The sequence below is a fragment of the Roseixanthobacter psychrophilus genome (assembly GCF_043195195.1).
Taxonomy (GTDB): Bacteria; Pseudomonadota; Alphaproteobacteria; order Rhizobiales; family Xanthobacteraceae; genus NCEH01.
The window spans coordinates 284,857-479,783 of record NZ_JBAFWT010000001.1; the positions used below are offsets into that span (position 1 = coordinate 284,857).

Sequence of the window (194,927 nt, forward strand, 5' to 3'; positions counted from 1 at the left end):
CTCCCTGCGCCAGCTCGATTCCGCGATCACGGCCTCGCGCCCGCTGCGCTTCTTCGCCTATGCCTGGGGCGAGGCGAGCAGCTTGCCCGCCGACACGCAGCTCGGCGTGGTACGCGCTTTCGGGAGCTGGGGTCTGCCCATCAATCCCCTGACCATCCTCGCCGACGACGCGGCCGGCCTGCTAGCGCATTTCCGACGCATCGGCGAACAGCGGGCGCAGCTGAACTATGACATCGACGGCGTGGTCTACAAGGTGGACCGGCTCGACCTGCAACGCCGGCTCGGCTTCGTCTCCCGCTCGCCGCGCTGGGCGCTGGCGCACAAGTTCCCAGCGGAGCAGGCCACCACCGTGCTGGAGGACATCGACATCCAGGTGGGCCGCACCGGCGCGCTGACCCCGGTGGCCAAGCTGACCCCGGTCACCGTGGGCGGCGTGGTGGTCTCCAACGCCACGCTGCACAACGAGGATTATATCCGTGGCATCGGCGGCGACGGCGAGCCGATCCGCGGGGGCATCGACATCCGCATCGGCGATACGGTGGTGGTGCAGCGCGCCGGCGACGTGATCCCGCAGGTGGTCTCGGTGGACCTGGAAAAGCGGCCGGAAGGCACGAAGGCCTATGCGTTTCCCCATCACTGCCCGGTCTGCGGCAGCCTCGCCGTGCGCGAGGTGGACCCCAAAACCGGCAAGCAGGATGCGGTGCGCCGCTGCACCGGCGGCCTCATCTGCCCGGCCCAAGCGGTGGAACGGCTGCGCCATTTCGTTTCCCGCAACGCGTTCGACATCGAGGGGCTGGGGGAGAAGCAGGCGCACGCCTTCTACGAATGGAAGATGATCGCCGAACCCGCCGACATCTTCCGCCTGAAGACGCGCAACGAACAGTCGCTGACCCGGCTGGAGAATCGCGAGGGCTGGGGCAGGACCTCGGCGCAGAAGCTATTTGCCGCCATCGAGGAGCGGCGCGCCATCGCACTTGACCGCTTCATCTTCGCCCTCGGCATTCGCCATGTGGGCGAGACCAATGCCAAGCGCCTCGCCCGCCATTACGCCGCGATGGAGGCGCTGCGCGATGCCGCCCTTGCGGCGGAGATGCCGGAAGAGATGGAGGAGGCGGCCGCCCCCGAGGCATCTCAGGCGGAGGCTACACCAGAGGAACCCGGCCCGGCGAAAGTCCGGCGCCGCAAGCCGCAGGGCAATGACGCCTGGGCGGAAATGATCAATATCGACGGCATCGGCTCCGTGGTTGCCGAGGCGGTGGTGGACTTCTTCCGCGAGCCCCACAACCAGGAGGTCGTCGAAGCGCTGCTGAAGGAGGTCACGCCCCAGGCGCTTGAAGCCGTTTCCACCGGCTCGCCGGTCTCGGGCAAGACCGTCGTCTTCACCGGTTCGCTGGAGAGGATGACCCGCGACGAGGCGAAAGCCATGGCCGAGCGGCTCGGCGCCAAGGTGGCCGGCTCGGTTTCGGCCAAGACCGACCTCGTGGTCGCCGGACCCGGTGCCGGCTCAAAGCTCGACAAAGCCCGGGCGCTCGGCGTGCAGGTGATTACCGAGGACGATTGGTTCGAGCTGGTGGGGTGACCCGCTGCCGCGGAACCACATCCTGCCTGGGGCGGGATGTGGTGGACCGGGCTCCGCCGCATCCGTGTCTTGCGCGGCGATCAGTTCTTGGACGGCGGAGGCGCGGCCACAAGGAACGTATACGTCGTCGAATCGGACACCGAGCCGGAAGGCCCCACGCTGATGGTCCAAATCACGAGATTGGCGTTGAGTGAGGCCGATTTCGTCGCCGTAATCTGGGACGAGCACGACACGCTACCCTCTCCGCCTTCAACGGCATCCATGAAAAAAGGCTTGTTTCTGCTCAGGCATTCAAAGATGCCGACCCCCTCCCTGATGATATTTTTCTTGTTGCAATTGGTCAGGTTCGCTGGATTTATATTGTAAGGGATTCCATCGACTGAAATTTTTTCCAATTGTTCGCGACTTAAATTCGCTCCGGCGCCAACAGGCACAATCCATGGCAATTTAAAATCAAGTCCACCGGACGTGGAGTTTGTCGAATTTTGAGAGAATGAGACTTTTACCTTCATCTTATTTCCAGGAAGAGATGCGACATTGGGTATGGACTTAGCAAAGCTCCCCGCTTCGCACTTTATCGTGTTGCTCAACGTTTCGGCGTTGATCTCTTTCAGTTGCGACGCATCCGCCTGATTGATGAGCAGAGCTGTCCCCAGAACCAAAATGCCGAAGCCCTTCATGGCGTCCCCCAACGACCCGCACGCATCAGAATTGATTGCAGGATCAAGAATACACAATCAGGCTTGGCATAAAAGGCTTAAGCCTGGGCGTGGGAGGGACGTCGGAGCGCCGGTGGCTCACCCCACGGTGGTGCGCGCCCGCATGGCGGCCGAGAGCGTGCCCTCGTCGAGATAGGCAAGGTCCCCGCCCACCGGCACCCCATGGGCCAGGCGCGAAACCTTCACCGGCAGATCGCGCAGCAGGTCGGTGATGTAATGGGCGGTGGTCTGCCCATCCACCGTGGCGCCGAGCGCGAGGATCACTTCCTTGAAGCCCTCCGCCGCCACCCGGCCGACCAGCTTGGCGATGGAAAGGTCTTCCGGCCCCACGCCGTCGAGCGGCGAGAGCACGCCGCCAAGCACATGATATCGCGCATTGATGGCGGCCGCCCGCTCCAGCGCCCACAGGTCCGACACATCGGCGACCACCACCAGCACGCTCGGATCGCGCGTGGTATCGCAGCAGACCGTGCAGGGGTCGCGCACGTCGAGGTTTCCGCACACGCGGCATTCCACGATCTTGCCGAGCGCGTCCTGCATCGCGGACGCCAGCGGCGCAAGGAGCGTCTCGCGCTTCTTGATCAGATGCAAAGCGGCGCGACGGGCGGACCGCGGGCCGAGGCCGGGCAGGCGGGCGAGCAGCTGAATCAGGCGTTCGATCTCGGGGCCGGCGACGGCGCGGGGCATGGCGGGCTTTCTCACGGCGAACGTTAAGCCCGACATGTAGCCCCGCCATCCGCTCCACGCCAAGGGCCGCGCCGCACGCATCGCGCAGGCAGAAGGGGTCGCAGGCGACCCTACGCGGGGCGAACCCCTGTTTCGCGTGCCATGCGGCGCAACCCGCTGGAGGATTGCGTCGCCCCCCGCCCCGCTGCTAAAAGTTTAGGCACTCCCGGTGTCGTCACGAGCCGGCGCCGCGCGCCCGCGCGCTTACCGACCGCCCCGAGAGGCGCCCATGCATCAGATCACCACCTTCCTGCAGCGGCTGTTGCCTGCGCTCACGCCGGTCAGCAATGTGGAGCGGCTGCGCGCCGCGTGCGGGGCCGGCCTCGGCCTGTTCCTCACCGGCTTCATCACCCAATTGGCGCTCGGGCCGGTGGATAATCTGGTTCTGCTGGTCGCCCCCATGGGCGCATCCTCGGTGCTGCTGTTCGCCGTCCCCTCAAGCCCGCTGGCCCAGCCCTGGTCGATCATCGGCGGCAATCTGGTGGCGGGCCTCGTCGGCGTCACCGCCGCGGCCTACATCCAGAATCCCTATGTGGCGGCGGGGGTGGCGGGCGGGGTTGCCATCGGGCTCATGCTGGTGCTGCGTTGCCTGCATCCCCCGAGCGGAGCGGTCGCGCTCACCGCCGTGCTGGGCGGCCCGGCGGTGCATGCGCTCGGTTACCAGTTCGTGCTCTGGCCGGTGGGGCTCAACTCGGTGCTGCTGCTCGCCTGCGCGCTCGTCTATAACAATCTCACCGGCCGCCGCTATCCCCACCTCGCGCCACGGGCCACGGTGCCAGGCGATGTTGGACGGGCGCAAGATCGCGTCGGCTTCTCCGCCGCCGATCTCGACGCCGTGCTCCAGCAATATGGGGAGGTAATGGACATCGACCGCAACGCGCTCGAAACCATCCTGCGGCAGGCCCAGACCCGGGGGTATCGGCGGCGTACGGGCGAAATCACCTGCGGCGACATCATGACCCGCAACGTGCTTGCGGTCAGCCCGGAAACGCCCCTGCGCGCGGCACTGGACTTGTTGCGGGGCCATCACATCAAGGCCCTGCCGGTCACCGACGAGCAAGCCCATGTGGTGGGAATCGTGACTCAGACCGATTTGCTGGACAAGGCCGACTGGGGCCGCAACGGCCCCCATATCGGGCTCGCGCAGCGCTTGCGGCAAGGCATCAATGCCGGCCGCGCACCGGATTCCAGCGTCGCCGACATCATGACCGCTCCGGTGCGGTCGGCGCGGCCCGACACGCCGATCGCCAATCTCATTCCGATGATGCTGGACGCCGGCCTGCACCACCTGCCGGTGATCGACACCCATCTCAAGCTGGTGGGTATCGTGACACAGACCGACCTGATCGCCGCGCTGTTCTACGGCAATCTCGCCGGACGGCTGACCCCGAGCCCGGCGGTGCCGGCCTGAATCTCAGAACAGATTGAGGCCGGGCGGCAGGGCGAGGCCGCCGGTCATGGACTGCATCTTCTCCTGCATGATTTTCTCCGCCTTGTGGCGGGCGTCGGCGAGGGCGGCGACGATCAGATCCTCCAGGATCTCCCCTTCGTCCGCCTTCAGCAGGCTCGGATCGATGCGCACCGCCTTGGGGTCGCCCTTCACCGTGAGGCGCACGGTGACGAGACCGCCGCCGGAGGCGCCTTCCACCTCCGTGGTCTCCATCTCCTGCTGCATCTGCTGCATGCGCTCCTGAAGCTCTTTCGCCTGCTTCATCATGCCCATGAGGTCGCGCATCAGCTCTCTCCATGCATCGTCGGGGGATCAGGGCTCGAAATCGTCGTCGAACCCCGGACCCATATAAGCATCCTCTTCCGCCGGAGCGAGGCCCATGTCGGGGGCATCGTCGCGCGTGCGCACATCGACGATCTGCGCGCCGGGGAAGCGGGCCAGAACGGCGGACACCAGCGGATCGGTCTTGATGCCCTCCTCGCGCTCCTGGCGCACGGCGTGCGCGGTCTCGGCGAGCGTCGCTTCGCCGGGGGCACGGGAGGTGAGCGACACCAGCCAGCGGCGTCCCGTCCATTCATTCAGTTTGCGCGAGAGGTTCTGAACCAGATCGGGATTGCCGTCCGGTACCAGGGCGAACTCGATCCGCCCCTCCTCGAAATGCACAAGGCGGACCTGGGTCTCGATCGCATGCTTCAGCAGCAGGTCGCGCTTGGCACCGGCAAGGGCCACCACATCCTGCAGCGAGGCCAGGCGTGGCCCCTCCTGCGGGGCCGGCGCGGCGCGAGCCATGACCGGCTCCGGCGAACGTTCGGCGCGGGGCGCAAGGGCGAGCCGGGCGCCGCCCCCTCCCCCACCGCCGGTGCCGCCACCGGAGGGGACTGCCGTGCCATCGCCCGCAGGCATATCCCTGAGCCGCCGCAACGCTTCGTCCGGGGTGGGCAGATCGGCGGCATAGCCGAGGCGCACCAGCACCATTTCGGCCGCCTGGGCGGGCTTTGCCGCCTGCTGAACCTCGGTAATGCCCTTCGACAGCATCTGCCAGGTGCGCGAGAGCACCCGCATGGACAGGGCCTGCCCCATCTCCACCCCGCGCACCCGCTCGGCTTCCACCAGCGCGGCGTCGCCCGCACTCTCGGGCACGATCTTCAGGCGGGTGACCAGATGGGTGAACTCGGCAAGGTCCGTCAGGATGACAGCGGCATCGGCGCCGCCGTCATATTGCTCGCGGAATTCGGCCAGGGCGCGGGCGACATCGCCCTTCATCAGCGCCTCGAACAGATCGATCACCCGCGCCCGGTCGGCAAGGCCGAGCAGCCGGCGCACCTCTTCCGCGCCGACGTTGCCGCCGCCATGGGCGATGGCCTGATCGAGCAGCGAGAGCGCGTCGCGCACCGAACCTTCGGCGGCGCGGGCGATGGTGGAGAGCGCCTCCGCCTCGACTGCCACATTTTCCTTGGCGCAGATGCCGGCGATATGCGCCGCGAGCACTCCCGCCTCCACCCGCCGCAGATCGAAGCGCTGGCAACGCGAAAGCACCGTCACCGGCACCTTGCGGATTTCGGTGGTGGCGAAGACGAATTTCACATGCTCCGGCGGCTCCTCCAGCGTCTTCAACAGTCCGTTGAAGGCCGCCGTGGAGAGCATGTGCACTTCGTCGATAATATAAACCTTGTAGCGCGCCATGGCCGGGCGGTAGCGCGACCCGTCGATGATCTCGCGGATATCGTTGATGGAGGTGTTGGACGCGGCGTCCATCTCCATCACGTCCACGTGGCGCGATTCGATGATGTCGCGGCAATGGCGTCCCATCACCGAAAGGTCGAGGCTCGGCCCGCCGCCGCCCTCCATGGGCTCGTAATTGAGCGCCCGCGCCAGAATGCGAGCCGTGGTGGTCTTGCCCACCCCGCGCACGCCGGTGAGGATATAGGCCTGGGCGATGCGGCCTGAGGCGAAGGCGTTGGAGAGGGTGCGGACCATGGCCTCCTGGCCGATGAGGTCCGTGAAATTCTGGGGACGATACTTGCGCGCCAGCACCCGATAGGGCGCCGCCGCCACCGGCTGGGCCGGGGCGCCGAGGTCGAAGCCTGGGGTATCGTCTGGAGTATCCGCGCTCATGCGCTCTTCATATCATTCCCAAGGGCACCTGCAGCGATTTTCACCGGCAGGGGCCCGATCTCCCCAAGCCTCGAACAGGCAGGGTGGCGGGATCATTGGCAAGAGATCGCTCCCCAGGGGGGACGGGCGCAATTATTTCGCGCGCTGGAACAGGTCGGCGCCGCCAACCCGCACACACACATAGCGCCGGTAGCCATCCTTGTACTGTTGCAGCGCTTCGCCTTCCAATTTGGACGGCACGCCGACGGCAAGCCCGGCCTTGCAGCTTTCCTCGCTGGCGAACACGCCCGCCTGCGACACCACATGGGTGTCAGGTCCGGACAGGGCATGAAGCAAAATCACCGCAACGGCCCACATGGGCGCCTCCGCAGGACAGGCCCACGGATCGGGGCCAGCATTGAGGTGGGAAGTGGGAGGCTGATCGGCAACCCGAGACGGGCTCGTTGGGGCTGCTTCCTTCCGGACCTGACCCGGTTGGCGAGTGGCTCGTCCACCGCCAACCTCCCGGACCCTATATCGTCGGCCGCGCGCCGCTTGGCAAGCGTGCCGGCTCTCTTTCTTGGGTATCGTGTTCTCGGGCATCGCGCACGCATCCGTTCGGGAAGCCGCAGCGCCCTGCGGGTGTTCACCTTTTCGTGCGCATCCCCCGGTCGCTTGCCCTTGGGCCGGACCCGCGATCAAGTGAACGCATGACGAGAGCCCAGTTTCACATCGACCCCCGCCTCGTCGCCGACGGCCCTGCCCTCGGCGACCTGCCCTTGTGCCACGTCCGCCTGGTGGATGATGCCCGCTTTCCCTGGATCGTGCTGGTGCCGCGCCGGTCCGGGGCGAGCGAGATCATCGACCTGCCGCCGGAAGATCGGCGCATCCTGATGGACGAGATTTCAGCCGCCAGCGCCGCGCTCAAGGCGATCAGCGGCTGCGCCAAGCTCAATGTGGCGGCGCTGGGCAACATGGTGGCGCAGTTGCACGTACATGTGGTGGGCCGCAATCCAACCGACGCGGCTTGGCCCGGCCCCGTGTTCGGGCACGGCACGCGCGTCCCGCTGCCCGCGGCGGAACGCTCCAGCCGGGCGCTCGCCCTGCGCAAGGCCCTCGGCCTGCCGATCTGAACCGACACCCGGAAAAGAAAACGCCGCCCGCAAAGCGGACGGCGCGTCGCCTGAACGAACGGCCGGGACGTGCCCGGCCGAAGATCACTTCGCGGCCGGAGCAGCAGGAGCCGGAGCGGCGGGGGCGGGCGTTCCCACGGCAGGCGCCGCACCGGCAGGAGCGGCCGGTGGGGTGGTGCGCTCGATCTTGGCTTCCGCGCGCAGCTTCGTGACGAGGTCGCCCTGCGCCTTGCGCACCAGATACTGATCGATCTGGTCGGAGACCTGCTCGAAGGTCGGCACGGGCTTGGTGCGCTTGTCTTCCAGCTTGATGACGTGCCAGCCGAACTGGCTCTTCACCGGATCCGAGATCTGGCCCTTCTCCAGCTTGAAGGCCGCGTCGGCGAATTCCGGCACCATCTGTTCCTTGGTGAAATAGCCGAGATCCCCGCCGTCCTCGGCGCTGTCCTTGGAGTTTTCCTTGGCCAGCTTGGCGAAATCCTCACCCGCCCTGGCCTTGGCGGCGATCTCCTTGGCCTTGGCCTCGGTATCCACCAGGATGTGGCGGGCGTGCACTTCGATTTCGGGCTTGTTGGCCTTCACGAATTCCTCGTAGGTGGCCTTCTTGGCCTCCTCCGTCACGGCCTTCTTGGCCTCTGAATTCATCAGCGCCTCCATGAGGGCCTTGGTGCGGGCATAATCCATGCGCAGCTTGAAATCGGCGCTCTGGTCCAGCTTCTGGGCCTCGGCCGCCTTGGCAAGCAAGGTCATGTCGGTCAGGAAGGACAGCACATATTCGCGCTGCGCCTCGCCCTGCACCTGCGGCAGGCCGGGGCCGATATCTTCTTCAGCAATGGCGACTTCGCTCGCGCGAATGGGCGTGCCGTTCACGGTGGCCACGATGGCGTCCCCGGCAGGCGCTGCAGGGGCGGCGGTGGTTGCGGCCGGGGCCGCCGGCGCAGGCGTCTGGGCCGAGGCCACGCCGCCGAAGGCGAAAGCCGAAAGGGCGAGGGCCATTGCGGCGGTAGGAGCGGAACGCATCATTTCCGAAGTCCTTAACATTCTTGCGGGTGCCCGAAGCGGCGCGCACCCTCGCGCAGGTCCCATCGCGTGGCAAGTGGGCTTTCGTGCGGCGCCGACGTGCCGAATGAAGGAAAATCTCGCCGACGAGAATTTGCCACAGGGGCCTTCCGCTTTGGCTCGCAAGCCTGTATAAGGCGCGCCTCCAATCGAGATTTTGGTTTCGCTAGTCTGCGCGGACCTTCGCTGCAGACGCAACGAGTTTGGTCGTTTTCCCCGGAGTTCTGGACATGGCCGTCCCTAAGAGAAAAACCTCGCCGTCCCGTCGCGGCATGCGCCGCTCGGCGGACGCGCTGAAGCAGCCGACCTATGTCGAAGACAAGGATTCCGGCGAACTGCGCCGTCCCCACCATCTCGACATGAAGACCGGCATGTATCGCGGCCGGCAGATCCTGAAGCCCAAGGCCGAGGCCTGATCTTAGGCGCGCGCGGCGCCGTCTTGGCGTCCGCCGCTTCCTGACCATCCCAAACCGCCCGGCGAGCCTGAACTGACCGGAGAGGTCTCGCCGACCCGTCGGCGGGTGGTGGCTGGACGATGTCAGGCGCGCATCGCGGATGTGCGCCTGGGGAGTCCGCCCTGAGGCGATATGAGCTGGCATGCGGCACTCTGCCCGGTGTATCCAACGTCTCAGGGACGGATCCGCGGCCGGCGTACTTGGCGACGCGTCCGCCTAGCAACCCGCCCAGACAGATCCCGCAGCCGGCGTCGTGCCCAAGCCCCTTGCCTGTCTACGCCAGTGACGTACCCAAGCCATTGATCGCGCAGGCAAGTCCCTGGCGCCCCATGGCATGGACGGTGACATTTCCGGCGGAATATGCGACCCATCCCTTCCAGCATCGCGTGGGCGAACTTGCGCGCGCGCTGCGGCCGGGTTGAGGAGCAAGGCATGCTGACACCGATTCCGCTTCTGATCATCCCTCTGGCCATTTACAACATCTTCTCCTTCCTGACGCCCGGCCTCGATTGGCAAGCGGTGATCGGTTCGTTCGCGATGATGTCTGGAGCGGTGTGGCATATCAGCGTATCCGACGCTTTTCTCGCCTTCAGCCTCCTCATCCTGTTCTTCGAAATTCTCAAGTCCACGCGCGTCTCCTCGCGCTCGCTGGTGGACCACATGCTCTCCATGTTGGTTTTCATTGGCGGCATTGTGGAATTTTTGCTTGTGGCGCAAGCCGGGACCTCTGTTTTCGCGCTGCTGCTCTGCATCATGCTGCTAGATGTCGTTGCCGGATTTTCAGTCTCGGTGCGTGTCGCGCAGCGCGATTTCAGCGTCGAGCCCCGCGCCAGCTGACCTGCAAGCTTAAGCGTGTCGCGCGATGTTCACCGGATCCAGTTAGGTGAGCGCGGGGTTGACCTGGGCAAAGCAACCCTTAAGGCTTTCGCCAGGCAAAGGTAGGCGACCGTGGCAGGACAGATCGACGAGGCTGGCGTATCCTGCAAGGGAGAGGGCGTTTCCCCCCCAATACGGACGGCCCCGTCCCACATCATCGACTTCATGACGGCCCTCGAATGCGTCGGCTATCGCTGGGACATCGCAACCGATGAGATGCTGTGGAGCGAAAATGCAACTGCGGTTCTCGGCGCCGAGGCGATGCAACTGTTTTCAACCGGTCGCGCCTTCGACGAATATTGTCGCGCCGCCGCCAGCGCGGCGACAGGTCGCAAGTCCCTGCTCCATGCCCCCTTCCGCGAGATCGGTGACGGCGCGGCCTATGAGTCCTCCTATCAGCTTCAGCTCGGCTCCGGCCCCTCGGGCCGCTTGATCTGGGTGGTGGACAACGGCCGGTGGTTCGGCGGTCCGGACGGGCGGCCAAGCTACGCCCTCGGCACCCTGCACGTCATCAGCGAGGTTCCCAAAAGCAGCCACGCCCTCCATGGCGGCCACATTGATCCGCTCACCGGGCTGGTGTCGCGCACGCGGCTCATGGACATCCTGGCGGACCACATCAAGGCGGTGGAGGTCACCCGCGTCGACTGGGCGCTGATCCTGATCGGCATCGATTATCTCGGCCGGATGAACGACAGCTTCGGCTTCGAGATCGCGGACCAGACCATCGCCCAGGTGGCGGCGCGGCTGCGCACCCGGGTGCGCGGCTCCGATGTCCTCGCTCGGTTTTCCGGCAACAAATTCGTATTGCTGGCCCGCGGCATGGATCCGCAGGCCCTGCCCGATCTCTGCGAGGCGCTGATCGCCCATGTCAGGGATACGCCGATCGACACCGCAGCCGGCCCGATGCCCGTCAGCATCACGATCGGCGCCGCCGTGGCGCCGCCGCGCGCCATTACGGCGGCGCACATGGTGGCGCGGGCGCAGGAGGCGCTGGACCGCGCCAAGAAACGCGAACGCGGCTCGGTGCATATCTATGAGCGCGACGCGGTGCGCGACGGACGGCGCCATACCAACCTGCGGATCGGCGAGGACATCGTCAAAGCGCTCAACGAGAAGCGGGTCACCATCGCCCTTCAGCCGGTGGCGGACGCGCGCTCGCGGGTGGTGGTGTTCCACGAGGCCCTGGCCCGGATCTCTCCCGGCCCGAACGACAATCCGCACGAGACCGGCTCCATCATCGCCACCGCCGAGGCGATGGGGCTGATGGGGGTGCTGGACCGGCGGGTGCTCAAGCTGGTGGCCACCGCGATGCGCGACGACCCGAGCTTGCACCTCTCGGTAAACGTCTCGCCCTCCTCCATCGCCGACCGGGAGTGGATGCGCGTGTTCTCCCAGGAGGTCGATCCAAACATCGGCGCGCGGCTGGTGCTGGAGCTGACGGAATCGGTGGCGGTCCACGACCTCAATGCCGCCCGGACCTTCGTGGAACTGGCCCGCTCCATGGGCGCGAAGGTGGCGATCGACGATTTCGGCGCCGGCTCCACGTCATTCCGCAACTTGCGCGCGCTCGGCGTCGACATGGTGAAGATCGACGGCAGCTTCATCATGCACATGGCGCAATCGGCCGACGACCGGGCGTTCGTCGAAGCGTTGATCCATCTCGCGCGCCAGCTGGGGCTCAGGACGGTGGCGGAGTGGGTTCAGGACGAGGCCACGGCGAAGCTGCTCACGGACGCGGGATGCGATCTGATCCAGGGCGCCCTGACGGGTCTTGCGGCGCCCATGTGAACCCGGCCGGGTCGCAATAATCTCGCGAGACAGCGCAAGACCGCCTCGGGAGAAGCTTTTGCGAAAAATGTTTCATGTGAAACATTGGCTTGGCGTAGAAGAACAGCGGATTCATCGGGCCCATTCGCGGCTTTTCGCGGCGTGAACATCGATATTCCGAAGAAGTTCAACGAAGCCGTCGGCGCGCAGGCCGTCAGCTCCCGCCCATACGCGAGGCGCGCCCGGCCCGTGGGTCACGAGGCGCGCGTCATGCAGCGGGGCGTCATGCAGCGGGGCGTCATGAGGCGAAGTTTCCGCGCCGCGGGGGCGGCGCGGGAAACAGGTTCGTGCGCGGAACCGAAGGCCGCCCGAGGGGCGTCCCGCCAGTCGCAGGGTCGGATCAGGACGAGCTGGAGGTGTCCGGCTTCGACACCAGCTTTTCCAGCTTCTGCTGCATGTCCAGCATCTGCCGCTTCAGCACTTCCAGTTCGTCCGCCGAATGCTCTGGCGTGGCAGGAGCCGGGGCAGGAGCCGGCGGCTCGCCAGCCTCGCCCTTCGGGAAGGGCAGGAAAATGTTGAAGGCGCGCTCGAACATTTCCATGTTCCGCCGCACATGCTCGTCGAACCCGCCGAACGGCGTGCCTGGAAGAGGCGAGCCGGTGAGAGGCGAGTTGATCAAGGTCTTCGCATATTGATCGCGAAACTTGCCCTGTTCCTTCGTGAAGCTGTCGATCGACATCTCCAGGTAACGAGGCACCATCATCTGCATGCTATCGCCGTAGAAGCGGATGATCTGCCGCAGGAACGCGATGGGCAAAAGATTCTGCCCCTTGTTTTCCTGCTCGAAGATGATCTGCGTCAGCACCGAATGGGTAATGTCATCCCCATTCTTCGCATCATATACGACGAAATCCTCGCCTTCCTTCACCATGGTGGCGAGGTCTTCGAGCGTCACATACGTGCTGGTGCCCGTATTATACAAGCGGCGATTGGCGTATTTCTTGATGGTGACTGGCTCTTGCGTCTTGGCCATTGTCCGGTCATCCGTTTCCTCAACTGGAGAGAGGTTAAGGCGTTTCCAAGGGTTGTGCCACCCTTTTGTGCAGCGCGCGCATGGAAATTGCTGCGCAAATAGTGCGCAACATTTAGCCGTGTTTCCAATTTGCGCAGGGCAGCAAGACGACATGGGTCATTGACAGGAAGACGCGCGCGAAACCACGATGCGCGGCATCCGAGTGCGGCGCAAAAGCCGCCCGCCCGCAGGAGACCATCATGACAGACGACGTCGTCATCGTCGGAGCCGCCCGGACCCCGGTCGGCTCGTTCAACGGTGCGCTGAGCACCCTTCCCGCCCATCAATTGGGCGCCATCGTCATCAAGGCCGCGCTGGAGCGCGCCGGCGTGCCGTCCGACAAGGTCAGCGAAGTGATCCTCGGCCAGGTGCTCACGGCGGCACAGGGCCAGAACCCCGCGCGCCAGGCCTCGATCGCCGCCGGCGTTCCCATCGAGAGCCCGGCCTGGGAGATCAACCAGGTGTGCGGTTCCGGCCTGCGCTCGGTGGCGCTCGGCTTCCAGGCGATCCAGACCGGCGACAGCGACGTGGTCGTGGCCGGCGGCCAGGAATCCATGAGCATGTCGAACCATGCCGCGCATGTGCGCAACGGCACCCGCACGGGCGACCTCGCCTTCACCGACACCATGATCAAGGACGGACTGTGGGACGCCTTCAACGGCTACCACATGGGCAACACCGCCGAGAACGTGGCGCGCCAGTACCAGATCACCCGCGCCGACCAGGATACGTTCGCCGTCGCCTCCCAGAACAAGGCGGAAGCCGCCCAGAAGGCCGGCCGCTTCAAGGACGAGATCGTCCCGGTCACGATCTCCACCCGCAAGGGCGACGTGGTGGTGGACACCGACGAATATCCGCGCCACGGCGCCACCCTCGAAGCCATGGCGAAACTGAAGCCGGCTTTCGAGAAGGACGGTACGGTCACCGCCGGCAACGCCTCCGGCATCAATGACGGCGCCGCCGCCGTGGTGCTCATGAGCGCCAGCCGGGCCGCCGCGGAAGGCAAGAAGCCGCTCGCCCGCATCGTCTCCTGGGCCCAGGCCGGCGTCGACCCGAAGGTGATGGGCACGGGTCCCATCCCCGCCTCCAAGGCCGCGCTCGAAAAGGCCGGATGGACCGTGGACGACCTCGACCTGATCGAGGCCAACGAGGCGTTCGCCGCCCAGGCCATCGCGGTCAACAAGGAACTCGGCTGGGACACCAGCAAGGTGAATGTGAACGGCGGCGCCATCGCCATCGGCCACCCCATCGGCGCCTCCGGCACCCGCATCCTGGTGACGCTGCTGCACGAAATGGAAAAGCGCGACGCCAAGAAGGGCCTCGCCACCTTGTGCATCGGCGGCGGCATGGGCATCGCCATGTGCATCGCCCGCGACTGAGCCCGTCGCTCCGCGACCGGGCCCGGTTCCCGGCCTCGGCGGTGGTCGCAGTCCCTTTTCGTCACGCCCGGGTTCAGGCCCGGGCGTTTTCGTTACCATGGTCCCGCTTTGCCCCTTGCACGTGCGCATTTTTTTTCGCGCGCGGCATTTTCCCTTGGGATGAATCAAACCTAGGGGAAGCAAACCCGGATAAGGCTCTGGCTCAGCTTCCTTCCATCCGTCACGGTTGTCGGCGTAAGGAGAGGTTGCACCGATTCGACCTCGGCTCCGGCGCGGCGGCAAGACGCGCCGGACAAGTTCGAACGAAGCGGCGCGATGTACGAACGGTCGTCGGTCGGCCTTGCCGGAACGACCGATGCGAGTTCCGATGTGAGTAAGGCCGCACCAATGCGGCCACGGCAGAAGACGAACCAAGAGGGAGACGAACATGGCGCGTGTCGCACTGGTGACCGGCGGAACCCGCGGGATCGGCGAAGCGATTTCCATCGCCTTGAAGGCGGCGGGCTATCAGGTGGCCGCCAATTACGCCGGCAATGATGTCGCCGCCGCGGCTTTCACCGCAAAGACCGGCATTCCCGCCTTCAAGTGGGACGTCTCCGATTTCGAGGGCTGCAAGGCCGGCGTCGCCAAGGTGGAGGCCGAACTCGGCCCGGTGGACGTGCTGGTGAACAATGCCGGCATCACCCGCGACGGTCAGTTGCACCGCATGACGTTCGAGCAGTGGAACGCCGTCATCAACACCAATCTCAACAGCCTGTTCAACATGACCCGTCAGGTGATCGAGGGCATGCGCGCGCGCAAGTTCGGCCGCGTCATCTGCATCTCCTCCATCAACGGGCAGAAGGGCCAGTTCGGCCAGACCAATTATTCCGCCGCCAAGGCGGGCGAGATCGGCTTCGTGAAGGCGCTGGCGCAGGAAGGCGCCAAGGTCGGCGTGACCGTCAACGCCATCGCGCCGGGCTATATCGCCACCGAAATGGTGCGCGCCGTGCCCGCCGACGCGCTGGAGAAGATCGTCGCCACCATCCCCGTCGGCCGCCTCGGCGAGCCGGAGGACATCGCCCGCTGCGTGGTGTTCCTCGCCGCCGACGACGCCGGCTTCATCACCGGCTCGACCCTCACCGCCAACGGCGCGCAATACATCTGCTGAGGTCGACGCGCGCGAAGGCCCTCATGCTTTCGCGCGCGTTCGCGCCGGACTTGCGTGGCGCCGTCCTATCCCGACCTCACGCTTCCCCCTCCAAGATCCTATCTCACGCTTCCCCCTCCCTAGCCCTCCCCCGCAACCGGGAGAGGGGGCAGGCACGAGAGAGAGCAGGTTATGAGGAGAGGACGCCGATGGCGCTTTCGGCACCTCAATCTTCCCGCCCGCCCATACATCCCCTCTCCCGCGTGCGGGGGAGGGTTAGGGCGGGGGAAGCCGAAGGGGGTTAGGGAGGCGAAAGCGCAGAGCGCCCCGGACGGGAAATTCCGGCGACGTTCAGAAACCGGCCATGCGCGGACGGCCCACCCGGCGCTAAGGTGAGGCAATGACCGCAGATCGCCCCCTTCCCTCGCGCCGCGCCACCCGCATCGGCCTCGTCGCCATCGCCCTGTGGTCAACGCTCGCGCTCTCGACCGCCGCTACCGGCGCGGTGCCGCCGTTTCTGCTCACCTCCCTGACCTTTGCCGTCGGCGGGCTGGTGGGGCTGCTTGCCGCGCTGCGCGGACCCGGCCTTGGCGTGCTGCGCCTGCCGCTTGCCGCCTGGATCCACGGCGTGGGCGGGCTGTTCGGGTATCATTTCGCTTATTTCACAGCTCTGAAACTTGCCCCGCCCGCCGAGGCCGGGCTGATCGCGTATCTCTGGCCGCTGCTGATCGTGCTGCTGTCCACAACCCCCGGCGGGCTGCGGCGCGGCCATCTGCTCGGCGCGCTGATGGGGCTTTGCGGCACCATCGTGCTGCTGGCGGGAAAGGGCGGGTTCTCCGGCTTCGAGGCGCGCTATCTGCCCGGCTATCTGGCCGCGCTCGCCTGCGCCTTCATCTGGGCGATCTATTCGGTGACCGCGCGCCGCTTTCCCGATGTACCGACGCAGGCCGTCTCCGGCTTCTGCCTTGCCACCGCCCTGCTGGCGGCGCTCTGCCATCTGGCCCTTGAGGAGACCATCTGGCCCGTGGGCGCGGTTCAATGGGCCGCCGTGATCAGCCTCGGCCTCGGGCCGGTGGGGCTCGCCTTTTATGCCTGGGACATCGGCATGAAGCGGGGCGACGTCAAATTCCTGGGCGTCGCCTCCTATGCGGCACCGGTCCTCTCCACGATGCTGCTGGTGGGGTTCGGCTTTGCCCCGCTCCATTGGACCCTGGGACTGGCCTGCGCCCTCATCGTTGGCGGCGCATGGCTCGCGACGCGATCTGGTCGACAATATGCCAGCGCCTGACGCCAAGCTTGTCTTGAGCGACGGAAGGCATTAGCACTCCGCGCCAAACATGCATCGCCCCACCCAAGCGCGAGAGCCGGGGTTTTAAAAAGCAGGAACGTCTCATGGCAGCCCACAAGCTTCTTCTTCTCCCCGGCGACGGCATCGGCCCGGAAGTCATGGCGCAGGTGAAGCGCATGATCTCCTGGCTGGAGGCCAAGGGCCTTGTGTCCTTCGAGGTGGAAGAGGATCTGGTGGGCGGCAGCGCCTATGACACGCACGGCGTCGCCATTTCCGACGGTGCCATGGCGAAGGCCAAGGCCGCAGACGCCATTCTGCTCGGCGCGGTCGGCGGCCCGAAATGGGCCAATGTGCCCTATGAGGCGCGCCCGGAAGCCGGCCTGCTGCGGCTGCGCAAGGACCTCGCCTTGTTCGCCAACCTGCGCCCCGCCTTGTGCTATCCCGCGCTCGCCGACGCCTCCTCGCTCAAGCGCGAAGTGGTGGAGGGGCTCGACATCCTGATCGTGCGCGAATTGACCGGCGGCGTCTATTTCGGCGAGCCCAAGACCATTCTCGACCTCGGCAACGGCCAGCGCCGCGCCATCGATACCCAGGTGTACGACACCTATGAGGTCGACCGCATCGGCCGCGTGGCGTTCGAGCTGGCGCGCACCCGCCGCAACAAGGTGACCTCCTGCGAGAAGCACAATGTGATGCGCTCCGGCGTGCTGTGGAAGGAGACCATCACCGACCTGCACGCCAAGGAGTATGCCGACGTGGAGCTGGAGCACCAGCTGGCGGATTCGCTCGCCATGCAATTGGTGCGCTGGCCCAAGCAGTTCGACGTGATCGTCACCGACAACCTGTTCGGCGACGTGCTCTCCGACATCGCCGCCATGCTCACCGGCTCGCTGGGCATGCTGCCCTCGGCCTCGCTCGGCGCGGTGGACCCGGTCTCTGGCAAGCGCGCGGCGCTTTATGAGCCGGTGCACGGCTCGGCCCCGGACATCGCCGGGCGCGGCATCGCCAATCCCATCGCCATGATCGGCTCGCTCGCCATGGCGCTGCGCTATTCGTTCGGCCTCGGCCCGGTGGCCGACCAGATCGAGGCGGCGATCGCCGGCGTGCTGGCCTCCGGCAAGCGCACCAGCGACATCCGCACCCCCGGCTCCACCATCATCGGCACCGAAGACATGGGCGACGCGATCCTAGCCGAATTGGACAAGGCTGCGGCCTGAGCGCCGGCGCGGAACAAGGCTTGGCGGAACAAGACTTCGCGTAGGAAAGGCCGGGCCGTGCGCCCGGCCTTTTTGCGTTCAGACCCGCGGGACGATGATCAGCCGCTCCACCAGCGTGCCGCCCACCAGATGGGTCTCGACGATCTCATCCACATCCTCGACGCTCTTTGGCGCGTACCAGATGCCCTCGGGATAGACCACCATCAGCGGCCCGGCGGAGCAGAAGCTCAGGCAGCCGGTGGCGGTCATGGTGATGTCGCGCTGCCCGGTCGCCTCGATCTTCTGGCCCAGCCGATCCCACAGCGGCTTGCTGCCGGAGTTGGCGCAGCTGCCGCGCGGATGTCCCGGCGGGCGCTGCTGGAAACAGGCGAAGACGTGACGGCGATAAACCTGCGGCACGTCGCTGGCGGAAAGGGCTTCGGCCGGCGCAACTTCGGTGTCGGTCATGGCGGTGCTGGGACCCCTGTGCGAAATATCCCCTCGCCTTTCAAGGAGCGTGCCGCCGACGCCCGTTTGGAAATTCTATCATTCGCAACACGTTGCACCCCGGTCCGCGCGTGCACGCCGCCCCGTGTGCGGACGATTGCGACATAGCCGCCCCATCAGCGGCGCGAATCCGACACCGCCTGTCGCGCCTCCAACTGCCGCGCGCAAAGCAAAAGGGCCGCCCCGGACAGGGCGACCCCTCGCAAGCACCGCGGAAAAGAAGGCTCAGCGGGCGCCGAACACCTGGTCCAGCTTGCCGCCGGAGACGAACTGCTCGGCATTCGCCTTTTCCCAGCCGCCGAACACGTCTTCCACCGTCACCAGCCGCACCGGCGGGAACTGGTCCTTGAACTGGGCTTCCACGGTCTTGTCGACCACGCGATGGAACGCCTTGGCCGCCACCGTCTGGCCGGCGGGCGAATAGAGGAATTCGAGATAGGCGGTGGCGGCCGGGCGCGAGCCGCGCTTGTCCACCACCTTGTCCACCACGGCGACCGGGAATTCCGCCAGCAGGCTCACGGAGGGCACGATGGTCTTGAGCTTCTTGTCCTTGTAGAGCCCCTCGATGGCGCGGGTTTCGGCCTCGAAGGTCACCAGCACGTCGCCGGTCTCGCGCTCGACGAAGGTGGTGGTGGCGCCGCGTCCGCCGGTGTCGAACACCGGCACGTTGGCGAGCAGCTTCTTCACGAAGGCGTCCGCCTTGGCGGTGTCGCCCTTGTTCTGCTCCAGCGCATAGGCATAGGCCGCGAGATAGGTGTAGCGCGCATTGCCCGAGGTCTTGGGATTGGGGAAGATCACCTTCACGTCGTCGCGGACGAGGTCGTTCCAGTCCTTGATGTTCTTCGGGTTGCCGTCGCGCACCAGGAAGGCGGGGAAGGAATAATAGGGCGAGGCGTTGTTGGGGAATTTTTTCTGCCAGTCCTTGGCGACATAGCCGGCCTTGGCCAGCACCTCCACGTCAAGCACCTGGTTGAAGGTCACCACATCGGCTTCCAGCCCTTCCAGGATCGAGCGGGCCTGGCGCGAGGAGCCGGCATGGCTCTGGTTGACCGTCAGCTCCTGCCCGGTCTTCTGCTTCCAGAACGGCACGAACTCGGCATTCTCGGCGGTGAACAATTCGCGGCCGATGTCGTAGGAGACGTTCAGGATCGAGTTGGGGCCCGGCTGCTGGGCGAGGACGGCGCCCGGCGCGGCAAAGGTCGCAGCCAGTGCGAGGGGCAGGAACGCGCGGCGCGTCAGCATGGGGGTTCTCCATAAAACCTAAAATTATTGTGAAATATGTAATTTCACTTAAGGCTATGTAGCACGCCCCTCCGGCAGGGGAAACACCCCTGCCCTTCAATTCACTCCTGCCCCTCGATTCACTCTTCCCTTCAATTCATTCCGCTTCCATTGACCCGCACAAATGAAAATGCCCGGGCAAGCCCGGGCACTTCAAAGGATGCATCGTGGAGGGCGCGGCCTCTGCCCTCAAGCGGCGGTGCGCTTGTTCTGGCGGTTGTGGACCAGATCCTCCACCACGCCCGGATCGGCGAGGGTCGAGGTGTCGCCCAGGCTCTCGAACTGGTCTTCGGCGATCTTGCGCAGGATGCGGCGCATGATCTTGCCGGAGCGGGTCTTCGGCAGGCCGGGGGCGAACTGGATCAGGTCCGGCGAGGCGATCGGGCCGATCTCGTGGCGCACCCAATTCACCAATTCCTTGCGCAATTCCTCGCTCGGCGCCTCGCCGTCCATCAAGGTGACATAGGCATAGATGCCCTGGCCCTTGATGTCGTGCGGGAAGCCCACGACCGCAGCCTCGGACACCTTGGGATGGGCGACCAGGGCGCTTTCCACTTCCGCCGTGCCCATGCGGTGGCCGGACACGTTGATCACGTCGTCCACGCGGCCGGTGATCCAATAATAGCCATCGGCATCGCGCCGGCAGCCGTCGCCGGTGAAATACTTGCCGGGATAGGTGGAGAAATAGGTCTGCTCGAAGCGCTCATGGTCGCCATAGACCGTGCGCATCTGGCCCGGCCAGCTATCGGCGATCACCAGATTGCCCTCGCAGGCCCCCTCCTGCACCTTGCCCTCCGCATCCACCACCTGGGGCTGGACGCCGAAGAAGGGGTTGGTGGCCGAGCCGGGCTTCAACGCCGTGGCGCCGGGCAGCGGGGTGATGAGGATGCCGCCGGTCTCGGTCTGCCACCAGGTATCGACGATCGGGCAGCGGCCCTCGCCCACCACGCGGTGATACCATTCCCAGGCTTCCGGATTGATCGGCTCACCCACCGAGCCGAGCAGGCGCAGCGAGGCGCGCGACGTCTTCTTCACCGGCTCCTCGCCCGATTGCATCAGCGCGCGGATGGCGGTGGGGGCGGTGTAGAAGATATTGACCTTGTGCTTGTCGATGACCTCCCAGAAGCGGGAGTTGCTGGGATAATTGGGCACGCCCTCGAACATCAAGGTGGTCGCGCCGTTCGCGAGCGGGCCATAGACGATATAGGAATGGCCGGTCACCCAGCCGACGTCGGCGGTGCACCAATAGACGTCGCCCTCGTGATAATCGAAGACATATTGGTGGGTCATGGAGGCATAGACGAGATAGCCGCCGGTGGTGTGCAGCACACCCTTGGGCTTCCCGGTCGATCCCGAGGTGTAGAGGATGAACAGCGGGTCTTCCGCGTTCACATGCTCCACCGGGCAGTCGTCGGTCACCATGTCGGCGGCCTCGTGGTACCAGACGTCGCGGCCCGGCTCCATGTCCACCTTGCCGCCGGTGCGCTTGACCACGATCACATGGTCCACGCCGCCTTCGACGCGGGCGATGGCGGCATCCACATTGGCCTTCAGCGGCACCTTACGGCCGCCGCGCAGGCCCTCGTCGGCGGTGATGACGCAGCGCGATTCACAGTCCGAGATACGGCCCGCGAGGCTGTCGGGGGAGAAGCCGCCGAACACCACCGAATGGATCGCGCCGAGCCGCGCACAGGCCAGCATGGCATAGGCGGCCTCGGGGATCATGGGCATGTAGATGGTGACGCGGTCACCCTTCTTCACGTCGCGGTTGCGCAGGACGTTGGCGAAGCGGTTCACCTGCTCGGACAGCTCGCGATAGGTGACGTTGCGGGATTCGGAGGGATCGTCCCCTTCCCAGATGATCGCCACCTGGTCCGCGCGGTCCGCCAAATGCCGGTCCACGCAATTGTAGGAGACGTTGGTGATGCCGTCCTCGAACCATTTGATGGACACTTCGCCGGGCGTGAACGACGTGTTCTTCACCTTGGTGAAGGGCTCGAACCAATCGATGCGCTTGCCGTGCTCGCCCCAGAAGGCTTCGGGATCGGAAACCGAGGCCTTGTACATCGCTGCGTATTCGGCAGCGTCCACGAAGGCTCGCCCCTGCCATTCAGCCGGGACCTGATAGACCGTGTCGGACATTGAGACCTCCCCTTCGTGCGTTGGCGTTTCGCGCGTCACTTGAGGTCCGCGCTGCGCCCGATCGTATTTGCTTGGCGCGATTATGGTGAGCGGCTCGGCGCTCCACAAGGCTTGGGCGGGGCAGACTTTGGACCAAGAAGACTTTGGTTCTAGATGGCGGTGCGAAGCGCATATGAACGCGCTTCGAGGTTCCAGATGGCAATGCAAAAGCGCGTGCGGATGCGTCCCTGCGGCGCCGCGCGCGCTGCTCCGCGCCAGCGCCGCACGCTATAATGCAAGACCCGCCAGAAGGCGGTCCTGTGATCGTAGGATGGCACCGATGACCCTTTGGCTTCGCTCCCTACTCTTTGTCGCCGGTCTTTATGGCGCGGCCGGCGTGGGAGCCTCGGCCGTTGCCGCGCATCTCGCGGGCGGTGCCTCGCTCGCCACCGCGGCCCAGTTCTTCCTGCTCGGCGCGCTCACCCTGGTCGGGGCGGTCGGCGTGAGCGTTCATCTGGTGCGGGCCCGGACGTCTATTCTCGTTGGCGCCTCGGCCATCGGCCTTGGCACGCTGCTATTTTCCGGCGATCTGACGCTGCGGGCCTTGATGGATGTCAAATTGCTATGGGGCACCGCCCCGACGGGCGGCACCTTGATGATCGCCGGCTGGCTGATGTTCGCCATCGGCGGCGTACGGGCGGTGTGGGTTCGCCCGTGAGCCCTACAGCCGCACCTTGGCGTTCTCGCCGAGATCGGCGCGCTTTTCCTTGATGATGGCGGTGGCCATCTTCACGCCAGTCATGAGCGTGGACTCCCCTTGCCAATATTCCGCCTGCTCCGGCAACACCCGCAGCAGGATGGCATTGGGATCGTCCGGCCCGCCGGGGAAATAGGCTTCCATGGCATTGGACCAGATCTCTTTCAGCTTGGCCGGATCGCGCACCACTTCCGCCGCGCCGGAAACCGAGAGATAGAAGCGATCTGACGTGTCGGCGAAGGCGACGCACACCTGGGGATCGCGAGAAATCTCATCATCCTTGGAGGCGCGCGCGTCGGTGACGAACCAGATGGCATGGTCGTCTTCCCGCGCCACCGGGGCCATGGGCCGGGCGCGCAGGCGCGGGCCGTCGCGGTCGATCAGCATGCAGGAATGGCGGCCGGCCATCTCTTCCCAGATTTCGTGGCTGTCCATGGTGCGTCTCCTCTTGAGGGCTCCAGGGCCAACGGTGGGGAGGGCGCGGGGTTCCCCTCGGCGGCGTTCCTTCGCGAGGTTTCCCTTCAGCGCGGCCGCCACACGCAGGTGTGCTTGATGTCGGTATCCTCCAGGTCCCGCGTCACCGGGACCGAATAGGCCGCCACCTGCTCCAGCTCCGCCTTGGGCAGATAGGAGCGACCGGGATCGCCGATCAGCACCAGCGCGCCGCGCCGGGACAGCGTGACAAGCCAGGCGAACACCCGCCCGGCAAGGTCGCGCTCATAGCAGATGTCCCCGGCGAGCACCGTATCCCATCCCCCATCGGTGCCGATCTGGTCGGTGCCGAGGATCGCGACGCAAACCCCATTGGCCTGCGCATTCAGGCCAATGGCGGCGAGCGCATAGGCGTCGATATCGGCGCAAGAGACATGGGCCGCCCCCGCCCGCGCGGCCGCAATGCCGACAAGGCCCGAGCCGGAGGCGAAATCCAACACCCGCCGGCCCTTCACCAGTTCGGGATGATCGAGCACATGCCGCGCCAGCGCCTGACCGCCCGCCCAGGCGAAGGCCCAGAATGGCGGCGGCAGGCCCATGGCGCCGAGTTCCTCCTCGGTGCGCTGCCACAGGGGCACCGCCTCGTCCGCCACATGGAGGGAGAGTTCCGGCACCAGCGGCACCGGGCGCAGCCGCGTCTCCGCCCGCACGAATCGTGCGGGATCGAGGGCGGCGGGATCGGGAAGGGAAATCGGATCGCTCACGTCGCGACCTTGGCCGCAAGCGACACCCGCCACAAGGAAAACCGATCGATTCTCGGTGCCCGCGCCGTGCTCTCAGCCCTGCGCGAGCGCCAGCACCATGTCCCATTCGGCATCGGTGACCGGCTGGACCGACAGGCGGGAGAATTTGATCAGCGCCATCTCGGCAAAGCGCGGGTCGCCCTTGAGGGCGGCGAGCGTAACCGGCGCCTTCAGCGGCTTCACCGCCTTCAGATCCACCATCACGAACTTGCCGCTCGGATCGGACGGGTCGGGATAGGCCTCGCGGATCACCTCGACGATGCCGACGATCTCCTTGCCCTCGTTGGAATGGTAGAAGAATCCCTGGTCGCCGAGCTTCATGGCCAGCAGGTTCAGCTTGGCCGAATGGTTGCGCACGCCATCCCAATGGGTGCCCTTGGCGCCGGCTTTCACCTGCATCTCCCACGACCATTTGAACGGCTCGGATTTGTAGAGCCAGTGGGCCATCGCGAAACTCCAGACGCCTGAATGCGCAAGCTTCTGCTCTAGCCATCCCGCGGCGAGATTGGCAAGCCGGCCGAAGGCCGCGCCCGCCCTGCGGGGGGCGGAGGGCATTTTTTCCCTCCAGGGCAGTTGTGCCTGCCTTGTCGCCTGATACCGTCCCCAGCCTTTGGGAGGATAAGATGGTCTACGAATTCGTTCTCATCGACGTGACGCCCGGCCAGGAGGCCGACTTCGAAGCCGGCGTGCAGAAGGCCGCGCCCCTGTTCCAGAACGCCCGCGGCTGCCGCGCCCTGCGGCTCGACCGCTCGGTGGAGACGCCGACCCACTACACCCTGGTGGTGGAATGGGACACCGTGGACGACCACATGATCCATTTCCGCGAATCGCCCGCCTTCAAGGAATGGCGCGCCCTGGTCGGCCCCTATTTCGCCACGCCCCCGCAGATGGAGCATCGCCACACGGTGCTGAAGGGCTTTTGAGTCCGGCGGCCTTGGTCTTTGGCCAGGGCCGGACGGGCGCGACCGACGGCCGATGGGTCACGCTCATCGGCCGTTGGCGGTTCTCGGGAAGGTGCGGTTCATCAGCGCCGGCAGCCGCAATGCCTGCAGGGCGCCGCGCGCCCCGAGGAACACCAGGAAGGCGAGCCACAGGCCTTCGTTTCCAAGCGGCCGCAGCACCGCGAAGGACCCGAGATAGAGGGCGAGCGAGAGCAGCATGAGGTTGCGCATGTCGCGCGACCATAGGGCGCCGATGTAGATTCCGTCGAACGCGTAGGCGGCTGCCCCCACGACCGGCAGCACGGCCGCGAAGATCAGGAAGTCCCGTGCCGCCGTGCGGACCGCGTCGCTGGTGGTCATGAGATCGACGATCGCCGGCCCGGCCGCCAGATAGAGCGCGCAGGCGCACAGGGCGAAGCCGAAGCCCCACAGCAGGACCAGCCGCATCGCCCGGCCGAACGCCGCCCGGTTGCGCGCGCCGACCGCCTGGCCGCAGATCTGCTCGGCTGCGGTCGCGAACCCGTCGAGAAAATAGGCGGCGAGCAGAATCATGTTGTTGAGCAAGGCGTTCGCGGCCAGCACCACATCCCCCGCCCGTGCCCCCTGGGCGGCGAAAAAGCTGAACCCCACCAGCAAAGCGGCGGTGCGGATCATGATGTCGCGGTTGAGCACGAAGGTCGCCATGAGCCGGGAGCGATCGAACAGCACCGCCCGCGGCACCGCGAGGCGGAATTTGAGCAGGCGCGCGCACACCAGCACGCCGACGCCCGCGCCGAGCGCTTCCGCCAGCAGCGTTCCCGCCGCCGAGCCGGCGACCCCCCAGCCGAGCCCCAGCACCAGGGCGACGGTCGCGGCCATGTTCACGAGGCTGATCCCCACCTGGATCGCCAGCGCATGGCCGGTGCGGCCGATGCCGGTGAGCCAGCCCACCACCGCATAATTGGCGAGGCTGAACGGCGCGGCCCAGATGCGGATGTGGAAATAGGCGCCGACCGCCGCGTCCACCGCCGGGCTTGCCCCCGCCAGAGCCCGCGCGCCGAGGCCGATGGGCCATTGCAGCACCACCAAAGCGAGCCCGCAGGCGAGCGCCAGCAGCAGCGCCCGGGCCGCCACCGCGCGGGTCTCCTGCGCATCGCCCTGCCCCAGCGCCTGGGCGGCGAGGCCGACCGTGCCCATGCGCAAGAACCCGAAGCCCCAGAACAGAAAATCGAAGATCACCGCGCCGAGCGCCACCCCGCCCATCAGCGCGGGATCGCCGAGGCGGCCGACCACCGCCGTATCCACCACACCCAGCAGCGGCGTGGTGAGATGGGCCACCGTCATGGGCAAGGCGATGGCGAGCACACGGCGATGCGACACCTCGACCGAGCGCGGCGCGGCGGGTTCGGGCGCGGCGGGGGGCTCGGGCAGGTGCTGCGCCGGGGGGCTGGACGTCATGAGCGGCTCTGCGTCTGTCGCCGGAGGGCCACGCCGTTCAGCGCCCGCCACGCGCCAGCCGCAGGATCAGCCACAGGGGAAAAACGATGAGGGCGCCCAGCAGGAAATAGCGCCACAGCCGCTCCACCGCGTCGAACCCGAAGGTGAACAGGTTTTCGACCAGGGCCCGAAGGCTGGAGAACAGGTTGCGCGGGTCGAGCCCGAGGGCGGCGAGAATCACGCCGACCACCACCGAAAGCACGATCAGCCGCACCAGCACCAAGGCGGGAGAGCCGCCGAAAAAGCGGGTGAGCTGGTTGTTTCCCTCGGTCATGGCGCCCTCCCGGATCGGTCAGGCGCCCATTTAGCACGCCCGCTCCATGGGCGCGAACCGCTTCCCGCCGCGCCTCTTCCTGCCCTCTCAGGTACCCGGCTGGCGGACCACGCGCAGATAGGGCTTCACGGTCTTCCACCCCTCCGGGAATTTCTCCTTCGCCGCCGCATCGGAAACCGAGGGCACGATGATGACGTCTTCGCCCTGCTTCCAATCCGCCGGCGTGGCGACGGAATGCTGGGAGGTGAGCTGAAGCGAATCCACCACCCGCAGGATTTCCTGGAAGTTGCGGCCAGTGCTGGCGGGATAGGTCAGGGACAGCTTCAGCTTCTTGTCCGGCCCGATGATGAAGACCGCCCGCACGGTGGCGGTGTCGCTGGCATTGGGATGGATCAGGTCATAGAGGCCGGACACGGTCTTATCGCTGTCGGCGATCAGCGGGAAATTGAGCTGCGCGCCGGTGGCGTCGGCGATGTCGCCAACCCATTGGGGATGGTTCTCCAGCGTGTCCACGGACAGGCCGATGACCTTCACGTTGCGCTTGTCGAACTCGCCCTTCAGATGCGCCACCTGGCCCAGCTCGGTGGTGCAGACGGGGGTGAAATTCTTGGGGTGAGAAAAGAGGATGCCCCAGGAATCCCCGAGCCATTCATGGAAGCTGACCGGACCTTCGGTGGTCTGGGCGGTGAAGTCGGGAACCACGTCCCCTAAACGCAGCGACATTTGGATCTCCTTAAATACAGATAAAACAGGTTATTAAATTTATTGTACGCCGATCTAAGGCAAGAGGTGAAGAACTCCCCACCGGCTCAGCCTGCGGCGCGTTCACGCAGCGCCTCGTAGAAGGCGATGTCGTCGCTCAGCAGGGCGCGCAAGCGCTCAGTCTGTGCCGGGTCGCAGTGAACCTCTTCGAGGGCGCCCGCATATTCCGGCGTCGTGTTCATGTTTTCACGACCCAGATCCAAGGTCATGCCGAGCGCGCTTTCGAGGCGGGCGAAGTCCTCGGTCGCCGTCTCGCAAAATCCAATAAAATCGAAAGAGGCCATGTCCACATCGCGGAAATAAAGGCGCGTGTAAAAATAGCGAATGATCGGCAAATGCGCGAAAGCCTCCAAAGAGAGATTCCGTTCGTTCACGTAATCACGCACCGGGTGAGATCCATGCTCCCAGCGTCGCTGCCAGAAATAATAATGAGATACGAGGCGCGTCAGGGGATGACGCAGGAACGTCGCACGCACCTTGGCGGGCAAGGTGCGGTATTTATTGGGGTGGAAATGGCCATGGATGGCTCGATACGGGAAGGTCGACCAATCGGCCGCCTGCCAGCGGGCGAAGAAGCCCTCGGGGTCGATATTCATGGCAGAGGTGGGATTTCCGACGCCGTCAGCATAATCCCAAAACACCGCCGTGCCGCCGTAGGCACGCTCGAGGGCCAAACGTAGGGACGTGCCTGCGCATTTCGGCACATGAACGGAAACCAATTCGACGCCCGTCATGCCTCTTTCCTATCGCAGCTTCCCTATCGCGGCGGGGCCGCAGTATGAAAGGCTCCGCCCGTCCAAGTAACGCTATACCGCTGCCGTCATCTCGCCGGCCAGCGCCTTTGCGATCAGCGCGCGGGTTTCGCCGATGCCGTAGATCTCAACGAACGAGCCGAAGCGCGGGCCGCGCTCCAGACCGAGCAGCACCTGATAGAGCGTGTTGAACCATTGCACAGACACGCCCGGCCGTTCCGGCGTCGCGCCCTTGGCCTTGAGGTCCTGATAGCGCGGAATGGGGCGCGCCACGTCATAGAGGGCGGTCTGGATCTCGTCGGCGGTCGCCTCGGCCGGCAAGGCGGCCAGCGCCGTGTCCAGCGCCTCCAGCGCTTCGCGCTCCACCGCGTCGGGGGCGCGATACACCTTGTTCGGCTTCACGAAGCTATGGAAATACTTCACCGCATAGCCCACCAGCTCGGCGAGCTTGGGATGGCTCTGCGCCGACACGCCCGCCACATGGCGGTTCAGGAACCCCCACAATACGCTCTCATCCTCGGTGTTGGAGGCCGAGGCGAGGTTGAGCAACATGGTGAAGGACACCGGCATGTCCAAGGCCGGCGGATTGCCGGAATGGATGTGCCACACCGGATTGCCCAGCCGGTTCTTCCAGTCCTGGGACGCATAGCGGGCGAGGAAGCCGAAATACTCGTCCACCGCCTTCGGAATCACGTCGAAATGCAGCTTCTTGGCCGAGCGCGGCGACTGGAACATGTAGAGGGCGAGGCTTTCCGGGCTGGCGTAGGTCAGCCAGTCATCGATGGTGAGGCCGTTGCCTTTGGACTTGGAGATCTTCTGGCCGTTCTCATCCAGGAACAGCTCATAGACATAATGCTCGGGCGCGGTGCCGCCGAGGATTTCGCAGATCTTGTCATAGACCGGCGCGTTGGTCTGATGGTCCTTGCCGAACATCTCGAAATCGACGCCGAGCGCGGCCCAGCGGGCGCCGAAATCCGGCTTCCACTGCAGCTTCACATGGCCGCCGGTCACGGGGACGGTCTTCTCCACCCCATCGTCGTCGGTAAAGGTGATGGTGCCCGCCTTGGCGTCCACCGCCGTGAGCGGAACGTAGAGCACCCGCCCGCTGGTGGGGGAGATGGGCAGGAACGGGCTGTAGGTGGCCTGGCGCTCCTCGCCCAGGGTCGGCAGCATCACCGCCATGATGGCTTCGTACTTTTCCGCCGCGCGCAGCAGTACGGCATCGAGCTTGCCGGACTTGTAATAGTCGGTCGCGCTGGCGAATTCGTAATCGAAGCCGAAGGTGTCGAGGAAACGCCGCAGCATGGCGTTGTTGTGGTCGCCGAAGCTTGGATAATCCCCGCCGAACGGATTGGGCACGGAGGTGAGCGGCATCTGGAGAAAAGGCTCCAGCGCGGCGCGGTCCGGCACGTTTTCCGGGATCTTGCGCATGCCGTCCATGTCGTCGGAGAAGCACAGCAGGCGGGTTTTGATCTTGTCCTCGGTCAGCACGCGGAAGGCATGGCGCACCATGGTGGTGCGCGCCACCTCGCCGAAGGTGCCGATATGCGGCAGGCCCGAGGGGCCGTAGCCGGTCTCGAACAGCACTTCGTCCTTGGGCTTGCGCTTCAGTCGCGCGACGATCTTGCGCGCCTCCTCGAACGGCCAAGCGGTCGCGCTCTCGGCGAAGGCATGCAGCTCGGTGGCGAGGGCATCGCTCGGGGCGGGCGCCAAGGTCATGCGGTGTCTCCGGTGGGCGCATGGTTCGGGAAGGCGCGGACACTAGTGCGCGATGCCGCCGGAGGGAAGCGCCGATGTTCGCGCATCGGCGGCCCTTATGGTCCAGACTTCCCTCAGAAGCGCCCGTCAGAGATCCAGGCTCAAAGCGCCGGAATGAAATCCCCGCGCACCACCAGCAGCCGGCGCACGTGCCGCTCGCCCTCGGCGGGCGTGTTGGTGAAGGCCAGCACCCTCACGCCCGGCTTCAGTTCGGCGGCGCTCGCGCCGGGCTCGAAGCGAACCAGCGAGGTTTCCGGCGTCACCAGGACCTTTTTCTCGCCGGCTCCGTATTTGAGGGTGAGCGTCTCGCCATCCTTGGCGGTCACCTCCTGCGCGATCGCGGCATTGGTCATGGTGCTGCCGGGCCGGTCCCAGGGCCGCGAGCCCTCGCCCACGCCGCGTTGCTCGGGCGGGAAGACATGGATCGAGACCGCATGATCCGTGCCGTCGCGGGACGGCACCGAGACCACGCCCACATAGGCGTCAGGCTTGATGTCGGCGAGGGTGATCTTGTTGACGCCGGTCATAACGGTTTTGTCGGTGAGGGAGACCTTGGTCGCCCCGTCGTGCGTGTCCAGCGTGAGGTCTTGCCCTTCCACGGCGAGGATCGTTCCGCGCACCACCGACAGCGGCGGCTGCTGGGCGAAGGCGGGACCTGCGAGAAGAACGAGGGTAAGGGTGAGGGCGGGCGCGAGGCCGAGGCGAAACATGAAGGTCTCCATGACCCATAAAACAGCCCTGCTCATTTGAGGCCCGTTTTGCCCCGGAGGCCAGACACGCTCGCGTCATCATGGCGCCGCACGCAACGTCACCCACCCAGGGCGTCGCCCGGGCTCCCGACCGGAGCGAGGGGCCGAACGCGTTTGGCCTTCAATAGATCCCGACCGGAAACCACCGCAGATACAGATCGGTATAAGTGCCCTTCTCCCACAAGCGCTGGAGCGCATAGTCGATGGCGCGGCGCACCTGATCGTTGCCGGATTTCACTGCCACTGCCAATCCGTCGCCGAAATAGCGGCTTTCGGTGAAGGGGCCGCCGGTGAAGGCGCAGCATCCCTGCGAGGAGGAGCCGTTCAGCCACAGGGCAAGGCCGATCGCATCGCCGAACAACAGGTCCACCTTTCCGGTCCGCAACGCCTCGCGCGCCTGCTGCGCATCCGGATAGGGACGGATCGCGGCTTCGTTGAAGAAGGCGCGCAGATAGGCTTCGTGCGCCGTGCCGGCAACCACGGCGATGCTTTTGTCGGCGACCTGCTCCGGCGTCGCGGCGCTGAGGCCCTGTCCCTTGCGGGAGACGAACCGGGCCGGCGTGCCGAGGTAGCGTTCGGTGAAGTCGGCGCGCTGGCGGCTGGCGGCATTGGCGGCCAGCCCGGCAATCACCGCGTCGGCCTTGTTCTGCTCAAGGCTGTCGAGCAGCGTCTCGAACGGTACCGCCTGGATGGTGCAGGGAATCGCGAGCTCGGCGCAGATGGCGCGCGCGAGATCGATGTGGAACCCCATCAGCACCCCGTCGGACGAGAGAAAATTGAACGGGGGATAATCGTTTGTGGTGAGGAAGCGGATACTGCCCGGCAAGCGTGTGGCGTCGGGGCGTTCCACACGCCGCTGCGGATTCCAGAAGCTGGGCACGAGCGCCGAGGCGCGCACGCCGGGCGGAGCGTTTTGAGCCTGCGCCGGTCCTGGGCCCCATAGGAGCGCTGCAAAAAGCAACAGCACGCCCAAAATATCGCAGGTTGCAGAGGCTGGCCCTTGCTTCTGTTTCATCGTACCGTTCTGCCAGTCGCAGGGGGCTGCGGGGGGTCAATTTGGGCGAGGGAGCGCGAAGTCGCAAGGCCCACACGCGTGCGGCTCATTTCCATGACGCCCGCGCACATGAGGCTCACGCACAGCAGGGATTTGCGCCGGGACGGCCGCCGGCGCAAGGGGGCGGCGGAAACCGTGGAGGGCCGTCGGCGTCGAGCCACGAAACTGCGCGGGAGAATTCCGCGCCGGAAACTTCCGCGCCGGTTCCACGCCTGCCGGCCGAGCTTGCGGCCTTGCGCGGATATGTCTGCGACGACATCCTCGCGCTTGCACTGGCGCGGGCGCGGCATCTCGGGGTCGGCGGCGACGAAGTGCTGATCGCCGCCGGGCTGATCGAACCGGACGCCGCCAGCGCCGCCCTGGCGGATCACCTGGGCTTTGCTCCCGCATCCCTCGACGCGCGAGTCCCGCTCGATCCGGGGCATGCGCCGGATGTCCTGCGCACCGGCATGCTGGCGGAGGAAAATCCCGCCTTCGGCGCCAGCTTCATCCTGTCCCCGCGCGGACACGGCGCGCGCCGGCTCGCCCGCGCGGCGGCGAAGGACCCGAGCCTCGCCGATCGCGTGACCATCGTCGCGCCGGAGCGTCTGCGCGGCTTTATCGCCCGCCGTTGCGGGCGCGCGCTGACCCGCAGCGCCGCATTCGACCTGCGGCGCTGCCTGCCGGAATTTTCGGCCGGGCTGATATCGCCGCCGCACATGGTGGCCGGCCCGCTGCTGCTGCTGGCCGCGCTGATCGCCACCGGCCTTTTCGCCGCGCCACAGCCGACCGTGCTGATCCTGCAGGCGGTGCTGTCCGTGATGTTCCTCGGCGCGATGGCCCTGCGCCTCGCCGGCTGCTTCGTCACGCCCGGCCACGACCTCGCCTGCCGGCTCGGCGACCGCCATCTGCCGCTCTATACGGTGATGGTGCCGCTGTATCGCGAGGCCGCGATCCTGCCCCGGCTGATCGCCGCCTTGAACGCCCTCGACTATCCCCGCGAGAAGCTGGACATCAAGCTGGTGGTCGAGGAGGACGACGAGGAGACGCGCGCGGCCCTGCAACGGCTGGACCTGCCGGCGCGCTTCGAGATCATCGCGGTGCCCGCCATCGGTCCGCGCACCAAGCCCAAGGCGCTGAACGCCGCGCTGCCGTTTGCCCGTGGCCAGTTCCTGGTGGTCTATGACGCCGAGGACATTCCCGAACCGGGCCAGTTGCGCGCCGCCCTCGCGGCGTTCCAGAGCGGCGGCCCGCGCCTCGGGTGCGTGCAGGCGCGCCTCGCCATCGACAATGGCGGCGATAGCTGGATCAGCCGCCATTTCGCGCTGGAATATGCCGCGCAATTCGATGTCGTCCTGCCCGCCGCCGCCGCATTGGGCCTGCCCGTGCCGCTCGGCGGCACCTCCAACCATTTCCGCCGCAGCGTGCTGGAGGCGGTCGGAAACTGGGACCCCTACAATGTGACGGAGGATGCCGATCTCGGCCTGCGGCTGGCGCGCAAGGGCTGGCGCACCGAGGTGATCGCCTCCACCACCCATGAGGAGGCCCCCGTGCACGTGCGCGCCTGGCTGCGCCAGCGCACGAGGTGGATGAAGGGCTGGGCCCAGACCCTGCTGGTGCACGGCCGCAATCCCCGCCGTCTGGTGCGTGAACTCGGCCCCGGCCCGGCGCTCGGTGCGGCGCTGCTGGTGGCGTTCCCGTTCGTGGCGGCCCTGCTGCACCCCCTGTGCCTCGCGCTCCTGTGCTCGGACATCGCGCGCGGCGCCATGGGCGGGACCACCGGGAGCGTCCTGGAACTCGGGATCTCCTCGCTCACCTATACCAACCTTTTCGTCGGCTACGGCGGAGCGGTGCTGCTGCAGCTCTACGGCGCGGGACGGCGCGGCCTGCTGCCGAGCACCTGGGTGCTCCTGCTCCTGCCGTTCTATTGGCTGCTGCTTTCGCTCGCGACCATGCTGGCGCTGGTCGAACTGATCCGTGCCCCGCACCAATGGAACAAGACCGAGCACGGAATTGCCTCGCCCCGGCGGCCGCGGGACGCGACCGCGGCGCCGGTCAGAGGTAGCGCCGCAGATCCGCGGCGGCCTCGGCCGGCGGCCGCTTGATGTTGAACGGCGCCAGGAACGTGCCGGTCTTATCCATGAGATAGATCACCGCGGTGTGATCCATGGTGTAGTCGCCGCCTTCCAGCGGCACTTTCTTGGAATAGACCCGATAGGCGCGCTTCACCGCGTCCACCTGTTCCGGCGTGCCGGTCAGGCCCTTCAGCTCGGGGGAGAAGCTGGACAGGTAGGATTTCATCACGTCCGGCGTGTCCCGCTCCGGGTCCACGGTGACGAAGAAGGCCTGCAGCTTGCCGGCATCCGGGCCGAGCGCGCCGAAGATCTCGGACATCTCGAACAAGGCGGTGGGGCACACGTCCGGGCAATGGGTAAAGCCGAAGAAGATCAGCGAGGGCCTGCCCTTCAGCGCATCTTGCGTCACCGGCGCGCCGGTCTGGTCCACCAGTTGGAACGGACCGCCGATGGTGGCAAGCGATGCGACGGGAGATTGCGGCCGGCCGGGCAAGAGAGCGGTGGCGACCGCGACCAGGATCGCGGCGCCCGCCACGAAGCTGGCGAACAGGACGAAGATCTTGGTCCGGGGTGACATGGATACCTCGTTTCAGGTCCCGACCGCGCGACCAGGAAATAGCGGGCGGGTGGAACGCAATGCCCGGCATCCGGGCGCGCTGGCGAGCGGGGCGCCAGGATTGTGCTGATTAAGTGCGGCGGCCGGAACCGTCCATCCGACCGATGGGCGCAGGGGCCGGATGCCGCTCAGGCCCCGCCGCGCATGGCTCAGAAGCATGTGGCGAAGCCGCCCGCGAGCATGTCCAGGAACGTGGCGGGACCATGGACGAACCACAGCAGGCCCGCCCCGGCGAACAGCACCGCGATGCCGAGGCCGATCGCCGCCAGGACCAGCCGCGCGTGACCCTGGACGTGCGCCGCTGCCGGCGTCCCGTCCATGCGCGCTCCCCCAGCCCTTTCGGCATATCCGGTCATGCTGTGCTACCGCCTCGCGTGCGGGCATGGCGACCCGAACACCCAATCCTATCGCGCGGAAGGCTGGCCGCCAAGTTACGCCGTGTCAAAGCTCCGTGTGCATGGCAGCCGCCCTCGGCATGCGTTTGCGTGCCGTTGACGCTTCGCGCCGCCCCGCCTAATTTGACGCCATGTCTTTTTCGGAGAACAGGAACCGGCTTGCCGGTGCGGCGATGCTGCGAATTCTCCGCCCGGTCGATCTCGTCGGCCGGGCACGATAGCGCACATCCTGTTTCTTTCCTTCTTCGGACCTGACTTCCATGACCTTTCCCAGCTGCGCGCCGTCCGGCGACGCCTGTTATCGCCTCGTGCTCGAGGCCGAACCTGAGTCCAACGTGCTCCTGCGTCTCCTCGAACCCTTCGTGATCCATGATGTGTTGCCCCATCATCTGGATGTGGCGCGCCAGGAGGATTGCCTCAGCGTGGAACTGCTGTTCAGCGCCTCCGAAGCCCTGGCCGAGCGCCTCGCGGCGCGAATGCGGGCGATGGTGAGCGTGCGCGACGTGCTGTGCGAACCCGTCATCCCCCTCGCGCGCCGCCGCGCCGCCCGCGTCGTCGCGGCCTGACGGGCGGGCCATGGGGAGCATCATCGCCGATATCGCCATCGTCATCCTGCCGGTGTTCGGCATCGTGGCCATGGGGTTCGTCGCGGCGCGCACGCGCCTGATCTCCGACAAGGCCTCGGATGGCTTGGCCGAATATGTCTTCGGCCTCGCGGTGCCGATCCTGATCTTCAAGACCCTGAGCGAATCCAAGATGCCGGACGCTCAGCCCTGGGGCTATTGGATCGCTTATTTCACCGGCGCCTTCGTCGTGTTCGGCATCGCCATGGCGGTGGCGCGCTATGTGTTCCACCGCAGCCATACCGAAGCGGTGATCCACGGCTTTTCAGCGGGTCAGGCGAACACCGTGTTCCTCGGCGTGCCGCTGATCCTGAAAGCCTACGGCGAGGAAGGCGCGGTGCCGCTGTTCCTGCTGATCGCCATCCATCTGCCCATCATGCTGGTGGCGGCGACCGTGCTGGTGGAGGGCGGCTCGGGCCTGTCGTGGGCGACCGGCAAGCGCCTCGTGCGCACGCTCGCCTTCAATCCGATCCTGATCGGCATCTATGCCGGCGGCCTCGGCCGCCTATTCGGCATTCAGACCAGCGGCGTCATCAAGCAGATTCTCGATCTCATGGCCGCCTCCGCCTCGCCGTGCGCCTTGGTCTCGCTCGGCCTCGCGCTGAACCGCTACGGCGTTTCCGGCGACATCGGGCCGAGCAGCTTCATCTCCTTCATGAAGCTGATGGTGCATCCGTTGCTGGTCTATCTCCTCACCCTGGTGCTGCCCATGCCGCCGGTGTGGGCGGGCGTGGCGGTGCTGTTCGCGGCCATGCCGTGCGGCATCAATGCCTATCTGCTGGCACAGCGCTACGGGGTCGGGGTGCGCACCAGTTCGAGCGCGGTTTCGCTCTCCACCGTGCTCGGCCTGTTCACCATCGCCTTGTGGCTCTACATCCTCGGCGTCGGCTGAGGCGGGAGGCCAAGCTGCCGGCGGATCTCATCCGGCCCCGCGCCGGCCTGCCGCAGCGCTGCAAGGCTTGCGGCGCCCTCGCTTTTCGAAAGCTTGCGCCCGTCGGCCCCCAGCACCAGGCGGTGATGGTGATAGACCGGCGCGGGAAGGCCGAGAAGCTGCTGCAACACGCGGTGCACGGCGGTCGCCGCGAACAGATCCCGGCCCCGGATCACATGGCTGATCTCCTGGATCGCATCGTCCATCACCACGGCGAGATGATAGCTCGCCGGAACATCCTTGCGCGCGATCACCACATCGCCCCAGGCGGCCGGCTCCGCCGGCTGGATCGCGCGCGGGCCGAGCGGCGTTCCCTGCGCCTCCCGCCAGTCAAGCGGCACGCCGATGCGCGCGAGGGCGGCCGCCATGTCCAGCCGCAGCAAGAACGGCGCGCCGGCCGCGCGCAACCGCGCCCGCTCGCGATCCGGCAAGGCGCTGCGGGCGAACGGAGAGAGCGGCGCGCCGTCGGGATCGCGCGGCCAGGGACCCTCACGATCCTTCAGCGCCACCGCCCGGGCGATCTCCGCCCGGCTCTCGAACGCGGGATAGAGCAGGCCCGCGCGTTCCAGCCGGGCCAGCGCCTCGGCATAAAGCGCGAAATGCTCGGATTGGCGGCGGGGCGGCGCTGCGGGAAGAATGCCGAGCCAATCCAGATCCTCGCGGATCGCCTGTTCGAAAGCGGGGCGGGATCGGGTGGCGTCGATGTCTTCGATGCGCAACAGGAACGTGCCGCCCGCCGCTGCCGCCGCATCATGATTGATGAACGCGGAGAGGGCGTGGCCGAGATGAAGGGCGCCATTGGGGCTCGGGGCGAAACGGCAGGTGAAGCGCATGTCCCAGCATCTAGAACGCGGCGCGCCCGCTGGGAACCGGTTTGCCGCTCCGCGCTCCCGGCCTGCTCTGGCAAAAGCCGGTGTCAGATGATTTCATCCCCTGCCGACGGCCAGACCCGGATCGCCCAAGGAAGCCTCGCCCTAGCAAGCCTTGCTCTAGAAAGCCTCGCGCCATGACCGGACCAAACCACATCCCCGCACGCCGCGTCGCGCCCGATGCCGAGCCCCGCCTCGACACCCAGGCGGATTTCGACCGCGCGCTCGATCGGCTGCTGGAACTGGACCCGCGCCTTGTGGCGCTGGTGGCGTTTTCCGGCCGTCCGACGCTGCGGCGCCGCACGCCGGGCTTCGCCGGCCTGGTCGCCATCGTCGTGGCGCAACAGCTTTCGGTTGCCGCCGCACGGTCCATCTCCGCCCGCCTGGACACCCTGTTCGGCGGGCCGGCCACGCCGGAGAAGATGCTTCTGGCAACGCCTGAGGATTTGCGCGCCGCCGGGCTCTCGGCGCCGAAGATCCGCACCCTTACGGGAATCGCCCGCGATCTTATTGCCGGCGCGGTGGATCTCGGCGCGCTCGCCGATATGGAGGCGGATGCCGCCGCAGCCTATCTCACCAAACTCCCCGGCATCGGGCTCTGGACCGCCGACATCTATCTCCTGTTCTGCCTCGGGCGGGGCGATGCCTTTGCCCATGGCGATCTTGCCCTGCAGGTCGCGGCAGGGGAGGCATTCGACCTGCCTGGCCGCGCCTCGGCGCTGGGGCTGTGGGCGATCGCGGAGGATTGGCGACCGTATCGCGGCGTGGCGGCGCAACTGCTCTGGGCCTATTATGGCGCAAAGCGCGCCCGCGCCGCTCTTCCCACCTGAGGCTTGCCCCCGTCATGTCAGTCCTGGACAGCCCCCGCCTGCCGCCGCGCTCGGGCGGTGCGCCTGATTCGCTGGTCATTCTGCTGCACGGCTACGGCGCCGACGGGCGGGACCTGATCGATCTCGGCGGCGCCTGGGCGGATCTGCTGCCCACCACCGCCTTCGTCTCGCCCCACGCCCCGGAGCCGTGCGAGGGCGCGCCCATGGGGCGGCAATGGTTTGCGCTCGGCGACATGGACCCGCACGACATGGTGCGCGGCGTGGCGCACGCGGCGCCGGGCCTTGCCCGGTTCATCCAGGGCGAATTGCAGAACGCCCGCCTGCCGGCGAGCCGGCTAGCGCTGGTGGGCTTCAGCCAGGGCTGCATGATGGCTTTGGCGGTGGCGCTGGGCATGGCGCAGCCGCCGGCGGCTGTGGTCGGCTATTCCGGCCTCTATGTGCCCGGCCCCACGCCCGTTGAAGGAACCGGCGCGCCGCCGATCCTGCTGGTGCACGGCACCGACGATCAGCTCATTCCCGCGCAGGCGCTGTTCCAGTCGGCTTATGCCCTGGCCGGCGCCGACATTCCCGTGGAATGGCATCTCAGCCAAGGCCTTGCCCACGGCATCGATGATGCAGGGCTCGCCCATGGCGGCCTGTTCCTGGCGCAGCGGCTCGCGGCCGCATGAGGGAAACCGCGCCCCAGGCTTCACAAGAATGACACGGAGAATATAGAGTATCGCGGCGCACCGGACAGGCTTGGTTTGATTCGGTGTCCTGGAGGGCGAGGAGTTCGATCCTTGACCGCTGCGTTACCATCTGGGGCTTGGCCGGCACTGGTGCTCAATGCGGACTATCGTCCGCTGAGCTACTATCCCCTGTCTGTGTGGTGCTGGCAGGACGCCATCAAGGCGGTGTTCCTCGACCGTGTGAACATCGTCGAATATTACGACAAGGCTGTCCGAAGCCCGGGCATAGAGATTCGCTTGCCCAGCGTTCTGTCGTTGCGGACCTTCGTAAAGCCCGCCCGGCATCCTGCCTTCACCCGATTCAACGTCTTCCTGCGCGACCGCTTCACCTGCCAATATTGCGGCTCGCGCGAGGATCTCACCTTCGATCATCTCATTCCGCGCTCACGCGGCGGACAGACGACGTGGGACAATGTGGTGGCGGCCTGCTCGCCGTGTAATCTGCGCAAGGGCAGCGACATGCCGGCGCATTCGGGCATGTGGCCCAATCAGGTGCCTTACCAGCCCACCGTGCACGACCTGCACCAGAACGGTCGCCACTTCCCGCCGAATTATCTGCACCAGAGCTGGCTCGACTATCTCTATTGGGATACCGAACTGGAACCCTGATTTTCAGCAACGCCCCGGCCCCGCAGGCCGAGCAGCGCCACGCCGGCGAGGCCGAGCGCGATCAGCGCGTTCCAGCCGGCCATGGAAATGCCCATCAACCGCCAAGCCGCTTCATCGCAGCGCGGCACGTGGGAGGTCTTGAGGGCGGACAAAATGTCGCTGACCACGACTGGCGTGCCGGTGCAGGTCGTCGGCCCCTGCCAGAAGCGCCACTCCACCCCGGCGTGGAAGATCGCGATCCCCGCATCCACCAGCATCAGCAGCGCCAGGATCGCCAGACCCGCCCGCGCAATTCCGGCCCAACCCCGGTGCGCGGCATAGGCGCACACGAGCCCGATCGGCACCGCCGCATAATAGGGCAGGCGCTGGTCGAGGCACAGCGGACAGGGCGCAAGCCCAACGACCAGTTGAAAATACCAGGCCGCGGCGAGGGCCGCTGCAGATCCGGCGGCAACTGCAAGGCAGGCCGTCATGGGCGCGCGCAGATCGATCAAGCTTCGTCATCCCCATGCTGCGCCGACTGTGGGAGTCCGGCGCGCCGCACCCATGCATCTCCTCGCCCCGAGACCGCAAGTCACAAGCAAGGCATTGGTGCCGTTGACTTACATTAGTCCAGCTACAATCTATAATAGTGGCAATTCGCGTCCTGATCGGCTATTGAGAATGATCAGCGCCGTACCGGAGCTTTCTACCGCCGCCGTCCAGCCCTGTATGTCTAGAAAAGTGCAGAACGCCGATGTCCGACATGTCCCGTTTCAGACTCAGCCTCACAAGTCCCGCTGCCGCCACGCGCGTTGCGGCGGACGAAGGTGACGCTGTACTGCCGGTGGCGCAGCTTCGGGATGTTTCATCCACGCGTCGTACCGGGTGTCCGTTCCATGACGTGCGCGAAATGCTGCGCGAAGTGGGCCTGCGGCCGACGCGCCAGCGCCTGGCCCTCGGCTGGCTGCTATTCGCCAAGGGCGACCGGCACGTGACGGCCGAAATGCTGCACGAAGAGGCGATCCGCGCCCGCTTCCCGGTTTCGCTCGCCACCGTCTACAACACCCTGCACCAGTTCACCGAGGTGGACCTGCTGCGCGAAGTGGCGGTGGACGGATCCAAAACCTATTTCGACACCAATTCGTCGGACCATTACCACTTCTATGTGGAAGGCCATAACGAGCTGGTGGACATTCCCGAAGCCCATGTGGGCGTCGACCGCCTGCCGGAGCCCCCTGAAGGCTTCGAGGTGGCCCGGGTGGACGTGGTCGTTCGTCTGCGCCGCAAGGCCGTCGGCAAGGCCTAGAGGTCTCTGGGCCCGGGTCTCGGGCCTGGGTCTCCTCGCCCGAGCCTGTTCGCCGCGATCACCTTGTACAGGTGTCCTGAAAAAAGCCTGTCCTGAAAAAAGCCCCTGCCCTGCGGGGGCTTTTTCTTTGGTGATGCCCTCCGCGCAGGGGCCTAAGCGCAGGGGGCCTCAGCGTAGGGGCCTCAGCGTAGAGGCCGAGGTGTGGAGGCCGGGTGCGGCCTCCTGCCTCAATCCACCTTTTCGTTGGGATAGACCCCCCACAGATTGCCCTGCTCGATGAAGCCGTCGAAGCCCGGCCCGGTGATGCGGCACCATTTGCCATCGCAGGACTTCACGCTCGCCAGGACCCGCGGCTCCAATTGGGCGGTGGCGCGCGCGCTCGGATCGCCACGGTCACGCAGCACCGCCGTGCCGGTCTTCAGCCATGGCGCGACGAGGGCGGTCCGCCGGCCCGAGAGCATCGAGTGATACACCCAGCCCTCCGAGCCATCCACGTCGCGGATGCGGCGCCAGGTCTCGAACTCCGCGGTGATCTCCACCGGCAGGCCGGCGCGCGAGAAGATCCACGAGACGTCCTGGTCCTTATTGGGCCCGGTGCGCACGTTTACCTTGTCGGCCTTCAGCGAAACGAAGCGGGGGACCGGTAGCCCGGTGCCGCTATCGTCGGCCGCGCTGGCGGGTCCCGAAAGGGAAAGGAGTGACGCCACCATCAGCAGAAGAGCCATCGCGAATGCCGGAAGGGCCTGACCTTTGCTCGCCTGCATGATTTGCTGATCCTCTCCGCTCCGTGAGATCGCGTGCCTGAAGTGCGCCTGCACCCGGGCATCGTCAAGGGTCGCTGCGCGCATACCCTTTGTGTTTCCCCGTCTGTCTGCTAGACGGGACGAGAAGGGTTAAGAAACCGGGAACGGGGAAGATTATGGCGCGTCGTAAACCCCTCGTCGTCGTCACGCGGAAGCTGCCCGACACGGTCGAGACGCGGATGCGTGAACTGTTCGACGCGCGTCTGAACGTCGACGACGTGCCCATGGATCACGCCGCGTTGGTGGAAGCCGTGCGCACCGCCGACGTGCTGGTGCCGACCGTGACCGACGAGATTGATTCGTCAGTCCTGTCGCAGGCCGGCGAGAACCTGCGGCTCATCGCCAGCTTCTCCAACGGCGTCGATCACATTGACGTGGCGAGCGCCTTGGCGCGCGGAATCACCGTCACCAACACGCCGGGGGTCCTCACCGAGGATACCGCCGACATGACAATGGCGCTGATCCTCGCCGTGCCGCGCCGGCTCGCCGAAGGCGCGCAGGTCATCACCTCCGATCCGGAGGAATGGAACGGCTGGGCGCCCACATGGATGCTCGGCCGGCGCATCTGGGGCAAGCGCCTCGGCATCGTCGGCATGGGGCGCATCGGCCAGGCGGTGGCGCGCCGCGCCAAGGCGTTCGGCCTGCAGATCCACTATCACAATCGCCGCCACCTGCCCGCCGCGACCGAAGAGGCGCTGGAAGCGACCTATTGGGAAAGCCTGGACCAGATGCTGGCCCGCATGGACATCGTCTCCATCAATTGCCCGCACACGCCGGCCACCTATCATCTGCTCTCCGCCCGCCGCCTCAAGCTGCTGAAGCGGGACGCCTATGTGGTGAACACGGCGCGCGGCGAGGTGATCGACGAGAACGCCCTGACCCGCATGCTGGAAGCCGGCGAGCTCGCGGGCGCCGGTCTCGACGTGTTTGAGCACGAGCCGGCGGTGAACCCGAAGCTGGTGAAGCTCGCCCGCCAGGGCAAGGTGGTGCTGCTGCCCCACATGGGCTCGGCCACTTTGGAAGGCCGCATCGACATGGGCGAGAAGGTCATCGTCAATATCAAGACCTTCATGGACGGGCACCGCCCGCCCGACCGCGTCCTGCCCTCGATGCTGTGAGCGGGCGCCGAGCGTTCGGCCTTGCCGTTCAGACTCTTCTTTAAGCCGGCTAATCTGCTTAAAAGCCGGCTAAAGTCTGAGGGCGCGCGCGGGTGCGCTCGTCCGCAACCCTGCTCCCATGTCCGCGCCGAGACGCGCCGCGTCGGCAATCGGAGCGACCGCCTCCGCTTCGGCGCTGTCGCGCCCGTCGGGAGCGAGCACCAATCCGCGCAGCCGCACCTGCTCGCCCTCCAGGGTTGCGAGCGCCGCGATGGGCGTGCGGCACGAGCCGTCTAGGGCCGCGAGGAAGGCCCGCTCGGCCGCGAGCGCGATGCCGGTGGCGCGGCAGGCGATGGCGGCGATGGCGCCATTGGTGGGGGCGTCCGCGATTCGGCATTCGATCGCCACCGCGCCCTGCCCCACGGCCGGGAGAAAATCCTGTGTCTCCAGAATGGCGCTGGCCTCGTGGGCGAGGCCGAGGCGTGTCAGGCCGGCAAGGGCCAGCAACGTGCCGTCGAACGTGCCGGAGCGCACCTTGGAGAGACGGGTCTGCACATTGCCGCGCAACAGGCGGACGTCGAGGTCCGGCCGTTTCCGGCGCAATTGCGCCTCGCGCCGCAGCGATGCGGTGCCGATGATTGCCCCCGGCTTCAGATCGGAAAGGCCCGCCCCTTCGCGCAAGATCAGCGCGTCGCGCACGTCGGCGCGCGGGAGATAGCCCGCGAGATGCAGCCCCTCAGGCAGATAGGTCGCCACATCCTTCGCAGAATGAACCGCAAGATCGATCCGCCCATCCAGCAGCGCGTCCTCGATCTCCTTGGTGAACAGGCCCTTGCCGCCGGCTTCCGAGAGGGCGCGATCCTGAATCGCGTCGCCGGAGGTGCGGATGACTTCAATGACGATGGTTTCCGCCGGGCGCGCGAGAGCCGTGGCGAGGGCGTCGCGCACCGCGTGGGCCTGCCACAGCGCCAGGGGGCTGCCGCGCGTGCCGATGATGAGGCGGGGCGAATGTTCGGCGGAGATGGAGTCGGCGGAAAAGGACATGGGGGAGGGGTTCGTCTCTTGTGTCATTGGCGCGTACAATGATAGCCGGAATCGCAATGGCATAGAGCGGCGTGGCGGCGCAGGCCGCAGCGCTCCCGGCGGCGGCGCCGGTCTGGAGGAAAAAGTGGCGGATCTGCTGGTGCTCGGCATCGAGACCACGTGCGACGAGACCTCGGCCGCCGTGGTGGCGCGCTCGCCTTCCGGGGCCGGCCATGTGCTCTCCAATGTCATCCGCACCCAGGTGGAGGAGCATTCCCCCTATGGCGGCGTGGTGCCGGAGATTGCGGCGCGCGCCCATGTGGAGGTGCTCGACGTCGTCATCGCCGAGGCCATGCGCGCGGCCGGGCTGAATTTCTCGAACCTCGCCGCCGTGGCCGCCGCCGCCGGGCCGGGGCTGATCGGCGGGGTCATCGTCGGCCTCACAACGGCGAAGGCCATCGCCTTGTCCACGCGGCGCCCGCTGGTGGCGGTGAATCATCTCGAAGCCCACGCGCTCACCGCCCGCCTCACCGACGGCGTCGCCTTTCCCTATCTGCTGCTGCTGGTCTCCGGCGGCCATACCCAATTGCTGGCGGTCGAGGATGTGGGCCGCTATCGCCGGCTCGGCACCACGTTGGACGATGCCGTGGGCGAAGCCTTCGACAAAATCGCGAAGATGCTGAGCCTGCCCTATCCCGGCGGCCCTCAGGTGGAGCAGATGGCGCTGCTCGGCGATGCCCATCGCTTTGCCTTTCCCCGTCCCATGCTCGGGCGGCGCGAGCCGAACTTCTCCCTGTCGGGCCTCAAGACAGCCGTGCGGCTGGAGGCGGACCGCCTCGCGCCGCTCTCGGACCAGGACGTTTATGACCTGTGCGCCTCGTTCCAGGCGGCGGTGGTGGACCTGATCGCCGACCGGGTGCGGGCCGGGGCACGCGCGTTCCGCGATCTCGTCGGGTGCGGGCCGACCGCTTTGGTGGTGGCGGGCGGGGTCGGCGCCAATGGCGCGATTCGCGAGGCACTGCAGCGCACGGCGGTCGATCTCGGCACGCGCATGGCGGTGCCGCCGCCGGAATTGTGCACCGACAACGGCGCCATGATCGCCTGGGCGGGGGCCGAGCGGCTGTCGCGCGGGCTCACCGATCCCTTGACCATCAGCCCGCGCGCGCGCTGGCCGCTCGATCCTGCCTCCACCGGCGCCAAGGCTTGAGGCATGGCGCTGCCCGAATCCGATTTCGCCCACATCGGCGTGGTGGGCGCCGGTGCCTGGGGCACGGCGCTGGCGAATGTCGCGGCCCGCGCCGGCCGGACGGTGACGCTCTATACGCGCGATGCCGCACAGGCGGCGGACATGGAGGCGCGGCGCGAGAACCTGCGCGGCCTGCCGGGCATTGCGCTGGAATCGGGGGTCCGCGCGACCGCTCGGCTGGACGATCTGATCTTGTGCGAGGCGCTGCTGCTGGTGGTTCCAGCACAGGCGATGCGCGCCGTGCTGGCCGATCTCGCACCGCGCGTCGCGCCGGGCACGCCGCTCGTCTCCTGCGCCAAGGGGATCGAGCGCGGCACCCGCGCCTTCATGAGCGAGGTGATCGCCGCGGCCCTGCCGCAGGGCCGTCCCGCAGTGCTCTCCGGCCCGAGCTTTGCCCATGACGTGGCGGCCGGTCTGCCCACCGCCGTCACACTCGCCGCCGCCGATGCCGATCTCGCCCAGCGCTTGGCGGACGCGCTCGGCGGACCGACCTTCCGTCTCTACCATTCCACCGATGTGCGCGGCGTCGAGATTGGCGGGGCGGCGAAGAATGTGCTCGCCATCGCCGCCGGCATCGTCGCGGGGCGGCGGCTCGGCGCCAGCGCCGGCGCCGCCTTGACCGCGCGCGGCTTTGCCGAGCTGGTGCGCTTCGGCCGGGCGTTCGGCGCACAGGCGCAGACCCTGACCGGCCTTGCCGGGCTCGGCGACCTGATCCTCACCGCCTCCGGCCCGCAATCGCGCAATTTCGCGCTCGGCCTGGCCCTGGGCGAGGGGCGCCCCGCCGAGGGCAAGCTGGCGGAGGGCGCCTATACCGCCAGCGTTCTGGTGGAAATGGCGCGGGCGCAGACGATCGACATGCCCATCTGCACGGCCGTGGATGCGGTTTTGGCGGGCCGGCTCACCATTGCCGAGGCAATCGATGCGCTCATGGCCCGCCCGCAGCGCTCCGAGACCGGCGGGGAAGACACCGGCAGCCGAGGCGTGGACTTGAATTAAGCCTCTATCATTTCAGGGGGAAATACGTGAACCCCGTCCCCGCCGAGGGGCAGCGGCCTGACCCAGGCGACGGCGGAAAGGGCAAGCGGGGCATAAAGGTGGGGAAACAGGGCGCCGCCGCGCGACACCTCCCACTTCAGGGCGTCACCCAGCGCCTGTGCCTCGACCGCGATCAGCAGCAGATTCTCCTGTCCTGCGAAGTGCTTGGCGGCGGTTTCGCGGGCCTGTGCGGCGGTGGAAAAATGGATGTAGCCGTCGGCATGGTCCACCGGCGCGCCATCGAACCGGCCGGCGGTTTCCGCAGCTTTCCACAAAGGGAAAGAACAGATCTTGAAGATGAAACGGTCGCGTTGGATCATGCTGCCATGTAGCGCGAGGCGAGGGGTCGCGCCACCCGATATCTGCCTTCCCACCGAGAAGAACCGGACTTAATTCCTGGACTTCTGCGCTTTTCGCACCTATTTTCCTATTGTTCCACGTGTTTTTCGGTGATGTTCAGTTTCGGAACCGTTCGCCACTGCGGCCGCGTCCCGGTGCGGAGGGAGATACCTCCTTTTGCCTGAGGATACCGGCCGGTTTGCGTCGACAGGATGCGCATGCTCACTCATGGTCAAGTCTGGGGCGCGCTCGATCGCCTCGCCGCACAGCATGGGCTTTCCGCTTCGGCGCTCGCCAAGCGGGCGGGCCTCGATTCGACCGCGTTCAACCGCTCGAAGCGAATCACGCCGGACGGGCGACCGCGCTGGCCTTCAACCGAGAGCCTGGCCAAGGTGCTGGCCGCCACCGGCGCCAGCATCGACGATTTCACCGCTCTGCTGGACGGCAATGGCGACCCGGCTAACCACCGTCCGGCTTTCGTCGAGGACCTGCCCTTGCCCGAGCGGCCGGTCCGCACCATCCCGCGCATCGGCTTTGCCCAGGCGGGCAAGGGCGGCTTCTTCGACGATGCCGGCTTTCCGGTCGGCGCCGGCTGGGACGAACTGCTGTTCCCCGAGGTCGGCGACGAGCATGCCTATGCCCTGGAGATCGCCGGCGATTCCATGCAGCCGCTGTATCGCGAGGGGGACGTGGTGATCGTCTCCCCCGCCGCCAAGCCGCGCCGAGGCGACCGGGTGGTGGTGAAGACCCGCGACGGCGAGGTGCTGGCCAAGGAATTGGTGCGCATGACGCCGCGCACGGTGGATCTGCGCTCGCTCAATCCCGAATATGAGGACCGCCAGATCCCGGCCACCGAGGTGCTCTGGGTCGCCCGCATCATCTGGGCGACGCAATAATACCAACGGTCCCGACCTTCGACCGGTGCCGAGCGGGCAATGCTCAGGCGCCGCGCGGGCTTGGGCATAAGCTCACCCCTCCGCCCCCAAAAGCTTCTCCAGCGTCTCCAGCCGGTCGGCCTCGCGCGGCGGCTTGTCCCAGCGCAGGCGGGCGACGCGGGGAAAGCGCATGGCCACCCCGGAGCGATGGCGGGTGGAGCGGGCGAGGCCCTCGAACGCGATCTCCAGCACCAGCCCCGCGTCCGGCTCGTGCACCACCTCACGCACCGGGCCGAACCGGTTGACGGTGGCCTCCCGCACGAATTTGTCGATCGCCAGCAATTCCTCGTCGGTGAAGCCGAAATAGGCCTTGCCCACAGGCACCAAAGTTTCCACCCCTTCGGCCACGGTCCACACGCCGAAGGTGTAGTCGGAATAATAAGACGAGCGCTTGCCATGCCCGCGCTGGGCATACATCAGCACCGCATCCACCGTGTGGGGATCGCGCTTCCATTTCCACCAGGGGCCCTTGGGCCGGCCGGGCAGGTAAAGGCTGTCGGCGCGCTTCAGCATCACCCCTTCCACCGCCTCGGCATCCACCCCGGCTCCGGCGCAGGCGGGATCGGCGCGGGCGGCGGCGAGCGCCTCCCAGTTCGCGAACGGGATCACGGGCGAGAGGTCGAGACGCGGCGTGGCGGTGCGGGCGATCAGCGCCGCGAGGCGGGCGCGGCGCGCGGCGAAGGGCTGGTCGCGCAGGTCTTCCCCCGCCTCCACCAGCAAATCATAGGCCCGCATGTGGGCGGGAAATTCCCGCAGCATCTTGGCGGTCACGGTCTTCCGGTTCAGCCGCTGCTGGAGCACGTTGAAGGATTGCACCCGCCCGTCCCGCACCACCAGCAATTCCCCATCCATGGCGCCCTCGAAATCCAGCGCCTCGACAAGATCGGGAAAGGCGGGCGAGATGTCCTCGCCGGTGCGGGAATAAAGCCGCACGATCTTCTCGCCCTCGGGTGAAACGCCAGCGACCGCCTGGATGCGGATGCCGTCCCATTTCCATTCGGCGGTGAAATCGGCGGGGTCCAGATTGGAAAAGTCGGCGTCCTCGATGGCGTGGGACAACATCACCGGGCGGAACGGGGCGGGATCGAGATTTTCCGGCCGGGGCGCGCGGCCTTCCACCCAGGCGAACAGATCGAGATAGGGCGCGGCAAGGCCCGGCCAGACCAGCTCCACCTCGTCGGGCGCAAGGCCGCCGAGCGAGGCCACCGCGGTCTTGGCGAGGCGCGCCGAGGCGCCCACGCGAAGCGCGCCGGTGATCAGCTTCAGCAGCGCCCAGCGGCCGGTATCGTCGAGCCCGTCCAGCCAGTGCGCGAGCTGGCCGGGCAAGGCGCGCTTGGGCAAGGTTTCCAGGCCATGGACGATCTCCGACAAGAGCGGCGCGTGGTCCGGCGCGGCGGTACCTTCCGGCACAGGCCACATGAGCGCGACGGTCTCGGAGAGGTCGCCGACATAATCATAGGACATGGCGAACAAGGTCGGGTCCGCCCGTTCCAGGATCAGCGCCCGCACCAGGCCCGGCTTGGCATTGGTGAAGGAGAGCGCGCCGGTGAGCGCGGCGAGCGCGATGCCGCGCTCCGGGTCCGGCGTGGTGGCGAAATAATCTGCCATCAGGCGGATCTTGGCATTGCGCCCACCCTCATACGACAGGCGATCCAGCAAAGCGGCGAAGCGGTTCATGGCGCCGCCTCCGGGGGCGGCGGCGGGGCTGCCTCCTCCTCCTCGCCATAGCCCACCATGTGCAGCGGCTTGGCGCGCAATTGCCGGGTCATGGCCCAATGCACCAGCGCATCCTCGGCGCCATGGGTCACCCACACTTCCGCGCAGCCGGTGGCGGTGATGGCGCCGGTCAGCCCGTCCCAGTCCGCGTGGTCGGAAATCACCAGCGGCAGTTCGATGCCGCGCTGGCGGGCGCGGGCGCGCACCCGCATCCAGCCGGAGGCGAAGGCGGCCACCGGCTCGGGAAACTTGCGCGACCAGATGTCGGTGATGGAGGTGGGCGGCGCGATCACCACGGCCCCGGCGAATTCGGCTTTCGGCGCGGTCTTCACCGGGCGGAGGTCGCCGAGCGGGATGCCGCGTTGCTGGTAATAGGCGGAGATCTTCTCCAGCGCCCCATGGATATAGATCGGGGCGTCATGCCCGGCCGCGCGCAGCAGCGCCATGACGCGCTGCGCCTTGCCGAGCGAATAAGCACCCACGATGTGCGCCCGCTCGGGAAACACATGCAGCGAGTTCATCAGCTTCGCGGTCTCGGCGGCGGCGAGGGGATGGCGGAACACCGGCAGGCCGAAGGTCGCCTCCGAGATGAACACATGGCAGCGCACCGGCTCGAAAGTGACGCAGGTGGGGTCGTATGCGTCCTTGTAATCGCCCGAGGCGACAATGGTGCAGCCGCGCCAGGAGAGCGCGAATTGCGCCGAGCCCAGCACATGGCCCGCCGGATGGGCGGTGACGCGCACCCCGGCAATCTCCACGCTCTCCCCATAGGCGATGGCCTGGGTGCCGCCGGCGAAATTTTCCCCGTAGCGGATCGCCATCAGGTCCAGCGTCTCGCGGGTCGCCAGCACATGGCCGTGGCCGGCGCGGGCGTGGTCGCTATGGCCGTGGGTGATGAGCGCGCGCGGCACGGCGCGCGTCGGATCGATGAAGAAATCCCCCACCGGGCAATAAAGCCCGCCGGGGGCGGGATGCAGAAGATCTTCCGGACGCATGGTTGCAGGTTATATGGGGGTTGGAGCCGCTGTCGCGAGGCCCCCGCGCCGGTTTCCAGAGAGCAGATCACCGTGTCCGTTTCTTCCGTTCCCCCCTCCGGCGATCCCGCGCTCGACCGCCGGCTCGATTGGGCCCGCGCCTATCTCACCGACGGCGAGGCCGAGGCGGCAGCCGGCATGCTCGCCGACCTCGTGGCCGAGGCGCCCCATTTCCTCGCCGCCTGGTTCCTGCTGGGCGAGGCGCGCGAGACGGCCGGCGACCGCGCGGGCGCGATCGCCGCCTATGAGGGCGCGCTGGCGCGCGACGACGCCGATGTGCTCGGCGCCGGCCTGCGGCTCGCCCGGCTCGGCGCCCGCGCGCCGGAGGGCGCCATGTCTGCGGCCTTCGTGCGCACCTTGTTCGACCAATATGCCCCGCGCTTCGACACCGCCCTGCGCGCACGCCTCGCCTATCGCGGGCCGGAGGTGCTGGAGGCCGCGCTGCGCCGCGCCTGCGCGGACGCGGGCATCCCGCCCCGCTTCCCCACGATGGTGGATCTCGGCTGCGGCACCGGCCTTGCCGCACCGTTATTCGCCCCGCTGGGCGATGTGCTGGTCGGGGTCGATCTCTCCCCGGCCATGATCGAGAAGGCGCGCGGCCTTGGCCTCTATGCCGAGCTGGAGGCGGGCGAGATGGTGGCGTTTCTCGACGCGCGGCCGGCGGCGGGGGCGGACCTCGTGCTGGCGGCGGATGCGCTGTGCTATCTCGGCGATCTCGGCCCGGTGTTCGGCGCGGCGGCCCGCGCCCTTGGGCCGGCGGGCTGGCTGGCCTTCACGCTGGAGACCCATGACGGGACGGGCATGATCCTGCGCGACACGCTGCGCTATGCCCACGCCCGCGCTTATGTGGAAACGGCGCTCACGGTGGCGGGATTTTCGCCGGTCCTGCTGGAGGCGGTCTCCACCCGCACGGAAAAGGGTGCGCCGGTGCCTGGGCTGGTGTGCGTGGCGCGGCTGGCTTGAAAGCGCAGGCCGGTTTCTCGGGCCTGCTCAAAGAAAAAGGGCGCGGCTCGCGCCACGCCCTTCCCTGACCTGAGTTGATCGGCTGGACGTCCTCAGAAGTCCATGCCGCCCGGAAGCCGGCGCTGCCGGCTTCCCACTTGAACGCTTTGGTCGGATGGACTTCCTCAGAAGTCCATGCCGCCCATGCCACCCATGCCGCCGCCCGGCATCGCGGGCATGCCGCTGTCCTTCTTGGGCAGTTCGGCGATGAGGGCTTCGGTGGTGACGATCAGGGCGGCGATGGAGGCCGCGTCCTGCAGGGCGGTGCGCACAACCTTGGCCGGATCGACGATACCGGCCTGGATCATGTCCACATATTCTTCGGTCTGGGCGTTGAAGCCGAAGTTGGCGTCGTTGGATTCCAGCACCTTGCCCACCACGATCGAGCCTTCCACGCCGGAATTCTCGGCGATCTGGCGGATCGGGGCTTCAAGCGCGCGCAGCACGATCTTGATGCCGGCGGCGATGTCGGAATTGTCGGAGGTCAGGGTCTCGACGGCCTTCTTGGCGCGCAGCAGGGCGATGCCGCCGCCGGGGACGATGCCTTCTTCCACCGCAGCGCGGGTGGCGTTCAGGGCGTCGTCGACGCGATCCTTCTTTTCCTTCACTTCCACTTCGGTCGAACCGCCGACGCGGATGACGGCGACGCCACCGGCCAGCTTCGCCAGACGCTCCTGGAGCTTCTCGCGATCGTAGTCCGAGGTGGTCTCCTCGATCTGCGCCTTGATCTGGTTCACGCGGGCTTCGATGTCGGCCTTCTCGCCGACGCCGTCCACGATGGTGGTCTTTTCCTTTTCGAGGATGACCTTCTTGGCGCGGCCGAGCTGGGCCAGCGTCACGTTCTCAAGCTTGATGCCGAGATCTTCCGAGATCACCTGGCCGCCGGTGAGGATGGCGATATCCTCCAGCATGGCCTTGCGGCGATCGCCGAAGCCGGGAGCCTTCACGGCCGCGACCTTCAGGCCGCCGCGCAGCTTGTTCACCACCAGCGTGGCAAGGGCCTCGCCTTCCACGTCCTCGGCCACGATCACCAGCGGCTTGCCGGACTGAACGACGGCTTCGAGAACGGGCAGGATCGGCTGCAGGCCGGAGAGCTTCTTCTCGAAGATCAGGATGTAGGGATCTTCCAGGTCGGCAATCATCTTCTCCGCATTGGTGACGAAATAGGGAGAGAGATAGCCGCGGTCGAACTGCATGCCTTCGACCACTTCGAGTTCGGTCTCGGCGGTCTTGGCTTCCTCGACCGTGATGACGCCTTCATTGCCCACGCGCTGCATGGCGCCGGCGATCATCTCGCCGATGGACGAGTCGCCATTGGCGGAAATCGTGCCGACCTGCGCGACTTCGGCGGAGGACGACACCTTCTTGGCGCGGCCCTTGATGTCGGCGATGGCGGCGGCGACGGCGAGATCGATGCCGCGCTTGAGATCCATCGGGTTCATGCCGGCGGCGACCGACTTGGCGCCTTCCTTCACGATCGCCTGGGCGAGCACGGTGGCGGTGGTGGTGCCGTCGCCAGCCAGATCATTGGTCTTGGAGGCGACTTCGCGCACCAACTGGGCGCCGAGGTTCTCGAACTTGTCTTCCAGCTCGATTTCCTTGGCGACGGTGACGCCGTCCTTGGTGATACGCGGGGCGCCGAAGCTCTTCTCGATCACCACGTTGCGGCCCTTGGGACCGAGGGTGACCTTCACCGCATTGGCGAGGATATCAACGCCGCGCAGCATCTTCTCGCGGGCATCGCCGGCAAATTTTACTTCCTTGGCAGCCATGTGCCGTCTCCTGAATTGTTATGCCTGAAGAAGGGAAAGAGCGAAGCCTCAGGCGATGACGCCGAGGATGTCGCTTTCCTTCATGATGAGCAGATCCTGGCCGTCCACCTTCACTTCGGTGCCGGACCACTTGCCGAACAGCACGCGATCACCCGCCTTCACGTCGAGCGCGACAACCTTGCCGCTGTCGTCACGCGCGCCGGGGCCCACGGCCACGACCTCGCCCTCCTGGGGCTTTTCCTTGGCGGTGTCGGGGATGATGATTCCACCGGCAGTCTTCTGCTCGGCTTCGATGCGCTTCACGACCACGCGGTCATGCAAAGGGCGGAAGGACATGGGCATGATCCTCTTGAATTGGAGCGAGCCGAAGGCCCGCAGTCTTTGGCACTCGCGCGACGGGAGTGCCAATCCGGGTCCGAGATAAGGAGCGGATGCGCGCGCGTCAAGGCAGAGGGGCTTACCAATGTGTAAGAGATCGCCGCGTAAAGTGACCCTCACAGCGTCGCGGGGCGGCGATCGCGCGGCTTTGTGTGCGGGTCGAAGCATCGACGGCGCGCCGAACAGGCCTTATGGTTGCCCCTCGCCCTGTTCCCCGTGGGGCGCGGTGCCGCATGCGGGTCGCCGTATTCGAGTAAGATCTCGCCTCGGAGTGTGTGAATGTCTCAGTCCGCCGTTCGGTCCGTCGCCGGGGATGCCTGCGGCACCGGCCTTCGCCGCCCTTCCACCATTTCCGTCTATCGCCTGGGCCTGATCGCGGCCGTCATCGGCGGCCTCGGCCTCGGCGCCTGCGCGACCGGCCCGACCGAGCCGCCGCCGCCGGCGGCACCGCAATATACCAGCCCGATCCCGGCAGCGAGCCTCGTCGGCCGCTACGGCCTCGCCGCCTTCCACCGCCCCGAGGATGCGGCCCGCACCGAGACTCAGGCCCGGGCGCAGTGCAGCAACCCCTATCTCATCACCGCCGGCCCCAATGGCGGCGTCATGATGTATCTGGCGGACGACAACAAGCTCACCGAACTGGTCTCGAAGGCGGCCGGCGGACCCACCTTCATCGGCCCGCCCGAGGATCCGGCCGGCGGCGAACGCGACCGGCAGGTGCTGCGCTGGGACGGGCACGTCCTGGTCCTCAAATGGGTCGATCCCGAGATTTCCAAGCGCTACGGCACCATGGTCTACGTGCGCTGCAGCTGAGCCGAACCGGACTTGCGGGGTCCTTTGCGTGCCGTCGAGCCCGCAAAGGACCTTAGATCCGCGAGAGGCGGCAGGATTGCGCTGCTGAGCCCGCCCCTGCCAACTGGCGGCGCGGCAAGGTTCACCTTCGCCTAGATTGGAACTGTTCTGGAGTATTCGCCGGCGCGCACGGGAATGACGTGCGAAAGCTTGGCCATACGGCAGATGACGGCTTCCCTCGGCGGGAATCGCGCTTTAGATGGACCCGACCTCGCGTCGCCTCGTGCGTCGCGGCCAGATCCTGCGCGCCGGGGCTCCCAGGAGGCCGGGCCGCCTCAGCGCCCGAGTGATCCATGGACACGCCCCCGACCACTTATGATCCCTTGACGCCGGTGCCGGCGCACCGGCGCGTCTTCACCGGCTCCGATGCATTCGCGCTCTGGTTCAGCCTCGGCATCGGCCTGCTGGTGCTGCAGGCCGGCGCGCTGCTGGTGCCCGCGCTCAGCCTCGGCACCGCCTTCGTGGCGATCATCTGCGGCACCGTGCTCGGCGTGGTTCTGCTCGCGGCCGTAGGCGTGATCGGCGCCGACACCGGCCTGTCCGCAATGGCCAGCCTTCGGCCGGCGCTGGGGTTGCGCGGGGCGATCCTGCCGACGCTCATCAACATGGTGCAGCTGGTCGGCTGGGGCGCGTTCGAGATCATCATCATGGGCGAGGCGGCCGAGGCCTTGTCGAAGCAGGCGTTCGGCTTCTCCGTGCCGGGACTGTGGACTCTTCTGTTCGGCATGCTCGCGACGGCGATCGCGGTCATGGGGCCGGTCTCGTTCGTGCGGCGCTTCCTGCGCGCCTGGGGCCTCTATCTGCTGCTCGGCGCGGCGGTCTGGCTCACCTGGCGGCTGATGTCCAAGTACGACCTCGCCGCCCTGTTCGCCAAGCCCGGCACCGGCGCCATGAGCTTCGGCGGCGCCATCGATCTGGTGGTGGCCATGCCGCTCTCCTGGCTGCCCCTGATCTCCGACTATACCCGCTTCGGCAAATCCTCGGGCGGCATGTTCCGTGGCAGCGCGATCGGCTATTTCGTCGCGAACATCTGGTTCTACGGGCTTGGCGCGGCCTATGCCCTCGCCTCGGGCGGCGAGGGCACCATCGTGGTCGCGCTGGCGGCGGCCGGCGGCGGCCTCGCGCTGCTGCTGATCCTGCTGGACGAGACCGACAACGCCTTTGCCGACATCCACTCGGCGGCGGTCTCAACCGGCACGCTGGTGCCGGCGGCAGTGCCCCACCTCGCGCTCGGCTTCGGCGCCCTGTGCACATTGATCGCGCTGCTGGTGCCGCTGGCCCAGTACGAAGGATTCCTGCTGCTGATCAGCTCGGTGTTTGCGCCGCTGTTCGGCGTGGTACTGGCCGACCATTTCCTGGTGCGCAAGCGCATGGTCAAGATCGACCACATCACCCGCGTCCACGGCGCCTATTGGTATGCCGGCGGCTGGAACATCGCCGGCATCCTCGCCTGGGGCCTCGGCATCGCCACCTTCCACGCGATAAGCGCCCTGCTGCCGGACCTCGGCGCCACCTTGCCGTCGCTGGTGACGGCCGGCGCCCTCTTCGTCCTGGCCCGCCGCGCGGGGCTGTGACTGCGGCGGGCCGGGCCCGCCGCGCGCTTCCCTCCATCCGCATCGAAGCCTCGACGCGCCGGTCGACGCTACACCACGGTGCCGAACAGGGCGCCGATGCCGGCGGTGGCGGCCATGGCGAGGGCGCCCCAGAAGGTGACGCGGGCGGTGGCCCGCACCACTTCCGCACCGCCGACCTTGGCCGCAATGGCGCCGAGCACCGCCAGGAACACCAGCGAGGCGCCAGCCACCACCGGGACCTGAAGCGTCGCAGGCGTGACCACTGCCATCAACAGCGGCAGAATGGCGCCGACGGAGAACGAGGCGGCGGATGTGAGCGCGGCCTGGATCGGCCGGGCGGTGGTGAATTCGGAAATGCCCAACTCGTCGCGGGCGTGGGCTTCCAGCGGATCGCGCGCCATCAATTGCTCGGCCACCTGGTGGGCGAGCGCGGGCTCAAGGCCACGGCCGATATAGATGGCGGCGAGTTCGCGCCGTTCGGCCACCGGATCGGCCTTCAGTTCCGCTTTTTCGCGGGCCAGATCCGCATTTTCGGTGTCGGACTGGGAGCTGACCGAAACATATTCGCCCGCCGCCATGGACATGGCGCCGGCAACCAGGCCGGCGACGCCGGCAACCAGAATGTCGGAATGGGTGGCTGACGCGGACGCGACGCCCACGATCAGGCTCGCGGTGGAGACGATGCCGTCATTGGCGCCGAGCACGGCGGCGCGGAGCCAACCGATGCGCGCGATGAGATGACCTTCAGTGTGCGGGCGGGCCATAAAAACCTCTATCCGGCGGGAGCGGCAGCGCAAAGGCACAGGCCGGTGCCCCCTTCAGGACCGGTCGAGCATGGTCGAGCTTTCCCGAGGCAAGGGACAAAGGATCGGACCGAGGCCCGCGCCGGGATCCCATCCTCGGGCGGGCGCGACCGCTCCAGCAGCCCCCCGACTGCCGGCTGTCTCGACGACCCCGCGCTGTTAGCAGCCGTCCATGACAGGTGTGCGTCCGGGGCAAGGCCCTGAACTGAGAAGTTTTTCCCGTATATGTTGCAGCGCATCAAAGATATGTTGCGCCGCGTGCAGCCTCACCCGGCGGTCTGGTCCTCGACCTTGGACTCGGCGGCGTTCTTCTTGATGGACTCGATGGCGGCCAGCGCGGACGCCTTGGCCTTATAACCCTCGGACGAAAACATCACCTCGCCGTTCGAGGCCTTGTAGCGGAAACGGAATTCGCCAGCTTTGTCCTTGTAGACTTCGAACTTGGCCATGGCATCCTCCTGAGGCCCCGGTTGTCCCGGGAGGTGGAGCCTGCCTCATTTCCGCGCGCCAGGCAAAAGCTGCGCGAACCGGGACATGGCCGCGCTCAATCGTCCATCTTGAGGGCGGCGATGAAGGCTTCCTGGGGAATCTCGACGCGCCCGAACTGGCGCATCTTCTTCTTGCCTTCCTTCTGCTTGTCCAACAGCTTGCGCTTACGGGAGATGTCGCCGCCGTAGCATTTGGCGGTCACGTCCTTGCGCAGGGCCTTGATGGTCTCGCGGGCGATCACCTTGGCGCCGATGGCGGCCTGGATCGGGATGTTGAACAAATGCTGCGGGATCAGATCCTTCAGCTTCTCGCACATGGCACGGCCGCGATGATCGGCGCGGGTGCGGTGCACCAGCATGGAGAGCGCATCCACCGGCTCGGCATTCACCAGGATCGACATCTTCACGAGGTCACCCTCGCGATAATCGGTGATGGTGTAGTCGAACGAGGCATAGCCCTTCGAGATGGACTTCAGCCGATCATAGAAATCGAACACCACTTCGTTCAGCGGCAGGTCGTAGGTGACCATGGCGCGGGCGCCCACATAGGTCAGCTCGATCTGGTTGCCGCGCCGATCCTGGCAGAGCTTGAGCACGCTGCCGAGATAATCGTCCGGGGTGAGGATGGTCGCGCGGATCCAGGGCTCGCGGATTTCCTTGATCTTCACCACGTCCGGCATGTCGGCCGGGTTGTGCAGCTCGATCGTGGTGCCGTCGCTCATCTCCATCTCATAGATGACGGAGGGGGCGGTCGCGATCAGGTCGAGGTTGAACTCGCGCTCCAGTCGCTCCTGGATGATCTCCAGGTGCAATAGCCCGAGGAACCCGCAGCGGAAGCCGAAGCCGAGCGCCGCCGAGGTCTCCATCTCGAACGAGAAGCTGGCGTCGTTCAGGCGCAGCTTGCCCATGGCGGCGCGCAGATCCTCGAAGTCCGCCGCATCGACGGGAAACAGGCCGCAGAACACCACCGGCTGGGCCGGCTTGAAGCCCGGCAGCGGCTCGGCGCACGGGTGCTTTTCGTCGGTGATGGTATCGCCGACGCGGGTTTCCGCCACTTCCTTGATGGAGCCGGTGAGAAAGCCGATCTCGCCGGGACCGAGGCTCTCCATGGCCACCATCTTGGGGGTGAATACGCCGACGCGGTCCATGTCATAGGCGGCGCCGGTGCGCATCATCTTGATGCGCTGGCCCTTCCTGACGACGCCGTCGACCACCCGCACCAGCACCACCACGCCGAGATAGGTGTCGTACCAGCTATCCACCAGCAGCGCCTTCAGCGGCGCATCGCGGTCGCCCACCGGGGGCGGCAGGCGGGTGACGATGGCTTCCAGCACCTGGTCGATATTGAGCCCGGTCTTGGCCGAGATGCCGATGGCGCCGGAGGCGTCGATGCCGATCACATCCTCGATCTGCGCCTTCACCTTTTCCGGCTCGGCGGCGGGCAGGTCGATCTTGTTGAGCACCGGGACGATGTCGTGATTGTTGTCGATGGCCTGATAGACGTTGGCGAGCGTCTGCGCCTCGACCCCCTGGGAGGCGTCCACCACCAGGAGCGAACCTTCCACCGCCGCGAGCGAGCGGTTCACCTCATAGGCGAAGTCCACGTGGCCCGGGGTGTCGATGAGGTTGAGGATATAGGTTTCCCCATCCTTGGCCTTGTAGGAGAGGCGCACGGTCTGCGCCTTGATGGTGATGCCGCGCTCGCGCTCGATATCCATATTGTCGAGCACCTGCTCGGTCATCTCGCGTTCGCTCAAGCCGCCGGTGAGCTGGATCAGCCGGTCGGCGAGCGTTGACTTGCCATGGTCGATATGGGCGACGATGGAGAAGTTGCGGATATGGGTCTGCGGCGTTGCGGTCATCCGCGCCGCATAGCACCGGCATCCGGCAGCCACAAGGCGCGCGCGGCGTTTGTCCCTGTCGCTTCGGAGATCGCCGGTTCGGCGCGGCGGTTTCGGGGCTCCACGTTCTGCGGCGGGGCGGGCGCATTCGTGTTCGCTCTCCCCCTCACCCCAGCCCTCTCCCCCTCGGGGAGAGGGGGCGATGAGGCGCCTCCGGGCCGCCCCGCAGTTCCCCCATCCCCGCCGCGCGTCCGTCCCCTCTCCCCCACGGGGAGAGGGTCAGGGTGAGGGGGCGAGAGATAAGGAAAACAAACCGTCCTCGCTCAGAAGATAGAGCGTCTCGACCGGCTCCTCGGTCAGGCAGACGATGCGGCGGGGAGAAGGACGTGGCCCATCCCCGCGCGCTCACACGCCGGTGGGGCGGCCAGAACGGGACGCCAGCGCCTCGTCCTCGTCGAGGTCCGGGCCGGGATCGTCGGGAAGCGGCGGTAGGGCGACAATGGCCGGCGGCTTCGGCCGGTCCGCCTTCGCAGGCTCGGCCGGCGCTGCGTCATGGCCGTTCGCGGAAGGCTGAAGGCCGTTGGTCTGCGCGGGCTCCGCCGTGTCGGCTTCGGCCGGTGCCGTTGGCGCGGGCGGGGGTGCCACCGGGCGAGGCGGAATGGCGGCGATGGCCGCGCGCACGCGCTCGGCCTCGTGCTCCAGAATCGGCGTCGCGGTCACGCCCGGCGGCACAGCCCAGACATAGGCATCGAGCTTGCCGGTGACCGGGGACACCGGCGCCCATTGGTCGGACACCACGCCATCGGCGATCCAGGCCGGGTCGCGCGGCGCCCGCACGGCGCGGGCGGCCCATTCGCGGGCCTTGCCGACATCGCCGTGCTCGCTGGCTTCCAGCTCCGCCATCATCAGGCAGATGCGCTGGGTGGGTTCGGCGGCGAGCGGCTGCAGCACGGCGCGCGCCTCGGCGAACTCCAGCGCGTCGATGCAGGCGTGGGCGAGCGCGATCGCACTTTCCGGATGGGTCGGCGCCTTGGCGGCAAGCAGGCGGATGCGCTTCAAGCGATCGAGCGCGGCATCGCCGGGGCGCAGGTGCGCGGCGACTTCGGCAAGTTCGGGATGGGGCGTTACGGCATAGGCGGCCTCGACGATCTTGAGCGCCTTCTTCAATTCCCCGCCCGCACCCAGCAAGCGGCCGGCGACGGCGGCGGCCGGCTCCAGGGTGGGCGCGAGGCGCACCGCTTCGAGCGCCCGCTCCTTGGCCACCGGCGGATCGGAGAGTTCCAGCGCCATGGCCTCGGCGGCCAGCAGGATCGCCCGGCGGCGGCGGTGCTGCACCTTGTCGATGCCCTTGGCCGCCATCTGCTTTTCCAACACCGCGCGGGCGCCGGGATAATCACCCTCGGCGCACCGCGCCTCGATCACCGCATCCGCCGCCCAGGCGAGTGCGGGGGCCTGCTCGGCCGCCTGTTCCGCCAGCAAACGCGCGGCGGCAACATCACCGGCCCGGCGCGCTTCCGTATGCAGGCCGCGCAGGGCGAGCAGGCGCGTGTCGGGGGATTCGAGCATCAGGCGGAAGCTCGCCCGCGCCAGTTCCGGGTCGCCCTCGAACTGGGCGGACTGGGCCGCCAGCAGATGGGTGAGCGGCTCGTGGGGCAGCAGGCGCGCGGCGTCCTGGCTGGCCCTGCGGGCCTCGGCGGGATTGCCCGCGCCGATGGCGAGAAGCCCGCGTGAGACCGCGGCCCAGCCCTTCTCCCGGCGCCGGCGGCGCGAGAAGCGGGTGATCAGGCGCGGCGAGGAGAGCAGCAGGGATATCGCCCACCACACCACCAGCAGCACGCCGCTGAACAGCGCCAGCACGGCGAGCGCCACCGGCACGCTGGTTTCGATACGCCAGCCTTGCCAGACCATGACGATCTCGCCCGGCCGGTCGGCGAGCCAGGAGGCGCCGAAGGCGACGGCGGCGAGGAGGACGAGGAGGATGACGAGACGGATCACGGCACTTTCCCGGAAATGGCGGCGAGGGCCTGGAGATAGAGCGCGCCGACCGCATCGGCGGCGTTCCGGCGGTCCTGGATCTCGGCGATCAGGGACTTGAGCTTGTCCTTGGTGACTTGCGGCAGGGCATCGAGCCGCCCGAGCGCGGTGTCGAGGTCGCCGGCCCGCAGCGCGCCGACCGCCTGGTCGAGCAGCGCCTGGTCCTGGGGCGCGGGCACGGTTTCGGCGGGCCGCACCTTCACCAGGCTTTCGGCGCTGGAGAGCAGGCGGTCCATCACCGAGCCCCCCGAGGGCGCGGCAGCGGCCGCGGGCGCCGACGCATTGGCCTGCACCGCCGCCTGCTGCACGCGCTGCGCGAGCTTGGCGGGGGCGCTGTAGCCGGTGGCCGCCATGGCCGCGAACGGGTCGAGCGCGCCGGCGGTCGGGCCGAGCACGGCGCGGGCCGCGTCAAGCTCCGTGGCGAAGGGACGACCGGAGACGATGGCCTCCTTCAGCGCCGCGAGAACGGTGACCGAGGCGCCGGCGCGGCTCATGGCGTCCATGCTGGCGGCGGCCTTGTCGATACGGGCAGCGAGCGCGGCAGTCTGCTGGCTGGCACCGGCTGCGGCGGTTGCGGCATCCTTCACCCCGCCTTGGAGGCCCTGCTGCGCCTGGCGCAAGGCGGCAATGTCGGCCTGGGCCTGGGTGATCAAGGCCCGGGCCTGCTCCGGTGCCGGCTGTGCGGCGGCGGCGGCATCGAGCTTGTCCACCCGCTGGGCGAGCGCGGCGAGGGCGCGGGGATCCGCGGTGCCGCGCGCTTCCAGCGCCCCGACGCGGGCCACGAGGGGTTGCAGCTCATCGCTGACGTTCGCCGCGCCGAGCCGGTTCGACAAACCGTAGGCCACCAGCGCCGCCACCACCGCGCCACCGAGCGCACCGAGCAGCAGCGAGAGCCAGGGCGAGGCGCCGCGCGACGCGGGAGCGGGCGGAGGAATGAGCATTGGCTGGGCGGTTTCGAACGCCGCGTCGGCGGCAGCCTCGGAGCCCCCCTTTTCGGAGGTCCCGCTTTCGGCTGCCGTGTGCTCGGCCGGCGCCTCGACGGCCTTTTCGCCTTCCGGATCGAAGGGCGGCGCAGGCGGGAGGGGATCGTCCATCGTGCCTTCGGGGGCGGTGCGCGGGACGTCCGCGACCGTCGTTTCCGCAGCGGCGGGCGGGAGCGTGCTGCCCGGCGCGGTATTGGCCGTGGCGGCGGTGTCCGCCTTCGGACGGGCCGTATCCTCGCGGGTCGGATCGTCGTGCGCCATGGGCCTCCTCGTGTTCTTGTTTCCGGGCAAGCCGGTGAAAGATGATCGGCCGCGATCGGCCGGCAGCTTGCCTCTGCCTTACAGCAAAGTCAGCAGCGCGTCCTCTTCGGCCGCCGCCGCGATCTCCACCCGGCAGCCGGCGGTGGCCAGCGGCGCGGCGACAGCCGGCGATAAGCACAAGTGCCGTAAACCCCGTAAGGGTTCCTTAACGCCGTTTGCAGCGACGCAATGAAGCAGGGTCTCGGCGGTGCGCGCGGAGAAGTGAAGAGCCGCGTCCAACTCCCCCCGCTCCAGGGCCGAGCGCGTTGTTTCCGCAAGGGTTTTAGCGGGCTCCATGGCGTACAGCACACAGAGGGAGACGGCCAATTGGCGGGGCGCCAGCAAAGCAGAAAGATCGCCGGCCCGATCGGCCCCGGCCGCATGCAGGATGCGGGCGCCGGGCGCCAGGCGGGCGCCCAGAAGCGCCGCGAGGGCTGAGACATTTCCCTCGGCCTCGATCACATGCGTGAAGCCCGCTGCGCGCGCCGCTGTCCCGGTGCGGCCACCCACGGTAAAAACAGGCAGCGCCCGCCAGGCGCCGGCCTGTGGCCGCGCCGCGAGGGTCCGCACGCCGTTGGCGCTGGTGAAAGCGAGGGCTGTGAACGGGCCGCGCGGCAACGGAGCGCCGGTTTCGCGCAACCGCAGCATGGGATCGCTGATCACCTCATGTCCGAGCGCGCGAAGCCGCGCCAGCGTGCGGGCCCCGCCCGGTTCCGGGCGGGTCAGCAGAATGCGCTGGTGTGGTGCGACAGGAGACATGGGACAGGAGATATGGGACGGGAGACAGGCAGGGGCTTGCGCGGCCAGGATAGCCGGATCCGCCTCTTGCGGTCCATGGATGCGGATTTTACGGCCGGCCCGCGCGGTCGCCCGGCGGGGGCCCCTTCAGCACAGCGGAGGGGGTCCGAGCTGGGCCAAGCCGCCTGGAATGCGCTATTGGCGCTGGCCGATGATGGTGTATTCGCCCTTGCGGATGCGTCCGGCGAGGCCTTCCACATAGGTGGCGCAAGGCTCCTCGCCATAAACCGCCACGAGCGTGCGCAGGGCGGTGAACAAAGCGGCCTGCACGAGGCAATCCTCATCCAACCCGTCGCGCAGAGCCTCGGTCCACGCATCGTCCAGGTAGCTGAAGGCCACATGGCGCTCGTCGGAGCCCAGTTCGGCAATATCCTGGTGGGGAGGAAGAGTCATGCTGGACAAGAGAGGCCTCCGCGCCACGCCCCTCCTGCCGGGGCGGCCCCGAATACCTATCACGTTCCGCGCGGGCGTCTCTGAACTTCTAAACGAAAGGTTAACCGCCGCCCGCGCCGGCGCCGCCTGTCCCCAGATCAATTGCCGCCGAACCGCACCACAATGTCGTGAGCAAGTTTTGCCCCCTCGGCCAATTGCCGCTGCACTGCCGCTGTCGCCGCCGGGGTGCAGACGCGATACACCTGGGCATAGCTGGAATAGCCCTGGTTGAATGCGGCGATCAGCTTGGCCTTGCGGTCCTCGGATGGCTGCTCGGCGTCCAGCAGGTCCTGCATCTGCAGGCGCCAGCTCTGGCTTTCCGCGCTCATGCCGCACAGCGGGCGCAGATAGTGCAGCCCGCCCAGCAGCTCGGCCAGCTTGAGCATGTCGGTCTCATAAGGCGGCGTGGAGCCGTCGGCCGCCCGCGCGGGCGCGCCGGCAAGGCCGAGGAGCACAGCCAACAGCATGGCCGGGAGAATACGAAGGGCGCGGAAAGAACGCAGGGTCCAAGAAGAACACATGGGCCTCCTCGTGCCGCGCCGGCGAGCCGGGGTCAAGATGGCCACGCTCACGAGCCCGCATGCGCCCAAGGGGCGGCGCACTGTGGGGCCTCGACGCTCAGCAGGCGCGCGGCGCGGTGCACCACGTCGGCAAGGCCGTGGGTGGTGGCGAGGCTGGCCACCTCATCGGGATGGAACCAGCCCACCGCCACCGCCTCGTCGCCGATCATGGGTTCGCCCGATCGCCACAACGCGGCATGGGCGGCCACCACGAAATGGCTGGTCAGCACGCCCTCGGCATCGCGGGAGATGAAATCGAGCGCGGCGGCGAGGCCGATCATTTCGGCCTCCACCCGGACCTCCTCCATCACCTCGCGCGCGGCAGCCTCGGCCAAGGTTTCGCCCGGCTCGACCCGGCCGCCCGGCAGGCTCCACAGGCCCTTGCCCGGGGCATAGCCACGCTGCGCCAGCAGCACCAGCGGGCCGCGAAACACGGCGGCGCTGGCGGCCAGGGTGGGGCGGACGGGTTCGGCCATGGGGAATACCACTGGGTTGTTCCGCGACGCGGGAAGCTTACCCTCTCGACATAAAAGGAGCACGCGATTCGTCATGGCGGCGATGACCACCGGCGCCGGTGCGGCGCCCGGACATAAGCCGGAACCCGAGGCCGGCGCCAAAAAGGCGCGCGTGAAAGCCCCTCCGCGCGCCTGGCAGCGCATGCTGTCCGGCCGGCGGCTGGACCTGCTCAATCCCTCGCCGCTCGACATCGAGATCGAGGACATCGCGCACGGCCTCGCCCGCGTCGCGCGCTGGAACGGGCAGACCGGCGGGGCGAACATCTTTTCGGTGGCGCAACATTCCCTGTTGACCGAACGGCTGGCGCGCCGGGCCGGCGGCGACATCGACCTGCGCTGGCGCCGCGCGGTGCTGCTGCACGATGCCCCGGAATATGTGATCGGCGACATGATCTCGCCCCTCAAGGCGATGGTCGGCGGCGATTATAAAGCGGTGGAGGCGCGCCTCCTGGCGGCCATCAGCCTGCGCTTCGGCCTGCCGCCGGAATGGCCGGCGACGCTGGTGCGGCTGGTCAAGACCGCCGACCGCTCCGCCGCCTATCTGGAAGCCACCTGCCTTGCCGGCTTCGCGGCCGGGGAGGCGCGGGCCTTCTTCGGCCGCCCCCTGCACCTCGACGCCGAGGTGGAGAAGGATTATTTGAACCCTTGGCCGGCGGAAATCGCCAAGGCGCGATTCCTCGCCCGGTTTGCGGAGCTTATGCCATGATCCATGTCTGCTCCCTCGCCCGCCTGCACGAAACCGTGGAGACCACCGGCGCGCGCCATGTCATCACCCTGGTCGGCCGCGACACCTTGCTCACCCGGCCCAACAATGTGGACCCCACCAACCATCTGTTCCTCTCCATCAACGACATCGTCGACGAGGTGGAGGGCATGGTGACGCCGGGCGAGAGCCACATGACCGAGCTGCTGGAGTTCGTGCGGTCCTGGCCCCGGGTCTCGCCCCTGGTGATCCATTGCTATGCGGGCGTCTCGCGCTCGACGGCGGCGGCTTATGTCACGGTGTGCGCACTGCTGCCCCATCGCGACGAATTCGAGCTGGCGGTGCGCCTGCGCGAGGCCTCGCCCACCGCCACCCCCAATGCCAAGATCGTGTCGCTGGGCGATGCGGCGCTCAACCGCAACGGTCGCATGATCCGCGCCATTTCCGCCATCGGCCGCGGGCGCGACTGCATGGCGGGCGAGCCGTTCCTGCTCTCGCTGAGCTGATAAGGCTTTCGGCATTCCTGCCTTGGCCGTCTTGCGCAACCGCGCAAGGCCTCATCGCCGCACCACAGGCCGAAAACCCACATAGCCGCCATCGGCGTCATAGAGATAATCGAAGCCGTTGAGCAGGCGCAGGCTGGTGTTGACGAAGGTGCGCGCGCCCCGCGGCACCAGTACGACCTTGAGCGGCGCCAACGGGTTCGCGGCATCCCCCACGGCGAAGCTGTAGGCCGCCCCGGCGCCCTCCGCCCCCAGCCGCACCGAAAGCTTCGCGCCCGCCGGCAGTGACGTCCGGCCGGCTGCTTCGCCCGTCACCTGTCCCTGCTGCTGGGCCGGCGGAAGCGAAAGGTACATGGTGGACACCCCGGTATCCACCAGAGCCGTGCCACAGGCCTCCGGTGCCCGCCCGTTCAGGGAGAGACAGGCGGGGGGCGCGGCCCAATCGGGAAATTCGCTGCTCTTGGCGAGCTTAATGAAGGAAAAGCCGGCCACCGTGTCCGCGCTCAAGCCCACCTGCACGCCCCGGCGCGTCACGATATAGCCGCGCCGCACCCCGCCGGGCGCCGCCGCATCGCCCATGCCCTCGACCGCGAGGAAGGGATTGCGGTCGGGCGTGCTCTGCTCCTGGTGGTCGCCCTGGCGGGCGAAGCCCACGCCCAGCATGGCGATGCCGGTGGGATTCCGCCGGGGACGGCAATGGCGCGCGCTTTTAAGGCAATCGACCCGCGTCACGGCGAGCACCGGCATCGGCCGGGTGGTGACCTGCGCGCCCGCGGTGCCGCTGATCTGAACCGGCGTCATCACCCAGGTGCCGCGCATGATGCGGCCGGAGCTGGAATAGGTGAGCTGCCCCGGCCCGAGGCGCGGCAGCGTCGCGAGGTCGGGAATCGCCCGCGCCGCCACCACGATTCCTGTGGAGCCGGTATCCATCACCGCACGCACCACCCGCCCGCCGAACGCCACGCCGAGCGAGGGCGGACGCGTCATGGGAACACCCGCGAGCGGCGCATCGAGATAGGACAGGAAGGTCGCGGTCGTGTGGGCGGAAAGGTCGGGACCATCGGCGGCAAGGGCCGGAGCCGCCGGCAAGCCGGAAAGCGCAAGGGCGCCGAGCGCGCACGATGACAAGGCGAGGAACCAGCGGCGCATCGGCGAGACCTCTTCGGGCACAGGATCCAAGGCGCGCGCGGCGAGGAACTTTTCCGCGCGCACAGCGCTTGCCTCGAACCCAGACTTGCCCCTTCCTGCGGTCGCGATCAAGCACCGGCGCGGAGCGAAGATACATGCGGACGGAAATCACCGGCACCACCCTGCCCGTTCTCCAGGTCACCCTCGCCGCCGGCGAAACCATGATCGCGGAAACCGACCGCCTGTCGTGGATGACGTCCAACGTGGCGCTGCATACCACCGCCGCCACCGGCGGATCCTCGGGCCTGTTCGGGGCAATCGGGCGGGCGATTTCCGGCGGCGGCCTGTTCATGACCGAGTTCACCGCCCAGGGCGGCGAAGCGCTGGTGGCCTTCGCCGCCACCCTGCCGGGCAATATCGCGAGATCCACGTGGCGCCGGGGCGCGGCTTCATGATCCACCGCCACGGCTTCCTGGCCGGCGCGCAGGGCCTGGAGCTCGCCATGGGCTTCCAGCAATCGCTCGGCGCCGGGGTGTTTGGCGGCGACGGCTTCATCCTGCAGCGCCTCACCGGGCAGGGGCCGGCATTCGTGGAACTCGGCGGAGAGATCGTCGCCTACACGCTGGAGGCGGGCCAGCAATTGCTGGTGCATCCCGGCCATGTCGGCATGTTCGAGGAAGGCGTCGGGTTCGAGATCACCACCATGCGCGGCGTGCGCAACGTGCTGTTCGGCGGCGACGGCCTGTTCCTTGCCGAGCTGACCGGGCCGGGAAAGGTGTGGCTGCAGTCGCTCACGCCCTCCAAGCTGGCGCACGCGCTCCAGCCCTACCTGCCGAGCGGCGAGCGGCGCTGAGGCCCTCCCAGGGCGGGAGCCCGGTGAGGGCCCGCTCAGCCGTGCATCAGCGCGGTGACATGGGCGGAGGCGGAAGAAGCCAGGCCCTCGAGGTCGTAGCCGCCCTCCAGCACCGAGACCAGGCGGCCCTCGGCCTGCTTGTCGGCGATCTCCATCAAGCGCTTGGTGATCCAGGCGAAATCGGTGTCCACCAGGCGCAGGGACGCGAGCGGATCGCGCACATGGGCGTCGAAGCCGGCCGAAACCAGGATCAGTTCAGGCGCGAAATTATTGAGCCGCGGCAGGATGCGGCTTTCCATCGCCTCCTTGAACTTCACCCCGTCGTCGCCCGAGCGCAGCGGCGCGTTGACGATGGTGTTGGCGGCGCCGTTCTCGCTCACCGCGCCGGATCCGGGATAGAGCGGCATCTCGTGGGTGGAGCAATACATCACGCTGTCGTCGGCCCAGAAGATCTCCTGGGAGCCGTTGCCGTGGTGCACGTCGAAATCGACGATGGCGACCCGCTTCAGACCATATTTCGCCTGGGCGTGGCGGGCGGCGATGGCCACCTGGTTGAGCAGGCAGAAGCCCATCGGGCGCCGGGTTTCGCAATGATGGCCGGGCGGGCGCATGGCGACGAAGGCATTGTTCACCTTGCCCTCCATCACCTCGTCGACCGCGTAGCAGGCGCCGCCGACGGCGCGCAGCACCGCTTCCCAGCTGCCCGGCGCCATCACCGTATCGGAATCGATGCGCACCAGCCCGCTCTCCGGCGAGGCGGCGGCGAGGCCGTCGACAAAATCCTCGGGATGGACGCGGATGATGTCTTCGCGTTCGCCGCGCGGCGCCAGTTCGCGCAGCAGGGTGGAGAATTTCTCCTGCTCGAAGATCCGGTCCAGGACTTTCAGGCGGTCCACGCGCTCGGGATGGCCGGGAGGGGTGACATGGTCGAGGCCGGCGGGATGCGTGATGAGCAGCGTGGACATTTGGCGTCAGGTCCAGATTGTTTCTTCCCTGACATACCATATCCGCCGAACCACGGAATCATTTTGAGGCGGCTCAAGGGTTGCGGGGACAGCGTCACGCAGTCGTGCGGCAGCCGTCCAGGAACAGCGACACGCAGGTGGCGATGCGGCTTCGGCTCACGGCGTCGAAGGCCGGAGCGGCGATGCCGAGGGTGGTGCGGCGCAGCGGCTCGTCCGCCGCCATGCTCAGCAGGATGCTGGCGGCGGTGAAGGGATCGTCAAGCCTGATCAATCCCCGCTCGCACTGATGGGCGAGCCAGTCCGCCAGGGCCTTCGTGGTGTGGAGGCGGCCGTGTTCGTAGAAGGCGGCGGCGACCTCCGGGAAGCGCAGCGCCTCGGCGGTGCTCAGACGATTCTGGGCGATGGCCTCCGGCGAGAGCACGAGGTGCGTGAACTTCTCCAAGATGTCGAACAGGGCGACGTCGAGCGGGATGTCGTCGGTTTCCGCCTCGATGCTCATGGTGAAGGTATCGGCCCGCGCGCGGATGATGCCGCCCAGCAGGTCCGCCTTGCCGCCGAACAGGCGATAGACGGTTTTCTTCGCCACCCCGGCCGCCTTGGCTACCTCGTCGATGGTGGTGTCGGCATAGCCGCGTTCGGCAAACGACGTCTCGGCCGCCTGCAATACGAGCCGCGCGGTCTCCGCATCCGGCCGCACCTGGGGGCGCCCGCGCGGGCGGTTGCAGGCAATCGTCTCCCCCGTACACGCGCCTTCCACGGACGGAGGCGACACCGACGGGGCGGCAGTGGCTTTCGACAAATACCCGCTCCTCGCGACTTGAAGCCCAGATTACTTTGGGCATATATAGGAAACGAATTCGTTTCGTAAAGCGTTACACCGCTGCGACGCCGGACCACCGCGGCGCGGCGAGGAGACAACGGACATGACCCGCACCACCAACCCAGCGGAACTGAAGCCCGAGCGGCCGGTTCCGCCATCCGAAGCCGTTCCTCCGCCCGCGTCAGCGGAGCTGGCGCCCGCCGACGACACCGGCACCGCGCCGCCGCGCCGGTCCCACAAGCGCCTGCTGGCCTCCGCCGCCATCCTCGCCCTGCTCGCGGGCGGAGGCTATTTCGGCTGGCAGTATTGGACCGTGGGCCGGTTCCAGGAATCCACCGACGATGCCTATGTGCAGGCCGACGTGGTGACCGTGGCGCCCAAGGTCGGCGGCTATATCGGCGCCGTCCTGGTGGGGGACAACGAGGCCGTGCGCAAGGGCCAGGTGCTCGCCCGCATCGACGACCGCGACTATCAGGTGGCGCTCGATCAGGCACAGGCGGACGTGGCGGGCGCGAAGGCCGACATCGCCAACACCGAGGCCCTGCTCGACCAGCAGAAGGCGGTGATCGACGGCGCCCGCGCCACGCTCGACACCGACAAGGCCAACGCCACCTTCGCCCAGCAGGATAGCGCGCGCTACAACACTCTGGCCAAGAGCGGCTTCGGCAGCCTGCAGAATGCGCAACAGGCCACCGCCAAGATCGCCGCCGCCGAGGCGACGGTGCAGAAGGACCAGGCCGCGCTGGTCGCATCCCAGAAGCAGGTCAACACCCTCAACGCCCAACTCGACAAGGCAAAGGCCACGCTCGCCCATAACGAGGCGCTGCTCCAGCAGGCCCAGCTCAACTTGAGCTACACGCAGATCGTCGCGCCCGAGGACGGCGTGGTGGGCAATCGCAGCCTGCGGGTGGGCCAGTTCGTGCAGGCGGGCACCCAATTGATGGCGCTCGTGCCGGCCCAGGGCGCCTATATCATCGCCAATTTCAAGGAAACCCAGCTCACCGACGTCCGCAAGGGCCAGAAGGTCTCGATCGAGGTGGACACCTTTCCCGGCCAGGAGGTGACCGGCCACGTGGACAGCGTCGCGCCGGCGAGCGGACAGATCTTCGCCTTGCTGCCCCCGGACAATGCCACCGGTAATTTCACAAAAATCGTCCAGCGCATCCCTGTGAAGATCACCGTCGATCCGCAGGGCCCGCTCGCTGGCCGGCTGCGCCCCGGCATGTCGGTGGTGCCCACCGTCACCGTGAAGCCGCCCGCTCAGACGACCGCCGACGCGTCCTGACACCGCAGCCCGACCCGCGCCATTAAAACCGTGCGCGAACGCCGCGCATCCTGACCGAGGTGCCCCGGACCGCACCATTCGAACTGAGGCGCGAACGCCGCGCCGCCGGACTGACATCATGTCCCAAGCCACCACATCCGCCCCCGCGCCGATACAGGACAAGGCCACGACCCGGGTCTGGATCGCAGTCATGGGCACCATGCTCGGCGCGTTCATGGCGGTGCTGAACATCCAGATCACCAATTCCTCCCTCGCCAATATCGAGGGCGGCATCGGCACCGGCGCGGACAATGGCGCCTGGATCTCCACCGCCTATCTGATCGGCGAGATCATCGTCATTCCGCTCACCGATTATCTCAGCCGGGTGTTTTCCTTCCGCCGGTTCCTGATGGTGAACGCGGCGCTGTTCCTCGCCTTCTCGGTCGCCTGCGCGTTCGCACAGAACTTGAGCCAGATGATCGTGCTGCGCGGCTTCCAGGGGTTTTGTGGCGGCGTCATGATCCCCATGGCCTTCACCTACACGCTGACCAAGCTGCCCAAGTCCCAGCAGCCGGTGGGCATGGCCATGTTCGCGCTCACCGCCACCTTCGCGCCAGCCATCGGTCCCACCATCGGCGGCTATCTGACCGAGAATTACGGCTGGCAGTACATCTTCTTCATCAACCTGGTGCCCGGCGCCTTCATGCTCACGGCGCTGTTCTTCACGCTCGACCGCGAGCCCATGAACCTGCCGCTGCTGAAGGAGGGCGACTGGCTCGGCATCGGCACCATGGCGATCGGCCTCGCGGCGCTGCAGACCGTGCTGGAAGAGGGCAACAAGAACGATTGGTTCGGCTCGCCCTTCATCACCCGCATTGCGGTGGTGGCCGTGGTGTTCCTGGCCTTGTTCCTCATCATCGAGTTCAACGTGAAGAAGCCGGCCGTGAACCTGCGCGTGCTCGCGGACCGCAATTTTGCCCTCGGCACGGTCGCAAACGTGATGGTGGGCTTCGCGCTCTACGGCTCGGTTTTCATCCTGCCGCAATATCTCGGGCAGGTGCAGGGCTATAATTCCGAACAGATCGGCTCGGTCATGGCCTGGGTGGGCCTGCCGCAGCTCATCCTGATTCCGCTGGTGCCGATGCTGCTGACGCGGGTGGATGCGCGCTATGTGGTGTTCGCCGGGCTGGCGATCTTCGCGACGAGCTGCTTCATGAACACCCATATGAGCGTGAATTATGGGGGCGATCAGCTCTTCTGGCCCAACATCGTGCGCGCCGTCGGCCAAGCGGTGATCCTCGCGCCGCTCAGCGGCATCGCCATGCGCAGCATCGCGCGGGCGGACAGCGCTGCCGCATCCGGCATCTTCAACATGCTGCGCAACCTCGGCGGCGCGGTCGGAACCGCGGCGCTCGCCACCATCGTCACCAAGCGCGAGCAGTTCCACTCGAACGTGATCGGCCAGTCGGTGACGGAGTTCGGCATCGCCGTGCAGGAGCGGCTCGCCACCATGCAGGGCTATTTCATGGCGCACGGCGTCCCCGACCCGGACATGGCGCGCCATCAGGCGGTGATCTATCTCGGCAAGGTGGTGAAGCAGCAGGCCCTCGTGATGAGCTACAGCGACACCTTCGCCATTATCGGCGCAATGCTGCTGATTGCCGCCTTCGCAGTGCTGCTCACCCGCAAGGGCGCGGTCAGTACCGCCGGCGCGCACTGAAAAGCAGGACAGACACTCCCGCTTCAGGCCCTCGGAGCGGGAGCGGGCGGCGTCTTTCTGCCCGCCACGCAACAACGCTGGCACATTTGCAACGAAACATTGCAGCAGCGCAAAAATAGCCTGTCAAAAACTCTGATATGAAGCCGCAACGCCTTATCGGAGACTTCTCCCGTGTCCCATCTCGAACTTGGCCTAGATACGTTCGGCGACGTCACGCGCGGCGCGGACGGGGCCCTTCTGCCCCATGCCCAGGTGCTCCGCGATATCGTCGCCGAGGCCGTGCTCGCCGACAGCGTCGGCGTGGATTTCATCGGCCTCGGCGAGCATCACCGCGCGGACTTCGCCATCTCCGCACCCGACGTGGTGCTGGCGGCAATCGCCGGCCAGACCACGCGCATCCGCCTCGGATCGGCCGTCACCGTGCTCTCCTCCGACGATCCGATCCGCGTATTCCAGCGCTTCTCGACACTGGATGCGCTCTCCAACGGGCGTGCCGAAGTGATCCTCGGCCGCGGATCCTTCACCGAGAGCTTCCCCCTGTTCGGCTTCCCCATGAACCAGTACGAGACCCTGTTCTCGGAAAAGCTGGACCTGTTCGCGGCGCTCATTTCCAATCAACCTGTTACTTGGCAAGGCACGCACCGCACGCAGCTGAAGGACCAGGCGGTATTCCCGCCGATCGAGCGCGGAACGCTGAAGACCTGGATCGGGGTCGGTGGCACCCCGGAATCCGTGGTGCGGGCGGCTCGCTATGGCCTGCCGCTCATGCTCGCCATCATCGGCGGTGATCCCAAGCGGTTCAGGCCCTATGTGGACCTGTATCACAGCGCGCTCGGGCAGCTTGAAAAGGCCCGCCTGCCGGTGGGCGCCCATTCGCCCGGCTATGTCGCGGACACGGACGCGCGGGCGCGGGAGGAACTGTTCGATGACTACAAGGCGATGCGCGACCGCATCGGCGCCGAGCGCGGCTGGCCGCCAATGGGGCGGGACGAGTTCGACAACGAGATCGAGCACGGGTCGCTCTACGTCGGCAGCCCCGAAACCGTCGCCCGCAAGATCGCGGCGACGGTGCAGGCCCTCGAGCTCGACCGGTTCGATCTGAAATATTCGGCAGGCCCCATCCCTCACGACCGGCTGATGCGGTGCATCGAGCTTTACGGCACCAAGGTCATTCCGATGGTTCGGGAGATACTGGGCTGAGGTTCGCACAAAGGACGATCAGGCGGCGAGGTGCCGCTCGATCTCCGGCGTCGACAGCGAGGCGAGGTCCTTCGGCACCTCGGCCGTCAGCACATCCCGCACGGCCGGTGGAAGATGCTTGCGCAGGATGCCCAGCGCCCGGGGCGGGGCGACGATAACGAGGCTATTCACCTCGTTTTGCTGCACGATCTTGCCGAGCTGGATGGCGAGAGCGGCGAGAAAATCCGCCTCGGCCTGCGCGTGGCGGTCCACGTCGCCCACCGCGCTCCGCGCGGCGCCATGGGACTGGTAAACCCGGCCCGGCCGTTCGGTGCCGAGGTCCCGGGCCGGCGCGTCCGGCTGAGAAAGAACATCGACGGCTTTCAGGTTGAGCAATTCCGCATCGCCGTCATTGCGGAAGAGAAGCGACTTCGCACCGTCGCAGACCAGCACCCAGCCCTTCCAGGGAATGTGCACATGTTCCATCTGCTCTGTCCTTTCCGTCCGCTGCCTGCCGGCGCGCAAGACGCGGTGCCGTTTCGCGCGGAATCAATAGGGGCGGCGGCGTGCCTGCACCCGAACCGGGACGCGTGCCGGCTCCGCCATCCGCCGCAGCGTGGCAAGGGTCATGGCGGCGGGGATCGATAGCAGGGCGATCATCATTATCGTGGACATCATGGCCTGTCTCCTTTCCTGGAGATGGGCATGCGCGCCGGTCATTACCAGACCTCCAGCACCTGCCCCAGTCGCCTTATGCAACCCAAAGGTATGAAACGCCGAAGATGCCAGCGGGTCCTTGATCCCGATCAAGGCCGGCGATCGCCATCGGCGCTTCCATCCATGGCGTCGCGGGCGCCGTGAAGTCGTGCCGCTGTGGCGCTAGGCGCCGCGCGTCATTCCCCCGGCGAAGGTACGACTCTCCCCAACCGCCCGCGACATCTCCCGGCTGGCGCTCTTGCCTGCGGGGAGAACCTGCGGATGGCTCAGCATGGGCCATCCGCGTCTCTTCCGATAAGGAGACCGACCATGTCCGAACCGACCAAACTCAGCATCAAGACCGAAACCGTTCCCGCTCCCGCACCCGCGACGCGCGGCCTTCCGTTCGAAAATCTGCGCCGCGAGATCGACCATCTTTTCGATACCTTCCAGACCGGGGAATGGCGCCTGCCCTTCTCGCGCCTCGTGGCGCCCGAGCTGGCTTGGCCGCGCAAGGGGATGCTGGATCTCGTGCCGGCGGTCGACGTCTCGGAGAAGCCCGCCGCCTACGAAATTTCCGCCGAACTGCCCGGCCTGGAGGAGAAGGACGTGGAGGTGAAGCTCGCCAACGGCATCCTCACCCTGAAGGGAGAGAAGAAAGAGCAGAAGGAAGAGCGGGAGAAGGATTATTTCATCTCCGAGCGCCGCTACGGCTCCTTCGTCCGCTCCTTCCGCGTGCCGGATGGCGTGGATGCCGACAAGATCGAGGCCCAGTTCGCCAAGGGCGTACTGACCGTGACCTTGCCGAAGACCGCCGAGGCGAAGAACGGCGAGAAGACCATTGCCGTCAAAGCCGCCTGAGGGCGCAGCCCGCGCGCGGCAATGACCGCCTTCGCCCCGCGTCGCCGCAGCGGGATGCGAAGCGTTCGTCTGAAGCGCGCGCCTGTTGCGGCAGTGCCGCCGGCGGAAACAGAAAAGGCGGGCCAATGCCCGCCTTTTCCGAAACTCATGACGCGGCCGCTCAGGCTTGGCGCTCACGCTTGGCTGGCGGCCTTCTTGCCCAGCGCCGCCTGCGCCGCCGCGAGGCGGGCGATGGGGACGCGGAACGGCGAGCACGACACATAGTCGAGGCCCACCTCGTCGCAGAAGGCCACCGAGGCCGGATCGCCACCATGCTCGCCGCAGATGCCGAGCTTGATGTTGGGGCGCGACTTGCGGCCGCGCTCGACGCCGATCTTCACCAATTCGCCCACGCCGTCCACGTCGATGGAGACGAAGGGGTCCACCTCGATGATGCCCTTCTGGACATAGGGGCCAAGGAAGGTGCCCGCATCGTCGCGCGAGACGCCGTAGCAGGTCTGGGTCAGATCGTTGGTGCCGAAGGAGAAGAACTCCGCCGTCTCGGCGATCTCCTCGGCCCGCAGGCAGGCGCGCGGCAACTCGATCATGGTGCCCACCTGGAAGGCGAGCTTGGCGCCGGTCTCTTCCTCGACTGCCTTGGCGGTCTTCTGGATCACGGCATTGACGATGTCGAACTCGGCCTTGGTGGCGATCAGCGGCACCATGATTTCCGGGACGATCGCCTCGCCCGTGCTCTTGGCGGCGATCACCGCCGCCTCGAAGATGGCGCGCGCCTGCATTTCCGCGATCTCGGGGAAGGCGATGGCGATGCGGCAGCCGCGGAAGCCGAGCATGGGGTTGACCTCATGCAGCTCCTTCTGGCGACGCTGGATGCGCTCCACGTCCACATTGAGGCTTTTCGCGACTTCCGCCACTTCCTCATCCGTGTGGGGCAGGAACTCGTGCAGCGGCGGGTCGAGCAGGCGGATCGTGACGGGCAAGCCCTTCATGATCTCGAACAGCTCGACGAAATCCGCCCGCTGCATGGGCAGCAGCTTGGCCAGCGCCGAACGGCGGCCGGCCTCGTCGTCGGCCAGGATCATCTCGCGCACGGCGAGGATGCGGCCGGCATCGAAGAACATGTGCTCGGTGCGCGACAGGCCGATGCCCTCGGCGCCGAACGAGCGGGCCATGCGGGCGTCGGCCGGGGTTTCCGCATTGGCGCGGATCTTCAGGCGGCGCACCTTGTCGGCCCAGCCCATCAGGGTGGCGAACTCGCCCGACAATTCGGGCTGGAGCATCGCCACCTCGCCCGCCAGCACCTGGCCGGTGGAACCGTCGATGGTGAGGATATCGCCCTTCTTGAACACCTGGCCTGAGACCGTCAGGGTCTGCGCGGCATAATCGATGCGCAACGAGCCGGCGCCGGAGACGCAGGGCTTGCCCATGCCGCGCGCGACCACCGCCGCGTGGGAGGTCATGCCGCCCCGCGAGGTGAGGATGCCCTGGGCGGCGTGCATGCCGTGGATGTCCTCGGGCGAGGTTTCCACCCGGACCAGGATCACCTTGCGGCCCTGCTCCTTCATGGCTTCCGCCTCGTCGGCGGAGAACACGATGGCACCGGCGGCAGCGCCGGGCGAGGCCGGGAGGCCGCTCGCCACCACCTTGCGCTCGGCCTTGGGGTCGATGGCCGGATGCAGCAATTGGTCGAGCGAGGCGGGATCGACGCGGGCGACCGCCTCTTCCTGGGTGATCAGGCCCTCGGCCGCCAGTTCCACCGCGATGCGCAGCGCCGCCTTGGCGGTGCGCTTGCCGGAGCGCGTCTGGAGCATCCAGAGCTTGCCCTGCTCGACGGTGAACTCCAGATCCTGCATGTCCCGATAATGGGTTTCCAACACCTTGGAGATGCGCTCGAATTCCTTGAACGCCTCGGGCAGGGCCCGTTCCATGGAGGGCTTCTCGGAGCCGGCTTCCTTGCGGGCCTTCTCGGTGAGGTCTTGCGGCGTGCGGATGCCCGCCACCACGTCCTCGCCCTGTGCGTTCACCAGGAACTCGCCATAGAGCGCGTGTTCGCCGGTGGAGGGGTTGCGGGTGAAGGCGACGCCGGTGGCCGAGGTCTCGCCCATGTTGCCGAACACCATGGCCTGCACGTTCACGGCCGTGCCCCAGGCTTCGGGAATCGCGTGCAGGCGGCGATAGGTGATGGCGCGCTGGTTCATCCAGGAGCCGAACACCGCGCCGATGGCGCCCCAGAGCTGGGCATGCGGGTCCTGCGGGAACGGGGTTCCCAGTTCCTGCTGGACCTTGGCCTTGTATTGCACCACCAGCGCCGCCCAATCGTCCGCCGAAAGGTCGGTGTCGAGCGTGTGGCCGTGCTTGAGCTTGTAGGATTCCAGCAGGTCTTCGAAATGGTGGTGGTCCACGCCCAGCACCACGTCGGAATACATGGTGATGAAGCGGCGGTAGCTGTCATAGGCGAAGCGGCGGTCGCCGGCGGCCTTGGCGACGGCTTCCACGGTCTCGTCGTTGAGGCCGAGGTTCAGCACCGTATCCATCATGCCGGGCATGGAGGCGCGGGCGCCGGAGCGCACGGAGACCAGAAGCGGGTTCGCGGGATCGCCGAAGGTCCGGCCGGTGAGCGCGCCCACATGGGCCAGCGCCGCGTCCACGTCCGCCTTCAGCTCGGGGGGATAGGTCTCGCCATGCGCGTAATAATAGGTGCAGACCTCGGTCGGAATGGTGAAGCCGGGAGGAACGGGCAGGCCCAGATTGGCCATTTCGGCAAGGTTCGCACCCTTACCGCCGAGCAGGTTCCGCATCTCGGCTTTCCCCTCGGCCTTACCATCGCCGAAGGAGTAGACCCATTTCGTCATCTGGAGATCCCTTAGGGTGACGCGCATTTCAAAGAGCGCGGATGCTTTAGCCCGCTCAGGCCCAGCCTTCAACTGCACCCTTAGGCGCAGGCAATCATTTTACCTGTCAATGCGGCACCAGCCCAAGAATGCCGATCAAAATCAGATAGATAGCCACAAGCACATTGAGCAGGCGGGGAAACAGCAGAATCAGGATGCCCGCCACCAGGGCGACGATCGGCTGGAGGATCACGAAATCCAAAGTCATGTCCGCACCTCTTGCGCGCGGGCCCCGTCGGCTGCGCTCACGCTAGAAAGGCCACAGACCGCCGCAGAGTTCCACCGCCACTTTCGCGCCGCAACGAAATCCGCGTCCGCGCCGTCACGACGGTTTGAAATCCGGGCAATTGCGCAGGCGGCCCTTGTGTGCGGTCATCAGGGGTCCGGACACCCGGACGCGGGAGGCTCGATCCATGCGGCTACTGGCGGCGCTTGTGGGCACGATGCTGTCGTTCGCCTTCCCCATGGGCATCTTCGCCCGAGCCGCCGAGCCGCCGGAGAAATGTCCGCGCATGGTGGCGAATGAGGCCCCGCGCGTCTGGCGCGCCGCGTTCCGGAAGGTTGCGGACGAGCGGCGGGCGGATGAGGGCCGGCAGGTCCGCCTCACCTTCGTCGGCCATGCCACCTTCCTGATCGAGAGCCCGGCCGGCGTGACGATCGCCACCGATTACAATGATTATGTCCGCCCCGACATCGTGCCGATGATCGTCACCATGAACCGAGCCCACGACACCCATTACACCAACAGTCCCGATCCCGGCATCGCCTATGTGCTGCGCGGCTGGGGCGAGAACGGCCAGCCGGCGCATCACGACCTCACGGTCGAGGATGTGTGGATCCGCAACGTGCCGACCAATATCCGGCGTGGCGCGGGCACCGAATATGATGCCAATTCCATGTTCGTGTTCGAGGTGGCAGGGCTATGCATCGCCCATCTCGGGCATCTGCACCATGTGCTGACGCCCGACCATATCGAGGCGCTCGGGCGAATCGACGTGGTGCTGGCACCGGTCGACGGCTCCTATACGCTGGATATCGAGGGCATGAAGGAAACGCTGAAGGCGATCAACGCGCCCCTGGTCATCCCCATGCACTATTTCAGCGCATGGGGATTGGATCGCTTTCTCTCCCGGCTGGGGGAGGATTACGCCATCACCCGGCAGACCTCGCCCACCGTGATGCTCGCGCGCGAAACCTTGCCGGCCAAGCCCACGGTGCTGGTACTGCCGGGGCATTGAGCCGAGAAAGCCGCCCCGGCGCTCACAGCACCAGCGCCGCCTCGCTCTGAAGCACCGCCTCGCCGCCCGACACTACCGCCGCCTCCAGGCCCAGCGCCTGCGGGCACAGATCCTCGGCGAAGAAGCGCGCCACCAGCACCCGCCGCGCATGGCGCGGGTCGCTCTCGCCGGCCGCGATGGCCGCATGGGCGGCGAGCGCGGTGCGCGCCAGATAGGCGCCGCCGGCGGCGCGGGCGAACAGGCGCAGATAGGGCGTCGCGCCCGCCAGCACATTGGCGGATTGTTCGTCGGAGAGCCAATCCAGCATCACCCGCGTGGCGCGGCCGAGCGCGTCCACCGCGGCGGCGAGTTGTTCCCCGGCGCGGCCGAATTCCGGCGCGTTCAGCGCCGCGACGGCTTCCGCGACATCGCGATAATCGGCGATCAACTTCGCCACCACGTCGCCGCCCTCCTGGGGCAGCTTGCGGGTGACGAGGTCGATCGCCTGGATGCCGTTCGTGCCCTCGTAAATGGCGAAGATGCGCGCATCACGCAGATGCTGAGCCGCGCCCGTCTCCTCAATATAGCCCATGCCGCCGTGCACCTGGATGCCGGTGGAGGCGACCTCGATGCCCATGTCGGTGGAGAAGGCCTTGGCCACCGGTGTCAGCAGGCTCGCTTCCGCCGTCGCCGCCGCCTTGGCAATGGGATCGTCGGTGCGCCGCGCGCGGTCGAGCGCATCGGCGGTCATCAGGCAGATAGCGCGCGCCGCGTCGGTCTCCGCCCGCATGGTGAGCAGCATGCGCTTCACGTCGGGATGGGCGATGATCGGGCTCATCCCCTCGCCGTGCCAGCTCTGCGCCTTGCCCTGCCGGCGCTCCTGGGCGAAGGCGATGGCGCGCTGGGTGGCGCGCTCGGCCACCGCCACGCCCTGGATGCCGACCGCGAGGCGGGCGTTGTTCATCATGGTGAACATGCAGGCGAGGCCGCGATTTTCCTCGCCCACGAGATAGCCGACCGCGCCTTCCCCTTTGTCGCCGAACACCATGGTGCAGGTGGGCGAGCCATGCAGGCCGAGCTTGTGCTCCAGCCCGACGCAGGCCACGTCGTTGCGCGCGCCGAGCGTGCCGTCCGCATTCACCAGGACTTTCGGCACCACGAACAGCGAGATGCCGCGCGTTCCGGCGGGCGCGTCGGGCAGGCGCGCCAACACGAGATGGACGATGTTCTCGGCGATGTCGTGCTCGCCGTAGGAAATGAAGATCTTGGTGCCGAAGATGCGATAGCTGCGGTCCCCTGCCCGCTCCGCTCGGGCGCGCAGGGCGGCAAGGTCGGAGCCGGCCTGCGACTCGGTGAGGTTCATGGTGCCGGTCCAGGTGCCCGAGACCAGCTTCTCCAGGAACAGGCCCTGCAAGGCCGTCGAGCCGTGGGTGGTCAGCGCCTCGATGGCGCCCATGGTCAGCACCGGGCCGATGCCGAATGCGGGCGAGGCGCTGTTCCAGAATTCGTTCAGCGCCGAGGTCACGACGCTGGGCAGATGCTGGCCGCCGAATTTTTCTTCCGCCGCGACGCTGTTCCAGCCCGCCTGCGTCCACGCGGAATAAGCCTCGCGCCAGCCGGGGGCGGTGGTGACCGCGCCGTCCTTCAGCACATTGCCCTTGGTGTCGCCCACCCGGTCCAACGGCTCGATGACCTGCGCGGCGAACTTGCCGGCTTCCTCCAGCACGCTGTCGATGAGGTCGAACGAAAGGTCCACCGCACCGGTCTCGATGAGGTGCGGCAGCGACGTGCAGTGCTTGAGGAAGAAGGACACATCCTCCACGGGCGCACGATAGGGCATCATCACCTCCGAAACCTGTTGCGGCGCCACATGCGCCTTGACCACTCGCATAAGCCGGCCTTAAGCCGTGACGGCGAACGTTGGGCCCAATTCGGCGCCTCGACGATCCCTAGTCAAGACCCGGTCCCACCCGCTTTCGTCGTAGGGGCCGTGGAGCAGCATTCATGACCGCCACCGGCCCCGCCCCGAAACGCACGCATCTGCTCGACGCCACGGGATCGGGCGACGCTGCGGCGGACGAGGCGGCACGCCTGCTGCGGGCAGGCGGCGTGGTCGCCTTCCCCACCGAAACCGTCTATGGCCTCGGCGCCGATGCCGGCAATGCGCAGGCGGTGGCGCAGGTCTATGCCGCCAAGGGGCGCCCCGCCTTCAATCCCCTGATTTCCCACGTGCCGGATACCGCAGCCGCCGAGCGGCTGGGCGTGTTCTCCCCCGCCGCGCAAGCGCTCGCTACAGCTTTCTGGCCGGGACCGCTCACCCTCGTCGTGCCCTATCGCGACACCGGCGCGGTGTGCGACCTTGCCCGCGCCGGACTGTCCACCATCGCCCTGCGGGTGCCGGCCCATCCGGCGACCCTGGCCATGCTGCGCGCCGCCGGCGTGCCGGTGGTGGGGCCGAGCGCCAACCGCTCCGGCCATGTCTCGCCCACCGATGCCGCCCATGTGCGCGCCGATCTCGACGGGCGGATCGACGCGATCCTGGATGCCGGCCCGACGCGTGTGGGCGTGGAATCCACCATCGTCGACTGCACCGGGGCCCATCCCGCTTTGCTGCGGCCGGGCGGCCTCTCGCGCGGCGCCATCGCGGCGGTGCTCGGCGTCGCCCTGCCCGATGCGGCCCAGGACGATGCCGAGCGGCCGTCCGCGCCGGGCCGCCTCGCCTCCCATTACGCGCCGCACGCCCCGGTGCGGCTCGACGCGCGCGAGGTGAAGCCGGGCGAGGCGCTCCTGACCTTCGCCGGCATGCGCCCGCCCGGTGCGGACGTGGCGGTCGCCATTTTCGATCTCAGCCCCTCGGGCGACCTCGTGGAGGCCGCCGCCCGGCTCTACGGAGCGCTGCGCCATCTCGACAGCCTTCGCGCCCAAGGCATCGCCGTGGTACCCCTGCCGCGCGACGGCCTCGGGGAAGCCATCGCCGACCGGCTCGGCCGCGCCGCCGCCCCGCGCCCGCTCTCCTTCGAGGACGACTGACATGGACGACATCGCGACCGATACCCGTGCGCCGCAGGTCCACGCTCTGCCCATCGGCCACATGCGCGACACCGATGTGGACGCCCTGGTGTCTCTGTGGGAGCGCGCCGGTCTGGTGCGCCCCTGGAACGACCCGCGCGCCGACATCGCGCTCGCCCGGCGCGGCCCCCATTCCACCATTCTCGTCGCCCGCGACGCTGCCGGCGCGGTGGTTGGCTCGGTGATGGTGGGCCACGACGGGCACCGGGGCTGGATCTATTATCTCGCCGTGGACCCGGACCTCACCCGCCAAGGCCTCGGCCGGGCGCTCGCGCACACCGCCGAGGATTGGCTGAAAGCGCGCGGCGTGCCCAAGCTGATGCTGCTTGTGCGCCCAGAAAACGAGCAGGTGCGCGCCTTCTACGCCGCCAGCGGCTATATCGAGGAGCCGCGCATCATCTTCACCAAGCGACTCGACGGAAAATAGGCGGCCCCCGGTCTCTTCCCGCCCGGCTCAAGGTGCGGCATTCTCCGCCCGGCACAACCGAGGCGGAAGCCGGGAGGCGCACGTGGCCGAGGATAAGACGTCGGATCCGACATCCCCATCGCAGGCTTCATCCCCATTACAGGTTTCGGGCGAGGAAAACCGCCCGCAAAATCCCGCCCGGCGCCTTCTTGTGGGCAGCGGCGCGGCTCTGCTCGGCGCCCATCTCCTGCCCGATCTCGCGAGCGCCCAGCCCGCAAAATCCGCCTCCCGCCCAGCGGTGAGCGTGGCGCCCGAGCGCCCGCCGGCGGGGTACAACATCCTCTTCATCCTGGTGGACCAGGAGCATTATTTCGAAAAATGGCCGTTCCCGGTGCCGGCGCGCGAATGGCTGAAGGCGAACGGCATTTCGTTCGCGAACCATCAGGCGGCCTCCTGCGTCTGCTCGCCGGCGCGCTCGACCATTTATACCGGCCTGCACATTCCCCACACCGGCGTGTTCGACAATGCCAATTCGCCCTGGCAGGCGGACATGGCCACCAGCATCAAAACCATCGGCCATCGCCTCGCCCAGCTCGGCTATCACGCCGCCTATCAGGGCAAGTGGCACCTCTCCTATAATCTCGACAAGGCCAAGCACGCCGACGAGGCGCCCATGGCCGAGTATCGCAAAACCATGGAAAGCTACGGCTTCCAGGACTTCTTCGGGTTCGGCGACATCACCGACACCACGCTCGGCGGCTATGATTACGACGCCACCACCTCGGCCTTCGTGGAGCGCTGGATGCGCACCAAGGGGCTGAAGCTGAAGGAAGCCGGGACGCCCTGGTATCTGGCGGTGAATTTCGTCAATCCGCACGACGTCATGTACGTGAATTCCGACCTGCCGGGCGAAACCGTGCAGGGCAAAAAATCCGCCATGGCCATCGCCCGGCCGCCCGGCGACGACCTTTACGCCGCCAAATGGGACGCGCCGCTGCCCTCCACCCGCAGCCAGCCCTTCGACGCGCCCGGCCGCCCGCCGGCGCACCTGATCTATCAGGACGTGCAGGACACGCTGGTGGGCGCATGGCCGGACGAGGACCGGCGCTGGCGGGTGCTGCGGGATTATTATTTCAACTGTATTCGCGACTGCGACCGGCAGGTGGACACGGTGCTCAAGGCGCTGCAGCAGACCGGCATGGACGAGAACACCATCATCGTCTTCACCGCCGACCATGGCGAATTGGGCGGTGCGCACCAGATGCGCGGCAAGGGCAATTCCACCTATCGCGAGCAGAACCATTTGCCTCTCGTCGTGGTGCATCCCGCCTATCCCGGTGGCACCACGTGCCAAGCCGTCACGTCCCAGGTGGACCTCACGCCGACCCTGCTCGCGCTCACCGGGCTTTCGGCAGACCAGGTGAAGGCGGCGGGCGAGGGACTGGCGGGGCGGGATTTCTCCCCCTTGCTCAAGGCGCCGGCGAAAGCCGCGCCCGAGACGCTGCGGCCCGGCGCCCTGTTCTGCTACGACATGCTGCTGTTCCAGGACGCGAAATGGATCACGCGGATGGAGGCGATTACCCGTTCGCCCGATGCCACGGCGGCGCAGAAGCGCGCGTGGCTGGAGCAATACGAGCCCGACTTCAACCAGCGCTGCGCCATCCGCAGCCTGTTCGACGGACGCTATCGCTTCTCGCGCTATTTCGCCCCGATCGCGTTCAACACGCCCGCCACCTATGAGGACCTGCTCGCGCTCAACGACCTCGAACTCTACGATCTCAAGGAAGATCCGGAAGAAAAGCGCAACCTTGCCCACCAGGGCGCAAACCGCGACCTCGTGATGGCGATGAACGCCAAGCTCAACGCCCGCATCGCCGAGGAAGTGGGCCGCGACGACGGCAGCTTCCTGCCGCTGAAAGACGGCAGATGGGTGCTGCCGGGGGCGGATCAGCGCTAGGTGCCGATTTCCGCCCGGTGACATTCCACCAGATGGTCGTTCACCAGCCCGCAGGCCTGCATGGCGGCATAGACGATGGTGGGGCCGACGAACTTGAAGCCGAGCGCCTTCAATTCCTTGGAGAGCTTCAGTGAAGCCGGCGTCTGGGCCGGGATGTCGGCCAGCGTGCGCGGCCGGTTCATCTGGACCTTCCCATCCACCGCGCTCCACATGAGATCGGCGAAGGAGCGGCCGCGCGCCTGCCAGTCGAGATAGGCGCGGGCGGAAAGAACGGCGCCTTCGATCTTGGCGCGGTTGCGCACGATGCCCGCGTCGGCCATCAGCGCTTCGATCTTAGCGGCGTCGTAGCGGGCGATGGTCTCCGGCTCGAAGCCGTCGAAGGCGCGGCGGAAATTGTCGCGCTTGCGCAGGATGGTGATCCAGGCGAGCCCGGCCTGAAACCCATCCAGCAGCAGCTTCTCGAACAAGGCGCGGTCGTCCCGCTCGGGCACCCCCCATTCAGTGTCGTGATAGGCGACATACAGCGGATCTGTGCCGCACCAGGGGCAGCGGCACTTACCGTCGGCGTGCGGCGTCAAAAGGCTCACGCTTCGCCCATCGGGAAGGTCGCCCAATCGGGCCGGCGCAAGGTGATCTCGACCCCACCGGCCACCAGCGGCAGGCCGGCGGCGCTGGCGTCGGCGGCGCGGTCGAGCCGCACCAGCGCAATGCCGTGGCCCTGCGCGGAGGAGCCGATGTGGCCCACGGTCTTCTCCCCGGCGCGTATTTCCGAGCCCTCCTCGGGCGCAAACTCGAACAGGGCCTGCACGGAACGGGTCCGGGCAGTGCCACGATGCTGCATGCGGCTCACCACCTCCTGCCCCACGAAGCAGCCCTTCTTGAAGTCGACGCCGCCCAATTGGTCCATGTCCGCCTCATGGGGGAAGGCATCGCCATAGGCGAAATCGAGGCCGCCCTGCGGCACGCCGAGCGCGATGCGGTGGGCGTGATAGGCACTGGCATCGCCCGCCAGCGCCTCGGCTTCGGCGCGCGGCAGCACCAGGCGCTCACCCAGGGCCGCAAGCCGGGGATCGGGGAAGACCTGCGCCGAAGGCGGCGCGGCGGGCGCTTCCGCATCGAAGCGCGCAGCGACCGCGAGGTCCTCGTCCAGCGTAAACTCCACCTTGGCGCGCAGCAGGTACATTTTAAGGCGCTTCAACAGATCTTCCTTCAGCGCCGCCGGCACATCCAGCAGAAAGGCCTCCGGCTCGCCGGCCGGGGCATAGAGGAAGAAATCGGCGATGATCTTACCCTGCGGCATCAGCAGGGCGCCGAAGCGGGCGCCGCCGGCCTCAAGCCCCGCAACGTTGCAGGTGATGAGATTATGCAGGAATTTGCGAGCATCCGGGCCGCCGACGTGGATCACCGATCGGTCGGCGAGATATGCAATCGGCATGGCCATGTCCTTGTCAGAAGCGTCTTTCATACTTAAAGCCGCGGTGCAGCCCCCTCAAGGGTCGGCTCCTACATTAGAGACCGCCCCACCAGATTAGAGTGAGCCCGGACATGGCCGATACCTTCGATCTCATCCTCAAGGGCGGCACCGTCGTGACCCCGGCGGGCGAAGCCGTCCTGGATGTCGGCGTCAGCGGCGGGCGCATCGCCGCCCTCGGCAGCTTCTCGCCCAAGCAGGCCGGGGAGACTATCGATTGCGCGGGACTGCACATTCTGCCCGGCGTCATCGATACGCAGGTGCATTTCCGCGAACCCGGCCTGGAGCAGAAGGAAGATCTGGAGAGCGGCTCCCGCGCGGCGGTGATGGGCGGGGTGACCGCCGTGTTCGAGATGCCGAACACCAATCCCCAGACCACCGATGCGGCGGCGCTGGAGGACAAGATCGCCCGCGCCCGCGACCGCATGCATTGCGACTTTGCTTTCTATGTCGGCGGCACCCACGAGAATGTGCGCGACCTGCCGGAGCTGGAGCGCCTGCCCGGCGCCGCCGGCGTGAAGGTTTTCATCGGCTCTTCCACCGGCTCGCTTCTGGTGGCCGACGATCTGGGCGTGCGTGAGATTCTTAAGGTGATCCGCCGCCGCGCCGCCTTCCATTGCGAGGACGAGCCGCGCCTCAACGAGCGCAAATCCATGCGCATGGCGGGCAAACCGGCCTCGCACCCGATCTGGCGCGACGATGTCGCCGCCCTCATCGCCACCCAGCGCCTGGTAACCTTGGCCCGCGAAGTCGGCGCGCGGGTGCATGTGCTGCACGTCTCGACCGCGCAGGAGATGGAATTTCTCGCCGGCGCCCGCGATGTCGCCTCTGTGGAAGTGACGCCCCATCACCTCACCCTCGCCGCGCCCGACTGCTACGAGCGCCTCGGCACGCTGGCGCAGATGAACCCGCCGGTGCGCGGCGCACGCCATCGCGATGCCATCTGGGCCGCGGTCGCGAGCGGCGTGGTGGACGTGCTCGGCTCCGACCACGCGCCCCATACGCTGGAGGAGAAGGCCAAGACCTATCCCGAAAGCCCCTCGGGCATGACCGGCGTGCAGACCCTGGTGCCGTTGATGCTGGACCACGTGGCGGATGGCAAGCTCTCGCTCGCCCGCTTCGTCGATCTCTCCAGCGCTGGCCCGGCGCGGCTGTTCAACATCGCCTGCAAGGGCCGCATCGTGGTCGGCTATGACGCCGATTTCACCGTGGTGGACCTCAAGCGCCGCGCCACCATCACCAATGCCTGGATCGCCTCGCGCGCCCAATGGACACCTTATGACGGCAAGGAAGTCACCGGCTGGCCGGTCGGCACCTTCGTGCGCGGCAACAAGGTGATGTGGGAAGGCGAGCTGATCGCCCCCTCAAAGGGCGCGCCCGTACGGTTTCTGGAGACGCTGCAACCCGGCGGCTGATGACCGAGGCGGTTTCCACTTCGCTCAAAGGCGCTTCAGGCCGCCTTCTCGTGTTGCGAGAGATCGGTGATGCGCTGCCCTTCGCCGGTCAGCGGGTTTTCCGGATCATAGGCATAGCTCAGGGTCTCGAAGCGCATGGAGCGCGCGTCGATCATCAGCAGCTTGCCCACCAGGCTCTCGCCGAAACCGACGATGGCGCGGATCGTCTCCAGCGCCGCCAGCGAACCGGCGAGGCCCGCCAGCGCACCGAGCACGCCCGCTTCCGCGCAGGGCGCGACCGTGCCGGGCGGGGGAGCTTCGGGGAACAGGCAGCGATAGGTGGGATTGGGCGTGCCGTCCGGCCCACGCTCATGGGCGCGGATGGTGGTCAGCGTGGCATCGAAGGTGCCGAGCGCCGCCGTTACCAGCGGCTTGCCCGCCAGCACGCACGCGTCGGAGACCAGATAGCGGGTGGCGAAATTGTCCGACCCGTCCACCACCACATCCACGCCGCGAATCAACTCCAGCGCGTTGCCCGCATCGAGCCGCGTTTTGTGGAGCACCATTTCCACATGGGGGTTCAGGGCGGTGACCGCATCGCGCGCGCTCTCAACCTTGGGACGGCCGATGTCCTGCGTGCGGTGGATCACCTGCCGCTGGAGATTGGAGAGGGAAACCTCGTCATCATCCACCAGCACCAGCGTGCCGACCCCGGCGGCGGCCAGATAGAGCAGCACCGGCGCCCCAAGCCCGCCCGCGCCCACAACCAGCACACGGGCCGCCTTCAGCTTTTGCTGTCCCGGCCCGCCCACATCGTGGAGCACAATGTGGCGCGCATAGCGCTCGATCTCGTCGCTGGAAAACGCCATTCACCCGTCCTCAATCCCATCCCGCTCTTTAGATAGGGGATCGCGCGCCTCTGCCCAAGGTGGCGCGAGACGCGCTCAGTTCGCGCTGGCGGCCCGGGGCGCCTCGACCGCCACCGCCTGCGCTTCGCCGAGGGCATAGCCATAGAGCACGAGGCACGGCCCCTGCGCACCCGCCTCCACGGCGGCGTCCACGGCAGCCGACAGGCCGCCGAGTGGAGCGTGCACCACCCGCTCGTCGGGCCGCGTGGCGGAAAACACGGCGAGGGCCGGGACCATCAGATCCGTACCGGCGGCGGCGAGCTTCTCCACCAGTTCCGGCAAGGTTCGGCGCGGCATGTAGACCACCGTGGTCGCCGCAGCATCCGATAGGGCCTTGAAATCGATATCCTTCGGCAATTTCCCGTCGCGCGCATGGGCGGTGACGAATTGCAGCCGCCGGGCGTGATCGCGATGAGTCAAGGAAGTTGTGAGCCGGCTCGCAACCCCTTGGGCGGCGGAGATTCCGGGTACCACCTCCACCGGAATGCCGGCGAGGCGACAGGCGGTGATCTCCTCGCCCGCACGGCCGAAGATCATCGGGTCGCCGCCCTTCAGGCGCACCACGCGCCGGCCTTCGCGCGCGAGCGAGACCATGAGGGCATTGATGTCGTCCTGCTTGCAGGAGGGGCGATAGCCGGTCTTGCCCACCAGCATCTTCTTCGCCTCGCGCCGCGCGAAATCCAGCACCTGGGGCGAGACCAGATCATCATAGAGCACCACTTCGGCGGATTGCAGCACCCGCACCGCCTTCAAGGTCAGCAATTCGGGATCGCCGGGTCCCGCGCCCACCAGGACCACCGACCCGGTATCGGGCGCGGCACGCACGCTTTCCGCATCCGCCAGCAGCGCGTCGCGATCCGCCTCATTGGGGGGCTGGTCGGGGGCGAACATGGCGCGAGCGGAAAACTGTTCCCAAAACCGCCGCCGGCCGTGGAAGCTGAGGCCGAGAGCCGAGACCGCTCCCCGCCAGGTTTGCGCCGCCTGCGCCCACGCCTTGAAACCGGGCGGGAGCAAAGCCTCGATCTTGGCGCGCACCGCCTGCCCGAACACGGGCGCCGCCCCATCGGTGGAGATGCCCACCACCAAGGGCGAGCGATTGACGATGGCGCCGAAGGCGAAGTCGCAGAAGGCGGGCTTGTCCACCACATTCACCGGGACGCCGGCCGCGCGGGCAGCGGTGGCGAAGCGCGCGGCTTCTTCCTCATTTTCCGCGTCGGCGATGGCAAGCGCCGCGCCGGCAAGATCCGCCTCGGTCCAATGGCGTTCCAGAAGCGCGATGGGGCCATCGAGCGCCGATTGCGCCAGGGCGCGCATGTCGGCGCACGGCGCGGCGGCAATCACCTCCACATGGGCGCCGGCGGCGGAGAGCAGCTCGGCCTTCCAGACCGCCGGCTCGTTGCCACCCGCCACCACGACCCGCTTGCCTTGGAGAGCGAAGAACACCGGCAGCCGGGCCAGCTTGTCCATGCGGGCGCCACCGCGCTCGCGGGGCGCGCGGCCGGAGAGGGATGGCTTGTCGGCAGGCCCAGAGGCCATGGGTTTGGAACTCCGTCGCGTTGGAAACCTCCGGCGCTGCACCTGCGAGGCTGCGGCCGTGGGTCTGTCACTCTGTGCCACTCGCCCGATTTTGCCAAGCGGGGGCCGGGCACCTATTATGGCGCAAGCCGGACCAGCATTCAACGCAAAGAATGTGGTTTTATGATATCAACACAAAATCTATGTTGAAAGATCAGTGCGCCTCTTCCCAATTGGCGGCGGCATGGGCCTCCACCTTCAGCGGCACGGCGAGCGCGACCGCCGGAAGCGCGGCTTGCTCCATCACATGCTTCACGACGGGCAAGGTCGCCTCGGCCTCGGCCTCGGGCACCTCGAACACCAGTTCGTCGTGCACCTGAAGCAGCATCTGGGCGGAAAGGCCGGCCTGCTTCAGCGCCGGTTCCATGCGCACCATGGCGCGGCGGATGATATCGGCCGCCGTGCCTTGCAGGCGGGCATTGATGGCCGCGCGCTCGTTGAAGGCGCGGATGGAGGGATTGGAGGCGGCGATATCGGGATAATGGCAGCGCCGGCCGAACAAGGTCTCCACATAGCCATGCTCGCGGCAGAAGGTCTTGGTCTCGTCCATATAGGCGCGGATGCCAGGGAAGCGCTCGAAATAGCGCTTGATATAGAGCCCCGCCTCCTCCCGCCCGATGCCGAGCTGGTTGGCAAGGCCGAACGCCGAAATGCCGTAGATGATGCCGAAATTGATCGCCTTGGCGCGGCGCCGCACTTCCGCCGGCATGCCCTCCACCGGAACCCCGAACATTTCGGACGCGGTCATGGCATGGATGTCCAACCCCTCCTGGAACGCCTCGCGCAGGCGCGGGATATCGGCGATCTCCGCCAGCAGCCGCAATTCGATCTGCGAATAGTCGGCGGACACAAGCAGCCGCCCCGGCTCGGCCACGAAGGCGCGGCGGATACGGCGGCCTTCCTCGGTGCGGATCGGGATGTTCTGAAGGTTCGGCTCGGAGGAGGAGAGCCGCCCCGTGGTGGTGGCCGCCAGCGCATAGGAGGTGTGGACGCGCTTGGTGCGCGCATTCACATAATTGGGCAGCGCGTCGGTATAAGTGGAGCGCAGCTTGGCGAGCTGGCGCCAGTCCAGGATCTTCTGCGGCAAGGTGTGGCCCGACTCGGCCAGTTCCTCCAGCACATTGGCCTTGGTGGACCAGGCGCCGGTGGGCGTCTTGGTGGCGCCGGGCAGGCCGAGGCGGCCGAACAGCACGTCGCCGATCTGCTTGGGCGAGCCGATGTTCAGCCGCTCGCCGCCCAAAATCTCCGCGATCTCGTCCTCGATCCGCGCCGCACCCTGGGCAAATTCGCTGGAGAGCCGGCCGAGGATCGGCCGATCGATGGCGATGCCGCGTCCTTCCATGCGGACCAGCACGGGGATCAGCGGGCGTTCCAGGGTCTCATAGACCGTGCTCATGCCATCGGCCACGAGCCGGGGCTTAAGCACCCGCCACAGCCGCAAGGTCACATCTGCGTCTTCCGCCGCATAGCTGGTGGCAGGTTCGAGGGCGACCCGGTCGAAGGTCACCTGCCCCTTGCCCTTGCCCGCGACCTCATTGAACGAAATGGGGGTGTGGCCGAGGTGGCGCACGGACAGATCGTCCATGCCGTGACTGCCCTTGCCCGCGTCGAGGGCATAGGAGAGGCACATGGTGCAGTCGAACGGGGCCACCGCGATGCCGTGGCGCGCCAGCACCGCCACGTCATATTTCGCATTATGGGCGATCTTGAGCGTGCCCCGGTCTTCCAGCATCGGCTTCAGGGCGGCGAGCGCGTCGTGGAAGGGAATTTGGCCGGGAAGCAGCCCCTCCTCGAACAGGCCATCCCCGGCACCGCGATGGGCGAGCGGGATATAGCAGGCCTCATTGGGCGAGAGCGCGAGCGACACGCCCACAAGGTCCGCCGCCTGCGGGTCGACCGAGGTGGTCTCGGTGTCGAAGGCGACGAAGCCCTGGTCGATGGCGCGGGCGCACCACGCCTGCAAGTCCGCAAGATCGGTCAGCATCAGGTAGCGGCTGCGGTCGACCTTCAAAGACCGGGCCTCCTGCACCCGCGCCGCGACCAGATCTGCTGGTGTGAGGACATCCGGGCGCCCGCCTGAAGGGGCGGTGGCGGTTCCAGAGGCGGAAGGAGCGGTCGGCGCGAGGGCGGCTGCAGCCGTACCCTCCTCCTCGGCGCCGAACAGCCCACCTGTTGTGCTCGGCGCGAGCGCCGGATCGGCATCGATCGCCCCCGCCTCCACCCCGAACGCCTCGGCGGCGCGGCGGGTGATGGTGGTGAACTCCATGGCCTTCAAGAACGCGATCAGGCGCTTGCCGTCCGGCTGCTCCAGCACCAGATCGGCGAGCGGCACCTCCACCGGGACCGCGCAATCCAGCGTCACCAGACGCTTGGAGATGCGGGCCTTCTCCACATTCTCCGGATTCTGCAGCGACTCGCGGCGCTTGACCTGCTTGATCTCACCGGCGCGGGCGAGCAGGGAATCAAGATCGCCATAGTCCTGAATCAGGGTCGCCGCAGTCTTGATGCCGATGCCAGGGACGCCGGGCACGTTGTCGGTGGAATCGCCCGCCAACGCCTGGACATCTATGACCTTCTCCGGCGGCACGCCGAAATATTCGATCACCTCGCCGATGCCGATCCGCCGCTCCGGCCGCGCCCCGCGCCCGCCCGCTTCGCCCGAGGCGGGGTCGTACATGGCGATCTTATCGCCCACCACCTGCATCAGATCCTTGTCGGCGGAGACGATCAGCACATCGGCGCCGGCGGCTGCGGCCTGCCTGGCGTAGGTGGCAATGAGATCATCGGCCTCGAAGCGCGCCATCTCCACCGGGATCAGGCCGAACGCCCGCACCGCCTCGCGCATGAGCGGGAATTGGGGAATCAGTTCCGCCGGCGGCTCGGACCGGTTGGCCTTGTAGGCGGGATAGATTTCGCGCCGGAACGAGTCTTCGCTCTTGTCGAAGATGATGGCGAGGTGGGTGGGCTTGATGCCCATGGCGCCTTCGCGGATGAACTGGAACAGCTTGGTGCAGAACAGCCGCACCGCCCCGGTCGGCAGCCGGTCGGAGCGGAAATTGTACTTCCGGTCCTGGTTGATCGACTGGAAATAGGCCCGGAAGACGAAGGACGATCCATCCACGAGAAAGACGTGATCGCCGGGCTTGAGCGGGCTGGGGGTGTGTGACATCCGGGCATCCAATGGCAAGGCGCGCACGATGCCCGAGCGCCCGCCCGCCGACAACCCTCAGCGCGGCCGCCCGCTGCTCACTCAGATCGCTGTGAGCGGCTTTTCCAGCACCGCCAGCACGCGCGGCAATTCGTGACCGCGCTTGAGGATCAGGCCGGTCTGGGACACGATGCTGTAGGCTCCCTGCTTGCGCGCCAGCTTGGGGTCCTTCTCGATGCGGTAGAGCGGCACGTCCAGCGAGCGGCGGAAGACCGAGAACACCGCCTTATCTTTCAGGAAGTCGATGGCGTAATCGCGCCACTCGCCGGCGGCGACCATGCGCCCATAGAGATCGAGAATGCGGTCGAGTTCCCGCCGGTCGAACGTGACCAGGGCGGGCACCGCCTGAGGAGTCGGCGCCGACGCGCGGGCGGGACGTATGGGTTCAACGATTCCCATCGGACCTCCAAGGTGCGAACGGCCCATGATCGCCGCCATCGCCGATCGGTTCAAGGGGGTTGAATAGCCGGCTGGAGAGGGGCGGAAACACGATCACGCCCTCGTCAACCGCGATCACAGTCTCGCCGGAATTCGGCCCTTCCCTCGCCAAGCGCACGGGGCAAATTCATAAACGTAGCAGGGCCGGTTCGCAGTTGCTCCGGTCTATCCCAGCCCCCCAGCCCCCCGGGGTGACAGGCGAACCGGCCACTGCTGCACATCCTTCAAGTTTCCGACTTTAAAGGCCGCGCAAGCGGCCTTTTTTATTGTCCGGGCGTCAAGTCGCGCGCGATGAAGTTTCCGCTTCCGACGACGGCTCTTTTGCTGATGCGCGGTGGAGAGCTATTTGAGGTCGATCTTGGCAGCACCGAGGATCGGGCCGGGAGCCTGGAACGAGCCGCGCTGTACCAGAACCGCCGCCCCGTCCACACCCTCGCTCCAGACCTCGCTCAAGGGAACCTGGAACCGCGCGGCCTCGCCGGTCCAGTTGCCGAGCTTCACCCAGGCGCGCACCACATTGGTGTAGGTAACGCTTTTGCCCTGGTTTTCGCCCCGGCCAATCGCCACCGTATGGGAGCTTACGATCGGGCAGAGCCAGACTTCCGCGGCATTGGGAATATGGACCGCGCCGGAGCCGGAGGGCCCGGCAGCCACATTCACCGTCAAGGTCTGCCCCGACCGGCTCAACGAAACCGGCACGACCAACATGGTGCCGGCGTCGTGGGCCCGCGCCAGGGCCTTTTCAACGGCGACCTTGTCGCTGCCCTTGGCGGGTGCAAAGCCGTCCACCACCATCTGCGGGGTGTAGATCATGCGGTCGCCGCGCTGCTCTGCATACGCACGCTGACGTACCGAGTGGCCGTGCTTGGCGAGCGTGTCCTTCCAGCCGACATAATCCCAATAGTCGACCGCCAGCGTGAGGGCGATCACCTGCGGGTCCGTGGCGAGTTCGGAGAGCAGGGTATCCGCCGGCGGGCAGGAAGCGCAGCCCTGGCTGGTGAACAGTTCGAACACCGCCTTGGGGGTGGCCGGTGCCGAGCCGGCGGCGGAAGCCGGAGATGCCCCCTGCTGCGCGCCCGCATCTCCTGGCGCGAACGCACAGGCCAGCGCGATCATTCCGAGGAGGGCGAGGCGGAGCGAAAAGCGGCTCTTCAATGCACCGGGACCTGCAAATTGCGAAGGATTGACGCCACACGCTTAGGCGCGCCCTGTCCTTGATGCCAGTCAATTCGCAGTGAGAGCCCGAGGCGGAACATTCCATATGCGAAAGCCGCCCGCGGTGGCGGACGGCTTCCGTAATGTCGCACCGGAGCGGCCGCGGGCGCGGCCGCGCCTCACGCCGCGAGGTGGCGCAGCACGTAGGGCAGGATGCCGCCGGAGCGGAAATAATCCAGCTCGTCCAGCGTATCGATGCGGCAGATAAGTTCGACCTGCGTCACACGGCCATCGGCATAGGCGATGTTGAGGGTCATCTTCTGGCGGGGCTTCAGATCCCCTTCCAGGCCGCGCAGGGTGATGAGTTCATCGCCCTTCAGACCCAGCGTCTGCCAGGAGGTGCCCTCTTCGAACACCAGCGGCACGATGCCCATGCCCACCAGGTTCGAGCGATGGATACGCTCGAAGGACTGGGCGATCACGGCGCGGATGCCGAGCAGCTTGGTGCCCTTCGCCGCCCAGTCGCGCGAGGAGCCGGTGCCGTATTCCTTGCCGGCGAAGACCACCAGCGGAATGCCCTCGGCCTTGTACTTCATGGCCGCGTCATAGATCGGCAACTGCGCGCCGTCCGGCTGGTGCAGGGTCACGCCGCCTTCGACGCCGGGCACCATCTGGTTCTTGATGCGGATGTTGGCAAACGTGCCGCGCATCATCACTTCGTGATTGCCGCGGCGGGTGCCGTACTGGTTGAAGTCCACCGGGCGCACCTGATGCTCCACCAGATATACGCCTGCCGGGCTGGAGGCCTTGATGGAGCCGGCCGGCGAGATGTGGTCGGTGGTGATGCTATCCAGGAACAACCCAAGGATGCGAGCATCGACGATGTCCGTCACCGGATCGGGAGTCTTGGAGATGCCGACGAAGTAGGGCGGGTTCTGCACATAGGTGGAACCGTCTTCCCAGGCATAGGTCTGGCCGGTGGGAATGGCGATCTTCTGCCAATGCGCGTCGCCCTTGAAGACGTCGGAATATTTTTCCTTGAACATCTTCTTGGTGACGTTCTCCCGGATGTACTGGGCGATCTCCTTGTTGGAGGGCCAGATGTCCTTGAGATAGACCGGCTTGCCGTCCTTGTCCTCGCCCAGCGGCTCGGTGTCGAGGTCGACCTGGAGTGAGCCGGCGAGGGCATAGGCCACCACCAGCGGGGGCGAGGCGAGATAGTTCGCCTTCACATCCGGGTTCACGCGGCCTTCGAAATTGCGGTTGCCCGAGAGCACGGCGGCAGCCACCAGATCGGCGCTGTTGATGGCGGCGGAAATCGCCTCCGGCAGCGGGCCGGAATTGCCGATGCAGGTGGTGCAGCCGAAGCCGACCAGATTGAAGCCCAGCTTGTCGAGGTCTTCCTGCAGGCCACTCTTGTCGAGATATTCGGCCACAACCTGCGAGCCGGGCGCCAGCGAGGTCTTCACCCACGGCTTGGACTTCAGGCCCTTCTTCACCGCATTGCGGGCGAGCAGGCCGGCGCCGATCAGCACACTCGGGTTGGAGGTGTTGGTGCAGGAGGTGATGGCGGCGATCACCACGTCGCCATGGCCCACCGTGAAGTTGGCGCCTTCAACATCCACGCGCTTGGCGGCTTCGCCGGGCTTCTTGAACTCGCCTTCGAGGGCGGTGATGAAGCCGGTCTTGGCATCGCTCAGCAGCACGCGATCCTGCGGGCGCTTGGGGCCGGCGATGGAGGGCAGCACGGTGTCGAGGTCGAGTCCCAGCGTGTCGGTGAACACGGGATCGAGCGTATTCTTGTTGCGCCACATGCCCTGAGCCTTGGAATAGGCTTCCACCAGCTCCACGCGGCTTTCCTTGCGGCCGGTCTCTTCGAGATAGTCGATGGTCTCGCGGTCTACCGGGAAGAAGCCGCAGGTGGCGCCATATTCCGGCGCCATATTGGCGATGGTGGCGCGGTCGGCGAGGGAGAGATGCTCCAGGCCGGGACCGAAGAATTCCACGAACTTGCCCACCACGCCCTTCTTGCGCAGCATCTGGGTAACCGTGAGCACGAGGTCGGTGGCGGTGATGCCTTCCTTCAGCTTACCGTCGAGCTTGAAGCCGATCACCTCGGGGATGAGCATGGAGATGGGCTGGCCGAGCATGGCCGCTTCCGCCTCAATGCCGCCGACGCCCCAGCCCAGCACGCCCAGGCCATTGACCATGGTGGTGTGGCTGTCGGTACCGACCAGCGTATCGGGATAGGCGACCGTGACGGTCTTGCCGTTCAGCTCTTCCTTGCGGGTCCACACCGTCTGGGCGAGATATTCAAGGTTGACCTGGTGGCAGATGCCGGTGCCGGGGGGGACGACGCGGAAATTATCGAACGCGCTCTGGCCCCATTTCAGGAAGCGGTAGCGCTCCTGGTTCTGCTTGTATTCCTCATCCACGTTCTTCTTCAGGGCGTTGTCGGTGCCGAAGAAATTGACGATCACCGAATGGTCGATGACCAGATCCACGGGGACGAGGGGGTTGATCTTGGCCGGATCGCCGCCGAGCGTCACCATGGCGTCGCGCATGGCGGCAAGGTCCACCACGGCGGGCACGCCGGTGAAGTCCTGCATCAGCACGCGGGCGGGACGATAGGCGATTTCCTTCTCCGCCTTGCCACGCAGGGTCAGCCAGTCCGCGATCGAGATCACGTCTTCCTTGGTGACGGTGCGTCCGTCCTCATAGCGCAGCAGGTTTTCCAGCAGCACCTTCATGGAAAAGGGCAGTCGGGAGATGCCGGGGAGCCCGTTCTTCTCGGCCGCTTCAAGGCTGTAGTAGGTGTATTCCTTGTCATCCACCGTCAGGGTGGTGCGGCATTGGAAGCTGTCGAGGGAAGAGGCAGTCACGGCGCGTTTTCTCCGGTTCGATGATCGACCGACGCGACACGCCCTGAGGACCGGGCTATGGAGGTGCCGGGCCACCTAGGGGTGCGGTTCAGCCGCTTTATAGAGCGATTTCAAACGGCGGTCATGCGATAAGAACGTTCAATGTGCGATGCATCGAAGATTCCCGTCCAAGACCCGCCGGCGCGCCCCGGGGAAGCCCCGGCCGCCATTCTCTGCGGCCAGGGACTGGCTTGCCAGAGAGGCGTTCGGCTGCTGTTCGACAAGCTCGACTTTGAGCTAAGAGCAGGGCATGCCCTGGTCGTGGTGGGGCGAAACGGCGCCGGAAAATCCTCTCTCCTGCGCATCGTCGCGGGTCTGCTTGCCGCGACATCGGGCCGCGTCACCTTGCGGGAGGGCGAGAGCGATGGCTCTTTTGCGGAACAGACGCATTATCTCGGCCATGACGATGCGCTGAAGGCGGCCCTGAGTGTCGCCGACAATCTTTCGTTCTGGCGCACCATGCTGGGCGCCACCGGCCTGCCGGTGGAGGACGCGCTTGATGAAGTGGGCCTCGGCGGCCTCGGCCGTCTGCCGGCCGCCGTGCTTTCCGCAGGGCAGAAGCGCCGCCTCGCCATCGCCCGTCTGCTGGTCTCGCGCCGCCGCCTGTGGATTCTCGACGAACCGACGACGGCACTCGACGTGAACGCGCAAGCGCGCTTCGCCGCGCTCGGCCGTGACCATCTCGATTCGGGTGGTCTGATTCTCGCCGCCACCCACGCGCCGCTGGATTTCGGGCCGCGCGTCGACACGCTGCAATTGGGTGCCCGGCCATGATGGCGGCCTTTTGGGCGCTGGTGCGCCGCGACATGGCACTCGCCCTGCGCTCCGGCGGCGGGGCCGGGCTCGGCGTCGTCTTCTTCCTCTCGGTGGTCACCATCGTGCCGTTCGCGGTGGGGCCGGACATGGTGCTGCTGGCCCGGATCGGGCCGGCGATCTTGTGGATCGGCGCCCTGCTGGCCAGCCTGATCGGCCTTGAACGCCTGTTCGCCGCCGATGTGGAGGACGGCTCGCTCGATGCCCTGACCCATTCCGCCTTGCCGCTCGAACTGGTGGCAGCAGCCAAGGGCCTCGCCCATTGGATCGCCACCGGCCTGCCCCTCGTGGTGGCGGCGCCGGTGCTTGCCTTGATGCTCAATCTCGAACCGACCGCCATCGGCGCGGTAGCGCTGACTTTGCTGGTGGGCACGCCGGCCGTCACCTCTCTCGGCCTCATCGGCGCGGCCTTTGCCGGGGCCTTCCGGCGTGGCGGGCTGCTGATTGCGGTGCTGGTGCTGCCGCTGGCCATACCGGTGCTGATCTTCGCGGTGTCCGCGACCGGGGCCGCCGTGACCGGGCCGATTCCGTTCGGCACGCCGTTCCGCATCCTGCTGGGGCTCACGCTGTTCGCCCTGGTACTGGGTCCGGTCGCCGCGGCGGCAGCCTTGCGCACGGCGCGAGGCTGAAGAGGGGGCGGCGTACGCGGCTCATTCCGCCGCACCTCCTTTCACACAATCGCGCGTCGGGGACGCTCCCCTGTCGTGGCGAGATAGTTTAGAACGCCACTCATGGGGCTACTCGACTTCGCCAATCCGACCCGTTTCCTCTCCCTCTCCGCCCGGCTGATTCCCTGGACGGCGGGAGCGTCGGTGCTCGCGTTGGCGCTCGGCCTCACCCTCGCCTTCCTCGCCCCGCCGGACTACCAGCAGGGTGAAACGGTGCGGATCATGTACATTCACGTGCCGTTCGCATGGCTCTCCATGTTCGGCTATTCCATGCTGGCGGCCTCTGCCCTCGGCATATTGGTGTGGCGCCATCCCCTGGCGGATGTGGCGCACAAGGCCGCCGCGCCGATCGGCGCCACCTTCACCTTCCTGTGCCTGCTTACGGGTGCCCTGTGGGGGCGCCCCATGTGGGGCACGTACTGGGTGTGGGATGCGCGGCTGACCTCGATGCTGGTGTTGTTCCTGCTCTATCTCGGCCTGATGGCCCTGCGCGCCGCCATCGACGAGCCCAACCGCGCCGGACGGGCGGCGGCGGTGCTCACCTTGGTGGGCTTCATCAATGTGCCGATCGTCAAATTCTCGGTGGATTGGTGGAACACCTTGCACCAGCCCGCCTCGGTGTTCCGCATGGGCGGCTCCACCATTGATGCCAGCCTGCTCTGGCCGCTGCTCACCTGCGCCCTCGGCTTCACCTTGCTGTTCCTGACCCTGCACATGATCGCCATGCGCACGGAAATCCTGCGCCGCCGGGTGCAGGTGCTGGAAGCGCGCGCCGCTGCGGAGGCGGCAGCCTGATGGACCACGCCTTGTTCATTTATGCCTCCTATGGTGCGTCAGCGCTCGGGCTCGGCGCGCTCACCTTGTGGCTGCTGATCGACAACCGCACCCAAAGCAAGGCGCTGGCGGATCTCGAAGCGCGCGGCGTGCGCCGCCGCTCGGACCGGAGCCGGCCATGAGCGAAACCCCTCCCCCACCGCCCACCGCCGCGCCGACCAAGCGGCGCCGGCCGTCGCTGCTGGTCCTGTTGCCGGTGGTGGCGTTCGGATTGCTGGCGGCGCTGTTCCTGGTGCGCCTGTTCGCCGGCGATCCCTCGCAGATCCCCTCAGCGCTCGTAAACCGGCCGGCGCCCAAGCTCGATCTGCCGCCGCTGCCCGGCCTGCTGAACAATGGCACACCCGTGCCGGGGCTCGGGTCCACCGATTTTGCCGGCAAGGTGACCTTGGTGAATGTCTGGGCGTCCTGGTGCGCGCCGTGCCGCGAGGAGCATCCCATTTTGATGCAACTGGCCCAGGACCCGCGCCTGCGGGTGATCGGCATCAATTACAAAGACGCGCCCGACAATGCCCGCAGGTTCCTGGGGCAATACGGACTGCCATTCGCGGCGGTGGGGACCGATCCCAACGGGCGGGTCGCCATCGATTGGGGCGTCTATGGCGTGCCGGAGACCTTCCTGGTGGCGCCCGATGGCACCATCGCGCACAAATTCGTCGGCCCGCTGAGCGAGGACACCGTGCGCGGCACCTTGCTGCCTTTGGTCGCCAAGCTGTCCGGCAAGCCGAATTAGCGCGGGTCAATCCTCAGGCGCGCTCTTGTCCTCGAACCGCGTCATCAGCGGGGCCTGGGCGAAGGCGAACAGGAAGGTCAGGGGCAGGTAGCCGAAGGTCTTGAAATTGACCCAGGTGTCGGTGGAAAAATTGCGCCACACCAGTTCGTTCAGCACCGCCATCACAAGAAAGAACACGCCCCAGCGCAAGGTCAGGATGCGCCAGCCCTGGTCGGTGAGGCGCACCATGCCATCCAGCACATAGGGCAGCAGCGGCTTGCGGAACAGCAGGCCGCCCAGCAGCAGCACGCCGAACAGGGCATTCACCATGGTCGGCTTCATCTTGATGAAATGGTCGTCCTGCAGCACCAGGGTCAGGGTGCCGAACACCATCACCACGACCGCCGAGACCAGCGGCATGACCGCGATGCGGCGCGCCAGCACCCACATGGCAGCGAGCGCACCCAGCGTCGCCACCATGAACACGCCGGTGGCCACATAGATGCCGCCGTAGGAATTGCCGACGAAGAACAGCACCAGCGGCCCGAGTTCCAGGGCGAGCTTGAGAGCCGGCTTCATCTTCCGGTGGGCGGCGGTTTCGGCTGCGGCGCTTTCGGTCATCGGATCCTCGTTTCGCGCCTCTTTTGCCGGTCGGGCACGGCGCAATCAAGGCCGCCGGTTGATTTCGCGCCTCAGCCGCGCAGGTTGAGGCAGGAGACGATCTCCGGTCCTTCCGACACCACACGCCCTTGAAGGCGCGCCGCGAGGCGCCGCACCCCGGTGCCGGGCTTGCCGGCGTCGCGGCGGTGGGGATTGGGCAGCATGACGGCGAGCAGCGCCGCCTGCCCGCCGGTCAGGCTCTGCGTGCCCTTGCCGAAGGCCCGGCGCGCGCCGGCCTCGACGCCGAACTCGCCGTTCGGCCCCCATTCCGCGATATTGAGATAGATCTCCATCAGCCGCCGCTTGCTCAGCACCAGATCGAGCCAGAGCGACAGCGGCAATTCCATCGCCTTGCGCACGAACGAACGGCCGGGCCACAGGAACAGGTTCTTGGCAACCTGCATGGGAATGGTGGAAGCGCCGCGTGCCTCCTCGATATCGTCGTCGGCCCGGGCCACCGCGGCCTGGATCTCGCCGATGTCCACGCCCCAATGCTGGCAGAAGCGCGCATCCTCCGAGGCGATCACGGTGCGCGGCAGGATCGGCGCCATTTCGCCGATGGGGGTCCAGATGCGCTCCACCCTCTGCCCGGTGAGCCAGCGGCCAAGCATCAGCGTGGAGACAGGATTCACCACATTATAAAGCACAGCCAACGCGAAGGGGACGAGCGCGAGCGCCAGCACGAGGATCATGATCCGCCTGAACAAGGGCATTGCCGCTCCGCGGGCGAGAGAACACCGAGGGGTAAGCGCGACGGCCGAGCTTCGGTTCCGGCCCGGCTTGACCGCCCGCTCTGGTTGGGGCACGCGGAGCAGCGCGTCAACTTCGCGCATCCCCAAGCGCGATCAGTCCGAAGGACCGCCCGGTGTCCCAGCTTCTCCCCGCCCGCCTCGAAGCCGCCGCCGCCCTCACGCAGGCACGGCTGGAACGCGCCCTCGCGGATGCCCCCCTCCCCGGCGAGCGCCTGCGCCCGACACGGCTCATGGACGCCATCCGTCACGGTAGCCTCGACGGCGGCAAGCGCCTGCGGCCGTTCCTCACCATCGAGACCGCCGCCCTGTTCGGCCTGTCGCCCGAGACATCGGTCACTGCCGCAGCGGCGGTGGAATGCGTGCATTGCTATTCCCTGGTGCATGACGATCTGCCGGCCATGGACAACGACGTGCTACGGCGCGGGCGCCCCACCGTGCACGTGGCCTATGGCGAGGCCACCGCCATCCTCGCGGGGGACGCGCTGCTCACCCTCGCCTTCGACCTGCTGGCGGGCGAGGATGCCCATGCCGATGCCAAGGTGCGCATCGCGCTGGTGTCCGCCTTGGCGCGGGCGGCCGGCATGGGTGGCATGGTCGGCGGGCAGATGCTCGACCTCGCCGCCGAGGGCCGGTTCGCCTCAAACCTGCCGCTGGCCCTCTCCATGGAGGAGATCCGCGACCTCCAGGCCATGAAGACCGGGGCGCTGCTGGCGGTCTCGGTGGAGGCCGGGGCGTTGCTGGGCGGCGCGACGGCGCAGGAGCGTGCCGCGCTCGCCGCCTATGGCCGCGCGCTCGGGGCCGCGTTCCAGATCGCCGACGATATCCTCGATATCGAGGGCAGCACCGAGGACCTCGGCAAGACCGCCGGAAAGGACATGACCGCCGGCAAGGCGACCCTCGTGGCAAGCCTCGGCGTCGAAGTCGCGCGCGACGTGCTTAAGCAATTAGTGGACGAGGCGCAGGCCGCGCTCGCGCCGTTCGGTGAGAAGGGCGAGGTGCTGGCTGCGGCGGCGCGCTTCGTCGCCGACCGCAAGAATTGATCGCCGGCCGATATGCGCGGGCCCCCTCCCCGTCGCGCGCCGCGCCCGGCCATGCTAGCGTTCGCCCCATCGTGACACGCACACCGCCCCTCCTCCCCATGACCCGCCGGACCTTCATCGCCGGAGCCTCTGCCTTGGCTGCTGCGCCGCTCGGCGCAGCGCGGGCGCTCGGCCAGGTGCCGGCGTCGGGCCAAGTGGACGTGGTGATCGTCGGCGCGGGGGCGGCCGGCATCGCGGCGGCCCGCAAGGTGGCGGCCGCCGGTCGCACCTATGCGCTGATCGAGGCCAGCAAGCGCGTCGGCGGGCGGGCGGTCACCGACACCAGCCTGTTCGGCGTTCCGTTCGACCGCGGCGCCCACTGGCTGCACGCGCCAGATAGCAACCCGCTGGTGGATTTCGGCCAGCAGGCGGGCCTGGACCTTTACGCCGCGCCGCAGGGCGCACGGCTCTATATCAAGGGGCGCGAGGCGTCCCAGGGCGATTACGAGGATTTCGTCGCCGCCGTGCGCCGGGGCGAGCGCGCCATCGGCGCGGCGGGCGATGCCGGGCGCGACCTCGCCGCCGCCCGCGTGCTGCCGGACCTTGGAACCTGGGGGCCGAGCGCCGCCTTCGTCGCCGGCCCCTTCAGTTGCGCCAAGGATCTCGACCAGGTGTCGAGCGTCGACTTCTCCCGCTCCGAGGAGCGCGGCGAGGATCTGTTCTGCCGCCAGGGCTATGGCACACTCGTGGCCAAGATGGCCGAGGGCTTGAACGTCCGCTTCGAGACCATTGCCTCCAGCATCGACATGGGCGGGCGGCTGATCCAGGTTCCCACCAACAAGGGCACGCTCACCTGCCGGTCGGCGATCCTCGCCGTGCCGCCGAGCCTGATCCTGGCGGGCAAGATCCGGGTCAATCCCGGCCTGCCGCTGCGCTACCGCACCGCCGTGGAGCGCGTGACGCTCGGGGCCTATGACCATATCGCCTTCGAGTTGCCGGGCAATCCGCTGCGCCTTTCGCCCGACGAGACGGTGCATGTGAAGGCCGACGGTCCGCGCACCTTCGCCCTGATCGCCCGCATGGGCGGCACCGACCTGCATATGCTCGATGTGGGCGGAAAGTTCGCCCAGGAGCTGGCCGATGGCCCGCCGACCTCGGGCGCGGCCTTCCTCAAGGAGGCTCTGACGCGCGAGTTCGGGGCCGATATCGCGGCCCGCGTCGGCAAGGTCCACCAGACCCGCTGGACCAAGGAACCGCTCGCGCTCGGCGCCTTCTCCTGCGCCCTGCCGGGCAGCGGCAACCTGCGCCGGGCCTTCACGGAAGTGGTGAACGGCCGCCTGATGTTCGCCGGTGAGCACGCCCACGAAACCCTCTGGGGCACGGTCAACGGGGCGTGGCTCTCGGGCGAGCGGGCGGCCACCCAGGCGCTGCGGGTGCTTGGCATCGTGGGCGCCGCGAGCGCCACTCAGTGACATCGGGCCGGCGGGAGATGCGCTGACGTCGTGAGCGGGCGGGCCGTGCTAGCGCGCCTGCTGTTCGAAGGCGGCCGCGAACTCGGGCGAGGCAATGCGTTCCAGGGCCGCGCGCAAGGTCGCCGCCTCGGCTTCCCCGAACACCGCCTCGAAACGTGCCTGCGCCTGCCCCCACAAGACCATGGAGGCGTCGAGCTTGGCTCGCCCGAGGGGCGTGAGCACGACCCGCCGACTGCGCCGGTCCTTCCCGTCGGCCACCAGTTCCACCAAGCCGTCGCGCTCCAGAGGCCGAAGATTGTGCCCGAGCGCGGAGCGGTCCAGCACCAGGGTGGCTGATAATTCGCCCATGGTCGGCGTACCGGCGCGCGCGATATGGACCAGCAGCGAGCGCTGCGTCGCCTTCAGCCCGATCGGCGCCAACACGCAATCATAGAGCTGGGAGACCCGGCGTGTCGCCTTGCGCAGCGCGGTGCCGTTGCAGAGCCCAGCCTTGGGATAGGCACAGCTCCCGCCCTCCGGCCCGGCGGGGTCGGCACCACTGGCCGGTTCCTTCGATCGATCCCTGCGTCCACTCATCCGGCCTCTCCTCACGGCGCCGTCAATTGACGGATATTAGCATATGCCGCTATTTTCGCATTTATGGGCATATGCCCCTATTTACAACGGCCCGACACTTGGCGCGGCCGGTGCATCGGACCTCCCATGCTCCACACCTTGACCGAAACCCCGCGCCGCCCGCCGTCACCCAGCGCCCGGACTCAGGGTGCCCCACGCCCAGATGCGCAAGACCTGGGGGTGCAAGACCTGGATGCGCAAGATCGCAGCGAACATGATCCGGGGCTCCCGCCGTCCGCGGCCGGAGGGCATCCCATGGCCCCGCGCACACGCGCTTTGCTGGAAGCGCCGCCGGTACCACTGCTGCTCCGCCTCGCCTGGCCGAACATTCTGGTGATGCTCGCCCAGTCCAGCACGGGCCTCATCGAAATGGCCTTCATCGCCCATCTCGGCATCGATGCCCTGACCGGCATGGCGCTGGTGCTGCCGGTCCTGATCTTGATGCAGAACATGTCCCAGGGCGCCATGGGCGGCGGAATTTCCTCGGCCATCGCCCGCGCGCTCGGCGGTCGGCGGCGTGCCGAGGCGGACAGCCTGGTGCTGCACGCGCTCGCCATCAACATCGCCTTCGGCCTGTTCTTCTCCGCCGTGGTCCTGCTGTTCGGCCGCCATCTGTTCGCATTGCTGGGCGGCAGCGGCGCGGCGCTGGAGGCAGCCCTGACCTATTCGCGCATCCTGTTCGCCGGCATGGTGCTGCTCTGGGTCTTCAATGCCCTCGCCAGCATCATTCGCGGCACCGGCAACATGCTGGTGCCCGGCATCGTCATCTGCGGCGGGGCGGTGCTGCTGGCACCGCTCTCCTATGTGCTGATCTTCGGGTTCGGCGCGATCCCGCCGCTGGGCATCGCCGGCGGAGCGCTGGCGATGCTGCTTTACTACGCCATCGGCACCCTGGTCCTCGCCTGGTACGTGGCGAGCGGCCGCAACGTGGCGCGCTTCGCATGGACGCCGCTACACCTGCCCTATGCCTGGAACATCCTGAAGGTGGGCGCGGTGGCGGCGGTGAACACCATCCAGATCAATGTGACGATCGCGGCCACCATGGCGCTGGTGGCCTCCCGCGCGGGCTCCGACGCGGTGGCCGGCTTCGGCACCGGAACGCGGCTGGAATATCTGCTGCCACCCCTCGCCTTCGGGCTCGGCGCGCCGCTTGTGGCTCTGGTCGGAACCAATATGGGCGCCGGACAGAGCCGGCGCGCGCTGCACATCGCCCTGATCGGCGGCGCCATCGCCTTCGCCCTCACCGAGACGGTGGGCCTTGCCGCCGCGATCTGGCCGCACGCCTGGCTGGGCCTGTTCGAGGCGACCCCCGAGATGCTGGCGGTGGGCACGCTTTATCTGCGGACGGTCGGGCCGTTTTTCGGCTTCTTCGGGCTCGGCATGACGCTCTATTTCGCCTCCCAGGGCGCCGGCCGCCTCGGCTGGCCCCTGATCGCCGGCCTGCTGCGCATGTCGGTCGCCGTGGGCGGCGGCGCGCTGGCGCTGGCGATCACCGGCTCGCTTCAATGGCTGTTCGCGGCCTATGCGCTCGGCCTGTTCACCTATGGCGCCGTGGTCGGCATTTCGGTCGCCTCGGGGTCGTGGTTTCGCTAGAGCGCGATCCGCGCAAATTTAACCCATTTGCGCGGTCCATTGCCCTCTAACCTAAAGAGAGAGCACGCGCCGGTCCCCTTGCATTGCAAACCGATCGGCGCGTGCTCTAGGGTTCGCCACCGTCTGCGCGAGCGGGGCGGCTGAGGGGAGTAGAGCATGCGTATTCTCGTTGTCGGGGCCGGTTCGACCGGCGGCTATTTCGGCGGTCGTCTGGCCCAGGCAGGGCGCGACGTCAGCTTTCTCGTGCGCCCGGCGCGGGCAGCGCAACTGAGCGAACGCGGCCTCGAGATTGCAAGCCCCCACGGCGATCTCACCGTGCGCCCGCAGATCGTGACGGCGGACCGGATCCCGGATCCGTTCGACGTCGTTTTGCTCTCGGTGAAGGCGTTTGCCCTTGAAGGCGCGCTCGCCGACATCGCCCCCGCGGTCGGCCCGCAAACCATGATCCTGCCGGTGCTCAACGGCATGAAGCACATGGATGTGCTGACCGCGCGCTTCGGGGCGGAGCGGGTGCTCGGCGGCGTGTGCAAGATTATCGGCCGCCTCGATGAGGCTGGCCGCATCGTGCAGATGACGCCGCTGCACGAACTCATCTATGGCGAGGTCAGCGGCGCCCGCACGGCGCGCATCGCGGCGCTGGACGCCGTCCTGCAGGGCGCCGGATTCGATGCCCGCCTGTCCGACCGGATCCTGCAAGACATGTGGGAGAAATGGGTGTTCCTCGCCGCCCTCGGGGCAATCACCTGCCTGATGCGGGGCACCATCGGCGAAGTGGCCGCGACCGGGGACGGCAAGGCGGTCGCGCTGGCGATCGCCGCCGAATGCGCCGCCATCGCCACGGCCTCGGGCTATCCGCCGAGCCCGGCGCTCCTCGCCAGCTCGCAGGCCCTGTTGACGGCGGACGGCTCGCCCATGACCTCTTCCATGTACCGCGACCTTGTGGCCGGCAATGCGGTGGAGGTGGACCAGATTCTCGGGGACCTGATCGTGCGCGCCCGGGCGCTGGGCGTTTCGGTGCCCTTGCTGGAGGCGGCGAACGTGGCGTTGGGGGTCTACGCGAACCGCCGCATGCACGGGTGACCCCCCGCAGACACCCTGCCTGCTGCGCGGCAAGTCGGTCAGAATGCCACGGTCAGTTCCAACTCAACGCATCCGCCCGAGGGCAAGGAGGAAACGCCGATAGCGGAGCGGGCATGCTCTCCCTTTTCGAGAAAGCCAATGCGTAGGAGCTCGGAGGCGTGGTCGATGATGAGCGAATGGCCACGGAATCCCGGACCGGCGTGCACGAACCCGGTCATGCGGATAACGTTAGTAATCCTGTCAAGCGAGCCCAAAGCATCGTCAAGTGCCGCGAGCGCGCGTAGTGCCGCCGCACGGGCCGCAAATGCTGCCTGATCCTCGGCGAGGCCTTCAATCGGCCCTTCGATTACGCCGCCCTCGAATCTCGACAATTGTCCCGACACGAAGGCGAATCCGCCATGCAGTATCACGCTGCGATAAAGACCGTTTGGCGCGGGCGGAGGAGGAAGCAGAAATCCTGCGTCCTCAAGCCTTTTTCTGACCGTCGACATCTCAGGCGGTTTCCCAAGAATTGGCCGATCCCGGGGACACCGCACCGCCGAGAAGGCAGCCGATAGGCTTGTCGTCGGAAAAACCGAGGCGCACGATAATGCGCGAGAGCCTGCTCATGGCTCTTCCCTGGAAAACCGTAATCGCACTGTCGTCGCGGCGAACCAGCCCGTTTTTCAGAAGACCGAACCCCAAGGCGGCCGCTGCAATGCCCGTTGCGGCGTCCTCCGGATAGCCGGACGATCTGGGAAACTGGCGCGCCTCGAAGCATTGTTCCTCCGCGCTCAATATGGCGAAGGGATAAAGCCCCGTAGATCCAATTTTCACACAGCATCTTTCTGTGCGCTGCATGTCTGAGACGAGACCTTGCAGACGTTCTGGATCCTTTAGGGGAATAAGCGTCTTTATGCGCGAGGTGACTGCATTCTGGATCGGCAGATCGAGGAGATCGGAGCGGTCCAGACCCAGTGTTTTGAGGACCAGTTTTTGATGTTCCTCCGGAAGGTCGATCACCTTTCCAACCGGCTGGGTGATTTCTACGATCGGCTGCTCATCGGCATCAAAAGAAACGAAGCCGCCGACGGGACCACTCAGTGTTTCCATCCGCACGAGTCCCGCAGAGAGAACCTTCTTCTTTGCCAGAAGCCATAGGGAGCCGAGCGTCGCGTGACCACACATTTCCATCTCATGGGCTGGCACCCAGAAGCGCAGAGAAAGGTCGAAATCAGGACTGTCGGCACGCCGGATGAAAGCGGATTCGTGGCCGTAAGCCGCGGCTACGGCCTGCATCTGTTCCGCCTGCAAGTCGTTGGCGTCGACGGCGACGGGGCATGGATTGCCACCGGCGCCATCAACCGTGAATACATTGACAAGAATGACATCGGTCAAAGTGGTCGGCCCCTTATTACATCGACTTTGCGACTGCTTCGACAATTTCATTGGTATAGGAATCTTTGAGGGCCACATTGACGGGCTTTCCATCCCCAGCTTCCAAGAAGTCGAAATTCTTTTGCATACCATCGGGATTGATCAAGGGATCCGCACCAAAGGCACCCAAAGACTGCTGCCAGACGACGTCGAAGATCGGTTTTTCCACCTTGGGGAAAAATGTGTAGACCGCCTCGCGGGCTTCATCCGGCTTTTCTTTCATCAGCTTGAGACCCCGCCACAGGCCCCGGACGAGCTTTTTCGCATTCTCCTTGTCGTCGACCAACCATTGGTCGCGAGCGATTAACGTATAGAAGCTGAAGTCAGCAAACGGCGGGTATTCGCCCTTGGAAAAATCGAAGAGCATTCGTCCACCGAATTGCTGCATACCTATTGTGGAGGTCGGAGCAGAGAGCGCGTAACCGTCAACTCTTTCCTGGCCGAAAGCTGCGAGCATGTTGGAGCCACCGCCAACCGGTACGATTGTTACGTCACGGTCCGGCTCAAGGCCGCCGTATTTGGCGATGTGACGAACCATCAGGTCAGTCAGGCTGCCGGGGCCCGCAACGGCGATCTTGAGGCCTTTGAGCGCGGCGGCTTTGGTCCGGGGATCTGTAAGCTCGTCGAGCTTGACCTGCTTGGCCGCTCCTGCCGAAATGATGAGTTGTGACCCCCATTGAGACATAACGGATGCGAAGGATTTGATCGCCTGGCCTTTTTCCTGCGCGCGCAGCTGAACACCGGGACTGCCGATATAGATGTCCGACTGTCCACCGATCAAGGCCGCCATCGCTTCTGCCCCGCCCTTCTGGAAGACGATGAACTCAGCCTCCAGCCCTTCTTCCTCGAAATAACCGAGTTTGCGGGCAGCGTAGAGTGGAAGATAAATGAAGCCGCTGCTGGGCTGGCCAAGGAGCACACGATTGCCGCTCGATTTGCCGATTGCAGGTGCCGCCAGCGCCGCAGCTGCCATTCCCCCTGTCGCGAGAGCCAAAATACTGCGTCGAGTAAACATCTCTTTCATTCCCCTTCTTTCTTTATGTTTTATCAGACTGTGATTTCTCGCGCGGCCTCGACCTTCTTCCAGGGCATCAGCATGCGTTCCGAATGCTTGACGAGCAGATTGAGAAGCGTCGCCAGGACGATGATGCCGACGAGGGCGGCGAAGACACCCGCCGTATCAAATTGCGCCGCCGCACTGGACAGCAGATAACCAAGACCACGGTTGGAAGCGATGATCTCGCCGACGATGGCGCCGATCAGGGCATATGGCACCGACAGGCGAAGCCCGGTGAACACCCAGGTGATTGCCGAGGGCAGAACCAATTTCGTAAGCAATTGGCGTTCGTTGGCACCCATAAGCTGGATCACGGTTTGCTGTTCACGACTGACGCTTCTGACACCCGTATAGGTGTTGAGAAAAACCAGAAAGAATACCGTGACGGCAGCCAGAGTAATCTTCATCTCAATGCCTATGCCAAGCCAAAGCACGAAAAGCGGCCCGAGTGCCACTTTCGGCAAGCTGTAAAAGGCGGTGAGGAACGGATCGAGCACTTCGGCGAGAAACGTCGAACGTCCGAGAAGAAGTCCGGCTCCAATGCCCGCCGTCCCTCCGAGGACAAATCCCAGCAGCGCTTCAACCGTAGTAATACTGGCGTGGAAAAAGAAATCGCCACTGGCGACCAGTTCCCCAAAGCTCTTCAGTATATCGACCGGAGTCGAAATATAAAAACCCATGCCGCCGAGTCTGGAACCGAACTGCCATAAAGCCAGAAAGATCACCAGAAATATGAGTCGCGCGGCAATGAGCGGTGCTGTCTTTATCGATGTGCTCATCGCGATTTTCCCGAAGCTGTCGTCGTGGCGCCATAGGCGGGCCGGTCGTTCTGCTGCAATTCCGGCGTCAGCAATGTCCAAAGGTCATTGGTGAAATCGCGATATCGCGGATCGAAGCGCAGCCGCATGAGATCGCGATCCCGTGGCAGCGGGTTCTTCGTGATGCTGGAGATCGTGCCAGGCCGCCCCCGGAAAACGACGCATTTATCGCTGAGGACGGCAGCTTCCTCGATGTCATGAGTCACAAAGAGAACCGTGAGGCCGAGCCTGTGGCAAAGCTTCAGCAACTCGCCCTGAAGGGTGAGCCTTAGCTGAGCGTCGAGCGCTCCAAAGGGTTCGTCGAGCAGGAGCGTTTCCCGATCCGCCGCAAGGAGTCGAGCCAGAGCGCAACGTTTCTGCATCCCTCCCGACAATTGGCTTGGATAGGCCGATGCGAAATCGCTGAGTCCGACAAGCTCCAGGAGCTCGGAAACCCGATCGGCAATCTGCCGCTGCTCCAGGCCCGCCACCTCTAATGGCAGCGCCACGTTTGCGGAAACGGTCCGCCAGGGCAGCAGGTGGTCGCGTTGCGTCATATAGGCAACGCTTGGGTTGAGCTTCGTTACACTTCGCTCGCCATAGAGGACCTGACCCTCCGTGGGTTGAAGCAACCCAGCCGTCATATTGAGAAGGGTTGACTTACCGCATCCGGATGGGCCAAGAAGGATTGCGATCTCGCCTCGCTTGACCGTCAATGTGATGTCTTTGACTGCGGTATAGACTCCGGATTGTCCTTGAAAATCCTTCGCTACACCCGTGAAGACGATCAAGTCGTCACGACTTATCTCGATCATTTTTTTCCCCGACTGTTATTATTCAGTCAGGATACCGAATTCGCCAGATTTTCACGTATCAGATCGGGCCAGTTCTTGTGGCTCAACGGGCCATGCTAGAGCCACTCGTCGCGGAATTGGGTCGGCGCCAGACCCATTGCTTTTTTCATCGCGCGGGACAGGGAAGGCCCCGAGTCATATCCGAGGCGCCACGCGACCTCGCTAACCGGTAGTGAGGTTTCCCGCAGCAGCTTGCTGGCAGCTCTCAGCCGCGCTTCCTCGTGATATTGTCCAACGGAACGGCCGGTTTTTTCACGGAAGAGCCGGGTCAAATGACGACGGGATATGCCGAAACGCTTTGACAGTTCGTCAAGAGCGCAGGGCCCACCAATATTGTCCTCCAGGAAACGGCAGATCTCCCTGACGACCAGATCACCATGCGCGTCCCGGCTAGCGTCATTGAGGGATTCCGACCGTTCCACCTGAGCAAGGCTCGTCAGAAGCAGAGCCAAAAAAAGATGCTTTTGCGCGGCGCTGGCGATTTGGTCGCCCGGATCGGCAGCGCCGCACATGCGTTGCAAACTGCGGATCTGATGTGTCATGGGATATATTGAGGGACCGCCGACCTTTTGCGCCAATTTGCGAAACGCACCGATCTCGGTGCTCAGACGGGAAAATGCGCTGTCCGATATATACAGGGCCAAATGCGAGTTACTGGCCTGCGCGGCCTCCGTCTCGTGCGCATGACTGGCGGGCACGAAGGCAAACCGCTCCTCGCTGATCCAACTGCCCCGCAGGCGCTTCTCGTGCTTGAATTCGATTGCACCGAAACTGGGCAGCAAGACCATATGACAATCATGCCAATGCCACGCTGTTTTATACCGCGCAGAACCGCCGCCCCGGACAAGCGCTTTCTCATCGCCATTTGCCAAGAGATTGGCCGGTGGCATACTCGAAATTATGGCTTCCAAGGAGCGCAGCATCGCAAAAGCTTATGTGAAAAGACGCGAGGCGGCAATCGGCACCGTGTGCCAGTGGCGCCGTTGTTTTTCACCCACGCCACATCCACTGAATCCAGAAACTAACCATCTTGGCCACGGCAAGCCCGTGAGACCGAATACGCTGAAGAGGCTGACCGGGGATTAACCTCCGACTTGCGGACAGGGCGGCGGCACGTTCCACTTAAAGTTACTCGCCGAGTGATATCTGATTAAGTGGATATCGCCGAATTTGGAAACAAAGTGACAATAATGCCCGTGCGCCCGCAATAAATTTCATGCGCTGGCACCGTTAGATGGTGAAGATCAAGGGCGACGTGCCCCCATTTCTCATCCAGCCGTAACGAGAGTCCTGGATTGATTGAAGTGCCCCCGGTCTTTAAGCCATCCGGACCTGGAAAACTCCGGGGTTAAGGGGCCTCATGCCGGCAGGCGGGCGAGCCATTCATAGACGTGATCGGAGACTTGTGGCCGATGGCGCTGTGCGGCCGGGCCTCGTTGTGGTCCTTCCGCCAGGCCTCCATTTTCGCCCAGGCATCGTCAAGGCCATGAACCAGCGGGCGCTGAACTGCCTACTGAAGGGCCAGCGTCTGATCTTACTCACGGCTCGGTCGTTTCAACCACAAGCTCCGTTGAGGTCACGGCTCGCATCAGAGCCCGCAGATCCGAATCTTGATGGCTGCCGAAGGCGGCATTGAACCCGGCTTGGGCCGCAAGCCAATTCGGCCGGGCCTTGTCGAGTCGTTCCCGGCCAAGGTCCGTCAGGTGGAGCTCCTTGCTCCGGCGGTCCACCGCCCCTTGAACGATTGCGATGAGACCGTCTCGCTTCAGCGGAAGAATATTCCGGCCAAGAGTTGTCCGGTCCATCACCATAATGTGAGCAAGACTATTGATGGTCAGCGACCCATGAGCTTTCAACTTGGCGAGGATCGAGAATTGAGTGATACGTAGTCCCGATGGCGCCAGGTGCTGGTCGTAGTACTGGCTGACATGCCGTGCTGCTTGGCGGATCGCCAAGCAGGTGCAGATCTCTGGTGACGTGGGCTTCATAGCAACCTTGACAGCCTGGAGCACATAGGCGTAACTGCTCCATATAAAAGCGTATATGCGCTCATGTCAAACTAATGATTCCAATAACTTCTGAATGGTCGGGGGAAATTGCCCGCAGATAAAGAGCACGCAGCCATGATCGAGAGCTTTACAGTCCAGCACTGTGAGCATGTCAGCCACCGCTCCTTTGATGACGTCGTCACCCGTTTTGAGGCCGAGCTTGGCAATCTTTCGGATTCCACCATTATCCCGCGCGAAATCGCTGCGGCGAATGGACCGGCAGACTTTGAAGCGCGGATAAGGGCTTATGAGGGTCGAAGCGGATTCATGCGCTTCTTGACCAACGATCATGGCGCGTGGATGGCGCGCGTAGGGGCGGATGCCAAGATTCGATCGTACATCATTGGCAATCCGTTGGTGGCCAGAACCATGATCACCCATGATCCTGGTGTCGGCCTGAATGTTCCAATCAGAGTCCTGATCTTCCAGACGGCCTCCGGCGAGGTGCGCTTGGCCTATGATCTGCCCTCATCTTTGATGAGTCGTCTCAACAATGGCGAGGTGTCCGCCGCCGCGATCAAGCTGGATGCCAAGCTCCGTGCCTTGGCGGAACTCGCAAGCGGGGTGGCCGCCTGATAGCGACGGGGGAGCCGCGCCGCGCGGGCTGCGAATGCAAGGATAGTTCGAGCGGAGATTGTGCAGGGACACGATGTCTCGCACTGTTCAAATGGTATTGTGTCAAGGCTCCATGGCTGTAAGCGACGTCATCACGTTCGGACCCTACCGGCTAATACCGGAGGAGCGCCTGCTGCTGAGGGACGGAGAAGCCGTCGACGTCGGCAGTCGAGCGCTTGATATCCTCATCGCGCTTGTCGAAGCGGCTGGCGAGGTCGTCAGTCAACGCGACTTGATCGCCCGCGCGTGGCCCAGTGTGGTCGTGGGCGACGGCAGCCTCCGCGTGACGATCGCCAGCTTGCGCAAAGCACTCGGCGGCGACGCGGACGGGGCCAGATACATAGCCAACGTGACGGGGCGAGGATATTGTTTTGTCGCGCATGTTGATCGCTCGGCAGCTCAGCAACAGCCGATGGCGCCGCTGCCCGTTCTGTCCGGGGCACTTTACGTCCCGAAGCACAAGCTTCCGCCACGCCCAGCTCGTATGGTCGGCCGTCAAGACGCCATCGAGGCATTATCCGTGCTGCTCGCCGCCCGGCGCTTCGTCAGCGTGGTGGGTCCAGGCGGAATGGGAAAGACGACGGTGGCCGTCTCCGTTGCCCACGCCATGCTCGCTGAGTTCGGCAATGCCGTCCACTTTGTGGATCTCAGCGCCGTCACCGACTCAGCCGTCGTCTCCAGCGCAGTCGCCACGGCCGTGGGCAGCTCGGTGCAGGCGCATGATCCGCTTCCCAGTCTCATGGCGTTCCTGGCGGGTCGTCGAATTCTGCTGGTCCTCGACAATTGCGAGCACGTCATCGACGCTGCCACTTCGCTGACGGAGCGTCTCTACAATGATGCGCCGGAGGTGCATATCCTCACCACAAGCCGGGAGGCGCTGCGCGCAGAGGGCGAGCACGTTCACCTTTTGACGCCGCTGGATTATCCGACTGTGCGAGACGATCTGACTGCCGCCGAAGCCCTGGCTACGCCCGCAGTGCAGTTGTTCATGGAGCGTGCCTTCGCCAGCGGCTACATCGTGCCACTCAAAGACGCCGATGCGCCAACCGTGGCGGCAATCTGCAGTCGACTGGACGGTATCGCGCTCGCCATCGAACTCGCTGGCAGCCGCGTCGGCGCTTATGGGTTGCAGGGCACGGCCGATCTGCTCAGCAATCGATTCAAACTCCTATGGCAGGGACGCCGAAGCGCGCCACCGCGTCATAAGACACTCGCGGCGATGCTGGACTGGAGCTTCAATCTCCTGTCCGACTGGGACCGCCGCGTGCTCAGCCGCCTGTCAATCTTCGTCGGCGTATTCACGCTGGAGGCAGCTCAGGCTGTGGCGGCGGACGACGAAACGGATGCGATTGAGGTCGCGGAAGCGATTTCCAGCCTGATCGACAAATCGCTCGTTTGGGTCGCGCAGATCGACGGGATCGCGCATCATCGGCTGCTCGATACAACGCTGGCCTTCGCGGCCGAAAAACTTGCACAAACCGATGAGACCAACGCTGTCGCGAGACGACATGCCCTCTATTACGCGAACCGCCTTTCCAGCGGTGCAGGCGAGGGGGTTACAATCACCATCGAAGACGTGGCATTTGCCGCCCCGTATTTGGGCAATATTCGCGCAGCCTTGGAATGGAGTTTTTCCGACGCTGGCGACGTGGCGATCGGCGTACCGTTGGCCGCCGCGGCGGCTCCATTGTTCTTCGACCTTGCCTTGCTCGTCGAATGTGTTCACTGGTGCGAGCAGGGCTTGGCAGCATTGCCCGAAGGCGACGAAAACAACGCAACCCGTCTGGTACTTCAAGCAAATTTAGCCGCTTCGGCGATGTTCTCTCGCGGCAATGGCAGCGAAGTGCGCGCGGCCATTGATGATGGCCTGAGATTGGCAGAGGCGTTGGGCGACCTGCCGCATCAGTTGCACTTGCTCGCGGGCCTGAACATTTTCCTGACCCGACTGGGCGATTTTCAAGGCGCGATGGCTGCGGCGCGAAGCAGCGTTGCAATTGCTGAGAAGATCGCTTCACCCGCGGCGATAGCCACAGGCGAGTGGATGTTGGGCGTCGCCTACCACCTGAGCGGGGATCAGGCGAGCGCTCAGCGGCACTGCGAGCGCGGTCTGACGGAGGCAGCGGCCTCAGACGCCGCGCAGGTCGAATTCTTTGGCTATGATCACCGGATTCGCGGGCTGGTCGCGCTCGCACGCGCCCTTTGGCTCACCGGGTTTCCCGATCGCGCCGCCAAGACCGCTCGACGGGCGATCGACGAAGCAGTCAAGCGCGATCAGCCGGTAAATTTGTGTATCGCCATGATCTATACCGCCACCGTGTTTCTCTGGCGCGGCGATTTTGATGAGGCAGATCACCTCATCCGACGGCTGGTCGCCCACGCCACGCGGCACTCGCTTGGCCCTTATCATGCGGTTGGTCTGGCTTTGACCGGTGAACTTGCCATTGCGCGCGGGGATCCATCCGCTGGCGTTTCTGTTTTACGGCGCGCCCTCGGAGTTTTGCACGCGGAGCGACATAACATCCTAACGCCCGCTTTTCATCGGGCGCTGGCCGACGGGCTGATGCAGTCTGGGGACATTGACGAAGCTCTGGCGGTCCTCAATGCCACAACAGTCTGGAACGAGACCCAAGTTGAATCCTCAAGCGTACCCGAACTGCTAAGAATCCGGGGCGAGATCTTGCTCAAAACAACTCCTGCCGATCATAGAGCCGCCGAACAAGCGTTTCAGCTTTCAATGCAACGTGCAAAGGCTCAATCAGCCCTCAGCCTCGAACTTCGGGCGGCAATAAGCCTTTCGCGACTGTGGTGCAGTCAAGACAAAGCCGCACAGGCAGCAGAACTGCTGGAGGCTGTCTACCGGCGGTTCAAGGAAGGCCACCAGACAGCGGACTTGAGGCGCGCAAGTCAAATGTTGGCGGACCTCGGGCGCGCGTCAGTCCCGTTCACAAGACGAGCGGACCGACCCTGACCCAGGGTGGAGATAACGCCGTTTAACATCAAATAATATGCCCCCCGAAGCCTCTTCCACCAATACTCATTGGGAGTGAAAAGAGGACAGGGCGTTTTTTGAGATGTCTCATTTGGAAAAGCGGCGAGAGCCAGGCGCCGAGGCTCCCGCTTCGAATGCGCTGGTCGCAGATCTTCCCCCGACGGTCGCCGCCTTCATTCACGCAATGAACGCATGCGATCTCGACGCATTGCTGGAAACATTCGTCGACGACGCCCTCGTCAATGACCAGCTTGTCGACTATTGGGGCAAGGGGGCCATCGCGGCTTGGGCCGCTCGCGATATCATCGGCGAGCGATTGACCCTCGAGGTCGTCAAAACGCTCCAGCATTATGGGCATTCGATCGTGACCGCCCATGTGGATGGATTGTTCGACAAGCGCGGGTTGCCAGATCCGCTCGTGCTTGCATTTTATTTTTCATGTCACGACGAGAAAATCGTTCAGCTCATCATCCTGCGCAATCAATCTGGCATCTGAATCGGCTTTGACGGGGCCCGAAGCCCTGCGAGGCGTTGACCTGGAACCGCCCTTGGACGTGCGTGTTTGACGCCCTGCCGACTCAAGACTCGAGATTGAGGATATCGGCACCCTTGAAGTCCGGACTGCGCCGGCCGCCGTCGCCCTATCTCAGGCACCGACAGCTTGAACACTCCGTCGACGCTTCGGGCGCGGGGCACCAGGGTGTGAGGCACCCGGGGCCAGCGCACCATCGGCGCGGGGCCATGCCCCATAATATCCCTTCTCATGACCATGGTATTTTCGCGGCTTAATGAGCACCGCCAAGCCGGGCACTAAAAAATCATCTTTTCATCAGTATAGTTCACACGAATTTGTTACTCCAAAAGTGTTCAACCCGCGCTCCATTATCAAAACTTCTTGATGACAGAACTTTTCACGAGCTTACGCCTCATAACATCCGATCCAATATCCGCCATGCCATCCTCTGTCGTGCCGCTCTAAACCAGAGATTTACTCTGAGCGCCTGGAGATGACATGACCAAACTGGATATCGCAAACCGTGAGGGCGCCACGCTGGAAACCGCGCCCACCCGTTACATCGAAAGCGGTGGCATCCGCTTCGCCTATCGTCAGCTCGGCCCGTCGACCGGAACGCCGCTGATTCTGCTGCAGCATTTCTCGGGCAATATCGACGCCTGGGATCCCGCCGTCGTAAACGCCCTGGCCGCCGATCGTCCCGTGATTGCTTTCGACAATGCCGGCGTCGGCCGTTCCACCGGCCAGACCCCGGACAGTGTTGCGGCCATGGCCCGCGATGCCGTCACCTTCATCAAGGCGCTCGGCCTCTCCAAGGTTGACCTGCTGGGCTATTCGCTCGGCGGCTGCGTTGCCCAGCAGATAGCGGCTGAGCATGGCGCGCTGGTCCATAAGGTGGTCCTCGTCGGCACTGCGCCGCAGGGCGGCGAAGAGCACCTGCTGGCGGTTCTGCAGGAGGCGTTCTCCCAAACCGAGGCGCCTGACGTGCGCCTGCCGCTGTTCTTCACGAAGACCTCTGCCAGTCAGGCCGCCGGCCGGGCATTTCTGAACCGGGTCTATGCCCGCAAGGAAGATCGTGACACCGATGGCGGCAGCGCCGTGACCGATCCGCAGGCAAAGGCCCTGATCACATGGTGCGCTACGCCTTCCCCCGAGAATGCCATCCTGCGCGCCATCAGCCAGCCCACCCTCCTGGTCAGCGGCAGCCATGACACCATGCTCCCGGCAAGCAACGCCTACGCGATGTTCAACGCCATGAGCAACGCCCAACTGCTCCTGTATCCCGACTCCGGCCACGGTGCCCTCTTTCAGCACCACGCGCTCTTTGTGAATCACGTCCGCACCTTCCTGGACGCCTAGCCGAGACGGCCATCGCTCCGGCTCGGACATCTGGCGGCCGGCTCGCGCCGTCTGTGCCGAGCCGGGATCCCCCTTTTTTGAGGTGTGAGATGAGTGAAACATCCAATCTTGAAAGTCTCGACGCGGAATTCGCCCGCGAGGTTGAAGAAAACCAGCTTCGGCTTCGCGCCGCACTTCGCACCAGCTACGACTTCATCGTGTGCGGTTCCGGTTCTTCCGGCTCTGTCGTGGCGCGGCGTCTGGCCGAGAATCCGGCGGTCTCCGTGCTGCTGATCGAGGTCGGCGGGAGCGACACTGCGCCTGAAGTGGAGATGGCGGCGGCGTGGCCGATGAATCTCGGCAGCGCGCGCGACTGGGGCTACACGGCCTTACCCAATCCGCACCTCAACGGGCGCGCCATCCCGATGAGCATGGGCAAGGTGCTTGGGGGAGGATCAAGCATCAACGTCATGCTCTGGGCGCGCGGCCACAAGAGCGACTGGGATTATTTCGCCGCCCAGGCCGGCGATCCTGCCTGGAGCTATGAATCGGTTCTGGGCATCTTCCGCGAGATCGAAAACTGGCAAGGCGTGCCCGATCCCGCCCGCCGCGGACAGGATGGCCTGCTCTACATCACGCCACCGATCGAGCCGCACCCGGTCGCGAAGGCGATGCTCGATGCCGCGGTCGAGCTTGATATCCCCGTCTTCGACGATGTGAACGGCGCCATGATGGAGGGGCCCGGCGGCGCGGCCTACTTCAACCTGCGAATTCGCGACGGCCGGCGGCAGTCGATTTTCCGCTCCTACGCCTTCCCGTTGATGAACCAGCCGAACCTGACGGTGCTGCCCGGGACCCTGGTCACGCGCGTGCTCATCGAGCGGGGAGCCGCGATCGGCGTGGAATGCATCCTTGAGGGCCGGAGCCGCCGCTTCCTCGCGTCGCAGGAAGTGATCCTGTCCCTCGGGGCCATCCAGACCCCCAAGGTCCTGATGCAGTCCGGCATTGGCGATGGCGAGACGCTGGCAGCCCTGGGGATCCCGGTGGTCCAGCATCTCCCGGGAGTGGGCGCCAACTTCCAGGACCACATCATGGTTACCAGCTGCATGTGGGAATACCCCGAGCCGATGCCCCCTCACGGCAATGGCGGCGAAGCGACCATCTTCGCCAAGAGCACGCCGGAGCTCGACAGTCCCGATATCCAATTGCTCCAGATCCAGTTCCCGGTGGCAACCCCTGAACTCGCCGGGCGTTACGCCATTCCGGCCGGATCCTGGGGGATCTTTCCGGCGCTGCTGCGTCCTCACAGCGTGGGCCGCCTGCGGCTGACCGGGGCAAAACCCGAAGATCCGATCCTCATCGACTCGCAGATCCTCTCCGATCCGGCCGACCTGACAGCACTACGGCGGTGCGTGGAGCTGACGCGGGAGGTCGGCAATGCTCGGGCGTTTCAGCGCTTCGTGAAGCGGGAGGTCATGCCGACCGCGCTCGACGCTGCCGACATGGACAAGTTTATCCGCGATGGCGTGTCGACCATCTGGCACCAGAGCTGCACCGCCAAGATGGGACAGGACGACATGTCCGTCGTGGACAGCCGCCTCAAGGTCTACGGCGTCGACCGCCTGCGGATCGCCGATGCCTCCGTGATGCCGCGGGTTCCCCTGGCCAACACCATGGCCCCCTGCGTCGTCATCGGCGAGCAGGCAAGTCGGGCAATCGCCCGCGAACGTCAGCTTTGATCCCCCCTTCAAACTAGCAGAGAGAGAGAGACTTCGATGAAACTTATGACATACGTGAAACGTGCGGCATCGACCGCACTCCTGGCTGTCAGCGCCATCGGCATGTTGAACATGGCGGTGGGGACAGCTTCGGCCGCCACGCCAGAAATGGCGAAGCCCACCATTGTTCTGGTCCACGGTGCGTTCGCAGACGCATCGAGCTGGGACGGCGTCATCTCCAGGCTTCAGGCTGACGGATATACCGTCATCGCCGCTCCCGATCCGCTTCGCGGCCTCAAGAGCGATTCCGATTACGTGTCCGGCATCGTCAAAAATACCAAGGGGCCGGTGGTCCTGGTCGGCCATTCCTATGGAGGCTCGATCATCACGAACGCCGCGACCGGCGCCGATAATGTGAAGGCCCTGGTCTATGTCGCGGCCTACGCTCCGGAAGCTGGCGAGAACGCCTTCGATCTCACCGGCAAGTTCCCGGGAAGCATCCTGCCTGACGCACTGGCCCCGCCGATTGCCCTCGCGGACGGCGCTCATGACCTCTATGTCCAGCAGGGCAAGTTCCGAGCCGTATTCGCAGCCGACGTTCCCGAGAAGCAGGCCGAGCTCATGGCGGCCACCCAGCGCCCTGTGACCGATGCCGCGCTTAAGGGAGCCTCCGCGGCGCCGGCGTGGAAAACCATTCCGTCGTGGTTTGTCTACGGTAGCGCCGACAAGGTCATCCCGCCGGCCGCACACGCCTTCATGGCGCAGCGTGCGGGTGCAAAGGAGGCCTTGGTCGTGAAGGACGCGCCTCATCTCGTCATGGTCTCTCATCCGGCCGTCGTCGCCAGACTCATCGAAAAGGCAGCGGCAGCGGAAGAAACCGCCAAGCAAGACTGACGTCCGACCCCGGGCGGACCTTTCTCCAAAGGCCCGCCCGGAAACAGTGGTTCCCATCCAGCGCGATCATGGATCCGCTGCGCGATCCGGCTGCATCGGTGGGACGGGCGAGCGGCCCGCAGCCAGGTGACGCCGTCATCCCGGCGCAAGCGCGCCGCCGCCTTGCGCCGATAAATTTCCCCTCACGATCAAAGGACGATCAATCATGATGATGAACAGGCGCAGCTTCTCGGTCGCCCTCGTTGCCGGTGCCGCGGCTTCGCTGATCTCCACCCGCGGCATGGCCGCCACCGAAGCGCCGGCGAAGGCGCGCAACATCGTGCTGGCCCACGGGCTGTTCGCCGATGGATCATGCTGGTCCGAGGTGATCGCGCGTCTTCAGGCGGCGGGTCTCAATGCCACGGCTGTGCAGAACCCGCTGACGACGCTGCCGGAAGCCGTTGCCTCCGCCCAGCGCGTGCTTGATCGGCAGGACGGGCCAACCGTCCTGGTCGGGCATTCCTTCTCCGGCATGATCGTCTCGGAGGTCGGCGTGCATCCGAAGGTGTCGGCGCTGGTCTATGTGGCGGCGCGGGCGCCGGACGCGGGCGAGGATTACGCCGCTCTGGCGAAGACCTATCCCACGCCGCCGGCTTCCGCCGGCATCGTCTTCGACGGCGATGAGGGCCGCCTCACCGAGGAAGCGTTTCTGCGCGACTTCGCGGGCGATCTGCCGGAGGCGAAGGCGAAGGTGCTCTATGCGGTTCAGGAGCCGTTTCACAAGGCGCTGCTCGCCGGCAAGACCACGCAGGCCGCCTGGCGCTCGAAGCCGAGCTTCTATGCAGTTTCCACCGAAGATCGCACGATCAACCCGGATCTGGAGCGCTTCATGGCCAAGCGCATGGGCGCAAAGACCATCGAAGTGAAATCCAGCCATCTCTCCCTGATCTCCCATCCCGACGAAATCTCAAAGCTCATCCTCCAAGCCGCAGGACAAGCCGACTAGTCGCGGGCGAATGATGAGGGCAATCGCTCTCAAATCTTGCGCTGCACCCAAGCAGCGCGCTTCCTGGGGCTGCTCGATGCAGCCCCAGCTTGTGTTTAGTCACGCATTTCATGCTAAAACATCACAAACGATTCCGAACTACAAATATTTTCACACCACAGAGGAGTATATATGTATAAAATATTTGGCTTTCTGAAAAGGCGTAACGACATCAATATGGATGAATTCATCGACTACTATGAGAACAACCATATCCCGCTGATCCTCAGCTTGGCCCCAGCGCCGCCGATCTATAAGCGCTGCTATATCGTCCACGGGGAAAAGCTGACCGAGGGGAGCGCCAGCATCGACTTCGATGTCATGACTGAACTTGGCTTTCCTGATCGAGAGGCTTTTCTCGCATGGATTGGCAAGCTTTTCGGTCCCGACGCGGGCGAGCAGGTCGCGGCCGACGAAGCACGATTTCTCGACCGATCGCAGACACGGGCCTATGTCGTCGATGAACGCATCACCTCCGAGTGATGGATGACGATGCGGCCCGGTTCCGGACTGACCTGACGACCCAACCCGGGACTCAGGTGTTGCAAGCACCGCAACCAACAGCTGGCCACGTCGCGAGAGGCGAGCCGGACGATCCTAGAAACCTGGAGAATGGGATGGTGCGGGCGGTCGGAATCGAACCGACACTCCTCTCGGAACCGGATTTTGAGTCCGGCGCGTCTACCAGTTCCACCACGCCCGCATCAGGCGCTATCTATATCGGCTTTGAGGGCGCGCCAACTAAAAACTCACGCCGGCGAGCCCAGTCCCTGGGGACGAGGCGCACGAGTGCGGTCACAGGCCCTGCGGACGGTGAAGACCGTGCCAGCCGGTGCCGAAGCTCAGGCTCTGCAGCGGCGCGCGGCTCATGAGATGGGAGACCGGGCGCGGCGGCTTCTCGTTCAGCGCCTCCAGGAAGGATTGCGCCCAGCTGTCGATGTCGTGGCGGGTGAGCACCGCCATCATGCGGGCATGGCGTTCGCGCCGCTCTTCCAGAGGCATGTCGAGCGCGCGGCGCAGCGCAAGCGCCATGCCCTCGGTCTCATGCGGGTTCACCATCAGGGCGCCGCCGGACAATTCCGCCGCCGCGCCGGCGAACTGCGAGAGCACCAGCACGCCGGGATCGGCGGGATCCTGCGCGGCGACATATTCCTTGGCCACCAAATTCATCCCGTCCCGCAGCGGCGTCACCAGAGCCACGTCCGCGAGGCGATAGAAGCCGGCGAGGGCCGAGCGCGAATAGGTCTTGTTGACGTAGCGGAGCGGCGTCCACGAGACGTCGCCGTACATCCCGTTGATCTGCCCGGCCTTGTGCGAGATGAAGCGGTCCATCTCGATATATTCCGGCACCTCGGTGCGGCTCTTGGGCGTGATCTGCACGAACGTCATCTTCTCGTGCAGCTCGGGCGCGGTGCGCAGCAGGTGCTCGTAAGCCTCAAGTCGATTGGGAATGCCCTTGGAATAATCCAGCCGGTCGACGCCGAGGATCAGCTTCTTACCGGTCAGGCTCTCGCTGAAGCTCTTCACATAATTGGTGCGGCGCGCATGGCGGGCGCGGCGCGCGAACGCCTCGGTCTCGATGGAGACCGGGAACGCGCCCACCTTCACCCGGCGGCCGGCGATGTCATAGGCGGTGCCGTCGGCCGTCGCCTGCCCGCCTCGGCTTTCCAGGTAGCGGCCGAAATTGTCCCGGTCGCTCTCGGTCTGGAAGCCCACCAAATCGTAATGGGCGAGCGAGCCGATGATCTCGCCGTGGCGCGGCAGCGTGGCCAGCAGTTCCGGCGGCGGCATGGGAATGTGCAGGAAGAAGCCGATGCGGTTCTTGTGACCGCGCTCGCGCAGATATTTCGCCAGCGGCATCATGTGGTAGTCGTGGATCCAGACCACATCGTCTTCCTGCAGGATCTTGGAGACGTGCTCCGCGAAATTGCGGTTGACGCGGATGTAGCCCGACAAATCGGCACGCTGGAATTCGGCGAGATCGACCCGGTAATGCAGGATCGGCCAGAGCACCCGATTGGCGAAGCCGTTGTAATATTCCTGGTAGTCGTCCTCCTTGAGGTCGACCACAGCATATTTGATCTTGCCGCGGGTCGACACGACAGGGCGATCGGAGGGCGCGTCATTGATGCGCCCGGACCAGCCGAACCATACGCCGGAGCGGCCCTCCAAGGCCGCGTTGACGGCGACGGTAAGGCCGCCAGCGGAAGTCTTTCCGCCCGGCTGGGGAACGGCAACCCGATTCGATACGACGATGAGGCGCGACACGGTCAATTCCTCCGCTCGAAGGGCTTTTCCGCCAAGGTGGCGATCAAGGAGCGCACGTCCGCCGGCTCAGGCAGGACGGCATGGACGCCGGGGAACTGGCGCCCAACGGAAATTGCGATGCCCCCAAGGGCGCACACGCTGGCGAATCCGGCCTGGTCGGTGACGTCGTCGCCGATGAACACCGGAGTGCGGCCGCCGTAGGCCGCCAGTTCCATGAAGCGGGTCACCGCCATGCCCTTGTCGTGGCCGGCCTGCTTCACTTCGAACACCATGCGCCCGGGCAGCACCACAAGCCGGGCGTGGCTTTCACCGACCAAAGCATGGAGCATGCCTTCCAGCACCGGGCCGATCTCGGGCGCATCGCGATAATGCATGGCGACGCTGGCGCCCTTGTCCTCTGCCATGACCCCTTCAAGATCCGCGGCGATAAGGGCGAGGGTCGCGCGCAGGTCGTGCGGGAGCGGCGCCACCGAGGAGACGATCTCCCCACCGGGCTGCGCGCGCATCTGCGCACCGTGGATGCCGGAGGCGGACAGGCGCAGGGGCGCGAACAGATGGTCCAGGTTCTCGACCGCCCGTCCGCTGACCAGCGCCAGGGCGCCATCGGCCCGCGTCTGCAATGCGGAAAGATCCGCCAGCAATTCCGGCGGCACGACCACTGCGTCCGGACGCGCGGCGATATCGATCAGCGTGCCGTCCACATCGAAGAAAAACGCGCAGCGCGCGGGATCCAGCAGGTTCACCAGATGGCCGATTCCAGCCGAAGGAGTCTCAGTGCCACCGGCACCCGGACCAACTTCATGTCCGCCGGAAACCGGCGCGAGAGAAGCGGAGAAACCGGGGGTCAAGGTTGGCATGTAGGTATCCATCTAGGTACATAGTAGCATTGGAACGTCCCCGCTTGGCTTCGGGTTCCGTCTTAAAACGACCAAAAAAGCGCCACGATGAAATCAGCAGCGCTCGCGCTTGATTTGTGGGGGCGCGTCAACCTGGACCGGAACCGGAAGAGATCCGTAGCGTTTGCCTCCCTGAATCCACGGAGACACGCCATGTTCGGACATTCGCGCTCATCCACCGCCGATATATCGAAGCGTCTCGAAGCCCTGCGGCATGACATCACCCTGCTCGGAGAGGCCCTCGCGGGTGCGGCGGAAGAAAATACCCGCGAACCGCGCCATCAGGCCGGCCGTTATTTCAACGAGGCGGTCCAGACGCTGGAAAGCGAAGCGGCCAACCTCGCCAAGAACGGCCTCTCCCTAGCTCGCAAGGGTGGCCGGGAGGCCGGGCGTCATATTGATGACGTCGTCGATCATGCGCATGATCTCGTGGTGCGCAACCCCGGCTCGGTCGTGGTCGGCGCGGTGGCCATAGGGTTGACCATCGGTTGCGTGCTATATGCCCTAGCGGGAACCTCATCCCGCCGAAACTGAAGATTCCTTCGTTCGGCGGGGTTGTCGGCCACCCGACGAAGAAGGCATTAAATAAAGATCGGCCGGTCGCACCCGGCGCCCGCCGGCGACAAGGATATGTGGAGATGAAAATGAGGGCGGCTATCATTGTGTTCGCGGCGGCGTTGGCCCTGGGCGGCTGCAGCCAATATTCTGAATCCGACCGCGCGGTCGGCGGTGGCCTTCTGGGCGCCGGCGCCGGCGCCCTGATCGGCGGCGCGGCGACCGGCACGGCCGGCGGCGCCATTGTGGGCGGTGTGCTCGGCGGCGCGACTGGCGCCATCGTCGGCGCCTCCACCACACCGAAGGCCTGCTGGGCGCGCGACGCCTACGGCAATTCCTATCGCGTCACCTGCCCCTGATCGGCGGGTATGCGCGAAAAAAATTACGGGGCACCCTTTGGGCGCCCCGTTTTTTTTACGCTGTCCCGGACTTCAACCGCAGGTCCGCATGCGCGCTCACCGGCACGTGACCGCAAATTGCCCCTACGGACGCGGAATGAAGTGGAACCAAAGCCGGATTGTGGCATTGATCTCATGTGTCGGCTTCGTGCCGAACCTCCAAGTCACCTGACGAGGTCCCCTTTTGGGGCGTCTTTTTGAGGCGCTTGTTTTGGGTCACCTCTCATGGCGGATCGGCTTTCCGGTCCGCCATTTTTTTGACTCCGGCGTTCTCAAACCAAAACCCCGGCCGAAGCCGGGGTGTTGTCGAACAGCATTCCGGTGTCGTCCGGGACGCGCCGCCCGAGGCCTGAAGCAAGATGCTATGGCACCGTCGGGCCGCGGCCACGCCGCATGAAGCCGAGCACGGCGGAAATGAGAAACAGGACGATCGCGACATAGAAGATGATCTTGGCGATCTCGATGGCCGTGCCCGCAATGGCGCCGAAACCCAGCACCGCGGCGATCAAGGCAATCACAAGAAACGTAATGGCCCAGCTGATCATGGGGAAACTCCGTTTACGCCCGCCCACAGGGGCTGGGCAGGTCGGCCCGCGATGCCGGAGGTCGACGACGCGGGAGGCCCGTGAGGAAGCCTTGCCGTCTCAACGGCGTGAGCGGTGCGCGGTTCCGCGCCTGGGGCACCGGCATACGAAGATAAAGGAATATTTTTAACAACCCGGGATCGGCCGGAACAAAGCGGGACCCTCCGCGTTTGTTGGCGAATAGTGTTGAGGCGGAGGAGAGCAGAATGCCCGGACCGCGACATTTCCCGGCCGGGAAGGCAATGCCGAATGGCCTTCCCGCACCCCATGGCTACGATCAGTGCGAATTCACGCCCGATCAGGCGCCGCGCGACTATGCCCGCCCGCGCAAACTCCGCGGACCGGACGAGGAGCGGCGTCACCTGCGTTCAGTGTCCGCCGCGATCGGCGAGACCGGTGGCGCAGACATGTCCTCCCCCAAGTCCACGGTTTTGCCGTCCTATGCGCGCCGGGCCGATGCGCGATGGGACAATGACGGCGACCCCGTTGATGGTTCTTCGCGGCTCTATCGGGAATGACCCGGTCGCTGCCCATTTGTAACTCCACACCACTTTCCCTTGCAGGAAAGGGCATTGCCATGGCAAGTCCAGAACGGCTTTTGTGCACTGCCCTCCTGCTACCTGGCGAACCCACGTCATGCGCACGCTGCGTCCAGACCAAACCATGATCATGCAGGACCAAAAAGAGGGAGGCGGTATGCGAGCCCCTCATCGCAGGGACATTTCCGCACGCCAGGATCTTCTTGGTAAGGAATTGCGCCAGCTGTTCGATGAATTTACCCAGGAAGACGTTCCTGATGACCTGATGCGTCTTGCGCAGCAGTTGCAGGGTGCGGTTCAAGCGCGGACCGAGGCGGACCCGCCGGCGGAAACGCCCCCGAGCATGAGTCCCAAGGAAAAAGACGAGGCCTGACGCGGTCACGTTTCCGCTGTCCTGACGCGCGACATCCCCTCCTTCATGTGAAGGCGATGCCGCGTTTCGTGCGTGTCGACGCGACTCGCGCGCCGGCGCGCACCTTTCACCAGCCGGCGGCCGAGGCGGGAAAGACCTCCGACTTGCTGCCGCGCGGATCGCACCCGGCTTCCAGCATGCCGTCGGGATGACGCTCCGCCGCCAGCAGGAACCCCTCGGTCCAGTCCGGCCCCACCGATAGCTCGTGGCCGCGCGCGGCAAGGCTCGCGAACACCGCGTCCCCGAACCGCGCCTCGATCCGCAGGCGGCTCGGGAAGAAATCGTGCGGGGCGAAGAAGCCCGGAAAATGCTCGCTGGAGAATTTCGGCGCCTCGATGGCAGCCTGAACCGGCATGCCGAACACCAGGCGATTGAGCAGGAATTGCACCTGCCATTGGTCCTGCTGGTCGCCGCCCATACTGCCGCAGGCGATGGTGGGGCGCCCGTCCACGGTGACCAGGGTGGGGCTGATGGTGGTGCGCGGCCGCTTGCCCGGCGCCACCACATTGGGGTGGTTGGACGGCCCCATGTGGAAATTGGAGAGCCTGTTCCCGAGCGGAAAGCCCAGCGCCGGCATCACCTCCGCCGACTTGATCCAGGCGCCCGAGGGGGTGAACGCGCAGGCATTGCCCTCTTCGTCCATGGTGTCCACATGCACCGTCCCCGCCCCCCAATTGGTGAGCGGACGCCGCTCCGATGCCGCGAGCAGGGCGAGATCCTCCACCGGATCGCCGGGGCGCATCTCGGCGCTGGCCCGGGCCATGTCCACGAGCTTCGCGCGCAGCGCGCCATAGGCATCCGACAAGAGCGCGTCCACCGGCACGGAGACCTGGCGGGTGTCGGCGTAATATTGCTCGCGGTCGGCGAAGGCGAGCTTCATCGCCTCCACCACCAGATGCACATAATCCGCGCTGTTGTGGCCGAGCGCGGGCAGATCGAAAGATTTCAGGATCGAGAGCGTCTGCAGCAGCGCCGGCCCCTGGGTCCAGGCCGAGGTCTTGTGAATGCGCGCGCCGGCATAATCGATCGACACCGGCGCCTCCACCGGCACCTCGAACGCATCGAAATCCGCGCGCGTCAGCAGGCCGTCATTCGCATCAGAAAAGGCCACCATCTGCGCGGCGACATCGCCCTTGTAGAAGGCGTCGAACACCGCCTGCAGGCCCTGTTCGCGCGTGCCGCCGGCGGCTTTTTCGGCCGAGACGAGATAATCGATCATGCCGGCGAAGGCGGGATTGGTCATCGCCGAGCCCTCGGCGGGCAGTTCTCCGTCGCGCAGATAGAGCGCGGCGCTGCCGGGCCATTGGGCGAGAAACTTCGCGCGATTGTCGGCGATGCCGAACTTGTGCTGGCGGATCAGCCCGGCATGCACGGGAAAGCCGGTGCGGGCGAGATCCAGCACACGGGCGGAGAGATCGGCAAAGCTCATGCGGCCATAGCGCTGCGCCGCGACGATCAGCGCGCCGAACGCGCCCGGAACGCCGGCGGCCAGAATCCCCTCGGCCGGGACCACCTCATGGCCGCGCGCGCGGAACGCCTCCGGCGTCGCCTTGCGGGGCGCCACCATATTGCCGTTGATGCAGATCACCTCGCCCGTGCCCGCAGGCGCGAGGAGGATCGGGCATTCCCCGCCGATGGTGTGCATGTTCGGGTTCAGCAGGCCCTCCACCAGGGTCGCCGCCACCGCCGCATCCACCGCGTTCCCGCCCGCCTTCAGCGCGTCGATGCCGGCGCCCGATGAGAAATAATGGTGCGAAGCGACCACACCGCGCCGGGCGAAGATGCGGGAATAGAAGGTGGTTGCCTCGGTGGGCGCGGTGCGAAAGCTGCGCTCGCTGGCCACGTTCATTGCTCATGCCCTTTCCTGCGGCACCAAATGGGCCGGATGATCCGGAGGCCGATCCCCACGAGAGCGGACGGTGACGTTTCTATGAAGGAAAAATCTTTTCGCTTCAATATGGAGCGCGACAGGCGTTGCCCTGGCGTGGCTGCGGGCCGGCAGGCCGCGCCCCTTCGGCGGGCGGCGCCATGAAAAAGGGGCCCGTGGGGGCCCCTTTTTTTAACGATGGCAGAGCCTTCTGGAGACCCCTGCCCGATTCGCGGTGAGCGCTATTTGTCCCCGCGGTTGCGGATGCTCTGGATCGCCGCCAGCACCTCGCCGACGATGCCGCGCCGAAACAGCGACACCACGATCACGAAGATGACGCCTTGAATGACCAGAACCCATTCGCCGAAGGTGGCGAGATAATTCTGCATGGTGACGATGATGGTGGCGCCCACCACCGGCCCGAGCACCGTGCCCATTCCGCCGACCAGGGTCATCAGGATGACCTCGCCCGACATGGGCCAGACCACATCGGTGAGCGAGGCGAGCTGGAACACGATCGCCTTGGTGGACCCCGCCAGACCCGCCAGACCCGCCGACAGCACGAGGGCCAGGATCTTGTACTGGTTGACGCGGTAGCCCAGCGAGATCGCCCGCGGCTCGTTCTCTCGGATCGCCTTCAGCACCTGTCCGAACGGCGAGTTGATGGCCCGGTAGATGATGCCGAAGCCGATCAGGAAGATCGCCAGGACGACATAATAGAGGTTGATGTCCTTGGAGATGTCCACGAATCCGAACATGAGCGAGCGCGGCACCGCCTGCAGACCGTCCTCGCCGCCGGTGAACTTCGCCTGGAGGCAGAAGAAGAAGAACATCTGCGACAGCGCCAGCGTCACCATCGCGAAATAGATGCCGACGCGGCGGATCGCCAGCAGGCCGGTGATCAACCCCAGCAGCGCCGCGAACAGCGTGCCGGCGAGGATGCCCAGCTCGGGCGAGAGGCCCTGCATCTTCACGAGATAGGCGGTGATATAGGCGGCGCCGCCGAAGAACATGGCGTGGCCGAACGACAGCAGCCCGGTATAGCCCAGCATCAGGTTGAAGGCGCACGCGAACAGCGAGAAGCACAGCACCTTCATCAGGAATACGGGATAGACCCCGAACGGGGCGGCCAGCAGCAGGCCGAGAACCACCACGCCGATGACGATTTTCAGCGGCGTGAGGCCGCCGGACACGGCGGCGGGCACGGGGGGTGAGGCTTGGGAAGTCGTGGAAGTCATGATTGCCTCACTTCACCGTGCCGAACAGGCCGGCAGGCTTCACCAGGAGCACGATGGCCATGATGACGAAGATCACCGTGGACGATGCCTCGGGATAGAAGACCTTGGTCAGGCCCTCCACGAGGCCGAGGCCGAAGCCGGTGACGATGGCGCCCATGATCGACCCCATGCCGCCGATCACCACCACCGCGAACACCACGATGATGAGGTTCGACCCCATGGTGGGACTCACCTGATAGGCGGGGGCCGCGAGCACGCCGGCCAGCGCGGCAAGGCCGACGCCGAAGCCGTAGGTCAGCGTGATCATGCGCGGCACGTCGATGCCGAACGCCTGCACCAGGTCCGGCCGCTCGGTCGCCGCACGCAGGTACGAGCCGAGCTTGGTGCGCTCGATCACGAACCAGGTGGCGATGCACACCACCAGCGAGGCCACCACCACGAAGGCGCGGTAATTGGGCAGGAACATGAAGCCGAGGTTGGTGCCGCCCGGCAGCGGATTGTTATAGGGCAGGCCCGATGCGCCATATTGGCGGCGGAACAGCCCTTCCAGGATCAGCGCCAGGCCGAAGGTCAGCAGCAGGCCGTAGAGATGGTCGAGATGATAGAGCCGGCGCAGCAGCAGCCGCTCGATGATCATGCCGATCACCGCGACGACGATGGGCGAGATCACCAGCGCGCCCCAGAACGGGATGCCGACATAGTTCAGCAGCATCCAGGCGCCGAACGCGCCCATCATATATTGCGCGCCGTGGGTGAAATTAATGACGTTCAACAGCCCGAAAATCACCGCGAGCCCAAGGCTCAGCATGGCGTAGAAGGCGCCGTTGATCAGCCCCAGGAGCAATTGGCCGAACAGGGCCTGGGGGGCAATGCCGATTAGCTCGAACATGGATCGGTCTCTGCGACAGGAGAGAGCGGGCCGGCGTGACGCCGGCCCGCGGGTGCCATCATCAGGTCTTCTTGACCAGCGGGCAGTCGCCCTGATCGAGCGGACGGAACGCCTCGTTGGCGGGGATCGTCGCCTTCAAGGTGTAGTAGTCGTAGGGATACTTGGAGTCCGAAGGCTTCTTCACCTCGAACAGATACATCGGGTGAATCTGGCGGCCGTCGGCGCGCACTTCGCCCTTGCCGAACAGTTTGTCGTCGGTGGGGATCTCCTTCATCTTGGCCACCACCGCCGCGCCGTCCTTGGCCGACTTCAGGGCCTCGACGGCCTTCAGATAATGGATCACGCCGCTATAGACGCCGGCCTGCACCATGGTCGGGTGCACGCCGCGATTGGCCGCCGCGAATTCCTTGGCGAAGGCGCGGTTGGCGTCGGTCATGTCCCAATACCAGGCGGAGGTCAGGTTCAGGCCCTGCGCAGTCTTCAGCCCCAGCGAATGCACGTCGGAGAGGAAGATCAGCAGGCCGGCCAGCTTCTGGCCGCCGTCGACGATGCCGTATTCGGCCGCCTGCTTGATGGAGTTGATAGTGTCGCCGCCGGCATTGGCGAGGCCGATGATCTTGGCCTTGGAGCCCTGCGCCTGCAGCAGGAAGGAGGAGAAGTCGGAATTGTTGAGCGGCACGCGCACGGTGCCGAGCACCTTGCCGCCGTTCGCCTTCACGACTTCCGCGGTGTCGCGCTCCAGCGCATGGCCGAAGGCATAGTCGGCGGTCAGGAAGAACCAGGTGTCGCCACCGTTCTTGGTGATCGCCTTGCCGGTGCCATTGGCCAGCGCCCAGGTGTCATAGGTCCAGTGCACGGTGTTGGGCGTGCAGGCCTTGCCCGTGAGGTCGGAGCTGGCGGCGCCGGAATTGATGAAGACCTTGTTCTTTTCCTTGGTCACCTGGTTCACGGCCAGGGCGACGCCGGAATTGGGCACGTCGAGGATCACGTCCACGCCGTCCACGTCGTACCACTGACGGGCGATCGAGGTGCCGACGTCGGGCTTGTTCTGGTGGTCGGCGAACACGACCTCCACTTTCATGCCCTTGGCGGCGGCGTTGAAATCCTCGACCGCCTTCTTGGCGGCCCACACGGAGCCGGGGCCGCCGAGGTCGGCATAGAGGCCGGATTGGTCGTTCAGCACGCCGATCTTGACCGGGATCGGCGTGGTCTGGGCTTGGGCGGCGGTGACGGCGAACAGGCTCGCGGCCGCCATGAACATGGTTGCAAGACGCATCTTGTTTCCTCCTCCGGCAAGGCAGCCGGTTGCGTTTTTTTTCGAAAACCCGGCTTTAGACGCCGAGAAAGGCTTCGAGACGCGCCGCGTTCTCCGCGATCTTGTCGTTGGGGACCATGTCCACCACCTTGCCGTGCTCGACCACATAATGGCGGTCCGCGACGGTCGAGGCGAAGTGGAAGTTCTGCTCCACGAGCAGCACGGTGAAGCCCCGGGTCTTCAACGCACGGATGATGTCGCCGATATGCTGGACGATGACGGGCGCGAGGCCCTCGGTCGGCTCGTCGAGCAGCAGCAGCTTGGCGCCCGTGCGCAGGATGCGGGCGATGGCGAGCATCTGCTGCTCGCCGCCGGACAGCTTCGTACCCTGGCTGTTGCGCCGTTCCTCCAGGCGGGGGAACAGGTCGTGGATCTCGTCGACGGAGAGGCCGCCGGGCAGCACCACCGGCGGCAGCAGCAGATTCTCGCGCACGTTCAGGCTCGCGAAAATGCCCCGTTCCTCGGGACAATAGCCGATGCCGAGGCGCGCGATATGGTTGGGCGCGAGCTTGACGGTCTCGTTGCCGTCGTAGCGGATCGAGCCGGCGCGCTTGCGCAGCAGGCCCATGACGGCGCGCATGGTGGTGGTCTTGCCGGCGCCGTTTCGCCCCAGCAGAGTCACCACCTCGCCCTTGTGGATATCGAAGCTCATGCCGTGCAGGACATGGCTTTCCCCGTAATGACCGTGCAGGTCGCGCACCGCGAGCAGCGGTGCGGCAGAGGCCGCCTCACCCATGGCCATGCCCCGTTCCCATGTATGCCTCGATCACTTGCGGATTCTTTGAAACCTCGGAATAAGGCCCCTCGGTCAGGATCTCGCCCCGCGCCAGCACGGTGATGGCGTCGGAGAGGTCGGCGACCACCGAGAGATTGTGCTCAACCATCAGCACCGTGCGGTTGGCCGACACGCGCTTGATGAGGTCGGCGGTGCGGGCGATGTCCTCGCGGCCCATGCCGGAGGTGGGCTCGTCCAGCAGCAGCATCTCCGGTTCAAGCGCCAGGGTGGTGGCGATCTCCAGGGCGCGCTTGCGGCCGTAGGGCAGTTCCACCGCCTCGTGCTTGGCGTAGGAGGTGAGGCCCACCTCCTCCAGCAATTCCATGGCGCGCTCGTTCAGCACGTCCAGCGAGTTCTGGGAGCGCCAGAAATGGAACGACGTGCCAAGCGCGCGCTGCAAGGCGACGCGCACGTTCTCAAGCACCGTCAGGTGCCCGAACGTGGCCGAGATCTGGAACGAGCGCACCATCCCCAGGCGCGCCACGTCGGCGGGCTTGGTGCGCGTAATCTCCTTCCCGTTCAGGCGAATGACGCCACGGGTCGGCTCCAGGAATTTCGTGATCAGGTTGAAGCATGTGGTCTTGCCAGCGCCATTCGGCCCGATCAGGGCGTGAATGGTGTGCCGTCGAATCCGCAGGTTGACGTTCTTGACCGCCGCGAAACCCTTGAACTCTTTGGTGAGACCCTCTGCTTCAACGATGTAGGGCACGTCTGAGACAGTGTCCGTCATCGTGCTCTGCGTCCTCGCTTGTTTCGGCCCGTAGCGCAGTGCGCCCGCCGGCTCCCCTAGAGACCGCATCTTGCGTGATGCTTTTGATCTTGCGGCGCAACCTAGCACGGTGAGCTTGGCTGCCGTCAATAGGAATAAGCTGCGCCAAAAGTCTCAGCCGTGAAGCGCCCTGTGGATCGCATGGATCCAGGTTACGGGACCGACGAAACGGCCACGATCACGTGGTCCCCCGCTACCCCCGAGAGCTGTAGCACCAAGGGCGTCGGCGCGACGTCGAACCGCACGCTCTTGCGCAGGCCGGGGCATCCGCGCACCCCGGTGAAGGCGACGGGGGTCAGGCTTTTGCCGTCCTGCATCAGATCGATCCAGCCGCCTTGCGACAGGCTCACCTCCAGCCGCCCGGAGGCAGGCGGCGCCGGCACGAGCAGGAAGCCGGCAAAGGTCCCGCCGTCCGCCGGCAGGCGGGTCGGCGGATAGGGCAACCCCGCCTCCTTGAGCGGCACGAGCTGGAGAATGACCGCCGCTTCCGCCGCCGGCAGCCGCGCGCCGCTGACGGCCCGCTCGGTCGCGCCGTCGAGGGCGGCGCGTGCCCGATCGAGCGGCCACGCGCCGCCCGCGCAACCCTCCCCCTCGACGGTGAGGGCCGCGCCGGGACCCGCGCCCAGCGCGAGCAGCGCGAAGACCCCGGCGGCGCCGAGGCGGGTCCGGGAAGAACGACGCGGGTGGAACCCGCGCAGGGAGAAATAGCGCATGCCGACCTTCAAATTATATTCCTAAGAATATAACGCAAGGGCCGGCGCTGCGCGATACCCTCAGCGCGACTGGCTGTGGTAGGCCGGGTTCGGCCGCATATCGACGCCGCCGGCAATGCGGTTCGACATGTTGAAGAACCCCGTCACCGCCGCGATGTCCCAGATGTCCCGCTCGGAAAAGCCCAGCTTCCGCAGGCCCTCGCGGTCCGCCTCTTCCACTTCGTGGGGCCGCTCGGTCAGCTTGACGGCGAAGTCCAGCATGCCCCGTTGGCGCGGCTCCAGGCGCGCGGCGCGATAATTCATCACCATCTGCTCGCCCAGGATCGGATCGCCCGAAAGCGCCCGCACCGCCGCGCCATGGGCGGTCAGGCAGTAATAACAGCGGTTCACGCTCGATACCGCCACCGCGATCATCTCCCGCTCCAGCTTCGAGAGGCCGGAGGGCGCCAGCATGAGGTCGTTATATATGCCGGCGAACGCATTCAGCTTGGCCATGTCGAAACTGTAGGCCGCCAGAACGTTCGGCACGAAGCCGAGCTTCTCCATGCACTTGTCGAAATAGGCCTGGTTCCCGGGATCGAGAGGGGCTGGCGGCAGGTCGAGCGCGATCAGCGGCGCATCGTCGGCCGGCCGGGCCGGCGGTGCCTTCACGGCGGCGGGCTTCCGCGCGGGCCCGGCCTTGGCCTTGGCGGCGACGGTGGTCGCGGCGCGCGCCACGGCCTGCATGGCGGCCTGGACTGCCCCGGTCTTGGGCGCGCCTGCATTTTCAGCAGACTTTGACTTTAATTTCTTGGGCTTGCCTGTGCTCTTCGGCGCGGTCATCCTGCTCCCCCTTAGATAGAGATCCCCGTCATCGTTCCGTCGCGGCTCTGAGCGAAACCCACAGTCAGAACGTCCGATCTGAGGACGACAGGCCCCACACTTCGGGCGGGGCTGAAGGGGAGAGGCCATGAACGTCCTAGGATTTCAAGGTTCAGAGCTTGGTTTCACCGCCCAGGCGCGCATCGACGAAACCGTGGCGCTGCTTGCCGGCGGCCCGGTGCCCGATTTTTTCGCCCGTGCCCTGCTCGCCGGCGCTGCCCCGGAGGACGTGGAAACCCTGCTCCCGGAAGCCCTGGCGCAATTGTGCCGCGAAGCCCATGCCCATCTCTCCGGCCGCGTGCCGGGACAGCACGACGTGCGGGTGTTCAATCCCCAATGGTCCGGCGCGCCCGCCATCACGGTGGTCGAGACCGTCAATGAGGATATGGCCTTCCTGTTCGATTCGATCGCCGGCGAACTGGCCGACGGGAATTTCGAGCCGAAGTTCGTTACCCATCCCATCTTCGCCGTCGAGCGCAATGGCGATGGCGTGGCCACCGGCATCGAGACCGACCTCTCCCAGGGCCGCAAGCGCTCCGCCCGCGAAAGCCTGATCCACATACATATCCAGGCGCTGGAAACCGCCGAGGGGCGCGAGACGCTCAAGGCCGCGCTCGACAAGACGCTCGCCGACGTGCGCGCCGCCAATGCCGATTTCCAGGCCATGCGTGCCGAAGTGCGGCAGGCGGCGGAAGGCTTCCGCCGCAAGTCGCAGCCCTATTCCAAGGAAGAGCGCAAGGAAGCCGCCGATTTCATCGACTGGCTGGCCAGCGACGATTTCATCTTCATCGGCGTGCGCCGCTATGCGCTTGCCGCCGACGGCGGCCTGGAAGTCGCCGAGGAGGGCCTCGGCATCCTGCGCGACCGCGAGGTGCACGAATTGCGCCTCGGCGAGGAAGCGGTGGTGACGACGCCGGAAATCCGCCAGTTCCTCGCCGGCCCGTTGCCGCTGATCGTCACCAAATCCTCGCTGCGCTCGCGGGTGCACCGCCGCGCGTTCCTGGATTATGTCGGCGTGAAGCTGCATGCCGACGATGGCCGCCTTTTGGGCGAGTTGCGCATCATCGGCCTGTTCACCGCCACCGCCTATACCGACTCGGTCCGCCAGATCCCCTATCTGCGCCGCAAGGTGGAGATGGTGGTGGAAGAGGCCGGGCTCGACCGCGAGAGCCATTCGGGCAAGGCGCTCGGCACCGTGCTCGAAACCTATCCGCGCGACGACCTGTTCCAGATCGACCCGACCACCCTGTTGGTGTTCGCCCGCGACATCCTCTCGCTCTACGACCGCCCGCGCGTGCGGGTGCTGCCGCGGGTGGATGCGTTCGATCGCTTCGTCTCGGTTCTGGTCTATGTGCCGCGCGAGCGCTTCGACGCGGCGCTGCGCGACAAGATCGGCGCACGCCTCGCCGCCGCCTTCGGCGGACACGTCTCGGCCGCCTCGCCTTCCTTCCTCTCGGATGTGCCGCTGACCCGCGTGCATTACATCATCGGCCGGCGCGAAGGCCGCACGCCGGAGGTGGATCGCTTCGCGCTGGAAGCCGCCGTGGCCGAGGACGTGCTCTCCTGGAGCGACCGCCTGCGCCAGGCGCTGCGCGAGGCGCCGGGCGTCAGCGATGCCGGCCTGCTGTTCGAGCGCTACGGCGATGCGTTCGACGCCGGCTACATCGCCGCCTACGGGATCGAGACCGCCGTCGCCGACATCGAGCGGCTGGAGCGGCTCTCCCCCGAGCGGCCGATCGCGCTCGACTTCTACCGCCGCCCGGGCGACCCCGCGAACCGCATCTCGCTGCGCCTGCTCTCCTTCGGCCGGCCGCTCCCGCTCTCCGAGCGCGTGCCGATGCTGGAGAACATGGGCCTCAAGGCGATCAACGAGCGCACCTATCATATCGAGCCGGTGTGCGGCGCCGACACCGAGGTGCGCCGCTCCTGGCTGCATGAAATGACCCTGGAACGGGTGGATGCCGGCACCATCGAGGTGTCCGGCTCGGCCGCCCGGCTGGAAGATCTGCTCACCGCCGTGCTGCGCGGCGAGGCGGAGAACGACGGCTTCAACGCCTTGGTGCTCGACACCGGCCTCGGCTGGCGCGACGTCGCGCTCGCCCGTGCGCTGGCCCGTTATCTCCGGCAGGCCGGCATTCCCTATTCCCAGGACTATCTGTGGACCACGCTGATCAACCACGCGGACGTGGCTGCCCGGATCGTCCAGTTGTTCCACACCTCATTCGATCCGCGCCTCGATGCGAGCCCGCAGGCCCGCGCCGCCCGTGCCGCGCCGCCGCGCGAGGAGATCGAGGCGGCCCTCGCCGACGTGTCCTCGCTCGACGAGGACCGCATCCTGCGCCGCTTCGTCAATCTCGTGGACGCGGCGCTGCGCACCACCTTCTATCAGGTGGATGGGGACGGCCGGCCCAAGGGCGCCATCGCCATCAAATACGACAGTGCCAAGGTGGAGGGGCTCCCCCTGCCCCGGCCCATGTATGAGGTGTTCGTCTATTCGCCCCGGGTCGAAGGCGTGCATCTGCGCTTCGGCCATGTGGCGCGCGGCGGCCTGCGCTGGTCCGACCGGCCGCAGGATTTCCGCACCGAGGTGCTCGGCCTGGTGAAGGCGCAGCAGGTGAAGAATGCGGTCATCGTGCCGGTGGGCGCCAAGGGCGGCTTCGTGCCCAAGCACCTGCCCATCGGCGGCTCGCGCGACGCGATCCAGGCGGAAGGCATCGCCGCCTACAAGATCTTCGTCACCGCTCTGCTGGAAATCACCGACAATCTCAAGGGCGGCGAGGTGGTGCACCCGCCGCTGACCGTGCGCGTCGACGGCGACGATCCCTATCTCGTGGTCGCGGCCGACAAGGGCACCGCCACCTTCTCCGACATCGCCAACGGCCTGTCGCAGGAACACGGCTTCTGGCTCGACGACGCCTTCGCCTCCGGCGGCTCGGTGGGCTACGACCACAAGGCCATGGGCATCACCGCCCGCGGCGCCTGGGAAGCGGTGAAGCGCCACTTCCGCGAAATCGACGTGGACATCCAGACCACGCCGATCACCGTGGTGGGCGTCGGCGACATGTCCGGCGACGTGTTCGGCAACGGCATGCTGCTCTCCAGCGCGCTGAAGCTGGTGGCGGCGTTCGACCATCGCCACATCTTCCTCGATCCCGAGCCCGATCCCGCCGCCTCCCACGCGGAGCGCGCGCGCCTGTTCGCCCTGCCCCGCTCAAGCTGGGCCGATTACGATCCGGCCCTGATCTCCCCGGGCGGCGGCATCTATCCCCGCACCGCCAAGCGCATCCCCCTGTCGGAGCAGGCCCGCGCCGTGCTCGGGCTCGACAAGCTGGAGGCGACGCCCACCGAGGTGATGAGCGCCATCCTCAAGGCCAAGGCCGATCTGCTCTGGTTCGGCGGCATCGGCACCTATGTGCGCGCCGCGAGCGAAACCGACGCCCAGGCCGGCGACCGCGCCAATGATCCGATCCGCATCGCCGCGCGCGACTTGCGGGTGAAGGTGGTGGGCGAAGGCGCCAATCTCGGCATGACCCAGCGCGGCCGCATCGAGGCGGCGCGCCACGGCGTGCGGCTCAATACCGACGCCATCGACAATTCCGCCGGCGTGAATACCTCCGACGTGGAGGTGAACATCAAGATCGCGCTGTCGACTCCGGTGGCCGAAGGCCTGCTCTCCCCGCCCGACCGGGCCGCCCTGCTGGGCGAGATGACCCAGGAGGTCGGCCTGCTGGTGCTGCGGAACAATTATCTGCAGACGCTGGCAATCTCGCTCGCCGAACGGCGCGGGGTCGGCGACCTCGCGTTCCAGCAGCGGCTGATGCAAATGCTGGAACTGCGGGGCGAACTGGATCGCGGGGTGGAATTCCTGCCCTCCGACGCCGAGATCCAGGAACGCCGCGCGCGGGGCGAGGCGCTGACCCGGCCGGAACTGGCGGTGCTCCTGGCCTATGCCAAGATCTCGCTCTATTCCGAGCTGCTCGGCTCGGACGTGCCGGACGACGCCTATCTCGCGGAAGAGCTGGAACATTATTTCCCCACCGCCATCGAGCAGCGCTTCCCGAATGCCATCACAAGCCATCGCCTGCGGCGGGAGATCATCGCCACCGGGCTTGCCAATGCCATCATCAACCAGGGTGGCCCGGCCTGCATCGCGCGCATCAGCGACCATACCGGCATGGATGCGGCGAGCGTGGTGCGCGCCTATGCGGCGGTGCGCGATAGTTTCGGCCTGACCGAGCTGAACGCCGCCATCGATGTCCTCGACAACCAGATCGACGGCGCGGTGCAATTGCAGCTCTATGCCGAGGTGCAGGATCTCGCGCTCAGCCGCACGGTATGGTTCCTGCGCAATGTGGACCTCGGCACCGGGCTCGATGCGGTGGTGGCGCGCTATCGCGGCGCCATCGCGGCGGTCGCCGCCGCGCTCGATTCCAGCCTGCCGGAAGCCTGGCGCCTGGCCGGCGCGCGGCAGACCGCGGCGCTGGTGGAAAAGCGCGTGCCGGAAGATCTCGCCCGCCGCATCGCCCTGCTGCGCGCGCTCTCCGCCGCCTCCGACATCGCCGTGCTGTCGCAGACCACCGGCCGGTCGATCGAGGATGCCGCCACGACCTTCTTCGCCGCCGGGCGCTATTTCGCGGTGGACGAAATCGTCGGGGCGGCGCGGACCATCACGGCGCCGGACTATTACGACCGCCTCGCCCTCGACCGGGCGCTGGGTCAGATCGAAGCCTTCGTGCGACAGGTGACCGGGGAAATCCTCGCCACCGGCTCGGGCGAAGAGGGGGTGGAGGCCTATGTCCAACGCCGCCGCAAGGAGATCGATCGCACCCGCGCCACGGTGCAGGACATCCTCGCCTCGGGCTTCAGCCTGTCCAAGGTGACGCTGACGGCAAACCTGCTGGGCGATCTGGTCCGCGCCTGACCTGCAAAGGCGCGGCAGACGACGCTGCAAAGGCGACGCTGCAAAGGCGACGCTGCAAAGGCGACGCTGCAAAGGCGACGCTGCAAAGGCGATGACACGAAAGGCGGCCGGTCCGGCCGCCTTTTTCCTGGCTGCCTGCGCGTTCCGCCTGCCCCGCTCGCCGCGTCCTGCGTCGCGCGCCCTTGGCCACGCGCCCCTTGGTTGCGCCCCCTTGGCCGCGCGACGGCCAGCGCGAGATCGGGACGGAAATCAGGTCAGGACAGAAATCAGGTCAGGACGGAGTCAGGGCTGGACACGGGACGCGCGCCGCGCGGAAAAGGCCGCGCGCCTTTGCGCCCCTCCGGTTCCACCGGGGTGGTGCGGATCGCGGGTGCGGGCGCGGCGATGCCATAGCCGAAGTCCGGCAGGCCATGCCGCGCCAGTTCGACTTCCAGCAGCCGCTCCTGCTCCGGCCCCCAGACCGCCTGTTTCTCCTTGGAACGCCGTTCCGTGGTCTTGCGGCCGATGGCGGAGCTTTTCACCGTGCGCGGCTTCAGCAGTTCCAGGCCGAGATAGTCCGAAAGGCGCTCCATCTCCACCTGCGGCTGGGCGAGGAGATCCTCATAGCGCAGCAGATGCGCCTCGGGCCGCTCGTGCCACGCCTTCACATGGGCGCACCAATAGCCGATCTGATTGAGCTTGCCTGCGGGGTCGCGGGCGGAGGTCGACTTCACATACGTGGCGAAATCGGTTTCGGGATCGATGCGGTAGCCCGGCTCGTGCCCCTTCAGGTCGAAATAGAATTGCGAGCGCAGCACGTCGCGCGGATTGCGCACGATATAGACGTGCTTGGCATTGCTGTAGAGCGAGCTTGCCGCCACCCAGTGCATGTAGGAATGCCACGGCCGGCGCTCCTTCAGCTTCTCGCCATAGAACGCATCGTGGCTCTTGATGACCACCGGCAGGTGCATCAGACGGGCGAAGAAGTCACCGTCGAGGTGCATCCACTCCCGCGCCACGGGGAAGCGCGCGCGGATTTCGTCGATCAGGAAATGCGTGCCCGAGCGGCGATGCGACTGCACAATGACGAGGGGCCGCATCCCCTTGTCGTCCCAATTGCCGATGCGCCCGAGAAAGCTGCGCTCATGGTAGGGAAAGGCGCCCGTCTGGAGATATCTCCAGCGAAGGACAGCCCAGGCGCGCTCCATCTTCTGCGCGAACTTTCCCATCGTGCATCCCCGTTGGCTGCACCGGGCGGGAGCGTCCCGCCGGCGCAAAGTGGACGTGCACACATTTTCGCGCGTGACCACACGAATGAGTGAACGGGCTGTAATCTTAGCGTAAAGTTCAGGAGGTATGGGAGGCGCCCCGCGCTATTTTTACAAAACTTTCTCGGTGTCCTGCGCGCCTATGATCGCCAGCACGCCTCGGGGAACAGTCGAGGCTTTGGAAACAGCACCTTACGGAAGATTGACGTTACGTCATATCGCCCTTTGCTGGATCTTGGGAGACCTGAACATGAAGATACCGCGCGCAGCCTTACCGGTGCTTCTCGCGACATATTGCGGTGCCGCCCTGGCGGCGCAGGACGGCGCGACCGCTCCCGCCACCGCAAAGGCCAAGCCTCACAGACAGGTGCAGGCGGAGGCCTCCGCCCCCCTCAGCCCCCGCTGGGTTCCGCCGAAATGGGAGATCAAGGGGCTCGTGGTGTGGGTATTCACGCCCGGACATTTCCAGCGCGACTGACCACTCGACGTCTCAACCCTCCCCAAGCCGGCCCACCGGCAAGGGGGCCGGGCCAGGTTCAGGGCGTGAAGCCGGAGGGAGCCAGTTCGAACCCGGCGAAATCGAACGCCGGCGCCACCGTGCATCCCACCAGCGTCCAGGCCCCCAGGCTTTCGGCCGCCTGCCAGTGGCCGGGCGGCACCACGCCCTGCGGCCGTTCGCCCGTGCCAAGGTTCGCCCCCAGGCGCAGATGGCGGACCGGGCCGCCGGGTGAGGCGATGGAGAGGGTCAGCGGCGCTCCGGCATGCCAGTGCCACACCTCGCTCGCATCCACCCGGTGCCAATGGGAGCGTTCGCCCGCCGCCAGCAGGAAATAGATGGCGGTGGAGGCGCCGCGCCCGCCGTCCGGCGCGGTTTCGCGGAAGGTCTCGCGAAAATGGCCGCCCTCGGGATGGGGCTGGAGACCCAGAGCGGCGATCACCTCGGCCGCCGACAGGGCGGCAACGGCGCCGCTCATCCCCGGAACACATTCTTGCGGGCGCGCAACTCGGTGAACACCGCCGAGGGGTCCGATTCCCCAAGGCCCAGCCGCTCGGCCATGGCCGGATCGTCGGCGCGCAGAAACGGGTTGGTCAGCTTCTCGTCGCCCAGCAGGGCGGGGATGGTCGGGCGCCCCTCCTTGCGGGCGGCCTCCGCCTCGCCCACCCGGCCCAGCAGCGCGCCGTTCTCCGGATCGACGGAGAGCGCGAACTTGCCGTTGGCGACGGTGTATTCGTGCCCGCAATAGACCGCGAGATCGTCCGGCAGCATGCGCAGGCGCACCAGGGAATGCCAGAGCACCGGCGGGTCGCATTCGATCGGCCGGCCGCAGCCCATGATGAACAGCGTGTCGCCGGCGAACAGCAGCCGCTCGCCCTCGAACAGATAGACGATGTGCCCGGCGGTATGGCCCGGCGTCTCCATCACCCGGCTGATCAGCGAGCCGACGGCCACCGGGTCGCCGTCCACCACCTCCACGTCGATGCCGGGGATGCCCGCCGCCTCGCGCTTGGGGCCGACCACCGTGGCGCCGAACTGCGCCTTCAGCGCCAGCACGCCATCCACATGGTCCGCATGATGGTGGGTGACCAGGATATGGGTGAGGTGCCAGCCCTCGCGATCCAGCGCCTCAAGGATCGGTGTCGCCTCCGGCGCATCGATCACCGCCGTCGCCTCGGTGGCGGGATCATGCAGGAGCACGGCGTAATTGTCGCTCAGGCAGGGGATGATCCGGATTTCGGCCGACATGGGTGGCGTCCTCCCTGCGTCAAAGAGCCCGCGCGGGGCATTCGCTGAACCTGCGCGGCACGTTCGTTGAACCTGCGCGGGAGCTTGCACCTGAGTATCACGCCTACTGGTGAGGGCAAGCCGGCCGGATGGTCGCAGCGTCAGCGCCGCGTGCCGCCATGCTATAAGAAGCGATCTTGAAAGGGGTACCATGTATCTCGATGTCGTGGATCTGCGCAGTTTCTACGCCCAGCCACTGGGGGTTGTGACGCGTCGGCTGGTCAGCCGCGCCGTGCGCGCCCGGTTCAACAATGTGCAAGGCCTCTCGGTCCTCGGCATCGGCTATGCGACGCCCTATCTCGGGGTGTTCCGGGGCGAGGCGGAACGCTGCATCGCCATCATGCCGGCGGCGCAGGGCGTGGTGCGCTGGCCCTCCGCCGCGCCCACCCTCGCGGCCCTCGCGGACGAGACCGCCTTGCCGCTCCCCAATGCGTCCATCGACCGCGTGGTGGCGGTGCACCTGCTGGAGATGACGCCCGACGCGGCCGAGATGCTGCGCGAGGTCTGGCGCGTGCTGGCGCCCGGCGGGCGGCTGCTGGCTGTGGTGCCCAACCGGCGCGGAGTCTGGGCCCGGCTCGATACCACCCCGTTCGGCAATGGCCGCCCGTTCTCGCGCGGGCAGGTGGTGCGGCTGCTGCGCGAAGCCCTGTTCACCCCGTCGGGCTGGGACGAGGCGCTATATTTTCCGCCCGTCTCCAACAATTGGCTGCTGCGCACGGCGGTGGCCTGGGAACGGGTCGGCGGCCGGCTCTCCCTGCCGTTCGCCGGGGTCCATGTGGTGGAGGCGACAAAGCAGCTCTACCGCCCGGCCGCGATCAAGCGCCCCGCCCTCGCGCCCATGCTGGACCCGGTGTTCGGCCAGGGGGTGCCGGCGGGACGAATGAGGCTCAATCGTTCCGGCTCAGCAGGAACACCGCCTGCTCCCCCAGCAGGTTCCACACCCACCACGGCATGTTGAAGCGCACCGGGTGGCCGGAGGAATCCAGCGCCACCGCCTTTTCCATGCGCGCGTCCAGCACCTCCACCAAGGCGACGAAGTCGCGGATGGTGCAAAAATGGATATTGGGCGTGTCGTACCAGGAATAAGGCATGTTGTCGGTGATCGGCATGCGCCCGTAGAGCAGCAGGTCGAAGCGCGAGCGCCAGTGGCCGAAATTCGGAAACGAGACGATGGCGCGCCGGCCGATGCGCAGCATCTGCTCCATCACCCAGCGCGGGCGGCGGGTCGCCTGCAGGGTCTGTGAGAGGATCACATAGTCGAACGCGTCGTCGGGATAATGGGCAAGGTCCACGTCGGCGTCGCCCTGCACCACCGAGAGACCGCGCGCCACCCCGGCATTCACCCCCTCGCGCGACAGTTCGATACCCCGCGCGTCGCAGCCGCGCACGGTGGCCAGCAGGTCCAGCAGCGCGCCGTCGCCGGAGCCGACGTCAAGCACCCGCGACCCCGGCGCCACCATGTCGGCGATCACCATCAGGTCGACGCGCACCGAGGAGAAGCGCACCGCCGGTTCGTCCTGCACCGCTTCCCTCACCGCCATGTCGCCCTCACCGGCTGCGCGCGGCCGGCAGGCCGGCGGCCTTGGCGGCGCTGTCGAGGAAGCCGTGGGCGATGGCGAACAATTCCGGCTCATGCAGCAGAAAGGCGTCATGGCCCTTGTCGCTGTCGATCTCGGTGAACGAGACGCTCGCGCCCGAGGCGTTCAGCGCATGCACGATGGCGCGGCTGTCCTCGGTGGGGAACAGCCAGTCGGAGGTGAACGAGGCGACGCAGAAGCGTGTCTTGGAACCCCGGAAGGCATTGGCCAGCACGCCGTCGTAATCCGCCGCGAGATCGAAATAATCCATGGCCCGCGTGACATAGAGATAGGAATTGGGATCGAACCGCTGGACGAACGATTCCCCCTGGTGGCGCAGATAGCTCTCCACCTGGAAATCGGCGTCGAAGCCGAACGTGGGCAGCACCCGGTTCTGCAGGCGGCGGCCGAATTTGCGATGCAGGGCCTGGTCCGACATGTAGGTGATGTGCGCCGCCATGCGCGCCACCGCGAGGCCGCGATGGGGCGTATGGCCCTGCTTGAGATAATGGCCGCCGGCCCATTCGGGATCGGCCATCACCGCTTGGCGCCCGACCTCGTGGAAGGCGATGTTCTGTGCCGAATGGCGCGCGGCGGTGGCGATCGGCAGGGCCGCGAACACCCGCTCGGGATAGCTCGCCGCCCATTGCAGCACCTGCATGCCCCCCATGGAGCCGCCGGCGACGCAGAACAGGCGCTCGATGCCGAGATGATCGAGCAGCATGGCCTGGGCGTTCACCATGTCGCGGATCGTCACCACCGGCAGGTCGAGGCCGTAGGGCTGGCCGGTGGCCGGGTTCAGCGAGGCCGGCCCGGTGGTGCCCATGCAGCCGCCCAGCACGTTGGCGCAGATGACGTAGAACCGCTCGGTGTCGATCGGCCTGCCGGGGCCGACCAGGGTCTCCCACCAGCCGGGCTTGCCGGTGACGGGATTGGCATTGGCGGCATGCTGGTCGCCGGTCAGGGCGTGGCACACCAGCACCGCATTGGTGCGCGCGGCATTGGGCTCGCCATAGGTCTGGTAGGCGATCTGCAGATGGTCGAGGGACACCCCGGCATCGAGCCGCAGCGGGCGATCCCGCCCGAACCGCACCACAGGGGAGTGCGGCTGGTCGGCTTCGCGGCGGGCGAGGGCGTCTTCCGCTTCCGTGGTTGGAGCCGTTGGTTCGGCCAGATTTTCCATTTCCCCTAGAAGCGACGCCCCCTTGCCTGTGTCAAGCACGCGCACGCAGGCGTGAAGCCACGCGCGTCGCGCGGCGCACGCAGACGACGGGTCAGCGGCTGTTCTGGCAGAGCGGGTCCAAATCGGGGCAGCCGAGCGCGTTGCGACCGGGATTGATCGCGGGGCTGGGTTCCACCGGCACTTCGCTGATGCCCTGCGGCGCACCGCGCGGCGAGAGCGGGGCCGCCCCCGTGGAGGGGGCGGGGGTGCGCACGCTGCCGGTGGTATCGGTGGCGCTGCCGGGCACTGTGGCCTGCGGCGCCGGGCGCACGTCCAGGGGCTGGCCCTGGGCGAACGCCGGGGCAAGGCCGCCGCCCAGGACCAGGCTGGTCAGGACCAGGCCTGCGGCCAGGACCGGGGTCTTCGACAGGGCGCTGCGCATATTTTCCTCCCACCGACGCGGCCCCGACACACGCGGGGCGTCTGGTTCTTGCCATAACACGGGCGGCGCGGCAGCGGTTCCCTCATACCCGTGAACAAAAGGCGCATCTGCCACGCTTGCCGATTCGGTCCCGGTTTCATCCGGGTTCGTTCTCCCGCTCGCCGGCGCGATCCCGATCCGGGACGCGGGCCGGAAGGGAGAACGAAACGGCATCGGCGCCGTGTCAGCGATTCGCTCGGCCTTTGTTCCGCCCATGTTCCCCTGCGGGGTAGCATCCTGGCCTTCCTGCCCCGATATGGTACAGAGCCCTGCCTCAAGGGCCTTGCCGTCGAGAACCTTTCCCTGAAGATCTGCGGACCCCGCGCGCTGATGGACGATGTGACGAAGCTGGCCGTCTTGCCGCGCTCGATCCGGGCGCGGGGCGTGACCGCGGTGCTCGGGCCGACCAATACCGGCAAGACCCATCTCGCCATCGAGCGCATGCTCGGGCATGAGAGCGGGCTGATCGGCCTGCCGCTGCGCCTGCTGGCGCGCGAGGTCTATCAGCGCATCGTCGAGCGGGTCGGGCCGGAGCAGGTGGCGCTTGTCACCGGCGAGGAAAAGATCAAGCCGCCCCATCCGCGCTATTGGGTGGCCACCATCGAGGCCATGCCGCGCGATCTCGACGTGGCGTTCGTCGCCATCGACGAAATTCAGATCGCCTGCGACCTCGATCGCGGCCACGTGTTCACCAACCGCCTGCTGAACCGGCGCGGGCGGTTCGAAACCCTGCTGCTCGGCTCGGCCACCATGCGGCCGCTTGTGGAAAAGCTCTTGCCCGGCGTCACGGTCTCGGTGCGGCCGCGCCTGTCCACGCTCTCCTTCGCCGGCGAAAAGAAGATCACCCGTCTGCCGCCGCGCTCGGCCATCGTCGCCTTCTCGGCGGAGGAGGTCTATGCGATCGCGGAATTGATCCGCCGCCAGCGCGGCGGTGCGGCGGTGGTGATGGGTGCGCTGTCTCCGCGCACCCGCAACGCCCAGGTGGAACTCTACCAGAGCGGCGAGGTGGATTATCTGGTGGCCACCGACGCCATCGGCATGGGCCTCAATCTGGATGTGGACCATGTGGCCTTCGCCTCCGATCGCAAGTTCGACGGCTGGCAATTCCGCCGCCTGAACCCGGCCGAGATGGCGCAGATCGCCGGCCGCGCCGGCCGCGCTACCCGCGACGGCACCTTCGGCACCACCGGCCGCTGCGCGCCGCTCGATCAGGAATTGGTGGAGCGACTGGAAAGTCATGTTTTTGACACGGCAAAAGTGTTGCAATGGCGCAACGCGGTGCCGGATTTCACCTCCCTCAAATCCTTGATGGAGAGCCTTTCGGTCCCCCCGCGCGAGGAGGGTTTGACCCGCGCGCCGACGGCGGACGACGTGCAAGTGCTCGAAATCATGAGCAAGGACGCGGACGTAGCGGCACGCGCCACCAATGCTGCCGCCATCGCGCGGCTCTGGGACGCATGCCAGGTGCCGGACTATCGCAAGATCTCTCCCGGTGCCCATGCGGAGCTGGTTTCCACCATTTTCGGCCATGTCGGAGATGGCGGAAGACTCCCCGATGAATGGTTCGCACGTCAAATCGCCTTGACCGATCGCGCGGAAGGAGACATCGACACGCTGTCGAGACGGATCGCGCAGGTGCGGACACTCACCTTCGTTGCCAACCGCCCCGACTGGCTCACGGATCCGGAGCACTGGCAAGGCGTCACAAGAGGGGTCGAAGACAAGCTTTCCGACGCATTGCACGAACGGCTGGCGCAGCGGTTCGTGGATCGAAGGACCAGCGTGCTCATGCGACGCCTGCGAGAGAATACGATGCTCGAGACTGAGATCAGCAAGACCGGCGATGTTAAAGTGGAGGGCCATGTGATCGGCCACCTCCAGGGATTCCAGTTCGCACCCGACCCGGCCGCCGGGGGAGAGGAAGCGAAAGCGCTGCGGGCTGCCGCCCAGAAGGCGCTCGCGGGAGAGATCGAGGCGCGCGCCACCCGCGTGGGCCAGGCGGTGGACGAAGCCTTCGTGCTCACCGCCGACGGCACCATCCGCTGGACCGGCGAGCCGATCGCCAAGCTGATTCCCGGCGACGAGGTCCTGAAGCCGCGCTTCAAGGTCATTTCCGACGAGCACCTCACCGGCCCGGCCCGCGAGCAGGTGGAAGCCCGCCTCGCGCTTTGGCTGAAGGCCCATGTGGAAAAGCTGCTCGGCCCGCTGCTGAAGCTGGGCGAGGCCGAGGACATCACCGGCATCGGGCGCGGCATCGCGTTCCAGATCGTCGAGGCGCTCGGCGTGCTGGAACGCAGCCGCGTGGCCGAGGAGATGAAGACCCTCGACCAGGCCGCCCGCGCCACCTTGCGCGGCTATGGCGTGCGATTCGGCGCCCATCACATCTATCTGCCCGGCCTGCTGAAGCCGGCGCCGCGCGCACTTGCGGCGGAATTGTTCGCCTTGAAGCACGGCGGCCTTGCGCAGAAGGGGCTCGACGAACTGCCCCATCTCGCCGCCAGCGGTCGCACCTCCATTCCTGTGGATCATGAGATCCACAAGAGCCTGTATCGCGCCGTCGGCTTCCGCGTGTGCGGCGAACGGGCCGTGCGCGTGGACATTCTGGAGCGCCTCGCCGACCTGATTCGCCCGGCGCTGGCCTGGCGGCCCAATTCCCCCGGCCCCAAGCCGCCGGGTGCGGTCGACGGGCGCGGGTTCACCGTCACCGTGGGCATGACCTCGCTGGCGGGCTGCTCGGGAGAGGATTTCGCCTCCATCCTGCGCTCGCTCGGCTATCGCATGGAGAAGCGCGAGGCCCCGCCGGCCGAGGCCGAGACACCCGCGGCGCCCGTGGCCGACCCCGCCCTTGAGCTGGCCCCGGCGCCGGAAGGCGCCATCGAGGCCGACCTGCTGTTCGGCCCCGATGAGACCAGCGGCGACGAGGCCACATCGCCAGCGGCGGAGGCCGCGACCGACACCGTTCAGGACGCCCCGGTTCAGGACGCCCCGGCCGAAATGACCGCCGATGCCGCCGCGCCCGCGACAGACGAAGCCCAGGTGACTGAGGCCGAGGTGATTGAGGCAGAGGGGATCGAGGCAGAGGTCGTCGAGGTGGAAGCCGTCGACGCGCCCGCCGAGGAGACCGCCGAGGCCAGCCCGTCCCCGGAGACCGAGGCGGAGATCGTCGACGCGGTTGCCAGCAGCGAACTGCCGGCCGCCGAGGATGCCGCGACCGGTGCCGAGGCCACCGCCGAGATCACCGGTGAAGCCATGGAAGCGGCGATCGCCGAAGTCACCGGCGAGCCAGCCCTGATCGAAGTGTGGCGGCCCGGCCGTCCGCCCGGCGCACCGCGCCGCGAGCGGCCCCAGCATGGCGCCCGCGAAGGCCAAGGTCAGCGGGAAGGCCAGCGCGAGGGCCAGCGGTCCGGCGGCGAACGCCGCGAGGGTGAGCGGCGCGAGGGCCGTCCCCCCAATCGCCGCTTCGACCGTCCGCGCGAGGGTGGGCCTGAAGTCGCCGCCGCGCCCGCGGCCGAGGGCGCAGCCCCCGCCGAGCGGCAGAACGAGCGGCAAGGTGAGCGCCAGGGCCAGCGTCCGCCGCGCAACGATCGTCCGTTCCGCAGCGGCCCGCCGCGCGAAGGCGATGCGCCCCGCACCCCGCGCCCCGAGCGGGTGCAGGTCCATTCGGACCGCCGTCGCGAGAAGCCGGCCGACCCCGACAGTCCGTTCGCCGCACTTGCCGCCTTGAAGGCGCGCATGGAGGCGGACAAGAAAGGCGGCTGAGTGGCCAAGGACGATCTGCACGATCACGACGCGCCGGGCGGGGATTTCCCCGCGCCCGGCGCCCCCCAGCGCCAGCGCATCGACCGCTGGCTGTGGAATGCCCGGGTGGTCCGCGCGCGCAGCGACGCGGCCGGGCTGGTGCGGGCCGGCCATGTCCGCATCGACGGCTCCCGCGTGCTGAGCGCGGGCTATGGCGTGCGCGAGGGCCAGGTGGTGACCGTGGCCCTCGATCACGGCGTGCGCGTGCTGCGCGTACGCGCCTTTATCGAGCGGCGCGGAGATGCTACATCCGCCAGTGAGCTATTTGACGAAATAACAGCCTGAAAAAGTAAAAAGCATGTGTGCGGGACTTTGCCTCGCTTGCGTGCTGCGCCGCGCTGGAGTAGTGCGACGCGCGAAAGGGACAAGCCATGACCTACGTCGTCACCGAGAACTGCATTCGCTGTAAGTACATGGATTGCGTGTCCGTGTGCCCGGTGGACTGTTTCTACGAGGGCGAGAACATGCTCGTGATCCACCCCGATGAATGCATCGATTGCGGGGTGTGCGAGCCCGAGTGCCCAGCCGAGGCGATCAAGCCCGATACCGAGCCAGGCCTGGAGAAATGGCTGTCGCTGAACGCCGATTACGCCAAGACCTGGCCCAACATCACCTTGAAGCGCGACGCTCCGCCGGACGCCAAGGAATGGGACGGCAAGCCCGGCAAGGAAGAATTGTTCTCCCCGGAGCCCGGCGAGGGCGACTGAGCCCTTGCGCCGGAAGCATCCCCACCCGTGTCCCGGCCCAGCGACGGCAACGCCGGAGCGCGGAGCCGGGACCCAGCGCAAGGTTCCTGCGCAGCAGGCAAACCGCGCCGCGCGCTTTCTCCGCCGCGCGCTCCTTTGAGGAAGCGCCTGCGGCGGTGTCGTCGCGCTGGGTCCCGGCTCGCGTTCCGCGCCAAAGGCGCTACACTTGGCCGGGACGCGTTCCGCACCGTAGGCGCTGCACTTGGCCGGGACGCGAGGTTGCGGCGCGGCCAGTGCTGACAGTTTTCCGCGCGCCGTGTGCCGCCCATCGGATCAGGGCAGCGCGTCCAGAATTTCATATTGCGAGAGCGCCAGCGCCCCCTGTGCATCGAGATAGGCGCGGCCGAACGGCGCCGCGCGGAGCGGCTCAAGCTCCTGATAGATCGTGCCGCCGAGCGGTGGCTGCGCGTCCGCCGTCCTGCAGGGAACGGCCAGAATGAGCTTCTGCCCCACCTGATAGGCCGTGCCGCGCTCCACCCGCCGCACCTCTCCGCTAACGCTACAGGCGCCAAATCCCTTGGCGGGCGGCGTCACGCCGGTGACCGCGAGCACGATCACGCTCGCCGCCTCGCGCCGCGCTTGTTCATAATATTGCGGCGCCAGCAACGCCTGCGCGGTGCCGGGAAGGCCCAGCATCAGGCCGACAGCCAATCCGCGCGCGAGGCCCTTCCCTCGCCGAACCGTTCCCACCATCGACCCTACTCCCTTGTCCCTTCGGCACGACGCGGTGGCCCCCTGCCCTGTCGTTCGCCTTGAGGCTGCGACGCGGCCAAAGGCGGGTCCCGCCCACGCTATCCCACCAGTTCCGCCACCCGCGCCCCGTCGAGCGCCGCCACATGGCGGCCGTGCTTGCCCGTGACGGGATCGGCGGCCAGCATCGCCTTCAACACCGCTTCCTCCACGCTCTCCACCGCCGCCAGGAACAGCGGGTCCAGATCGTCATTGGAGAGCGCCTCCAGGGTGAGGCGCGGCGGCTCCGGCAGGCGGCCGGGAGAATTGGCGGTGGTGAAGGCCAGGAAGATGTCGCCGGAATTATTGCCGGAGGGCGTGCCCCCGCGCCCGATGCCGATGGCCGCCCGCTTGGCGAGGCGCTGCATCTGGGTCGGCAGCAAGGGCGCGTCGGTGGCCAGCACGACGATGATGGAACCGCGCTCCCGGCTCCACAACAGGCTATCCGTAAGGGTATCGCCCAGGCGGCGGCCGCAGATCGTGAGCCAGGGCCGCACCCCGTGATTGGCCTGCACCAGGGCGCCGACCGTGAAATCCCCGGTCGGGGTGGTCGCGATCCGCGAGGCGGTGCCGGTGCCGCCCTTATATTCGTAGCAGATCATGCCGGCGCCGCCGCCCACCGACCCCTCCGCCACCGGCCCGCCCTTGGCGCCGTCGATGGCCGCCTGCACATGCGCCTCGGTGACGTGGAAGCCGGAAATGTCATTGAGATAGCCGTCATAGGTCTCCGCCACCACCGGCAGCACCCAGAGGTCTTCGCCGATCACCGGGCCAAAGGTGCGGCACATCCAGCGCGCCGTGGCGTGATGGGCGATGCCGAGGGAGAGGGTGTTGGTGAGCGTGATCGGCCCGGTGAACCAGCCGGCCTCGTGGATCCAGTGCACCCCGGTCATCTCGCCATTGCCGTTCATGGAGAAGGCGCCGGCCCAGATGGGTTCGAGCAGGGCCTCGGGCGGCCGGGGCAGCAGCGCGGTCACCCCCGTGAGGATGCCCTGCTCCGGCATCGCGAGCGTGGTCTGCCCGACGCGCACCCCTGCCACATCGGTGATGGCGTTGAGCGGCCCCGGTCGGCCCGGCAGCGGCAGGCCGAAGCCCCGCGCCCGGCGACGGCCGGAGGGGGCATGGGTCGCGGGAGTGCCGGAGGTCGCATCGGAGGAGGACGTGGGTTTAGAGGTATCTGAATGCATTTCCATCCCGACTCCGCGCCCGTCCGGTTCATCGGTCAGGCTGGGTTTTTGAACTTCTGCGGAATTTCGCGAAATACGCGCCGAACATCGACGAAATGCCGTCCTTTGGGGGCGTTCTTCTTCATGTGCGATCGCCGGCGGGCGGGCCGGTGACCAAGTCGCGCAGGCGGCGAAACGCACGCTCGGCATAATCCAGCGCGGCGTCGAAATCCGACTGGCTCGGCAAATAGGGTGATCCCGATTTGGCCTGCGGCGTGGTCGACTCACCACCCTCCAAGGTCGTGATCCGGGCCTGAAGGCGGGCGATCTCAGCCTCATAGGCCTCGCGCGAATCCGGCACCGCCTCGCAGGAATAGCCCGATAACCCCTTGCCGCAGAAGGAAACTTGTCCGGTCTGCGTATCCAGTTTCAGCGCCCCGCCCTCGACCGGGGAGAAGCTGTAGCGCGGTCCAGGCGGGAATGCTGCCGCCGGGGCGTCGGGTTCGGCCGCGAACCCGGGAGATGAGAGCAGAAGGGCCGCAAACCCAATGGCGGCAAGGGTCGGGCCCCGCATCGCAGCCTGTCGCATGGTCGCTCTCCCTAAATGCATCGATCCCCTAAATGTCGCAGGGGAAAGGGGCCGAACCACGGCGCTTCACCCCCGCACCGCCGCGCCAAAAGCGGCACGCCCGCTGGCCAGCGCATCGTCCAGAAGCTCGATCCGATCCTGGCCCCAAAACACTTCCCCATCAAGGACATAGGCGGGAGCGCCGAAGACGTCGGAGGCGCGTGCGAGGTCGCGATTGGCGAGATAGGCGGCGTCGATCTCGCCGGTTTCGGCGACGGCCAGCAGGTCCGCCCCAGGCAGGCCCACGCTGTCGCACAGGGCCGCGATCACCTGCGGGTCCGCGAGATCCTTCTGCTCTTGCCAGACGCCGGAAAAGATAAGCGGCAGAAGGGGTTCGATATTATATCCGCGGATCAGCGCGGCGATCAGCACCTTATCCGCCAGCGCCCCGTTGAACGGCCAATGGGCCGGGTGGATATGGAAATCGACCCCCAGCTTCACCCGCCAGCGCTGGAGTTCGATCAGCCGATAATTCTGCCGCTGCGGCGAGCGCTTGGAAAGCGGCAACCCGCCGGTCTCCGCAAACACCGGCCCAAGCTCCACCGGAATGAACCGCACTTTTGCCCCCCGCCGTGCCGCCACCGCCATGAAGCGAGCGTGCCCGAGGAAGGTCCAGGGACTGACCACGGAAAAAAATAGTCGATGTGGCGGGGTGTTACGGGTGTTGTGGACATGCGGGCCTCCGAATCCGGCGGTTCTAGCACGCGTCGAAAGCAAGCGCCTGCGATTCGGATCCTTTCATTGATCCGCCGCCGGCACTTGATGCGGGTCAAGGCCGGAAGGGCGCGATAGGCGCATGGTTTCGTTGGGCTTTGCCCCGCAGAGCGGGCCAGTCTAAGCTATAGCGCGGCCTTGCGGCCACCCACCCGGAAGGGCCATGCCATGGCAACCCGCCGACCCGAACTCGATGCCCTCAAGGCGGAACTGGCGCAATCTTCGCCGGAACCCGCGCCCGCCGCCGCCCATTCCAAATCAAGGTCCCGCGCCAAGCCGGCGGCGGCCGCAGCATCTGCACATGGTACGCAGCCTCACGTGTCGCATGATGCTGAGCCGGTGGAAGAGGCGGTCGCGAGCGAGGCGCCCGAGCCAAGCCTGTCCGATTTGCAGGCCTTGGTGCGCGAGCTCCAGGAGGCGGTCAGCGACGCCAAGGCGCAGGCTGACGCAACGGTCTCAGCCCATCCGGCAGTCTCCGTCGCCTCGGCCTTTCTGCTTGGCGTCCTGGTGGGACGCGCATGGGGACGTTCGTCATGAAACTCGATAATGCCTTGCGCAACCTCAAGGTTCTCTGGCGCGCAGACTCGATCATCGCCGACATTCACTTGCGGGCACTGCTGGCGCGCTCGGGCGTTTTCACCTTCGCCGCGCTGATCGCAGCCAGCGGTGTGCTGATGCTCGGCTTTGCCACCTATCTCGCCTTGGCCGAGCTTTGGGGGCCGGTCTGGGCGGCCGTTGCGGTGGGCGGGGGAAATATCGTGGTGGCGGGCATCGCCGCCCTGATCGCCACCGCCATCAAGCCGGGGCGCGATCTGGATTTCGCCCATGAAATCCACAAATCAGCCATCGAGGCGCTGGCGGGCGACCTCAAGGACGCAGAGGGGGAGGTCAAGATGATCGCCAATGCGATCCGCCATCCCTTCGATTCCGCCTTGCCGGCCCTGCTGGTGCCGGTGGTGGGATCGCTGCTCAAAGGGCTGCGTTCCGACCGGGGGAAATGATTGCGGGAGCAGGGCCTTAGGCCTTGCGCACCCAGCGTCCGTTCCCATCCTGCTGCCAGTAGGTCAGGGTGTGGCCGGCCGCCTTGGCCTCGCGCCAGCGGTCGCGAGCCGCAGCGACCGCCTCCTCGTCGCGGCCGTTGAACATGTGGACCACACGCACGTACGGCCCGGCATCGGCAAGGATCGCGCCGTCCACCAGGAAGCGCACCTGCGCGTTGTTGGGATTGGCCTCGGTCGTGGTGATCAGGATCGGCTGGCGTTCCACCTGGGCCTGCGCGTCCGTGCCATGGGGCAAGAACGCGCTTTCGTTATAGGTCCACAGATGCGCATCCAGCGCGTCCCGCCGCTCGGGCGAGGAGCATTGGACCACACACCGCCATCCCCGCTCCAAGCTCTTTTCGAGCAAGGCGGGCAAGGCGTCCTCCAGGGGACGCCGCTCCAGGTGGTAGAACACGATTTCACTCAAAGCCCGGCCCCTCGCCGCACGGCCGCGCGCGGCTGCGTGGAAGATGTGCGGCCGGTACGGCCGGCGGTCAAGGCGGGCGCGCTCAGACGAATTCCTCCAGCACGGCCGTCAGCCGTTCCAGATCCTCCGGGCGCGAGAGGCGATGGTCGCCGTCCTTCACCAACGAAAACACCACATCATCCTCGGCAAGGCAGGAAACCAGCCGCATGGCATGCTGCCATGGCACATCGACATCCTGCGCCCCCTGGAGGATCCGCACCGGGCAGCCCACCGCGAACGGTGCACCGAGCACCAGATTGCGGCGCCCGTCCTCGATCAGGGCCCGCGTGATGACATGAGGTTCGTCACCATATTCCGAGGGACGCTCAAAGCGGCCCGTGTCCAGGATCGCTTTCTGCGCCTCGGCCGAAAGGCCCGCCCACATCAGGTCTTCGGTAAAATCGGGAGCGGGGGCGATCAGCACCAGCCCCTTCAGCCGGTTCTCGCCGCGGGCGGCGAGCGCGCGCGCCACCAGCAAAGCCATCCAGCCGCCCATGGAAGAGCCGACGAGGATCTGCGGGCCCGCAGTCGTGTCGAACACCGCCAGCGCCTCTTCCGCCCAGGCGGAGATCGTGCCGTCCTCGAACCGGCCGGCGGATTCCCCGTGGCCGGAATAGTCGAAGCGCACATAGGCCTGACCGCGCTGCGCGGCCCAATGGGCGAGCGTCTGCGCCTTCGAGCCCATCATGTCGGACTTGAAACCGCCAAGCCATAGGACCCCCGGCGCTTGGCCAGGGATGCGCCGCACCGCAATGGCGCGGCCATTCACGTCGAGATGGGTGAGGATTTCCGCGCCAGGCGTGGTCATGGTTGGTTCCAAACCGGTCAGGCGGCGAACGCCGCGAAATAACGCGCAATCATGCGCTCATAGATGCGGGTGAGGTCTTCAAGGTCGCTCACCAGGGTGGATTCATCGACCGCATGCATGGTGCGCCCCACGAGGCCAAACTCCACCACCGGGCAAATATCCTTGATGAAGCGGGCGTCCGATGTGCCGCCGGAGGTGGAATGCTCGGGCACCCGTCCCGTAACCTCGGCGATGGCGGCACAGATCAGCTCCACGAACGGACCCGGCGCGGTAAGGAAGCTCTGGCTCGCGCCGGCCCGGAATGTCACCTCATAGGAGCCGGTTCCGTGCGCCGACGCGAGGCGCCGCATAATCTCCGCCTTGAGGCTGTCGAGCGTGAACTGGTCGTTGAAGCGCACGTTGAACTTTGCCTGCGCCTCGGCGGGAATGACATTGAAAGCGGCATTGCCCACGTCCACCGACACTATTTCCAAGTTGGAGGGGGGAAAATGGGCCGAGCCGGCATCGAGCGGCTGGGCGGTCAGGGCGGTCAGCAGCCGCACGAGGCGCGGCACCGGATTGTCGGCAAGGTGCGGATAGGCCACATGCCCCTGCCGACCATGCACGTGGATCACACCGGACAGGCTGCCGCGCCGGCCGATCTTCACCGCATCCCCCAGGGCCGAGGGATTGGTGGGCTCGCCGAGAATGCAATGGTCCACCCGCTCGCCGCGCGCCTTGAGCCATTCCACCACCTTCACCGTGCCATCCAGGGCCGGGCCTTCCTCGTCACCCGTGATGAGGAAGGAGATGGCGCCCGTCTTCGGCGCACCATGGCGAAGGGCAGCAGCCAGCGCGGCGGCGACGGCGCCCTTCATGTCCACAGCGCCGCGCCCGAAGAGCTGGCCGTCCACCACCTCGGCACCGAATGGAGGATGGCGCCAGGAGGCTTCATCGCCCGGCGGCACCACGTCCACATGGCCGGCGAAGCACAGGTTGGGGGAGCCGGTGCCGATCCGCGCATAGAGATTGGCGATGGGAACGCCGGCGCTGTCGAACGGCAGCAAGGTCACCTCATACCCCGCTGCATCGAGAATCTGCGCCACCAGGGCAACTGCACCCTCCGCATGGGGCGTAACGGAGGGCGCACGCAGGAGCGCCTGGGCCAAACCGAGCGGATCCGTGCCGGAGCTCATCGCTTGGGACTTGACGGAATGGGGCGTGCTCATGGAGGTAGGTCCGCATCGAGGTTTCCCCGTTCTAGAGCGCTTCGCTCCCGGATGGAACGGTTGCGCGCCCAAGAAGCCGGCCCGGTTCGGCGCGCAGCTATTTCCATTCGGCCATCAGTCTGCCGCCTTCGGTTTCCTATAAGGGCGCCATTCACCGGCCGCTCTGGAGATTTTCCCATGTCGCGACCCATCGCGCGCGCTGCACTGTTCGCCGGGGTTCTGATCGCCCTGCTGCTCGGCGGCTTCGCCTTGTCGGCATCGGCGGCACCCGCTAGCGATCCGGCCGTCCAGGCCGCGCGCGAAAAGTTGGATGCGACCCGCTCCTCGCTCGACAGCATCGAGGGCGCCCTCACAGTGGAAGGGCTGCGGGCCAACGACCTTGATGAGTTGCGCTCCCGCCTCGACCCGGTGCGCCGCGACTTGGCTCAGCGCACCGATGCGCTAGTTCCGCGCCTTGCCAATGCCAAGACCCGTGCCCAGGAACTGGGCGAGCCGCCAGCGGCCGGCGCACCGCCGGAAGATCCCTCGGTCACCGCCGACCGCGAGGCGATGCAGGGCCTGATCGCGGAACTGGACGCCGTCATCAAGCAGAACCGCGCCTTGCTGGTGCGGGCGGATCAATTGTCGGACCGCCTCTCCAGCAGGCGGCGGGTCCTGTTCACGGGCCAATTGTTCGATCGCTCCATGAGCATCCTCGATCCGAGTCTATGGAGCGGGGCGGCAAGCGGGCTCGGCGGCGAGGGGCGCTCGCTGCGCTTCCTCGCGAACGATTGGCTGGCCTTTGCCCTGCAACGCCAGAGCGTGCCGGTGCTGATGGCAATCACGGCGGGGGCGTTGGCGATCTTCGCCTTCGTGTTCGGCATCGGTCTCTTCTTCAGGCGCAAGTTCGCCTGCCCGCCGCCCGCCGATGGCGCAAGCTATCCTCGATTGCGGTCCGCCCGCGAGGCGGTGAAGATGGCGGTATTTAACGCCCTCACCACACCCCTCGCCGTCATCGCCGCCTTTGCTTTCATTGGCGGGTTCGATGTGACGCCGCCGCGCGCATTAGATGTGGTTCATGGCCTTCTGGTTGCTGTGTTCATCCAATCCATCGGCCTTGCGGTCTCGCGCGCGATGCTGGCACCGGGCCAGCCTTGGCGCCGCCTGCCGCCCCTGTCCGATTATTCGGCAATGCTCTCCCACCGCTATTTTTCCTGGATGGTGTGGACGCTGTCGATCGCCGCATTCCTCAATGCCATTCATAGGGCCCTGTTTGCTCCAGTAGCCCTCACGGTGGCCACAAGCGCGGTCATGGCGCTGCTGATTGGCCTCTTCATCATCCGCATGCTCATCTTGCTGGCCAACCATGAGGAGGTGGAAGAGACAGCGGCACGGACGGTAGCTGACACCGCAGCCGACGGCGGTGAGAGCGCTCGGGGCGGTGTACCGTGGATCCGTTTCGTCATGTGGCTGGTGCTGGCGGGCGTCGCCGGTGCGCTGATCGCGGGATATGTGGGCCTCGCGGCCTTTGTTGCGGCCCGTCTGGTGGTCGCCTCGACCGTGATCGCCGGCCTTTATGTGCTGAACGAATTGATCGAAGCGTTTTTCGGCGGCCTGAGCCCGGACACGGTTCACGCGCGCCAAGTCTCCCGTACGCTGGGCCTTCGGCAGGAGCGGCTTGACCTGCTGGGCACGCTGACGGCGGCGGTCCTCAAACTGATGCTGCTGGCCGTCGGCCTGCTGCTGATCGCCGGCAGTTGGGGCACCTCCACCGCGGACGTGATGGACACCATCGAGCGCGCCTCGTTCGGGGTGCGCATCGGCACCACCACCATCACCTTGGGCAATGTGCTCTATGCCATCACCCTTCTGATCCTCGGCATCTTCATCGCCCGCTCCATCCAGCGCTGGGTCACGACCAAATTCCTACCACGCACCGGGCTGGAGCCGAGCCTCCAATCCTCCATTGGCACCATCGTCGGCTATCTCGGCACCATCGTCGTCCTGATGGTCGCGATGGGAGAGATCGGGCTCAATCTCGAAAACATCGCCTTGGTGGCCGGCGCGCTGTCGGTCGGTATCGGCTTCGGCCTGCAGTCGATCGTCTCGAACTTCGTCTCGGGCCTGATTTTGCTGGCGGAACGGCCGATCCGGGTCGGCGACACCATCAATGTGAAGGGCGAGGAAGGCTATGTGCGCCGCATCAGCGTGCGCTCCACCGAGATCGAGACTTTCGAGCGGGCGACGGTGATCGTCCCGAATTCCGATCTGATCTCGGGCATGGTGAAGAATTTCACCCATTCCAACACCACCGGCCGGGTCATCGTCGCGGTGAATGTCACCTATGACGGCGACTTGGAGGAGGTGCGGGACATCCTCGTCGCCTGTGCCTGCGACCACCCCCAGGTGCTGCAATCGCCGCCGCCGCGCGTGTTCCTGACCAAATTCGCCGATGCCGGCCTCGGCTTCGAACTCCGGTGCGTGGTGGCGAACGTGGACTACGGGTTGACGGTGAAAAGCGATCTGCACTTCTCCATCCTTACCCGCTTCCGCAAGGCGGGCATCGGCATGGCTTGCCAGCCCTGGGCGGCACTCGCCCGTGCCCCGGCCGACATGGTTCCCGCCCCACCCCAATCCAATGAACCGGCCCCCCCAGCGCCGCAGGCCGTCGTCGCTGCCGCCCCCCAGGCTCCGGCGGCGGCACCCGGCCCTGCGGGCACGATGTACGAGAAACCGACGAAGCCGGGAATTGTCGGGGCGGCGCAGCAGCCGGAAGGGGCGTGATCGGAGGAGGATGCTAACGCTTCCTAAACCTCGCCGCCCTCACATAACGGGCCGATCCATTTCCTGTCCTGGAGGCCGCATGCGCGCCGCTCCCCTCATCGTGCTCCTCTCCTTCCTTCTGGCCGCCTGCGGCACGACGGAGGTGGAGCCGACCAAGCCCGCCTTTTACGACAATCTTGCCAAGAGCGGGCAGCCCGTGGACCCGGCCGCCGCCGCTTCCATCATCAGCGCCTACCGTACTGGAAAGGGCCTGTCCGCCGTGGACATCGATCCCGCGCTGAGCCGTGTCGCCCAGGATCAGGCGGACGCCATGGCCAAGGCCGATACGCTCTCGCACGAGGTGGGCGGCCGCACCTTCGTCATGCGCATGAAGGCGTCGGGCTACGACCCCGCAATCGCGGTGGAGAATGTGGGCGCCGGCTATCACACCCTCGCGGAGGCCTTTTCCGGCTGGCGCGACAGCCCGCCCCACAACAAGAACATGCTCACCCCGGGCGTGACCCGCATGGGGATCGCGACCGCCTTCAATCCCCGCTCCAAATACAAGGTCTATTGGGCGCTGGTGCTGGCTCAGCCGGAGAAAGCGCGCTGACGCAAGGCGTCCGCGCCCCTCTGCGGTGCATCGCACAATGTGGATGGACGCGGACGCAACAGAGCTTTAGCTTACCTTCTGCCTAAGCTTTAAGCAGGAAGGTGACGTTGTCCGCATCGGGTGAGTATGAACGCCGTCGCGCCGCGTTCCAATGGCACGTTCCTGTGCGTTACAATATTGCGGTCCATGCCTGCGACAGCTGGGCCGAACGCGAGCCGGATCGCCCGGCCCTGTTCCTGCCGTCCGCCGGCGGCTTCGCCCCGCTGAGCTATGGCGCGGTTGCCGCCGCCTCAAACCGGCTGGCGCGGGCGTTGGCCCGCCAGGGGATCGGACGTGGCGACCGGGTGGCGATCCTTCTGCCACAAGGCATGGAAGTGCTCGCCGCCCATCTCGCCACCTATAAGCTCGGCGCCATCGCGGTGCCGCTGGCGGCGGTGTTCGGCATCGACGCCATTTCCTACCGCCTGGAGGATTCCGGCGCCGCAGCCCTGGTGACCGATGGCAGGGGGCTGGCCAAGCTGCCCGTGCGTCCCGCCAGCCTGTCCGTGCTGGTCTGCACCGACGGCGCCTCTGGGGATGTGTTCGGCTTTCACGAGATGAGCGCGGGCGAGAGCGCGGCACCGCTGCCCATCGACAGCGGACCGGACGATCCGGCGTTGATGATCTATACCTCCGGCACCACCGGCCAGCCCAAGGGTGCGCTGCACGGCCACCGGGTGCTGCTGCCCCATATGGCCGGCATGCGCTTCACCCATGACGACCTGCCCAAGGCCGACGACCGCATGTGGACGCCGTCCGACTGGGCCTGGGCCGGCGGGCTTTTGAACACCTTGTTTCCCGCCTTGGCGCTGGGGGTTCCCGTGGTGGTGCAGCCGCCGGGAAAATTCGATCCCGAGCGCGCCTTCGACCTGATGGCGCGGGCCAAGGTGCGCAACGTCTTCATCCCCCCGACCGCGCTGAAAATGATGCGCGCGGTGGTGCGGCCGAAGGAGCGTTTCGGCTTCGACCTGCGCACCGTGGGGTCGGCGGGGGAGGCCCTGGGGGCGGAGACGTTCCAATGGGGGCGGGAGGGGCTGGGCGTTGCCATCAATGAATTCTACGGCCAGACCGAATGCAATTACGTCATCGGCTCCAACGCGACCATGGGCGTCGCCCGGGCCGGTGCGACGGGCAAGGCGCTGCCGGGCCATGAGGTGGCGATCCTGACGGCGGACGGCACGCCATGCGCCATCGACGAGATGGGGCAGATCGCCATTCGCGCGCCCAACCCGGTGATGTTCCTCAGCTATTGGAACCGCCCGGAGGCGACGGCGGAGAAATTCGCCCACGGCTTCATGCTCACCGGCGACCTCGCCCGCCAGGATAGCGACGGCTATATCCATTTCCTCGGCCGGGACGATGATGTGATTACCTCGGCCGGGTATCGCATCGGACCGGCGGAGATCGAGGATTGTATCCTGCGCCATCCCGGCGTCGCCATTGCCGCCGTTGTGGGCAAGCCGGACCCGGTGCGCACCCAGGTGGTGAAGGCGTTTCTCGTTTTGCGCGATGGGGTTACGCCGAGCGAGACATTGAAGCGGGAGATCCAGGATCTGGTCCGCAATAATTTGGCCGGATATGAATATCCCCGGGAAATCGTGTTCCTGGACGAGATGCCTTTGACCAGTTCGGGCAAGGTCATTCGGCGCCTGCTGCGGGAGCAGGATTAGGACGTCTCGGCAAGGGGTTAGCGCAGATCCCGTGTCACCGGCGGGCGCCCCGCGCGGGGAAAATGTTTCATGTGAAACATCGCGGGGGCGCGGAAGAACGGCGCGGAACAAGCCGGATTCGGCCCTTTTCTCCCCCGGAACTTGCAAATTCCGCAGAAGTTCAAGCGCGGGCGGGCCCCGCTCCCGGCCAGACCGGCATGCGGGCGATGATCAGGCGATAGGGGCCGAGGAACAGGCACACCATGGCGAGCTTCACCCCATAGTCGAACACCGCCCAATTCTGCCACGGCAGATCGGTGCCGGCGAAGGCCAGGGTGAAGAACACCACAGTGTCGATGGCGCTGGAGATCAGGCCGGAGACGAAGGGCGGCATCCACCAGGCGCGACGGCGCAGACGGTCGAACACCGTGGCGTCGAGCAATTGGGCGACCAGGAAGGCGGTGCCGGAGGCGAGCGCGATGCGCGGGGTCGCCAGCAGGGCGGAGAGCCCCACCGCCAGGGCGAATCCCACATAGATCACCTGCCGCGTGCGGGCCGGGCCGAGGCGGCGGTTGGTGAGGTCGTTCACCAGGAAGGTGACGGGGTAAGTGAAGGCGCCGTAGGTGAGATAATCCGCAAGGCCGAACGGCTCGAACGGAAACTGCACCAGGATATTGGCGGTGAGCACCGCCGCGCACATGCAAAAAACCGCGAGCGAAAACGCCCGCGGTTCGGATTGCAGGGGAAAAAGGCGCGCCATGCCGGATCGCCCGTGCCGTCGATCGCGAGACGCGATCAGGCGGCCGGCTTCACCTCGGCCATGGCCTTGACCACGAGACGCTTGATCTCGAGGGCGCGCTGGGAGAGTTCCTCGTCGCGGGCCTTCTTGAGGAAGGCATCGAGGCCGCCGCGATGATCGACGCTCTTCAGCGCATTGGCGCTGACTCGGAAGCGCACCGAACGGCCGAGAATTTCGCTCTCGAGCGTCACGTTGCAGAGATTCGGCAAGAACCGGCGCTTGGTCTTGTGGTTCGAATGGCTCACGAGGTGGCCAGTCAGAACCCCCTTGCCGGTCAGGTCGCACCGCCGGGACATGGCAGAAGTCCTTCAAATTCGTTGATCGCGGACGCGGAAGCCCAGGGCCGTACCCGACCCCTCGTCTCACACCCGCATGTATCGGGAAGGCGCTCGTATAAGGGGAGCCGGCTTCCGCGTCAAGCTCGGGGGCAGGCGGAACGACCCAAAGCGCGGGCCCAGCTTTAGCCGACCCGCCGCTCGGCGAGGGCGGCGAGTTGGTCGGCGACAGTACCCCAGCCGTCGTGAAAGCCCAGCTCTTCGTGCGTGGCGCGGTCGGCGCCGTTCTTGTGCATCACATGGGCGGCATAGACGGTGCCGTCGGGATGGTCGCGGAACGTGATGATCGCGGTGATGAAGCCCTTTTCCGCCGGCCGCCAGCCGCCCAGCAGCACGTTGGTGAAGACGATCCGCTCCTGCGCCGCCACGTCGAGGAAACAGGCGTCGAGATGGGGCACGAAGGCGCCGCCATCCTCGCTCATCCGCGTCACGAAGGCGCCGCCGGGGCGAAGATCCATCTGCGCCACCTGGCAGCGGGTGGGCGCGGGAATCCACCATTGCGCGAATTGCGCGGGATCGGCCCAGGCGTTCCAGACCACGCTCCGGGGCGCCTTGATGATGCGGGAGAGGGTCAGGTCGAGATTGGGATCAACGCTGGGGGTCATTCCGGTGTGTCCTGGTTCGCGGTGGTGACGAAGCGCTCCAGCCGGTCGGTCCGGCCTTCCCAGAGCGCGCGTTGGGCACGCAGCCAGGATTCGGCGAGCGCGATGGATTCGCCCGCGATGGCGCAGGTCCGCACCCGCCCCGCCTTGTGCGTGCGGATCAGGCCCTGCCCTTCGAGGAAATGGATGTGCTTCATGAACGAGGGCAAAGCCATTTCGAACGGCGCCGCCAATTCGCTGATGCTCGCCGGCCCCCGGCCCAGCCGGTCCAAAACGGCGCGGCGGGTGGGGTCGGCCAGCGCCTGGAAGACACCGTCCAAACGGTCTGAATACTGATCCATAAGGCTAAGTATCACGCACCGATACTTAGCGCAACGGCTAAGCGTTGGACTTCGCTCCCGCCGGCAGAAACAGCGCCTGCGCCTCCCGCGCCACCTTGGCGATGAAGTCTGCCGCCACCTTCACGCGGGCGAGGTCGCGCGTGTCGGCATGGGTGAGCAGCCAGAAGCTGCGGATCAGCGAAACCTCCTGCGGCAGGATGGGCACGAGGTCGTCGACGGTATCGCCCATGAAATTGGGCAGCACGCACACCCCTGCCCCGCCGCGCGTCGCCATGAATTGGGCAACGAGATTGGAGCTTTTCAGGCGCGGCCGCAGCTCGCGCGAGACCGCCGGCACATAGTCCAGCTCGGGCGTATAGATCAAATCGTCGATATAGCTGATGAAGGGATGGCGCAGCAGCGCCGCCCGGCTCTCGATGGGGCCATGCTGGGTGAGATAATCGCGCGCCGCATAGAGGCCGAGGCGATAGTCGGTGAGCTTCCTGGCATGCAGCCGCCCTTCCTTGGGCCGGCTGATGGAGATGGCGATATCCGCCTCGCGCTTCGACAGGCTGAACAGGCGCGGCATGGCCAGCAATTGGATGTCCAGCGCCGGATGCAGCGCCGCGAGCGCGCCGATGCGCGGCGCCAGGAAGAAGGTGCCGAACCCGTCCGGCGCGCCGATGCGCACCGCGCCGGAAACGCCGAGATCGGCCCCGCCGATATCCTGCTGGGCGCCGGCGGCGAGGGTCTCCATGGCTTCCGCCGTGGCCATGAGCCGTTCGCCCGCGCTGGTGAGCATATAGCCAGCCGGCTGGCGGTCGAACAATTTCGCCCCGAGGCTGCGCTCCAGCGTGGCGAGGCGCCGGCTCACCGTGGAATGCTCCACCCCCAGCAGGCGCGCCGCCGTGGTCAGCTTTCCCGCGCGCGCGATGGCGAGGAAATGGCGCAGGTCCGCCCAGTCGAACGCAGCCGATGGCATGTGAAATTCCGCACAGTGACGGTGCATTAATAGCGCTAGATGTGCAAAAAATGATAGGCCATTGTGCCGGCCAACAAGCGACGCCAAATTTCGGGAAACGCTTGAACCCTAGGGAGGCGCATCATGCGCGAGATCGGCCATTTCATCGGCGGCAAGCACGTCGCGGGCACGTCGGGACGCTATAGCGACGTGTGGCAGCCCATGACGGGCGAAGTCGTGGGCCGCGTGGCGCTGGCCTCCGCCGCCGAGATGCGCGCCGCCGTGGAGAATGCCAAGGTCGCCCAGATCGGCTGGGCCGCGACCAATCCCCAGCGCCGCGCCCGCGTGATGATGCGCTTCCTGGAGCTGGTGCAGCGTGATTATGACGCGTTGGCGGACCTGCTCGCCCGCGAGCACGGCAAGACCGTTCCCGACGCCAAGGGCGACATCCAGCGCGGCCTGGAAGTGATCGAGTTCGCCTGCGGCATCCCGCACCTGCTGAAGGGCGAGTTCACCGACGGCGCCGGCCCCGGCATCGACGTCTATTCCATGCGCCAGCCGCTCGGCGTGGTGGCCGGCATCACGCCATTCAACTTCCCCGCCATGATCCCCATGTGGAAGTTCGGCCCCGCCATCGCCTGCGGCAATGCCTTCATCCTCAAGCCGTCCGAGCGCGATCCCGGCGTACCCATGAAGCTCGCCGAACTGATGATGGAAGCGGGCCTGCCCGCCGGCATCCTGAACGTGGTGAACGGCGACAAGGAAGCGGTGGACGCGATCCTCGACGACCCGGACATCCAGGCCATCGGCTTCGTCGGCTCGTCCGCGATCGCGCAATATATTTATGCGCGCGGCGCGGCGACCGGCAAGCGCATCCAGGGCTTCGGCGGCGCCAAGAACCACATGATCATCATGCCGGATGCCGACATGGACCAGGCGGTGGACGCGCTGATCGGCGCCGGCTACGGCTCGGCCGGCGAGCGCTGCATGGCCATTTCGGTGGCGGTGCCGGTGGGCGAGGCGGCAGCCGAAGCCCTGCTCTCGCGCCTCGTGCCCCGCGTGGAGAGCCTCAAGATCGGCCCCTCCACCGACGTGACCGCCGATTTCGGCCCGCTCGTCACCCGCGAAGCGCTGGAGCGGGTGACCAATTATGTCGATATCGGCGTGAAGGAAGGCGCCAACCTGCTGGTGGATGGTCGCGGCTTCAAGCTCCAGGGCTATGAGAACGGCTTCTACATGGGCGGCTGCCTGTTCGACAATGTCACCGCCGACATGCGCATCTACAAGGAAGAGATCTTCGGCCCGGTGCTGTGCGTGGTGCGCGCGCCGGACTACAAGGAAGCCCTGCGCCTGCCGACCGAGCACGAATATGGCAATGGCGTCGCCATCTTCACCCGCGACGGGGACGCCGCCCGCGACTTCGCCTCCAAGGTGCAGGTGGGCATGGTGGGCATCAATGTGCCGATCCCGGTTCCGATCGCCTATCACACCTTCGGCGGCTGGAAGCGCTCGGGCTTCGGCGATCTCAACCAGCACGGGCCGGACGGCGTGCGCTTCTACACCAAGACCAAGACCGTGACCTCCCGCTGGCCTTCGGGCGTGAAGGACGGCGCGGAATTCGTCATCCCCACCATGGGGTGATACCAAACCGGCGCGCCTGGCCTTGCTGCGGCCGCGCCGGTTCGCTCAAACCGCTTTAAGCGTAGACGCCTCAGGCGCATGACGCGGCCGGTTCCAGCGCCATGCGCCTTCCTTCGGCACGCCGGACCAACCGGCGGCCGGATTTTCGTATTTGGGAGGGTGCCATGTTTGAATTGACGGAAGACCAGCAGGCCATCCGCGCCATGGCGCAGGATTTCGCGCGCGAGGAAATCGCCCCCCATGCCCAGGCGTGGGACGAGGCGGGGCATTTCCCCATTCCCACCCTCAAGGCCGCCGCCGCGCTCGGCATGGCCGCCATCTATGTGCGCGAGGAAAGCGGCGGCTCCGGCCTGTCGCGGCTCGACGGCACCTTGATCTTCGAGGCTTTGGCCACCGGCTGCCCCGCCACCTCGGCCTTCCTGTCGATCCACAACATGGTCGCCGCCATGATCGACCGCTTCGGCAGCGATGCCCAGCGCCTCGCCTGGCTGCCGGGCCTGTGCAGCATGGAGCGGGTGGCGAGCTATTGCCTCACCGAACCCGGCAGCGGCTCGGACGCAGCGGCGCTCAAAACCCGCGCGGTGAAGGACGGCGATCATTACGTGCTGGACGGGGTGAAGCAGTTCATCTCCGGCGCCGGCGCTTCCGACCTCTATCTGGTGATGGCGCGTACCGGCGGGCCGGGGCCTTCCGGCATTTCCGCCTTCGTGGTGGAGGCGGGCACGCCCGGCCTCTCGTTCGGCGCCAATGAGAAGAAGATGGGCTGGAAGATCCAGCCCACCCGCGCCGTCATCATGGAAGGCGTGCGTGTGCCGGCGAAAAACCTGCTGGGCCGCGAGGGCGAGGGCTTCAAATTCGCCATGGCCGGGCTCGACGGCGGGCGGCTCAACATCGCCGCCTGTTCGCTCGGCGGCGCGCAGAGCGCGTTCGACAAGACGCTCGGCTACATGCGCGAGCGCACCGCCTTCGGCAAGGCGCTGAACGAATTCCAGGCGCTGCAATTCCGCCTCGCCGACATGGACACCGAGCTGGAAGTGGCGCGCACCTTCCTGTGGCGCGCGGCCGCCGCCTACGATCGGGCCGATCCGCAGGCGACGCGCCTGTGCGCCATGGCGAAACGCGTGGTCACCGACAGCGGCTTCGAGGTCGCCAACCAGGCGCTGCAATTGCACGGCGGCTACGGCTATCTCGCCGATTACGGGATCGAGAAGATCGTCCGCGACCTGCGGGTGCATCAGATCCTCGAAGGCACCAACGAAATCATGCGGGTCATCATCTCGCGCGCTCTGGTGGCGCGGGCGAACTGATCCGACACAGAACAGACAGGGGAGGACATCATGGCCAGCATCGCATTCATCGGGCTCGGCAACATGGGCGGGCCCATGGCGGCCAATCTGGTCAAGGCGGGCCATAGCGTGCGCGGCTTCGACCTTGCCCCCGCCGCGCTGGAGGCCGCGACGGCCAAGGGCGTCGCGATCGCGGCGACCGCCGCCGAAGCGGTGGCCGATGCCGATATCGTCGTGACCATGCTGCCCAGCGGCAAGCATGTGGTGGGCGCCACCACCGGCGAAACCGGCCTGTTCGCCGCCGCCAAACCCGGCACTTTGTTCATCGACAGCTCCACCATCGACGTCGCCTCCGCCCGTGCCTTCCATGAGGCGGCGCTGGCGGCGGGACACGAGCCGCTCGATGCCCCGGTTTCCGGCGGCGTGGGCGGGGCGGAAGCCGGCACGCTCACCTTCATGGCGGGCGGCACGGCGGAGGCGTTCGCCAAGGCCCAGCCGATCCTCGCGCTGATGGGCAAGAAGATCGTCCATTGCGGCGATGCCGGCGCCGGCCAGGCGGCGAAGATCTGCAACAATATGATCCTCGGCATTTCCATGATCGCGGTCAGCGAGGCGTTCGTGCTGGCGGAGAAGCTCGGCCTCTCCCATCAGGCGCTGTTCGATGTTGCCTCGACCTCCTCGGGGCAATGCTGGTCGCTGACCACCTATTGCCCCGTGCCGGGGCCGGTGCCCACCAGCCCCGCCAATCGCGGCTATCAGCCGGGGTTCGCGGCCGCGCTGATGCTGAAGGATCTGCGCCTCTCGCAGGAAGCCGCAGGCCAGGCGGGCGCCGCCACAGCCCTCGGGGCCGCCGCCACCGCGCTCTTCACCGCCTTCGAGGAAGAGGGGAATGCCGGCAAGGATTTTTCCGGCATCATCGAATGGGTGCGCACCCGCGAGGCGTGAGGCGCGCTTTTTTCATGACACATCGCGATGCCCCGGCTGGTCCGGGGCATTTTTTTGTCTTTGCGATCCATCGAAACGGGGAGGCGAATGGTAGCAGCGGGCGGATTTGAACCGCCGACCTCCGGGTTATGAATCCGGCGCTCTCACCAACTGAGCTACACTGCCACATCGCACGCCGCTCGGTGCCGGGCACGCGAGCTTGCGGAGGACGGGATATAGGGGAGCGGGCGCGGCGGTGTCAAGAAAGCGCGTGCGTTCTTCAACCGCCGGTTTTCCCCTCAACCGTGCGATTTCTTGATGCGCACCAGCTTGAAGAAGCCGACCGGGAACACCGGCGAGATTTCCACCACTTCCATGTCGCCCTGGCGGGCCGCCCAGGCGCCGAGGCGGCTGGCCTTGAAGGCGATGCTCCAGCCCACCTTCTTCACCAGCGGGGCGAGCGCGCTTTCCACATGCATGGCGGGGCCGGCATCGGCGCCGAGCTTGGAGGCGATGATGATCTCGCCGCCCGGCTTGAGCACCCGGCGCATCTCGTCGAGCGCGCCTTCCGGGTCGGGCACCAGGGTGATGACGAAGGGCACCGTCACCGCATCGAACCGCGCATCGGGAAAGCCGAGCGCGCAGGCGTCCATGGCGGCGAGCAGCGACACCTGCTTGAGGCCCCGCGCGACGGTCTTCTGCACCGCCTTGCGCAGCATGTCGGAGGAGAGGTCGATGCCGGTGACCCGGCAGGTCCGGGGATAATAGGGGAGGGTCAGGCCGGTGCCGACGCCGACTTCGAGGATGTCGGGCCCGCACTTCGCCGCGGCGGTCGCGGCCTTGCGCTGGGCATCCGCCAGCAGCTTCTCATAGACGGTGTCGTAGATGGGCGCCCATTTCGCATAAGCGCGCTTCTGGCCTTCGAGATCGTACTGGACCGCCATGTCTGCCTCTGCCCCAGCCTGTGCATCCCGGCTCTCGCCCCGCCGGGACGTCGTGTCATGCACGTGGTGTCATGCACGCCCTGTCGTGCGGCAACGCGCCGCGAACATCTCTTGCGCTCAGGCCACCTGCGCCTGCAGCGCGTCGCGCACCGCCGAGCGGGTGCGCAGAATGGTGCCGCCGCCCAGCAGGCGGGCGCCGCCGTCCGGAGCATCGTAGAGCACGCAAGCCTGTCCCGGCGCAACGCCTTCTTCGCCCAGGTGCAAATGCACCAGTGCCTCCCCCTGCGCATCGAGCCCGAGCCGGCCGGGCGCCGGCGGGCGGGTGGAGCGCACCTTGACGAACACCTCGCGGCCCGCCGCGCAGGCGTCCGCGAACGGCTCGTCGCCGAGCCAGTTCACATCCGATATGCGGATCGCATGGACGGCGAGCGCCTCGCGCGGGCCGACCCTCACCTCGCGCCGGGCGGCGTCGATGCCGATGACATAGAGCGGCTCGGGCGTGGAAACGCCCAAACCCTTGCGCTGGCCGATGGTGTAATGCATCACGCCGCGATGGCGGCCGAGCAGCCGCCCGTCGAGGTGCACGATGTCGCCGGGATCGCCCGCTTCGGGCCGCAGGCGCTGCACGATTTCAGCATAATCCCCGCCCGGCACGAAGCAGATGTCCTGGCTGTCCGGCTTGTCCGCCACGGTGAGCCCGAGTTCGACGGCGAGCGCGCGCACCTCGCTCTTCTTCAGGTGGCCGAGCGGAAAGCGCAGCCGTGCGAGCTGCGCCTGGGTGGTCGCGTAGAGGAAATAGCTCTGGTCGCGATTATCCTCGGCGGCGCGGTAGAGCGCGCGGCGCCCGTCCGGCAGGGCGCGGCTGGAAACGTAATGGCCGGTGGCCAGCACGCTGGCGCCGAGATCCTCGGCGGTGGCCAGCAGATCGCGAAACTTGACCGTGCGGTTGCAATCCACGCACGGGATCGGGGTGACGCCCGAGGCATAGCTGTCGGCGAAGCGCTCGATCACCTCTTCCTTGAAGCGGCTTTCGTAATCGAGCACGTAATGGGGAATGCCCAGCTTCTCCGCCACGGTGCGCGCGTCGTAGATGTCCTGCCCGGCGCAGCAGGCGCCCTTGCGCAGGGCGGCGGCGCCCTGGTCGTATAATTGCAGCGTCACGCCCACCACGTCATAGCCGGCGCGTGCGAGCAGCCCGGCGACGACGGAGGAATCCACGCCGCCCGACATGGCGACCACCACCCGCGTGGCGGCGGGGTCGGCGCCGAGGTCGCCGATCTGGTCGAGGAGAGACGAGGGCAAGTTCATAAGGCGGAATTACCGGCAGTGGGACGGGGCGCACAGCAGACACCTGCTGGGCCACGTCCCTTTAGTATAGGTTGCCGCCGCCAGTGTGCAATTGCGTCGCAACACACCATCCATGTGCGCCAAGCAGGGGCCCATGGCGAAACCCGCGTCCCGCGCACTCAATCCGCCGGTCCCGCGCCCGCCAGATGGTGGAGCACGATGCCGCTGGTGGTCGCCACGTTCAGGCTGTCGAAGCCGGCGGCCATGGGGATCGAGACGGTGCGGGTGCGCGCGAGAAGCTGCGCCGGCAGGCCCGGCCCCTCGGTGCCGAACAAGGCCGCGACCCGCGCCCCACGCTCCAGGCGCGACAAAGGAAGGGTGCCGGAGGGGCTGAGCGAGACGATGTCGAAGCCCGCGTGCTCCAGCGCCTCCACCAGCGCGCCGCCATCCGCCACGCGAGCATAGGGCACGATCAGGCTCGCCCCCACGGAGACGCGGATCGCCTTGCGATACAGCGGATCGCAGCTCTCGTGATCCAGCAGCACCGCGGCGGCGCCGAAGGCGGCGGCATTGCGGAAGATACCGCCCATGTTGTCGTGGTTGGAAATGCCCACCAGCCCCACCACCAGCGCCCGCGCCGGCAGGGCGGCGAGCAGGGCTTCGGGCGCGGGCGGCGGCGGCGGCTCGACCAGGGCCAGGATGCCGCGATGGATGTGGAAGCCGACGATGGCGTCCATCACCGGCTGCTCCGCCACATGCACCTGAACATCATCAGCCAAAAGGGCGAGCACATCGGCGAGGCGCGCGGCGCTGGCGGGGGAGAGCAGCAGCGCGCGGATGCGATGGTCGGCGCGCGGCGCCAGCAGGCGCAGCACCACCTCGCCCTCGGCGATGAAGCGATTGCGGCGGCCGATCAGGTCACGCTCGCGCACATCAATGAAATCCGCGATGCGCGGATCGCGCGCATCGTCAATGGAGACGATCTCGCGCACGTCAGGCAAAGCGGGACGGCGCGGGACCGGCGGAGGCGCGTATCACGAGCCTCGGCTCCAGCACCACCCGCTCGGCGGGACGCGAGGGATTGGCGATGCGCGACAGGGCGAGGGCGGCGGCCGCCCGGCCATATTCGGGAATGCGGGTATAGACCGTGGTCAGCGCGGGATGCCACAGCGCGGCCTCGCCGATATCGTCATAACCGACAATGGAGAAATCGGCGCCCACGGTGAGCCCGGCCGCCTGCACGCCCATGACCGCGCCGAACGCGCACAGATCGTTGAAGCAGACCGCGGCGGTGGGCGGATTCTCCAGCGCCAGCAGGCGCGCGACGCCCTCCCGGCCGTGTTCGCGCAGGCCCGGTCCGACGCTGTGCAAGTGCGGCTCGAACGCCAAGCCCGCCTTGGCGAGACCCGCCTTATAGCCGGCGAGCCGCTTGCGCCCGGTGGACGTGCCTTCGAGCCCGCCGATCATGCCGATGCGCCGGTGCCCCAGTTCGACCAGATGCGCGACGGCAAGGCTCACGCCGAGCTGATCGTCGGAGCCGGCGAAATCGAAGCCCGAGCCTTCCACTTCACGCGTCACCTGGACCACGGCGATGCCGCTGATGGCAAGCGCGCGCAGATCGGCGATCGTGGTGTCCACGGCGGGCGAGATGATGAAGGCATCGGGCCGGTATTCGGCCAGCGTGCCGAGCGTGCGGGCCTGGCGCACCACGTCTTCCTGGCTCACGCCCAAAAGGATGGTCTCGCCAGCGGCGCTCAACGCGTCCTCGAGCGCAGCCAGCAGCTCGGTGAAGGAGGGATTGACGATATCGTGCAGGCCGACGCCGATGATGTTGGTGCGGGCGGTCCGCAGGGAGGCGGCGCCGCGATTGGCGACATAGCCGCGCTCGCGCGCCATGTCCTGCACCCGCTGGCGGGTGGCCTGCGCCACCACCGGGCTGTCACGCAAGGCAAGCGAGATCGTGGCCGTGGAAAGCCCAAGCTCCGAAGCGAGGCGTTGCAGCGTCACCCTGCCCAGGCCGGCGTTTTCCGTATCGTCCATGATCCCTCCGTGCAGCCAAGTCTTAGACGCTTCGCTTGCTCACTTCATCCATGCTAAACGATTTAAGCCCCGCGACCAAAAGACAAAGTCATATCGGAGGGAAGGAAATGGAAAATCCGCGCATCGGCTTCATCGGCGTCGGCCTGATGGGCCACGGCATGGCGAAAAACCTGCTGGAGAAAGGCTTTCCGCTCACCGTCCTCGCCCATCGCAACCGCGCGCCCGTGGAAGATCTCGTGACACGCGGCGCGCGCGAGGCGAAAAGCGCGGCCGAGCTTGCCTCAACGTGCGACATCATTTTCCTCTGCGTCACCGGCGCGCCGCAGGTCGAGGCCGTGGTGCGCGGCCCCGGCGGCATTCTGGAGGGCGCGCGGCCCGGCCTGCATCTCGTCGACACCTCGACGTCCGAGCCCACGCTCACCATCGCCCTGCATGCCGAATTGAAGGACAAGGGCATTTCGCTGTGCGATTCACCGCTCGGCGGCACCCCCGCCAATGCGGCGGACGGCACGCTGATCGCCATCGTCGGGGCCGAGGATGCGGCCTTCGCCGTGATCAAACCGGCGCTTGAGGCGATCTCGGCGCGGATCAACCATGTGGGCGGCCCCGGCGCGGGCCACACCATGAAGCTGCTGAACAATTTCCTGTCGCTCGGCTATGGCGCGCTCTATGCCGAGGCGCTGGCGCTGGCGGCCAAGGTGGGCGTGACGCCGGCGACCTTCGACAGCGTGCTGCGCGGCTCGCGCATGGACTGCGGCTTCTACCAGACCTATTTCAAATATGTGCTGGAGCGCGACGAGAACGCCCACAAGTTCACCTTGGCCAATGCGCACAAGGACATGCGCTATATCAACAATCTCGCCTCGGCCACCGGCGCGGCCAATTTCATCGGCGCGACCATCAAGAATGTCTATGCCGCCGCCGAGGGGCTCGGCCGGGGCGATTGGAACGTGCCGCAGATTTCCGACGTGGTGGCCGAACTGAACGGGGTTTCCCTGGGCGAGATCCCGCAATTGAAGGCCGCGGCGGAATAGCGACGCCTATTCCACCTCGCTCTCGACCGGGCCGCCATCAATTAGCCGGCGCAAGACCAGCAAGGCCTCGCGCAAGGCGGCGTGCGAAGGCGGCGACAGGGCGAGCCGCACGGCATTGGGGGCATGGCCGGGCGTCACCGCGAAGGCACTCGACGGGGTGATGGCGATGCCCTGCCGCGCCGCCGCGCCGGTGAACGCCTCCGCGCGCCAGGATTCCGGCAGTTCCAGCCAGGCATGGTACGAGCGCGGGTCGGCCTTGAGCATCGCCCCGTCGAACACGCTCCGCGCGATGGCTTGGCGCACCTGGGCATCGGCGCGCTTGGCCTTCACCAGCCGCGTGACGATGCCCTCACCCATGATGTGCAGCCCCATGGCCAGCGGGAGGCCCATGACCGCCCAGGCGCCGGACCGCACCGCAGCCACCAGGCGCTCGCTCCAGGCGGGCGGCCCGGCGATGAAGCCGAGGGTAAGCCCCGGCGCGACCCGCTTGGAGAGGCTGTCCACCAGCAGCACATGGTCGGGCGCGCGCACGCAGAGCGGTTCGTCGTCGCACAGGAAGCCGTAGATCACATCCTCCACCGCCATCAGGCTCTCGGCCTTGAGCAGATCGGCAATCTCGTCGCGCCGCGCCGCGTCCATGGAGACGCCGAGCGGATTGTGCAGGTTGGGTTGAACGTAGATGCCACGTAAAGGCGCCGCGCGATGGGCGCGCAGGACCGCGTCGGGCTTCAGCCCCTTATCGTCCATGGCCAGCGGCACCAGGGTGATGCCGAGCCGCGCGGCGATCCATTTCACCGCCGGATAGGTCATGGCCTCGACGCCGATCCGCTCGCCGGGGGGCGCGAGTGCCGCGAAGGTGGCGGCGATCGCCTGCCGGCCGTTGGTGGTGAACGCGATGCCCGCCGGATCGGGACGCCAGTTCGGCCCGGCGAGAAAATCGGCGGTGGCACTGCGCGCGGCCCGCGTGCCGGCGGCGCCGACGGGCCGAAAGGCCTGCGCAAGCCCACCCGGCCGGATCAGCCCCGCGAGCACCTGTTCCAGTTCCGCGTCCTGGGTCGGCAGAATGGGAAAATTGAGTTGTAGATCCACCGTCGCGTGCGTCGGCTCGCCGAGGCTCGACGTGCTGGCCGCCCCGATGGTGCGCACATAGCTGCCCCGCCCGACCTCGCCGGCGATCAGGCCGCGCCGGACCAGTTCGGCATAGACCCGGCTGGCGGTGGAGGGCGCGATCTTATGGGCATAGGCGAAATCGCGCTGGGTCGGCAGGCGGCCGCCGGGCGGCAGGCGACCCGAGGCGATGTCGGCGGCCAAGGCATCGGCGAGGGCGCGGTAATCCTGCGGGGCCATTTATTGCTCCGAGTACAATATATTGATTGCACCGATATCATAGCAGGGCAATGAATGCGAGCAATTGATCGAGGTTGCTCACATGACACGGTTAAATCAGTCCATTGCCCCGGGTGAAGGCCGGATCGGAACTCAGCAGGCCCCCACCCCACGGGACGCGATGGCCCGGCGCCCCGGCGCCCAGGCGGGTGGCCGCGCGACCGGCCTCACGATAGCCCGGCCCGATCGCGTCTCGCCCGCGCCGCCGGATGGCCGGCTCGGCTTGCTCGGACTGCTACTGCTGTGGCGGCGGCGGGCGCGCAGCCGGCGCGAACTCGGCGGGCTCAATGTGGATCAATTGCGCGATGCCGGCATCAGTGGCGAGGTCGCCAAGCGCGAGGCGGCAAAGCCGTTCTGGCGGGCCTGAGGAGAAGCCTCAGCGCTTCACGCCATAGGCCTTCATGAACATGCGGACCGCGCGCTCGACGACCGCTTCGATCTGGCTGCTCTGGATCGAGGCGGCGGCGCCGAACAGCACGGGGGCCAGGATCGTATCCTTCGAGAGCGAGAGAAACTGGCTGGCCGCCGCGTCCGTATCCTCGATGTTCAACACGCCCTGCTCGACCTTGGCCTGAAGAAACTCCGACAATCGCCGAATGCCGGAGTTCGGCCCGGCCTCGAGGAACCGCAGGCCGATGGCGGGAAATTTCTCGGCAATCGCGATCACGGTGCGCACCGTCGCCACATGGCACGGCCGCAGCATGGCCTCGATGAAGGAAATGCCGAGCTTGGTGAGGGCCGCTTCCACGTCCGGCTCGGCGGCATCGAGGACGAACAGGCGTTCGGCCGTCTCGGTGCATTCGGAGCCGACAAGGCTGGCGAACAGATCGACCTTGTCGTGGAAATAAACGTAGAGCGTCCCCTTGGAGACGCCGGCCGCGCGCGCGATCTCGCCCATGCTGGCGGCATCGAAGCCCTGTTCGAGAAAGACTTCCCGCGCGCCGGCCAGAATCTGCCGGCGCTTCTCCGGGTCCTGGCCGGCCAAGGTTTCCCTGTTTTCCACAAGCGTCAAAATTCACTCCCTGCGCCAGCGGCTGCGCGAGCAATACGCGGCCATTGCTACATTACCCTTCGCCGAAAGGGCCGCCCCGTCAATTCGTAGAAGCCCCTGAAAGGAAAAAAAATGACCGAACGGTTCGGTCGCACTTGCAACGGCCGAGCTGTCGGGATAGAAAGGTGGTGTCTTGACCGAACCGTTCGGTCACATCAGGTGCCGCAACCCGGGTGTGATCGGCGTTGAGGGAGGAGAGCACCGCCCCCGCTCTCCTCCTTCATTTTCCTTCTGCGCATCAAGATCGGCCCGCCGCCGCGGCGTGTTCGATGACAGCCAACACGGGCGTCTCGATCGTCGGCGCGATGCTGAGATGGTTGTTGCCCTCGCGCTTCGCCTCGTAGAGCGCGCGATCCGCCGCCAGGATCAGCGCCGCCATGTCAGCCACCGTCCCAGGGCGCGTGGAGGCGGCCCCGGCCGATGCCGTGCACATGCTTTCGCACCCCTCAACCAGTCCCGAGAGATAGGTGAAAGTCGCCATGATGCGCCGCGCCGCTATGGCGGCCTGCTGGCCGTCCGTCTCCGGCAGGAGCACCGCGAACTCCTCGCCCCCGATCCGCCCCGCCATGTCGCCCGCGCGCAATTGCGTCGTCGCCGCGGTCGCGAAAGCCAGCAGCACCGCATCGCCGACCGGATGGCCATAGGTGTCGTTGATCAGCTTGAACCGATCGAGATCGAACACGATGACCGCGCTCGGCCGAGCCCGCCGGGCATCGCGCGCCAGCGCCGCGACGGAATGGACGAACAGGGCCCTGCGATTCGGCAGGCCGGTCAGCCCGTCGGTGTCGGCGGCCAGTTGCAGCTGTGCCGCGATTTTCTCTTTGGTCAGCGTGACCAGCAGGAAGGCGAACAATTGCAGCATCACCACGTTCTCGAGCGCGATCGCCGAGAACCAGACGTTGGCGAACATGAACACCGGCCCCTGCGGCTGTTCGAGCGCGATCGGAATGCGCAGCATCAGGGTGACGCAGTGAAACCCCAGCAAGGCGGCCAGCGGAATGCGGCTTGGCAGGCCCTTCACCTGCAGAAACTCGATGGTCGCAAGCGCGCAATAGCTCGCCAGCAGGGTCGAGGAGAGAATGACGCGCGCCAGGAAATTCGTATAAAAATCCGGAAACTGGCATGCCATCAACCAGATGATCGACCCCGCCACGGCAATCAAAGGTTCCATCCGACGGCCGTTAAAGGCGCGCACGGCCGCATAGATCAGCCCGCCGGAATAGATCAGGAACGCGGTGCCGAGGATCTGCGAAAACGGGCTCGGCAGGGACTCGCGCGCGGCGTTGAGCGCGATGCCCAAGGCGATGATCGCATAAGCGACGCCGCCCCAGAGCAGGAGGCGTTCGCTACGGGCCTGCGACCACGCCCAGATTTGCAGCACGGCACCGATGCCGGCGGTAATCACCAGCAAAAAGAAGAGGGTCTGAGGTTCGGATGGCATCTTGACCTTTTTGTCTCCGGCGGGAGGCTACGCCGGCTCCCCCCTCGCGCCAATACTCTTTTTTCGCGCATAGCGTGTATCATGGCCTAAATTGCGAGCTGCTGGCGCCCTCGGCGCAGGATCGGCTAGCCTCGCCTTCTCTTCTGCCCGCGCGAGTCTCAGGCCGCGCCCTTCCGGGACGCCCCAATGACCCCTCCGGCCCGCACCGACGTACGTTTCTCCCGCCAAGCCTGGGCAGCCAATATCCCGCTCTACGATGCCATCCGCGCCATGCCGTTCAATGCGGAGCTGGCCGCCGGCACGCTGCGGGAAGATCGTTTCAAGCATTACATCGTCCAGGATGCCCATTACCTCATCGGTTTCGGCCGCGCCCTGGCGCTGGCGGCAGCCAAGGCGCCGGACCCCGACCGCATCGTACAGTTCGCCAAGGGCGCGGAGGTGGCGATCGTCGTCGAACGGGAATTGCACGGCTCTTTTTTCCAACAGTTCGGCATCGGGCCCACGGCGTTCGCCCGCATTCCGCTGTCGCCGGCGTGCCACCATTACGTTTCGTTCCTCCTCGCCACCGCCTACGCGGAACCCTATGAGGTGGTGCTCGGTGCGCTCTTGCCGTGCTTTTGGATCTATGCCGAGGTCGGGCGCGACATCCTCGCCCGCGCCGCGCCGGCCAATCCCTATCAGGCCTGGATCGACACCTATGCCGGGGAGGAGTTCCACGCCGCGGTGCAGGAGGTGATCGCCGCCACCGACGAGGCGGCGGAGCAAGCCGCGCCTGCAACTCGCGCCCGCATGTCCGCCGCCTTCGCCCGCGCGACGCAGCTCGAATGGATGTTCTGGGATTCCGCCTATCGCCTGGATACTTGGCCGGTTTGAACTGGCCGGTGTGAGCTGGTCCGTGTGAACGTGGTCGGTGTGAAACCTGGCCGGCGTCCCCAGGCGACTTTTCCTGTCCTTCGCGCTTGACTTGAAATGAGCGGCACCTCCATCCACAGCATGGTCTTGCCGCCGTCGTCGGAGATGGACACACTCCGCGCAAATAACCCGGCGCCGCGGAACAGCGGCGGCACGTGCTGCGCAGATGGAGCCGTCATGACCCCCACACCCGCATTCGCCCGCATCCCGTTCTCCTCGCTCGCGGCGGGATGTCTGCTCGCCATGGTGGCGATGCTGCCGGCGCCGGCGCATGCTGAAACCTGCCTGGAGCAGATCGTCGTGCTGCAGAAGCGGGTCGATGCGGTGCAGGGCAAACCGGCCACGCCCGCGGCCGAGCCGCAGAGCATCGGCGCCCAATTGAACCACGAACCGACCCCCGGTTCGGTCGCAGCCGCAACCGGCAACCTGCCCCCGCCGGTGGGCCCGGCGGCCGCCCTCAACGCGGCGCAGAATTTCCAGGCCGCCGGCGATGAGGCCTCGTGCCTCAAGGCGGTAAAGGAGGCCCGCGACATGCTGGAAGGCCGTTGAGGTCAAGCCCCTCTGCCGCGGCTTCGCTCCCGCGTGCGGGTCACGCACGCGGCCCGTCTCGCCCGATCCCTTGGCTAAGGTGACGTGATGCTCGATCCCTTTCTCGCCGGTCGCCTCACCTTTTCCCCCGCGCCGCCAAGCAAGCCGCCGCTTCCCGCCGGCCGGCACCTTTTGGGCATTGCCGCGGAGCGGGACGCTGTGCTTGTGGTGCCGCCGGGGCTCGATCCCTCCCGTCCGACGCCGCTCGTGGTGCTGTTCCACGGCGGCGGCGGGAGCGCGGAGAAGATCCTGCCGGTGCTCGAGGCCCAGGCGGGCCTGCACGGGTTCCTGCTGCTGGCGCCGCAATCGCTGTTTCCCACCTGGGACATCGTGATCGCCGGCAATGGTCCGGACCGGGAGCGGCTCGACCAGGCGCTCGCGGAGGTCGGGTCCCATTTCCTCGTGGACCGGCGCCATCTGGCGTTCGCCGGCTTCTCCGACGGCGGCAGCTACGCCCTCTCGCTCGGCCTGACAAATGGCAACATCGTCAGCCACATCATCGCGTTTTCCGCCGGCTTCATGTCGGTGCATGCGCAGGAAGGCGCCCCGCGCGTGTTCATCGCCCACGGTCTTCAGGACGAGCAATTGCCCATCGCCACAAGCGGCCGCTCCAACGCCGCCAAGCTCCAGGCGGCGGGCTATGACGTGCAATATGTCGAGTTCAACGGCACCCATGCGGTGCAGCCGCCGATCGTGTCCCTTGCCATGACTTTCTTCCTCGGTGCCCACGCTAAGGCCTGAGGCCTCTGCCCGCCCCGTTTTCCGACCATCCCCAGCGCCTGAAAACACGATCGCCCCGGGGTGGCCCTGGGCAAGGCTGAAACATAGCTTTTGATCTTGGGGCGTTCTGGGGGTAGAGGATCAGCCCGATCGTGAGCCCCATGACGTCATCAGCTCCTCCTCCCGTTCTCGCCGATCTGCGTGCCGAGATCGACCGCATCGACGAAGCCATGCACCGTCTCCTGATGGAGCGCGGCCAGATCATCGACCGCCTGGTTGCCGTGAAGCGCAACCAGAGCGAGGGCTCGGCATTCCGCCCTGCCCGCGAGGCCGCCATGATGCGCCGCCTCGTCGATCGGCATGCCGGCCTGCTGCCGCTCGATACGGTCGAGAGCATCTGGCGCGTCATCATTTCCACTTTCACCTATGTCCAGGCGCCCTATGCGGTGCATGCCGACCTCTCGGTCGGCGAGCCGCAGATGCGGGACAGCGCGCGCTTCCATTTCGGCTTCACCACGCCGTTCATCTCGCACATGGGCCCGCGCGGCGTGATCGAGGCGGTGGTCGGCTCCAAGGGCGACCTCGGCCTTCTGCCGGCCTCCGCCCTGTCGGGCGGCGATCCCTGGTGGACCACGCTGGAAGGCGCGGATGCCCCGAAGATCATCGCCCGCCTGCCGTTCGTGGAGCGCGCCGACCATCCCGCCGGTCTGCCGGTATTCGTGGTTTCCCACCCGATCAACGATGCCGCCGTGACCGAGGTGGAGACCTGGAGCCTGCATCTGTCCGGCTGGAGCGCCAAGGCCTCCGGTGCCCTTGCCGCACACGGTGATATCCTGGTGGCTGCCGAACGCGCACCGGGCCAGGCGGCCGTGCTGCTGAGCGTTCCCGCCGGCACGCGCGACACGGCCCTGGAAAGCGTGCGCCAGGCCGGCGTTGTCGTGAACACCGTTCTTCCCGTGGGCAGCCATGCTGCCCCCTATCGTCTCGGCGCGGATGGCATTCGCCGTTCGTGACCTGTGGAGTTGAGTATGTCCGCCCCCGCGCAAAGCCCCGATCTTCCCGCCCGTCCCGCGCCGCGCCCCGGCGTCTTGGACATCCGTGCCTATGTCCCAGGGAAGAGCCATGCGCATGGCGTCGAGAAGGTGTTCAAGCTCTCGTCCAACGAGACGCCGATCGGGCCGAGCCCGCAAGCGCTGAAGGCGTTCGCGGAGGCCGGCGCGCATCTGCAGGCCTATCCCGACGGCACCGCCGGCGTGCTGCGGCAGGCCATCGGCCGGACCTTCGGCATCGACCCCGACCGCATCATCTGCGGGGCCGGCTCCGACGAGATCCTTTCGATGATCGCCAATGCCTTTATCGGGCCGGGTGACGAGGCGATCTACAGCCAGTTCGGTTTCCTGGTCTATCCCATCGCCACGCTGGCGGCAGGGGGCACCCCCGTGGTGGTCCCGGAAACCAACCACACAGCGAACGTGGACGCCATGCTGGCAGCCGTGACGCCGCGCACGCGGGTGGTGTTCCTCGCCAATCCGAACAATCCCACCGGCACCTATCTACCGTTCGAAGAGGTGCGCCGCCTGCATGCCGGCCTGCCGGGCAACGTGCTGCTGGTGTTGGACGCGGCCTATGCGGAATATGTCCGCCGCAACGATTACGAGACCGGGCTCGAACTGGCGCTGACAGCCGAGAACGTCATCATGACCCGCACCTTCTCCAAGATCCACGGGCTGGCGGCGCTGCGGGTCGGCTGGGCGGTGGGGCCCGCGGCGATTCTCGACGCGATGAACCGCATCCGCGGCCCGTTCAACATGAATACTCCGGCTCTGCTGGCGGGCGCCGCCGCCATCGCCGATACCGCGCATGTGGACCTCGCGGTAGCGCACAATGAGCACTGGCTGCCCTGGCTCACCGCCGAGATCGAGAAGCTGGGCCTCAAGGTCACGCCCTCGGTGGCCAATTTCCTGCTGATCCACTTCGAGGACAAGCCGGGGCGCACGGCGCGCGATGCCGACGCGTTCCTCTCGGCGCGCGGCCTGATTCTGCGGGCGGTCGCGTCCTACGGCCTGCCGAACGCCTTGCGCATGACGGTGGGCACGGAAGAGGCGAACCGGCACGCCGTGGAGGCGCTTGCCGCCTTCGTCGCGGGAGCGGAGCATTGAACACGCCGCTCATCGGCCGTCTCGCGGTCATCGGCGCCGGCCTGATCGGCTCCTCGGTGGCCCGGGCCGCGCGGGAGAAGGGTCTGGCGGGCGAGGTCGTGGTGTATGACATCGACCCCGACGTGCGCGCCCGCGTGCGCGCACTCGGCTTCGCCGACACGGTCGCCGAGCAGGCCGAGGATGCGGCGGCGGGCGCCGACATCGTCATCGCCGCGGTGCCGGTGGGCGCCTCGGGCGCGGTGGCGGCGCAGGTCGGCCCACGGCTGAAGGCGGGCGCGATCCTTTCGGACGTCGGCTCGGTGAAAGGCGCTGTGATCGAGGCCATGGCGCCGTTCGTTCCGGCCTATGCCCATCTGGTCCCGGCCCATCCCGTGGCCGGCACCGAATTCTCAGGTCCAGAAGCGGGTTTCGCGAGCCTGTTCGAAAATCGCTGGTGCATCGTCACCCCCCCGGACGGCGCGGACCCGGCGGCGGTGGAGAAGCTTTCGGCGCTCTGGCGCGGCTTCGGCTCCAATGTGGAGCAGATGTCGGCGCAGCATCACGACCTGGTGCTGGCCATCACCAGCCATGTGCCGCACCTGATCGCCTACAACATCGTCGGCACGGCCGAACACCTGGAGAAAACCCTCACCTCCGAGGTGATCAAGTTTTCCGCCGGCGGCTTCCGCGACTTCACCCGCATCGCCGCCTCCGATCCCACCATGTGGCGCGATGTATTCCTCTACAATCGCGAGGCGGTGCTGGAGATGCTGGCGCGCTTCAACGAGGACCTCATGTCGCTGCAACGCGCCATCCGCTATGGCGACGGCGAGGCCCTGTTCCAGCATTTCACCCGCACCCGAGCGATCCGCAAGTCGATCATCGACCAGGGGCAGGAAACCGCCGCCCCCGACTTCGGCCGTCGCGGCGGCTGAGGGGCGCCGCTCAATAGAGCGGCGGAATGATGCCCACCGGGAACTTGCCGAGCTGGAGCACGCCTTCCTTCAGCAATAGGGAGAAGGTGGCGCCCCGGCGCCCGGCGACGTCGCCGGGCTTTCCCGCCAGCGCCAGGGCGCCGACGATGGGGGCAAGGTTCGGCGGGATGAGGCCGGTGCGGGCGAGGTTCTTCGTCACCTCCTCGATCCCGGCAAAGCCCACGTTCACTGCGCCATTGAGCCGGCCCGCGGGGTCGAGCGCCAGCGCGCCGGAGGCGCTGATCGCGGCCTTCGGGGTGGTTACGGTCAACGTATCGAGCTTGAAGATGCCGCCTGCGGCGGCCCAGGCGCGAAGCCGGTCGGCCACCGCCATGGGGCGGAAGTCCTCGGCCGCCGTCACCGTGCCCTGCAGGTTCAGGTTCAGCGGCCCGGTGGCGCCGGCGGCAGCCAAGGCCGCACTCTCGCCACCCTCGATGGAAGCGGCATAATCCACCCCGTCGGGCACGGCGGTGGTCGCGGGATTGCGGCGGGCGTGGATCTCCACATGCTTCGCCGAGAGCACGGGCAACGGATCGGTGCCCGGCGCGGGTATCCATTTCACGTCCGGCTGATCCACCACCAGGGCGAAGCGCTGCGGCCGGCCGCTGGTGTCGCCGATGCCGCTCATCTGCAGCAGCGACCAGTTGGCCTCATAGATGCGCCCGCTCCTCGGGTCCTCCACCTTCGCCGGTGCGGCGAACTCTGCGACGATATGGTTCGGCGCCCAGATCTGCGCGACCACATGGGCATTGGCGGCGGAAATGCGAAGCGGATCGCCGCCCTGGGTGTCAAGGGTCGGCGCCTTGCAAAGCAGCTCGAACCGGAACGGAAAGCCGCCGAAGGTGCGCTCACCGCAATTCCAGATCCGCCCCAGCGTCTTCTCCCGTACGATCCAGGCGTCGATCTCACGCTGCGCGCGATCGGAGGCATAGAACCAGAGGCCGCACCAACCGATGGCGAGCACCACCAGCAGGCTGAACGGGACAGCAATGATCCAGCTCTTGCGGCGACGCGGCGCGGTGGGCGTATCTGTCATGTGCGTTCCTGTAAGTCCGGTACCGAAAATGCCTGTCCCACGCGCCGGAAATGCGGCCGTTCGGGCACGCCGGGGCGCCGGTCTGAAATGCCTGCCCTTGCAGAGCGCGGAAGACGCTGTTAGGCGACGATGAACGTTCCGTGTCAATGCCGGCCGGCACCGCAATGATCTCCACTGCAGAACCACCACACGAGCATTGGGTGTTCGCCTATGGCTCGCTGATGTGGAATCCCGGCTTCGCCTTCGCGGAGAAGGCGCAGGCGCGCCTGCTCGGGGCGCATCGGTCCTTGTGCGTCTATTCCTACCACCACCGTGGCACGGCCGAACAACCGGGGCTGGTGCTGGGGCTCGACGTGGGCGGCTCGTGCCGTGGCATCGCCTATCGCATCGCCCCGCAGGACTGGGCGCAGACCCACGCCTATCTCACCGCGCGGGAACAGATTTCCGGGGTCTATCGGGAGCGGGTGCGGCGGGTGCAGGTGCTGGAGGGCGCGCGGCGCGACGCCCCGGCCGTGGCCTATCTCGTCGACCGCGGCCATGCCCAATATGCCAAGGGGCTCGGCCTTGAGGATCAGCTGCGCCTGGTGCGGCGGGCCCATGGAAAATCGGGACCGAACCGGGATTACGTGGTTTCCACCGTGCACGCGCTGGAGGCGCTCGGCATCGCCGATTCGGGCCTGAGCTGGATCGCGCACGAACTCAAATCGGGAGGTGGATAGGCCTCCGCTGGACTCCGGGCAGGAACCTGCCCGCCCGGAAGGAGGTCAGGCCGCGCGGCGGCTGGCGGCCGCGTGCGTGTGCATCATGTGGGTCGGGGCCGGCAACGCGAGACGCTCGGGCGGCGGCTCATGGGGCTCCAGGAAGCGCGCGAGGCTCTCGGGCACGTCTTCGCCGAAGACGTGGACATGCACTTCCTCCGCCTTCATGCGCCGGGCCGCCCGCCGCGCCGGCTCGCCCGCAGGACCCGCCCACATGGCGATCGGCCCCGCCGGCGTGCGCCGCGCGACGATGGCGAGCGCGTCCGGATAGTCCGGCGCGGCGTCCGCATCATAGATGGAGAAGATGTGGCGTTGCCCGTTTTCATCGCGCCAGAAACGAAAGCGCGGACCCAAAGGACCACCCGTCAGCCCGGAAAGCCGGCCGGCATCAAAAAGGGGAATGAGGAGCGAATCAGTCGCGTTCATGAGAACGAAACTAGAACAGCCCGAATCGGTGATCAAGAGTTTTCCACAGGGGCGAATTACGGGGATAAGCCGTCCTCCGCCGCAGGCTCGCCCCGGTCGATTTTCGGCGCGTTCGGGCCAAGCTCCTGCAATCCTTCCTGAAGCAGCCGCTCAGAGGCGGTTTCGATGTCGTTCTGCATCCGGCGCAGGAACGCACCGCGCGGCAATCCGACGGGGATAACCGGCAAAATTTCCACCCGCACCGTGCCGGGGCGGCGGATCAATTGGCCGCGCGGCCAGAACAGCCCCGAGTTGAGCGCGATGGGCACGCAGGGCACCTTCAGCGTGGTGTAAAGGTGCGCCACACCGAATTTGTAGGCCGGCGGCGCGCCGGGGGGACGGCGGGTGCCTTCGGGAAAAATCAGGATCTGGCGGCCTTGGGCGATCTTCTCCAACGCGGCGTCCGTCATGCCCCGCAGCGCCGTGGATTTGGCACCGCGGTCGATGGGAATCATCTCCGCCTTGGCGAGGAACCTGCCGAACATGGGCATGGACATCAGTTCGCGCTTCAGGATGAAGACCGGATCGGAGAACAGCGGCAGCAGCGCGATGGTTTCCCAAGCCGACTGATGCTTGGACACCACGAGCAACGGCCCCTCGGGGATGTTCTCCCGCCCGGTGATCTCCACCTTCATGCCGACGACGAAGCGCAGCAGCAGCAGGACGAGGCGGACCCACAGCATGATGAACCGGTCCCACAGCACCCGCCGGGCAACGAAGGGCATCATCAGCAGCAGGACGAACATCACAAGGATCGTGCTGGCGTAGAACAGCACCTGAAACAGGATCGACCGCAGAAAAATCACGCTTCGTCCCCTGGCCCCGTCGTGGCATGCCTTATCGGCGGATCAGCGATTGGCCGAGACCTGCGCGGGCGCGGGCGGCGGCGAATCGAGCGGCGCTACCGCCTGGGCGGGGCGGATTTTGGCCTGGGCCATCATGTACTTCAAATATTCCTTCACGAGGAGCTTCACCATCTGCGGATCGCTCCACCATCCCCGTTCGCTCACGCGGTCACTGACCACGGGATACGCCACCAGCTCCACGTCGGGCAGCGCGCGGCCGAGTTCGAACATGGCGCGGGGCATGTGCCAGGTGGAGGTCACCACCATCAGCGAGCGGAACCGCTTCGCCCGCGCCCATTCCGCCGCCTCAATGGCATTGCCCCAGGTGTTCAGCGCCTTGTGGCCGAGATCGACGCAACAGTCGAGCAGCGCCTCGCTCACCGGCAGGGCGCGACGCAGTTCGCCCGGAGAGGTGCTGCGGTTGACGCCGGTGATCAGCAGGCGCTTGCCATGCCCTTCGGCGAGGAGTTGCACCCCGTCGGACACCCGCGACTGGCCGCCCGTGAGCACCACGATGGCGTCCACCGGCTTGAGGGCCACCGGCTCCCGGCTGGCGATGCGGGCCGTGAACATGAGGAAGCCGCCTACCAGCGCCAGGGTGGCGCTGCCGATCACGAGGCCGACCGTGAGTGCCAGGATGCGGCGGCGCGACCGGCGCCATCTGGTGGGCCGGACCGCGGCTGCGCCCGGATCAGATCCCGTTGCTGCGTTAAAGCCGGTCATAGGGGCAGCATGACTGTGGAATGAGGCGGCGGCGAGGAGAAAATCTGAGCCGCCTCATTGGATCGTCCTCAACGTCCGGTAGACGGTCACGCGCGAGGTGAGTGCGGTGACACCCGCCACCAGCACCACCAGCCCGGCGATGCCGAGGAAGCCGTACAGGCCGGGATACAACCAGGTGAGGACGGAGGGGTCTTCCGGATCGCCACCGAAGCCGAGGCGCGGCAGGCTGGCGATGGCGAGGAACACCGCCGCCGCGCCGAGCCCGCCGAGCAGGCCGCCCTGCGCGCCGATCTTAAGAAAATGGCGCTGGAACTGGGCGGCGATGAAACCGTCGCGGGCGCCGACGAAATGCAGCACCTCGACGATGGTCCGGTTGGTCGCCACCGCCGCGCGGGTGGCGAACACCACCGAGAGCACGGTGGCCACGGCCACCAGCACCAGCACGCCGATGCCGGTCGCCATCACGCCCTCGGCCATGGAGCCGAGCCGACGCGACCAGGAGCGATGGTCGTCGAGGGTGGCGGTGGGGATCTTGTCGGTGAGCGTGCGGCGCAGGCGCGGCAGGTCCGGGCTTTGGCCGGGATCGAGCCGCAGCACGATGATGCGCGGCACCGGCAGGTCGGAATAGTCGAGCCCGGTGCCGAGCCAGGGCTCCAGCAGGCGCCCGGTCTCATCCTTGGTGAGCACGTGGACCTCGGTAATGCCGGGGGTCTGCTGGGCGATGTCGGCGGCCGCCTTCACCTGGGCATCCACGGCTGCGGGGTCGCCGGCGCGGATCTGGATCGTCACCTCGCGCGACACATCGCTGCGCCAGATGGCCGCCGTGGTGCGCACCGCGAGCACCGTGCCGAGGGTGAGGCTGGCCAGGAAGGTCATGATGGCCACCACCGCCACCAGCGCCCGCCCGGCCACGGTGGCGCGCGGCACGATGGAGCCCTGAGTCTTGCGGCTGGCCTTCTTGCGGGCCGGCGCGGCGGGCTGGGGCGCGGCAGCCTTGGACGCGACAGTCTTGGAGTCGGCGGGAGCGGGCTCGCGGCTATTCATAGACATAGAGCCGCCCGTCCGCGATCACGAGGCGCCGCGCGTCGAACTGGTCCATGAGCGCGATGTCGTGGGTGGCCAGAAGCACCGAGGTGCCGGATTTGTTCAGTTCCACGAACAGGCGCAGCAGGCGGCGCGCCAGGGTGGGGTCCACATTGCCGGTGGGTTCGTCGGCGAGCAGGAATTCCGGCCGGCCGATCAGGGCGCGGGCGATGGCGGCGCGCTGCTTCTCGCCGCCGGAGAGCACCGGGGGCAGCACGTTCATGCGGTCGCCGAGGCCGACCCAATGCATCAATTCCGTCACTTCGGCGCGGTAGCTGGTCTCTTCCTTGCCCAGCACGCGCAGGGGCAAGGCCACGTTCTCATAGGTGGTGAGATGGTCCAGCAGGCGGAAATCCTGGAACACGACGCCGATGCGCCGGCGCAGCACCGCCACTTCGTCGGGATCGAGCGAGGACACGTCGCGGCCGAACAGGGTGATCAGCCCGCGCGTCGGCTTGAGCGAGAGGAACAGCAGGCGCATCAAAGTGGTCTTGCCGGCGCCCGAGGGCCCGGTGAGGAACTGGAACGAATTGGGCTCGATGCTGAAGGTCACGTCCTTCAACACTTCCGGGCCCATGCCGTATCTCAGGCCGACATTCTCGAAGCGGACCAAAGCCCCCACCTTAAGCGAATCGGACGGTTTGCGCCCGCCAACCATAGACCTTGCCGGGGGGCGTGGCGAAAGGCCCGCCCGTCCGGCGCATGCGGCAGGAGTCTGGACGCTCGCCCGCGCCCGGTCCATGCTCGCACGAAATGAGAGGAACCATGTCGCTCCCTACGGTTAAAGTTCTGTTCGACGAGAACCGCATCGCCACCCGCAATCGCGAGTTGGCGGCGGAAATCGCCGCCCTGCAGCCGGAAAACCTGCTCGTGGTGGCCGTGCTGAAGGGCTCCTTCATGTTCGCGGCCGACCTGCTGCGGGCGCTGCACGGCTCCGGCCTCACGCCGGAAATGGAATTCGTCCACCTCTCCTCCTATCGCGAGGCGACGGTTTCGTCAGGCCAGGTGCAGATCCTGCGCGACGTGGAGAGCGACGTGCGCGACCGCGACGTGCTGCTGGTGGACGACATCCTGGAATCCGGACGCACGCTCGCTTTCGCCAAGGATCTCCTGGTGGCGCGCGGCGCCCGCCGGGTGCTGGTGTGCGTGCTGCTGGAGAAGCCCGGCAAGAGGGCGGTACAGATCGAGGCCGACCTGGTGGGCTTCGAAAGCCCCGACCTGTTCGTCGTGGGCTACGGCATGGACGTCGCCCACGCGTTCCGGCAATTGCCCTTCATCGGCCATATCGAAGGGCTGGACTGATCGCAGCGGCGGGAGGATCGCTCCCGTCCGCTGATCCGCTCGTCCCGAGCGTTCAGAAATTTTGCAGCAGCCGCTCGATATAATCGAGTTCGAGCTGCGGACGGTTGGTCTGCTCCAGGCGGCGGCGCAATTCCTCCAGCACCTGGCGGGCGCGCTGGACGTCCACCTCCTCCGGCACCTTCACGGAATAATCGTCGCCATAATCCTGGCTGCGCAGCGGCCGGCCCAGCGGGTCTGTGCGCTGGGCACCCTCGCCGGGAAGGCCGCCGGGCCCCTGGCCGTTGGGGTTGGGCTGCTGGCCTTCCGCCAAGGACTGGGCACCCTGGCGCAGGGCCTGGAGCGCGCGGCCCTGGGAATCCAGCGCCCCTTGGGCATTGCCTTCGCCCAGCGCGCGCTCGGCATCGCGCATCGCCTGTTCGGCCCGGCCGAAGGCGCGGCCGGCGCGGCCCGCCGGTCCCTCGCCGCCCTCGCCTTCGCCGGCCTGGCCTTGACCCTGACCTTGGCCTTGACCCTGACCTTCGCCCTGGCCCTGTTCACCTTGCCCTTGCTGACCTTGGCCCTGCTCCATGCGGCGCAACTCGTCCAGCATTTGTCCGAGGCGGCGGCGCAGGTCCTGCTGGCCTTCCTGGAGCGGGCTGAAGCCGTTCTCGCCCTGCTGCCCCGGTTCGCCTTGCCCCTGCTGGCCCTGTTCGCCCTGCTGACCCTGCTGGCGCTGGCGATAGGTGCGGTCGCGCAGGCGCTGCTGCTCCTGGATCATGTTGCCGAGCTCGCTCTGCCCCTGCTGGCCCTGCTGGCCGGCCTGGCGATTGCCCGGCTTGAGATTCTCCATCATGGCCTGGAGTTCGTCGAGCAATTGCTTGGCGGCATCCTTGGCGCCGCTGCGGGCGAGATTTTCGATGCGGTCCAGCATGCGCTGGAGATCCTGCGGGCGGATGACGCGGCTGTTCTGGTCGAGCGGGCGGGCATCGGCATTGCCGTTGCGCCGCGCCTCCTCGGCCAGTTGGCGCATCATCTTTTCCATGGCGGCGCGCAGGTCCTGCGTGAGGCGCTTGATCTCCTCGTCGCTGGCGCCGCGCTCCAAGGCGTCGCGCAGCGCCTGCTGGGCATCGCGCAATTCCTTCTGCGCGGTGCTCAGATCGCCATCCTCGATGGCGAGTGCCATGTCCCAGAGATAATCCACCACGCCCCGCAGATCGTCGTCGGTGCGGGCATTGTGCAACTGCCAATAGGCGCTGCGCAGGCCGAGATACTGGCCCGGTGGGATGGCGAACTGGTCCGGCGCGAGCGCCAGCGCCGCGAGGATGTCCTGCACCTGCCGGTTCGCGCCGGCATCGAGCGCGAGATGCTGGCGCTGCTCGATCAAGGCGCGCGCCAAAGGCTTGCTGAAGGTGCGCGCCGGCAGGCGGAAGGTCTTGGTCTCGCTCTCGCCGGTGTTGCCGGCGGCGTCGGTCACGGTCAGCTTCAGCCGCACCAGCGCACCCGCCCAGGGATGGGCGACCAGATCCTTGAGGGTCTGCGCGGCGCCGGTCTTGGAGCCGGCGCCAGGCAAGGCGAGGTCGAAGTCGGGCGCCTCGACCAGCGGCTTGGCCGCCACCGGCGCCGGAGCACCGGGACGCGGGAAGAACGAGGGCGCGGGCGGCGCGGCGGTGAACACCGCGCGGGCGCCCTTGGCGCCGTAATCATCCTCGATGCGATAGGCGAGCGCGAGCTGGTTGCGCTGGCCCGCCTGCGGCTCCTTCGCGAAGGCGATAACCGGCTTGGCATCGGGTATTGCGGTAAACATCCAGGTCACGCTGCGACGGTCGGGACCGGCGAACGAGACCTTCCCGGCCTCAGTGATCTCGAACCGGCGCTCCGGCGCGGTGGACGCGGACGGCGCCGGGGCTGGCCCCACGCTTTGCGGGCCCTCGGAAGCGGGTTGCGCCGCCTCATCCTGCGGCTTCAGTTCCGCAATGCCGCCTTCGGTCTTGAGCGCGGAACCATCCAGGCCCACGGCGCGCACCACCAGCACGCTGCCGGCGGGCACGGAAAGAGCGGTCGCCTGCAAGGTGGTGGGATCGTCCGAGCGCAGGCCGGGCAGCACCACCGGCGGGCGACCGGTATAGGCCGGCGGATCGACCCAGGCATCCAGGCGATAGGGGGTGCGCACCACGGCACCCGACCAGTCGAACGCGCTTTGGATGCGCATCCAGCGGTCGCCGGCGGCGAGGAAGAAGGTGGCGAAAAGCGCCAGAACGGCGAGTGCGCGGATCGCGCGGGGATCACGCGCGGCAAGACCCGGGGCCGGCAGGCCGGCCTTCAGGCTGCGCGCGGCCGCCAATGTGCGCGCCACATGGGCGCGCCACAAAGCGGCGCTGACGGGATCGTCCGCGCGGGTCGCGAGGGCATCGGAGATGGCTGTGGCGGGGCGATGGGAGAGCCGGCTCTCCCGATCGAGGCGCGCGAGCGCCTCGGCACGGCCGGGCACGCGGCCACGGACCAGGGGAAACAGGCTGGCGAGAAAGACGAGGGCGAACAGGCCGAAGCCCGCCATGCGCGCGAGCGGCGGCAGGACGAGCCAAAGGCCGGCCCAGGAGACGGCCAGAAACGCGGCAAGAACCACCAAGGCGGTCGCGAGAACGGGCCAAGCCTGCTCCCATGCCAGCACCCAGCGGGCACGGCTCACCGCGCGGTCAAGAAACGCCGTCGCGTCCCCGTCCGCCTCGGATCGCGCGACACCGCGCGGCGTCTTCACTTCCGGTGTCCCGCTCACGCGACCTCCGAACACCAGCCCCAAAGATCGAAGCTTAGCATGGTTGTCGCCGCAGGCCAGCGCGAGCGCCGCCGCATGCCCTCACGTCTCGTTCAGATCGACAGGGCTAGC

At 66.7% G+C, this 194,927-nt stretch carries 192 protein-coding genes, 2 tRNA genes, 1 other RNA gene and 1 pseudogene (1 of these 196 running past the window's edge); 83 read left to right on the plus strand and 113 right to left on the minus strand.

The annotated features are described in order from the left end of the window. Positions 1–1,579 carry the 3' portion of an NAD-dependent DNA ligase LigA gene (ligA, locus tag V5F77_RS01265; RefSeq protein WP_429003490.1) on the plus strand. Its footprint begins 683 nt before the window's first position, so only the last 1,579 of its 2,262 coding nucleotides appear in the window; its start codon lies beyond the left edge, outside the window; the stop codon is at positions 1,577–1,579. Positions 1,580–1,659: 80 nt separating this feature from the next. On the opposite strand, the gene V5F77_RS01270 is transcribed toward ligA, so the two are convergent. Both V5F77_RS01270 and recR read right to left on the minus strand, forming a co-directional pair. Continuing rightward, complete coding sequence (locus V5F77_RS01270) at positions 1,660–2,259, minus strand: hypothetical protein (RefSeq protein ID WP_429003491.1); 600 nt, start codon at positions 2,257–2,259, stop codon at positions 1,660–1,662. 117 nt (positions 2,260–2,376) lie between these two features. Further along, on the minus strand, positions 2,377–2,985 hold the full coding sequence (gene recR, locus V5F77_RS01275) for a recombination mediator RecR (RefSeq protein ID WP_429003492.1): 609 nt from the start codon (positions 2,983–2,985) through the stop codon (positions 2,377–2,379). Between the two features lie 268 nt (positions 2,986–3,253). On the opposite strand from recR, the gene V5F77_RS01280 reads away from it, so the two are divergent. After that, complete coding sequence (locus V5F77_RS01280; protein WP_429003493.1) at positions 3,254–4,435, plus strand: HPP family protein; 1,182 nt, start codon at positions 3,254–3,256, stop codon at positions 4,433–4,435. Between the two features lie 3 nt (positions 4,436–4,438). Here V5F77_RS01280 and V5F77_RS01285 read toward each other — a convergent pair whose 3' ends face one another. From V5F77_RS01285 to ffs, 4 genes are all read right to left on the minus strand, one after another. Beyond that, positions 4,439–4,759 carry a YbaB/EbfC family nucleoid-associated protein gene (locus V5F77_RS01285; RefSeq protein WP_429003494.1) on the minus strand — a complete coding sequence of 107 codons (321 nt, stop codon included), beginning with the start codon at positions 4,757–4,759 and terminating at the stop codon, positions 4,439–4,441. A gap of 27 nt (positions 4,760–4,786) precedes the next feature. Continuing rightward, positions 4,787–6,589: a DNA polymerase III subunit gamma/tau gene (locus tag V5F77_RS01290; RefSeq protein WP_429003495.1), complete on the minus strand. Its 1,803-nt coding sequence runs from the start codon at positions 6,587–6,589 to the stop codon at positions 4,787–4,789. A 132-nt stretch (positions 6,590–6,721) separates the two neighbouring features. After that, a complete protein-coding gene (locus V5F77_RS01295) occupies positions 6,722–6,946 on the minus strand; it encodes a hypothetical protein (RefSeq protein ID WP_429003496.1) in 225 nt (74 codons plus the stop codon). A gap of 51 nt (positions 6,947–6,997) precedes the next feature. Beyond that, positions 6,998–7,095: signal recognition particle sRNA small type (gene ffs / locus V5F77_RS01300), an RNA gene on the minus strand. 183 nt (positions 7,096–7,278) lie between these two features. Here ffs and V5F77_RS01305 point away from each other — a divergent pair. Next, entirely contained in the window at positions 7,279–7,701 is a 423-nt protein-coding gene (locus V5F77_RS01305; protein WP_429003497.1) for an HIT domain-containing protein, read from the plus strand. 84 nt (positions 7,702–7,785) lie between these two features. Here the strand turns inward: V5F77_RS01305 and V5F77_RS01310 are convergent, their stop codons facing one another. Continuing rightward, entirely contained in the window at positions 7,786–8,724 is a 939-nt protein-coding gene (locus V5F77_RS01310; RefSeq protein WP_429003498.1) for a peptidylprolyl isomerase, read from the minus strand. 266 nt (positions 8,725–8,990) lie between these two features. On the opposite strand from V5F77_RS01310, the gene rpmF reads away from it, so the two are divergent. From rpmF to V5F77_RS01325, 3 genes are all read left to right on the plus strand, one after another. Continuing rightward, a complete protein-coding gene (gene rpmF, locus V5F77_RS01315) occupies positions 8,991–9,176 on the plus strand; it encodes a 50S ribosomal protein L32 (RefSeq protein ID WP_429003499.1) in 186 nt (61 codons plus the stop codon). Positions 9,177–9,647: 471 nt separating this feature from the next. Continuing rightward, a complete protein-coding gene (locus V5F77_RS01320; RefSeq protein WP_429003500.1) occupies positions 9,648–10,052 on the plus strand; it encodes a hypothetical protein in 405 nt (134 codons plus the stop codon). Between the two features lie 111 nt (positions 10,053–10,163). Beyond that, positions 10,164–11,879 carry an EAL domain-containing protein gene (locus V5F77_RS01325; RefSeq protein ID WP_429003501.1) on the plus strand — a complete coding sequence of 572 codons (1,716 nt, stop codon included), beginning with the start codon at positions 10,164–10,166 and terminating at the stop codon, positions 11,877–11,879. A gap of 379 nt (positions 11,880–12,258) precedes the next feature. Here V5F77_RS01325 and phaR read toward each other — a convergent pair whose 3' ends face one another. Further along, positions 12,259–12,891 carry a polyhydroxyalkanoate synthesis repressor PhaR gene (gene phaR / locus V5F77_RS01330; protein WP_429003502.1) on the minus strand — a complete coding sequence of 211 codons (633 nt, stop codon included), beginning with the start codon at positions 12,889–12,891 and terminating at the stop codon, positions 12,259–12,261. A gap of 239 nt (positions 12,892–13,130) precedes the next feature. On the opposite strand from phaR, the gene V5F77_RS01335 reads away from it, so the two are divergent. The 4 genes from V5F77_RS01335 to leuB all read left to right on the plus strand — a co-directional run bounded on the left by V5F77_RS01335 (position 13,131) and on the right by leuB (position 17,943). After that, positions 13,131–14,309 carry an acetyl-CoA C-acetyltransferase gene (locus tag V5F77_RS01335; protein ID WP_429003503.1) on the plus strand — a complete coding sequence of 393 codons (1,179 nt, stop codon included), beginning with the start codon at positions 13,131–13,133 and terminating at the stop codon, positions 14,307–14,309. A 427-nt stretch (positions 14,310–14,736) separates the two neighbouring features. Continuing rightward, on the plus strand, positions 14,737–15,459 hold the full coding sequence (gene phbB, locus V5F77_RS01340; protein WP_429003504.1) for an acetoacetyl-CoA reductase: 723 nt from the start codon (positions 14,737–14,739) through the stop codon (positions 15,457–15,459). A 379-nt stretch (positions 15,460–15,838) separates the two neighbouring features. Then, on the plus strand, positions 15,839–16,726 hold the full coding sequence (gene yddG, locus V5F77_RS01345) for an aromatic amino acid exporter YddG (protein WP_429003505.1): 888 nt from the start codon (positions 15,839–15,841) through the stop codon (positions 16,724–16,726). A gap of 104 nt (positions 16,727–16,830) precedes the next feature. Next, positions 16,831–17,943: a 3-isopropylmalate dehydrogenase gene (gene leuB / locus V5F77_RS01350; RefSeq protein WP_429003506.1), complete on the plus strand. Its 1,113-nt coding sequence runs from the start codon at positions 16,831–16,833 to the stop codon at positions 17,941–17,943. A gap of 78 nt (positions 17,944–18,021) precedes the next feature. Here leuB and V5F77_RS01355 read toward each other — a convergent pair whose 3' ends face one another. From V5F77_RS01355 to acs, 3 genes are all read right to left on the minus strand, one after another. Continuing rightward, entirely contained in the window at positions 18,022–18,390 is a 369-nt protein-coding gene (locus tag V5F77_RS01355; RefSeq protein ID WP_429003507.1) for a (2Fe-2S) ferredoxin domain-containing protein, read from the minus strand. 264 nt (positions 18,391–18,654) lie between these two features. Beyond that, complete coding sequence (locus V5F77_RS01360; RefSeq protein WP_429003508.1) at positions 18,655–19,671, minus strand: sulfate ABC transporter substrate-binding protein; 1,017 nt, start codon at positions 19,669–19,671, stop codon at positions 18,655–18,657. Between the two features lie 228 nt (positions 19,672–19,899). After that, the gene (acs, locus tag V5F77_RS01365; protein ID WP_429003509.1) at positions 19,900–21,852 is read right to left on the minus strand and encodes an acetate--CoA ligase; all 1,953 of its coding nucleotides are present in this window, start codon (positions 21,850–21,852) and stop codon (positions 19,900–19,902) included. Between the two features lie 319 nt (positions 21,853–22,171). On the opposite strand from acs, the gene V5F77_RS01370 reads away from it, so the two are divergent. Beyond that, positions 22,172–22,549: a DUF423 domain-containing protein gene (locus V5F77_RS01370; protein ID WP_429003510.1), complete on the plus strand. Its 378-nt coding sequence runs from the start codon at positions 22,172–22,174 to the stop codon at positions 22,547–22,549. A gap of 3 nt (positions 22,550–22,552) precedes the next feature. Here V5F77_RS01370 and V5F77_RS01375 read toward each other — a convergent pair whose 3' ends face one another. The 3 genes from V5F77_RS01375 to V5F77_RS01385 form a co-directional block, all read right to left on the minus strand. Then, the gene (locus V5F77_RS01375; RefSeq protein ID WP_429003511.1) at positions 22,553–23,023 is read right to left on the minus strand and encodes a pyridoxamine 5'-phosphate oxidase family protein; all 471 of its coding nucleotides are present in this window, start codon (positions 23,021–23,023) and stop codon (positions 22,553–22,555) included. Between the two features lie 86 nt (positions 23,024–23,109). Beyond that, positions 23,110–23,784, minus strand: coding sequence for a class I SAM-dependent methyltransferase (locus tag V5F77_RS01380; protein WP_429003512.1), 675 nt, complete (start codon positions 23,782–23,784; stop codon positions 23,110–23,112). 72 nt (positions 23,785–23,856) lie between these two features. Next, complete coding sequence (locus V5F77_RS01385) at positions 23,857–24,270, minus strand: EVE domain-containing protein (RefSeq protein WP_429003681.1); 414 nt, start codon at positions 24,268–24,270, stop codon at positions 23,857–23,859. 176 nt (positions 24,271–24,446) lie between these two features. On the opposite strand from V5F77_RS01385, the gene V5F77_RS01390 reads away from it, so the two are divergent. Beyond that, positions 24,447–24,746: an antibiotic biosynthesis monooxygenase family protein gene (locus V5F77_RS01390; RefSeq protein ID WP_429003513.1), complete on the plus strand. Its 300-nt coding sequence runs from the start codon at positions 24,447–24,449 to the stop codon at positions 24,744–24,746. 63 nt (positions 24,747–24,809) lie between these two features. On the opposite strand, the gene V5F77_RS01395 is transcribed toward V5F77_RS01390, so the two are convergent. The 7 genes from V5F77_RS01395 to V5F77_RS01425 form a co-directional block, all read right to left on the minus strand. Beyond that, positions 24,810–26,201, minus strand: coding sequence for an MATE family efflux transporter (locus V5F77_RS01395; protein ID WP_429003514.1), 1,392 nt, complete (start codon positions 26,199–26,201; stop codon positions 24,810–24,812). Between the two features lie 37 nt (positions 26,202–26,238). Further along, positions 26,239–26,514 carry a DUF6460 domain-containing protein gene (locus tag V5F77_RS01400; RefSeq protein ID WP_429003515.1) on the minus strand — a complete coding sequence of 92 codons (276 nt, stop codon included), beginning with the start codon at positions 26,512–26,514 and terminating at the stop codon, positions 26,239–26,241. An 87-nt stretch (positions 26,515–26,601) separates the two neighbouring features. Next, the gene (locus V5F77_RS01405; protein ID WP_429003516.1) at positions 26,602–27,237 is read right to left on the minus strand and encodes a peroxiredoxin; all 636 of its coding nucleotides are present in this window, start codon (positions 27,235–27,237) and stop codon (positions 26,602–26,604) included. 86 nt (positions 27,238–27,323) lie between these two features. Further along, positions 27,324–28,010 (minus strand): sulfotransferase family 2 domain-containing protein, encoded by a 687-nt coding sequence (locus V5F77_RS01410; protein ID WP_429003517.1) that lies wholly within the window; start codon positions 28,008–28,010, stop codon positions 27,324–27,326. Between the two features lie 72 nt (positions 28,011–28,082). Next, a complete protein-coding gene (locus V5F77_RS01415; protein ID WP_429003518.1) occupies positions 28,083–29,747 on the minus strand; it encodes a lysine--tRNA ligase in 1,665 nt (554 codons plus the stop codon). 140 nt (positions 29,748–29,887) lie between these two features. After that, positions 29,888–30,496, minus strand: coding sequence for a hypothetical protein (locus V5F77_RS01420; protein WP_429003519.1), 609 nt, complete (start codon positions 30,494–30,496; stop codon positions 29,888–29,890). 160 nt (positions 30,497–30,656) lie between these two features. Continuing rightward, on the minus strand, positions 30,657–31,550 hold the full coding sequence (locus V5F77_RS01425) for a transporter substrate-binding domain-containing protein (RefSeq protein WP_429003520.1): 894 nt from the start codon (positions 31,548–31,550) through the stop codon (positions 30,657–30,659). A 272-nt stretch (positions 31,551–31,822) separates the two neighbouring features. Between V5F77_RS01425 and V5F77_RS01430 the strand changes: the two genes are divergently transcribed. After that, positions 31,823–33,673, plus strand: a complete 1,851-nt coding sequence (locus V5F77_RS01430; protein ID WP_429003521.1) for a glycosyltransferase — start codon at positions 31,823–31,825, stop codon at positions 33,671–33,673. On the opposite strand, the gene V5F77_RS01435 is transcribed toward V5F77_RS01430, so the two are convergent. Together V5F77_RS01435 and V5F77_RS01440 are read right to left on the minus strand one after the other, a co-directional pair. Next, positions 33,624–34,220, minus strand: coding sequence for an SCO family protein (locus tag V5F77_RS01435; protein ID WP_429003522.1), 597 nt, complete (start codon positions 34,218–34,220; stop codon positions 33,624–33,626). The two genes, V5F77_RS01430 and V5F77_RS01435, sit on opposite strands and share 50 nt — an antisense overlap. Positions 34,221–34,408: 188 nt before the next feature. Next, positions 34,409–34,579: a hypothetical protein gene (locus V5F77_RS01440; protein WP_429003523.1), complete on the minus strand. Its 171-nt coding sequence runs from the start codon at positions 34,577–34,579 to the stop codon at positions 34,409–34,411. A gap of 335 nt (positions 34,580–34,914) precedes the next feature. Between V5F77_RS01440 and V5F77_RS01445 the strand changes: the two genes are divergently transcribed. Next, on the plus strand, positions 34,915–35,220 hold the full coding sequence (locus V5F77_RS01445; protein ID WP_429003524.1) for a hypothetical protein: 306 nt from the start codon (positions 34,915–34,917) through the stop codon (positions 35,218–35,220). A 10-nt stretch (positions 35,221–35,230) separates the two neighbouring features. Continuing rightward, on the plus strand, positions 35,231–36,169 hold the full coding sequence (locus tag V5F77_RS01450; RefSeq protein ID WP_429003525.1) for an AEC family transporter: 939 nt from the start codon (positions 35,231–35,233) through the stop codon (positions 36,167–36,169). Here V5F77_RS01450 and gluQRS read toward each other — a convergent pair. Further along, on the minus strand, positions 36,148–37,041 hold the full coding sequence (gene gluQRS, locus V5F77_RS01455) for a tRNA glutamyl-Q(34) synthetase GluQRS (protein ID WP_429003526.1): 894 nt from the start codon (positions 37,039–37,041) through the stop codon (positions 36,148–36,150). The genes V5F77_RS01450 and gluQRS overlap by 22 nt on opposite strands. Positions 37,042–37,214: 173 nt before the next feature. On the opposite strand from gluQRS, the gene V5F77_RS01460 reads away from it, so the two are divergent. The 3 genes from V5F77_RS01460 to V5F77_RS01470 all read left to right on the plus strand — a co-directional run bounded on the left by V5F77_RS01460 (position 37,215) and on the right by V5F77_RS01470 (position 39,244). Beyond that, positions 37,215–37,907, plus strand: a complete 693-nt coding sequence (locus V5F77_RS01460) for a DNA-3-methyladenine glycosylase family protein (protein ID WP_429003527.1) — start codon at positions 37,215–37,217, stop codon at positions 37,905–37,907. A 14-nt stretch (positions 37,908–37,921) separates the two neighbouring features. Next, positions 37,922–38,575 carry an alpha/beta hydrolase gene (locus V5F77_RS01465; protein ID WP_429003528.1) on the plus strand — a complete coding sequence of 218 codons (654 nt, stop codon included), beginning with the start codon at positions 37,922–37,924 and terminating at the stop codon, positions 38,573–38,575. 111 nt (positions 38,576–38,686) lie between these two features. Next, positions 38,687–39,244: an HNH endonuclease gene (locus V5F77_RS01470; protein WP_429003529.1), complete on the plus strand. Its 558-nt coding sequence runs from the start codon at positions 38,687–38,689 to the stop codon at positions 39,242–39,244. Here V5F77_RS01470 and V5F77_RS01475 read toward each other — a convergent pair. Beyond that, complete coding sequence (locus V5F77_RS01475; RefSeq protein WP_429003530.1) at positions 39,217–39,738, minus strand: disulfide bond formation protein B; 522 nt, start codon at positions 39,736–39,738, stop codon at positions 39,217–39,219. The genes V5F77_RS01470 and V5F77_RS01475 overlap by 28 nt on opposite strands. A 251-nt stretch (positions 39,739–39,989) precedes the next feature. On the opposite strand from V5F77_RS01475, the gene irrA reads away from it, so the two are divergent. Next, complete coding sequence (gene irrA / locus V5F77_RS01480) at positions 39,990–40,532, plus strand: iron response transcriptional regulator IrrA (protein WP_429003531.1); 543 nt, start codon at positions 39,990–39,992, stop codon at positions 40,530–40,532. A 227-nt stretch (positions 40,533–40,759) separates the two neighbouring features. On the opposite strand, the gene V5F77_RS01485 is transcribed toward irrA, so the two are convergent. Next, the gene (locus tag V5F77_RS01485; RefSeq protein ID WP_429003532.1) at positions 40,760–41,296 is read right to left on the minus strand and encodes an SH3 domain-containing protein; all 537 of its coding nucleotides are present in this window, start codon (positions 41,294–41,296) and stop codon (positions 40,760–40,762) included. 155 nt (positions 41,297–41,451) lie between these two features. Between V5F77_RS01485 and V5F77_RS01490 the strand changes: the two genes are divergently transcribed. Then, a complete protein-coding gene (locus V5F77_RS01490) occupies positions 41,452–42,453 on the plus strand; it encodes a 2-hydroxyacid dehydrogenase (protein ID WP_429003533.1) in 1,002 nt (333 codons plus the stop codon). Positions 42,454–42,522: 69 nt separating this feature from the next. Here V5F77_RS01490 and hemC read toward each other — a convergent pair whose 3' ends face one another. Beyond that, positions 42,523–43,476, minus strand: a complete 954-nt coding sequence (gene hemC / locus V5F77_RS01495; RefSeq protein WP_429003534.1) for a hydroxymethylbilane synthase — start codon at positions 43,474–43,476, stop codon at positions 42,523–42,525. Positions 43,477–43,600: 124 nt separating this feature from the next. Here hemC and tsaD point away from each other — a divergent pair, with 124 nt between their 5' ends. Together tsaD and V5F77_RS01505 are read left to right on the plus strand one after the other, a co-directional pair. Further along, complete coding sequence (gene tsaD, locus V5F77_RS01500; protein WP_429003682.1) at positions 43,601–44,662, plus strand: tRNA (adenosine(37)-N6)-threonylcarbamoyltransferase complex transferase subunit TsaD; 1,062 nt, start codon at positions 43,601–43,603, stop codon at positions 44,660–44,662. A gap of 3 nt (positions 44,663–44,665) precedes the next feature. Then, the gene (locus tag V5F77_RS01505) at positions 44,666–45,697 is read left to right on the plus strand and encodes an NAD(P)H-dependent glycerol-3-phosphate dehydrogenase (RefSeq protein WP_429003535.1); all 1,032 of its coding nucleotides are present in this window, start codon (positions 44,666–44,668) and stop codon (positions 45,695–45,697) included. Here V5F77_RS01505 and V5F77_RS01510 read toward each other — a convergent pair. Beyond that, entirely contained in the window at positions 45,694–46,056 is a 363-nt protein-coding gene (locus V5F77_RS01510; RefSeq protein WP_429003536.1) for a DUF952 domain-containing protein, read from the minus strand. The two genes, V5F77_RS01505 and V5F77_RS01510, sit on opposite strands and share 4 nt — an antisense overlap. A 237-nt stretch (positions 46,057–46,293) precedes the next feature. Here V5F77_RS01510 and V5F77_RS01515 point away from each other — a divergent pair, with 237 nt between their 5' ends. Beyond that, positions 46,294–46,971 carry a S24 family peptidase gene (locus V5F77_RS01515; RefSeq protein WP_429003537.1) on the plus strand — a complete coding sequence of 226 codons (678 nt, stop codon included), beginning with the start codon at positions 46,294–46,296 and terminating at the stop codon, positions 46,969–46,971. A gap of 72 nt (positions 46,972–47,043) precedes the next feature. Here the strand turns inward: V5F77_RS01515 and V5F77_RS01520 are convergent, their stop codons facing one another. Both V5F77_RS01520 and V5F77_RS01525 read right to left on the minus strand, forming a co-directional pair. Then, on the minus strand, positions 47,044–48,687 hold the full coding sequence (locus V5F77_RS01520; RefSeq protein ID WP_429003538.1) for a cisplatin damage response ATP-dependent DNA ligase: 1,644 nt from the start codon (positions 48,685–48,687) through the stop codon (positions 47,044–47,046). Continuing rightward, positions 48,684–49,721, minus strand: coding sequence for a ligase-associated DNA damage response exonuclease (locus tag V5F77_RS01525; protein ID WP_429003539.1), 1,038 nt, complete (start codon positions 49,719–49,721; stop codon positions 48,684–48,686). The genes V5F77_RS01520 and V5F77_RS01525 overlap by 4 nt, the downstream gene beginning before the upstream one ends. A 72-nt stretch (positions 49,722–49,793) precedes the next feature. On the opposite strand from V5F77_RS01525, the gene V5F77_RS01530 reads away from it, so the two are divergent. After that, positions 49,794–50,723: a methyltransferase domain-containing protein gene (locus tag V5F77_RS01530; protein WP_429003540.1), complete on the plus strand. Its 930-nt coding sequence runs from the start codon at positions 49,794–49,796 to the stop codon at positions 50,721–50,723. A 164-nt stretch (positions 50,724–50,887) separates the two neighbouring features. Here the strand turns inward: V5F77_RS01530 and groL are convergent, their stop codons facing one another. Both groL and groES read right to left on the minus strand, forming a co-directional pair. After that, the gene (gene groL / locus V5F77_RS01535) at positions 50,888–52,534 is read right to left on the minus strand and encodes a chaperonin GroEL (RefSeq protein ID WP_429003541.1); all 1,647 of its coding nucleotides are present in this window, start codon (positions 52,532–52,534) and stop codon (positions 50,888–50,890) included. 48 nt (positions 52,535–52,582) lie between these two features. Beyond that, positions 52,583–52,870, minus strand: coding sequence for a co-chaperone GroES (gene groES, locus V5F77_RS01540; protein ID WP_394079120.1), 288 nt, complete (start codon positions 52,868–52,870; stop codon positions 52,583–52,585). Between the two features lie 321 nt (positions 52,871–53,191). On the opposite strand from groES, the gene V5F77_RS01545 reads away from it, so the two are divergent. Both V5F77_RS01545 and cytX read left to right on the plus strand, forming a co-directional pair. Next, positions 53,192–53,725 carry a hypothetical protein gene (locus V5F77_RS01545; RefSeq protein WP_429003542.1) on the plus strand — a complete coding sequence of 178 codons (534 nt, stop codon included), beginning with the start codon at positions 53,192–53,194 and terminating at the stop codon, positions 53,723–53,725. A gap of 332 nt (positions 53,726–54,057) precedes the next feature. Beyond that, the gene (cytX, locus tag V5F77_RS01550) at positions 54,058–55,338 is read left to right on the plus strand and encodes a putative hydroxymethylpyrimidine transporter CytX (protein WP_429003543.1); all 1,281 of its coding nucleotides are present in this window, start codon (positions 54,058–54,060) and stop codon (positions 55,336–55,338) included. 68 nt (positions 55,339–55,406) lie between these two features. Here the strand turns inward: cytX and V5F77_RS01555 are convergent, their stop codons facing one another. The 9 genes from V5F77_RS01555 to V5F77_RS01595 all read right to left on the minus strand — a co-directional run bounded on the left by V5F77_RS01555 (position 55,407) and on the right by V5F77_RS01595 (position 64,053). Further along, complete coding sequence (locus V5F77_RS01555; RefSeq protein WP_429003544.1) at positions 55,407–56,102, minus strand: VIT1/CCC1 transporter family protein; 696 nt, start codon at positions 56,100–56,102, stop codon at positions 55,407–55,409. A 305-nt stretch (positions 56,103–56,407) separates the two neighbouring features. Further along, on the minus strand, positions 56,408–56,590 hold the full coding sequence (locus V5F77_RS01560; protein ID WP_429003545.1) for a YegP family protein: 183 nt from the start codon (positions 56,588–56,590) through the stop codon (positions 56,408–56,410). Positions 56,591–56,685: 95 nt separating this feature from the next. Continuing rightward, entirely contained in the window at positions 56,686–58,491 is a 1,806-nt protein-coding gene (gene lepA, locus V5F77_RS01565; RefSeq protein WP_429003546.1) for a translation elongation factor 4, read from the minus strand. Positions 58,492–58,875: 384 nt separating this feature from the next. Continuing rightward, complete coding sequence (locus V5F77_RS01570; protein WP_429003547.1) at positions 58,876–60,465, minus strand: heme biosynthesis protein HemY; 1,590 nt, start codon at positions 60,463–60,465, stop codon at positions 58,876–58,878. Continuing rightward, positions 60,462–61,748, minus strand: coding sequence for a COG4223 family protein (locus tag V5F77_RS01575; RefSeq protein WP_429003548.1), 1,287 nt, complete (start codon positions 61,746–61,748; stop codon positions 60,462–60,464). Before V5F77_RS01575 ends, V5F77_RS01570 begins: the two co-directional genes overlap by 4 nt. Before the next feature lie 78 nt (positions 61,749–61,826). Further along, on the minus strand, positions 61,827–62,546 hold the full coding sequence (locus V5F77_RS01580) for a uroporphyrinogen-III synthase (protein ID WP_429003549.1): 720 nt from the start codon (positions 62,544–62,546) through the stop codon (positions 61,827–61,829). A gap of 174 nt (positions 62,547–62,720) precedes the next feature. Beyond that, positions 62,721–62,978 carry a hypothetical protein gene (locus tag V5F77_RS01585; protein WP_429003683.1) on the minus strand — a complete coding sequence of 86 codons (258 nt, stop codon included), beginning with the start codon at positions 62,976–62,978 and terminating at the stop codon, positions 62,721–62,723. 137 nt (positions 62,979–63,115) lie between these two features. After that, complete coding sequence (locus V5F77_RS01590; RefSeq protein ID WP_429003550.1) at positions 63,116–63,538, minus strand: TIGR02301 family protein; 423 nt, start codon at positions 63,536–63,538, stop codon at positions 63,116–63,118. Between the two features lie 47 nt (positions 63,539–63,585). Further along, entirely contained in the window at positions 63,586–64,053 is a 468-nt protein-coding gene (locus V5F77_RS01595; RefSeq protein ID WP_429003551.1) for an NUDIX hydrolase, read from the minus strand. 181 nt (positions 64,054–64,234) lie between these two features. Here V5F77_RS01595 and V5F77_RS01600 point away from each other — a divergent pair, with 181 nt between their 5' ends. Next, complete coding sequence (locus V5F77_RS01600) at positions 64,235–64,798, plus strand: HD domain-containing protein (protein WP_429003684.1); 564 nt, start codon at positions 64,235–64,237, stop codon at positions 64,796–64,798. Next, positions 64,795–65,301, plus strand: a complete 507-nt coding sequence (locus tag V5F77_RS01605; RefSeq protein ID WP_429003552.1) for a tyrosine phosphatase family protein — start codon at positions 64,795–64,797, stop codon at positions 65,299–65,301. Before V5F77_RS01600 ends, V5F77_RS01605 begins: the two co-directional genes overlap by 4 nt. A gap of 51 nt (positions 65,302–65,352) precedes the next feature. On the opposite strand, the gene V5F77_RS01610 is transcribed toward V5F77_RS01605, so the two are convergent. Then, positions 65,353–66,447 carry a hypothetical protein gene (locus tag V5F77_RS01610; protein WP_429003553.1) on the minus strand — a complete coding sequence of 365 codons (1,095 nt, stop codon included), beginning with the start codon at positions 66,445–66,447 and terminating at the stop codon, positions 65,353–65,355. A 200-nt stretch (positions 66,448–66,647) separates the two neighbouring features. Between V5F77_RS01610 and V5F77_RS01615 the strand changes: the two are divergent. Then, positions 66,648–67,279, plus strand: a pseudogene (locus V5F77_RS01615) (AIM24 family protein). A gap of 35 nt (positions 67,280–67,314) precedes the next feature. Here the strand turns inward: V5F77_RS01615 and V5F77_RS01620 are convergent. Further along, entirely contained in the window at positions 67,315–68,244 is a 930-nt protein-coding gene (locus V5F77_RS01620) for a histone deacetylase family protein (protein WP_429003554.1), read from the minus strand. A gap of 94 nt (positions 68,245–68,338) precedes the next feature. Continuing rightward, positions 68,339–69,043 carry a TetR/AcrR family transcriptional regulator gene (locus V5F77_RS01625; RefSeq protein ID WP_429003555.1) on the minus strand — a complete coding sequence of 235 codons (705 nt, stop codon included), beginning with the start codon at positions 69,041–69,043 and terminating at the stop codon, positions 68,339–68,341. 124 nt (positions 69,044–69,167) lie between these two features. Between V5F77_RS01625 and V5F77_RS01630 the strand changes: the two genes are divergently transcribed. The 3 genes from V5F77_RS01630 (at position 69,168) to V5F77_RS01640 (ending at position 73,248) form a co-directional block, all read left to right on the plus strand. Further along, the gene (locus tag V5F77_RS01630) at positions 69,168–70,349 is read left to right on the plus strand and encodes an HlyD family secretion protein (protein WP_429003556.1); all 1,182 of its coding nucleotides are present in this window, start codon (positions 69,168–69,170) and stop codon (positions 70,347–70,349) included. A 118-nt stretch (positions 70,350–70,467) separates the two neighbouring features. Beyond that, the gene (locus V5F77_RS01635) at positions 70,468–72,048 is read left to right on the plus strand and encodes a DHA2 family efflux MFS transporter permease subunit (RefSeq protein ID WP_429003557.1); all 1,581 of its coding nucleotides are present in this window, start codon (positions 70,468–70,470) and stop codon (positions 72,046–72,048) included. A 171-nt stretch (positions 72,049–72,219) separates the two neighbouring features. Beyond that, positions 72,220–73,248: an LLM class flavin-dependent oxidoreductase gene (locus V5F77_RS01640; RefSeq protein WP_429003558.1), complete on the plus strand. Its 1,029-nt coding sequence runs from the start codon at positions 72,220–72,222 to the stop codon at positions 73,246–73,248. 18 nt (positions 73,249–73,266) lie between these two features. Here V5F77_RS01640 and V5F77_RS01645 read toward each other — a convergent pair whose 3' ends face one another. Both V5F77_RS01645 and V5F77_RS01650 read right to left on the minus strand, forming a co-directional pair. Continuing rightward, complete coding sequence (locus V5F77_RS01645; RefSeq protein ID WP_429003559.1) at positions 73,267–73,713, minus strand: baeRF12 domain-containing protein; 447 nt, start codon at positions 73,711–73,713, stop codon at positions 73,267–73,269. 63 nt (positions 73,714–73,776) lie between these two features. After that, complete coding sequence (locus tag V5F77_RS01650) at positions 73,777–73,905, minus strand: hypothetical protein (protein WP_429003560.1); 129 nt, start codon at positions 73,903–73,905, stop codon at positions 73,777–73,779. Between the two features lie 348 nt (positions 73,906–74,253). Between V5F77_RS01650 and V5F77_RS01655 the strand changes: the two genes are divergently transcribed. Beyond that, entirely contained in the window at positions 74,254–74,784 is a 531-nt protein-coding gene (locus tag V5F77_RS01655) for an Hsp20/alpha crystallin family protein (RefSeq protein ID WP_429003561.1), read from the plus strand. Between the two features lie 173 nt (positions 74,785–74,957). Here the strand turns inward: V5F77_RS01655 and ppdK are convergent, their stop codons facing one another. After that, a complete protein-coding gene (ppdK, locus tag V5F77_RS01660; RefSeq protein WP_429003562.1) occupies positions 74,958–77,636 on the minus strand; it encodes a pyruvate, phosphate dikinase in 2,679 nt (892 codons plus the stop codon). Between the two features lie 106 nt (positions 77,637–77,742). Further along, positions 77,743–77,883 carry a DUF3096 domain-containing protein gene (locus V5F77_RS01665; protein WP_429003563.1) on the minus strand — a complete coding sequence of 47 codons (141 nt, stop codon included), beginning with the start codon at positions 77,881–77,883 and terminating at the stop codon, positions 77,743–77,745. A gap of 205 nt (positions 77,884–78,088) precedes the next feature. On the opposite strand from V5F77_RS01665, the gene V5F77_RS01670 reads away from it, so the two are divergent. Continuing rightward, the gene (locus tag V5F77_RS01670; RefSeq protein WP_429003564.1) at positions 78,089–78,913 is read left to right on the plus strand and encodes an MBL fold metallo-hydrolase; all 825 of its coding nucleotides are present in this window, start codon (positions 78,089–78,091) and stop codon (positions 78,911–78,913) included. Positions 78,914–78,935: 22 nt separating this feature from the next. Here V5F77_RS01670 and V5F77_RS01675 read toward each other — a convergent pair whose 3' ends face one another. Then, positions 78,936–80,732, minus strand: coding sequence for an acyl-CoA dehydrogenase family protein (locus V5F77_RS01675; RefSeq protein ID WP_429003685.1), 1,797 nt, complete (start codon positions 80,730–80,732; stop codon positions 78,936–78,938). A gap of 164 nt (positions 80,733–80,896) precedes the next feature. Between V5F77_RS01675 and V5F77_RS01680 the strand changes: the two genes are divergently transcribed. The 3 genes from V5F77_RS01680 (at position 80,897) to V5F77_RS01690 (ending at position 84,324) form a co-directional block, all read left to right on the plus strand. Then, positions 80,897–81,922 (plus strand): L-threonylcarbamoyladenylate synthase, encoded by a 1,026-nt coding sequence (locus V5F77_RS01680; protein ID WP_429003565.1) that lies wholly within the window; start codon positions 80,897–80,899, stop codon positions 81,920–81,922. A 1-nt stretch (position 81,923) separates the two neighbouring features. Then, the gene (locus tag V5F77_RS01685; protein WP_429003566.1) at positions 81,924–82,388 is read left to right on the plus strand and encodes a GNAT family acetyltransferase; all 465 of its coding nucleotides are present in this window, start codon (positions 81,924–81,926) and stop codon (positions 82,386–82,388) included. 82 nt (positions 82,389–82,470) lie between these two features. Next, positions 82,471–84,324 carry a sulfatase-like hydrolase/transferase gene (locus tag V5F77_RS01690; protein WP_429003567.1) on the plus strand — a complete coding sequence of 618 codons (1,854 nt, stop codon included), beginning with the start codon at positions 82,471–82,473 and terminating at the stop codon, positions 84,322–84,324. Here V5F77_RS01690 and V5F77_RS01695 read toward each other — a convergent pair. Together V5F77_RS01695 and ygfZ are read right to left on the minus strand one after the other, a co-directional pair. After that, positions 84,321–84,902, minus strand: a complete 582-nt coding sequence (locus tag V5F77_RS01695; RefSeq protein WP_429003686.1) for a DNA-3-methyladenine glycosylase I — start codon at positions 84,900–84,902, stop codon at positions 84,321–84,323. The genes V5F77_RS01690 and V5F77_RS01695 overlap by 4 nt on opposite strands. 5 nt (positions 84,903–84,907) lie before the next feature. After that, the gene (gene ygfZ / locus V5F77_RS01700; RefSeq protein ID WP_429003568.1) at positions 84,908–85,759 is read right to left on the minus strand and encodes a CAF17-like 4Fe-4S cluster assembly/insertion protein YgfZ; all 852 of its coding nucleotides are present in this window, start codon (positions 85,757–85,759) and stop codon (positions 84,908–84,910) included. Positions 85,760–85,869: 110 nt separating this feature from the next. Here ygfZ and V5F77_RS01705 point away from each other — a divergent pair, with 110 nt between their 5' ends. After that, entirely contained in the window at positions 85,870–87,210 is a 1,341-nt protein-coding gene (locus V5F77_RS01705) for a dihydroorotase (protein ID WP_429003569.1), read from the plus strand. A 35-nt stretch (positions 87,211–87,245) separates the two neighbouring features. On the opposite strand, the gene V5F77_RS01710 is transcribed toward V5F77_RS01705, so the two are convergent. The 6 genes from V5F77_RS01710 to acnA form a co-directional block, all read right to left on the minus strand. After that, entirely contained in the window at positions 87,246–88,058 is an 813-nt protein-coding gene (locus V5F77_RS01710; protein WP_429003570.1) for a HesA/MoeB/ThiF family protein, read from the minus strand. A 75-nt stretch (positions 88,059–88,133) separates the two neighbouring features. Continuing rightward, entirely contained in the window at positions 88,134–89,633 is a 1,500-nt protein-coding gene (gene cysG, locus V5F77_RS01715; RefSeq protein ID WP_429003571.1) for a siroheme synthase CysG, read from the minus strand. A gap of 193 nt (positions 89,634–89,826) precedes the next feature. Next, a complete protein-coding gene (gene polA / locus V5F77_RS01720; protein WP_429003572.1) occupies positions 89,827–92,841 on the minus strand; it encodes a DNA polymerase I in 3,015 nt (1,004 codons plus the stop codon). An 81-nt stretch (positions 92,842–92,922) separates the two neighbouring features. Further along, positions 92,923–93,279 (minus strand): DUF2794 domain-containing protein, encoded by a 357-nt coding sequence (locus V5F77_RS01725; protein WP_429003573.1) that lies wholly within the window; start codon positions 93,277–93,279, stop codon positions 92,923–92,925. A gap of 381 nt (positions 93,280–93,660) precedes the next feature. After that, positions 93,661–94,473, minus strand: a complete 813-nt coding sequence (locus V5F77_RS01730; RefSeq protein ID WP_429003574.1) for a DUF1223 domain-containing protein — start codon at positions 94,471–94,473, stop codon at positions 93,661–93,663. A 179-nt stretch (positions 94,474–94,652) separates the two neighbouring features. After that, positions 94,653–97,355, minus strand: coding sequence for an aconitate hydratase AcnA (gene acnA, locus V5F77_RS01735; protein WP_429003575.1), 2,703 nt, complete (start codon positions 97,353–97,355; stop codon positions 94,653–94,655). A 141-nt stretch (positions 97,356–97,496) separates the two neighbouring features. On the opposite strand from acnA, the gene ccmA reads away from it, so the two are divergent. The 5 genes from ccmA to V5F77_RS01760 all read left to right on the plus strand — a co-directional run bounded on the left by ccmA (position 97,497) and on the right by V5F77_RS01760 (position 100,439). After that, positions 97,497–98,168, plus strand: coding sequence for a heme ABC exporter ATP-binding protein CcmA (ccmA, locus tag V5F77_RS01740; RefSeq protein WP_429003576.1), 672 nt, complete (start codon positions 97,497–97,499; stop codon positions 98,166–98,168). Beyond that, entirely contained in the window at positions 98,168–98,836 is a 669-nt protein-coding gene (ccmB, locus tag V5F77_RS01745; protein WP_429003687.1) for a heme exporter protein CcmB, read from the plus strand. The genes ccmA and ccmB overlap by 1 nt, the downstream gene beginning before the upstream one ends. A 102-nt stretch (positions 98,837–98,938) precedes the next feature. Further along, positions 98,939–99,670: a heme ABC transporter permease gene (locus tag V5F77_RS01750; protein WP_429003577.1), complete on the plus strand. Its 732-nt coding sequence runs from the start codon at positions 98,939–98,941 to the stop codon at positions 99,668–99,670. Continuing rightward, complete coding sequence (ccmD, locus tag V5F77_RS01755) at positions 99,670–99,831, plus strand: heme exporter protein CcmD (protein ID WP_429003578.1); 162 nt, start codon at positions 99,670–99,672, stop codon at positions 99,829–99,831. The genes V5F77_RS01750 and ccmD overlap by 1 nt, the downstream gene beginning before the upstream one ends. Then, on the plus strand, positions 99,828–100,439 hold the full coding sequence (locus V5F77_RS01760; protein WP_429003579.1) for a DsbE family thiol:disulfide interchange protein: 612 nt from the start codon (positions 99,828–99,830) through the stop codon (positions 100,437–100,439). Before ccmD ends, V5F77_RS01760 begins: the two co-directional genes overlap by 4 nt. Positions 100,440–100,445: 6 nt before the next feature. Here V5F77_RS01760 and V5F77_RS01765 read toward each other — a convergent pair whose 3' ends face one another. Further along, positions 100,446–101,039, minus strand: coding sequence for a septation protein A (locus V5F77_RS01765; RefSeq protein ID WP_429003580.1), 594 nt, complete (start codon positions 101,037–101,039; stop codon positions 100,446–100,448). 71 nt (positions 101,040–101,110) lie between these two features. Continuing rightward, entirely contained in the window at positions 101,111–101,791 is a 681-nt protein-coding gene (mtgA, locus tag V5F77_RS01770) for a monofunctional biosynthetic peptidoglycan transglycosylase (RefSeq protein WP_429003581.1), read from the minus strand. Between the two features lie 152 nt (positions 101,792–101,943). Between mtgA and V5F77_RS01775 the strand changes: the two genes are divergently transcribed. After that, positions 101,944–102,870, plus strand: coding sequence for a polyprenyl synthetase family protein (locus tag V5F77_RS01775; protein ID WP_429003582.1), 927 nt, complete (start codon positions 101,944–101,946; stop codon positions 102,868–102,870). A 134-nt stretch (positions 102,871–103,004) separates the two neighbouring features. Next, complete coding sequence (locus V5F77_RS01780; protein ID WP_429003583.1) at positions 103,005–104,321, plus strand: flavin monoamine oxidase family protein; 1,317 nt, start codon at positions 103,005–103,007, stop codon at positions 104,319–104,321. Positions 104,322–104,369: 48 nt separating this feature from the next. On the opposite strand, the gene V5F77_RS01785 is transcribed toward V5F77_RS01780, so the two are convergent. Continuing rightward, entirely contained in the window at positions 104,370–104,897 is a 528-nt protein-coding gene (locus V5F77_RS01785) for a MarR family winged helix-turn-helix transcriptional regulator (RefSeq protein WP_429003584.1), read from the minus strand. Between the two features lie 294 nt (positions 104,898–105,191). Between V5F77_RS01785 and V5F77_RS01790 the strand changes: the two genes are divergently transcribed. Further along, positions 105,192–106,529, plus strand: coding sequence for an MATE family efflux transporter (locus tag V5F77_RS01790; protein ID WP_429003585.1), 1,338 nt, complete (start codon positions 105,192–105,194; stop codon positions 106,527–106,529). 156 nt (positions 106,530–106,685) lie between these two features. After that, positions 106,686–107,609 carry a 2-dehydropantoate 2-reductase gene (gene panE, locus V5F77_RS01795; protein WP_429003586.1) on the plus strand — a complete coding sequence of 308 codons (924 nt, stop codon included), beginning with the start codon at positions 106,686–106,688 and terminating at the stop codon, positions 107,607–107,609. A gap of 38 nt (positions 107,610–107,647) precedes the next feature. Here panE and V5F77_RS01800 read toward each other — a convergent pair whose 3' ends face one another. The 8 genes from V5F77_RS01800 to V5F77_RS01835 form a co-directional block, all read right to left on the minus strand. Further along, on the minus strand, positions 107,648–108,100 hold the full coding sequence (locus tag V5F77_RS01800; protein WP_429003587.1) for a RidA family protein: 453 nt from the start codon (positions 108,098–108,100) through the stop codon (positions 107,648–107,650). Position 108,101: 1 nt separating this feature from the next. Next, a complete protein-coding gene (locus tag V5F77_RS01805; RefSeq protein ID WP_429003588.1) occupies positions 108,102–108,986 on the minus strand; it encodes a PhzF family phenazine biosynthesis protein in 885 nt (294 codons plus the stop codon). Between the two features lie 16 nt (positions 108,987–109,002). Beyond that, a complete protein-coding gene (locus V5F77_RS01810) occupies positions 109,003–110,049 on the minus strand; it encodes an ABC transporter substrate-binding protein (protein ID WP_429003589.1) in 1,047 nt (348 codons plus the stop codon). A gap of 23 nt (positions 110,050–110,072) precedes the next feature. Beyond that, positions 110,073–110,861: an ABC transporter permease gene (locus tag V5F77_RS01815; RefSeq protein WP_429003590.1), complete on the minus strand. Its 789-nt coding sequence runs from the start codon at positions 110,859–110,861 to the stop codon at positions 110,073–110,075. Further along, positions 110,858–111,694 (minus strand): ABC transporter ATP-binding protein, encoded by an 837-nt coding sequence (locus tag V5F77_RS01820; protein ID WP_429003591.1) that lies wholly within the window; start codon positions 111,692–111,694, stop codon positions 110,858–110,860. The genes V5F77_RS01815 and V5F77_RS01820 overlap by 4 nt, the downstream gene beginning before the upstream one ends. Before the next feature lie 95 nt (positions 111,695–111,789). Beyond that, positions 111,790–112,656 carry a helix-turn-helix domain-containing protein gene (locus tag V5F77_RS01825; RefSeq protein WP_429003592.1) on the minus strand — a complete coding sequence of 289 codons (867 nt, stop codon included), beginning with the start codon at positions 112,654–112,656 and terminating at the stop codon, positions 111,790–111,792. Between the two features lie 425 nt (positions 112,657–113,081). Then, positions 113,082–113,228, minus strand: a complete 147-nt coding sequence (locus V5F77_RS01830; RefSeq protein ID WP_429003688.1) for an integrase core domain-containing protein — start codon at positions 113,226–113,228, stop codon at positions 113,082–113,084. Positions 113,229–113,271: 43 nt separating this feature from the next. Then, a complete protein-coding gene (locus V5F77_RS01835; RefSeq protein WP_429003593.1) occupies positions 113,272–113,688 on the minus strand; it encodes a MarR family winged helix-turn-helix transcriptional regulator in 417 nt (138 codons plus the stop codon). 168 nt (positions 113,689–113,856) lie between these two features. Here V5F77_RS01835 and V5F77_RS01840 point away from each other — a divergent pair, with 168 nt between their 5' ends. The 8 genes from V5F77_RS01840 to V5F77_RS01875 all read left to right on the plus strand — a co-directional run bounded on the left by V5F77_RS01840 (position 113,857) and on the right by V5F77_RS01875 (position 123,356). Continuing rightward, positions 113,857–114,357 carry a DUF302 domain-containing protein gene (locus V5F77_RS01840; protein WP_429003594.1) on the plus strand — a complete coding sequence of 167 codons (501 nt, stop codon included), beginning with the start codon at positions 113,857–113,859 and terminating at the stop codon, positions 114,355–114,357. Between the two features lie 112 nt (positions 114,358–114,469). Next, positions 114,470–117,364, plus strand: a complete 2,895-nt coding sequence (locus V5F77_RS01845; protein WP_429003595.1) for an ATP-binding protein — start codon at positions 114,470–114,472, stop codon at positions 117,362–117,364. Positions 117,365–117,467: 103 nt separating this feature from the next. Then, positions 117,468–117,881, plus strand: a complete 414-nt coding sequence (locus tag V5F77_RS01850) for a nuclear transport factor 2 family protein (RefSeq protein ID WP_429003596.1) — start codon at positions 117,468–117,470, stop codon at positions 117,879–117,881. 516 nt (positions 117,882–118,397) lie between these two features. Beyond that, positions 118,398–119,258 carry an alpha/beta fold hydrolase gene (locus V5F77_RS01855; RefSeq protein WP_429003597.1) on the plus strand — a complete coding sequence of 287 codons (861 nt, stop codon included), beginning with the start codon at positions 118,398–118,400 and terminating at the stop codon, positions 119,256–119,258. 89 nt (positions 119,259–119,347) lie between these two features. Further along, positions 119,348–120,976 carry a GMC family oxidoreductase gene (locus V5F77_RS01860; protein WP_429003598.1) on the plus strand — a complete coding sequence of 543 codons (1,629 nt, stop codon included), beginning with the start codon at positions 119,348–119,350 and terminating at the stop codon, positions 120,974–120,976. Positions 120,977–121,078: 102 nt separating this feature from the next. Then, the gene (locus V5F77_RS01865) at positions 121,079–121,849 is read left to right on the plus strand and encodes an alpha/beta fold hydrolase (RefSeq protein WP_429003689.1); all 771 of its coding nucleotides are present in this window, start codon (positions 121,079–121,081) and stop codon (positions 121,847–121,849) included. 205 nt (positions 121,850–122,054) lie between these two features. Beyond that, on the plus strand, positions 122,055–122,834 hold the full coding sequence (locus V5F77_RS01870; RefSeq protein WP_429003599.1) for an alpha/beta fold hydrolase: 780 nt from the start codon (positions 122,055–122,057) through the stop codon (positions 122,832–122,834). Between the two features lie 216 nt (positions 122,835–123,050). Then, positions 123,051–123,356: an EthD domain-containing protein gene (locus V5F77_RS01875; protein ID WP_429003600.1), complete on the plus strand. Its 306-nt coding sequence runs from the start codon at positions 123,051–123,053 to the stop codon at positions 123,354–123,356. 135 nt (positions 123,357–123,491) lie between these two features. Here the strand turns inward: V5F77_RS01875 and V5F77_RS01880 are convergent. The 3 genes from V5F77_RS01880 to otsB form a co-directional block, all read right to left on the minus strand. Then, a tRNA-Leu gene (locus V5F77_RS01880) sits at positions 123,492–123,576 on the minus strand. Positions 123,577–123,668: 92 nt separating this feature from the next. Beyond that, the gene (gene otsA, locus V5F77_RS01885; RefSeq protein ID WP_429003601.1) at positions 123,669–125,141 is read right to left on the minus strand and encodes an alpha,alpha-trehalose-phosphate synthase (UDP-forming); all 1,473 of its coding nucleotides are present in this window, start codon (positions 125,139–125,141) and stop codon (positions 123,669–123,671) included. Between the two features lie 2 nt (positions 125,142–125,143). Further along, entirely contained in the window at positions 125,144–125,998 is an 855-nt protein-coding gene (gene otsB / locus V5F77_RS01890; protein ID WP_429003602.1) for a trehalose-phosphatase, read from the minus strand. 192 nt (positions 125,999–126,190) lie between these two features. Between otsB and V5F77_RS01895 the strand changes: the two genes are divergently transcribed. Continuing rightward, positions 126,191–126,571: a hypothetical protein gene (locus V5F77_RS01895; RefSeq protein ID WP_429003603.1), complete on the plus strand. Its 381-nt coding sequence runs from the start codon at positions 126,191–126,193 to the stop codon at positions 126,569–126,571. Between the two features lie 110 nt (positions 126,572–126,681). Then, positions 126,682–126,951: a bacteriocin gene (locus tag V5F77_RS01900; RefSeq protein ID WP_429003604.1), complete on the plus strand. Its 270-nt coding sequence runs from the start codon at positions 126,682–126,684 to the stop codon at positions 126,949–126,951. Positions 126,952–127,352: 401 nt separating this feature from the next. Here the strand turns inward: V5F77_RS01900 and V5F77_RS01905 are convergent, their stop codons facing one another. Next, positions 127,353–127,535 carry a DUF1328 domain-containing protein gene (locus tag V5F77_RS01905; protein WP_429003605.1) on the minus strand — a complete coding sequence of 61 codons (183 nt, stop codon included), beginning with the start codon at positions 127,533–127,535 and terminating at the stop codon, positions 127,353–127,355. A gap of 245 nt (positions 127,536–127,780) precedes the next feature. Here V5F77_RS01905 and V5F77_RS01910 point away from each other — a divergent pair, with 245 nt between their 5' ends. Beyond that, complete coding sequence (locus V5F77_RS01910; RefSeq protein WP_429003606.1) at positions 127,781–128,092, plus strand: hypothetical protein; 312 nt, start codon at positions 127,781–127,783, stop codon at positions 128,090–128,092. A gap of 118 nt (positions 128,093–128,210) precedes the next feature. Continuing rightward, entirely contained in the window at positions 128,211–128,486 is a 276-nt protein-coding gene (locus tag V5F77_RS01915) for a hypothetical protein (RefSeq protein WP_429003607.1), read from the plus strand. Positions 128,487–128,592: 106 nt separating this feature from the next. Here the strand turns inward: V5F77_RS01915 and V5F77_RS01920 are convergent, their stop codons facing one another. The 8 genes from V5F77_RS01920 to V5F77_RS01955 all read right to left on the minus strand — a co-directional run bounded on the left by V5F77_RS01920 (position 128,593) and on the right by V5F77_RS01955 (position 136,817). Then, on the minus strand, positions 128,593–130,374 hold the full coding sequence (locus V5F77_RS01920; RefSeq protein WP_429003608.1) for a gamma-glutamyltransferase family protein: 1,782 nt from the start codon (positions 130,372–130,374) through the stop codon (positions 128,593–128,595). Between the two features lie 260 nt (positions 130,375–130,634). After that, positions 130,635–131,630 (minus strand): branched-chain amino acid ABC transporter permease, encoded by a 996-nt coding sequence (locus V5F77_RS01925; RefSeq protein ID WP_429003609.1) that lies wholly within the window; start codon positions 131,628–131,630, stop codon positions 130,635–130,637. Positions 131,631–131,637: 7 nt separating this feature from the next. Beyond that, complete coding sequence (locus V5F77_RS01930) at positions 131,638–132,519, minus strand: branched-chain amino acid ABC transporter permease (RefSeq protein WP_429003610.1); 882 nt, start codon at positions 132,517–132,519, stop codon at positions 131,638–131,640. A 61-nt stretch (positions 132,520–132,580) separates the two neighbouring features. Then, on the minus strand, positions 132,581–133,795 hold the full coding sequence (locus V5F77_RS01935; RefSeq protein WP_429003611.1) for an ABC transporter substrate-binding protein: 1,215 nt from the start codon (positions 133,793–133,795) through the stop codon (positions 132,581–132,583). Between the two features lie 55 nt (positions 133,796–133,850). Continuing rightward, positions 133,851–134,576, minus strand: a complete 726-nt coding sequence (locus tag V5F77_RS01940) for an ABC transporter ATP-binding protein (protein ID WP_429003612.1) — start codon at positions 134,574–134,576, stop codon at positions 133,851–133,853. Continuing rightward, a complete protein-coding gene (locus V5F77_RS01945) occupies positions 134,563–135,339 on the minus strand; it encodes an ABC transporter ATP-binding protein (RefSeq protein ID WP_429003613.1) in 777 nt (258 codons plus the stop codon). Before V5F77_RS01945 ends, V5F77_RS01940 begins: the two co-directional genes overlap by 14 nt. Positions 135,340–135,530: 191 nt before the next feature. After that, positions 135,531–136,091, minus strand: a complete 561-nt coding sequence (locus tag V5F77_RS01950) for a hypothetical protein (protein WP_429003614.1) — start codon at positions 136,089–136,091, stop codon at positions 135,531–135,533. Between the two features lie 60 nt (positions 136,092–136,151). Next, positions 136,152–136,817 carry a peroxidase-related enzyme gene (locus tag V5F77_RS01955; RefSeq protein WP_429003690.1) on the minus strand — a complete coding sequence of 222 codons (666 nt, stop codon included), beginning with the start codon at positions 136,815–136,817 and terminating at the stop codon, positions 136,152–136,154. A 223-nt stretch (positions 136,818–137,040) separates the two neighbouring features. Here V5F77_RS01955 and V5F77_RS01960 point away from each other — a divergent pair, with 223 nt between their 5' ends. Then, the gene (locus tag V5F77_RS01960; protein WP_429003615.1) at positions 137,041–141,873 is read left to right on the plus strand and encodes an NAD-glutamate dehydrogenase; all 4,833 of its coding nucleotides are present in this window, start codon (positions 137,041–137,043) and stop codon (positions 141,871–141,873) included. A 266-nt stretch (positions 141,874–142,139) separates the two neighbouring features. Here V5F77_RS01960 and V5F77_RS01965 read toward each other — a convergent pair whose 3' ends face one another. Then, positions 142,140–143,081: a sulfotransferase domain-containing protein gene (locus V5F77_RS01965; protein ID WP_429003616.1), complete on the minus strand. Its 942-nt coding sequence runs from the start codon at positions 143,079–143,081 to the stop codon at positions 142,140–142,142. Positions 143,082–143,370: 289 nt separating this feature from the next. On the opposite strand from V5F77_RS01965, the gene V5F77_RS01970 reads away from it, so the two are divergent. After that, positions 143,371–143,598, plus strand: a complete 228-nt coding sequence (locus tag V5F77_RS01970) for a hypothetical protein (protein WP_429003617.1) — start codon at positions 143,371–143,373, stop codon at positions 143,596–143,598. A gap of 58 nt (positions 143,599–143,656) precedes the next feature. Here the strand turns inward: V5F77_RS01970 and V5F77_RS01975 are convergent, their stop codons facing one another. Beyond that, positions 143,657–144,094, minus strand: a complete 438-nt coding sequence (locus tag V5F77_RS01975) for a cupin domain-containing protein (protein WP_429003618.1) — start codon at positions 144,092–144,094, stop codon at positions 143,657–143,659. Then, positions 144,091–144,864 (minus strand): hydroxyacylglutathione hydrolase, encoded by a 774-nt coding sequence (gene gloB, locus V5F77_RS01980; RefSeq protein ID WP_429003619.1) that lies wholly within the window; start codon positions 144,862–144,864, stop codon positions 144,091–144,093. The genes V5F77_RS01975 and gloB overlap by 4 nt, the downstream gene beginning before the upstream one ends. 190 nt (positions 144,865–145,054) lie before the next feature. Between gloB and V5F77_RS01985 the strand changes: the two genes are divergently transcribed. Continuing rightward, positions 145,055–145,861 carry a class I SAM-dependent methyltransferase gene (locus V5F77_RS01985; RefSeq protein WP_429003620.1) on the plus strand — a complete coding sequence of 269 codons (807 nt, stop codon included), beginning with the start codon at positions 145,055–145,057 and terminating at the stop codon, positions 145,859–145,861. Here V5F77_RS01985 and metW read toward each other — a convergent pair. From metW to V5F77_RS02000, 3 genes are all read right to left on the minus strand, one after another. Beyond that, on the minus strand, positions 145,791–146,444 hold the full coding sequence (gene metW, locus V5F77_RS01990; protein WP_429003621.1) for a methionine biosynthesis protein MetW: 654 nt from the start codon (positions 146,442–146,444) through the stop codon (positions 145,791–145,793). The genes V5F77_RS01985 and metW overlap by 71 nt on opposite strands. Positions 146,445–146,451: 7 nt before the next feature. After that, positions 146,452–147,663: a homoserine O-acetyltransferase MetX gene (gene metX, locus V5F77_RS01995; protein ID WP_429003622.1), complete on the minus strand. Its 1,212-nt coding sequence runs from the start codon at positions 147,661–147,663 to the stop codon at positions 146,452–146,454. Between the two features lie 91 nt (positions 147,664–147,754). Continuing rightward, positions 147,755–148,084, minus strand: a complete 330-nt coding sequence (locus tag V5F77_RS02000; RefSeq protein ID WP_429003623.1) for a hypothetical protein — start codon at positions 148,082–148,084, stop codon at positions 147,755–147,757. 369 nt (positions 148,085–148,453) lie between these two features. Between V5F77_RS02000 and V5F77_RS02005 the strand changes: the two genes are divergently transcribed. The 3 genes from V5F77_RS02005 (at position 148,454) to fdxA (ending at position 152,628) form a co-directional block, all read left to right on the plus strand. Beyond that, positions 148,454–151,882 (plus strand): helicase-related protein, encoded by a 3,429-nt coding sequence (locus V5F77_RS02005; RefSeq protein WP_429003624.1) that lies wholly within the window; start codon positions 148,454–148,456, stop codon positions 151,880–151,882. A gap of 15 nt (positions 151,883–151,897) precedes the next feature. After that, positions 151,898–152,206 carry an RNA-binding S4 domain-containing protein gene (locus tag V5F77_RS02010; protein WP_429003691.1) on the plus strand — a complete coding sequence of 103 codons (309 nt, stop codon included), beginning with the start codon at positions 151,898–151,900 and terminating at the stop codon, positions 152,204–152,206. Positions 152,207–152,292: 86 nt separating this feature from the next. Then, a complete protein-coding gene (gene fdxA, locus V5F77_RS02015) occupies positions 152,293–152,628 on the plus strand; it encodes a ferredoxin FdxA (protein ID WP_429003625.1) in 336 nt (111 codons plus the stop codon). Positions 152,629–152,940: 312 nt separating this feature from the next. On the opposite strand, the gene V5F77_RS02020 is transcribed toward fdxA, so the two are convergent. The 4 genes from V5F77_RS02020 to V5F77_RS02035 form a co-directional block, all read right to left on the minus strand. Further along, positions 152,941–153,360 carry a hypothetical protein gene (locus V5F77_RS02020; protein WP_429003626.1) on the minus strand — a complete coding sequence of 140 codons (420 nt, stop codon included), beginning with the start codon at positions 153,358–153,360 and terminating at the stop codon, positions 152,941–152,943. 98 nt (positions 153,361–153,458) lie between these two features. Continuing rightward, entirely contained in the window at positions 153,459–154,589 is a 1,131-nt protein-coding gene (locus tag V5F77_RS02025) for a DmpA family aminopeptidase (protein ID WP_429003627.1), read from the minus strand. A 115-nt stretch (positions 154,590–154,704) separates the two neighbouring features. Beyond that, entirely contained in the window at positions 154,705–155,151 is a 447-nt protein-coding gene (locus tag V5F77_RS02030; RefSeq protein WP_429003628.1) for a hypothetical protein, read from the minus strand. A gap of 66 nt (positions 155,152–155,217) precedes the next feature. Next, positions 155,218–155,817 (minus strand): 2-hydroxychromene-2-carboxylate isomerase, encoded by a 600-nt coding sequence (locus V5F77_RS02035; protein ID WP_429003629.1) that lies wholly within the window; start codon positions 155,815–155,817, stop codon positions 155,218–155,220. Between the two features lie 255 nt (positions 155,818–156,072). Between V5F77_RS02035 and V5F77_RS02040 the strand changes: the two genes are divergently transcribed. Together V5F77_RS02040 and V5F77_RS02045 are read left to right on the plus strand one after the other, a co-directional pair. After that, entirely contained in the window at positions 156,073–156,441 is a 369-nt protein-coding gene (locus tag V5F77_RS02040; protein WP_429003630.1) for a hypothetical protein, read from the plus strand. Beyond that, positions 156,438–156,905 carry a phage holin family protein gene (locus tag V5F77_RS02045; RefSeq protein WP_429003631.1) on the plus strand — a complete coding sequence of 156 codons (468 nt, stop codon included), beginning with the start codon at positions 156,438–156,440 and terminating at the stop codon, positions 156,903–156,905. The genes V5F77_RS02040 and V5F77_RS02045 overlap by 4 nt, the downstream gene beginning before the upstream one ends. Before the next feature lie 16 nt (positions 156,906–156,921). Here V5F77_RS02045 and V5F77_RS02050 read toward each other — a convergent pair whose 3' ends face one another. The 3 genes from V5F77_RS02050 to dapE all read right to left on the minus strand — a co-directional run bounded on the left by V5F77_RS02050 (position 156,922) and on the right by dapE (position 159,426). After that, positions 156,922–157,371, minus strand: coding sequence for a DNA polymerase III subunit chi (locus V5F77_RS02050; protein WP_429003632.1), 450 nt, complete (start codon positions 157,369–157,371; stop codon positions 156,922–156,924). Positions 157,372–157,453: 82 nt separating this feature from the next. Then, the gene (locus V5F77_RS02055) at positions 157,454–158,218 is read right to left on the minus strand and encodes an alpha/beta hydrolase (RefSeq protein ID WP_429003633.1); all 765 of its coding nucleotides are present in this window, start codon (positions 158,216–158,218) and stop codon (positions 157,454–157,456) included. A 17-nt stretch (positions 158,219–158,235) separates the two neighbouring features. Further along, complete coding sequence (gene dapE, locus V5F77_RS02060) at positions 158,236–159,426, minus strand: succinyl-diaminopimelate desuccinylase (RefSeq protein ID WP_429003634.1); 1,191 nt, start codon at positions 159,424–159,426, stop codon at positions 158,236–158,238. A gap of 177 nt (positions 159,427–159,603) precedes the next feature. Here dapE and V5F77_RS02065 point away from each other — a divergent pair, with 177 nt between their 5' ends. The 3 genes from V5F77_RS02065 (at position 159,604) to V5F77_RS02075 (ending at position 164,490) form a co-directional block, all read left to right on the plus strand. Further along, complete coding sequence (locus V5F77_RS02065; protein WP_429003635.1) at positions 159,604–162,189, plus strand: DUF3772 domain-containing protein; 2,586 nt, start codon at positions 159,604–159,606, stop codon at positions 162,187–162,189. Between the two features lie 79 nt (positions 162,190–162,268). Continuing rightward, positions 162,269–162,781 (plus strand): CAP domain-containing protein, encoded by a 513-nt coding sequence (locus tag V5F77_RS02070; protein ID WP_429003636.1) that lies wholly within the window; start codon positions 162,269–162,271, stop codon positions 162,779–162,781. A 101-nt stretch (positions 162,782–162,882) separates the two neighbouring features. Next, entirely contained in the window at positions 162,883–164,490 is a 1,608-nt protein-coding gene (locus V5F77_RS02075) for an AMP-binding protein (protein WP_429003637.1), read from the plus strand. Between the two features lie 160 nt (positions 164,491–164,650). Here the strand turns inward: V5F77_RS02075 and V5F77_RS02080 are convergent, their stop codons facing one another. The 5 genes from V5F77_RS02080 to V5F77_RS02100 all read right to left on the minus strand — a co-directional run bounded on the left by V5F77_RS02080 (position 164,651) and on the right by V5F77_RS02100 (position 167,507). After that, the gene (locus V5F77_RS02080) at positions 164,651–165,229 is read right to left on the minus strand and encodes a queuosine precursor transporter (protein ID WP_429003638.1); all 579 of its coding nucleotides are present in this window, start codon (positions 165,227–165,229) and stop codon (positions 164,651–164,653) included. Positions 165,230–165,264: 35 nt separating this feature from the next. Then, a complete protein-coding gene (gene rpmB / locus V5F77_RS02085) occupies positions 165,265–165,564 on the minus strand; it encodes a 50S ribosomal protein L28 (protein ID WP_429003639.1) in 300 nt (99 codons plus the stop codon). Positions 165,565–165,728: 164 nt separating this feature from the next. Then, positions 165,729–166,208, minus strand: coding sequence for an SRPBCC family protein (locus V5F77_RS02090; protein WP_429003640.1), 480 nt, complete (start codon positions 166,206–166,208; stop codon positions 165,729–165,731). Then, positions 166,205–166,546: an ArsR/SmtB family transcription factor gene (locus tag V5F77_RS02095; protein ID WP_429003641.1), complete on the minus strand. Its 342-nt coding sequence runs from the start codon at positions 166,544–166,546 to the stop codon at positions 166,205–166,207. The genes V5F77_RS02090 and V5F77_RS02095 overlap by 4 nt, the downstream gene beginning before the upstream one ends. Positions 166,547–166,583: 37 nt before the next feature. After that, on the minus strand, positions 166,584–167,507 hold the full coding sequence (locus V5F77_RS02100) for a LysR family transcriptional regulator (protein ID WP_429003642.1): 924 nt from the start codon (positions 167,505–167,507) through the stop codon (positions 166,584–166,586). 123 nt (positions 167,508–167,630) lie between these two features. Between V5F77_RS02100 and V5F77_RS02105 the strand changes: the two genes are divergently transcribed. The 3 genes from V5F77_RS02105 to mmsB all read left to right on the plus strand — a co-directional run bounded on the left by V5F77_RS02105 (position 167,631) and on the right by mmsB (position 171,358). Beyond that, on the plus strand, positions 167,631–169,127 hold the full coding sequence (locus V5F77_RS02105; protein WP_429003643.1) for a CoA-acylating methylmalonate-semialdehyde dehydrogenase: 1,497 nt from the start codon (positions 167,631–167,633) through the stop codon (positions 169,125–169,127). A gap of 164 nt (positions 169,128–169,291) precedes the next feature. Then, on the plus strand, positions 169,292–170,434 hold the full coding sequence (locus tag V5F77_RS02110; protein ID WP_429003644.1) for an acyl-CoA dehydrogenase family protein: 1,143 nt from the start codon (positions 169,292–169,294) through the stop codon (positions 170,432–170,434). Between the two features lie 30 nt (positions 170,435–170,464). Then, positions 170,465–171,358 carry a 3-hydroxyisobutyrate dehydrogenase gene (gene mmsB / locus V5F77_RS02115; protein ID WP_429003645.1) on the plus strand — a complete coding sequence of 298 codons (894 nt, stop codon included), beginning with the start codon at positions 170,465–170,467 and terminating at the stop codon, positions 171,356–171,358. A gap of 88 nt (positions 171,359–171,446) precedes the next feature. On the opposite strand, the gene V5F77_RS02120 is transcribed toward mmsB, so the two are convergent. The 5 genes from V5F77_RS02120 to V5F77_RS02140 form a co-directional block, all read right to left on the minus strand. Next, a tRNA-Met gene (locus tag V5F77_RS02120) sits at positions 171,447–171,523 on the minus strand. A gap of 113 nt (positions 171,524–171,636) precedes the next feature. Then, a complete protein-coding gene (locus V5F77_RS02125) occupies positions 171,637–172,281 on the minus strand; it encodes a class I SAM-dependent methyltransferase (protein ID WP_429003646.1) in 645 nt (214 codons plus the stop codon). 117 nt (positions 172,282–172,398) lie between these two features. After that, positions 172,399–173,589, minus strand: a complete 1,191-nt coding sequence (gene mnmA, locus V5F77_RS02130; RefSeq protein ID WP_429003647.1) for a tRNA 2-thiouridine(34) synthase MnmA — start codon at positions 173,587–173,589, stop codon at positions 172,399–172,401. 158 nt (positions 173,590–173,747) lie between these two features. Further along, positions 173,748–174,560 carry a TrmH family RNA methyltransferase gene (locus tag V5F77_RS02135; protein ID WP_429003692.1) on the minus strand — a complete coding sequence of 271 codons (813 nt, stop codon included), beginning with the start codon at positions 174,558–174,560 and terminating at the stop codon, positions 173,748–173,750. A 1-nt stretch (position 174,561) separates the two neighbouring features. Next, positions 174,562–175,608: a LacI family DNA-binding transcriptional regulator gene (locus V5F77_RS02140; protein WP_429003648.1), complete on the minus strand. Its 1,047-nt coding sequence runs from the start codon at positions 175,606–175,608 to the stop codon at positions 174,562–174,564. Positions 175,609–175,658: 50 nt separating this feature from the next. Here V5F77_RS02140 and V5F77_RS02145 point away from each other — a divergent pair, with 50 nt between their 5' ends. Next, positions 175,659–176,642 carry an NAD(P)-dependent oxidoreductase gene (locus V5F77_RS02145; RefSeq protein ID WP_429003649.1) on the plus strand — a complete coding sequence of 328 codons (984 nt, stop codon included), beginning with the start codon at positions 175,659–175,661 and terminating at the stop codon, positions 176,640–176,642. A 6-nt stretch (positions 176,643–176,648) separates the two neighbouring features. Here the strand turns inward: V5F77_RS02145 and V5F77_RS02150 are convergent, their stop codons facing one another. Further along, positions 176,649–177,989, minus strand: a complete 1,341-nt coding sequence (locus V5F77_RS02150; RefSeq protein WP_429003650.1) for an aminotransferase-like domain-containing protein — start codon at positions 177,987–177,989, stop codon at positions 176,649–176,651. Between the two features lie 82 nt (positions 177,990–178,071). Here V5F77_RS02150 and V5F77_RS02155 point away from each other — a divergent pair, with 82 nt between their 5' ends. Then, positions 178,072–178,395: a hypothetical protein gene (locus V5F77_RS02155; RefSeq protein ID WP_429003651.1), complete on the plus strand. Its 324-nt coding sequence runs from the start codon at positions 178,072–178,074 to the stop codon at positions 178,393–178,395. Between the two features lie 9 nt (positions 178,396–178,404). Here the strand turns inward: V5F77_RS02155 and V5F77_RS02160 are convergent, their stop codons facing one another. Next, positions 178,405–179,031 (minus strand): TetR/AcrR family transcriptional regulator, encoded by a 627-nt coding sequence (locus tag V5F77_RS02160; RefSeq protein WP_429003693.1) that lies wholly within the window; start codon positions 179,029–179,031, stop codon positions 178,405–178,407. A gap of 286 nt (positions 179,032–179,317) precedes the next feature. Further along, positions 179,318–180,520, minus strand: a complete 1,203-nt coding sequence (locus tag V5F77_RS02165; protein WP_429003652.1) for a GGDEF domain-containing protein — start codon at positions 180,518–180,520, stop codon at positions 179,318–179,320. Between the two features lie 186 nt (positions 180,521–180,706). Here V5F77_RS02165 and tenA point away from each other — a divergent pair, with 186 nt between their 5' ends. The 6 genes from tenA to V5F77_RS02195 all read left to right on the plus strand — a co-directional run bounded on the left by tenA (position 180,707) and on the right by V5F77_RS02195 (position 185,813). Continuing rightward, entirely contained in the window at positions 180,707–181,393 is a 687-nt protein-coding gene (tenA, locus tag V5F77_RS02170; RefSeq protein WP_429003653.1) for a thiaminase II, read from the plus strand. Between the two features lie 216 nt (positions 181,394–181,609). After that, the gene (locus V5F77_RS02175; RefSeq protein ID WP_429003654.1) at positions 181,610–181,981 is read left to right on the plus strand and encodes a hypothetical protein; all 372 of its coding nucleotides are present in this window, start codon (positions 181,610–181,612) and stop codon (positions 181,979–181,981) included. A gap of 87 nt (positions 181,982–182,068) precedes the next feature. After that, the gene (locus V5F77_RS02180) at positions 182,069–182,761 is read left to right on the plus strand and encodes an alpha/beta hydrolase (protein ID WP_429003655.1); all 693 of its coding nucleotides are present in this window, start codon (positions 182,069–182,071) and stop codon (positions 182,759–182,761) included. 140 nt (positions 182,762–182,901) lie between these two features. Beyond that, on the plus strand, positions 182,902–183,753 hold the full coding sequence (locus V5F77_RS02185) for a chorismate mutase (RefSeq protein WP_429003656.1): 852 nt from the start codon (positions 182,902–182,904) through the stop codon (positions 183,751–183,753). 15 nt (positions 183,754–183,768) lie between these two features. Beyond that, the gene (gene hisC / locus V5F77_RS02190) at positions 183,769–184,899 is read left to right on the plus strand and encodes a histidinol-phosphate transaminase (protein ID WP_429003657.1); all 1,131 of its coding nucleotides are present in this window, start codon (positions 183,769–183,771) and stop codon (positions 184,897–184,899) included. After that, entirely contained in the window at positions 184,896–185,813 is a 918-nt protein-coding gene (locus tag V5F77_RS02195; RefSeq protein ID WP_429003658.1) for a prephenate/arogenate dehydrogenase family protein, read from the plus strand. Before hisC ends, V5F77_RS02195 begins: the two co-directional genes overlap by 4 nt. Positions 185,814–185,823: 10 nt before the next feature. On the opposite strand, the gene V5F77_RS02200 is transcribed toward V5F77_RS02195, so the two are convergent. After that, a complete protein-coding gene (locus tag V5F77_RS02200; RefSeq protein WP_429003659.1) occupies positions 185,824–186,888 on the minus strand; it encodes a DUF2125 domain-containing protein in 1,065 nt (354 codons plus the stop codon). Positions 186,889–187,034: 146 nt separating this feature from the next. Here V5F77_RS02200 and V5F77_RS02205 point away from each other — a divergent pair, with 146 nt between their 5' ends. Beyond that, positions 187,035–187,607 carry a gamma-glutamylcyclotransferase gene (locus tag V5F77_RS02205; protein ID WP_429003694.1) on the plus strand — a complete coding sequence of 191 codons (573 nt, stop codon included), beginning with the start codon at positions 187,035–187,037 and terminating at the stop codon, positions 187,605–187,607. Between the two features lie 45 nt (positions 187,608–187,652). Here the strand turns inward: V5F77_RS02205 and V5F77_RS02210 are convergent, their stop codons facing one another. From V5F77_RS02210 to ftsE, 5 genes are read right to left on the minus strand one after another with little or no spacing between them, the layout of a single operon-like run. Beyond that, positions 187,653–188,072 (minus strand): hypothetical protein, encoded by a 420-nt coding sequence (locus V5F77_RS02210; protein WP_429003660.1) that lies wholly within the window; start codon positions 188,070–188,072, stop codon positions 187,653–187,655. A 56-nt stretch (positions 188,073–188,128) separates the two neighbouring features. Next, on the minus strand, positions 188,129–188,917 hold the full coding sequence (locus V5F77_RS02215; protein ID WP_429003661.1) for a lysophospholipid acyltransferase family protein: 789 nt from the start codon (positions 188,915–188,917) through the stop codon (positions 188,129–188,131). A 42-nt stretch (positions 188,918–188,959) separates the two neighbouring features. Next, positions 188,960–189,679: a YdcF family protein gene (locus tag V5F77_RS02220; protein ID WP_429003662.1), complete on the minus strand. Its 720-nt coding sequence runs from the start codon at positions 189,677–189,679 to the stop codon at positions 188,960–188,962. Positions 189,680–189,733: 54 nt separating this feature from the next. Next, complete coding sequence (locus tag V5F77_RS02225) at positions 189,734–190,729, minus strand: cell division protein FtsX (protein WP_429003663.1); 996 nt, start codon at positions 190,727–190,729, stop codon at positions 189,734–189,736. Next, entirely contained in the window at positions 190,716–191,375 is a 660-nt protein-coding gene (ftsE, locus tag V5F77_RS02230) for a cell division ATP-binding protein FtsE (RefSeq protein ID WP_429003664.1), read from the minus strand. The genes V5F77_RS02225 and ftsE overlap by 14 nt, the downstream gene beginning before the upstream one ends. A 152-nt stretch (positions 191,376–191,527) precedes the next feature. Between ftsE and hpt the strand changes: the two genes are divergently transcribed. Further along, the gene (gene hpt / locus V5F77_RS02235; RefSeq protein WP_429003665.1) at positions 191,528–192,064 is read left to right on the plus strand and encodes a hypoxanthine phosphoribosyltransferase; all 537 of its coding nucleotides are present in this window, start codon (positions 191,528–191,530) and stop codon (positions 192,062–192,064) included. A 52-nt stretch (positions 192,065–192,116) separates the two neighbouring features. On the opposite strand, the gene V5F77_RS02240 is transcribed toward hpt, so the two are convergent. Further along, positions 192,117–194,816: a TIGR02302 family protein gene (locus V5F77_RS02240; RefSeq protein WP_429003666.1), complete on the minus strand. Its 2,700-nt coding sequence runs from the start codon at positions 194,814–194,816 to the stop codon at positions 192,117–192,119. Positions 194,817–194,927 lie beyond the last annotated feature (111 nt).

Excerpts from the sequence above, each read along its gene's own strand:
- V5F77_RS01955 (WP_429003690.1), bottom strand. The coding sequence starts at position 136,817 with ATGCAGGCCGTGGCGCGCGCCGCGACCACCGTCGCCGCCAAGGCCAAG.
- V5F77_RS01290 (WP_429003495.1), bottom strand. The coding sequence starts at position 6,589 with ATGAGCGCGGATACTCCAGACGATACCCCAGGCTTCGACCTCGGCGCC.
- V5F77_RS01465 (WP_429003528.1), top strand. The coding sequence starts at position 37,922 with ATGTCAGTCCTGGACAGCCCCCGCCTGCCGCCGCGCTCGGGCGGTGCG.
- V5F77_RS02030 (WP_429003628.1), bottom strand. The coding sequence starts at position 155,151 with ATGCGACAGGCTGCGATGCGGGGCCCGACCCTTGCCGCCATTGGGTTT.
- V5F77_RS02180 (WP_429003655.1), top strand. The coding sequence starts at position 182,069 with ATGCTCGATCCCTTTCTCGCCGGTCGCCTCACCTTTTCCCCCGCGCCG.
- V5F77_RS01375 (WP_429003511.1), bottom strand. The coding sequence starts at position 23,023 with ATGGACAGCCACGAAATCTGGGAAGAGATGGCCGGCCGCCATTCCTGC.
- lepA (WP_429003546.1), bottom strand. The coding sequence starts at position 58,491 with ATGACCGCAACGCCGCAGACCCATATCCGCAACTTCTCCATCGTCGCC.
- V5F77_RS01320 (WP_429003500.1), top strand. The coding sequence starts at position 9,648 with ATGCTGACACCGATTCCGCTTCTGATCATCCCTCTGGCCATTTACAAC.
- V5F77_RS01620 (WP_429003554.1), bottom strand. The coding sequence starts at position 68,244 with ATGTCCACGCTGCTCATCACGCATCCCGCCGGCCTCGACCATGTCACC.
- V5F77_RS01950 (WP_429003614.1), bottom strand. The coding sequence starts at position 136,091 with ATGCGCTATTTCTCCCTGCGCGGGTTCCACCCGCGTCGTTCTTCCCGG.
- otsB (WP_429003602.1), bottom strand. The coding sequence starts at position 125,998 with ATGCCAACCTTGACCCCCGGTTTCTCCGCTTCTCTCGCGCCGGTTTCC.
- V5F77_RS01645 (WP_429003559.1), bottom strand. The coding sequence starts at position 73,713 with ATGGAACATGTGCACATTCCCTGGAAGGGCTGGGTGCTGGTCTGCGAC.
- V5F77_RS01760 (WP_429003579.1), top strand. The coding sequence starts at position 99,828 with ATGAGCGAAACCCCTCCCCCACCGCCCACCGCCGCGCCGACCAAGCGG.
- mtgA (WP_429003581.1), bottom strand. The coding sequence starts at position 101,791 with ATGCCCTTGTTCAGGCGGATCATGATCCTCGTGCTGGCGCTCGCGCTC.
- V5F77_RS01405 (WP_429003516.1), bottom strand. The coding sequence starts at position 27,237 with ATGTCGCTGCGTTTAGGGGACGTGGTTCCCGACTTCACCGCCCAGACC.
- V5F77_RS02210 (WP_429003660.1), bottom strand. The coding sequence starts at position 188,072 with ATGAACGCGACTGATTCGCTCCTCATTCCCCTTTTTGATGCCGGCCGG.
- V5F77_RS01905 (WP_429003605.1), bottom strand. The coding sequence starts at position 127,535 with ATGATCAGCTGGGCCATTACGTTTCTTGTGATTGCCTTGATCGCCGCG.
- V5F77_RS01935 (WP_429003611.1), bottom strand. The coding sequence starts at position 133,795 with ATGCGTCTTGCAACCATGTTCATGGCGGCCGCGAGCCTGTTCGCCGTC.
- V5F77_RS02070 (WP_429003636.1), top strand. The coding sequence starts at position 162,269 with ATGCGCGCCGCTCCCCTCATCGTGCTCCTCTCCTTCCTTCTGGCCGCC.
- V5F77_RS01945 (WP_429003613.1), bottom strand. The coding sequence starts at position 135,339 with ATGACGGACACTGTCTCAGACGTGCCCTACATCGTTGAAGCAGAGGGT.
- V5F77_RS01450 (WP_429003525.1), top strand. The coding sequence starts at position 35,231 with ATGGGGAGCATCATCGCCGATATCGCCATCGTCATCCTGCCGGTGTTC.
- V5F77_RS01670 (WP_429003564.1), top strand. The coding sequence starts at position 78,089 with ATGCGGCTACTGGCGGCGCTTGTGGGCACGATGCTGTCGTTCGCCTTC.
- V5F77_RS01515 (WP_429003537.1), top strand. The coding sequence starts at position 46,294 with ATGCTCACTCATGGTCAAGTCTGGGGCGCGCTCGATCGCCTCGCCGCA.
- V5F77_RS01445 (WP_429003524.1), top strand. The coding sequence starts at position 34,915 with ATGACCTTTCCCAGCTGCGCGCCGTCCGGCGACGCCTGTTATCGCCTC.
- V5F77_RS01280 (WP_429003493.1), top strand. The coding sequence starts at position 3,254 with ATGCATCAGATCACCACCTTCCTGCAGCGGCTGTTGCCTGCGCTCACG.
- V5F77_RS02225 (WP_429003663.1), bottom strand. The coding sequence starts at position 190,729 with ATGTCTATGAATAGCCGCGAGCCCGCTCCCGCCGACTCCAAGACTGTC.
- V5F77_RS02185 (WP_429003656.1), top strand. The coding sequence starts at position 182,902 with ATGACGTCATCAGCTCCTCCTCCCGTTCTCGCCGATCTGCGTGCCGAG.
- V5F77_RS01940 (WP_429003612.1), bottom strand. The coding sequence starts at position 134,576 with ATGGCCATGGGTGAGGCGGCCTCTGCCGCACCGCTGCTCGCGGTGCGC.
- V5F77_RS01895 (WP_429003603.1), top strand. The coding sequence starts at position 126,191 with ATGTTCGGACATTCGCGCTCATCCACCGCCGATATATCGAAGCGTCTC.
- V5F77_RS01385 (WP_429003681.1), bottom strand. The coding sequence starts at position 24,270 with ATGGCCCACTGGCTCTACAAATCCGAGCCGTTCAAATGGTCGTGGGAG.
- V5F77_RS01855 (WP_429003597.1), top strand. The coding sequence starts at position 118,398 with ATGACCAAACTGGATATCGCAAACCGTGAGGGCGCCACGCTGGAAACC.
- mmsB (WP_429003645.1), top strand. The coding sequence starts at position 170,465 with ATGGCCAGCATCGCATTCATCGGGCTCGGCAACATGGGCGGGCCCATG.
- V5F77_RS01490 (WP_429003533.1), top strand. The coding sequence starts at position 41,452 with ATGGCGCGTCGTAAACCCCTCGTCGTCGTCACGCGGAAGCTGCCCGAC.
- V5F77_RS02145 (WP_429003649.1), top strand. The coding sequence starts at position 175,659 with ATGCTAAACGATTTAAGCCCCGCGACCAAAAGACAAAGTCATATCGGA.
- ygfZ (WP_429003568.1), bottom strand. The coding sequence starts at position 85,759 with ATGCCGATTGCATATCTCGCCGACCGATCGGTGATCCACGTCGGCGGC.
- metW (WP_429003621.1), bottom strand. The coding sequence starts at position 146,444 with ATGGCGGTGAGGGAAGCGGTGCAGGACGAACCGGCGGTGCGCTTCTCC.
- V5F77_RS01920 (WP_429003608.1), bottom strand. The coding sequence starts at position 130,374 with ATGAACGTGGCCAGCGAGCGCAGCTTTCGCACCGCGCCCACCGAGGCA.
- V5F77_RS01635 (WP_429003557.1), top strand. The coding sequence starts at position 70,468 with ATGTCCCAAGCCACCACATCCGCCCCCGCGCCGATACAGGACAAGGCC.
- tenA (WP_429003653.1), top strand. The coding sequence starts at position 180,707 with ATGACCCCTCCGGCCCGCACCGACGTACGTTTCTCCCGCCAAGCCTGG.
- V5F77_RS01525 (WP_429003539.1), bottom strand. The coding sequence starts at position 49,721 with ATGCGTCCGGAAGATCTTCTGCATCCCGCCCCCGGCGGGCTTTATTGC.
- V5F77_RS02000 (WP_429003623.1), bottom strand. The coding sequence starts at position 148,084 with ATGCGCAGCGCCCTGTCGAAGACCCCGGTCCTGGCCGCAGGCCTGGTC.
- hpt (WP_429003665.1), top strand. The coding sequence starts at position 191,528 with ATGTCGCTCCCTACGGTTAAAGTTCTGTTCGACGAGAACCGCATCGCC.
- V5F77_RS01460 (WP_429003527.1), top strand. The coding sequence starts at position 37,215 with ATGACCGGACCAAACCACATCCCCGCACGCCGCGTCGCGCCCGATGCC.
- V5F77_RS01820 (WP_429003591.1), bottom strand. The coding sequence starts at position 111,694 with ATGATCGAGATAAGTCGTGACGACTTGATCGTCTTCACGGGTGTAGCG.
- V5F77_RS01605 (WP_429003552.1), top strand. The coding sequence starts at position 64,795 with ATGATCCATGTCTGCTCCCTCGCCCGCCTGCACGAAACCGTGGAGACC.
- V5F77_RS01800 (WP_429003587.1), bottom strand. The coding sequence starts at position 108,100 with ATGTCGACGGTCAGAAAAAGGCTTGAGGACGCAGGATTTCTGCTTCCT.
- V5F77_RS02110 (WP_429003644.1), top strand. The coding sequence starts at position 169,292 with ATGTTTGAATTGACGGAAGACCAGCAGGCCATCCGCGCCATGGCGCAG.
- V5F77_RS01850 (WP_429003596.1), top strand. The coding sequence starts at position 117,468 with ATGTCTCATTTGGAAAAGCGGCGAGAGCCAGGCGCCGAGGCTCCCGCT.
- V5F77_RS01560 (WP_429003545.1), bottom strand. The coding sequence starts at position 56,590 with ATGGCCAAGTTCGAAGTCTACAAGGACAAAGCTGGCGAATTCCGTTTC.
- V5F77_RS01420 (WP_429003519.1), bottom strand. The coding sequence starts at position 30,496 with ATGTTTCGCCTCGGCCTCGCGCCCGCCCTCACCCTTACCCTCGTTCTT.
- V5F77_RS02025 (WP_429003627.1), bottom strand. The coding sequence starts at position 154,589 with ATGGAAATGCATTCAGATACCTCTAAACCCACGTCCTCCTCCGATGCG.
- phaR (WP_429003502.1), bottom strand. The coding sequence starts at position 12,891 with ATGGCCAAGACGCAAGAGCCAGTCACCATCAAGAAATACGCCAATCGC.
- V5F77_RS01985 (WP_429003620.1), top strand. The coding sequence starts at position 145,055 with ATGTATCTCGATGTCGTGGATCTGCGCAGTTTCTACGCCCAGCCACTG.
- V5F77_RS01310 (WP_429003498.1), bottom strand. The coding sequence starts at position 8,724 with ATGATGCGTTCCGCTCCTACCGCCGCAATGGCCCTCGCCCTTTCGGCT.
- V5F77_RS01705 (WP_429003569.1), top strand. The coding sequence starts at position 85,870 with ATGGCCGATACCTTCGATCTCATCCTCAAGGGCGGCACCGTCGTGACC.
- V5F77_RS02140 (WP_429003648.1), bottom strand. The coding sequence starts at position 175,608 with ATGGACGATACGGAAAACGCCGGCCTGGGCAGGGTGACGCTGCAACGC.
- V5F77_RS02065 (WP_429003635.1), top strand. The coding sequence starts at position 159,604 with ATGTCGCGACCCATCGCGCGCGCTGCACTGTTCGCCGGGGTTCTGATC.
- V5F77_RS01360 (WP_429003508.1), bottom strand. The coding sequence starts at position 19,671 with ATGCTGACGCGCCGCGCGTTCCTGCCCCTCGCACTGGCTGCGACCTTT.
- dapE (WP_429003634.1), bottom strand. The coding sequence starts at position 159,426 with ATGAGCACGCCCCATTCCGTCAAGTCCCAAGCGATGAGCTCCGGCACG.
- hemC (WP_429003534.1), bottom strand. The coding sequence starts at position 43,476 with ATGTCCTTTTCCGCCGACTCCATCTCCGCCGAACATTCGCCCCGCCTC.
- V5F77_RS01335 (WP_429003503.1), top strand. The coding sequence starts at position 13,131 with ATGACAGACGACGTCGTCATCGTCGGAGCCGCCCGGACCCCGGTCGGC.
- V5F77_RS01295 (WP_429003496.1), bottom strand. The coding sequence starts at position 6,946 with ATGTGGGCCGTTGCGGTGATTTTGCTTCATGCCCTGTCCGGACCTGAC.
- V5F77_RS02200 (WP_429003659.1), bottom strand. The coding sequence starts at position 186,888 with ATGACAGATACGCCCACCGCGCCGCGTCGCCGCAAGAGCTGGATCATT.
- V5F77_RS01865 (WP_429003689.1), top strand. The coding sequence starts at position 121,079 with ATGTTGAACATGGCGGTGGGGACAGCTTCGGCCGCCACGCCAGAAATG.
- V5F77_RS02020 (WP_429003626.1), bottom strand. The coding sequence starts at position 153,360 with ATGGTGGGAACGGTTCGGCGAGGGAAGGGCCTCGCGCGCGGATTGGCT.
- V5F77_RS01355 (WP_429003507.1), bottom strand. The coding sequence starts at position 18,390 with ATGACCGACACCGAAGTTGCGCCGGCCGAAGCCCTTTCCGCCAGCGAC.
- phbB (WP_429003504.1), top strand. The coding sequence starts at position 14,737 with ATGGCGCGTGTCGCACTGGTGACCGGCGGAACCCGCGGGATCGGCGAA.
- metX (WP_429003622.1), bottom strand. The coding sequence starts at position 147,663 with ATGGAAAATCTGGCCGAACCAACGGCTCCAACCACGGAAGCGGAAGAC.
- V5F77_RS01440 (WP_429003523.1), bottom strand. The coding sequence starts at position 34,579 with ATGGACGGGACGCCGGCAGCGGCGCACGTCCAGGGTCACGCGCGGCTG.
- yddG (WP_429003505.1), top strand. The coding sequence starts at position 15,839 with ATGACCGCAGATCGCCCCCTTCCCTCGCGCCGCGCCACCCGCATCGGC.
- V5F77_RS01370 (WP_429003510.1), top strand. The coding sequence starts at position 22,172 with ATGACCCTTTGGCTTCGCTCCCTACTCTTTGTCGCCGGTCTTTATGGC.
- V5F77_RS01520 (WP_429003538.1), bottom strand. The coding sequence starts at position 48,687 with ATGAACCGCTTCGCCGCTTTGCTGGATCGCCTGTCGTATGAGGGTGGG.
- V5F77_RS02090 (WP_429003640.1), bottom strand. The coding sequence starts at position 166,208 with ATGACCCCCAGCGTTGATCCCAATCTCGACCTGACCCTCTCCCGCATC.
- irrA (WP_429003531.1), top strand. The coding sequence starts at position 39,990 with ATGTCCCGTTTCAGACTCAGCCTCACAAGTCCCGCTGCCGCCACGCGC.
- V5F77_RS01860 (WP_429003598.1), top strand. The coding sequence starts at position 119,348 with ATGAGTGAAACATCCAATCTTGAAAGTCTCGACGCGGAATTCGCCCGC.
- recR (WP_429003492.1), bottom strand. The coding sequence starts at position 2,985 with ATGCCCCGCGCCGTCGCCGGCCCCGAGATCGAACGCCTGATTCAGCTG.
- V5F77_RS02205 (WP_429003694.1), top strand. The coding sequence starts at position 187,035 with ATGCCGGCCGGCACCGCAATGATCTCCACTGCAGAACCACCACACGAG.
- V5F77_RS01710 (WP_429003570.1), bottom strand. The coding sequence starts at position 88,058 with ATGGCGTTTTCCAGCGACGAGATCGAGCGCTATGCGCGCCACATTGTG.
- V5F77_RS02080 (WP_429003638.1), bottom strand. The coding sequence starts at position 165,229 with ATGGCGCGCCTTTTTCCCCTGCAATCCGAACCGCGGGCGTTTTCGCTC.
- V5F77_RS01555 (WP_429003544.1), bottom strand. The coding sequence starts at position 56,102 with ATGGCCCGCCCGCACACTGAAGGTCATCTCATCGCGCGCATCGGTTGG.
- V5F77_RS01285 (WP_429003494.1), bottom strand. The coding sequence starts at position 4,759 with ATGCGCGACCTCATGGGCATGATGAAGCAGGCGAAAGAGCTTCAGGAG.
- V5F77_RS02040 (WP_429003630.1), top strand. The coding sequence starts at position 156,073 with ATGGCAACCCGCCGACCCGAACTCGATGCCCTCAAGGCGGAACTGGCG.
- ccmB (WP_429003687.1), top strand. The coding sequence starts at position 98,168 with ATGGCGGCCTTTTGGGCGCTGGTGCGCCGCGACATGGCACTCGCCCTG.
- V5F77_RS01595 (WP_429003551.1), bottom strand. The coding sequence starts at position 64,053 with ATGGCCGAACCCGTCCGCCCCACCCTGGCCGCCAGCGCCGCCGTGTTT.
- hisC (WP_429003657.1), top strand. The coding sequence starts at position 183,769 with ATGTCCGCCCCCGCGCAAAGCCCCGATCTTCCCGCCCGTCCCGCGCCG.
- V5F77_RS02165 (WP_429003652.1), bottom strand. The coding sequence starts at position 180,520 with ATGCCATCCGAACCTCAGACCCTCTTCTTTTTGCTGGTGATTACCGCC.
- V5F77_RS02125 (WP_429003646.1), bottom strand. The coding sequence starts at position 172,281 with ATGGCGGTCCAGTACGATCTCGAAGGCCAGAAGCGCGCTTATGCGAAA.
- V5F77_RS01425 (WP_429003520.1), bottom strand. The coding sequence starts at position 31,550 with ATGAAACAGAAGCAAGGGCCAGCCTCTGCAACCTGCGATATTTTGGGC.
- gloB (WP_429003619.1), bottom strand. The coding sequence starts at position 144,864 with ATGTCGGCCGAAATCCGGATCATCCCCTGCCTGAGCGACAATTACGCC.
- V5F77_RS02175 (WP_429003654.1), top strand. The coding sequence starts at position 181,610 with ATGACCCCCACACCCGCATTCGCCCGCATCCCGTTCTCCTCGCTCGCG.
- V5F77_RS02005 (WP_429003624.1), top strand. The coding sequence starts at position 148,454 with ATGGACGATGTGACGAAGCTGGCCGTCTTGCCGCGCTCGATCCGGGCG.
- cysG (WP_429003571.1), bottom strand. The coding sequence starts at position 89,633 with ATGGCCTCTGGGCCTGCCGACAAGCCATCCCTCTCCGGCCGCGCGCCC.
- V5F77_RS01915 (WP_429003607.1), top strand. The coding sequence starts at position 128,211 with ATGCGCACGCTGCGTCCAGACCAAACCATGATCATGCAGGACCAAAAA.
- leuB (WP_429003506.1), top strand. The coding sequence starts at position 16,831 with ATGGCAGCCCACAAGCTTCTTCTTCTCCCCGGCGACGGCATCGGCCCG.
- V5F77_RS01810 (WP_429003589.1), bottom strand. The coding sequence starts at position 110,049 with ATGAAAGAGATGTTTACTCGACGCAGTATTTTGGCTCTCGCGACAGGG.
- V5F77_RS01655 (WP_429003561.1), top strand. The coding sequence starts at position 74,254 with ATGTCCGAACCGACCAAACTCAGCATCAAGACCGAAACCGTTCCCGCT.
- ccmA (WP_429003576.1), top strand. The coding sequence starts at position 97,497 with ATGTGCGATGCATCGAAGATTCCCGTCCAAGACCCGCCGGCGCGCCCC.
- V5F77_RS01900 (WP_429003604.1), top strand. The coding sequence starts at position 126,682 with ATGAGGGCGGCTATCATTGTGTTCGCGGCGGCGTTGGCCCTGGGCGGC.
- mnmA (WP_429003647.1), bottom strand. The coding sequence starts at position 173,589 with ATGAACTTGCCCTCGTCTCTCCTCGACCAGATCGGCGACCTCGGCGCC.
- V5F77_RS01395 (WP_429003514.1), bottom strand. The coding sequence starts at position 26,201 with ATGACGTCCAGCCCCCCGGCGCAGCACCTGCCCGAGCCCCCCGCCGCG.
- V5F77_RS01665 (WP_429003563.1), bottom strand. The coding sequence starts at position 77,883 with ATGACTTTGGATTTCGTGATCCTCCAGCCGATCGTCGCCCTGGTGGCG.
- fdxA (WP_429003625.1), top strand. The coding sequence starts at position 152,293 with ATGACCTACGTCGTCACCGAGAACTGCATTCGCTGTAAGTACATGGAT.
- V5F77_RS01840 (WP_429003594.1), top strand. The coding sequence starts at position 113,857 with ATGATCGAGAGCTTTACAGTCCAGCACTGTGAGCATGTCAGCCACCGC.
- V5F77_RS01505 (WP_429003535.1), top strand. The coding sequence starts at position 44,666 with ATGGCGCTGCCCGAATCCGATTTCGCCCACATCGGCGTGGTGGGCGCC.
- V5F77_RS01725 (WP_429003573.1), bottom strand. The coding sequence starts at position 93,279 with ATGGGAATCGTTGAACCCATACGTCCCGCCCGCGCGTCGGCGCCGACT.
- V5F77_RS01785 (WP_429003584.1), bottom strand. The coding sequence starts at position 104,897 with ATGAGTGGACGCAGGGATCGATCGAAGGAACCGGCCAGTGGTGCCGAC.
- panE (WP_429003586.1), top strand. The coding sequence starts at position 106,686 with ATGCGTATTCTCGTTGTCGGGGCCGGTTCGACCGGCGGCTATTTCGGC.
- V5F77_RS01685 (WP_429003566.1), top strand. The coding sequence starts at position 81,924 with ATGGACGACATCGCGACCGATACCCGTGCGCCGCAGGTCCACGCTCTG.
- acs (WP_429003509.1), bottom strand. The coding sequence starts at position 21,852 with ATGTCCGACACGGTCTATCAGGTCCCGGCTGAATGGCAGGGGCGAGCC.
- V5F77_RS01675 (WP_429003685.1), bottom strand. The coding sequence starts at position 80,732 with ATGCCCTATCGTGCGCCCGTGGAGGATGTGTCCTTCTTCCTCAAGCAC.
- V5F77_RS01600 (WP_429003684.1), top strand. The coding sequence starts at position 64,235 with ATGCTGTCCGGCCGGCGGCTGGACCTGCTCAATCCCTCGCCGCTCGAC.
- V5F77_RS01585 (WP_429003683.1), bottom strand. The coding sequence starts at position 62,978 with ATGACTCTTCCTCCCCACCAGGATATTGCCGAACTGGGCTCCGACGAG.
- groES (WP_394079120.1), bottom strand. The coding sequence starts at position 52,870 with ATGTCCTTCCGCCCTTTGCATGACCGCGTGGTCGTGAAGCGCATCGAA.
- V5F77_RS01870 (WP_429003599.1), top strand. The coding sequence starts at position 122,055 with ATGATGATGAACAGGCGCAGCTTCTCGGTCGCCCTCGTTGCCGGTGCC.
- V5F77_RS02150 (WP_429003650.1), bottom strand. The coding sequence starts at position 177,989 with ATGGCCCCGCAGGATTACCGCGCCCTCGCCGATGCCTTGGCCGCCGAC.
- V5F77_RS01510 (WP_429003536.1), bottom strand. The coding sequence starts at position 46,056 with ATGATCCAACGCGACCGTTTCATCTTCAAGATCTGTTCTTTCCCTTTG.
- V5F77_RS01910 (WP_429003606.1), top strand. The coding sequence starts at position 127,781 with ATGCCCGGACCGCGACATTTCCCGGCCGGGAAGGCAATGCCGAATGGC.
- V5F77_RS02045 (WP_429003631.1), top strand. The coding sequence starts at position 156,438 with ATGAAACTCGATAATGCCTTGCGCAACCTCAAGGTTCTCTGGCGCGCA.
- V5F77_RS01485 (WP_429003532.1), bottom strand. The coding sequence starts at position 41,296 with ATGCAGGCGAGCAAAGGTCAGGCCCTTCCGGCATTCGCGATGGCTCTT.
- V5F77_RS01790 (WP_429003585.1), top strand. The coding sequence starts at position 105,192 with ATGGCCCCGCGCACACGCGCTTTGCTGGAAGCGCCGCCGGTACCACTG.
- V5F77_RS01410 (WP_429003517.1), bottom strand. The coding sequence starts at position 28,010 with ATGACGGGCGTCGAATTGGTTTCCGTTCATGTGCCGAAATGCGCAGGC.
- rpmB (WP_429003639.1), bottom strand. The coding sequence starts at position 165,564 with ATGTCCCGGCGGTGCGACCTGACCGGCAAGGGGGTTCTGACTGGCCAC.
- V5F77_RS01580 (WP_429003549.1), bottom strand. The coding sequence starts at position 62,546 with ATGTCTCCTGTCGCACCACACCAGCGCATTCTGCTGACCCGCCCGGAA.
- V5F77_RS01305 (WP_429003497.1), top strand. The coding sequence starts at position 7,279 with ATGACGAGAGCCCAGTTTCACATCGACCCCCGCCTCGTCGCCGACGGC.
- V5F77_RS01845 (WP_429003595.1), top strand. The coding sequence starts at position 114,470 with ATGGCTGTAAGCGACGTCATCACGTTCGGACCCTACCGGCTAATACCG.
- V5F77_RS01630 (WP_429003556.1), top strand. The coding sequence starts at position 69,168 with ATGACCCGCACCACCAACCCAGCGGAACTGAAGCCCGAGCGGCCGGTT.
- V5F77_RS01545 (WP_429003542.1), top strand. The coding sequence starts at position 53,192 with ATGTCTCAGTCCGCCGTTCGGTCCGTCGCCGGGGATGCCTGCGGCACC.
- V5F77_RS01435 (WP_429003522.1), bottom strand. The coding sequence starts at position 34,220 with ATGTCACCCCGGACCAAGATCTTCGTCCTGTTCGCCAGCTTCGTGGCG.
- V5F77_RS01975 (WP_429003618.1), bottom strand. The coding sequence starts at position 144,094 with ATGAGCGGCGCCGTTGCCGCCCTGTCGGCGGCCGAGGTGATCGCCGCT.
- V5F77_RS01970 (WP_429003617.1), top strand. The coding sequence starts at position 143,371 with ATGAAGATACCGCGCGCAGCCTTACCGGTGCTTCTCGCGACATATTGC.
- V5F77_RS02100 (WP_429003642.1), bottom strand. The coding sequence starts at position 167,507 with ATGCCATCGGCTGCGTTCGACTGGGCGGACCTGCGCCATTTCCTCGCC.
- V5F77_RS01270 (WP_429003491.1), bottom strand. The coding sequence starts at position 2,259 with ATGAAGGGCTTCGGCATTTTGGTTCTGGGGACAGCTCTGCTCATCAAT.
- gluQRS (WP_429003526.1), bottom strand. The coding sequence starts at position 37,041 with ATGCGCTTCACCTGCCGTTTCGCCCCGAGCCCCAATGGCGCCCTTCAT.
- V5F77_RS01575 (WP_429003548.1), bottom strand. The coding sequence starts at position 61,748 with ATGGCGCACGACGATCCGACCCGCGAGGATACGGCCCGTCCGAAGGCG.
- V5F77_RS01415 (WP_429003518.1), bottom strand. The coding sequence starts at position 29,747 with ATGACCTTGGCGCCCGCCCCGAGCGATGCCCTCGCCACCGAGCTGCAT.
- V5F77_RS01400 (WP_429003515.1), bottom strand. The coding sequence starts at position 26,514 with ATGACCGAGGGAAACAACCAGCTCACCCGCTTTTTCGGCGGCTCTCCC.
- V5F77_RS01965 (WP_429003616.1), bottom strand. The coding sequence starts at position 143,081 with ATGGGAAAGTTCGCGCAGAAGATGGAGCGCGCCTGGGCTGTCCTTCGC.
- V5F77_RS01590 (WP_429003550.1), bottom strand. The coding sequence starts at position 63,538 with ATGTGTTCTTCTTGGACCCTGCGTTCTTTCCGCGCCCTTCGTATTCTC.
- V5F77_RS02055 (WP_429003633.1), bottom strand. The coding sequence starts at position 158,218 with ATGACCACGCCTGGCGCGGAAATCCTCACCCATCTCGACGTGAATGGC.
- ccmD (WP_429003578.1), top strand. The coding sequence starts at position 99,670 with ATGGACCACGCCTTGTTCATTTATGCCTCCTATGGTGCGTCAGCGCTC.
- V5F77_RS02220 (WP_429003662.1), bottom strand. The coding sequence starts at position 189,679 with ATGACCGGCTTTAACGCAGCAACGGGATCTGATCCGGGCGCAGCCGCG.
- polA (WP_429003572.1), bottom strand. The coding sequence starts at position 92,841 with ATGTCACACACCCCCAGCCCGCTCAAGCCCGGCGATCACGTCTTTCTC.
- V5F77_RS01875 (WP_429003600.1), top strand. The coding sequence starts at position 123,051 with ATGGATGAATTCATCGACTACTATGAGAACAACCATATCCCGCTGATC.
- cytX (WP_429003543.1), top strand. The coding sequence starts at position 54,058 with ATGGACACGCCCCCGACCACTTATGATCCCTTGACGCCGGTGCCGGCG.
- V5F77_RS02095 (WP_429003641.1), bottom strand. The coding sequence starts at position 166,546 with ATGGATCAGTATTCAGACCGTTTGGACGGTGTCTTCCAGGCGCTGGCC.
- V5F77_RS01765 (WP_429003580.1), bottom strand. The coding sequence starts at position 101,039 with ATGACCGAAAGCGCCGCAGCCGAAACCGCCGCCCACCGGAAGATGAAG.
- V5F77_RS01925 (WP_429003609.1), bottom strand. The coding sequence starts at position 131,630 with ATGACTTCCACGACTTCCCAAGCCTCACCCCCCGTGCCCGCCGCCGTG.
- rpmF (WP_429003499.1), top strand. The coding sequence starts at position 8,991 with ATGGCCGTCCCTAAGAGAAAAACCTCGCCGTCCCGTCGCGGCATGCGC.
- V5F77_RS01960 (WP_429003615.1), top strand. The coding sequence starts at position 137,041 with ATGAACGTCCTAGGATTTCAAGGTTCAGAGCTTGGTTTCACCGCCCAG.
- V5F77_RS01825 (WP_429003592.1), bottom strand. The coding sequence starts at position 112,656 with ATGCTGCGCTCCTTGGAAGCCATAATTTCGAGTATGCCACCGGCCAAT.
- V5F77_RS01750 (WP_429003577.1), top strand. The coding sequence starts at position 98,939 with ATGGGGCTACTCGACTTCGCCAATCCGACCCGTTTCCTCTCCCTCTCC.
- V5F77_RS01650 (WP_429003560.1), bottom strand. The coding sequence starts at position 73,905 with ATGATGTCCACGATAATGATGATCGCCCTGCTATCGATCCCCGCCGCC.
- V5F77_RS01680 (WP_429003565.1), top strand. The coding sequence starts at position 80,897 with ATGACCGCCACCGGCCCCGCCCCGAAACGCACGCATCTGCTCGACGCC.
- V5F77_RS02105 (WP_429003643.1), top strand. The coding sequence starts at position 167,631 with ATGCGCGAGATCGGCCATTTCATCGGCGGCAAGCACGTCGCGGGCACG.
- V5F77_RS01390 (WP_429003513.1), top strand. The coding sequence starts at position 24,447 with ATGGTCTACGAATTCGTTCTCATCGACGTGACGCCCGGCCAGGAGGCC.
- V5F77_RS02155 (WP_429003651.1), top strand. The coding sequence starts at position 178,072 with ATGACACGGTTAAATCAGTCCATTGCCCCGGGTGAAGGCCGGATCGGA.
- groL (WP_429003541.1), bottom strand. The coding sequence starts at position 52,534 with ATGGCTGCCAAGGAAGTAAAATTTGCCGGCGATGCCCGCGAGAAGATG.
- ppdK (WP_429003562.1), bottom strand. The coding sequence starts at position 77,636 with ATGACGAAATGGGTCTACTCCTTCGGCGATGGTAAGGCCGAGGGGAAA.
- V5F77_RS01610 (WP_429003553.1), bottom strand. The coding sequence starts at position 66,447 with ATGCGCCGCTGGTTCCTCGCCTTGTCATCGTGCGCGCTCGGCGCCCTT.
- V5F77_RS01815 (WP_429003590.1), bottom strand. The coding sequence starts at position 110,861 with ATGAGCACATCGATAAAGACAGCACCGCTCATTGCCGCGCGACTCATA.
- V5F77_RS01930 (WP_429003610.1), bottom strand. The coding sequence starts at position 132,519 with ATGTTCGAGCTAATCGGCATTGCCCCCCAGGCCCTGTTCGGCCAATTG.